We start from the raw sequence: 230,686 nt of genomic DNA on the forward strand, positions 1-230,686 counted from the left end.
GTGCGCATCGAGGTCGAGCTGGCCTTCGTGCTCCGTGAGTCGCTGTCCGGACCGGACGCCACGGTGTTCGACGTACTGCGGGCGACCGAGTACGTCGTACCCGCGCTGGAGATCCTGTCGTCGCGTATCGAGATGGCCGGGCGGACCATCGTGGACACGATCAGCGACAACGCGGCCATGGGCGGCATGGTCTACGGCGGCAACCCGGTCGCCGTGGACGCCGTCGACCTGCGCTGGGTCTCGGCGCTGTTGTATCGCAACGAGACCATCGAGGAGTCCGGTGTCGCGGCGGCGGTGCTGAACCATCCCGCGAACGGCGTCGCCTGGCTGGCGAACAAACTCGCCCAGCACGGCGACAAGCTCGATCCTGGCGACATCGTGCTGGCCGGGTCGTTCACCCGGCCGATGTGGGTGCACCCCGGCGACACGGTGACCGCCGATTACCGGGATCTGGGGGCGATCACATGCCGCTTCGTCTAGACCCGCCCTTCCGGGACAAGTTGTCCGGACGGCCGCTGATCGGCATGTGGGTCACGTCGGGCAGCCCGGTCGTCGCGGAGATCTGCGCGGGTTCCGGGCTCGACTGGCTGCTCATCGACACCGAGCACTCCCCCGCCACACTGGAGACGGTGCAGTCGTTGTTGCAGACGATCGCCGCTTATCCGATCACGCCGATGGTTCGCGCCCCGTCCGGCGACGCGGTCGCGCTGAAGCAGCTGCTCGACCTGGGCGCGCAGAACCTGCTGGTGCCCATGGTCGACAGCGCGGAGGAGGCGGAGGCCGTAGTCCGGGCCGTCCGGTATCCGCCTCGCGGGATACGCGGCGTCGGCAGCGCCCTCTCGCGGTCCGCGCGCTGGAACCGGGTCGAGGGCTATCTGCCGAACGCCGACGAGTTCACGTCGTTGTTCGTGCAGATCGAGTCGACGGCGGGTGTCGCGGCCGCCGCCGGGATCGCCGCTGTCGACGGCGTCGACGGCGTGTTCGTCGGACCGTCCGATCTGGCCGCGTCGATGGGGCTGCTCGGACAGCAGACGCATCCCGACGTCACCGCGGCCGTCCTCGGCACCTTCGAGGCCGTTCGCGCGCACGGAAAGCCCGTCGGGGTCAACGCGTTCGACCCCGCGCAGGCCCAGCGCTATCTCGACGCCGGCGCGTCGTTCGTCCTGGTCGGCGCCGATGTCACCCTGCTCGCCCAAGGTTCGGAGGCGCTCGCGCGGCGGCATCCGGCTTAGAGTTGGCCGCATGATCCCGTGGCTGCTCGACTCCGATCCTGCCCTTCGCTGGCAGGTGGAACGCGACCTCGCGCACGAACCGCCCGAGGTCTGGGAGGCGACGCGGGCACGGATCGCGACCGAAGGATTCGGCGCGCGTCTGCTCGCCCACCAGGACCCCGACGGCCAGTGGGCGGGCGGCGCGTTCTTCCCGGCCGGGTTCTCCGGCTTTTCCGGCGAGGAAGACGGGCAGCCGTGGACGGCGACGACGTGGTCGCTGAACACCCTGCGAGAGTGGGGAATGGACGCCGGCGTCCTGCGCGGGACCGCCGAACTCCTCGCGAAGAACAGCCGGTGGGAGTACGACGACCTGCCGTACTGGGGCGGCGAAGTCGACTGCTGCATCAACGCGTGGACCCTCGCCAACGGCCTGTGGCTGGGCGCCGACGTCACCTCCCTAGCTTCGTGGTTCCCGGAGCACCAGCAACCCGACGGTGGCTGGAACTGCGAATGGGTCTCGGGTTCCCGGCGCTCGTCCGTGCACTCGACGCTGAACTCGCTCAAGGGCCTGCTCGCCTTCGAGACCGCGACCGGCGGCACCTCGGCTTCGAGGGCTGCCCGGCGCATGGGTGAGGAGTACCTGCTGGAGCGCGGTTTGTTCCGGCGGCTGTCGACCGGTGCGGTCATCGCGCCGTGGATCGCCGTCTTCGCTTACCCGTTCCGCTGGTTCTACGACGTGCTGAACGCGGCCGACTACTTCCGTGAGGCCTCCCTGCACGACGGCACCGCTCCGGACCCGCGGATGGCCGAAGCCGTCGAGCTCATCCGTGCCGCCCGGCAGCCGGACGGGACCTGGCTGCAGGCGCATCGGCATGCCGGGCGGGTGTGGTTCGAGGTCGACGTCGGGGCCGGTGAGCCGTCGAAGTGGCTGACCCTGTACGGCACGCGGGTCCTGAACTGGTGGGATCTCGAAAGCCGCATTTAGTCCTCTAAATGCGTTCGCGCGGGAAGCCGAAACGCGGCGAAAACACCAACCACCGCAACAAGAAGAATGAACCCGAACACGACGCCGAAAGCCAAGACAGGCGTTGCTTCGAGCGCCGCCAGGATCGCGCCGGTCACCGCCACACCCGCCACCGCACCGACCTGCCGGACCGTGTTGAACAGGCCCGAGGCACCACCCGCCGCGTCCGGGTCCACGGACGCCATGGCGATGGCGGACAGAGGTGACCAGGCCATCGCGTTGGCAGCGCCCAGGAGCGCGGCGCCCACCGTGATCCACCAGGGATTGAGCTTCAGCACGACCACGAGTCCCATGAGCAGCAAGCTCACCGCGAGGAGGCTCATGCCGAGTATCGCCGGTCGGCGCCCGCCCACCCGGTCGACCCAGCGGCCGGCCGGAGGCGACAGCAGGATCGCGACGACGGCGTCCGGCGCGAGGGCCACGGCTGCTTCGAAAGGGCCGAAACCGCGTTCGTCTTGGAGATACAGCATGGTGGGGAGCGGCATCGCGAGGACCGTCGCGCCGAGGGACGCCATCGCGATGCTCGCGTTCAGGTATCCGGACGATCGGTAGAGCCGAAGGGGCGCGAGTGCGTCCGCACCTTGGCCGCGTTCCCGGAGACAGAAACCGGCGAGCAGTACGACGGCGATGACGGCCGCCGGCAAGGAGAGGGCGTTCCAGGACAGCAGAGCCCAAACGAGGAGAGTCAGACCGGCCGTGCTCAGCGTGGCACCGAGCAGGTCGAACCGGGCGACGCCACCCGGGCTGCCCGGAATCAGACGGATTCCCATGACGACGGCGATGCCGCAGACGGGGACGTTGACCAGGAAGATCCAGCGCCAATCGAGGCTCGCCGTCAGCAGCCCGCCCAGGATCGGTCCGAGCAAGGTGGCCGCGGCGGCGACGGAACCCCAGATGCCGAACGCGCGGCCCCGCTCGTCCTCGGCGAACAGGCGCCGGATCAGCGTCAGCGGCTGAGGGGACATCGTGGCCGCGGCCAGCCCTTGCAAGATCCGGAAGACGATCAGCCATTCGATCGAAGGCGCGAGGCCGCACAGTGCGGAGGACACCGCGAAGCCCGTCATCCCGAACAGGTAGACGCGCTTCGGATCGAAGAGGTCGCCGAGCCGCCCGGCGACCAGCAGCGGGACCGAGAACGCGAGCAAGTAGCCCGCCGTCACCCAGAACAGCGCGGCGACGTCCCCACCGAGATCGGCTTGGATCCGCGGGCTCGCCACGGCGACGATCGTCGTGTCGAGCAGGAGTACGAAGAATCCCGCGAGCAGGGCCACGAGTCCGCCCCATTTGGAAGAAGTCGTCGCCGTTCCCCCAGTACGCACCCGATCACGATAGGGCCACGGACACGACCTGCCGTAACGAGGCCTGCCCACCTCGCGAGTTGTAAACCGACGGCTTCGTCACACGAAGGAGACGATCTTGAACCGGGCGGGTTCTGTGTGGTTCTGGTCCTTGCTCGGCGCCTTCATCGCCGCGGCCCTCGGCACGGCGATCAATTTCGCGACCGACCTCAAGACCAACTTCCTGGCCTGGGGTCTCGTCGTCGCGTTCACCGTCGCGACCGGTCTGATCAGCGGAATCTCGCAGGTCCTCAGCCGCCGCGACGGCGACGGCGCGAAATCCGCCGGTACGACGAACGTCTACAACGTCCACCACTCACAGGTCAACGTCTGGCTGGTGTTCCTGATCCTGGGCGTGTCGGGTTCGTTGCTGGCGGCCATTTTCGTGGGCGTCCACTTCGCCGGCTCGATCCAGACCGCCGGGACACCGCTCCCCGCCGTGGTCGAACCACGTCCGACACCTCCGCCGTCGTCGACGACCACCACGCTCCCCGTCCCCGTCACGACGTCCACCGTGCCCCGGGCTGCCTCGAACGAGGACATCGCCATGTTCGTCACCGGGTATTACCGGCTGATGCCGGACACCAAGGCGGGCTGGCCGCTCATCGGGCCGAATCTCCAGCGCCGCGGACTGAGCGATTACGAAGCCCATTGGGGCCGGATCAGCGCGGTGGACGTCCACAGCGCGACGGCCACCTCCGCGAAGACTGTCCGGGTCCGCATCACGCTGCACTACCGCGACGGCCGCCCCTCCCCGACGGAAACCCACGAGCTGACAGTCGTTTCCCAGGACGGGCGCCTCTGCATCGACGCCGACACCCTGCTCAGCGCGAAATAGCGATCGCGATCAGGACTGATGCCGTTAAGGTGCCCGTTCATGACCGCTCTTCCGCGCGGCGGCCGTCCCGCCGAGGCCTTGTCGGCCGTCGAAGCGACCATCGACGGCCGCTGGCGACTGTTCCTCGCGGAATACGGCGTCGCCGCCGGAGCCAAGGAAGAGACCGACCTCGCCGACATGGTCGTCGCCGACACGTCGGCGTTCGAGTGGCGAGTGGTCGACGCCGCTCTCGACAGGTTGTCCTGCACAGACTGCGGCAACGGCCTCGGCCTTCCGGGTCTCCTCGACGGTGAACTGCCCAGTACGGCCCAAGCGCAGGCGTACCGGGCAGCGATCAACAAGCTCACCGAAGAGGAATGCGAACGCGTGACCTCCTTCGAGGAGGTCACCGAGGTCAGTAGTCGTCGCGGCCGGTGAACTGCTGTTCCAGCAGCTCCGCCGAACCCGCGACGAGTTCGAGCGGGTCGGTGAACTCGTTGATGTCGAGGTTCACCAGCGGCAGGGAATGGCGCAGCACCAGGTGTTCTCCCATGACCACCAGCCCGCCGACGACGATCGTGTTGCCGATCTCGGTCAGCACGGTCGCCAGGTCGACCTCGTCGACCCGCGCGAACGGCGTCGCGATCTGCACCCAGTCCTCGCGACGGTCGAAGATCTCCCGCGCGATGACCACGGTCTGGGCCCGCTCCTCGTAATCGTCGTCGCCGTAGGACAACCGGATGCGAACTTCGTCCGGTTCGTCCTTTACCACCCGATATTCGTGTCGTACGAACGCGACCAGATCGGCCCATTCCGCCATGAATTCAGTCTCCCTCGCAGTCGAAGATCAAGACTAGCGACTACCCGGGCGGAGAAACCGCGCACGCCCCGACTTCACCCGGACAGCGGCGGCCCGTACGTGTTCCGATACCGAACATTTAGCCCTGTGGAGTGAACGACCGCGCCATGATCGCATCGCCGGACGTTGCGGCGATAATTCTTGGCCACCGAATCTCACCGACCGCAACCCTTATCTCTCTTCGATCTTGTTGTAGTCTCCTCCGGCATCTTTTCGACAGGGGAGAAAATGTGACGAACAACGACCGCGCTCAGTCCAAAACCGCCCGGGCCGGAACCGGGAAACACTCGGATCCGTCGGTGACCGCGGCGCACGTCACTCGCCGTGGAGCGATTCTGGCCGCCGTCATAACCGCGGTGATAGGCGCGGTGGCCACGGTGGTCGTGGCGCTCATCAACAGTGGTGCGCAGCCCGCGAAAGGCGCCGAGGATCGTGGGGCACCGGCCACGCCCGGTTCCTCGTCGCAAGCCGCCGCCGTCGCACCGCAACAGCAGAGCACACCTGGTGAAGCCGTTCCCGAACAAGTGAAGCTCGACGCGAAGACGGGCGTCGACCTCGACGGCCCCAACGTCGTCCCGGTGTCCACGACCGGCCCCAACGGCGACATCGACCTCTACTACGACGGAGGAAATTTGACCTCCAACCGAAAAGGCCTATTCTACTACTACGGGACCGAAAAAGAAGCCAAGGAGCAGTGCCCGAAGGTCGTTTCCGAGGGAAAGGACGCGGTTCCCGGACCGCAGGTGATATTCGCCGGTGGCCAACAGTGTCTGCGGACGTCCAAGGGGACGGCCGGCTGGATCAGCGTGAATGACGTCAAGATCGACGACAATTCCGGCTACATGGTGATCAACTACAAAGTGTTCCGGTGACAAAACGGCCGGTCACGTGGGGCCGACCGGTGTCGCGAAAGCCATTTTCAGGACACCTGATGCCCTGAAAGTGGCTTTCGCGACGTCCGGACGCACGAGACCCGGAGGTCAGCCGCCGGTCGGCAGCCCCGCTCGCGCTTCCTGCGAGGTCAGCGGCCGCAGCGACAGCGTGTACTCGTAGGTGCGGTCCTGCTGGACCTGACTGCGTTCCCGCACCGGGTTGGGCGTGTCCCCGACCCCGGTCACGGCGTGGCTCGCGTGCAGCGTGAACCAGCCCTTGTTGCGCTGCAGCTGGAACGGGTACGCCGCCCGGTCGAGATCGTCGAACGGGGTCACGCTGACGTCGTTCGCTCCCCCGACCAGCAGGCCGCCGGTCCGGCCGTCGGTGAGCAGCGCCCATCGGCTGTCGGTGTGGTTGCCGTGATCCTGCGGCCGGTGGTACTCGACGTACTGCTCGTCCACCGTGCTCGACTGCACGCCGATCGGTGTGCCGTCCTTGCGGTCGACGTAGCTCTCGGCCTTCCGCCCGTACCAGGCGAAGCGGTCGTACCGGTCCGGCACCGCCAGTGAGACACCGATCCGGGGCAGGTACGGCAGCGTACGCACACTCCCCTGCGGCACCACGCGGTTCCCGAGGCTCAGCGTCCCGGTCCGGTCGACGGCGTAGGTCATCGTCTGGTCGAACCACGCCCCGGTGACGTCCGGCGCCGCGACCCGGCCGTCCACGATCACCCGCACGCCGCGCGACCCGTCCTTCTCGACCCGGACACCCGTGACGGTGGTCTTCAACCGGTCCAGGCCTGCCTTGCGCCAGTCCTCACCCTCGGCCCGGCCCCAGGCGAAGGTCTCGTTGCTGATCGGCGCCCGCCACGCGTCGAGCTTCGGCCCGCCACTGAGCAGTTCCTTGCCCTGGTGCCGGATCGAGGTCAGCGCGCCGGTGGCTTTGTCCACTTTGTACGTGACACCGGCGGCCGACGCCGTGACCGATGCCGCGTTCTCGACGACGTCGACGGACTTTCCGTCGAGAGGTGTCCGGTCCAGGCCTGGAACCCGCTTGCCGCCCAAGGAGAACTGGTCGTGCGCCAGGACGTGCCCCTTCGCGAGCATGGGATCGTTCCGCGTCGTCACGGCCTCGACGGTGAGGAACCGCTCGCGGTCCGCGGCGTTCGGCGGCGCCGGCAGGGAGACCTGTCCGGTCGATCCGGCGGCGACCCGCAACGGCTGCTCGCCGCGGGCGACGATCCGGGAGCCTTCCTGGATCCGCCACCGCAGGTTCAGCTCGTCGGTGCCCTTGAACTGCCGTTCGTTGGTCACCGACAAGGCCCCGCCCGAGTAGGCGAACCGGAGCGGCTGGTGCGCCCACGCCATCTGCGCGGTCTCCGGCTGTGCCGAACGGTCCGAGCCGATCAGACCGTCCACACCGGACAGACTGGAGCCGTAGGACAGGTGACTCCCCCGGTCCGCCACGCTGTCGAAGTCCAGCGCCAGGACAGCGCCGCCCACCGGAGTGGCACCGGACAGGTCCGCGGCCGACAGCGGCTTGTCGTAGATGCGGACGTCGTCGACGGCGCCGCGCCCCATCCAGCCGATGCTCGACGGGTCGTTCCACGACGTCTCGAAGTCACGGCCGATGTTGACCTCCGCCGACGACGAGTCGATCGCGCCGGTGAACGGCTTGCTCCCGATCTCCTTGCCGTCGAGGTAGAGCCGCAGGGCCGTGCCGTCGTAGGTCCCGCTCACCCGGTGCCAGTCGCCGTAGAAGTCGGACGGCACCTTGGCCTGGACCGCCTGCCACGTTCCACTGTGGATGAAGAACTCCAGGGTGTCCTGCGTCTTCATCTTGAGCGCGTACTGATGGTCTCCCTTGCCGAGGATGCGGAAGTCACCGGTCCATTTCCCAGGCTTCACCCACGCGTCGAGGGTCAGCGCCTTGCCGGTGATGTCGAGTTTCCGGTCGCGGTAGACCTCGACGAAGTCGTCCAATCCGGACAGCCCCAGCGCCTTGCCGCGATGTCCGTCGACCAGCTCCGGTTTGCCGGTCACATGCGCCGAGATGTCGTTGCCGGACGAGTCCGGGGTGGTGCGGATCCGTTGCCGGATGTTCTGCTCCGCCCAGTCCCAGATGAACCCGCCCTGGGTCTGCGGATTCGCCCGGATGGTGTCCCAGAACTCCCGGAAGTTCCCCAAGCTGTTGCCCATCGCATGGGCGTACTCGCCGAAGATCAGCGGTTTGGTGGTGTTCTTCGCCTGCTCGGCGAACTTCTCCGGGGACGGATACCGCGGCCCCCAGACGTCGGCGAACGGCGCGTCGCCGTCGGGGCTGTTGGACTGGTGGTAGATCGGCCGGGTCGGCTCGTTCGCTTTCAGCCATTCCGCCAGGGCGAAGTGATGCGCGCCGAGACCGGCCTCGTTGCCGGTGTCCCAGAGGAAGACACTCGGATGGTTCTTGTCCCGTTCGACCATGCCGATCATGCGGTCGAAGAACGCGTCCCGCCAGGCCGGGTCGTTCGCCTGGCAGTAGCTCGCGCAGTTCTCGTGGTTGTGGGTCTCGATGTCGATCTCGTCGTCGATCCAGAGCCCGTGCCGGTCGGCCAGTTCGTAGAAGTACGGATCCGACGGGTAGTGCGAGGTGCGGACGGCGTTGACGTTGAGCTGCTTCATCAGCGCGACGTCGCGTTCCTGCGCGGCGCGGGGTGCGTGCCTGCCGTGATCGGGATCGGTCTCCGCGCGGTTGACGCCCTTGAACAGCACCCGTTTCCCGTTGACCAGCAGCTGCTTGTCGCGGATCTCGATCTCGCGGAACCCGACCGTCTCGCTGGTGATGTGCGTGACCCGGCCGTCGGGCGCGGTCAGCGTGAGGACGGCGGTGTACAGGTTCGGTGTCTCGTCGGTCCACTTCGCCGGGTCACGGACGGGCAGGCTGAGCGACGTCTTCCCACCCGCGTCGATCTCGCCGCTCGTGGTCCCGACCTCCTTGCCCGACGCGTCGCGCAGGCTCAACCCGACGCGGTGCCTGCCCGTGGTCCCGCCGGGTTTGGCGGCGACCTCGACGGCGGCCTTCAGGGTGGCGTCGGTGTAGGTCGCGTCCAGGTCGGTCGTCAGCCCGACGTCCTGGATGAACGTCCCCGGCGCCGAGTGCAGGGTCACCGAGCGGAAGATGCCCGAGTACCGCCACTGGTCGACGTCCTCCAGATAGGCGCCCGCGCTCCAGCGGTGCACCTGCACGGCGATCCGGTTCGGTCCCGGCCGCAGCACGGACGAGAGATCGAACTCCGCCGGCGTGTAGCCGCCCTGGTCGTAGCCGACGTACTGCCCGTTGACCCAGACGAAGTAGGCCGACGTCACCCCGTCGAACCGGAGGAACGTCCTGCGCTCCGCCCAGTCCGCGGGGAGGTCGAAGTCGCGGACGTAGGCGCCGGTCGGGTTGACGTCACGCGGGACGCGCGGCGGGTCGTCCGGCTGGATCTCGGTGGCGATGTTGCGGAAGATCGGGTGGTCGAGGCCGTCCGTCTGCCAGGTGTGCGGCACGGACACCTCACGCCAGCCCGACGCGTCGTAGCCGTCGTCGTGGAATCCGGCCGGGACCTGCGACGGGTTGTCCGCCATCGCGATCCGCCATTTGCCGTCGAGCGACCGGGTGTACGGGCTCAGCTCGTCCCGGCGAGCGGCGGCGGAGACGTCGGCATACGGACGAAGGAAGGCGTGCGGTGGCTCCTGTCCTTCCGAAACCCTCCGTGGATCGTCGAGGTAGGACTGAACGTCACCTGGTGGTCCGTCTGCGGCGGCCGGCGATCCGGCGCCGGCCAGGGAACCGGCGACGACCATCAGGCTCAAGACGATGAGGCGTATGCGCGGCACTGCGTTACCTCCCGATGAGGGACCGTCGGCTGATGACCGACTCCTCGACGATCTCGTAAATCGTCACCGGAAGGAAGCCAGAGATCGAATTCAGCTGGAGGCGCGATGCGTGAGCGAGACCGGCAAGATCCGTTGGCGGGGCTTGAGGTCCCGGTCGTCCATCACCGCGAGCAGCGTCTCGACCATCGCGTGGACCTGTTCCCGCGGATCCTGGTGGACCGACGTCAGCGGCGGGTCCATCTCCGGTGCCAGCGTCGCGTTGTCGTCGAAGCTGACGACGGCGACGTCCGAGGGGATCCGCCGTCCGGCGGAATGCAGGGTCCGGAGCGCGCCGAGGGCCATCATGTCGCTGGCCACGAAGACGGCGTCGAGGTCGGGACGCCGCGCGAGCAGGTTCGACATCGCCTTCGCCCCGCCTGTCAGCGTGAAGTCGCCCTCTTCGACCAGGTCCGCCGGGTCGAGTCCCGCGTCGAGCAGGGTCTTGCGCCAGCCGGAAAGCCGGTCGATCGCCGCGCTCTGGTCCTGTGGGCCGGCGATCGTGGCGATCCGGCGGTGGCCCGACTCGACCAGATGCGCGACCGCCAGTTTCGCGCCGCCCTCGTTGTCGAAGTCGACGACGTGGACACCCCGTCTGAGCCCGGCCGCCTGCCCGCCGTACACCACCGGGATCCTCAACTGCCGCAACGCCTTGGGCAATGGGTCGGTCCGGTGCGGCGCGAACACCAGCACGCCGTCGACGTGCCCGCCGTCGAGGAACCGGACCGTGCGGTCGAGATCCTCGCGGGTGTCACTGAAGATCAAGACCATCTGGCAGCCGATGTCGGCGAGTTCGCGATAGCCCGCCCGCATGACCGCGGTGCGGTACGGGTCGTCGAGCAGCCGCGCCTCCGGCTCCGACAGCACGACCGCGACCGCGCCGGTCCGCCTGGTCACCAGCGACCGGGCCGCCTGGTTCGGCGAGTAGCCGAGTTCACGGGCCGCCGCCTGGACCTTCTCCCGCGAACGCGCGCTGACGTAGCCGTCGTCGTTCAGCGCCCGGGACGCCGTCGACCGGCTGACCCCGGCGGACGCGGCGACGTCTTCCAGCGTCGGCCTGCCGTCTTCCTCTGGTCGAGCCCCCACCCGCGTCACCTTCACCCTTCAGCGTCTTCCGGACACCGACAGCTTAGTGTCCGGCGGCCATCGGCACTGAGAGCGCTCCCTGTCGGAAACACTCTCATTACAGGCCCTTGACACGATCTCGCCTCGGGGGACAAACTCTGCGCATCCCTGGGAGCGCTCCCAGTTTCTCCTTCACCCCCATCAGCAAGGGACAAAGACGTGAGAAGGATCCGGAACGGCCTGGTGCTGACACTGGGTATCACGATGACGTTCGGCCTGGCGGCGTGCGGCGGTGACGACGGCGGGGCGCCCGCCGCGTCGGATCCGAACGCGAAGGTCGAGCTGTCACTGGCGACGTTCACCGAGTTCGGCTACGAGGCGCTCATTCCCGAGTACGAGCGGCTGCACCCGAACATCAAGATCACCCACCGGAAGACCGGCCAGGGCGGGCCGTACCACCAGGACCTGATCACGAAACTGGCGGCGGGTTCCGGCCTCGCCGACGTCACCGCGGTCGAGGAAGGGCATCTGTCGAACGTCCTCGACAAGGGCTCGAAGTTCAACGACCTGACCAAGATCGGCCCGGCGGAAACCTCCCCGGACCGCTGGCTCGGCTGGAAATACGACGCGGCGAAGACCAAGGACGGCAAGGTCATCGGCTACGGCACGGACATCGGCCCACTGGCCATGTGCTACCGCAAGGACATGCTGGAGGCGGCCGGGCTGCCGTCCGATCCCGAAGCGGTCAAGCCCCTGTTCGCGAGCTGGGAAAGCTATTTCGCCGCGGGCGACCAGTACGTCGGCAAGACCGGCGGGAAGGCGTGGTTCGACTCGGCCGCACAGAACTTCAACGCCATGGTCAACCAGCTTCCCACCGGGTACATCGGGCCCGACGACAAGCCGACCCTGGAGTCCAACCAGGGCATCAAGGACGCCTGGGCCAAGGTGACCGGCGCTGTCGTGAAAGGACAGTCAGCCAAGCTGACCGCGTTCAGCAACGAGTGGAACTCCGGTTTCAAGCAGGGCGCCTTCGCCACGAAGGTGTGCCCCGCCTGGATGCTCGGCGTGATCGAGGAGCACTCCGGTCCGGAGAACGCCGGCAAGTGGGCGGTCACCGCGGCCTTCCCCGGCGGCGGCGGGAACTGGGGCGGTTCGTACCTGACAGTGCCCACGCAGTCGAAGCATCCGAAAGAGGCGGCCGAACTCGCCGCCTGGCTGACCGCGCCCGAGCAGCAGATCAAGGCGTTCCAGGCGAAGGGCACCTTCCCCAGCCAGGTCAAGGCGCTGGAGGATCCGGCGCTGCTCGGTGAGACCGACGCCTACTTCGGCGGCGCGAAGATCGGCCGGTTGTTCGCCGAGCAGGCCAAGAAGGTCGCCAAGCCGCAGTACAAGGGCCCCGGCGACGGCCAGATCCAGGAGAACGCGTCGAGCCCGGCGCTCCAGGCCGTCGAACAGGGCAAATCGGCGGACGAGGGCTGGACGCAACTGCTCGACGCCGCGAAGAAGATCACGCGCTGACCGATGACCGTCGTCGACAAGATCACGCCGGACGAACAGGAGGCCGGGGCGCGCACGTCGCCCCGGCCCACCCTCCGCCACCGGCTCAGCCGCTGGGACGTCAAGGTCTCGCCGTACCTCTACATCGCCCCGTTCTTCGTCGTCTTCGGGATCGTCGGGCTGTTCCCGTTGCTCTACACGGCGTACGTGTCGCTGTTCAGCTGGGAAGCCGGTGACGACGATCCGGACTTCATCGGGCTGGACAACTTCAAGGAACTGTTCGCGGACACGCAGTTCTGGAACGCGCTCGAGAACACCGTCAGCATCTTCCTGCTCTCCAGCATCCCCCAGCTGATCATCGCGGTACTCCTGGCGGCGCTGCTCAGCGCCCGGCTGCGCGGGGCGACCGGGTGGCGGGTCGGCGTCCTGCTCCCCTACGCCGCCAGCCTGGTGGCGCTCGGGATCATCTTCGCGAACCTGTTCGGACCCAAGTACGGCCTGGTCAACGGCCTGCTGCAGACGATCGGGCTGGATCCCGTCGACTGGCAGGCGGGCCGGTTCGGCAGCCATGTCGCGATCGCGATCATGGTGAACTGGCGCTGGACCGGCTACAACGCGCTGATCGTCCTGGCCGCCATGCAGGCCATCCCGAAAGAACTGCACGAGGCCGCTCTCATCGACGGCGCGGGCACGGTACGCCGGTTCTTCGGTATCACCCTGCCGTTGCTGAAGCCGACACTGATCTTCGTCACGATCACCTCGACGATCGGCGGTCTGCAGATCTTCACCGAGCCCAAGCTGTTCGACGCCATGCCGGGGTCGAACAACGGCGGCTCGTCCAACCAGTTCCAGACCGTGACGCTGTACCTGTACCAAACGGCCTTCGAGAACTACGAACTCGGCTACGCCTCGGCGATCGCGTGGGTGCTGTTCCTGATCATCGTGCTGATCGCAGTGGTGAACTTCTTCCTCACCGGGAGGATCGCGGCGGTGAAGAAGAAATGACCATGCTCCACAGTGGACTCAAGCGGAGCGTCTCGGCGCTGGGCAAACCACGCCGGGCGACCTACGTCGTGCTCACGATCTTCGTGCTGGGCTCGCTCTTCCCGTTCTACTGGTCGTTCCTGGTGGCCAGCCGGGACAGCGGGATGCTCACCGAGCGGGTCCCGCCGTTCCTGCCGGGCGGGAACTTCTTCGCCAACGCGGCGCGCGTGTTCGACACGGTGCCGTTCTGGAAGGCGCTCGGGAACAGCCTGATCGTGTCCGGCACGGTCACCCTCACCACGGTGCTGTTCTCGGCACTGGCCGGGTTCGCGTTCGCCAAACTGCGGTTCCGCGGCCGGAACGGGCTGTTCGTGTTCATCGTCGTCACCCTCGCCGTGCCGACCCAGCTCGGCATCATCCCGTTGTTCATGGCGATGTCGGAATTCGGCTGGGCGGGCGGGCTCCAGTCGGTGATCCTGCCCAATCTGGTGACCGCGTTCGGCGTCTTCTGGATGCGTCAGTACACGGTGGACGCGGTGCCGTACGAACTGATCGAGGCGGCGCGGGTCGACGGCTGCAGCATGATCCGGATCTTCTGGAACGTCTGCCTGCCCGCGGTCCGCCCGGCGGCGGCGATCCTGGCGATGTTCACGTTCATGACCTCGTGGAACGACTTCCTCTGGCCGCTCGTCGTGCTGGACCCCGGCAATCCCACGGTCCAGCTGGCCCTGGAGAAGCTGCAGAGCGGCTACTACGTCGACTACTCGCTGGTGCTGGCCGGGACCACGCTGGCCACCATCCCGATCCTCATCGTCTTCCTCCTCCTCGGCCGCCAGATCGTGGCCGGGATCATGCAAGGTGCCGTGAAAGGGTGACCATGTCCGCTCATCCCGACAGTGTCCGGGCGAAGACCGCGCTGCCGTTCCCGCCCGGATTCGTGTGGGGCGCCGCCACCGCGGCCTTCCAGGTCGAAGGGGCCACGGCCGCCGACGGCCGCACCGACTCGATCTGGGACGTCTTCGCCCGCCGTCCCGGCGCGGTGGCGGGCGGCGACACCGGCGAACCGGGCGCCGATCATTACCGGCGCTACGCCGAGGACGTCGATCTGATGCGGCGACTCGGAATCGGCGCCTACCGGTTCTCCCTGTCGTGGCCGCGGATCCGGCCCGGCGGCGGCGCGCCGAATCCTGAAGGGATCGCGTTCTACGATCGGCTCGTCGACCGGCTTCTCGAAGCCGGTGTCGAGCCCTGGGCGACGCTGTACCACTGGGATCTCCCCCAGGCGCTGGAAGACGAGGGCGGCTGGGCCTCGCGCGAGACGGCCTTCCGATTCGCCGAATACGCCGAAACCGCCGTGGCGCGGCTGGGCGACCGAGTGACGCGCTGGTCCACCCTGAACGAACCTTGGTGTGCCGCGATGCTGGGCTACGCGCGCGGGATCCACGCTCCCGGCAGGCAAGAGCCCCGGGCAGCGGTCGCGGCCGCGCACCATCTCCTGCTGGGGCACGGGCTGGCGATGGACGTCCTGCGGCGGCGCGCGCCGTCGGCGGCGTCCGGGGTGACCCTGAACCTGTACCCGGTGTCGGCGGCGGATCCGTCGTCCACTGTGGACGTCGAGGCGGCACGCCGGGTCGACGGCCTTCAGAACCGGCTCTTCCTCGACCCCGTGCTTCGTGGCTCCTACCCCGAGGACCTGCTGGCCGACCTCGCCCCGCTGGGCATCGGCGAGCTCGTGCGGGACGGCGATCTCGCGACCATCGCCGCTCCGATCGATTGGCTGGGCATCAACTACTACCGCGGCTACCAGGTCGCGGGTACTCCGCTGCCCGGCAGCGAACCGGCGGGCGCCGACTGGCTGGGCGCCCCCGACGTCCATTTCGTGCCCGACGAAGCCGCGCCGCGCACCGACTCCGGCTGGGAGGTCCAGCCTTCGCGGCTCACCGAATGCCTCCTGCGCGTCCACCGCGAGTATCGGCCGATCCCGCTGTACATCACCGAAAACGGCGCTTCCTACCCGGACACCGTCATCGGCGGGGACATCGCGGACACCGACCGGATCGCCTTCCTCGACTCGCATCTGCGTGCCGCTTACGAGGCGATCGAGGCGGGTGTCGACCTGCGCGGCTACTTCTACTGGTCGCTGCTCGACAACTTCGAGTGGGCCGAGGGGTACGCCAAACGGTTCGGTCTCGTGCACGTCGACTACGCGACCCAGCGGCGGACTCCGAAGCAGAGCGCGCTGTGGTACGCGAGGGCGATCAGTCTGAACGGGCTGGGCTGAGGCCGATCTGTCGCCGTGGAGGTCCGGCCAGTATCAGGAAAGGGTCTTTCAGGACGTTTTTCGTCCTGAAAGACCCTTTCCTGACATCCAGAGCCACCTAGCCGCGCACGCGCGCACCCGATCTGGCCGACACCGCGGCCTCGACGGTCGCGAGGTCGGCGGCCCGCCGCTCCTGACCGTCGGCCCCGGCGGCACGCGCACCAGAGCCGTTCACACAGCCCGGTACGTCCGCCACGGAAGAGCAGTTGTCGGGCCGGTTACCACTCACGACGGCCCCGTTCGCCAGCGTGACGCGCCCGCCGAGCGTGTAGATGCCTCCACCGAAACTGGCTTCGGGAAACGGGTAGGAGCCGGCCCCGGGCTCGCCCACGGCGTTGTCGCTGATCTTCCCGCCGTCGAGAGTGAGACTGTCGGAGAACACGCTCAGTCCGCCGCCCGAACCTCCGTCACCGGAGTACCCGGAGTATCCGTCCGGCCCGGCGACGCCGCCGTCGCCACCGCGGCCCGCCACGTTGCCGGCGATCGAGGTCCCGGCGATGACCGGATTCAGCAGCACGCCTCGACTGGTCGCCAGGAACACGCCGGCACCCGTACCACCGTGACCGCCGCCTCCGGCTCTGGCGCGTTCTGCTCCTCCCGCGCCGCCCGGCCCGCCGGCCCCGGCGCTGTTACCGGTGATCGAGCTGCCGGTGATCCGCAAGGCGGTGCTGCCTTGAGCGACGGCACCGCCGCCGAAGCCGCCGACACCGCCAAGACCACCCGAGTTGGCGGCCACCCCGATGCCACCCCTGCCACCGGCACCGGCGCTGTTTCCGGCCACCGAGCCACCGGTGATCGTCAGCGTGATCCGGGAGGAACTGTACGAGTAGATGCCACCGCCGAACCCTCCATTGCCACCCGTACCGGCGCTGGTGGTGGCGGTGGCATCGACGCCGGGAGCGCCCGAGCCGGCGGTGTTGCCGGTGATGACGCTGTCGGTGATGGTCAACGGGCCCCAGTTCTCGATGCCGCCACCGTCCTCTCCCCCCTTTCCCTTCCCGGCTGCGTCGGTTCCGACGCCGTCAGGGGCGTGACCACCGGTGATCGTGACCTTGTCGAGTGACAGGTCACCCCAGTTCGAGATGATCCGGAACTGGGGAGCGTCCTTGGCACGGGCGATGGTGGCGTTGTTGCCTTTTATGGTGAGCTTTCCCTTGACGGCGGGCAGCCCGGCGCTATCGGTGGTGTCCGCGACCGCGGTGAGGGCGTAGACGCAATTCGCCGCCAAGGACAAAGTGTCCGGGGTCGTGGTGGCGTTGGCATCGGCGATAGCCTGCACCAGCACGCCGGGATCACAGGGAACTGCGATCTCGGCGGCCTGCGCCGGCGAAGCGACCAGGGCGAACACCCCCAGTGCGGTCACCGTGGTCGCGATCAGTCTTCGAGAACTCGGCGTCATCGAAAAGCCTTTCAGGTCAACGAAATGGGTGGTGACGGAGCGCGTGATCCCCAGTGCGGAAACCGTCCCCCGACGAACATTAGAAGTGCCGCCACCACCCCTCAATGAATATGATCCACATCACAAGTGCCGATGATCGGGAATCGCTTCGAATCGTCGAATACGAATCGGAATTCGTATTCGACGGCCTCTTGCGCGCGTTTTACTGGAGTCACCCGGAGGGATTGCGGTGGCACCGCTCCGTCCGGTCTTGTTATGGTGGACGCGTAGCCGATCAACGAACGTGGAGACCAGACGTGGCAGGTGAAGACGACATCTCCGGGTGAGCCGGAGTTGCCAGGCCACCGGCGCTGATGCCGAGGTGGCCTCTTTGTCGTCCCCTCAAGCCACGTCCATCGCGGTGCCGCTTCGCTGCGCCCGCTGTCTTTCACGAGGTCATTTCCATGTCAGACGCCTTCGTCGTCGTGTCCGCCCTGTCCTTCGCCTGGCCGGACGACACCCAGGTCTTCGACGACCTGTCCTTCACCGTGCCCGGCGGCCGTACCGGCCTGGTCGCCCCCAACGGGGCCGGCAAGAGCACGCTGCTCAAGCTGATCGCCGGCGAGCTGCGGCCGACCTCCGGGACCGTCTCCGCCCAGGGCGTCCTCGGTTACCTGCCGCAGTCGCTGCCGCTCACCGCCGAGCTGAACGTGGCCGAGGTGCTGGGCATCGCGCCGCAGCTCGCGGCCCTGAGCGCCATCGAATCCGGCGACGCGAGCGACGAGCACTTCACCACCATCGGGAACGACTGGGACATCGAGGAACGCACCCGCGCCCAGCTCGACCGGCTCGGCCTCGACGGCATCGCGCTGGACCGGAGCCTGCGCACGTTGAGCGGCGGGCAGATCATCTCGCTCGGCCTGGCCGCGCAACTGCTGAAACGACCCGACATCCTGCTGCTCGACGAGCCGACCAACAACCTCGACCTCGACGCCCGCCGCAAGCTCTACGGCGTGCTCGAGGACTGGTCCGGCTGCCTGCTGCTGGTGAGTCACGACCGGGAACTGCTCGACCGGATGGACCGGATCGCCGAACTCGACCGCGGCGACCTTCGCTACCACGGCGGGAACTTCACCCAGTACGAAGCGGCGGTCAAGGCCGAGCAGGAGGTCGCCGAGCGCAACGTCCGCAGTGCGGAGCAAGAGGTCAAACGCGAGAAACGGGAGATGCAGCAGGCTCGTGAGCGGGCCGCGCGGCGAGCGGGCAACGCGGCCCGCAACCTCGGCAACGCCGGTCTGCCGAAGATCTTCGCCGGCACCATGAAACGCAACGCCCAGGAATCCGCGGGCAAGGCGAACGAGACGCACGCCGCGCGGGTGAGCGACGCGAAGAACCGCCTCGACGAGGCCGAACGCTCCCTCCGCGACGATCAGAAGATCGCGCTGATCCTGCCGGGCACCAACGTCCCCGCCGGACGCACGATGTTCCACGGCGAGCACCTCCAGGTGCGCTACGGCGACCGGAACGTCTTCGCGGGCGACGGCGTCGACCTCACCATCCGCGGCCCCGAGCGGATCGCGCTGACCGGCGGCAACGGCACCGGAAAGTCGACGCTCCTGCGGGTTCTCAACGGCGACCTCGTACCCGATGGCGGCGTGATGAAGCGAGCCGAGGGCCGGATCGCGTACCTCTCGCAGCGGCTCGACCTGCTGGACCTCGACCGGACCATCGCCGAGAACTTCGCGACGTTCGCCCCGAGCCTTCCCGAGTCGCAACGGATGACCCTGCTGGCCCGATTCCTGTTCCGAGGCGCCCGAAGCCAGCTTTCCGTCGGCGTCCTCTCCGGGGGCGAACGGCTGCGAGCGACTCTCGCCTGCGTCCTGTTCGCCGAACCCGCGCCGCAACTATTGCTGCTGGACGAGCCGACGAACAATCTCGACCTGGTCAGCGTCGGCCAGCTGGAGAGCGCATTGGGTGCTTATCAAGGGGCTTTCGTGGTCGTGAGCCACGACGAGCGGTTCCTGACCGAGATCAAGGTGGACCGGCGCATTCGGCTGACCGATGGGGCTCTCGTGGAGTCTTGATCCGCAATTCGTCACCTACCGGCGCAGGAGTAGACAGGGAGGTCGATGGCGTCCGCCGGTGGGCTGGTGAATCGGCGGGTGAGGCGGCTGATCGCGGGGTTGGTGGCGAACCCCGCGACGGTATTGAGGAGCCGGATACCGGTGCGGGTCTTCGGGGAGGCCAGCCGTGGCGCGAACCAGGAGACGTTCTGGGCTTGGGTGACGTAGGGCCGCATGATGTCCTCGTAGGAGCGGAAGGCGTCGTGGTGGTCCGGGTGGCGGCTGAGTTCGCCTGCGAGTACGTAGGCGCCGACGAGGGCGAGGCTGGTGCCCATGCCGCTGAGAGGGGAGGCACAGTAGGCGGCATCGCCGACGGTGGCGATCCGGCCGCGTGACCAGTGTTCGAGACGCATCTGCCCGACGGATTCGAAGTAGAAGTCCGGGGACTCGCCCATCGCGTCGAGCACACGCGGTGTCTCCCAGCCGGCGTCGGCGTAGTGACGGCGCAGAAAGTCTTGCTGTGCCAGGACTTGTAGCCGGTCGAGCCCGGGTTGGGAGTCCAGGAAGGACAGTGTTGCGCGGGTGGTGCCCTGGTTGTCGGGACGCAGGAGGACCACGCGGCGGCCGGGGGCGTTGTACCAACGGGCCCAGCTGTCGTCGGCCTCGGCGCGGGGAACGGTGAAGTAGGCGGTGTACAGGCCGAACGAGCGGATGCGGGCGATGTCGGCGAAGATGCGGTCCCGGGTGCGGGACCGGAGGCCTTCGGCGAGGACGACGAGATCGAATCGCCGGTCCGCGCCGTTCCGGAAGGCGACGTCCACACCGTCGCCGGTGTCGGTCAGCCCGGTGATCTCATCGCCGAAGACGTAGTCGATGTCGTCACGGGTGTGGTGGTGAAGCAGGTCGGCGAGTTCGCCGCGCAGGAGTTCCAGTTCGGTGACGAACCCGTCGAGGGCGTCGGTGCCGAACGACGCGCGGATCCGGTTGCGACCGTCGACGAAGCGCAATCCTTCTTCATGCGTGACACGATCGCGGGCGGCTTGTTCGAGACCCATCCGTTCGATGACGGTTCGACCGGCGCCGCGCAGGTCGACGGTTTGCCCGCCGAGACGTGGTTCCGGCGCGCGTTCGATCACGGTCGCGGTCATGCCGTGCCGGTGGAGCCAGTAGGCCAATGCGGGTCCGGCGATGCCGGCGCCGGAGATCAGAATGGTGCGGGACAAGGGATCCCCTTCAGGAAGCGGTGCTGGGTTGCTTGGGCGCCGAGTGGTCAGGACCGGCGACATCCGTGTCCTCGGGGCGTGCGCGACGAGGGAACAGCGGTGAGATGAGCAGGAACAGCGCGATGACGATCGCCTGGACCACGAGGGCGTCACGGAAGCTCTCGGTGACCTGACCGGCGAGAGCGCCGGCGAAGAACACGGTGCTGAACACCGCGACACCGACCGAACCACCGATCGACTGAACCGCGGACAGGACGCCGGAGGCGGAGCCGACCTCGTCGTCGTCAACGGCACCGAGCACGGTGTTGAACACCGCGGCGATCACGATGCCCGCGCCGATGCCCGCGACGGCGCTGCCGGGAACGATCTGCCAGATCGTGAAATCGGTGGTGTCGGCCAGGGCGAACCACAGCCACGCGACACCGGTGAACTGGACGACGGCCCCGGCCTGCAACACCCGGCGGCCGAGTTTGGCGGCGAGCAGCCCACCGCTGATGGTGCCGCCGACGGCGGTCCCCAGTGCGACCGGGAGGTTGCCCAGCCCGGCCTGCCCGGCGGTGAACCCCTGACCGAGTTGCAGGAAGAACGTCAGCACCAGCTGGGTGCCGATGAGGCCGCCGAAGAACAACGCGACCGCGACCAGCCCGACGGTGAACGCGGACTTGCCGAACAGGCTCGGGGTGACCAGCGGCGGACGGTCCCGGCGCAGGACACGACGTTGCCACAGCGCGAATCCCGCGTAACCGATCGCCGCGGCGGACAACGACAGCCACGTCCACAGTGGCCAGCCCGAAGCCTGCCCTTCGTTGAGCGGGAGAACCAGCAGGGCCGAGGCCACGGCGACGAGCACGGCTCCCACGACGTCCACGCGCAGCGTCCTGGTTCCGCTGTCGCGGGGCACCAGCCACCAGGACAGCGCCAGCGCTGCGAGGCCGACCGGGACGTTGACCAGGAACACCAGCCGCCAGCCGAGGCCGAACAGATCCCAGTCGACCAGCGCGCCGCCCAGCACCGGGCCGAGCACACCACCGAGGCCGAGGACCGGGCCGAACACGGCAAGGGCTTTCGTGAGTTCGCGGGGAGTGAGGTTGTCGCGCAGGATGCCCAGCCCCTGGGGCAGCATCATCGCCCCGGCCAAACCCTGGATCAGCCGGAAGCCGATCAGCAGGCCGATACTCGGAGCGATCGCGCACAGCAGCGACGCGAGGGTGAAGGCGACGAGACCGGCCAGGAACATCGGCCGTCGGCCGTAGCGGTCACCAAGCCGTCCGCCGAGCACGAGGCCCGCGCCGAGAGTCAGAGCGTAGCCGCCGATGACCCATTGCAGCCCGACCGCACTCGCTCCCAGGGACCGCTCCAGCGAAGGTCCTGCCACGTTGACGATCGTCGAATCGAGCAGGTCCATCAACTCGACGACGAGCACGGTGGCCAGCAGCCACCACACCGCCCGCGGCGATGTCTTCTTCTCGGGTGCGGACATTGATTCTCTCCGAATTTCGGTGGTGCGCCCGTTTTCCGGGCGCGTTCGTACGCCGGGCCGGCGTTCGCCGAACGAACGCGCCCCGGTGGGGTATGGGTTGCTTGCCTGCTGCGGTGAGGAGTCAGCCCTGGGGGAAGGAATCCGCTGTGTCCGTGTAGATCTGCACGACACCGGTCAGGAAGGTCTTGACGACGTCCCGGTCGCCGGGGGCCAGCGCCTCGACGAGGCCCTCCACGCCGCGCAGCAGCGGATGCAGGTGACCGAACAGCCGGTCCATCGACTCCGCGACCGGTTCGACCAGTACCTTGCGGCGATCGGTGGCGTGCGGGCGGCGGACGATGTGCCCGGCCTTCTCGAGCCGGTCCACGATGTGCGTGCTCGCCGCTGTCGAAACCCGCAGCCTGTCCGCGAGTTCCTTGGCGGTCAGCGGGCCATCGGTGGCGAGGTGCTCCATGGCTGCCAAGTCCGTGGCATTGATCCCCAGAGCGCCGCTCAGACGCTGCTCGATCACCCGCGTCAGTGTCCCGACCTCTTGCAGGCGCTCCATCACCGCGTTACCCACGCCTGGTTGCTCGGCGGCGGGCGAGGAGTCAGGACGACGAGCGCTGCGCGATGAAGGGGCCATGCCAGGAAGACTACTAGATAAGTTACTAACTAAGTTAGCGAACTTGTGTGACGGGTGACACTCAACTCTGCGCACTCGCCCCCAGGGGGCCCGCTCTGCACACCCACTGGGCGCGGCCCACGACTCGCATCCAGTCGACTAAATGTTTCGAGTGGTCCTGACGGAGTCGCGCGGCGCCGGATCACCACTCACGGCCAACCTGCATCGAGGGCCCGCCCGCAGCCTGTCACGCAGGCATGGACCCATTCCCGTCGCCACCACACCTTAGTGGCATAAGCTCAATTCATTGTTGCTCACAATTAAGAACACTTGTTCGATTTATTCGGGTATTCTGGAGGGGTGTCCGAGACCGTTCTTCCCGAGTTGCCGCAGGAGTTGTGGCGTGCCGGCAAGCTGGAGCTTGCGCATGGTGTGCAGCAGTTCTTGCAGGTGATGCGGGTCGCGTCCGCCGGGCTGGGACAGTATCTGGCGGAGATCGAGTCCCGGGGCGTCAAAGACTTGTTCGGGTACGGCACGACGATCAAATGGTTCGCCGATGTGGCGGGGCTTTCCTTTCCGGAGGCCCGTCCGGTGGTGAATCAGGCGATCGCCTTGAACCCGACCCGGGATCTCGATGGGAATGCGGTTCCGGCTATCGCACCCACTACCGCTGCCGCAGCGGCCGAAGGGCTGGTCGGGGCCGAGCGGATCCAGCAGATCCTGGAGATTCTCGCGAAACTCCCTGCCGACACCTCTGTTGAGGATCGGGAGAGCGCGGAGAAGATCCTCGGCAACCTCGCCAGAAACGCCGGTCCCCGGCAACTGGTGGACGCGGAGGCGAACATTCTTGCCTGGCTCGACCCCGACGGGAACGAACCCAAGGACCTGGAGCCGAAGGACCCTCGTCGCGAAGTCACCCTGGAGCGCCGCGAGGACGGGTTCTGGAAACTGAACGGGCTCCTCGACGACGAACTCGGCGCCCGGACCGCTGCCGCACTGGAGGCCTACGCGAAACCGCGTCCGGTGGACGAGTTCGGTCAAGCCGACCTGCGAACGAAAGCTGAGCGTCAGGGCGATGCCTGGGCCGAACTCCTCGACCTCGCCATCGCCTGCCCGGACCAGCCCGGCACCAACGGCTACCGCACCCTAGTCCACGTCACCATCGGCCTCGAAGAACTCAAGACCGGGATCGGGAAAGCCTGCCTGGACTTCGTCGGCACCATGACCGCCCGCGAAGCCCGCATGGCCGCCTGCGACTGCCTGATGCTCCCGGTAGTGATGAACGCCGCGGGTGAGCCATTGGATGCGGGACGGCTGCGGCGCTTCGTCACCCCAGGACAGAGACGCGCGCTCAACATCCGCGACCGAGGCTGCGCCTTCCCCGGATGTCACCGAAGACCCAAGAACTGCCACGCCCACCACATTCACCACTGGGCGGACGGCGGGCCCACCGATCTTCGGAATCTCGTGCTCCTCTGCTCCTTCCATCACCGCCTGATCCACCACGGCGACTGGCAAGTCCGCATGGCCACCGACGGACTCCCCGAGTTCATCCCACCCCAATACCTGGACCCGCTACAACGATCCCGGCGCAACACCCTCCACCGCGCCTGAAACCCCGCACGGCCCGAGAAGCCCGCCAGCCACCCGGCGACGGGCCCCTCGGCATGCCCCCACCTCACCACCGCCTTGGTCAAGCGGGTCGTGAGTGGTAAGTGGGGTTAGAACGACACTTACCACTCACGACCCCCCGCACCGACTCGCTACCGGAACTCCCGCCCGCGCACCGTCCGCGAAAGCCTCCTTGCCTACCCTGAAGGTAGCGAAGGAGGCCTTCACCACCTTCGCTATCGCCACGTTCGCCCCACATGCACCAGAAGCCACAACAGTCACAGCGACCGCGCGTGAAGGCCCCCTTCCCTCGGCTGAGCCGAGGGAAGGGGGCCTTCACGCGCTTAAGTAGGTGAGCGTGGCTATGGCGCCTTGGTCAAACGGATCGCGAGTGGCGATTCGGGTTATTTGAGGAGGTAAGGCGAAAGTGCACGATGGACGCCGTTCAGCGAAGCGAAGGGGACTTTCCCCTCATCACACGAGAGGAAAGTCCCCTTCACCTCAGACCTGGGAGCCCGTCGGCGACGAAGGATCGAAGGCATCGCGAGTCAGGCATACGCCACATTTGCTCTACTCCTCGCAGAGAACACGACTTGCCACTCACGACCACCTCGACCGCATCACCAAGGCTTGCCACCGAACTGGCGCCCGGCGCGAATCCCTCGGCCAGTAAAAGAAAAGGTCCCGCTTCCGCTCAGCGAAGGCTGGGGGTTCCTGCGAGCAGGAAGCGGGAGTTTGTGGCCGGTACGGGGGCCGCCTCTCGGCGAGTGGCTCGACACGGCTCCGGCCGGACCGGTATTCCGTGAAGGCGAGGGGTGAGGCCCGGGGGCACCATCCGTACCGACACTCTCTACAACGCACCACCATTCGAAATGTTCCCCGGCACCGAGCCCGAAACGCTGTGACGCGCGTCTACACACGAACGGGCCAAAAAAGACCCGTCCCCGCTCTGCGAAGGCCTGGGGGTTACCTGCGAGCGGGAACGGGAGTCAACACTTTTCATAACGCGTCGGCACCGGTAAATGTTCCCTGCAAGACATTACGGAACAGTGACGTGTGTCGAGCGCCGAAAAAAGACCCGCTCCCGCTCAGCGAAGGCCTGGGGGTTACCTGCGAGCAGAAGCGGGAGCCATGGTCGATACGGTGGGCCGCCTCTCGGCGAAAGGCGCTCCATGGCTCCGGCCGGACCGGTATTCCATGAAGGCGAAGGTTGAGGCCCGGGGGCACCATCCGTACCGACACCCTCTACAACGCACCATCGCGGGAAATGTTCCGCACTGGAACAGTGACGCACGTCAACAGATCAACGCGGCAACGCTCAACAAGGCGGCGGAACCTGCTCCACCAGTTCCTCCGGCGCGGAAAGCCGCCACGCCTCGTAAACCAGCTCGGTCAGCTCGTCCGCCTCGATGCCGTCCAGGTGCACGACCACCCAGCCGAATCCCCCGGCGGTGAATTGCACCTCGAACACGTCCGGGCGCTCCGCCACCAAAGCTTCCTGTTCGGACAGTGTCTGCTTCAAGCCGACGGTCTGGGTCCTCGGCCAGTAGTAGCCGAACCGCTTCCCCCGGACGCTGTACGACTCCCATTCCTTCGCGTCGGAGCGTTCGACGTCGGCGAGCGTCTTCAGCATCCGGTGGAACTCGGCACTCGCCACACTCATCGTGAAACCCCCGGAATCCCCATGTCCTGAACCGGACACAGTCTAGATGTCCGGTGCGGCACCTCCGCACTACGATGCGCGGAGAGATTCACTCGACGCTGGGGAGTTGCGCCATGGACCGTCCGGCCACCGCCGAAGAGCTGTTCGACACCATCGGTTCCGCCTACGAGGACGCGTTCGGTCGCCCTCCGGTGGTCGACAGGGCGGTACGGCATCTGATCGAGGCTCTGCCGCCGTCGTCGCGAGTGCTCGACATCGGCAGCGGCACCGGGCACCCGGTCGCCGTGGACCTTTCCGCCGCCGGCCACCGGGTGACCGGGCTGGACGTCTCGTCGGTGATGATCGATCTCGCCCGCACGAGGGTCCCGGCCGCCGAGTTCGTGCACGTCGACGTGCGGCGATGGACCTCTCCCCCGGAGTCATGGGAGGCCGTCTGCGCCTTCTTCCCGTTCCTGCAGATGCCGCGCGCGGACACCGAAAAGGTGCTCGCCGACATCGCGCGGTGGCTGGTACCGGGCGGATTCTTCTCGCTGGTCACCGTGCCTCGGGACATCGAGGACGCACCGGTGGAGTTCTTCGGCCACACCTTCCACGCGACGAGCTTCGCGCCGGACGACCTCGTCCGCCGCGTTGGAGCGGCCGGGCTGGAGGTCATCGACACGCATTCGGAGATCTTCACCGCGGACGAGCCCGGCACGCCGCCGGAGGAGCATCTGCTGATCACCGCCCGTCGTCCGGGCTGATCCGTGCCCGTCATCAGTGTGATCACCCCGGTCCACGGGCCGAGCGTGCCGTTCCTGGCCGAAGCCCACGCGTCCTTGGCCGCCCAGGAACTCCCGGCGGGCTGGACGTGGGAATGGCTGGTGCAGGAGGACGGCGAGACCGGCCTGCTCGACGCCGTGCTCCCCCGCGACGAACGGATCCGGCCGGGTGCGGGGCGGCAGGGCGGGCCGGGGGTGGCGCGGATGATGGCGCTGTCCCGATCTTCCGGGAGCCTGATCAAGGCGCTCGACGCGGACGATCTGCTGGCGCCGGGCGCCCTCGCCCGCGACATCGCCGCGCTCGCGGATCCGGCGATCGGCTGGACCGCGTCCAGTGTGCTCGACCTGTTGCCGGACGGGACGAAGGTCGGCTTCGACAGCGATCCGGCGGAGGGCCCGATCGAGCGGGGCGCGGTTCTGCGGTACTGGCGGGAAAACGGCTATCTGTCCTCGGTGGTGGCCGGGACGCTGTGCATCCGCCGTGACCTGCTGCTGGAACTGGGCGGCTGGATGGCGCTGCCCGCGTCCGAGGACACCGGCCTGGTCCTCGCCGCGAACGCGTCCGCCGACGGCTACTTCCTGGCGACCTGCGGGATGTTCTACCGGAAATGGCCGGGGCAGGTGACGAAGTCCGCCGCGCACAACGACGACGGGGAACGGCTCGCGCGGATGAAACTGATCGGGGAACGCGCCGAGATCATGCTGGCGCGCCGGCCTTCGCGAGCGCTCGGGTAGCACAAAGCCGCCCGGCCAGGACCCGCCATGGGCGGCCCCTAAAGGTCGATCTGGACGTCCGGTGACGCGGCGACGATGTCCAGCAGCGCCTTCGCGCACAGATCGCGGGTCTGGTCCCGGGTCAGCCGCCGGTACTTGAGCCAGTCGAGACAGACCGCGACGACGAAGGCCAGCCAGCCGCGGACGGTCACCCGCAGCGTCTCCGGCGGCTCGCCGTCCGGGCACAGGACCGCCAGGATCCGGCGCCCCTGTTCGGCGAAGTTGTTGTCCAGGACTTCCCGGACGTCGTCGACCGCGATGGCGGTGCCCGCGTGCAGCGCCCGGTAGCCGTCTTCGTTGGCTTCGACGTACCTGAGATACGCGTCGAGACCCGCCATCAACTGCTCCGTGACCGGCAGTGAGCGATCGGATCGGGTCATGTCGAGCAGGCGCTCGCCCTCGGCCCTGATGACCTCGGTGACGAAGTCCTTCTTCGTCGGGAAGTAGTGGTAGAGCAGCCCTCGGGACACCTCGGCGATGTCCGCGACCTGCTCGATCCACACGTCGTCGTAGGGCCGGTCCGCGAACAGGCGGGCGCCGATCCGCAGCAGCTGTTCCCGCCGCTCGGCGGTGCTCAGCCTGCTGCGGGGCTTCCCGGAAGTACTCGGCGCCATCCTGTCATCGTACTTACTTGACACGAGTTCAGTAACAGGCCACGCTCGTTATTGGATGTCGATTCAACAGTGCACACACTGGAGGGGCCCGATGGCCACCGCACTCCCCCATCCCCCGCGCCGGATCCCGCTGATCGGCGACGTGCTCGGCGTTTCGCCGAAGACCCCGGTCCAGGACTCGATGCGGCACGCCGCCGAACTGGGGCCCGTTTTCGAGCGCAAGGTGTTCGGCCGCCGGATCGTGTTCGTCAACGGCGCCGGGATGGTCGCCGACCTCTCCGACGAGAAGCGGTTCGCGAAACACGTCACGCCCGCGATCTCGAACCTGCGCCTGCTCGGCGGCGACGGGCTGTTCACCGCGCACAACGAGGAGCCGAACTGGCGGCGCGCGCACGAGATCCTCGCGCCCGCGTTCAGCCGCAACGCCATGCAGCGCTATCACCCGGCGATGCTGGCGATCACCCGCGAACTCCTGGACGCCTGGGACAGCGGCGGCGAGGTCGACGTCGCGGACGACATGACGAAGCTGACGCTGGAGACCATCGGGCGGACCGGGTTCGGCTACAGCTTCTCGTCGTTCGAACGCGCCGAACCGCATCCGTTCGTCGCCGCGATGGTCCGCACGCTGCGGCACGCGCAGCGGATGGCGATCCAGCCGCCGGTCATCGGCCCGCTGCTCAGCCGGAAGGCCAATCAGCGCAACGAAGCCGACCTCGCGTTCCTCCACTCCGTCGTCGACGAGGTCATCGAGGCGCGCCGGGACGATCCGAGCACCGAAGACCTGCTCGGGCTCATGCTGAACACCACGCAGCCAAGCACCGGCGAGGCACTGGACGAGGTCAACATCCGGAACCAGATCATCACGTTCCTGGTGGCGGGGCACGAAACCACGTCGGGTGCGCTCTCGTTCGCCCTGTACTACCTGGCGCGGAATCCGGACGTCCTCGCCCGCGCCCAGTCCGAAGTGGACAAGGTGTGGGGCGAGAACCCGGATCCGTCCTACGAGGAGGTCGCCAAGCTCCGCTACGTCCGGCGGGTGCTCGACGAGGCACTGCGGCTCTGGCCGACGGCGCCCGCGTTCGCACGCCAGGCCCAGGTGGACACCGTCGTCGGCGGTGAGTATCCGATGAAGAAGGGCGAGTGGGCGCTCGTCCTCATCCCAGCGCTGCACCGTGATCCGGTCTGGGGAGACGACCCCGAATCGTTCGATCCGGACCGCTTCGCCCCGGATCGCAACCGTGCCCGTCCGGCGCACGTCTACAAGCCGTTCGGCACCGGGGAGCGGGCGTGTATCGGACGGCAGTTCGCCCTGCACGAGGCGACGCTGGTGCTCGGCATGCTTCTGAGCCGGTACGACCTGCGCGGAGACCCGTCCTACCGGCTGAAGGTGCAGGAACTACTGACACTGAAGCCGGAGGGCTTCAAACTCGAGGTCTCCCTGCGCGACCGCGCGACGGTGGAAGTGACCGCCTAGGGTTTGAGCTGCCCGTCGAAGAGGGCGTCCACCAGAGCGCGGGGAACACTCGCTCCCGTCAGGGCCCGGTACACGATCGGGCCGACGACGGCGTCGATGGCGGCGTCGAGGTCGAGCTCGGTCGAGACCTCGCCGGCCTCGATTCCGCGGGCGAGCAGGGCACGCTCCAGCTCCCGGCGCGGGCCGAGATAACGGTCGTGGAGGCTCTTGGCCGTTTCGGGGTTGTGCTGCGCCTCGGCGATGAGCGCGAGCAGGACCTTGCCCGCCGGGTCGCGCGTGACGAACCGCGCGTAGCCCCGGAAGTAGCCGCGGATGCCGTCCACTGAGGACTTGTCCGCCGGGACGGCGAACCGCTTCTCGCTGTCCTCGATGAGTGTGTCGAGCAGGATCTCGACCTTCGAGGGCCACCACCGGTAGATCGTCTGCTTGGCGACGCCCGCCTCGCGCGCGATCGCCTCGATGGTCAGCTTGGCGAAACCGTGCTCGACGAGCAGATCGTCCGCTGCGTGGAGCACGGCGAGGCGGGCCGCTTCGTCACGCTGGTTGCCGGAGCGCGCCCTGCGGGGCTGCGAATTCACGGCGGGCATGCGGACCACAGTACCGGCTTGCCGGATCGTGCCCGGTCGTCAGGTGCCGTGCTACTGTCTAGACGCAACGTAGCGTCTAGACAAATCTTCGATCACCAAGGAGTTTCCGTGCCTGACACCTCTGATCGCCAAGAACTCGTCATCGGCGCCTCCCGTGGCCTCGGGCTGGTCCTCGCCGAGGAGCTCACCCGACGGGGCCGGCGGGTCATCGCCACGGCCCGCCGGAGTGGCGGCGAGCTGCAGGCGAAGGCCGACGCCTCGAACGGACGCCTGCGGATCGAATCGCTGGAGATGACCAGTGAAGACCAGCTGGCCGCGCTGCGCGAACGCCTGGACGGCACCGAGCTCGACCTGCTCTTCGTCAACGCCGCGATCGATCGCGGGAACCTGCCGATCACCGAGGTCTCGACGGAGACGTTCGCCGAGGTGATGATCACCAACGCATTGAGCCCGCTGCGCGCCCTCGAAGCCCTCCGCGACCTGGTCGTGCCCGGCGGCACCACCGCGATCATGTCCTCCAGGCAGGGCAGCGTCGAGCTGAACACCAGGCCCGGCTTCGAGCTGTACAAGGCCAGCAAGGCCGCGCTGAACCAGTTGATGCGCAGCTACGCCACCCGGTACGCCGACGACGGGCGGACCAAGCTCCTCATCCACCCCGGCCACAACCAGACACCGCTCGGTGGCCCCGGCGCTCCGCTCACCGCCGAGGAGAGCATGCCCGCCGTCGTCGACGTCCTCGAAGCGCAGGCCGGTGCACCGGGTCTCCAGTTCTTGGATCTCCACGGCAAGGTGGTTCCTTGGTAGAAGCCGGTCACATCTCCCGTCCGGGAGCCGTCAGTGCGGTGAAAGCAAGACGGAAACCCTGGAGGAGAGCGAACCATGCAGACCCGGATCCCGAACCCCGCGATGGCGAACCCCGCCACGCTGAAGGCCCTGATCGCGCTGGCCGAGTCGACCGGGGACACCGGTGTCCCGAAGACCACGCACTACCTCATGCACGTCCGTGCGAGCCAGATCAACGGATGCAGCGGTTGCCTGGAGATGCACACCAAGGAACTGCGCAAGGCGGGCGAGTCCGACGAGCGGATCTTCACCGTCGCGGCCTGGCGTGACACGGCCTACTTCACCGACGCCGAACGGGCGGCGCTCGCGCTGGCCGAGGCGCTCACCCGGATCGCGGACCGGGCCGACCCGGTCGACGACGAGGTCTGGGGCGAGGCGGCTCGTCATTACGACGAGCGTCAGCTTTCGAGCCTGGTCCTGTCGATCGCCGCCATCAATACCTGGAACCGGCTCAACGTCGCCACTCGGCAGGTCGCCGGAGCTGCGGCCTAGCGGGCCTGTCGCAACTCCACGCAACACTCGGCCGCGCCGGGAACGAGGGCCGCTTCCACGTTCCCGGCGCGCACGCCTGCCAGGAAACCGGACAGGAAGGCCTGGTTGATCCCGCAGACCAGCTCAGGCGCCTCGGCGGCCAGCGGGTGGAACGGGCAGTTCCGCAGCCGGACGCAGGTCGCGGTGTCCCGGCTCGGCTCGAAGCCGTAGCGGCGAAGCACCCCTTCGGCCACGGTGAGCGAGCGTTCCACGCCGAGCCTGCCCGGCCGGATCCGCGCGCGTTCCTCCTCACCCGCCGCGAACCCGCGCTCCCCCGCGACCCGCCGTACCGCGTCCCGCGCGGTCTCGCCGGTCCCTTCGGCGAGCACGGCCTCGGCGAGGATGCCCGCCAGGATCTCGGGCCGGCGGGCGGGAAGCTGCACCTGGATGGCCTCGTCGACCGGTTCGTAGACCTTGGGCCTGCGGCCGACCTTCACCACCGGGCCCGCCGCGAAGCCGAATCTGAGCAGCCCGGCCGCGACGAGCTTGTCGAGATGGAAGGCGGCGAGCTTGCGGGAGATCCCGACCGCGGCCGCCGCCTCGTCCCGCGTCACCGGACGCCGCGCGCGCCGGGCGTAGGCATACATGCCGCGGCGGAGGTCGTCGTCGAGCGCCGCCACCGCCGCGATGGAAGGGGCGTCGAGGCCGTCCGGATCGGACACTGTCACGTACACCACGATATCGCCCATTTCAACCGGCGGAACATCCTGAACTGCGGATCTACCATGTAGGCTGAACCGGCGGCAGGTAAAAAGCCCAAAAGTCTTAGTCGAATAGCTCTGGGGATCGCGGTCAGCCTAGGAGGCCTCATGTCCACTCCCGCCTTGCGTGTCGTGCACGAAACCGGGCCTGGACCGGACCTGGAAGCCGCCGAAGCCGCGGCCGCGGACCTCCTCACCGCACTGGGCATCTCACTGGACTCCGAGAGCCTCCGCGGCACCCCGGGCCGGATGGCGCGCGCGTACGCCGAGCTGTTCACCCCGCGGTCGTTCGACCTCACGACCTTCCCCAACGACGAGGGCTACGACGAACTCGTCCTCGCCAGGGGCATCCCGGTCCGGTCCGTCTGCGAGCACCACCTGTTGCCGTTCGTCGGCGTCGCGCACGTCGGTTACCTGCCCGGCGAACGGATCCTCGGCCTGTCCAAGCTGGCCAGGATCGTCGAGCACTTCGCTTGCCGCCCGCAGGTTCAGGAGCGGCTCACGAAGCAGGTCGCCGACTGGCTCGACGAGCAGCTCCAGCCGCGCGGTGTCGGCGTGGTGATCGAAGCGGAGCACTCGTGCATGACCCTGCGCGGTGTCCAGGCCGCCGGTTCGAGCACCGTCACCTCCACCCTGCTCGGCACGCTGCGCGAAGACGCCCGTTCGCGTCAGGAGTTCTTCGCGCTCACCGGTATCAACGGCTGACAGCGGCTTCTTCGGCGTAGGCCGCGGAAACGACAGCGCGGTCGAACACCCGCCAGGTGACCGCGGAAACGATCACCGCCACCACGAAACCCGCCCAGTACGGCGTCGTCAGCCCGAACTTCGACGCCACCGCGCCACCGAGCAGAGCGCCGACGCAGTTCCCGCCCGCGATGATGAACAGGCTGGTACTGCCGACGCGGCCGAGCATGTCCGGCGGGGTGAGCCGCTGACGCAGGGAGCTGGCGACGATGCCCCACAGCGCGCCGTGCACACCGAACAGGAACAGGATCACGCCGACCACCGGCGCGCTCGTGCTCGTCGCCAGCACCAGGTGGGTGCCCGCCTCGATCAGCAGGCCGATCCGCAACGTCCAGGTCGGCGTGCACCAGGCGATCAGCCGGTCACCCGTGAGGGAGCCGAGCAGGCCGCCCACCGCGATGCAGGTGAAGAGCAGGCCGTACCCGACGGCCCCCAGCTGAAGCCGTTCCCTCGCCAGCAGCACCAGCACCGACGTGGCAGCGACGAGCGTCAGGTTCAGCAGGCCGATCAGCCCGACCATGGTCCGCAGCAGCCGCTGTCCCATGAGCCAGCGGAACCCTTCGGTCGCCTCCGACCGGATCGAACGCCGCTTCACCGGCTCGCCGGGATCGCCGGGGCCGTCTTTGGGCCGTGCCCGGTAGGCGCCCCCGATCAGCCCGAGCAGCAGGGCGCTGACGGCGTACGTGCCGGCGTTGACGAAGAACGGGACGCTCGCCGCGACGCCGAACAGGAATCCGCTCAGCGGCCCGGAAAGCATGCCGTGGGCCAGCGTCGTCCCCGCGTACAGCCGCCCGTTCGCCCGCTCCAGCAACGCCTTCGGGACGATCGTCGGCAGCAGCGCCCCGCCCGCCGTCCGGAACACGACCTCGCCCGAATTGATCACGAAGAGGACGGCGTACAGCAAGACCACGCTGACGTTCCCCGTCGTGATCGCGACGGCCAGCAGCGCGACGGCGGGCACGCGGATCCAGTCGAGGGTGATCATCAGTTTCCGCCGGTCCACCCTGTCGACCAGCACACCGCCCGGCAACGCGAAGAGCAGCCACGGCAGCCACGCCACCGCGAACCCGCCGGACACCACGAGCGGGTCTTCGGTGCGGGAGGCGATCAGCAGCGGCGCCGCCACGGTCGCGAGGCCGCTGCCCAGCGCGGAGGTCGTACTCGCCGCCCAGATCTTCGCGTATCTGCCGTCCAGCTTCTCCCCAGCCATGAGATCCAACGTAGCGATCCGTGACCGAGCGGATGCGGAGTTTCACCCAGAGCTGAGCGAGCGCCCTCTAGACTGCCCTTCCGTTCGGCCTTGGGAGGGGAGCACGGATGGTGCTGGTGCGCGACGTCGATCCGTCGATTCTGCTGTTGGGCAAGACTCCAGGGGAGAAGCCGGGCCCCTACGTCCCGCGGGACATCGACCGGCCACTCGTCCAGGCGCTCACGCACGCGCGGTTCACGCTCGTCGTCCACGAGGTCTACTCGGGCGCGAGGCGATCGGCACTGGAAGCCTTGACCGCGACGTACCCGGAACTGGAACTGTTGATAGAGCCGGAGATCGAGGAACTCGTGCCGCCCCGGCGCCCGGGCCCGGCAGTGCTGTGGCTCGACCACAAACTGCCCCAGACCCTCGGACGCGCCCCCGCATCGGTGGTCAAATGGCTGGAGAGGGATCCCGGGCGCCGGGTGCTGGGCCTCGTCGACGCAAGCCGGTATGAGCACCCGGAACTGCGCGCGTCGATCGATCGGCTTCAGCCCGAGGTCCTCCACGTGGGGCCGGATCTCTCCGAACAGGAACAGGCGAACGCCTCGTCGATGTTCCCCGGCGTGGGCCCCATCCGCACGATCGACGAGATCGCCGCTGCGCGAGTCCCGCCCGCCCCCCTGCGCTACGTGCCGGATCCGTTCGCCGCTCACGTCGCCGACTACCGGCCCGACACCGACGACGGAATCGACCGGCTCGGCATCGGCACCGACGTGCGCATGCTCGCCGACCTGGTGGTCTCACGGATGATCACCCCTCCCCTGTCGATCGGCCTGTTCGGCAGCTGGGGTTCCGGCAAGAGCTTCTTCATGCGCCAGATGCAACTGCGCGTGCGTGACCTCGCCGATTCCGCGCGCGACGCCGAAATCGCGGCCGCCACGCACGGGAAGTCCGTGTCGTCCTACTGTTCCAGCGTCCGCCAGATCAGCTTCAACGCCTGGCACTACAGCGAGGCGAACCTTCTCGCCAGTCTCGCCACGCACATCTTCGACAACCTCGCCGCGAGTGGCGCCGAGAACGACCTCCAGCGCCAGGCCGACGCGCTCGCGGAACGCCGCAAGACCGAGAAGACCCTCCTCGGCAGGTTGAGCGCGGTCCGCCTCGAACGTAGAACCCTGACAGCGCAGCAGAAACAAGCGAGCCGAAGGCGGCGGAAGCCGCGCGAGTACGTCCGCGCGGTCTTCGACAGCCTCACCGAAGCGGACAAGGCCTGGATCGCGTCCCGGCTCGGCGTCGACCAGCCGACGGCCGAGGATCTCGAACGCCTGGCACAGGAGACCGGTGGGCTGCGTTCGGACGTCGCCGAATTCTGGCGGCGGCTGCGGCAGGATCCGGTTCCGCTGCTGGTCCTGATCGGCGGGCTGGTGACGGTCCTGGTCGTCACGCTGCTCGTCGGCCGTTCTCAGGTCTCCGGCGTGCTCGGCGGGCTCACCGTGGTGAGTTCCGCGCTGACCGTCGTCCTGCGGATGCGCGCCAGCGCGGGCCGGATCCGCCAGGCGCTCGACGACCTCGGGGGTCCGTCCGCAGAGGACGAAGAGACCGAGCGGCGCCTGGCCGAACTGGACGCCGAATCCGACCGGCTCGAAAAGGCGGTCACCGAGCTGGCGCCGGGGCTGGACCTCGTGTCGTTCGCCGAGTCCCGGGTCTCCGACTACGTCGAGCATCTGGGCGTGGTCTCGTTGCTGCGCAAGGATCTCGAAACCTTCGCGACCATGCTCGCCGAAGTGCCGCACGGCTCCGGGAAGATCGAACGGACCGTGCTCTACATCGACGACCTCGACCGCTGCCCGCCCAAGGTCGTCGTCCAGGTCCTCGAAGCCATCCATCTCCTGCTGGCGCTGCCGGTGTTCGTCGTCGTGGTGGGCGTCGACTCGCGATGGCTCAAAAAGGCCGTCGAGCAGCATTACGAGGCGATGCTCGGCGACGATCCGGAGACCTTCGCCGAGAACTACCTCGAGAAGATCTTCCAGGTGCCGTTCACGTTGTCCCCCATGGACGATCCAGGGTTCGCGGGGCTCGTGCGCGGGCTCGCCGCCACCGAGGGTCAGGACGCCACACCGGAACTCGCGCCCGTCCGAACGGATCAGGCCACCGACGATCGGGCCCTGGCCGTGGTGGAGCCTCCTCGGCGCGAGGAAGCGGCGATACCGTCGTCCGGACAGTCCACAATAGACCTTCGACCTCCTCGACTGGTGATCTCCCAGGCGGAACTGGACTTCCTGCCGACGCTGGCCTCGCTCATCCGGTCCCCGCGGGCCGCGAAACGGCTCTTGAACCTGTACCGCCTGTTGCGGGCGCGCTTCGCCGGGGACGACCTGGCCGAGTTCCTCGACGGCAGGCGCGAAGCACCGTTCCGCGCGGTGCTGGTCCTGCTCGCGGTCCATGTCGGGTATCCGGACGCCGTCCCGTGGTTCGCCACCCTCGCGGGAACGGATCCCGAAGACAGCGCTCTTGAAGTCGTGTCGGGACTGAACGACCACGAACTGCGGCCGAAGCTCGAACGCGGCCTGTCCGGCGACTCGTGGCCGGAACGGGCCGCGTCCTATCAGCGTTGGCTGCCGCTGGTGAACCGGTTCTCGTTCGCCCGCGACGACTGATCCCGCGACCGCTCGATGTCGGGTCCCCGGTAGAGCCGTTCCGGGATCTTCGCCAGGGTCGACGGGTGGACCTGCGGGCCGAGTCCGTAGAGCTTCTGGAAGCTCATGATCAGCGGCCGCCAGCGGTCCGGGTCGATCCGGTCCTCGGTACCCGGCATGCGCACCTCGTCGTGGACGTGCACACGCTGCACGCGAACCTCGAACACGAGGATCCCGCCACGTTGCGCCGGGTCGTCCTCGGCGAGGGGGTGGACGGCCTCGACGACGGCCTCCATCGTCACGGGGCATTCCGCGACACGCGGCGGCGCGACCGTTTCCGAGGAGACCGGGGTGAGCCCGGCCTTGCCGAACTTGTCCGGTTCGTGCCGATAGCCGCGCTCGTACTTGCGGGCCGGGACGGGATCCGACCCGGTGGTCAGCGCGAGCCTGTCGACGGCGGCCGCCATGGTGTCGGAAGGGAGATTCAGAACACATTCGCGGTTGCGCATGAGATTCTGCGCCGTCTTGGACTTCGCGCCCAGTCCGAGCATGCCGCGCCAGCCGAGCCAGAACGCCGACGACATCGGAGCCAGGTTAGGGACACCGGCCTGGTCGACCGTCGAAAGGAGCACCACGGGGGTGCCGAAGTAAAGGATTCCGGGCTCGATACGGGTGTGCGCGGCCTCGGCCGCCGTCGTAGTCACTGTCACGTCCGCCAGCTTCGCCGTGCAGCGCGCGGGAGGCTGGCGTGAATCGGACGTCGCGATCAACGCTTCCACAGACGGCCTTCCGCCGCGCCGGCGCTTACTCTTTCCAAGGTGGTTCCCTTGGGCGGGCGCGAACCCGCGATCGTTCGGAGTATTGCGTTCGGCCGATTGCTGGTAAGTTCGCCGAACTTGAACGACGAAGGAGGCGCCGGCAGCTGCCCGGTCAACACCCGAACGCGCGTGGTGAGGCGAATCGCATGCGAGACGATGTGGTCCAGGCGAGCTCGATTCTCGGGCATTCTCCCGGCCAGGTTTGGGAAGTCATCGGCGATCCCGAGTCCTACTCGAGGTTCGTCGCGGAGGTCAGCTGGTGCGAGATCCAGCAGCCCGCCGAGCGCGGGCGCGGTCCGAAGTGCCTTGTCCGCCTGGAACCGCGGCCGGGGACGCTGGTCGTCGGTGACATCGAAGCGCGGGTCTGGCGGCCGGGCGAGCACGTCGTCTGGTGCGGCGTCGAGGACGACGGAAACTGGGTCTCGATCGAGCTGCGGAAGGCTCCCGAGGGCGGCACGGAACTCCTCGCGCAGCTGATGCTTCCGGCGAAGCACGCGCATCTGGTGTCCGCCGCTTCGTTCAAACGCAGCGTCCGCGCGATGACCCGGCGGATCGATCTGCACCTTTCGGGCCGGGCCGCGTCACCCCAGGACGAACCGGCGCACACCAAGGCCACCACGCTGCACACGGCGAGCACGCTGATCAAGGCCGGGGTGCTCGCGGCCGCGAGGCCGGACAAGATCGCCCGCCAGCTGACGTCGCTGTCGCAATGGGGAGCCACCGTCGCCGGCGGCTACGGCGCCAACGCCGCCCGGGTGCCCGACGACGTCGCGCTGCGCGACGAACGCAACGTCCGGACGTTCAAACAAGCCGCGGACCGCAGCAACCAGCTGGCGAACGCGCTCGCGGCCCGCGGGGTCCGCGCCCGCGACCGGATCGCCTTGTTGTGCCGCAACCACGCCACGATGGTCGAGTCGCTGATCGCGTGCAGCAAGCTCGGCGTGGACGCGATCCTGCTCAACACCGGGCTTTCCGCCGGCGCGGTCGCGGACGTCATCGGCCTGCACAAACCGGTCGCGGTGCTCGCCGACGACGAGTTCTCGCAGGTCATCGCCGGGATCCCGGGCGACTTCCTGAGGCTGTCCACCTGGCCGGAGACGGAGAACGGCTACCCGACGATCGACCAGCTGATCGCCGGGGTACCCGCCACCAAACTCAAACCGGTGGACCGGATCGGCAGACTCGTCGTCCTCACCTCGGGCACCACGGGCACCCCCAAAGGCGCGCGCCGTCCGACACCGAAGGGCCTCGCGACGTCGGCCGCCATGCTGGACCGCATCCCGCTCCACAGCGGAGACCGCTTCGTGGTGGCCGCGCCCCTGTTCCACAGCTGGGGGCTCGCCGGAATGCAGATCGGCATGGCCGTCCGCGCGTCGTTGTCGCTGATCCGCCGCTTCGACGCCGAAGAGATCCTGAGGACCATCGCCGAACACCGCTGCGGCGTGCTGTTCGCCGTCCCCATCATGTTGCAGCGCATCCTCGACCTGCCCGAACGGATCCGCACCCGGTACGACCTCTCGTCGCTGAGGATCGTCGCCAGCAGCGGATCCGCGCTGCCGGGGACGATCGTCACCGAGTTCATGGACACCTTCGGCGACGTGCTTTACAACTTCTACGGCTCAACAGAGGTTTCCTGGGCCAGTATCGCCACGCCCGAAGACCTCCGCGCGGCGCCGACCACCGCCGGCCGCTGCCCGCCCGGTACCCGCGTCGCCATCCTCGACGACGACCACAACCGGGTCCCGCCGGGTTGGGAGGGGCAGATCTTCGTCGGCAACGACATGCTGTTCGAGGGCTACACCGACGGCGCCAGCGTGCCGCGCGCGGAAGAGCTCATGGCGACCGGCGACGTCGGCTACCAGGACGCCTCGGGCCGTCTCTTCGTCACCGGGCGCGCGGACGAGATGATCGTCTCCGGCGGGGAGAACGTGTCCCCTCGCCCGGTCGAGGAAGCCATCACCGCGCTACCCGGCGTCCTCGAAGCGGCCGTGATCGGCGTGCCGGATCGCGAGTTCGGGCAACGCTTCGCGGCTTACATCGTCCCGAAACGCGGCGCCCGGATGAGCGCGGACGACGTCCGCGCGTACATCCATCGCAGGCTGGCCCGGTTCGCCGTGCCCCGGGACGTGTACTTCGTCGAGGAGCTGCCCCGCAACGCGACCGGCAAGGTGCTCAAGCGGTTGCTGAAGGACGAGACCTGGCCGATCGACCAGTGACCGTCCTTTGTGGACAGCTCAGGCTCCGTGCCGCTGCCGCAGCAGAAAACGCTGGATCTTCCCGCTCGGCGTTTTCGGCAGCTCCGCGACGAAATGCACCTCACGGGGATAAGCGTGCGCGGCGAACCGGGTCTTCACCAGCTGCTGCAACTCGGTCGCCAGCGCGGCATCGGCGGAAGCGCCGTTCCGCGTCACCACGTACGCCACGACCACTTCGCCACGCAGCGCGTCCGGAACCCCGATGACTGCGCACTCGGCCACCGCTTCGTGTTGCTGCAGAACGCTTTCCACGTCGAACGGGCCGATCCGGTATCCCGCCATCAGGATGACGTCGTCGTCCCGCGAGGCGAAGGTCAGGTAGCCGGCTTCGTCCTTGGCGGCGACGTCGCCGGTGTAGTACCAACGGCCGTCGGGACTGAAGCGCGCGGCGGTGCGCTCGGGTGCGTCGCGGTAGCCCCGGAACCACACCAGCGGACTAGCCGGCAGGTCCACGGCGACGCGCCCGCGTTCTCCGGGGCCGGCGATCACATCGGCGTCTTCACGGAGGACCTCGACGGCGAAGCCGGGCAGAACACGTCCCATCGAGCCGGGTTTGACCTCCGAGCGGAGATCCGGATGCCACGCGTTGCCCACCACCATGCCGAGTTCCGTCTGTCCATAGTGGTCGTAAACGCCGACGCCGAGCGTCGACGAGGCCCAGTCCAGGACGTCCGGGGTCAGCGGTTCACCCGCGGACGAACAGTGCCGCAGGCGGAGGCCGTCCGGCACCGTCGCGGCCGAGTTCCGGAGCGCGCGGTACACCGTTGGCGCGGCGGCGAAGTTGTTGACCCCGAAGCGTTCCAATACCGCCCACGTCAGTTCGGCGGAAAAACCCGCGTGCAGCAACAGACTTCGCCTGCCTGTCGCCATCGGTGTCATGATCGCGTAGTAGAGACCGTACGCCCAGCCGGGGTCGGCGGCGTTCCAGAAGACGTCGTCGGCGCGGACGTCGAGCGCGAAGTCCTGGTACGCCTGGAAACCCGCGAGCGCGCGGAGGGGAATCGGGACGGCCTTGGGTGTTCCGGTGGTACCGGAGGTGAAGAGCTCGACCAGGACCCCGGCCCCGCCGGTCACCGCGGCGCCCGGCAGCGGCGCGGCGTCGGCCAGCAGTTCCCGGAACGACAGGTCGCCGGCCTCGCCGTCCCCGACGACCACGATCCGCCGCGCCGGATCGGCGGGCAGATCCTCGGAGGGCACCAGTTTCGCGCGCTGACCCGCGTCGGCGATGACTACCTTCGTGCCGTTGCCGGTGACGCGCAGTGCGATCGCGGGCGGCGCGAAAGCGGTGAACAGCGGGACGTGCACCGCGCCCAGCCGCCAGATCGCGAGCAGCGCCACGACCAGTTCCGCCGACTTGCCCATCAGGGTCGCCACCCGGTCCCCCGGCCCGACGCCGAGGCCGAGCAGCGCCCCGGCGAACCGTTCCGACCGCTCGCGCAGCTCGCCGTAGGCGAGATCGTGGCTGGTCAGGTCCGCTTCGACCACGGTGAACGCGACCGCTTCCGCCGGATGCCGGTCGCACAACAGCGTCGCCGCACTCGCTCGCTCGTCGTCGTAGACCTCGAGCAACCGCCGGACGTGAGCTTCGGTCATCGTTTCTCCCGGACGTTGACGAAGGCGTACAGTTCCGGAAATCGTGCGGGCGGACCCGGTCCGTCCACCACCCCCGATCCAGGGGGATCACCGAGGAAGGTGAACCGATGGCGGTCGACGACGCCCTGCTCCTCGGCGCGGTCTCGGACCTGCGCCGGGACACCGGACTGCCGGTCGGTTTCGCCGGGATCGCCGGTGCCTCGCCCCGGATGCGGCTGACCGCGTTCCTCGGCAACCGGGGCACCGCCCTGCACGGCCTGTCCGTCCGCGCTGGCCTCGGTCTCGGCGGCAAGGCGCTCGCGCTGACCCGGCCGGTCGTCGCGAACGGCTACCACAGCGCCACCACGATCAGTCACGACTACGACGAGCCGGTCCGCGACGAAGGCATCCACTCGGTGGTCGCGATCCCGGTCGTGGTGCGCCGTCGCGTCCGCGCCGTGCTTTACGGCGGTCTGCGCGACGAGGCCGTCCTCTCCGACCGGACGATCACCGCCGCGCTGCACGCGGCGCGCGACCTCGAACAGACGCTGGCCGTCGAGGACGAGATCGAGGCGAGGCTGGCCGAGACGAGGTCGCTGACCGAGAACCGCGAAGAGACCTCGCCACGTGAACGGCTGCGTGAGGTCTACGGGGAACTCCGCGCCCTCTCCGGCCGGATCGCCGACAGCGATCTCCGCGGCCGCCTCGACGCCGTCTGCGAAAGCCTCACCGACGCCGCTCCCCCGGCGGTCAGCCTGGCGCCGAGGGAACTGGACACGGTCGCGCTCGTCGCGCTCGGCCTGACCAACGCCGAGATCGCGCACCGGCTGGGGCTGACCGCGGAGACGGTCAAGAGCTACCTGCGGGACGCGATGCGCAAGCTCGACGCGAGCTCACGGTTGCAGGCCGTCACGCACGCGCGGCGAGCCGGCCTGCTCCCCTGACTCAGTTCGCGGGCGGCAACGGGTAGATCGCGGAAATGCAGTACTTTTCGCCCGCCTCGCGCCGGACCTCCATCGTCGCGGTGAACTGCGACTCGTAGTTCAGCGTTCCGGACATCGGCACGGAGATGAGGTCGGGGCCCGCCTCCTTCGGATCCTTGGCCGAGAGCGAGGCGTTCCGGTCGCCGAAAGCCTTCGCCGCCTCCCGCACCTTGTCCTTGGCGTCCGCGCACGCAGACTCGGCGGCCTTGTCGGGTTCGTCGCCGAACACCGCGAGCATGAACTTGCCCGCCAGCACCGGACCCCAGGTGACACTGAGCGGGGCCTGCGTCGGGCTTGCCGTCTTCGAGGACTTGCTGTCGCTCAGCAGGAAACCGGGTGCCACGAACGCGAGGATCACGAAGACGACCACCACGAGCCCGACGCCGCCGCCGATCAGCCCGATCATCAGGCCGTTGCCCTTCTTCGGCGGCTGCTGCCCCGGGAACTGCGGGCCGCCGTATCCCGGGGCCGGGTAGCCCTGCTGGGGATATTGCTGCTGCGGATACTGCTGCTGGGGAGGCGGTTGCTGGGGGTAGCCCTGCTGCGGCTGACCCTGGCCCCACTGCGGTCCTTGCGGTCCCTGTGGATACGACATCGACGCTTCCTTCCCCGAACAACCCGTGCGTGGGAAATCTACCGTCCCCTTCGGACAGTCGGGAACCAGCTACACCACAGGTCGGGACTCGTGAGTGATAAGGCGAAGGCAGCCGTGCTTCTCTTGAAGTACCTGGAGGCCCACTTCGTGTACTTGGGCTCCGGCGCTGAGCGGAGGGATGTTGCCCCGGCGCGCAAGGCCCTGCCCAAGCACATGAAGGCTCCCTCCCGTACTTGGGCAGGGCGCGCCTTCACGCGACGCCATTGTGACTGCCGGTGCGGCTGGGGCGCTTGTGACGAACCTGAGGGTAGTGAAGGCCTCCTTCCCTACCTTCAGGGTAGGCAAGGAGGCCTTGACTGACCGGACCCACGCTCGGCCACAACGACGAGTCCCCTTAAGGCCGCCCGATTCGCCTATCCCTCGAAAACCGTCATGTCCACTCGCGACCGTCCCTAGAATCGGCCCATGAGACGGCTGGCCGTGGTGGTCTTCAACGGGGCGTCGCTCGGCGCGATGTCCTTCGCGTTCGGGGTGTTCGAGATGGCCTCGGCCTTCGGGGAGCTCCCCGATCTCGATCTGAAGGTCGTCGGCGGCGAACCGGACGCCGCCCTGCGGGGTGGCGGCCTGACCGTCCCGGTGCCGGAAGACCTCGACGCCGTCCGGAACGCGGATCTCGTCCTGGTCCCGAACTGGCGATCTCCGATGGAGGATCCGCCGGAAGCGGCGTTGGAGGCGCTCCGCACGGCCCACGACCGGGGCGCCCGGGTGGCCGGCTTGTGCAGCGGCGCCTTCGTGCTGGCCGCCGCCGGGCTGCTCGACGGACGCCCCGCGACCACGCACTGGGCGATGGCGCCGCTGCTCGCGGCCCGGTTCCCCGCCGTCCGGCTCGACGAATCGGTGCTCTACATCGACGACGGCGACATCCTGACCGCGGGTGGCGGCGCCGCCGGCATGGACCTCGGCCTGCACCTCATCCGCTCGTGGTGCGGCGCGGAGGTGGCGAACCGGCTCGCGAAGGGCATGGTCGTCCCGCCGCACCGGCCCGGCGGGCAGGCCCAGTACATCGAGTCGCCGATGCCGGAACTCGACGAGGGCGACCCGGTCTCGGAGACGATGGCCTGGGCGCTGACCCGGCTGGACACCGCGCTCCCGGTCGAAGAACTCGCCAGGCGCGCGCATATGAGCAGGCGCAACTACGACCGCCGGTTCCGCGAGATCACCGGCGCCGCGCCCGGTACGTGGCTCACCCACCAGCGGGTCATCCGCGCGCAGCAGCTGCTCGAATCCACCGACCTCCCGGTCGACGAGATCGCCCGGTACTGCGGGTTCTCCTCCTCCGCCGCGCTCCGGCCGCACTTCCGGCGGCAGGTCGGGGTCACCCCGGTGGCGTACCGGGAGACGTTCGGGACGAGGCTGGGCGTTCCCGAACCCGTATCGGCCTGACCGGGCTGTCTCAAAACCGACCCCGGTTGGCGAAAACACCGCTCACGGTCGGGCGCCTCGACAGGCCACGATCAAGGCATGACCGAAGACAGCCGTTCCTTCCTCAACCGCCGATCCATGCTCACCCTCGGCGCGGGGGCCGCGGCCGCGCTGGTGGCCTCGGGCGGTGTCGCCCAGGCAGCGCAGGCGGGCCAGTCCGGTGCTCCCGGCGACGCGGAGCTCGCCCGCTCCCTGCCCGGCGGTTTCCGCAGCGAGTACGCCCAGGTCAACGGCGTGCGGCTGCATTACGTCGCCGGTGGCCGCGGTGAGCCGCTGATCCTGCTGCCGGGCTGGCCGGAGACGTGGTGGCAGTACCGCCGGATCATGCCGTCGCTGGCGAAGCGGTACCGCGTGATCGCGGTCGACCTGCGGGGCATGGGCGGCTCGGGCAAGCCGCAGGGCGGCTACGACAAGAAGACGATGGCCCGCGACATCTTCGAGCTCGTCCGTTCGCTGGGTTACCGGCAGGCGCACATCGCCGGACACGACATCGGTGCCATGGTCGCGTTCAGCTTCGCCGCCAACCACCCCGACGCGACCAAGACCGTCACGCTCATGGACGTCTCGCACCCCGACGAGAGCCTCTACCAGATCCCGATGCTGGCCCCGCCCGGCCAGCCGGTGAACGTCTGGTGGTTCGCCTTCAACCAGGTCGCCACCCTGCCGGAGCAGCTGCTGGCGGGCCGCTCGCGCTTCCTCGTCGACTGGATGCTCGATCACCTGACGGCCGATCCGGCCTCGATCGGCAGCCGGGACCGGGCGATCTACGCCGCCGCGTACGACCGCCCGGACGCGATCCGCGCCGGGAACGGCTGGTACCAGGCGTTCGGCAAGGACATCGAGGACCAGAAGGCCTACGGGAAGATCACCGCGCCGATGCTGGGGTTGGGTTCGGAGTTCAACTACGACTACCTCGCCGCGGTCCTGCCGTCCAAGGCGGTCGACGTTCGGGTGCGGAAGATCGCCGGTTCCGGGCACTTCGTCGCCGAGGAGCAGCCGAAGGCGGTCATCGACGAGTTGCAGGCCTTCCTCGGGTGAGGCGTATACCCCGAACGGGTCAACGACGCACTCCGAACGGACGGATTCACTCGGTCAGGTGAAAGACGCGACCAGGCGTCATTCTCGCGACCGGGGTCCCTCTTCTCTGGTGTGTCGGTACCGGCCGGGCAGCCCCCCGAACGGCCGGTACCGACATGGAAGTACCGATCAGCAGTACCCGCTCAACCGATCCACCAGCGGGCCTTGTAGATCCACGCGCCGTGCAGCGCCAGCTCGGCGCGTGGAAAGGCCAGCCGGACGGTGTCCGTGCACCAGGTGCACAGGTGCCCGTCCTGGATCGAAGCCGTCAGGATCTGCCCGGTCCGAGGGTTCGTCGACACACTCTTCACGTGCGGCCGGTCGATCTCCCGCGCGCCCGCGTAGCGCCGGCTGAACCCGCCACTCGTCTTCGAGAACTGGTACACCCCCGCTTCCGTGGTCACCCACAGCAGGTCCGGCCGGTGCGGGACCGGCTGGAGGTCGTGCCCGCCCTTGCTCGGGACCGGTACGCGCCGCTGCCCGGTGAGTACCGGCGCGGCGGGAGTGCCGCCGACGCTCACCGCGACGAGCGCGTCGGTGCCCAGGGCCCACAAGACCTTCCGGTCCGCGTCCCACACCACGCCGTGCGCCCCCACCAGCGGGAACTCGGCGTAGGTCGTCGAGCGCTGTCCCTGCGAAGCGGTGTAGACCCGCACCCAGCCGCCGGTGCTGGCGGCCACCGCGACGTTGCCGTCGGGCAGCAGTTCGATGCTGTGCGGGTTGGCGGGCCCGCCCACGTTGGCGGCCCAGTACGCCCGGTCCCCCGCCGGATACGGCACGACGGCCGCGAAACCACCCGACGCCGACGTGAGCAGGTACTTCTCGCCACCGCGTTCGGCGAGCTTCGCGTCGCTCGGGTTGCTCCACGATCCGGCCAGGTCCGCCAGCCCGTTGGCGGCGTTCGGCGCCCACGTCCAGCTCACCTTCCGGTCCTGCCAGGAGGCCCGGTCGGCGGGCAGGACGAGGATCCGCTTGGACGCCTGCTCGGTGATGACGATCGAACCGCGATCGCGCGCGGTCCCGTCCGCCACGGCGGGCGCGGACGCCGCGACCGAAAGGCCTGCGACGGCCAGCGCCACCAAGGAATTCCGCATGATCTTCATACGGAGAACTGAATCCGCCCGGGATGACGGGTGTGTGGCGGTGATCGGAAACGTGGGTGTCGACGAGATGACCCGGGATCAGAGAGCCGCTTCGGACCGCCGCAGCAGCACCTCCTCGACCTGACGGCGGGCCGTCATCGGCATCGGACGGCCGTATCCCAGGCGGACCACCGCGTGCGGGCGGCCGAGGTCGGCGAAGATCCGGTCCAGCGCGGTCCGCGTTTCCAGGGTCTCGAACGGCCTGCCGACGAACGACGTCGCGAGGCCGGCCGCCGTCGCGGTCAGCAGCACCCGCTGCAGCACCATCCCCGCCCGCAGGTCCGCGGCGGGCCCGCCGTCCGCGGTCAGGACCGCCCCGAGCACCGGCTCGCCGCCTTCGGGTTCGGCGGCGAAGAACGACTCCTGCGCGGGGATCCCGTGGGGCGACGGCGGTTTGATGGTCGCCGGGACGCCGTCCGGGGCGTTGGCCGCCCGCCGGGTCCACAGCGCGACCTCCGCCTGGAACGCGCCGTTGCGCGCCTGCGCGGCTTCGGCCCGGTGCAGCGCCCGCGCGACCGCGTTCGCGCGGTCACCCCGGCCGAACAGTTCCAGCAGCCCGCCTTCCACCAGCGCGGACGCCCGCAACGTCGTCCGGGCCCAGGTGGGCACCGGCCGGTCCAGGAACGGACGGCGGTTCGTGTGGCGGCGGAAGACGACTTCGGCCAGTTTCCGTTCCTCGGCTGAAGAGAACCGGTCCCCTTCGATCGTGATCTCCGCGAGCAGGTCCGGCTCCTCCGGGGACGGCAGCGCCTGGAGCGAGAGTGTCTTCCCGTTGGAGCGCAAGGAGACGATCAGGTTGAAGATCGCCGCGCCGCACGAAAGCCGCGCCTCGCGGGCGTCCGGGTCGGCGATCCGGAGCACCCTGGCGCGGTCGAGCCACACCTCGATCCGGTCCCGGTCGACGACGAATCGCCACGGCTGGGTGTTGAGCGGGGACGGCGCGCGGACGGCGGCCGCCACCGCCTGGTCGACGTGGTTCGGTAACGGGATCTTCATCGTGGGCTCCGGGGGAAGGGGATTGATCCACCTTCGGCCGGGGTATCCGGCGACCGCAGCGGCCGCCGGTCACGAATCCCGAGGACTTTCGCCCCCGATCCCGGACAGCGAGGACTTAGGACCCTGTGCCGCGAACGGCCGCGATGGGAGTCTCGATGACCGGAACGGAGCCGACGATGACGGACAAATGGACCATTGACGTGTCCCTGCAGCACGAGCCGTACCGGGTACGCGCGGAGGCGTTGCTCCGTTTGGAAGACGGCGGCGAGTTCGTCGGAGTCGGATTGGCCGAAGCCGGGCTCAGAGCGAGTTCGACCTCCCAGATCGGTGCCTATCTCGCGGTGACGCGGGCGCTTTCGGACCTCACCGCGGAACTCCTGGAGACCGTCGCCTCCGACGTTGCCCGGTCGATCGAGGTCGACGAGATCCTCGCCGGGCAGTCGGCGAACTGAACGCGGTCAGCGCAAGGGGGCGGTCCACTCGACGGTGGTGCCGCCCTCTTCCCGGCTCTCGACCCGGAACGTCCCGCCCACTTTTTCCGCGCGCTCGCGCAGGTTCCGCAGCCCGCCGACGCCGCCGGGCTCGCCGATGATCCCGGCACCGTCGTCGGTGACCACGATCCGCAGGACGTCGTCCTTCACGGCGACGCTCACCGAGACACCGCTGGCGTCCGCGTGCCGGACGACGTTGCCGACCGTCTCCCGCACCACCGCCTCGGCGTTTTCGGCGAACGGGTGGGGAATCGAGTCGAGCGGACCGGACAGGCTGACCGTCGGATGGATCGCGGTCTCGTCGGTGAGTTCGGCGATCGAGTCGTAGAGGCGATGCCGCAACCGCACTCCGTGCTGGCCTGCCTCACCCCCGTGGAGGTCGAAGATCGCCGTGCGGATCTCGTGCACGATCTCGTGCATCTGGTCGATGCTGTCGCCGATCCTCCGCTGCAGTTCCGGGGAGTTCGCCCGGCGATGCGTGCTCTGCATGGCGAGACCGACCGCGAACAGCCGCTGGATCACGTGATCGTGCAGATCCCTGGCGATCCGGTCCCGGTCGGCGAGCACGTCGAGTTCCCTGGCCGTGCGCTGCTGCGCGGCGAGCTGGAGCGCGAGGGCGGCCTGGTCGGCGAACGAGGCCACCACCGGCAGCTGGGCGAGCTCGAACGGGACCGCGCCCGGGTTCCGCACCGCCATCAGCACCCCGGACGTGCGTTCCCGCGCCCGGAGCGGCACGACGAGCGTCGGCCCGAAACCGAATTCCCCCTCGGGGCCGAGCACCAGGTCCGGCACGCTGCGCGGGGTCCGGTCGCGGTAGACCGCCCCCGGCAACGAGGTGGTGACGCTGATCCGCACCCCGGTCAGTTCCGTGGCCCGGGCGCCCGCGCAGACGGCGATGGTGAGCTCGTCGGCCTCGTCCTCGCCGTCCGGGCCGACGTCGAGCCTGCCGGGACCGGGCAGGGCCAGCAGAGTGAGGTCGGATCCGGTCAGTTCCAATGCCCGGCTGGCGATCAGGTTGAGCGCCTCGACGGGGTCCGTGCCGCCCAGCAGCTCCGTGGTCACCTCGCTGGTCGCCGCCTGCCACTGCTGGCGGATCCGCGCCTGCTCGTAGAGATGGGCGTTCTCGATCGCGATCCCGGCCGCGGCGGCGAGCGCCTGGACGACGACCTCGTCGTCATCGGTGAAGCTCTCCCCCCGTTTCTCGGTGAGGTAGAGGTTTCCGAACACCTCGTCGCGCACCCGGACCGGCACCCCGAGGAAGGACCGCATCGGCGGATGGCACGGCGGGAACCCGACCGACGCGGGATGCCGCGAGATGTCGGCCAGCCGCACCGGTTTCGCCTCGTCGATGACGAAACCGAGCAGCCCGTGACCTTTCGGGAGATGCCCGATCTGTTGTTTCGTCTCGCCGTCGATGCCGAGATAGACGAATTCGGCGAGCGAACCGTCGTCCGCGATCACCCCGAGGGCGCCGTAGGTGGCATCGCCGAGGTCGATCGCAGCCTGCACGATCCGGTGCAGCGTCGCGTCGAGTTCCAGCCCCGACGCGACGGCCAGCACGGCTTCGAGCAGGCCGTCCATCTTGTCGCGCGTGCCGATGAGCCGTTCGATGCGGTCCTGGAGATCGCGCAGCACCTCGCGAACACGCAGCTGCGAGAGCGCGCCGGTGATCCGGTCGTCACTTCCGCCGGACCGGGTCTGAGCCGACATCCTGCTGCGCCTCCGAAGATCGGGACGACTCGCGGCCGTGGTGACTTTCTCCTCTTTCGGCCCCGCACCGTGGACGGGGACCGTCTCATCGAGACAACCGTATTGCCCGTGGCGCAGCGGCGGGGGAAACCATGACCATACAAGTCACCAAGGTCGGACGCCTGAACTCCGAACAGGTGAATTCCGTGCTCCGGTCGGCCACGCTGGCCCCGTCGACGCACAACACCCAACCCTGGCTCTTCCGGTGCACCGGCACCGGGATCGAACTCCACGCCGATCCGCGCCGTATTCTACCGGTCACGGATCCGGACGGCCGTGAGCTCGTCCTCTCGTGCGGCGCCGCCCTTTTCACCCTCCGGACGGCCATTCACGCACTGGGTTTCCATCCCGCGACGACCCTCATGCCGAGCCGCGCCGACCCCGATCTGCTCGCCGTCGTCCGCCCGGTCGCCGAACGCACCCCCGACCCGAAGGTCTCCCGGCTCGCCCGCGCGATCACCCGCCGCCGTACCAACCGACGGCCGTTCCTGCCCAGCGCCGTCCCGCGGTCCACGCTCGCCACTCTCCGCCACGCCACCGAACTGGAGCACGCGTGGATGCCGAGCCTCGACGCCGAGCAGTGCCGTCATCTCCGCGATCTCACCGCCCGCGCCCGCCGGGTGCAGTTAGCCGATCCCGATTTCGTCGCCGAACTCGGCCGCTGGACCGGGTTGGGCGCGGGCACACGCGACGGCGTGCCGTCCTACGCGACCGAAGGCTCCCCCGCCGACGAAAGCTGGCTCCTGGACGGATTCGGTGCCGCGAGCACCGGCACGCGGCCGGATCCGCTGGTGGTGGTGATCGGTTCGCTGACCGACGAACGCCTCGACCGGCTCCAGGCGGGACAGGCCCTGCAACGGGTTCTGCTCACCGCGACGGGCGCCGGCCTCGACGCGTCGTACATCTCGCCGCCGGTCATGGTCCGCGCCGCCCGCGCCGAACTCCGGCGGCTTCTCGGCTGCGGGGTGTGGCCACAGGTGCTGCTGCGCGTCGGCTACGGCCTGCCGCTGCCGTGGACCCCGCGCCGCCCGCTGGACGACGTCCTGCTCGACACGCTCGTTTCCGCCTGAGCGCGGCGCGGAATCCTCACTGCCGTCGCAGTTCCGTGGCCAGCACGGCGGCCTGGGTGCGCCGCTGCATGCCGAGTTTCGTCAGCAGCCGGGACACGTAGTTCTTGACGGTCTTCTCGGCGAGGAACATCCGCTCGGCGATCTGGCGGTTGGTCAGGCCCTCGCCGATGAGCTCCAGCAGCGTGCGCTCCTGTTCGGAAAGCCCGGCGAGCGGCCCTTTCTTGGCGGCGTCGTCACGGAACTTCGCCATCAGCGTCGCGGCAGCCCGCGCGTCCAGCAGGGACCGGCCGAGGCCGACCTCCTTGACCGCGGCCACCAGGTCCATCCCCCGGATGTCCTTGATGACGTAGCCGCTCGCGCCCGCCATGATCGCGTCCAGCATCGCCTGCTCGTCGGTGTAGGACGTGAGCATCAGGCATTTCAGCTCGGGCATCTTGGAGCGCAGCTCCCGCGCGAGTTCGACGCCGTTGCCGTCCGGCAGCCGCACGTCGAGCACCGCGACGTCCGGCCGCAGCGCCGGGATCCTCGCCAGCGCCTGGGAAAAGGTGGCGGCCTGACCGACCACGCACAGACCAGTGTCCTCCTCGAGCATGTCCGCGACCCCTCGACGGACCACTTCGTGGTCGTCGACCAGAAACACCCGGAGCATTCCGACCTCCACGGTTTCCCTCCTCGCAGGAGAGCGTACGGCGCACGACCGGTCACTGCGACAGGCCAAAGGGCCCTGTTCGGCACCCGTTCGAGTGGCTGCCGCCGACCGGACCAGGTTCATTTGCATCATTCGAGTCAGGACGTTCTCTTCTTCCCGGAGCAGTTCCGCCGCTGCGACGATCCCGTCATGTCCGAGACCACGCTTTCGCCGGCCGCCTCGTCCGGCTCGCCCGACTCGACCGACGACGTCGCGGCCATGCGCAACCGCCTTCGCTTCTACCGGACCCGTGCCGAGCAGCTCCAGTACGCGCTCGACCACCGGCTGCCCATCGAGCAGGCCAAAGGGATCCTCGCCGAGCGTTACCAAATCGACATCGACGCCGCGTTCGAACTGCTGCGTTCCTTCTGCCGCAACAACAACATGAAGATCCACGACGTAGCCAGGACGCTCGTCGAGCAACCGAGCGAAGGCGATCGACGGATCTCTTGCTGAGTCACGCCATGATCGGAGGGAGGCCCGCGACCACCACCGGCGCAACGGACAACGCGGGCACGGACTGGGTGATGAATCGAACGCCGCCCCCCAGACTTCGGGTGCTCGTCGCGGACGACAACCCGGTCATCGGCGATGCCCTGCGGGCCCTTCTGGAGACCGAGCCGGACATCGAAGTGGTCGCCGTCGCGCTGACCGCGGGTGAAGCCGTCGCGCTCGCCGAGCTGCTGGTCCCGGAGGTCGCGGTGCTGGACGTCCGGATCCCGGGCGGGGGCGGCGCGTGGATGGCCAAGGAGATCCGGCGGCGGGTGCCCCATACGCGGCTGCTGGCGTTCTCCGCGCACAGCGACACCCGGTCCATCGCCCAGATGGCGTCCGCCGGCGTCTCCGAATATCTGGTGAAGGGCAGTCCCAACACCGAGATCGTCGCGGCCATCCGCCGTCTGTGCGCGAACAGCGCCAACGGCACGGAGTAGCCCCGGCATCAGTCCGCGAGCCAGCGTTCCATACAAGCCAGCAGTTCCTCCGCGTTCACCGGCTTGGTGACGTAGTCGCTGGCCCCGGCGGCAAGGCTCTTCTCGCGGTCTCCTTCCATCGCCTTCGCGGTCACGGTGATGATCGGCAGGCCGGCGAACCTCGGCATCTCACGGATCGCCGCCGTCGTCGCGTGGCCGTCCATCTCCGGCATCATCACGTCCATCAGGATCAGGTCGATGCCGTCGTCGGACAGCAGTTGCTCGATGCCCTTGCGGCCGTTGGGCGCGTGCACGACCGACAGCCCGTGCAGTTCGAGCATTCCCGAGATGGCGAACACGTTGCGGGCGTCGTCGTCGACGAGCAGGACCTTGCGCCCCTGCAACCGTGCCGGTTCGGCGGACGTGGCGACGGCCGTCGCCGTCTCCTCGACGGCCGTCGGAGCCTCTTCGGGCTGGTGCATCAACGGCAGGATGCCTTCGAGTTCGCTGGCCGAGATGTGCAGCATGATGCGTTCGCGCAGCATGTCCAGCGACGGCAGCAGTTCGACGGGATGCACCCGCGCGTGACTGTGCAGCAGCCGGTCCTGCGCGGCGCTGAGCTTGCGGGTCGCGTACGCCAGCACCGGGACCTCGACCGGATCCGGCCCCTCGGCGAGCCGTTTGAGGAAGGTCAACGCGCTCGTCCCGGGGATGCTGGTGTCGAGCACGACGCAGCGATAGCCGTCGCGTCTCAGTTCCTCGAACGCCTCCGTCAGATCGGCCACCGCCCGCACCTGGACCGAGCCGTGGCTGTCCGCGACATCGGCCGCGACACCGCGGGCGAGCAGGGTCAGCAGGCTGTTCTGCTCACTCTCCACCACCAGCACGCGCCGCTCCGCGCCGGATTTGTCCACAGTGGACTCGTCGAGTCCCGCAGGCACGGCGAACCTGGCCACCGGCAGGTACAGGGTGAACGTGCTGCCCGTCCCCAGCACGCTGTCCGCCCGGATCTCGCCGCCGAGCAGGTACGCGACCTCGCGGCTGATCGAGAGGCCGAGCCCGGTGCCGCCGTACTTCCGGCTCGTGGTGCCGTCGGCCTGCTGGAAGGCGCCGAAGATCGAATCGAGGTTCTCTTCGGCGATCCCGATCCCGGTGTCGATCACGCTGAACGCGACCAGCGACTCTTGGCCGCCCGCGGAGGACGCGACGATCGTGTCGACCAGTTTGACCCGCAGTTCGACGCTGCCGTCCTCGGTGAACTTGACCGCGTTCGACAGCAGGTTCCGCAGCACCTGCCGCAGTCGCTGCTCGTCGGTGAACAGGAGTTCCGGCACGTTGGGTTCCACGGTGACCTGGAAGTCGAGCCCCTTCTCCGCGGTCAGCGGACGGAACGTCGTGCCGACGTAGTCGAGTAGCTGGCGCAGCGGGAACGGCTCGTGGTGGATGTCCATCTTGCCCGCCTCGACCTTGGACAGGTCGAGGATGTCGTTGATCAGCTGCAGCAGGTCGGTGCCCGCGGACTGGATCACCTTCGCGAACTCGACCTGTTTGGGGGTCAGGTTCTGGGTCGAGTTCTGGGACAGCACCCCGGCGAGGATGAGCAGGCTGGTCAACGGGGTCCGGAGTTCGTGCGACATGTTGGCCAAGAACTCCGACTTGTACTTCGACGCCAGCGCGAGCTGCTGCGCACGTTCCTCGATCTCCTGTCGTGCCTGCTCGATTTCGAAGTTCTTCACTTCGATGTCCCGGTTCTGCCGCGCGAGCAGTTCGGCCTTCTCCTCCAGTTCCGCGTTGGAGATCTGCAGCTTCGCCTGCTGCGCCTGGAGCTCCTCCGATCGTGCCTGCAGTTCCTGGGCCAGCCGCTGGGATTCCTCCAGCAGCGAGTCGGTCCGCGCGTTGGCGATGATCGTGTTGACGTTGACCCCGATGGTCTCCATCAGCTGTTCGAGGAAATCCTTGCGGACGGCGGTGAATTCGCCGAACGACGCCAGTTCGATGACGCCGAGCACCTGGTCCTCGAAAACGATCGGCAGCACGATCAGGGTGACCGGTGGGGCGGAGCCGAGACTCGACGAGATCTTCACGAAGTCCGGCGGCGTCCGGTCGACCACGATCGGCTTCTTGGTCTGCGCGGCCTGCCCGATCAGCGACTGCCCCATCGCGAAGTCCGAGGGAGTGTCCGCTTCCTCACTGTGCCCGTAGCTGGTGATCAACCGCAGCCGGGTGCCGTTCTCGCCGGCTTCGGTGAGGAAGAACGTCCCGTGCTGGGCGCCGACCAGCGGGGTCAGTTCGTTCATGATGAGCGTGGCCACCACCCGCAGGTCCCGGTGCCCCTGCATCAGGCCCGAGATCCGCGCCAGGTTGGTGTTGAGCCAGTCCTGCTCCTCGTTGGCCCGCGTCGTCTCGCGCAGCGACTGGACCATCGCGTTGATGTTGTCCTTCAGTTCCGCGACCTCACCCTGGGCCTCGACGGAGATCGACCGGGTGAGGTCGCCGGTGGCCACCGCGCTGGTGACCTCGGCGATGGCCCGGACCTGCCGCGTCAGGTTCCCGGCCAGCTCGTTGACGTTCTCCGTCAGCCGCTTCCAGGTACCCGAAACGCCTTCGACCTCGGCCTGGCCACCGAGCCGTCCCTCGCTGCCGACCTCGCGGGCGACGCGGGTGACCTCCGCGGCGAACGCGGAGAGCTGGTCGACCATCGTGTTGATGGTGGTCTTGAGCTCCAGGATCTCGCCCCGCGCGTCGACGTCGATCTTGCGGGAGAGGTCGCCCCGCGCGACCGCGGTGGTCACCTGGGCGATGTTGCGGACCTGGCCGGTGAGGTTGTTGGCCATCGAGTTGACGTTGTCCGTGAGGTCCTTCCAGGTGCCGGCGACGTTCGGCACCCGGGCCTGGCCGCCGAGGATGCCCTCGGTGCCGACCTCGCGCGCCACCCGCGTGACCTCGTCCGCGAACGCCGACAACGTGTCGACCATCGTGTTGATCGTCTGGGCGAGCGCGGCGACCTCACCCTTGGCTTCGACGGTGATCTTCTGGGACAGGTCGCCTCTCGCGACCGCGGTCGCGACCTGGGCGATGGAACGCACCTGGTCGGTCAGGTTGTCCGCCATGACGTTGACCGACACGGTCAAGCCCTTCCACGTCCCCGACACACCCTTGACGTCCGCCTGACCACCCAGCCGCCCCTCGGTACCCACCTCACGCGCCACCCGCGTGACCTCGTCCGCGAACGACGACAGCTGGCCGACCATCGTGTTGATGGTGTCCTTGAGTTCCAGGATCTCGCCGCGCGCGTCGACACGGATCTTCTGCGACAGATCGCCCTTCGCCACCGCCGTGGTGACCTCGGCGATGGAGCGCACCTGGTCGGTCAGGTTGTCCGCCATGACGTTCACGGACTCGGTCAAGCCCTTCCACGTCCCCGACACACCCTTGACGTCCGCCTGACCACCCAGCCGCCCCTCGGTACCCACCTCACGCGCCACCCGCGTGACCTCGTCCGCGAACGACGACAGCTGGTCCACCATCGTGTTGATCGTGTTCTTCAACTCCAGGATCTCGCCCCGCGCGTCCACCGTGATCTTCTGCGACAAGTCACCCTTCGCCACCGCCGTGGCCACCTGGGCGATCGACCGCACCTGCGCGGTGAGGTTGCCCGCCATGAAGTTCACCGACGTCGTCAGATCCCGCCACGTCCCCGCCACACCCGGCACCTGGGCCTGCCCGCCGAGGGCGCCCTCGGTCCCGACCTCCCGGGCGACCCGGGTGACCTCGTCGGCGAACGAGGACAACTGATCCACCATCGTGTTGATCGTGTTCTTCAACTCCAGGATCTCGCCCCGCGCGTCCACCGTGATCTTCTGCGACAGGTCGCCCTTCGCCACGGCGGTCGTGACCTCGGCGATGGAACGCACCTGATCGGTCAGGTTGCCCGCCATGAAGTTCACCGACGTCGTCAGATCCCGCCACGTCCCCGCCACACCCGGCACTTCCGCCTGCCCGCCCAGCCTGCCTTCGCTGCCCACCTCGCGCGCCACCCGCGTGACCTCGTCGGCGAACGACGACAGCTGATCCACCATCGTGTTGATCGTGTTCTTCAACTCCAGCATCTCGCCTTTGACGTCGACGGTGATCTTCTGGGAGAGATCGCCTTTCGCCACCGCGGTCGCGACCTCGGCGATGTCGCGGACCTGGCCGGTGAGGTTGCCCGCCATCGCGTTCACCGAATCGGTGAGGTCCTTCCAGGTCCCCGAAACCGAGGGCACCGCCGCCTGGCCGCCGAGCTTGCCTTCGGTCCCCACCTCCCGCGCGACCCGGGTGACCTCGGAGGTGAACAGCGCCAGCTGGTCGACCATCCCGTTGAAGACGACCGCCATCTCGTCCATCAGCCCGTCGTCCACCTGGGGCAGCCGGGTGCTGAAATCGCCGTCACGGACGGCTTTCAGCCCCTCCAGCAACCGCTGCAGGCCTTCGTCGTCGATCGCACCGCCCACTCGGACCGCGTCCCTCGATCCACGCTTGATTCCCGGTTCCGGCATCGCGGTGCCTCCTTCGTTCTGGTTCCCCGCAGGTCCTGGGGGATACCGTCATTTCCGCGCGGACCAGGGAGGCCCCAGCGGAATCCAGAAGGCCACCGACGTACCCTCGCCGGGCCCGCTGGATATCCGGAACCATCCTTGCGCCGCTTCCGCGCGCTCACGCATCGAAGCCATTCCGATGTGCTCGCCCGAGGACACTTCGCGGGAATGCTCGAGGTCCGCCTTCATCCCGTCGCCGTTGTCGGCGACCGTCGCCAGCAGGCCGCCGTCCTGTCCGGTCAGGGACACCACGACTGAGGTGGCGTTCGCGTGCTTCCGCACGTTCACCAACGCCTCCTGAAGGATCCGGAAAGCCGTGACGACGATGTCAGGCGGCGGTTTGGCGGCGAAATCGTGCCGCAACGTGCAGTCCAGTCCCCAGCCGGCGACGACGTCGTCGAGGTAGTCGCGGACGGAGGCGACCAGGTCGTCGTCGTTCAGCGCGGGCGGCCGCAATTGGGCGACCAGGATCCGCAACCGCCGGATCGCTCCTTGAATCGCTTCGTCGAGTTGCATCAACGCGGGATCCCGGCGTTGCGTGGCGAGCATCTGCAACCGCATGCTCACCGCGATCATCGACTGAATGGAATCGTCGTGAACATCCCACGCGATACGGCGACGTTCGGTTTCCTGTGCGCGAACGAAATGGGCGAACGCCAGCCGCCAGCCGGTCGACTCCTCCTCTGATCTCCGGCGTTCGGTGAGGTCACGAGTGACTTTTCCGAAACCGACGAGGGTGCCCCGCTCGTCCCGCAGCGCGGTGATCACGGTGTTGGCCCAGAACTGTTCGCCACCACGACGGATCCGCCAGCCCTCGTGCTCGTAACTCCCCACCTCCGCGGCGATCAAGAGTTCCTCGGCGGGTTTCCCGGCCACGACGTCGGCCTTGGTGTAGAAAGCCGAGAAATGACGGCCGAGGATTTCCTCCTCGGAATAGCCCTTGATCCGTTCCGCCCCCGGGTTCCAGCTGATCACCCTGCCCTCGACGTCCAGCATGTAAATGGCGTAGTCGACGACACTGTGCACGAACAGCTCGAAGAGCACAGCGCTGCGGTGATCAGGCGCCTGTTCCGATGGCAGCATGGCCATAGTGCAGCTTGGCACTCGGATACCTCTCACCGCTACGGCCGTTCGAGGAGGCCATTCTTCCGCGCGTGCGCGACGGCTTCGAGTTTCGAATGGGTCCCGGTCTTAACCAGGATTCGCTGCACGTGATTCCGCACGGTATTCCGGGCGAGCCTCAGCTCCTCGGCGATCCTGTCGGTTCCCGCGCCGTCGGCGATCAGCCCGAGCACCTGCCGCTCCCGCAGGGTCAGCACCGGGCCGAGCCTGCCGGCGCTCCCGGCCAGCAGGGCGAGCGCGCCACTGAGCAGTTCCGGATCGATGACCACGTCACCCGCCGCGACGGTACGGATCGCCGTGATCAACTCGTCGAGCAGACCCGATTTCAGCAGCAGACCGGCCCCGCCGACCTCGAGGATCCTGGCGGCGATGGCGCTGTTCGCGTCGCCGGTCAGCACGAGCACCCGGCTCGACGGCGAAACCGCGCGGAACCCGGCGATCGCCTCGATCCCGTCCCCGTCCGGCAGCCGCCGGTCGAGCAGGACGATGTCGGGCAACAGCTCCTGCGCCGCGATCATTCCGTGCGCGAGGGACTCCACCGACGCCACCAGATGGATTTCCGGGAATTCCTCGAACGCCGCGCCGAGCGCCTCGGCCACCATCTTGTGGTCTTCGACGAGCAGCACTCGGATCGGGGCCGCGGCCGGGGTCATGGGCCGCTGGGAGGTCGGGTTCGGCATGCACCTTCTCCGTCGATCGTGGTCTCGCCGGGACCATTGTCCGGCAGTTTCCCGGAAATCAATCCTGCTCGCGGCCGCAATTCACCCGCGTGCGGCTTCACGGATCAGCGCGACCGGGCATCTCGCGCGGCTCAGCAGCCCCTGTGCCGTGCTCCCGAGCCCGCCACCGGACGATCCGATGACGATCAGTCCCGCGTGCGGGACCACCCGGATGAGCGCACGGGCCACGTTGCGATCACGGACGACCACGAGCCTGAGGACGACGCCGGGATACTTGTCGCGCCAGGCCGCCAACCGGTCCTCCAGCGCGCGTTCCTCCGCCGCTTCGACTCCGGCCAGCTCGGCTCCGGCCTCGAGGACGCCGTCGTGCCAGGCATGCACGACGACCAGTGTGGTGTTCCGCGCCGATGCGCTGTCGAGAGCGAAAACCAGGGCCCGCTCGCTGTCCCCGGACGCGTCGACGCCGACGACCACCTCACCCCGGCGGGGAGCGGTCAGGCCCCGGACGACGACCACCGGACATCTCGCGTGCCCGGCCACCTCCGTGGTGACCGCGCCGATCGGCGCTCCGCGCAGCGCGCCGAACCCGTGTGTCCCCAGCACCAGCAGCGACGCGGATCTCGACTCCGCGACCAGTTCGTCGGCGATACCGCCGAGTTTCACCTCGTGTTCGGTGGGCACCGCCGGTTCGGCCTCCCTGGCGATACTCGCGGCGGCGAGGTTGTCCCGCGCGGCGCCGCCCTCCCAGCGGCGGCCGTCGATGTGAAGGAGCTTCAGCGCGCTGTCCCGTCTCGCCGCCTCCCCCGCGGCCCAGCGCACCGCCGCCCGAGACGACTGCGAGGCGTCCACGCCGACGACCACGGCCGCACGCCGCTGGATCCCGGTCATCACCGGCCTCCCGTCCCGCCGCCGGAACCGGCGGACGTCCGCCGACAGAGTGCCCTCCGGCGCGGCGCCCGCACAGGGCATGAAGTCCTTTTCCCGGAACCGGGGATGGCGAACGGGCGGGCATTGTCCCACCGCCCTCGGCCCCTCCGGCCTTTCGACGCCAACCCGTGACCCGCAGTACCCGTCCGGCGACCGAGTGGGGTCTTTGTGCCCTCGATGGCACAACCTTCGGCGCTCACCGGAACGGCCGTCGATACCGCATCGTCGAAGGTGACGAACCGCTGAACCCGTCGTGCGGGAAGGTGACCGGGACGTGACCACGAGAATCTGCGAGACCCGACGCCGTCCCGGCGCGCACGCGGCCGCCTGGCCCCAGGTCTCCGTCGAACTGGAAAAGCTGCCGAGGCTCATGGCGAAACCGGAGCCGCCCGCGTCCCTGCTCGACGGCGTCTTGACCGCCGTCCGGCGGCTCGAGGACACGGCCCCCGCCTTCCCGCGCCGGTTCCACCTTCCGCGATGGACCACGCGGGACCGGCGTGTCCAGCGGCTGCGCGGCTGGCTCAGCGGCTTGCCCGGCTGAGAAGCCCGGTCACACCGGGCGCCACCGGCCGATGTCGGATTCCATCGCCACGATCCGGGTCAGCGACGAGCGGATCTTCAGTTCCATCGCCCGGTCCCGGCCGCGGGTCCCGCGCGGGGCGTACGGGTAGAAGGATCCGCGCTCCCGCCGGTAGACCATGGTCAGCCTCGGATGCCGCATGTCCCGCAGTTCGGCGAAGTCGACCGTCGTGTGCAGCAGCCAGGCCGCGAACCCGGCCTGAGCCAGCCTCTCGTTGACGTCGACGAGATCGCCGAGGAGCCAGCCCAGGTCCCCGTTCTCCCGCCAGCAGCGCACGATCGTCCGCCCGTGCGCGTCATGGGTGACCACGTTGCGGCGGGCGGAGTCCCCGGCGAGACCGGCGATGATCTCCGCCTCCGTCCCCGCGCCCGGACGGCCCTCGGCGAAGAAGCAGACCGTCCCCGCCCCGGTCGGCGCCAGCCCGTACCCGGACCTCAGCGTCACTACCGCCGACCTCAACTCCAGCAACGGAAGCAGGCTCGGCCGCACCGAACGACTCTTCCCAAGTAGGCTTCCCAGCAGCGCCATGACTCCACGCATCCTTTCCTCTGCGTGCAGCCTTTCCGATCAGGCCCCCGTGCCCTAGGGCCGCTCGGTCGCGCGTTCACCGGGACAAGTCCCCGGTTCCGATGACCAACGGCCCTACCAGCACTTGCCGGGCCGTTCCCGTCAGTTGTCACCGGCCTCGCGGCTGAAGAAGTTTCTCGCTGTCCAGCGTGCCTTCGACGAACTCGCGCGCGACCTCCACCAGCTTCCTGCTCGAACCGCGCGCGTAGGCACGCAAGCGCCGGAACGCGGTAGCGACGTCGATACCGGCGCGCTCGGCGAGCATGCCTTTGGCTTGCTCGATGATCACCCGGCTGTCGAGCGCGGTCTGCAACTGCGCCGAAAGCGTCCGGTAGTGGTGCAACTCCCGGTGCTGCAGCAGGCACAGGGCGGCGACATCGGCGAGCGCCTGCCCCAGCCGGTGGTCCTCGTCGCTCAGAACCGAGGTTTCGGCGCTGAGGAAGGCTATCGAACCGACGGTTTCCTCCATGGCGCGCAACGGAATCGCGGAAACCGCCACATAACCCTGTTCCGCCATTCTCGCCACGTAGCCGGGCCAGCGCCGGATCTCGGCGGCGAGGTCTTCGACAGCGACGGCATTCCCGGTTTCGAACGACTCGAGCGCGGGCCCCTCCTCGACGAGCGCCGGATAGCGTTCGATTTCCAGCCCCGGAAGGAAGACTTCCATCGATTCGATCGGCAGCAGGCGCACACATTCGCTGGACAACGTGTCCACGACCCGACCCGGCCCCAGGTCTTCCGTGACACTCGCGGTCAAACTCGCGAATGCCGCGCAGACCGCGGATTCCCTGTCCACCCCAGAGGCGATCTCCTCGCGACAGCTGTTCACCCGAGCGATTCTGGACCCGCGTCAGGACACCCGGCAACGACCAGATGGCGGATCCTTCGGTAGGACCACGACGATCATCTCGGGTGGCTGACGATCACGGAATTCACCGGTGGCGACGCAACGAAATCGGTGGCACCGTGTTCGCCCGCAGCGCTTCTTCATCCACAGTGGACTCGCCGATTCCCGCCTTGCCGATCCGCTTCGCGACGAGAGCGCCGGGGTCGTCGATCGCGTCGGTCCTGCCGCTCAGGAAAGCCCACTCGTGCTCGTCCGAGCCGTAGTAGAGAACCGTCCCGAACGACTCGGTGAACCGGCGCCACGACGCGATCAGCGTCTGGTTGCGCCACAGCGTCGGGCAGCCCGCCTGGCAGCCGACCACTCCCCCGTCGGCGAGCAGCGCCGTGCACCTGGCCAGGAAGCCGGCACCGTACAGCCGGTTGTGCTGGGCCGCCGGATCGTCGTTCTCGTCCGGCAGGTCGATCACGACCACGTCATAGGTGTCCCCGCGCTCCTTCGCCTCGGCGAGGAACTCCCAGCCGTCGCGGTAGTGGACGCGCACCTTCCCCTCGCCGCGCTCGGCGCGGGCCAGATCGTCGAGCGTGTAGCCGTAGGGAAGGTACTCCGCGCAGGCCCGCACGGCCTCGGCGTCGATGTCGACGTGATCGACCACCTCGACCCCCGCGGCGACCGCGAGCTCGGAGGCGACCCCTTCGCTGGAGCCGATGATCAGCACCCGCTCGACGCGTTCGGCGAGCAGCAGCGACGGGACCATCAGCGCTTCGTGGTAGACGAGCTGGCTCTGCTCGGTGCTCTGCCGTTCGTCGTCGCAGAACAGGGAGATCCCCTGCGCGGTCCGTCCGATGAGGACGTTCTGGAACGCGGTGCGGCCCTCGAACAGGACCTCCTCGACGTCCCAGTTCCGGGTGAGCCCGGCGCCCATCGGCTCGACGATCACTCGTGGCGCCATCAGTTCTCTCCTCGTTCCACAGTGGACATCCGGACCGTGCCGGCGCCCAGCATCTTCGCCAGTAGTGCCACCGCCCGCTCCGGATCCGCCCGGTCCCCGCAGGTGAACACGTCCACGAACACCGAACCGATCTCCGGATAGGTGTGCACGGACGCGTGCGACTCGGCCAGCAGCGCGAGCACGGTGACCCCTTGCGGGGCGAAGGAATGCGACACGACTTCGCAGACCGTCGCCCCCGCCTCCGTCACCGCTTCGGCGAGCGTCTTCTTCAGGAGTTCGGCGTCGTCGAGCAGCGAAGGCTCGATCCCCTCGAACTCCGCGAGTACGTGGCGGCCGGCGAACCGGCCGACGAGTGGTTCTTCACCCGGCATCGGCGAACCTCCCCACAGAATAGGTGCGCAACGGCTCGATTCCGTTGAAAGCGACGGAAGAATAGCTGGCGGTGTAGGCCCCGGTGCCCGGGATGTCCAGCCGGTCGCCCGCCTTCAGCGACATCGGCAGCGCGCACGGCGTCCGCTGGTACAGCACGTCGTCACCATCGCAGGTCGGCCCGGCGAGGACCACCGGCCCTTCCGGACCCTTAACGCCGACGGCCTCCAGCCGATACGCGACAGCTTCGTTCTCGCACTCCGCCATCCCGTTGTACCTGCCGACGTCGAGGTAGACCCAGCGGCGTTCGTCGGCGGCGGCGCGAGTGGTCACCAGGACGACTTCGGTCCGGATGAGCCCGGCGTCGGCGACGATCACGCGGCCCGGCTCCAGCAGCAGTTCCGGCCCCGGCAGACGCGCCTCCAGGGCCGGGCGGATCACCGCCGCGTAGTCCGCCAGCGACGGCACGGATTCACGGTGTTCGGTGGCGAACCCGCCGCCGATGTTGAGCCGCTCCAGGCCGACGCCCGCGTCGGCGGCGACCTTGGCCGCGGTCGCGATCCCGATCTCCCACGCCGCCGGATCCGGCTGCTGCGAACCGACGTGGAACGCGATTCCGGGCCGCAGCCCGGCCTCCACCGCCTGCCGGAGCAGGGTGGCGGCCACCGCCGGTTCGCAGCCGAACTTGTGCCCGAACGGCGTCACCGAGTCCGGGCCGCCGGTCAGCAGGCGGACCGAGACCAGCGAACCGGGCGCGTGCTCGGCCAGATTCGCCAGATCACCGGCGGAATCCGTGGTGAACTCGCGGACACCGCGCGCGTACGCGGCCGCGACGTCCGCGGGTTTCTTGATCGTGTTGCCGTAGGCCAGTTCCGCCGCTCGCGCGCCCCGCGACAGGCACAGCGCGATCTCCGCCGTGCCCGCCACGTCGAACCCCGCTCCGGTCGACAGCACCGCGTCGAGCACCTCGGGAAGGGGATTCGCCTTGACCGCGTACCGGATCAGCGCGTCCGGGAACGCCGCCGAGACCGCGGCCGCCCGCTCCGCGACCAGGTCGGTGTCCACCACCAGGCAGGGTGTCGGCGGCTCGCGGTCCGCCAGGAAGGCGCGGATCCGGCTCAGGCTTTCGGTCACACGCCCCAGGGTGTCAAAGGCCGATCATCGGCACGGAACCCGGGGTCACGCCCGGGCGTCGTCCGAGGTCTGTTCCGGCAGTTCCACCCCGTGCTCGGCGGCCAGTCGCTCCAGGTTGGCCAGATCGGCGCCGACGGCCGAGGCACGGTCGTCGTCCGAGTCCAGCCTGGCGATCCGGACGTCCTCCCTCGCCTGCCGTACCCGGTCCCGCAGATTCACCGCGAACTCGCTCATCGTGCACCCCCGATCTCCCGCACCTTGTCTGCTTTCACCCTAAGACCCTCCGAATCGGTCACCGACGTGATCTGCGTCATCACGGGTTCGTTCGTGTCGGAGTGAAGCAGTATGACGGCACGGCCCGGGTTTCGCAGATCAGCGGAGCCCGGCTTTTTCAACGGGCCCGGCCACGCCGGCCCGGCGGCCGATCACCGCGAGCGGGGCGAGGGCGCACAGACCGCCCGCGACGGCGACCAAGACGTATCCGCCTAGGCCGAACAGTTGCCCGGCGAGCAGGCTCGCCGCCGCGGAGGTTCCCCAGACGAAGGCGTCGACAGTGCCTTGCGCCCTCGCGCGCTGGGCGGGCGGGAGATCGCGGCTGAGCATGCCGCTGCCGCCGACGAACACCAGGTTCCAGCCGTAACCCAGCAGGAACATCGCGACCGGGATTCCCACGTGATGCGAATCGGGCGCGCCGATCGCGGTGACCGCCGCGACGGTGAGCGTGCCGATCCCGCCGAAGATGGTCGCGCGGCCGCCCCAGCGGTCGGTGATCCAGCCGGACAACGGTGCCAGCGCGAACATCCCGATCAGATGGGCGCTCAGCACCCAGCCGACGACGTCGAGTCCCTGACCGTGCTCGTGCAGCTGGACCGGGGTCATCGTCATCACCGCCACCATGGCCAGCTGCGCGCCGACCATCGCCACGAGCGGCCCGAGGATCACCGGGTTCCGCACGGACATCCGCTCCCGCCTCGGCGCCCGCTCCGCCGGGGCGGCGAGGCTTCGCGGCAGGGTGACGACAGCGACCACCGCGATCGCGACGACGAACGCCCCGGCCGCGATCGGGCCGGACAGGGCGGGCAGTTCGGCGGCTTCGGCCCGGGCCGCGGCCGGCGCGATCAGCGCGGGCCCCGCGATCGCCCCGACGGTCCCCGCCCAGACCATTGTGGACAGTGCGAAACCCTTGCGGTGCTCGGGCGCCAGGTCGGCGGCCGTGTACCGCGAGAGCTGCGCCCCGCTGTTGCCGAATCCGATCAACGGCATCCCCGCCACCAGCGCGAGCACGGAATCGCCGAGCACACCGGCGAAGGAGATCAGCGCGCCCGCCACCGCGGCGCCGTACATCAGCACCAGAACGAGGCGCCTGCCGAAACGAGCGGCCAGGGCGCCCGAGGACAGCGACCCCACGGCGGAACCGAGTACCAGCACGGCGTTCGGCAGCCCGCTCCACGCGGCACCGGCGTGCTCGACCACGATCAACGCCGCCGTGGTGGACAGGCCGACGACCGCGGTGCTGAGACAGGCGACGCCCATGAAGAGCGCGAACATCGGTTTCATGATTCAAACCTAGGGATTCCGGGCGCCCCGGCGAATAGGCTGACGAAGGCCTCGCGGGGGTGCGAGGCCCATCATGAAAGGAATCCGGGCTCGATGACCTTACGATCGGAAAGAGCGCTGGACGACCTCGACTGGCGGCTCCTCGAAACGCTCCAGAGCGACGGGCGGCTCTCGTTCAAGGAGCTCGGCCGTCGCGTGAACCTCTCCGCGCCCGCGGTCGCCGAACGGGTCCGGCGACTGGAGGAGGCCGGCGTCGTCACCGGCTACCGCGCCCAGGTCGACGCGCGCCGCGCCGGGTACGAGCTGCAGGCGTTCGTAGAGATGCGCTGCTCGCTCGGCAGCTGCCTGCTGCGCACCAGCAAGTCAGACGACTACCCGGAGGTGGTCGAACTGCACCGGCTCAGCGGCGACCGCTGCACCATGCTGAAGGTGCGCGCCGTGTCGCTCGAACATCTCGAAGGCCTCTTCGAACGGCTGGGCAAACACGGCGAGATCAGGTCGTCGGTGGTGCTGTCCACCCAGTACGAGGGCAGGCCGGTCGGTCCGCCGGTCGAGGACTACCTGAAGGCGACCAAGAGCGAGGGCTGGAGCTGAAGCGCCCTTCAGCCGAGGCCGGTCAGGAATCGAGAAGCGGCGGCGGCCCGGATTCACCTAGCGTGATCATCGTCGCGGACGTACCGCACGAACGAAGAGGACGAACGGCTCGAAACTGGTTAGATCGAGCCCGGAGAGGCTGACGGACCGTGAACGCGGCCTACATCAGGATGGAGACACGATGCGCAAGACCACCAGGCCGCAGCCACCCGAGGAACACCCCGCGGACAGCCATGATCTGATCCGCGTACTGGGTGCGAACGAGAACAACCTCAAGAACGTCGCCGTCGAGCTGCCGAAGCGCCGGCTGACGGTGTTCACCGGCGTCTCCGGGTCGGGCAAGAGCTCGCTGGTCTTCGACACGATCGCGGCCGAGTCGCAGCGGCTGATCAACGAGACCTACAGCACCTTCGTGCAGGGCTTCATGCCGACGCTGGCCCGGCCCGAGGTCGACGTCCTCGACGGCCTGACCACCGCGATCATCGTCGACCAGCAGCGGATGGGCGCCGACCCCCGCTCCACCGTCGGCACCGCCACCGACGCCCACGCGATGCTGCGCATCCTCTTCAGCCGGATCGGCAAGCCGCACATCGGCTCCCCGCAGGCCTTCTCCTTCAACGTCGCCTCGATCTCCGGCGCGGGCGCCGTGACCACGGAGAAGGCCGGACGGACCACGAAGGAACGCCGCGAGTTCAGCATCACCGGTGGTATGTGCTCTCGCTGCGAGGGCCGGGGCAAGGTCAACGACATCGACCTCACCGCGCTGTACGACGACACCAAGTCCCTCAACGAGGGCGCCCTGTCGGTCCCCGGGTTCTCCATGGAGGGCTGGTTCGGCCGCATCCTCCGCGGCTGCGGCTTCTTCGACCCCGACAAGCCGATCAAGAAGTACACCAAGAAGCAGCTGGACGACCTGCTCTACCGGGAGCCGGTCAAGCTCAAGATCGACGGCATCAACCTGACCTACTCGGGTCTGATCCCCACGATCCAGAAGTCCTTCCTGTCCAAGGACCGCGAGGCGATGCAGCCGCACATCCGCGCGTTCGTGGACCGGGCGGTCACCTTCACCACCTGTCCCGAATGCGACGGCACCCGGCTGAGCGAGCTCGCGCGGTCGTCGAAGATCAAGCGGATCAACATCGCCGACGCCTGCTCCATGCAGATCAGCGACCTCGCCGACTGGGTCCGCGGGCTCAAGGAGCCGTCGGTCGCGCCGCTGCTGGAGAAGCTCCAGCACACGCTCGACTCCTTCGTGGACATCGGCCTCGGCTACCTCTCCCTCGACCGGCCGTCCGGCACGCTGTCGGGTGGTGAGGCGCAGCGCACGAAGATGATCCGGCACCTCGGCTCCTCGCTCACCGACGTCACCTACGTCTTCGACGAGCCCACGATCGGCCTGCACCCGCACGACATCCAGCGGATGAACAACCTGCTCCAGCAGCTGCGCGACAAGGGCAACACGGTGCTCGTCGTGGAGCACAAGCCGGAGACGATCGCGATCGCCGACCACATCGTCGACCTCGGCCCCGGCGCGGGCACCGAGGGCGGGACGATCTGCTTCGAGGGCACCGTCGAAGGCCTGCGCGCCAGCGACACCAGCACCGGCAGGCACCTCGACGACCGGGCCTCGCTCAAGGACAGCGTCCGCAAGCCCACCGGCAAACTGGAGATCCGCGGCGCGGACCGCCACAACCTGCGGAACGTGAACGTCGACGTCCCGCTCGGCGTCCTCTGCGTCGTCACCGGCGTCGCGGGCTCCGGCAAGAGCTCGCTGATCCACGGATCGATCCCCGCCGCCGAAGGTGTCGTCTCGGTCGACCAGACGCCCATCCGCGGCTCGCGGCGGAGCAACCCGGCCACCTACACCGGCCTGCTCGAACCGATCCGCAAGGCGTTCGCCAAGGCCAACGGCGTGAAGCCCGCGCTGTTCAGCGCCAACTCCGAGGGTGCCTGCCCGAACTGCAACGGCGCGGGTGTCATCTACACCGACCTGGGCATCATGGCAGGCACTTCGACCACCTGCGAGGAGTGCGACGGCAAGCGGTTCCAGGCCTCGGTGCTGGAGTACACCTTCGGCGGCAAGAACATCAGCGAGGCGCTCGCGATGCCGGTGTCGGAAGCCGTGGAGTTCTTCTCCGAAGGCGAGGGACGCATCCCCGCCGCGGCCGCGATCCTCGGCAGGCTCAACGACGTCGGGCTCGGCTACCTCAGCCTCGGCCAGCCGCTCACCACGCTCTCCGGCGGTGAACGGCAGCGGCTCAAGCTCGCGACGCACATGGGCGACAAGGGCGGCGTCTACGTCCTCGACGAGCCGACCACCGGTCTGCACCTCGCCGACGTCGAGAACCTGCTCGGCCTGCTGGACCGGCTCGTCGACGCGGGCAAGTCCGTGATCGTGATCGAGCACCACCAGGCGGTCATGGCGCACGCGGACTGGATCATCGACCTCGGCCCGGGCGCCGGCCACGACGGCGGCAAGGTCGTCTTCGAAGGCACGCCGTCCGATCTCGTGGCGACCGGTTCGACGCTGACGGGTGAGCACCTAGCGGCCTACGTCGGCAAGTGACCCATCCGGCGAGTCCCCGCATTTAGTCCTCTAAATGCGGGGGTCTCGGCCGACCTCTTTACGCATTTAGTCCTCTGAATGCGGGGGGGCTCACTCGCTTTCGGTGTCGAGGCCGTCCCGGTCCGCCCATTCGAGCAGGGTGTCGAGCGAGTAGGCCGTGTCGTCGATGCCCGCGTGCAGGTCGCCGAGTTCGGCGAAGCGCGCGGGCACGGTGGCGATGGTGAACTCGCGCGGTTCGACGTCGTCGATCTCGTCCCACCTGATCGGGGTCGAGACGACGGCTTCGGGCACGCCGCGCACCGAATAGGCGCTCGCGATCGTGTGGTCGCGAGCGTTCTGGTTGTAGTCCACGAACAGCTTCGACGGGTCGCGATCCTTGCGCCACCAGGTGGTGGTGACCTCGTCGGGCATCCGGCGTTCGACTTCGCGGGCGAAGGCGAGCGCCGCCCGGCGGACCTCCTGGAAACCCCACCGGGGCTCGATCCGGACGTAGACGTGCAGGCCGTGCCCGCCGGAGGTCTTCGGCCAGCCGGTGATGCCGAGTTCGTCCAGGATCTCGTGGACGGTGTGGGCGACCTTCCGCACGGTGGAGAACGGGCAGTCCGGCATCGGGTCGAGGTCGATGCGCCACTCGTCGGGGCTTTCGGTGTCGGCGCGGCGGGAGTTCCACGGGTGGAACTCGACGGTCGACATCTGCACCGCCCAGATCACGTCGGCGGGATGCGTGACGCACAGTTCGTAGGCGTGCCTGCCGGAGGGGAAGTCGACGCGGACGGTCTGGAGCCAGTCCGGCGCCCCGTTCGGGACCCGTTTCTGGTGGACCTTCTCCCCCGCCACCCCGGACGGGAACCGGTGCAGCATGCACGGCCGCTCCCGCAGCGCCCGCACGATCCCGTCGCCCACCGCGAGGTAGTACCGCACGAGATCGAGCTTGGTCTCACCGCGCGCCGGGAAGTAGACGCGATCCGGGCTCGACACGCGCACCGTCCGGTCGCCGACCTCGATCTCCACCGCCGAGCTTTTCGCCATACAGGCAAACTAACCCGAAAGCGACCGGTCCGCGTCCGCTCGATCGACCTGCCAGGATGACGGCATGGCACAACGGACCCGCGCGGACGCGCTCTCGCGCGAGCGCATCGTCGAGGCCGCCATCGAACTGCTCGACGCGAACGGCGAGCGAGGGCTGACCTTCCGGACGCTGACCGAACGTCTCGCCACCGGTCCGGGAGCCATCTACTGGCATGTGCCGAACAAGGGCGAACTGCTCGCCGCCGCGACGGCGTCCGTCATTGGCGACGCCTTGGCCGTCGCGGTCACAGGCTCACCCTGGGAAGAGATCCACGCCCTCGCGCTCGGCCTGTTCGACGCGGTCGAACAGCACCCGTGGCTTTCCTCGCAACTCGCCGTCCAGCGCTCCCACAGCCCGTGGGGCTCGGTGACGCCGCGGATCTTCGAGAGCATCGGACGCCGGGTCAGCGCGCTGGGCGTCCCCGAAGCCACGTGGTTCACCGCGACTTCGGCGCTCGCGCACTACATCTTCGGCGCCGCGGGCCAGAACGCCGCGAACGCCCAGGTGCTCCGGCTCGGCGGCACGGATCGTGCTGAATTCATCAGCGCCGCGGTGGACGCTTGGGAAGGGCTCGATCCCGGCAAGTTCCCGTTCCTGAGGTCGATCGCCGATCAGGTGCGCGAGCACGACGACCGGGAGCAGTTCCTCACCGGGATCGATCTCATCCTGACCGGGATCACCGCTCAGGGACGGACCTGAGCCCGGCGCCTGGCCTTGTGGATCGTCGCGATCATGATGGCGAAGACCATGCCGAGGAAGGTCAGGTCCACCGCGGGTACCCAGCGCACGTCGCCGCCCTTGAGCACATACGCGCCGACGGGCCGCGCGGCGAGCATGAACCCGCCGCCCTCACCTTCCTTGCCCTGTTCGGTGCCGTGCCCACCGCCTCCGCCGCCGATGACGCTCGCGGCCGGGATCACCACGACGCCGTCCTTCTCGACAGGCTCGCCGTAGACCCGCCGGACGGTCAGGTTGTCCCGCATCGCGCCGACTACCTTCTCGAGTCCCATTCAGTCCCCCGCACGGTCCAGTTCCAGCGTGATCGCGGCCCGCAGGAGATCGCGCGCCCTGTCCAGGTCCATCGAACCAGAAAGCCACCGCTCGCTGAGTCCTTCGACCAGGCTGGTGAGCCGTTCCGCGGCGTCTTCCGCCTTGACCCCGGCGCTGCCGACGCGCCGGATCACGTCGGCGACCTCGTCCACCCAGATCCGGGTCGACTCCGCCAGCGGCTGGCGCAGTTCGGGGGCGAAGACGGCGCTGGCCCGTAGCTCGCCCCAGGCCGTGCTGTTCTCCCGCACCGCCTGCGTGTCCTGAAACTCACCGAACAGCATCAGTTCCAGTTCGGCCCGGGGATCCGCCGCCTCGGCCGCGGCCTCTTCGGTGTACGCCGCGGCGCGATCGCTGACGAATTCCAGCGTCTTCCCGAGCAGCCCGGCTCGATTGGTGAAGTGGTAGTAGATCAGCGACGTCGAGATCCCGGCCTCGGCCGCGATCTTCTCGACCCGCAGGCCCCGCACACCGCTGCGCGCGATCACGCGCACGGCCGCTTCCAAGATCTTCTGCTGACGTTCGAGCACGGGTGACCACCCTAGCGGTAGCATCCTGACTGAATTTTCAGTCAGGATGCTACCGTGTCCTCACCAGTTCAGCCGAGGAGTGCACAGTGTTCGATTCGTTCCTTCCCCGCCGCACGGTTCTGCGCGCCCTGACCGCGATCGGTGCCGTCGCCGTCGGGAGCGCGGCGTGTTCCGAACCCGGCGGGAATCCCGCCGCGCCCGCGCCGGCGGCCGGTTCGCCGGACCCGGCCGCGGCCGCGATCCGAAGGCTGGGCGCCGAATGGGAAAGCCACGCGCGCACCTACCTGTCCTGGCCGGCGTCGAAGTCCATCTGGGCGGAGGACCTGCCCGCCGTCCGCCAAGAGATCGCCGGACTGGCCAAGGCGATCGCCGACTTCGAACCGGTGGTGCTCCTCGCCAGGCCCGAGCACGCCGACGCCGCCCAGGAGGCGTGCGGCGACACCGTCGAGGTCGTCGCGATCCCGGTCGACGACCTGTGGGCGCGCGACACCGTGCCGGTGTTCGTCGAAGAGGCGGGCAAGGTCGGGGGCGTCGACTTCAACTTCAGCGGCTGGGGCGGCAAGCAGAACCCGCACGACAAGGACAAGGCCGTCGCCCGGGCCGTGCTGGGCAAGTACGGCCTGGCCCGCACCGAAACCTGGATCACCGCCGAGGGCGGTTCGTTCGAGACCGACGGCGCGGGCACGCTGATGGTCACCGAAAGCTCGCTGGTCAACGACAACCGCAACAAGGGCAAGAGCCGCCAGGAGATCGAAGACGAGCTGAAGAAGGTGCTCGGCGTCCGGAAGGTCATCTGGTTCGCGGGAGTCCGGGGCGAGGACATCACCGACGCCCACGTCGACTGCCTTGCCCGGTTCACCGCGCCCGGCGTCGTCCTGCTGGACAAGGCCGCACCCGGCACCCCGCCCGACTCATGGTCCCGCGCGGCCGATCAGGCGCGGTCGGTCCTGGCGAACGCCACCGACGCCGACGGCAAACCCTTCAAGGTGATCGACCTCGTCCAGCCGGACCCGGACAAGGTCGAAGGCTACGGCGAGGACAGCGTGATCTCGTACGCCAACTTCTACGTCGCGAACAAGTCGGTCTTCGTGCCGAAGTTCGGCGACGCCGAGGCGGACGGGCGCGCCCAACAGGTCCTGCGGGAACAGTTCCCCGGGCGCGAGATCGTGCCGGTGAAGATCTCGACCATCGCCTCGGGCGGCGGCGGGATCCACTGCTCGACGCACGATCAGCCGGGTCAGCCTTCCTGAGGCAGCACCGACATCACTTCGGACACCGGGCGCAAATGCTGCTCCAGCAACCGTGACGCCTCTTTCACGTCATGGTCGTTCAGTGCGGCGACCAGCGCCCGGTGCTCGTCGTTGATCACCGTCAGCCGTTCCGGACGTGCTTCCAGCGCCCGGACCGTGACGCGCTGCTGCCGCGAACGGAGCGTGTCGTACAACTCGGTCAGGACGGAGTTGCCCGCGGCGTTCACGATGGCGCGATGGAAACGGCGGTCCAGCCCGGAAACGGCGAACCAGTCGCTTTCGGCACCGGCCCGCGCCATCTCGTCGATGAGTTCCGCCATTTCGGCGGGAGCGCCCGCCCGGTTCGCGCAGAGTGCCGCGATCGCGTGGCCTTCGATCAGCCGCCTGCTCTGATAGACCTCTTCCAGTTCCCTGGCGGTGACCGTGCGCACCTGCGCGCCTTTGCGCGGCAGGAGACTGATGAACCGCTCGGCGGCCAGGCGGTGGAACGCCTCGCGCACCGGTGTCCTGGAGACGCCGACGACGCCGGAAACCCACATTTCGTCGAGGAAGCGGCCGCCTTCCAACTCGCCCGAGATGATTCCGTCACGCAGCCACGTGTAGACCCGCTCGCGCGCCGGGCCGCCCCCTTCGGCGGTCACAGTCATCTCGTTCCCCCTCTATTCCGTTACTTTCCGCGACAGAGCCTACACCTGGACCAGCCAAGTATCCATCATGTATACAAGAGTTCCACTGATTGGAAGGGGTCCCATGGTGCACGTCGCGGTGGCGCAGTTCGCGCCCGGCAACGACAAAGCGGCCAACCTCGCCCGCGTCGCCTCCCTCGTCGGCGAAGCGGCGGACCGCGGTGCGCGGGTGGTCGCGCTCCCCGAGTACTCGTTGTTCACCGTACCGACGATGAGCCGGGAATTCGTGACCTCGGCCGAAGAACTCGACGGACCGTTCGTCACCGAGCTGCGCGGTCTCGCGAAGGACCGGCGGATCACCGTCGTCGCGGGCATCAACGAAGCACTCCCCGGCGGCGAGCGGATCTCGAACACGCTCGTCGCGGCCGGTCCCGACGGATCGATCGCCGCGCTGTACCGCAAGCTGCACCTGTACGACGCCTTCGGTTTCCGCGAATCGGAACTGGTCCGGCCCGGCGACATCGAAGCCCCGGAGACGTTCGAGGTCGACGGGATCACCTTCGGCCTCCAGACCTGCTACGACCTGCGGTTCCCGGAGGTCACCCGCCGCCTGGTCGACGCGGGCGCGGACGCGGTGCTGCTCCCGGCGGAGTGGATGCCCGGCCCGCTCAAGGAGGACCACTGGACCACGCTGGTCCGGGCGCGGGCGATCGAGAACACGATCTACCTCGTCGCGGCCGGGCAGGCGGCTCCGGCGGGTTCGGGACACAGCATGATCGTCGACCCGATGGGCGTCGTCGTCGCCTCGCTCGGCGAGCGCACCGGGACCGCGACCGGCGAGGTCTCCGCCGAGCGGATCTCCGAGGTGCGCGCCAAGAACCCGGCGCTGGAGCTGCGCCGGTTCGCCGTCACGCGCAAGTCCTGAGTATCTTCTGAGCCGGAGGTCCGTTCGTGAAGACACGCCCTCGGGCGTGGTGACGCGGCTTCCGTTCGCCTGGGTGCCGGGTGGCCGCCCGGCACCCAGGCTCATTTCACGGAACCAGCAGTCCCCAGTGGACGGCCCACGGCACGAACAGGACGGCTCCGGCCACCAGCAGCCCGACCCGGACTCCCCCGCTCGTCTCGCTCCGCCGTCGCCACCACGAAACCGCCGTGACCACACCGGTGACGACGACGCCGACCGCGATCAGCTGCAGCGCGAGCCACGGCAACGTCCGTCCGAAAAGGACAGGCCCCGGCGCCATCGCCGCCCCCGTCGTCAGCACGACGTAGTAGACGAGGAATCCCGCCGTGCCGAGCAACCCGGTCGACGCCAGCCAGCGCGCGGGCCGGGAGAGCGGGACATCCTCGCGGCGGCGGCGGAACAACGCCGTCACCGGATAGGCCGCGAACGCCAGCAACGCCAGCGCCCACACACCGATCTGCACCCACGTCGCCTCGTACCAGGCGAGCGGCGCCAAGGCCGCGCTTTCGCTCTCCTGCACCGGTGGCGGGTCGGCGGACGGCCGGACAGGCCCGTCCTTCAGGCCGTTCACCCAGGTCCCGACGAGATCGAGGTAGCCGGGGGCGAAGCCGTCCAGCTTGTCGAAACCGTCCGTGGTCTGCCGGAGCGCGTGCTGCGCCCGCGGGAACACCTTCAGCGTGTACTGCCGGTTCCCCGCTCGTTCCAGCGTTTCCCGGAAGATCCGGACCGCCTCGCCGGGCGGGGTCAGCCGGTCCAGCTCACCCCACAGCCCGAGCACCGGCTGCCGCACCTTCTCCAGCACCGGCACCGGGTCGTACCCGGCCTCGGGGAACGCGCCGGCGCCGATGAGGGTCCGCATGTTCGTCGACGCCACCATGTCCACCATCGAGCCGGTGACCCCGCCGCGCCGCAGGTAGGTCTCGAAGGCCCACGACTGCTGGCGGTCGGGCGAGACCCCGTTGGCCCCGAGGGTGACCGCGAAGGCGACATCCTTCGACTTCGACGCCGCCAACGGCGCGACCCAGCCCCCTTCGCTCAAACCCCACACCCCGACGCGGGCCGGGTCCACGCCCGGACGCGAGCGCAGCACCTGGACCGCGGCCAGCGCGTCGTCGGCCAGGACCGAGTAGTCCCGCTCGAACAACGAATAGCCTTCGGTCCGCTTGTCGTAGATCAGGGTCGCGATCCCCGCCTTGGCGAAAGCCTCCGCCTCGGCGCGATAATCGTCCCGGTCGTGTTCTCCCGAGCCGTGCACCATCACGATGCCCGGCGCGGGGCCGCCGCCTTCGGGCGCGACGACGGTTCCGTGCAAGGTCACGCCGTGGCTGGTGAACGACACGTCGCCGCCCGGAGCGGCGGCGGGTACCGGCGACGAAACCGCCACCACGGCCGCCGCGAACAGTGCCGCGATCATCGCTTGCTCACCCGGATTACCTCGAGCGCCGGCGACGCGAGGATGTCCTTCTCGCAATAGCGTTCGGTCACCCACTGCTTGCGCGAGTACAGCTCCGTCTGGTCGCTGTGGTGCGCGGACGCGGGGTTCGCGGACTGCGAGTAGGTCAGCAGCGTCGTCGTGTCCGGGCATCCGGTGCCGTTGAACGCGACGACGTGCAGGTACGTCCCACCGTGCACGATCTCGGTGTAGCCGCGGGCCGGATCCCAAGGCCCGCCCAGGGAATCGTAGACGCCGCGACCGGCGGTCCCGCCGCCCAGCGGGATCTTCTTCCCGCCGCGCACGACGTAGTGGTTCTCGCCGTAAGGCGCGTCGAGCGCGATGTTCGCCGCCTTCAGCTCGGCGACGGCGCCGGTGAGCGCCTCGCGGATCGCGGCGTTCCCGGTGTCGAGGGTGTTCGGGGTGTGGACCGGGTTCTCGACGTCGAACGGAACCTTCCAGATCTCCGGGCCCATCCGGTCCACTGTGGACCAGAACCGATCGAAGAGCAGTGCGCCCCGGCTGCCGGCGTCGGAACGCCCGTCCCAGCCCGCGAGTGCCGCGCACGCGGCGTCCATGCCCGGCATCGTGCGGCACATCCCGACGACATCGGCCCGCACGAGTTCGGCGGCGTGGTCCCGGTGCGAGAGCATCAGGTCCCGCATCGCCTGCCCGGTGAAGCCGCCCTTCGCCAGCTGGTCGGCGATCTCGACGAAGCCACCGCGTGTCCGCAGGTTCTGCTCGTACTCGACCGGGCCCACGATCCGCGGGTAGCCGGTCTTCGGCACGGCGGGATTGAACAGCCAGTGGCTGTCGTTCGAATTCGCCAGGTAGTCGTCCCGGCTCAGGGTCGGCAGGCTCGACGGGCCGAAGACGCCGGGCCGCAGGGCGTCACGGTCCCGGCCCCACGCGCAGGCCGTCCTGGAACCGTCGAGGACCGCGATCCCCTTGGCGTCGAACAGTTGCTTGCCCAGCGGGGTGTTGCAGCGCCCCGCTTTCTCGTCGGTGACGTGCGGGACCCCGTGGATCTGGCTGTACTCCACGCGGCCTCGGTCGTCGGTGGCGACGATGTTCATCCACGGCAGCCCTTGTGTCTCGCGGACCGCGCCGATCATCTCCGGCGCCGTCCGCCCTCGCGCGATCTCGAACATCGAGTTCGTCATCCCGAGGTTCCCGGCGTTGGCGTCCGCGATCGCGAAGGCGCTCGACGCCGTCCACGGCAGTTCCCGTTCCCCGAGCCTGGTCGTCACCGGACCGTACCTCGTCGTCCACTGTGGACGTACGACGCGCTCCAGGGCGCCGTCCGCCTTGCGCGACAGGACACTGAGGTCGGTGCGCCGCATCCGTTCGGGCTTGCCGTCGACCAGGTAGGTCGTCGGCGAGCCGGGGACGAGCTTCAGTTCGAACAGCGTGTACGTCCGGGTCGTGTCGGTGGCCGTGCCGCTCCAGGCGGCGGTCTCGTTGTGTCCCAGCCACATCAGCGGAATACCGGGGATCCCGGCGCCGCTGACGTTCAGCTTGCCCGGCAGGCTCAGCTGTGACTGCCACAACCTGGTCCCACTCAGCTGCCACGGCAGATGCGGGTTGGCCAGCGAGACACCGCGCCCGTTCGCCGAGGCGGCCTTGCCGACCGCGATGGCGTTGCTGCCGATCCCGGTCTCACCGGTCATCCGCTCGCGTCCGGTGCCCGCGGGCGGGGCGCCCGGCCGCGACGCGGTGATCGAGTCCGCGACCCCGCCCTGTCCGAAGATCATCCCGACCGCGTGGCTGTGGCGGTAGACGTCGAGTTCGGTGATCGGCTTCAGCCAGCCCGCGCCCCGGCAGGCCGGGTCGGTGAGCTCACCGGTGCGCAGGTACTTGTTCACGCCCTCGACGTACCCGCGGATCAGTTCGCGGACCTCGCGGTACGGCCCGCGCGGCGCCGGCTCGGCCAGTATCCGTTCGACGGCGCCACTTTCGTTGAGCCCCTGGAAGTACAGGTCGCTGGCGAGGTTCGTGCTCGCCTGGCTCACCCCGCTCGTCGGCGGTGCTTCCGGGCCGAGCCAGCGCGACCGTTCGGCCCGCGTCGTGACCGCGACGTCCGCGATCGCGCAGAGGTTGTCCTTGGCCGCGGCGTATCCCTGCCCGAAACCCAGGTCGCCCCAGTCGTTGGCGACGATGTGCGGGATGCCGTACTCGGTGTAGCGGATGGTGGCGCCGGCGCGGGATGCTCCATCCGGCGGTTGCGCGGCCGTCGCGGTCCCCGCCGCGAGCAGGCTCGTCACGGCGCAGACGGCCGCGATTCTTTTCCAGAGCAGCATGCTGCTCCCCCTTTTGTGTGGAGTCGTTCGTGAAGACACGCCGTCCGGCGTGGTGACGCGTTCCGGTGGTCGAGTGGCCGCTCTTCCACCGGGCTCTTTCAGCTCCCCCCTCTCACTCCTCGTCCGGATCCGGGAACGCCGTCCAGCGCACGTACACCTTTCGCGCGTCCGGTCCGGGTTCCGGCCGCCAATAGCGGCGCAGCAGCTCCAGGTACTCCTCCCAGAACTGTTTGAGCTCTTCGAGGTTCACGTGCACCGCGCCGCGCGAGAAGACCAGCGCGTCACCCCATTCGCCCAGCTCGTCGCGACGTTCGACGAAACGCGCCATCTGCTCCAGGTCCTCGGCGAACGCGGCGCGATGCGCCTCGTGGAACACCGCCCGCATCTCTTCGCTCTGCTCGCTGTGCCGCGGCCAGCGGATGTCCCGCTGCCTGGCCCGCCACCAGCGTTCCTTGCCGTGTGCGAGTTCCGGTGCCTCCTCGATGAAGTCGTATCTCGCCAGTTCTCGCAGGTGGTAGCTGGTGGCGCCCGAACTCTCCCCCAGTTCCTTGGCCAGCTTCGTCGCCGTCGCGGGCCCACGGCCCAGCGCCTCCATGATCCGGCGGCGCAGCGGATGCATCATCGCCTTCAACACGGCGGGATCGGTGACCTCTTCGGGCGTCGGCGGACCGGTCATGACACCAAGATAGCCATGCAAAGACAGTTGTGCAAAGACATCTTTGCACGCAGTCCGGACCGCTCCCGCGGAGCGGCCGTGGATTCTGCTGACGCTTCGGTGAACTCAGCGTGAAATTGACAACTTCGGTACGAAGGTCTTGTGCCGGGCGGACGAAAACTCGACAGGTTCGCGGCTTTTTCGTTGCGTCCTCCCCAGAATTCGGTTGCATCGGATAGTTTTGCCCGGAGTCGACCTTGCGGGAGAGAACATGTCGAAGCACCGCCCCCGACAGACGGACAAGATGTCCGCCCGGCACCGGACGGCCTTCGCGCTCGCCGGCGGTGCGCTCGCGGTCCTACCCGCGGTCACCGCGTCGGCGGGGCCTGATGCCCCGATCGCCGCGCCGAAACCCGCCGCACCGCAGAACCAGGCCGCGGCCTGGCAGCCGCCGGTGGGCACCGTCCCGGAGATCGCCGTCGACGGCAGCCTGCCCGAGCCGCCCAACCCGGATCCGCTGGTCGTCCCCGGTGGCACCGGCAACGTCGGCGGCTCGTTCGCGCCATCGGGCGCGCTCGGCATCCCGGCGAGCATGATGAAGGCGTACAAGAACGCGGCCGACATCCTCGCGAAGGAACTGCCCGGCTGCCACATCGATTGGGCGCTGATCGCCAGCATCGGCCGGATCGAGTCCAACCACGCGCGCGGCGGCTATGTCGACGCGAAGGGCAACACCCTCGAAGCGATCCTCGGCCCGCAGCTCAACGGAGCCGGACCGTTCGCGGCGATCCCGGACACCGACGGCGGCAAGTACGACGGCGACACGGTGTGGGACCGCGCGGTGGGCCCGACGCAGTTCATCCCGTCGACGTGGAAGGGCTACGCCTCCGACGGCAACGGCGACGGCGAGTCGAACCCGAACAACATCTACGACGCGACGCTGGGCTCGGGCCGCTACCTCTGCTCCGGCGGCGTCGACCTGACGTCCGAGCAGACCCAGCGCGTGGCCGTGTACCGCTACAACCACTCGCTGTCCTATGTGGACACCGTGATCCGCTGGGCGGTCGCCTATCGCGGCGGTGTCTCGACAATGCCGGACAGCCAGGTCCCGGTCGGCGCGCCCGATTCCTCGAACGTCGCCGCCGACACGCCCGGCGGCCAGCTCCCGGTCCCGACGCTGCCCGGCACTCCCCCGCCCGGCACGACCACGCCGCCGACCCCGTTGCCCGGCACGTCGCTCCCGCCGAGCAGCAGCACTCCCCCGAGCAGCAGCTCGCCCTCCAAGCCGACCAGCACGCCGCCGTCGTCGACGCCTCCCTCGTCCACGCCGCCGTCGAGCACGCCGCCGCCTTCGACGACGCCTTCGCCGTCCAGCACGTCTTCGGCACCGCCGTCGTCGACCCCGGCGGGCAACACCGGCGAGACGAGCCCGACCAGCTCCGCCTCGCCGACCCCGTGACCCCCGCATTTCGTCCTCTGAACGCGCCAAGAGCGCATTCAGAGGACGAAATGCGGGGGCGGGTGGGAGTGCCCGGAATGTCCTGAACCCCGGCCGCGTTGTCGCTTCTCGTAGATCGTCAACCAAGAGAAGCGAGACACGGATGTCGTCTTTCGTCATGACCGCCGAGGAACGGGAAGCCTTCCTGAGCGAGGTCCACATCGGGGTCTTGGCCGTGGAGCGGGAAGGACGGGCGCCGCTGGCCGTACCGGTCTGGTACGACTACGAGCCCGGCGGGGAACTCCTGATCTGGATGGACGGCGGTTCGGTCAAGGACAAGGCGATCAAGAAAGCGGGCAGGCTCAGCCTGGTCGCGCAGTCAGAGACCCTGCCGTACAAGTACGTGACGGCCGAGGGCCCGGTCGTCGCCAACGACGCTCCGCCGACCCGGGAGCAGGCGCTGAAGATCGCGCACCGCTACCTGTCCGAGGAAGAGGGCACGAAGTACGTCGACGGGGCGCTCAGCGACAACTCCGTGCTGGTCCGCGTCCGGCCGGAGAAGTGGCTGAGCAACGACCAGGGCAAGGCCTGACGAACTGACGGTGCCCGGTCGCCCGCGGGCTGGCGGCCGGGCACCGTCATCAGCCCGCGATCGGCTCGAACTCGACGACGCTGTCGAGCGCCTTGCCCATCGCGGCGTTCCCTTCGCGTTCGATCATGATCTCCACCAGCACGGGCCGCGAGGTCCGCTCGGCCTCCTTGCGCGCCCACTCCAGCGACGTCCGGATCTCGCCCGGCTCGGTCACGCGGGTCCCGGAGCAGCCGTAGGCCTCCATGACCTTCACGTTGTCCGTGCCGTTCTTGTCGTAGTGGATGTCGACCTCGAAGTTCATCTCGTAGCCCGTCTCGGCCTGCCGGATGAGCCCGAGGTACTCGTTGTTCAGCATGATCAGCACGAACCCGACGTCGTACTGCGCGGCCACCGCCAGCTCCTCCACGAGGAACTGGAACGAGTAATCCCCGACGACGCCGACGACCTCCGCCTCCGGTTTCGCCTTCTTGACGCCGATCGCCGCCGGGATCTCCCAGCCGAGCGGGCCCGCCTGGCCGCACACCTGGTAGTGCCGCGGCTTGTGCGCGCGCTGGAACTGCCCGGACCAGATCTGGTATAGCCCGATCGCGGTGACGAAGTAGGCGTCCTCGCCGTAGAAGTCGTTGATCTCCTTGAACACCCGCGGTGCCTTGATCGGGGTGTCCTCGAAGTCCTCGCGTCGCGGCAGGCTCTCCTTCAGCTCGCCGATCCGCCGCGGCCAGGCCCGATCCCGCGCCGGGGAACGCTTCGACGCCGCCTCGATCAACGCGTCCAGGAACGCGCCCGTGTCCGAAACGATCCCGAGATCCGGCCCGAACACCTTGCCCAGCTGCGTCGGCTCGATGTCGACGTGGATGAACTTCCGGCTCCCGCGGTAGACGTCGAGGTCGCCGGTGTGCCGGTCGCCGAACCGCGCGCCGAGTGCCAGCACCAGATCCGCTTCGAGGAAGGCGGCGTTCGCCCACCGTTGCGACGTCTGGATGCCCGCCATGCCGGCGAACAGTTCGTGGTCCTCGGGGAAGGTCCCCTTGCCCATCAGCGTCACCCCGACCGGGACGCCGAGGAGCTCGGCCGCGGTCCGCAGCCGGTCGCTCGCGTCGCCCAGCACCACGCCGCCGCCCGCGAGGATCAGCGGCCGTTCGGCGGCCAGCAGCAGATCCAGGGCCCGCTCGACCCTGGCCGGTGACGGCGCCGCCTTGGTGACCGGCAGCGGCGAGTCGATGCTGGAGTCCCATTCGATCTCCTGCCGCTGCACGTCGATCGGCAGGTCGATCAGCACCGGGCCGGGACGGCCGGACCGCGCGATCCGGAACGCCTCCCGGAACACCCAGGGCAGCTGGGCCGCTTCCTTGACCTGCACCGCCCATTTCGTCACCGGTTTGGCGATCTCGACGATGTCGACGGCCTGGAACGCCTCGGTGTGCAGCTTCCGAGAGTCGGCCTGCCCGGTGATGCACAGGATCGGGATCGAATCGGCCTGCGCGGTGTAGAGCCCGGTGATCATGTTCGTCCCGGCGGGCCCGGAGGTGCCGATCGCGACACCGACGTTGCCGGTGGTGCGCGCCCAGCCGTCGGCCATGTGGGTGGCGCCCTCCTCGTGACGCACGATCAGGTGCTCGATGCCGCTGTCCTGCATCGCGTGGTACAGCGGGAGGATCGCGGCGCCGGGACAGCCGAACGCGGTGTCGACGCCCTCACTGACCAGGACGTCGACGACGGCCTGCATGGCGGGGATTCTGGGCATTCCTCACTCCTTGCTTTCCGCGCCGGACAGCGCTTCGACGACCTTCAGCAGGGCGGAGTGATCGAGCGAGCCGTGGCCCATCGCCCGTCCGGCGGCGACGAGCTGGGCGACCAGCCCGGTGATCGGCAGCGCGACGTCGGCCTGCCTGGCGGCGGCGAGCGCGATGCCCATGTCCTTGTGGTGCAGGTCGATCCGGAAGCCCGGCGCGAATTCCCGTGCCACCATGGACTTCCGCTTGAGTTCGAGGATCCGGCTGCCCGCGAGCCCGCCCGCCAGAACGTCCAGCCCGACGCCGGCGTCGACGCCGGACGCCTCCAGCAGCACGATCGCTTCGGCGATCAGGCCGTAGGTCCCGCCGACCACGAGCTGGTTGGCGGCCTTGACGACCTGACCGGCGCCGTGCGGCCCGACGTGCACGATCGTCTTGCCGACGGCCTCCAGGATCGGGAGCGCGACGGCGAAGTCCTCCGCGTCGCCACCGGCCATAATGGACAGTGAGGCCTGCTCGGCACCGGCCTGGCCACCTGAGACGGGCGCGTCCAGCACGCGGATCTCCCGTTCGGCCGCCCTTTCAGCGACCTCGATGGAGGTCTCCGGCCGGATCGTGCTCATGTCGATCAGCAGGGTGCCCGGTTTCGCCGATTCCAGCACGCCGCCCGCCGCCAGCACGACGGCCTCGACCTGCGGATGGTTCGGCAGCATGGTGATGACGACTTCGGCACCGGCCACGGCGTCCGTCACCCCGTTGGCCGCCCGGCCACCCGCGGCTTCCAGCCTCGCGAGGGCGTCCGCGTTCGTGTCGAATCCGCTCACCTCGTGCCCGGCGGCGACGAGGTGTCCCGCCATCGGCCCGCCCATGATCCCCAGGCCGATGAATCCCAGCTTGGTCATGCCAGTCCCCTTCGTTCGAAAGGCAGCCACGACAGCGAATCCGCGCTCGGCCCGTCGGGTTTGTACTCCACACCGACCTGCCCGCGGTAACCCGCCGCCTGCAGCTTTTCCAGGTAACCCTCGATGTCCAGCGTTCCGGTCCCCGGCTGGTGGCGCCCTGGGGCATCGGCGATCTGCACGTGGCCGATCCGTCCGGTGTGGACGGTCGTGACCGTGTCGAGGTCGTCACCGTTGACCGCCAGGTGGTACAGGTCGGCCAGCAGCTTCACGTTGTCCCGCCCGAGTTCGTCGAGCACCTTGAGGACGTCGTTCGCGGTCTTGAGCGGGTACTTCTCCGCCCCGGACAGCGGTTCCAAGACGATTTCCGCGTCGATGCGCGCGGCCGCGTCCGCCGCGAGCGCCAGATTCGACAGGCCGAGCTTGTCCTGCCCGGCCGGGTCCGCGCCGTCGATCCGGTTGCCGTAGAGCGCGTTGAACCGGCGGCAGCCGAGCCGCTCGCCGAGCTCGATCGCGGACGCGACGCCGCGGGTGAACTCGTCCTCGCGGCCGGGCCAGGTGACCAGGCCGCGGTCGCCGCCCGCCATGTCACCGGGGAAGAAGTTCAGCCCGGTGACCGCGACGCCCGCCCGCTCGACCGACGCCACGAACGCGTCGACCTCGGCGGCGTCCGGCACCGGTGTCTCGAACGGCCACCAGTACTCGACCGCGGTGAAGCCCGCCGCACGCGCCGCCTCCGCGCGGTCGAGCAACGGCAGCTCGGTGAAGACCAGCGACAGGTTCAGCACGTAGGGCAGCGCATGACGCGAACCCGCAAGATCAGCCATCGAAACCTCTGCAATTTCGCTCTGCGGAAACTTTCTTTCGTATATCGAGAATAGCCCGCCGACCTGGCCGCGGTCAACGGGCGGTATACCGGCGGGCAAGAGGCAGAGCGATAGTGGGAAGCGGACCTCGCCTCCGGGAGGCTCAGCGGTTCTGGACGTGCTGCCAGCCGAAGCGGCCCTTGATGCAGAGGTTCCCGTGGGTCACCGGGCACTCGTGCGGCGAGGTGACCTTGACGATCTCGTTGTCCTGGACGTGCAGGGTGAGGTTGCAGCCGACCCCGCAGAAGGTGCAGACGGTGGTCGTCGCGGTCTGCCGGGACTCGTCCCAGGTGCCGTCCTCACGCTTGTCGTGCTCGCGCTTGAAACTCAGCGCGCCGGCCGGGCAGACCTCGACACAGTTTCCACAGTAGACACACGCGCTGTCCGGCAGCGGGTTCGCGAACTCCGTCGAGATCCGCGCGTCGAAACCGCGTCCCGCCATGGTGATGGCGAAGGTGTTCTGCCACTGCTCGCCGCACGCGTCGACGCATTTGTAGCCCTGGATGCATTTCCCGTAGTCGCGGACGTAGAGCAGCCTTCGGCCCGGAAGTCCACGCATCGCCGAGCCGGAGATCAGCCGAGGCCCAGCACCGGGAGACACTCCTGGACGCCGGTCAGTTCGATGTCGTCGCGCCGCGTCCGGTCCCAGACATCCCTGGTCAGCCGCCAGCACTGGATCAACCCGACCTCTCCGCGGCGGGTGTCCCAGGTGGTGCCGTTCTCCTCGTAACCCAGCGCCCGGGACACCCGGTTGGACGCGTCGTTGTCGGCGAAAGCGTCGCTCGACGCCTCCTTCGCGCCCAGGCCGGCGAACGCCAGATGCAACACGGCCGCGCGCATCTCCGTCCCGAGCCCGCGTCCGCGCCGTCCCGGTGCCAGCCACGAAAAACTCGACACCGTCCCGAATTTGGCGAAGTCGGTCCCGATCAGGTCCTGCATCCCGATCGGCTCGCCGTCCAGCAGCACGACGAAGTACAGCCGCCAGAAGCCCGGGTCCACGCGGGCTCGTCCCGCCCAGATCCCCCGCAGCCACCGCCATTCGCGGTCGGGATTGTCCGCGTACAACGAAATCGGGTCGTCGAACGGCCAGGGCGCGGTTTCCGCGACACCGACGCGGACGGTCGGGGCCAGCCGCTCCAGCAACTCGTCCGACGCCCCGGCCAAGGTCAGCCGCGGCGTCCGCACCTCGATGTTCAGCGGAGGGTACGTGTGGCTCATCCTCGGGACCGTAGGCGGACGGGGACGCCCGGCGCACCGGATTTTTTGTCGGACACCCTTGTTATCGTCGGCGGCCATGGAGACCACGCCCTTCCGAGCCCGGTTCCCGGCCGCCGATCTCGAAGACCTCCGCGCCCGGCTCCGCCGCACCCGCTGGCCCGAGGACGAGACCGTCGACGACTGGTCGCAAGGTGTGCCCGCCGCGTATCTGCGCGAGCTGTGCTCCTACTGGGCGGACACCTACGACTGGCGTGCCGCGGAGTCCCGGCTCAACGCCGTCCCCCAATTCAGGAGCGAGATCGACGGGCTCGGCATCCACTATCTGCACGCCCGTTCCCCGCATCCCGGCGCTCTGCCGCTGATCCTCAGCCATGGCTGGCCGGGATCGGTCTTCGAATTCCTCGACGTGATCGGCCCGCTCACCGATCCGGTCGCCCACGGCGGCGACGCCGCGGACGCCTTCCACGTCGTCGTTCCCTCGCTGCCCGGATACGGCTTCAGCGACAAACCCGCGAAGACGGGCTGGTCGATCCAGCGCATCGCCGACACGTGGATCCGCCTCATGGACGGCCTGGGCTACGAACGCTTCGGCGCCCAGGGCGGCGATTGGGGCACGAGCATCACCACGCTCATGGGACGGACGGCGCCCGAGCGCCTGGCGGGAATCCACCTCAACCCGCCGCTCGCGGCACCGGATCCGGCGACGTTCGGTGACCTCACCGAAGCCGAGCGGAAATCGCTCGACGACCTCGAACGCGGGAACGTGGACGGCTCGGGTTACGCGAACCTGCAGACGACGAGGCCGCAGACGATCGGCTACGCGCTGACCGATTCACCGGCCGCGCTGTGCGCGTGGATCGTCGAGAAGTTCCAGGCGTGGACCGATTGCGACGGCCGCCCGGAGAACGCGCTGAGCCGGGACGCGATGCTCGACGACATCACGCTCTACTGGCTGACCGGTACCGGCGCCTCGTCCGCGCGGTTGTACTGGGAGAGTTTCGCCGAGGTGTCGAGCTGGTTCACCGAATCCACTGTGGACACGATCACCGTGCCGACGGGCTGCTCGATCTTCCCGCGCGAGTCGCCGCGCCCGTCCCGTCGCTGGGTCGAGCGCCGGTTCACCGACATCCGGTACTGGAACGAACTGGAGCGAGGCGGCCACTTCGCGGCCTTCGAGCAGCCGGCCGTGTTCACCGAGGAGGTGCGGTCGTTCTTCCGGCTCGTGCGATGACCGCTTGACTGTGACACCGTGTCAGGCTGTCAGGTGGGAGTCGTCATGTTCAGTATCGGAGATTTCGCCAAGCACGGCCGCGTGTCGGTCCGGATGCTGCGGCACTACGACGCCATCGGGCTGCTGCGGCCCGCCCATGTCGACCCGTTCAGCGGGTACCGGTCCTACGCCGGCGACCAGCTGGCCCGCCTCAACCGGGTGATCGCGCTCAAGGATCTCGGCTTCACGCTCACCCAGGTCCAGGAGATCCTCGACGCGGAGATCGGCGTCGACGAGCTGCGCGGGATGCTGCGGCTGCGCCGGGCCGAGCTCGAAGCCGCCATCGCCGCCGACGAGGCACGGCTGAAGGCCGTCGAAGCGAGGCTCCGGTCGATCGAAAGAGAGGGAAGCATGCCTTCCGAGGACGTCGTCGTCAAAAGCCTCCCCGCGGTGCGCGTCGCCGAGCTGACCGGGACAGCGAGCGGATACGTGAACGAGGAGATCGGACCGGTCGTGCAAGGGCTGTACAAGGAACTGTTCGGGGCGCTCGGCCCGATCACGCCGTCCGGGCCGCTCATCGCCTACTACGAGGACGACGCCGACGGCGAACGGGTGCTGATCCACGCCGCCGCCCCGATCGCGGCCGAAACCGACGGCTCCGAAGGATTCTCGACGGTGAGCCTCGCCGAGGTGCCGACCGCGGCGACGATCCTGCACCGGGGCTCGATGGAGACCGTGCTCTCCAGCTACCAGGCACTGGCGCGGTGGGTCGACGCGCACGGATACCGCGCGAACGGCCCGGCGCGGGAGTTCTACCTCGAATGCCCCGCCGACGGGGACAAGTGGGTCACCGAGTTGCAGCAGCCGATCGCCAAGGCCTGACCGGAGCAGAGCCGGATGTCATGAAAGGGGCGTTCAGGACGTTTCTTGTCCTGAACGCCCCTTTCATGACATATCGAGGTGCCGCACCAGGAAGTCGGTCAAGGCGCCACGGAACGCGTCCGGCGCCTCCAGCCACGGCACGTGACCGACCCCGGGCAGCCGCACCCGGGTCACCGAGGGCAGGGCCGGCTCCAGCGAGTCGACCGCCCATCTAGGCCGGTTGTCCGCCGTCCCGTCCATGATCAACGTCGGCACCCGCAGCGACCGGCAGGCCTCGACGAGTTCCTGCTCCGGCACCGTCCGCATCTCTTCACTCAGCGCGGCGTTCGCCTCGTAGTTGATCGGAAACCAGGGTGTCGCCATCGCTTCGGCATGGTGCGCGCCATCCGCCACGAAGTCGGCCGTCCATTGCAGCACCGCGAGTTCACGCTCTTCGGCCTCGTCGCGGCTCTTCGCACGAAGCTCGGCCCACCGCGAGTGCCGTTCTCCCAGCGCCTGCTCGAAATTCCGCTTGAACTCCGCGTGCCAGTCGTATCCGAGGCCGACACCCGACACGTAGACGAGCGCGCTCACCCGCTCCGGATGCGCGAGGGCGTAGAGGAGACCGAGATGCGCGCCCCACGAATGCCCGAGCACCGGGACCCGGTCGAGCCCGTGCCCCTCACGGACGGCGTCGACGTCGGCCACCATCCGCTCGAGCGTGTACGGGCCGCGCGGTTCCGAGCGACCGGCACCGCGCTGATCCCACCGGATCAGCCGGAATCCCGGACCGGGATCGAGTGTGCCGAACATGTCCCACAGGCCCGGGCCGCCGTGGCAGCACAGGATCGGCTCGCCCCGGCCGGTCGCCGAGGTCCACAGTTCGCAGCCGTCGTCGGTGATCACCCCGCGATTATCCGGTAGGCGCGGCCGCCGCCGTTGGCTATGTTCCGCGGAATGACGACGTACACGCCGCCGCAGCGGACGGCCACCCTCGCCGACGCGCCCGCCATCGCGGCGCTGATGCGGGCCTCGGTGCTGGAGTTGTTCCCCCGGTTCCACGACGAGCGGCAGACCGCGAGCGCGGCGGAGCACGTCGCGGCCCTCGACCTGCGGCTGCTCGAAGACGGCACCTACTTCGTGCACGAGGCCGACGGCGAGATCGTCGCCTGCGGAGGCTGGAGCAGGCGTAACAAGACACATGCGGGCTCCGGCGACGCGGCGGACGACGACCGGCTGCTCGACCCGGCCACCGAGCCCGCGCGGGTGCGCGCCATGTTCGTCCGAGGTGACTGGACCCGGCGCGGGCTCGGGCGCGCGATCCTGGAGTCGTGCCGTCTCGCGGCGAAAGCCGAGGGGTTCACCTCGCTGACCCTGACCGCGACCATGCCCGGCGTCCCGCTGTACCTGTCGTTCGGCTTCACCGAAGTCGAACGGGTGACGGTGACGACGCCCGACGGTGTCGACCTTCCGGGCGCCGTCATGGCCCGGGACATCGACCGGCCGGATAGGATCGGAGAATGATTTCGGGGGCCACCGCACTTTCGTTCGTCCTGGTCTGCCTGCTCGGCGCGATGGCGCCCGGCCCGGATTTCCTGGTGGTGACCCGCAGCGCGATCCTCGGCGGGCGCAAGGCCGGGGTCGCCGCGGGACTCGGCATCGCGCTCGGCGTGTTCGTCTGGGTGGTCGCGATCGCGCTCGGTGTCGGGGCGATCCTGACCGTGTCCGCGGTCGCCTTCACCGTGGTGAAAATGATCGGCGCCGCGTACCTGATCTTCCTCGGCGTCAAGGCCTGGCTGGCGGTACGCCGCGGCGACTACGGCGAACTCAAGGACAAGGTGGCGCCCGTCGTCGAGCCCAGGGAGGCGTTCCGGCAGGGACTGCTCACCAACCTGCTCAACCCGAAGGTCGCGGTCTTCTTCCTCGCGCTGGTCCCCCAGTTCCTCCCGCATTCGGCCTCGACCGCGCAGACCCTGCAACTGGCGGTGCTGGCCACGATGGTGGCCGTGGTGTGGACTTTCGTCCTGGCGACGCTGGTCGGTTCGCTGCGGCGGTTCTTCGCCTCCGGCCGGGTGCGTCGCGCGATGGACGCGGTGATGGGCACCTTGCTGGTCGGGCTCGGCATCCGCGTCGCCGTCCAGAACTGACCCGAAGCGCGTGAAGGCCCCCTTCCCTCGGCTGAGCAGAGGGAAGGGGGCCTTCACGTGGCTCAGCCGAGGGCTTCGGCGGCGAGGCGCGTTCCTTCGACGCGGGCGGCGATCTTGGCGAACGCGGTCTCCCGCGACGTCGAGGTGTCGTCGGCGAACGGCGAGAACCCGCAGTCGTCACAGGTGCCCAGCCGGTCCGGCGGGATGAACCGGGCCGCCTGGAGGACCCTGTCCCGGATCTCCTCGGCGGTCTCGACCCGCGGGTCGATCGGGTCGGTCACGCCGACGAAGATCCGCTGTTCCGGGCGTGCGTGCTCGGCGATCACCCGCAGCGCCCGCTCGGGGTCCGCCTCGCTGGCCATCTGGACGTAGACGTTGCCCACCTTCAGCTGGAACAACGTCGGCAGGAGCCCGGCGTAGTCGACGTCGAGGCTGTGCACGGAGTCCTGATCCCCACCGGGGCAGGTGTGCACCCCGATCCTCTTCCGCTCCTCCTCGGAGAACCGGTCGAGCACGGCGTTGTTCAGGTCCACAAAGGACTGCAGCAGGCTGCCGGACGGGTCGAGTTTCAGCGACAACCGGCCTTCGGTGAAGTCGATCTGAACACTGTCGGCGCCGGCGTCGAGGCTGCGGCGGATATCTGCCTCCGCCTCATTCACCAGGTCGGCAATGAACTGTTCTTTGTCATATCCGGCCAATTCCTCACCGGGATAGACGAGCCCGATCGCCGAAGCCGCGATCACCGCCTGCTTCACCGGTTTGGTCGCGTGCTTTTTGGCTTCGCGGAGATAAGTGTCGGCATAGGTCTGATAGCGGAAAGGTCCGGCGGTCAGCTTCGGCAGCTGCCGGGTGTGCCCGTCGGCGAAGGGGATGACGACGCCGTCGGGCGCCAGGGAGGCGAGGCCCGCCAAGGGATACGTGGCGAAGCTCGGCTTGCCCTGCTCGCCGTCGGTGATGACCGGCGAACCGGTCTCCTCCAGCCGCTTGATGGTTTCCACGAGGGCTTTTTCCTGCGACTCGCCGAGACCGTCGGCGTCGAGGCGCCCGGCCGCGTGCTCGCCGAGCGCCTCGACCAGATAGCCCGGACGGGGAATGCTGCCGATCGGTTCGGTGGGGATGGTCATCGCTCGCGTCCTCCCAGATGGAGCTGCCCGTGGCCGCCCTGGCCACCAGCGTGGAAACTACCGATCACACCCCATCTTTGACGATCTTTCCGCGTGCCGAAACCACTAATGGCGCAACCATTCGGCCCAGAAGGGATGTGCCATTCGCCAAGGCGTATAGGACGTTATACGATTTTCCTCGAAATTCGATGCTTACCCGGCGCGGCACCTGGGTATTCCGTGGATGTCGACGGGCGGGGCGCGCCGAAGGAGAAACCGATGCTGAGCCATCACGATCGGCAAGAGCTGGAGAAGATCGAGCGCTGGTTCGAGCTCACCGAGCCGGCGCTGGCCGCCCGGCTCCGCGCCGGCAGGCCCGCACGGCCCCCGCTGCTCCGGCTGACGGTCCTCCTGACCCTCGACATCGTCGCGGGTCTGCTCATGCTGCTGGGCATGGTGCTGAACAGCCCGGCTCTCCTGCTGACCGGAATGCTCACCGTGACCATGGCGGTGATCGTGCACCTGTCCCGGTTCGGGCAGGACTGATCACCCTCCCCGCGCGCCGGTAGAGTCCGGGCGTTACGTCCGGTTTCTCTGGGAGGAAGACGCATGCGGTTCATGATCATCATCAAGGCGGACGAGGATTCCGAAGCCGGGAAGATGCCGCCGATGGAGGCCCTGACCGCCATGGCGAAGTTCAATCAAGACATGCTCGACGCCGGGATCCTCGTGGGTGGCGAAGGTCTGCAGGAGAGCTCGAAGGGCGCGCGGGTCACGCTCGGCGCCGCCGGGGCCACGGTCACCGACGGCCCGTTCACCGAGGCCAAGGAACTGGTCGGCGGCTTCTGGATCGTCGACGTCCCTTCGCGCGCCGAAGCGATCGAGTGGGCGAAGCGCTGCCCCACTCCCCCGCACGGCGACACCGTGCTCGAAGTCCGCAAGATCCTCGAAGCCGAGGACTTCGGCGAGGCCTTCACGCCGGAACTGCAGGAGAACGAGCAGCGGATGCGCGACGAGGTCGCCGAACGGTCTTAAGCTTCGCTCATGGTCGTCCGGGAGTGGGTACTTCACGTCGACCTCGACCAGTTCATCGCGGCGGTCGAGGTCGCCCGGCGGCCTGAGCTGCGGGGCAAGCCCGTGGTCGTCGGCGGCACCGGCGACCCGACCGAACGAGCCGTCGTGGCGACGGCGTCGTACGAGGCGCGGGAGTTCGGCGTCCAGTCCGGGATGCCGTTGCGAACCGCCGCGAAACGCTGCCCTGACGCGATCTTCCTCGCCACCGACGCGCCCGCGTACCAAGAAGTCTCCGATCGGGTGATGGCGACGCTGCGGGAATTCCCGGTGGTGGTCGAGGTGCTCGGCTGGGACGAAGCGTTCCTCGGCGCCACCACCGACGATCCCGAAGCGCTCGCCGCCGACCTCCGGCGGGTGGTGGCCGAGGAAACCGGACTGTCCTGTTCGGTCGGTATCGGGGACAACAAGCTGCGCGCGAAACTCGCCACCGGTTTCGCCAAACCGGCCGGGATCTTCCGTCTCGTCCAGGAGAACTGGTGGGACGTCATGGCCGAGAAGCCGACGGACGCGCTGTGGGGCATCGGCGCCAAGACCACGAAGAAGCTCGCCGAAGCCGGCTACCGGACCGTGCTGGAGCTGGCGGGCGCCGATCCGGCGGACCTCGCCGCCCGGTTCGGCCCGAAGCTCGGCCCGTGGTACCGGATCCTCGCCGGCGGGATCGGCGACGCCGAGGTCACCGCGACGCCTTATGTGGCGCGGTCACGCAGCCGCGAGACGACTTTCCAGCAGAACCTGACCGATCCCGGCGTCATGGCCGCCGAGGTCGCCGCCCTGGCGAAACGCGTTTCCGCCGACGTCGCCGAGGAAGGCAGGCCCGCCGCGCGGGTCGCGGTCAAGGTCAGGTTCGCCCCGTTCCTGACCCATACGCACAGCGTGACCCTGCCCGCACCGACCGCGGATCCGGCCGAGATCGAGAAGGCCGCGCTGGCCGTCCTCGACATGTTCGACCTCGGCCGACCGGTCCGGTTGCTGGGTGTCCGGGCCGAGTTCCTCTCGACGGCGGCGCGATCCGCGTCGCCTTGACAGCGCTCGCGGCGCTTTGCCATTCTGGTTCCGGGCCGAGAGGCGCTGCGACGGAATTCTTCCGCCACGCTCGGCCCGCTGCGACAGACGTAAGGGCGCCTCCCACTGTGGAGGTGCCTTTCTTGCGTCAGAACCCTTTTCCGGCCGTCGTCGAGGCCGTGCGCTGAACGACCCCCGCACTGACATCGTCCTTCCCGCCACCGGCGAGAAGGACCGCTCCGCCTTGCCTTCCTTGATGATTGGAGAACCAGTGAGCCCCACCCTGTCCAAGGTCAACGGGATCGAATTCGCCGTCGCCGACCTCTCCCTCGCCGAGGCCGGCCGCAAGCAGCTGCGCCTCGCCGAGGTCGAGATGCCCGGCTTGATGGCGCTGCGCCGCGAATACGCCGACTCGCAGCCGCTGAAGGGCGCGCGGGTCGCGGGTTCGCTGCACATGACCGTTCAGACCGCCGTGCTGATCGAGACGCTCGTCGCGCTCGGCGCCGAAGTGCGCTGGGTGTCCTGCAACATCTTCTCCACTCAGGACGAGGCGGCCGCCGCTGTCGTCGTCGGCCCGAACGGCACCGTCGAGGAGCCCTCGGGTTCGGCGGTGTTCGCGTGGAAGGGCGAGACGCTCGCCGAGTACTGGTGGTGCACCGACCAGCTCTTCGACTTCGGCGACGGCCGCGTCCCGAACATGGTCCTGGACGACGGCGGCGACGCGACCCTGCTGATCCACAAGGGTGTCGAGTTCGAGGCCGCCGGCGCCGTGCCGCAGGCCACTGAGGAAGACGGCGAAGAGTACTCGCTCGTGCTGGAGACCCTGCGTGAGAGCCTCGGCCGCGACACCGGCCGGTTCACCCGCATCGCCAAGGAGGTCCGCGGGGTCACCGAGGAGACCACCAACGGTGTCAAGCGGCTCTACAAGCTCGCCAAGGAAGGCGAACTGCTCTTCCCGGCGATGAACGTGAACGACTCGGTGACGAAGTCGAAGTTCGACAACAAGTACGGCATCCGTCACTCGCTCATCGACGGCCTGAACCGCGGCACCGACGTGATGATCGCGGGCAAGGTCGCGGTGGTCTGCGGTTACGGCGACGTCGGCAAGGGCGCGGTGGAATCGCTGCGGGGCCAGGGCGCCCGCGTGGTCGTCACCGAGATCGACCCGATCTGCGCGCTGCAGGCGGCGATGGAGGGCCTCGACGTCGTGGAACTCGACGACGTCGTCGAGCGCGGCGACATCTTCATCACCACCACCGGCAACTTCGACATCATCATGGCCGACCAGATGGCCAAGATGAAGCACAACGCGATCGTCGCGAACGTCGGGCACTTCGACAACGAGATCGACATGGCCGGGCTCGCGAAGATCCCGGGCATCCAGAAGATCGAGGTCAAGCCGCAGGTGCACGAGTGGGTCTTCCCCGCGACGGCCGACCGCGAGGCGCACTCGATCATCGTGCTGTCCGAGGGCAGGCTGATGAACCTCGGGAACGCCACCGGCCACCCGAGCTTCGTGATGTCGAACTCCTTCACCAACCAGACGATCGCGCAGATCGAGCTGTTCACGAAGCAGGGTGAGTACGCCACCGACGTCCACGTGCTGCCGAAGCACCTCGACGAGAAGGTGGCTCGCCTGCACCTCGACGCGCTGGGCGTCCGGCTGACGAAGCTGACCAAGCGCCAGGCCGAGTACATCGGCGTGGACGTCGAGGGTCCGTACAAGCTGGACCACTACCGCTACTGAGCCCCGCCGCGACGGGCCGATGTACCGAGCGCCACGTTTGAGACGGTGAACGTCCCGAGCGTGGCGCCCGGTACCCCGCGAACTAGGCCGAATGCGTGAAAACTACGGCCGGATGGACCTGTTTCTCGCCGTGTGAGGCGGGAATCCCCTGAGTAGCCACACCCTGGCAGCACTTCGGCCGGGGCGACTACGAAGGAGAAGGTGTTCCCGTGATCATTCTCGGCGTCATCCTGATTGTCGTCGGTTTCATCGCCAGCATCCCGGTGCTGTACTCGATCGGGATCGCACTGGCGGTCATCGGCATCATCCTGGCCGTTCTCGGGAACACCGGGAAGGCCATCGGCGGTCGCGCCCACTGGTACTGAGCAGCTGCCCGAAACCGGTACCAGCACCTGAACGGACCGGGCCCCCGGCGTTCCCCCACGCCGGGGGCCCGGTCCGTTTCCGTGACATGAAGGGGTCCCCCGGCTCCGAGGGGGAGGGAGAGCCGGAGGACCCCGTCATGATTAACACATTCCCGGCCATGATGTACACGAATGCATACACCTTCGGGTGGCAATCGGTCCCGATCACCAGAATCGGGCCGGACTGGTGTATTGGCTGGCGGTCAAGAAGCTCGCAGCAGCAGCCGCGCCGGCATCTCCGCACACGAGCAGCCGCCGTCGACGTCGAAGCAGTCGATCGTCAGCGTGTGCCGGGCGAGGTCCAGGTCGACGCAGCCGTCTTCGCTGCACTCGGTGAAACCGCCCTCGAGGTGGACCACCAGGGTCCCGTGACAGTGGTCGAGTCCGCCGGCGCAGAACGCGCACTCCATGCTCATGCCGCCTCCCGCGATCAGGTCGAAGATCGCTTCGGAAAAGTTCTCCTCGATTGCCTTACTACCACCGAGGGACGACAGAACCCGGCATACGCGCGGCGTGTCGCGGGAACCGGCGGGGTGACGCCGGGCACAACAGTCCACAAAGGATAGTCAGGCGCTCTTCGGGGTTCGCTTGCCTGAAGCGGGTTTCTTGGCCGCGGTGGCCTTCTTGGCCGTCGACGGTTTCCGGGTCTTCTTCGCCTCGCTCACGCTGGCCTGCAGGGCCTCCATGAGGTCGACGACGTCGGCCTTCGCGCCGACGGCCTTCGGTTTCGCCGTCTCGTTCCCCGCGGCCTTGGCCTCGATCATGGCCTCCAGCGCCTCGCGGTAGGAATCGGTGTACTTCTCGTGCTCGAACACCGGCTCCGAGAGCGAGTCGATCAGCGAACCCGCCATCGTCAGCTCCTGCGGCCGCACCTGCGGCGGATCCTCGTGCAGGAAGCCGAAGTCCGGGACGCGGACCTCGTCGGGCCACAGCATCGTCGTCATCATCAGGACGTCGCTGTGCACCCGGAGGATCGCGAGCGTCTCGCGCTGCCGGATGGCGACCTTGGCGATCGCCACGTGACTCGCCTTCTGCAGCGCGTCACGCAGGACCACGTACGGCTTGACGGCGTTCTTCTGCGGTTCGAGGTAGTAGGTCTTGTCGAAGTGGATCGGGTCGATGGACTCCAGCGGCACGAATTCGAGCACGTCGATCGCCCGCGACGACGCCAGCGGCAGCTCGGACATGTCCTCGTCGGTGAGCACGACCATCTCGCCGTCGGGCAGTTCGTAGCCCTTGGCGATCTCGGCGTAGGGCACTTCCTCGCCGTCGATCGTGCAGAACCGCTTGTACTGGATTCGGCCGCCGTCGGCCTCGTGCACCTGGCGCAGCGAGACGTTCTTGTTCTCGGTGGCCGCGTAGAGCTGGATCGGGATGCTCACCAGCCCGAAGGACACCGAGCCCTTCCACATCGAACGCATCGAGCCGCACCTCCACCGCCGTCACCGACCGTACTCACGCTCGGTAACAACGGTAGCCCGAAAAGACGCGACGCGACAGTCCCGTGAACCCGTTCGCGGGACTGTCGCGGTTCCGGAATCAGGCTTCGGCCAGGTACTTCTCCGCCTTCGCGGGATCGAAGAACCAGTGCTGGAAATCGGTCGGATCGGAGAACCCGTTCGCGAACCGGGTCGCCACGGCGGGCTTCTCCCCCGCCGCGCCGATGATCTGGAGCACGTGCGGGGGCGGCGGCTGCAGCATCGCGTTCGTCCAGGTCGTCACGTGCTGGGCGTACTCCCAGTACTTGTCGAACGCCGCGGTCATCCACGCCTCGTCGAACGGCTTGTCCCCGTGTTCGAGGATCGAGTCCAGATAGGACGCCGCGCAGTGGCTCGCGTTGTTGGAGCCCTGGCCGGTGATCGGGTCGTTGGCCACCACGACGTCGGCCATGCCGAGCACCGCGGTCCCGGACGGCAGCTTGCCGACCGCGTTCCGCACGACCGGGGTGTACCCGCCGGCCAGCGTCGCCTTCCCGTCGGTCAGCACGGCGTTCTTCGAACGCTCGTACTCCCACGGGAGGAACTGCTTCATCAGCGACAGGATCCGGTCCAGATGCTGCTGGGGCGACGGCCGGTCGTCCCAGCAGTCGAGCGGGCCGCCGGGGACGCCCTCGAAGAACAGGATGTCGCAGTTCCCGCTCAGCGTGTACGCGGGGATCATGAACAGCTCCCCCGCGCCGGGGATGATGTTGAACCGCACCGCGGCCTTGTCCGGATGCTCGGGCCGCGGTTCGAGGCCGTGCACATACGCCAGCGAGAGCGCGCGCTGGGGTTCGGTGTACGGCGACCGCTCCGGGATCCGGTCGAAGAGCTGGACCAGCTCGCCCTTGCCCGCCGCGACGACGACGAGGTCGTAGAGCTTCGCCAGTGGCGCGAGATCCGACGTGGTGACGCCGTGGATGACGACCTTGCCGCCGCGGTCCTCCACCAGCTCCAGCCAGGCCGCCATCTTCACCCGCTGGTCCACCGACTGCGCGTAGTGCTCCAGCGGCGCGAACCAGTCCAGCACGCGGCTGGAGTCAGGGCCCGCGATGGACACGCCGAGTCCCTCGACCCGGACGGTCTCTTCCTCCCACAGGTTCAGCTTGTGGTCCCGCTCGTGCTGCAGGGCCGAGTGGAACATGCACTGGGTCGACATCACCTTGCCGGACCGGATCTCGTCCGGCGTCCGCGCCGACATCACCGTGACGTCGTAGTCGTGGTCCAGCAGGCTCAAGGCGAGTTGCAACCCCGACTGCCCGGCACCGACGATCAGAACCTTGCGCATGCTCGACATTCCTCCCGGAACCGGTCAGCTGAGTGAGGCAAATTCTCGCCCTGGTCCGGAGACCACCGCGAGGGACAGCGTGTGGGATACCAGTTCCTGCAGCGTCGCGACCGCCGACTTCGGGTCGCGGGCGTCGCAGGTGACCAGCGGGATGTCCGGGGACAGCGCCAGCGCGTCGCGCACCTCTTCGAGGTCGTGCACCGGCGTGCCCTCGAACTGGTTCACCGCGACGATGAACGGCAGCTCGGAGTCGTTCTCGAAGTAGTTGATCGCGGCGAACGACTGGTCGATCCGGCTGGTGTCGACCAGCACCACGGCGCCGAGCGCGCCGCGCGAGAGGTCGTCCCAGAGGAACCAGAACCGGGCCTGACCGGGGGTGCCGAACAGGTACAGAAGCAGGTCTTCACGCAGGGTGATCCGGCCGAAGTCCATCGCGACCGTGGTGGTGGACTTGGTCCCGGGCGGCACCAGCTCGTCGACCCCGGCACCCGCCTCGGTCATCCAGGCCTCGTTGCTCAGGGGCGGGACCTCGGAGACGGAGCCGACGAACGTCGTCTTGCCCACGCCGAATCCACCGGCGACCACGATCTTGGCGGAAATCGCCAGCAGATCGGCGTCAGACCGGGAGGCGCTTGAGTCCATCGAGGATCCTCTCGAGCACGTTCGTATCGTGGTTGTAAGCGTGGGCCGTCGGGTGCACGAAGACGGCACCCTGGGTGGCGAGGTCGCCGATGAGCACGCGGACCACGCCCAGGGGCAGATCCAGTCCCACCGAAAGCTCGGCGATCGACGAGCGTTCGCGGGCGCGCTCGTACAGCGAGCGCGACTCGGGCATCAGCGCCTCGGCCAGCGACGGGTCATAGCGCGGAACCGAGATCAGGGTCTCCACCAGGAGCAGCTGGCTGCTCTTGGTGCGGCCGCCGGTCAGCGCGTACGGCCGGATTCTGCGGCTGCGCATCTTGACCGGCCGGTCCGGAGCTTGATCGCTGGACACGGTCATCCCTTCCTTCTCCGGATTCTCAGGCCTGCGGCCGTCGGGCGGTCAGGACCTGCCGGAGTCCCGCTCGCACCTCGGGGGTGAGGGCGTGACCGGCGTTGGTGATGAACTGGGTCATCTCGTAGGCGACGACCTTCATGTCGCAGTCCGGCTCGGTGAGCACCGCGAGCCCCGCCTCCGACCCGATCCCCATGAACAGGAAGTACCCGCGGGTGAGCCGGATGATGATCTGCTCGCAATTGCCCTTGCCGAACAGCGCGGCGCTGTTGCCCGCGAGGCTGAGCAGGCCGCTGGCGATCGCGGCGAGCTGCTCGGCGTCGTCACTGGACACCGATTCCGACGCGGTCAAAGGGAAACCGTCGACGGACATGATCAGCGCGTGACTGGCGCCGTGCACCTTGCGCACGAAGTCGTCGAGCAGCCACGTGAAATCCGTGGTCGCGTCCTGGGCGGTCACTGGGTGTTTCCTCCGGTCTCACGCTCGTGCCGGTCGTCGAGGGCGGCACGCTCGCCGTCGCTGAAGGCGTCGAGGTCGGCCAGCAGCGCCTCGTGCCCGTCCGCCGCGTCGGCGGGCGGGGTGGTCGGCGGGGCCGGTTCGTCGGGCAAAGTCCTGATACTGCGGGAAACCCGGCGCGGGAGGCCGCTCCGCGTGGTGCCGCCGTCGGCGGGCGGCTGGAAGGCCGTACGCGGACGCGGGCTGGGCTTGCGGTCCGGTTCCGGGTCGGCCGACGGGGCCGGGCGGCGCCTCGGCAGTCCGGACGGCGTCGCGACGGGGTTCGCCACGGGCGCTCCGTTGGTGATCCTGGCCTGTGGCAGCACCACGGTCTGCGAACCGGACCACTGCTTCTCGGCCAGTTCCGAGACCACCGGGACGGGCAGCAGCACGGTGGCGACCGTGCCGTGCGGGGTGCGGCGGTCGAGTTTGACGGTGATCTCGTGCCGGTCGGCGAGCCTGCCGACGACGGCGAGTCCCATGTGCCGCACCGAATCGTCGTCGAGCACCGGACCGGCGGCCAGTCGCTCGTTCAGCGTCGCGAGGCGATCGGGCGGCATGCCGATGCCCTCGTCCTCGATGCGGATCAGCACGCTCCCCTGTTCGGTGAGGTGCGCGCTGACACTGACCGGGGAACTCGGCGAAGACTGGTTCGCCGCGTTGTCGAACAGTTCCGCGAGGATCCGGCTGACGTCTTCGGCCGCGAAACCGACGACGCCGAGCGAGACGACACGGCCGATCGTGATCCGCGAGTAGTGGTCGATCGACGACATCGCGGCCCGCATCACGTCGAGCACGGACGAGATCCCGGCGGTCGTGTCGTCGGCGTCCCGGCCGGCGAGCACGCGCAGGTTCTCGGCGTTGCGCCGCAAACGGGTCGCCAGGTGGTCGAGCCGGTAGAGCTCGGCGAGACGGTCGGAGTTGTCCTCCCCCGCCTCCATCGTCTCCAGCTGCGCGAGCAGCTGGTCGAGCAGGTTGAGGTCGCGCAGCGCGACATTGGAACAGACGCCGGCGAGCGCACCCGCGTCCGGCGCTTCCACGGCAGGCCGCTGTTCGACCGCCTGTTCGGTGGGCGGAGCCGACGGAGCGTGCCGGGGCGGGGCGGCGAGGAACTGCGCCGCGGCGACCCTGGAACGGTCCAGAAGAACCCGTGAGCGGTCAAGCAAGCCTCGAGCCCGCGTCACCATGTGCTTCCACTTCTTTCTCTTCGCATACCCGGACCCGTGTCGCACTCCCCAGCACAACGACGGCCATGCAAGCAGAAGTAACTATCCGTGTCCACAGCCGGTTTCTGTTCAACAGCTCGCAGTGACATGGCAACGAAAGCGTTACGGCTGGTGAGCGGTGCGCACTAGGCCATTCGGCTCATCTTGAGTGTGCTGCGCCACGGGGGATGTCCGAAAAGTGCGGAGTGCGCATAAATTTGCGGGGCACGCAACTTTTGCCTACGCTGTCGGTCGTGACCTCGGACCCCGCCGCCCCTCTCGGACTGCGCGAACGCAAGAAACGCGCGGCCCGTCGTGCCATGAGCGAGGCAGCGCTCAAGCTCGCCGCGGAGAAGGGCGTCGAACAGGTCCGCGTCGAGGACATCGCCAACGCCGTCGGCGTCTCCGCGCGCACGTTCAACAACTACTTCTCCAGCAAGGAGGAGGCGATCTGCTCGTTCATCGTCGAACGGCAGGAACGCGTGCTGGAGGCACTGCGGGAAAGGCCGCCCGAAGAGCCGCTGTGGGAAGCGGTCAGCGCCGCGACCCTGGAGACCTATGGCCGCGACGGCGAGCCGAACCGCGACACGGTGCAGGTCGCGCGATCGATGATCCTGCACCCGTCGGTGCACGGCGAGTTCCTCAAGGCGCACGCCACCGTCGAGCGGGTACTGGCCGAGGGGATCCTGGAGCGGGCGGGCGCCGGCGCCGAAAACGCGTTGAACGCGCGGCTGATGGCGGCCATCGTGGAGTCCGCGGTGAAGACGGCGTTCTTCAACTGGCTGATGAACGAGGGTGCCGAGCCCTTCCTGGAAACGATCGCGGCCCTCCTGCGCGAGGCCTCGATGGGCGTCCCTTCACTCACCCGGCCCGAACCGGTGAAAAAACCGAAGAAGCAGTAACACCCTACCCACCACTGGGGAGAAACCGTTGTGCTGACGAAGCTGTTGCGCATTCACCTGCGCCCGTACCGGCGAGAACTGTGGCTGATCGTGCTGCTGCAGTTCGTGCAGACCCTCGCCGGGCTCTACTTGCCCACGCTGAACGCCGACATCATCGATCACGGCGTGGTCAAGGGCGACATCGACTACATCCTCGGTGTCGGCGGCGTCATGCTGCTGGTGTCGCTGGTGCAGATCGCGTGCTCGATCGGCGCCGTCTACTTCGGCGCCCGTACCGCGATGGCGGTCGGCCGCGACATCCGCGACGCGATCTTCCACCGGGTCCAGGACTTCTCCGCCCGTGAAGTCGGCCAGTTCGGGACGCCGTCGCTGATCACGCGCACGACCAACGACGTCCAGCAGGTGCAGATGCTGACGTTGATGTCCTTCACCCTCATGGTGTCCGCACCGATCATGTGCTTCGGCGGCATCATCATGGCGCTGAACCAGGACGTCACCCTCTCCTGGCTGCTCGTGGTCGTGGTGCCGATCCTCGGCGCCGCGGTCGGGATCATCATCGCGAAGATGCGACCGGCGTTCCGGCTGATGCAGGAGCGCATCGACAAGATCAACCAGATCCTGCGCGAGCAGATCATGGGCATCCGCGTGATCCGGGCCTTCGTCAAGGACACCCACGAGCGGCGCCGGTTCACCAAGGCGAACACCGAACTGCTGGACGTCTCCCTGATCGTCGGCAGGCTCATGGCGCTGATGTTCCCCATCGTCATGCTCGTGATGAACGCCTCCAGCGTCGCGGTGCTGTGGTTCGGCGGGCTGCGCATCGACGACGGCAGCATGCAGATCGGCGCGCTCACCGCGTTCCTGTCCTACCTGATGCAGATCCTGATGGCGGTCATGATGGCCACCTTCATGTTCATGATGGTGCCGCGGGCCGAGGTCAGCGCCGAGCGCATCACCGAGGTACTCGACACGCACACTAGCGTCGTCCTTCCGGCGAACCCCGTCAGCCCCGGGGAAGTGCACGGGCGGCTCGAACTGTCCGATGTGGAGTTCCGCTACCCGGGAGCGGAAAAGCCGGTGCTGCAGGAGATCTCGCTGTCGGCGCGGCCCGGTGAGACGACCGCGATCATCGGCAGCACGGGCAGCGGGAAGACCACGCTGCTGAACCTGATCCCCCGGCTCATGGACGCCACCGACGGCTCGGTGCGCGTCGACGACGTCGACGTCCGGGAGCTGGACTCGACCGTGCTGTCCGACGCCGTCGGGCTGGTGCCGCAGAAGCCGTACCTGTTCGCCGGGACGGTCGCGAGCAACCTCCGCTACGGCAAGTCCGACGCCACGGACGAGGAACTCTGGCACGCCCTGGAAGTGGCACAGGGCAAGGACTTCGTCGAGCGGATGCCCGAAGGACTGGACTCCCCCATCGCCCAGGGCGGCACCAACGTCTCGGGCGGCCAGCGGCAGCGGCTCGCGATCGCGCGGATGCTGGTGCGGCGTCCCGAGATCTATCTCTTCGACGACTCCTTCTCCGCGCTCGACTACGCGACCGACGCCGCGCTGCGACGGGCGCTGGTGGCCGAGACCGCCGAGGCGACCGTGGTCATCGTCGCGCAGCGGGTCAGCACGATCCGCCACGCCGACCGCATCATCGTGCTCGACGAAGGCCGCGTCGTCGGCAACGGCACGCACACCGAACTCATGGACGGCAACGAAACCTACCGGGAGATCGTGCTGTCCCAGCTGACCGAGCAGGAGGCCGCCTGATGAGCGCGCCCGAATCCACGACGGACGCCGCGAGCGCTCCGGCCAAACCGGTGGGCGAGCGCGCGAGCGCCGCACGGGGACCCGGCCCCGGTGGAGGCGGTTTCGGCCGCGGCCCCGCCGCCTTCATGGGCGGACAGTCGGGCGAGAAGGCCCTGGACTTCAAGGGATCGTTCAAACGCCTGCTGGGTCTGTTGAAACCGCAGCGCGCCATGTTGTACGGGATCCTGCTCTTCGGCATCGCCAGCGTCGCGCTGAGCGTCATCGGACCGAAGATCCTCGGCATGGCGACGGACCTCATCTTCGCGGGTGTCGTCGCGAAGGACATGCCGTCGGGGGCCAGCAAGGAAGAGGTCATCGCCGGGCTGCGCGCGGCGGGCAACACCACCGTCGCCGATCTGTACTCGGGTATCGACTTCGTCCCAGGCCAGCGCATCGACATCGACGCCGTCGGCCAGGTCCTGATGTGGGTGCTGCTCCTCTACATCGTGGCGTCGTTCTTCGCGCTGCTGCAAGCGCGCCTGACCACGAACCTGGTCCAGCGGGCCGTGTTCGAGCTGCGGGAACGGATCGAGGAGAAGTTCGCCAAGCTCCCGCTGAGCTACTTCGACCGCCAGCCGCGCGGTGAGGTGCTGAGCCGGGCGACCAACGACATCGACAACCTGGCGCTGTCCCTGCAGCAGACACTCGCGCAGATCGTGTCGTCGCTGCTGACGGTCATCGGCGTGCTCGTGATGATGTTCCTCATCTCGCCGGTACTGGCACTGGTCGCGCTGCTCTCGGTGCCCGCTTCGGTGGTCGTCGCGGCCAAGATCGGCAAGAAGGCGCAGCCGCAGTTCATCAAGCAGTGGTCCACCACGGGACGGCTCAACGCGCACATCGAGGAGATGTACACCGGGCACTCGCTGGTCAAGGTGTTCGGCCGCCGCGAGGAGGCCGAGGAGGTCTTCCGCGAGCACAACGACACGCTGTACAACGCGAGCTTCAAGGCGCAGTTCATCTCGGGCACCATCCAGCCCGCGATGATGTTCATCGGCAACCTGAGCTACGTGCTGGTGGCGGTCATCGGCGCGCTGCGGGTGGCTTCCGGGACGCTGTCGCTCGGCGACGTCCAGGCGTTCATCCAGTACTCGCGGCAGTTCAGCCAGCCGGTCACGCAGATCGCCAGCATGGCGAACCTGCTGCAGTCCGGGATCGCGTCCGCGGAGCGGGTCTTCGCGTTGCTCGACGCGGACGAGCAGGAGCCCGAGCCCGCCGAACCCGCGCGGGTGGAGAACGCGCGCGGCCAGGTCGAGTTCGAACACGTGTCGTTCCGGTACACCGCGGACGCACCGCTCATCGAGGACCTGTCGCTCACCGTCGAACCGGGGCACACGGTGGCCATCGTCGGCCCGACCGGCGCGGGGAAGACCACGCTGGTCAACCTGCTCATGCGGTTCTACGAACTCGACGGCGGCCGGATCACCCTGGACGGCGTCGACATCGCCGGGATGGACCGCGAGGACCTGCGGGCCAAGACCGGCATGGTGCTGCAGGACGCGTGGCTGTTCGGCGGCACGATCGCGGAGAACATCGCCTACGGTTCCGCGGGCGCCACGCAGGAAGAGATCGTCGCGGCGGCCAAGGCGACCCACGTCGACCGGTTCGTCCGCACCCTGCCCGACGGCTACGACACGGTGATCGACGACGAGGGCGGCACGGTCAGCGCCGGCGAGAAACAGCTGATCACCGTCGCGAGGGCGTTCCTGGCGAAGCCCGCGATCCTCATCCTCGACGAGGCCACCAGTTCGGTCGACACCCGGACCGAGGTCCTGATCCAGCGGGCGATGAATTCGCTGCGCGAGGGGCGGACGAGTTTCGTCATCGCGCACCGGCTGTCCACCATCCGGGACGCGGACGTCATTCTCGTGATGGAGAACGGTTCGATCGTCGAGCAGGGCGACCACGAAACGCTGCTGCTCACCGGTGGTGCGTACGCGCGTTTGTACGCCGCCCAGTTCGCCGAGGCGCTGGCCGAAACAGACTGAGCCACCGCCGGCCGAAGGCCCCTTTTCCTACTTTCACGGTAGGAAAAGGGGCCTTCACCACGCGTACGGACGGTGAACGGCGCTAGGCTTGCGTGACCGGATCCGGAGAGGGGTGCGCTGGCCGACCATGGCGGAGAAACTCGGCGAATACCGCCGTAAGCGCAGACCGGGGCACACTCCCGAGCCTCTTCCGGATCGCGACGGACAGACCGGGGCCGACGATCTCTTCGTCATCCAGGAACACCACGCGAGCAGCCTGCACTGGGACGTCAGGCTCGAACGGGACGGGGTCCTCGTCTCCTGGGCGGTGCCGAAAGGCCTGCCGATGTCGCCGGACCTCGAACGCCTCGCCGTGCACACCGAAGACCACCCGATGGAATACCTCACCTTCGAAGGCGAGATTCCCGCCGGCGAATACGGCGGCGGCACCATGACGATCTGGGACACCGGCCGGTACGAAACGCTGCACTTCAACAACCACAAGGTCGAGGTCGTCTTCCACGGGACACGGGCCCGCGGGAAATACCTGTTCCTCAACGTGAAAAAGGACGGGAATGATCGCGGCTGGTTGCTCAAACGGCTCGATCCCGCGGACCCGGGACGCACCGGACTGCCGTCTTTCCTCGCGCCGATGCTGACCAAACCGGGGCGTCTCCCCTCGACCGGCGAAGACGCGGACTGGGCGTACGAATTCGACTGGTCCGGGCGCCGCACCCTGATCCGTGTGTCCGGGGGCCGGATCACCGCATACGACGATTCCGGCGACGATGTCACCGGGTTGTACCCGGAATTCCGCGGGCTGGGCGAGCAGTTCGGGGCCACCGAAGCCTTTCTTGACGGGGAAATCGTCGTCTTCGACGGTGGGCGGCCCAGCCCGGAAGGTCTCGGGCACCGCGCGCGGGCGACGAAGACCTCCGCGAAACGACTCACCGCGCGGTACCCGGCGTTCTATCTGGTCAACGATCTCCTGCACCTGGACGGTCGTTCCTGTGTCGAGTCGTCGTATGTGGAACGGCGGGAGCTCCTCGACGGAATCGGCCTCGCCGGACCGCATTGGCAGGTCCCGCGGTTCTATCTGGGGGACGGCGGCGCGGTCGCGCGGGCGGCCCGTGAACACGGGCTCGCCGGCATCATCGCCAAACGGGCCGGCTCCGCGTACCACCCGGGAAAGCGCACCGGGGACTGGCTTTCCATCACCGGGACCAGGGTCCAGCAGGTGGTGCTGGGCGGCTGGCGGCCGGGCGGCGGCAGCCGGGCGGGCACGTTCAGTTCGCTGCTGCTCGGCGTCCCGCACGAGAACGGCTTGCGGTACATCGGAAACGTCGGCGTCGGCTTCGCCGTCGACGAACTGGAGGAACTGTCCCAGCGGCTGTTCCGCTTGGAGCGCAAGACCTCACCGTTCGACTCCGTCCCGGAGAAGCAGGCGCGGGACGCGCATTGGTCGAGGCCGACCATCGTCGGCGAGGTCGTCTTCGGCGGCTGGACCGAGGCCGGCTGCCTGCGCAATCCGCGCTGGCGCGGCCTCCTTCCGGACGTCAGCGCCGACGACGTCGAACCGAACGGCTGATCTACAGCCTCACGTCCTCGACGTGCTGCCGGACGTCGAGGTCGGCGCCGACCCCGCTGACGTCCAGAATCCTTGACACCAAAGCGGTTTTCACGATCACCGAGAACCGCGGCGCCACGGAGTTCGCCTCCTCCAGCGCGTGCAATCCCGCGCAGCTGAGGAAACCGACGCCCGAGAGGTCGAGGATCACTTGCCGTCCCGTGCCACAGGCACCGTTGAGTTCGGTGCGGAACCTGCCGATCGTGGCCGCGTCGATCTCCCCCACCGCGGTAAGGATGACGACGCCGTCTTCGCGGCGGTTGGTGGTCACGGCCAGGGGCGGCGGTTCGCCGGGTACGCGCTGGCCAGGCAACATTGGGGGCGCCTCTCTCCAGACCACCAAGTCCCCTCGACGGTACTCACGAGCGGCGAGAGGTCAACCCGGGCTACCTCATTTGAGCCATTTCGGTCGCGAACCTTTACTCAGCTCTTGCCATTCCCCGGCGAAGCGCCGGTGCGCGGCCTCCGCGGCGGCGACGGAACGACCGTGCAGGAGACCGTAGGTGAAAGCGTTTTCGGCCTCGGCGTAGGCGCGGAGACCGAGAAGCCTCAGGACTTCCCGGGTGACCACGACGTCGTGGTGGGTACCGAGGGTGGTTTGCACCGACTTGACGTTGTTTCGCCATTTTCGAAGCTTCTTGCCCGCCACCGGCCGGACCGTGTCCGCGGCGTACCGGGCACGCTTCGCCTTCTTGCGCACCTCGTGCAACGCGGCGTCCTGCTCCGGGCCGGGCTCCAGCTCGCTCGCCGCGGCGACCGCCTCGCGCAGCTTCCGGTCCGAACGCGCGACCGCTTTACGCAGCTCTTTCCTGCCGTCCTTGATCTTCCGCGGCTTGGCGACGATCTTTTCCAATGATCGCAACAGATCCGTGTACCGCGTGCTGTCGAGCGCCCGGATGGCCCGCGCCTTGGCTTCTTCGGCTTCGCGGGCGAAGTGCCGCGTCATCAGCTGCTCGACGTTGCCCAGTACCAGTTCGGCGGGCAGTGCGCCGACCTCCTCGTGCAGCCGCGCGGCCATCACCTCGGTGTCCCGCGCCGGCCCGAGTTCGCCGCCGAGCCAGCGGAGTTCAGCGGCGAGCCCGTTCGCGACGTCGGCGTCGAGAGAGCGGCGGAAGGTTCTCAAGCCGCTCCGCAGCCGCCTGCTCGCGACCCGCATCTGGTGCACCGCGTCTTCGACGTCCCGGCGGACCCCGATGTCGTTGCGGCGCAGAGCGTCCAGCTGCTGTGCGAAGTAGTCCGCCAGCACCGAACCGGACGCTCCCCTGGACGGCGGCACGAGCTCGTCGGTCAGCCGACGGAGCTTCGACGGCCACCTCGACCGCTCCGCGCCCGCCTTCACGACGGCCCTGTCCAGGCTGTCGAGCACTTCCGGATCGGTGCCGGGCGAGAGTTCGATCTCGATCTCCCGCCAGCGGTCGAGGTGAGCCTTCTCCCCGCCCGCCTCACCGGTGACGACGTCGTCGGTCAGCGTCGCGACTTCGCGCCCCTTCGCGTCGAGCAAGGCGTACGACGTGCGTTCGGTGCGCAGGTGCGCGGCCTGGACGAGCTTGGCGCCGAGAGTGTGCGCGCGGACCAGTTTCGCCAGCGCGCCGGGCACCTTGTCCGGCTTACCCGACAGCGGGAGCCGGAGTTCCTCGCGTTTGTCCTCGCTGACCGGCAGTTTGAGATGCCAGCCCTCGTCGCTTCCGCCGAGCCTGCGCCGCAGCGTGATCCCCGCCTGCGCGAGCCGGAAGTCGGAGGTGTCGAAGTACGTGGCGTCGAGGACGTCGACCCGCGGATCGGCCTGGTTCGTCACGGGACCGGCCGGGACCAGCGGCGGGATGGGCCTGTCCGCCGCCAGGTCGTACTTCCGCTCGATCTCCGCCTCGGCGATCGGGGCGCCTTCCTGCGTCTTCGTCACCACGTCCTCCTTCTCCTCGGCTACCCGGAACGATTACCCCAGGAAGAGACGACGGGAAACCCCGATCGGGTCACTCGTCCATCCGGTCGTACCGATCCGCCCATTCGGCGAGAACCTGGCGTGACCTTTCCTCGGTCAGGGTATCGCTTTCCAGCCGCGCGACAAGGGAATAATACGCCTCGACCGCCACCCGATCGTCGATGAACAGTCCGGCCGCATAGGAATCCGTGTACACCACCGCCGGATGCTCGGCGAATTCCATGATGGTGAAAGAGTTCTCGATCGTTCTGCTCACTTCGTTGCTTTCGGGGACGATCCGGATGGCGCAATAAGGCAGGTTCGCCGACAAGACGAGGTGCAGCAACTGCTCGTGCATGATCCGGGGACAGCCGACGACCGAACGCAGCGCGCGCTCGTGGATGTAGAACCGGCACCGCGGCGGGCGATCCCGTCGGAGCAGCCGCTGACGCTCCAGCCGCGCGTTCACGACCTGGTCCAGCCGAGCCTGGTCGCGGTTGCCGATCAGTTCGTAGGTGGTGCGCGCGTACGGCTCGGTCTGCAGCAGTCCGGGGAGCGTCAACGACTCGTAGCGCACCAGGGTGTGCGCGAGATTCTCCTGTATCGCCAGCGATTGCGTCGGATCGACGAGTTCGTCGAAGTACGGCCGCACCCAGTACAGGTCTCCGCCGGGCTGCGTCAGTTCCAGCAGCAGGTCGCGCTCGGGCTCCGCGTCGCCGCAGCTCGCGAGGTACAGCGCCGCGTCCACCACGGACAGCTCGCGCAGCCCTTGTTCCCACCTCGTGACCTTGCTCTGCAACCAGCCGTTACGGCGGCTGACGTCGGCTCCGCTGAAGTGCCTGCGCTGCCGGAACGCCTTCATGCGGTGGCCCAGTTCCCGGGTCCGCGCCGTCGAATCCTTCTCAACCATGCGGGACAAAGTAGAGCGGAACTCCGGCCGCGCAGTGATTGCCACGCGGTAATTCACCTCAACTGCTGATAACTTGCGCTCGCGCATTTATGCGAAGCGCCCCTTCGCGTACGAAGCACCTTCGCACGCGAAGGGTTCTTTAAGTTTATAGCGGAAGAATGAATGGGGAGCCAGCAATTCGAAAGTGGATTCATTGCGCTGCCGCGAGTGCCACTCACTCGCCTCTCCCCCTCACGACGCCGAAGTCCGTGAAGGCCTCCTTGAGGGACTCTGGGTCCCTCAAGGAGGCCTTCACGGACAGCAGGACAACCCGACCCACGCTTGACCCGCGTTTGAAGGTTTTCGGCAGCCCAGCACGCGCTGCCTCGACCAAAGTTTCAATCGAAGCATCAACGATACGCTTGAACCTCATGAGTCAAGACATCCGAGACTTCGTGACCCCCGCCTGCGACCTGCTCGGCCTGGGTGAGCCGACGCACGCCATCCCGGACTTCGCCGAGGTCCGCAACGAACTGTTCGCCCAGCTGGCCGACCGCGGGTTCGGCTCGATCGCCCTCGAAACCGATCGCGTCGCCGCGCTGGTCGCGAACGACTACGTCCAGGATGGGACCGGGACCCTGGACCTCGCGATGAGCGAGGGCTTCTCGCATGTCTTCGGCACCGTGGAAGCGAACAAGCGCCTGATCGCCTGGATGCGCGAGTACAACGAAAACCGCCCTCCCGAGGACCGGCTCTCCTTCCACGGCTTCGACACCCAGACCGAGAACACCTCCGCGCCCAGTCCGCGGCGCTACCTCGAATACGCCCGCGACTTCCTGGGCCTCGACGTGGACATCGCGGGCCCGGCCGGTGACGACGAACGCTGGGGCCGTACCGAAGCCGTCATGGACGCGGCTTCGTCCATCGGTGCCACGGCGGACGCCTACCGGTTGCGCGCGATCGCGGCCGAGCTTCTCACCGCGCTCCGCTCGCGGAAACCGGAGCCGGTCACGGACGCGTGGTCACGGGCGGAGCTCCACCTCATGGCGGGGATCGACCTGCTGCGCTACCACCGGCAATGCGCGGAACCCCTGGAGCCGGGCGAGCGGTACATGCCACTGTCCGCGATCAGGGACGCCATCATGGCGCGGAATCTGCTGGAGATCCGAGCCGCCGAAGCCGGCCGGGGCGCGACGCTGGTCTTCGCCCACAATCTCCACCTGCGCCGCCAGCCGAGCACGATGCGCATGGCCGGAACGGACGTCACCTGGTTCCCCGCCGGCGCGCTGGTGGCTCCCCTGCTCGGCGATCGCTACACCTTCGTCGCGACCAGTCTCGGCCACAGCGAGGCCATAGCGCTCCGGGAGCCTGAGCCCGACACCTACGAGGCGTTCCTGCAGAAGCACGTCACCACGGACTGGGGTCTGCTGCCCGCCTCCGAAGTCCCGCCCGCGAGTGTCCGGACCGACCCCGTCCAGCGACAGGGCTACTTCCCGCTCGGCCAAGGGATCCTCGACGACGCGGACGCGATCCTCCACGTGCGCGGGGGGTAGGCGTCGAACCGGGTGACGCCTCCTGCCCTCGGAAGGCGTCACCCGGCCACGAGTACGCGCCGCCACCCCCAGTGCCGCGAATTCGGGGCGGCGCGAAGTCCGCTCACTTGAGCGAGAGTCAACACGCCGGGGCCATAACTTCGCCAAACTCGGCGGCCGGCGGCCCCTCGCCAGGCTATGCCGGGGTCACTCCGAAGCGGATCTTCGTCAAGGCTTCACGAGCCCGATCCCGCTGGCGTCCCCCCGTGTCGACGGCGGAAAGATCCTTGAGCGCGCGCAATTCCCACACCGGGAATCCCAGTTCCCGGAACAGTCCCGCGGCGGTGCGGAGCCCTTCGGCGGCTTCGGTCACGACGCCTTCGTCCGCCCGTAGACGCCCGAAGCTGAGCAAGGCGTATCCGCCGCCCCGGCGGTCGCCGAACTCGCGGAACGTGTTCATCGCGAGCCCCAGATGCTCCGCAGCCCGGTCGTGCTCTCCCGCGAGCCGCAGGGACTCTCCGAAACTCCGATGCGTGTACGCGACGGCGTGCCGATGCCCGAGGTACTCGAACAGGTCCAGCGATCGCGAAAGGCAGCGTTCGCTCTCCCCCGCGTCGCCCGCTTTCGCGTGGAGATCACCGAGACTGCGGAGGACGTGCGCCTCCCAGTGACGTTCACGCGAACTCCGGGTGCCGGCCAGCGCGCTAGCCAGCAGCTCACCGGCCTCTTCCAGGCGGCCATGCCGTCGCAGGACGTCGGCGTAGCGCTTGGCGGATCTGTCGTGCTGTTGCCCGCCCTCGCAATGCAGGGAAAGCAGCAGGCTCGCGTCGAAGCATTCCTTCGCCCGCTGGAAGTCGCCGAGGTCGTCCCAGAGCGACCCGAACTGGGCCGACGCCATCGCCTGCCCGGCGAGATCACCGCAGTCCCGCAACAGGTCCAGCGCGTCCCGCAGCGCGCCGACCGCCGAACGGGTCCGCCCGGAGTCCGCGTCGACGTCGGCGAGCGCGACGAGCGCGGCCCCGGTGCCCCGCGGATCGCCCGAGGAGCGGAACCGCGCCTCGGCCAGCGAGAAACACGTCCTCGCCCGGGCCAGATCCCCCGCGTCGGCGTGGGAATGGCCGAGCTTCAGCAGCTTCTCCCCCTCCGCGGGCAGGTCGAGGCGGTCACGCACGATGCCGAACCCGAGCCAGCCGGGCGAACCGCTGTTCCGCGGGCCGACGAGCTCGCTGTAGGCGTCGGCCAGCCGCCCGGCCAACTCGGTCCAGCCGTGGTTCTTCGCGGTCCGGACGGCGAGCGCGAGGTTCGCGGACTCCGCGGCCCGCCAGCCGATCGGATCGGCCGCGACCCGGTCCGAAGCCACCGCCGGGGCGTCGGTCGGCCGGGGAGGCGGGTACTCGGCGCCGAGCGCGGCCGAAGCGTGTTCGGCCAGCGCCGCCATGACCGTCAACGCGCGGCTGAGCGCTCCGGAGTCCGGCGGTTCCCGGTGCGCGAGCCGCACCAGATCCGGCAGCCGGTACCGGAGGAAACCGGCCTGATCCGGCTCGGCGTGGAGCAGATGATCGTCCACGAGTTCGTCGAGCAGTTCGGCCGCCTGCCGGGACGAGCAACCCAGCAGCGCCGTCGCGAACCAGTCGGCGACCTCGGTGGCGCCGGGGAAAGTCAGCAACCGCAAGGAGTTCCGCTGCCTCGGCGAGAGCGCGGCGAGGGCTTCGGCGAGCACCGGGCGGACCGCCAGGTCTCCGACGGCGAGTTCGTCGAGACGCAGGCGCTCGTTCTCCAGGCGCGTCGCGAACTCGGCGAGACTCAGCCTCGGCCGCTGCAGCAGCTTCATCCCGGCCACCCGTACCGCCAGCGCGAGCCCGTCGCAGCAGGCCAGCACGCGGCGGACGGCGTCGGGATCGGCGGACGACCGGTCCTCCCCGGCGATCGCGCCGAGCAGCACCCGTGCTTCCGCGTAGGCCAGCGGACCGACCTCGACCGGTCGCGCCCCGACGAGCCCGGCCAGCCGTCGCCGCGTCGTGACGATCGTCGCGCAGCCGGGGCCGCTCGGCAGCAACGGCCGCACCTCGGCCTCGGACCGGCAGTTCTCGAGGATCACCAGCAGCCGCCGGTCCGCGGTGTGGCTCTGCCACAGCGAGATCAGCCCGGTGCGGTCAGCGGGGAGTTCCGCCTCCGCGAAGCCCAGCGCGCGGAGGAATCCGGCGAGCACGTCGCCGGGTTCCCGCAGATCCGCGACGAGCTGACCGTCCGGGAACCGTTTGCGCAGCCGCCACGCGGCTTGGACGGCCAGCGCGCTCTTCCCGGCCCCCGCCGCGCCGTGCAGCACGACCGGCGCGGGGGTTCGCAGCGCGCGTCCGAGCTCCGCCAGTTCCCCCGCCCTGCCGGTGAAATCCGGCGTTGCCGGGGGAAGACCGCACGGCGGGCCGCCCACCGACCAGCCCGTCCCGGCGATCCGGCGATGGACCGTGAGCAGGCCCTCCCCCGGGGAGACACCGGCGTGCTCCCACAACGCCTGACGGCATCGGTCGAGGACGGCCAGTGCGGCGGCCCGCCGTCCGAGTCCGTGCAACGCCTCGGCGAGCCATCCGGCGAAACGCTCGTCACCCGGCCGGGTGGCCAGCTCGGGTCCCAGCCGGTCGGCGACCGCCTTGTGGTCACCGGCCGCCAGCTGAAGCTCCACGAGCTTGCCCAGTACGGCACACCGCTGATCTTCGAGCCATAAGCGGTGCGCCTCCACCAGCGGACCGGCCGGGACGTCGGCGAACGCCCGGCCGCGCCACATCCCCAGTGCCCGTTCGAGCAGCGCCCTGCGTTCGGCGCCTGCCGCCGTCGCGGCCGCGGCGGCCAGTCCGGAGAAGCCGGCGACGTCCAGTTCCCCTTCCGACACCGTCAGCCGGTAGCCACCCCGGCCCGCCCGCAGCCGCTGCCGGACGTCGTCCACCGGGATCCCGGGTGACAACGCCTTGCGCAGCTTGGAAATCGCCATCTGCACGACGGCGGCGGCACTCGACGGCGGGTCCTGCGGCCAGAGTTCGTCCACGAGGGTGTCCCGGTGGACGAACTCGTTCGGTCTGGTCAGGAGCACGGCGAGCACCCGACGGGGCTGAGCCGCCGACGGGAGCGGGACCGAGGCCCCGAGCGGGCCGAGCACCGTGAACTCCACGAACCACCTATCACCCGGACTGATCACCAGAATGTAACCCGGCGCTGTCCCCGTTTCGGCGGTTTCTCACCCGGATGGCCGCCCCCTCGCTATCCGGTGTGCGCGAGCAGCTTGTCCCTCAGCGCGGGTTCGTCGGCGAGCGCCTCGTTCAGCGTGTGCTCCAGCAGCGGCTTGAGGTCCCCGTACGGCCGCTTCGACCAGTCGAGCGGGCCCTGCGGCGGCTCCGGGTCGTACTCGATGACGAACTGGATCGTCCGCGCGATCTCGGCGCCGACGAGCCGTTCGACCAGGTGCAGCGCGAGGTCGATCCCCGCCGACACCCCGGCGGCGGTGATCACGTTCCCGTCCTCGACCCAGCGCTCGGCGACCGGTTCCGCCCCGAACGCGCGCAGGAACTCCCGGAACATCCAGTGCGTCGCCGCCCGGCGGCCCTCCAGCAGGCCGGCCTGCCCCAGCAGCAGCGATCCGGTGCACACCGAGGTCACGAGCTCCGCGCTCTCCCCGGCCTTCCGCAGGTACCCGACCAGCTTCTCGTCGGCGAGCGCCTTCAGCGTCGGCGCGGCGCCGCCGGGTACGAGCAACGCGTACGGCGACGGGACCTCGTCGTAGGTGTGGGTCGCCACGAGCTTCAGCGGGTTGTCGGTGGTGACCGGCTCCTTCGTCTCGCCGACCACCACCGTCCGGTACTCCTGCGCCGAACTCGCCATGCCGTCCAGCACGGTCAGCGGCCCGACCATGTCGAGCGGGGTCATCCCCGGATACACCACGAAGGCGATGATCTTCTTGTCGTCTGTCATGGGACAACCGTGTCGGAGGGACGACACCGGAGCGGGCCGGATGTCCGGATTCCTGCGAACTACGTCCGACGGCCGGGCGCTACTGCTAGCGTTCGATCATGCCGGGTTCACCCAGAAGAGTGTTGATCGTCGGCTACAGCAATGCCGAGATGCTCGACATCGCCGGTCCGGCGGACGTCCTGGACGCCGCGACCAAACTCGGCGGCAAGCCGGGCTACGAGATCATGCTCGCCAGCGTCGACGGCCGCGGCATCCGCTGCGAGTCCGGGCTGACGCTGCAGGCGCAGCACCGGCTCGACCAGGTGACCGGCGAGCTGGACACGCTGATCGTCGCGGGCGGCACCGGGCACGAGGCCGCCGCCGCCGATCCGCGCTTCGTCACCCACATCCGCAGGCTCGCGCAGAACAGCCGCCGCGTCGCCTCGGTGTGCACCGGTGCGACCGTGCTCGCGGCGTGCGGGCTGCTCAACGGGCGCCGCGCCACGACCCATTGGCGGTTCGCGAACCGGCTCGCCACGAACTATCCGCAGGTCGACGTCGACCCGGTGCCGCTGTACGTGCGCGACGGCAATGTCTACACGGCCGCGGGCGTCACCAGCGGGATCGACCTCGCCCTCGCGTTCGTCGAGGACGATCACGGCCCCAGCCTCGCCAGGGAAGCCGCCCGCATGCTGGTCACCTACCTGCAGCGGCCGGGCAATCAGGCGCAGGTGAGCATGTTCCTGTCCGGCCCGCCGCCGGAGAACCGGCTGGTCCGCGACATCACCGCGTACGTCGCCGAGCACCTCGCGGGTGATCTCGGCACCGCCGTCCTCGCCGAGCGGGCGGGCATCAGTGCCCGGCAGCTGACCAGGTTGTTCGACGCGCATCTGAGTACCACTCCGAGCCGGTACGTGCGGGCGGCGAGGACCGAGAACGCGGCGAAGCTGTTGTGCGGTACCGAACTCCCGCTCACTTCGATCGCGAGGCGATGCGGTTTCGGCTCGACCGAAACCCTGCGTCAAGCCTTCCTCGACCACTTCGACACCCCGCCTTCGGCCTACCGCCGGGTCCACCTGAGGCAGGCGTTCGGCTAGGCCATGTGCAGCACTCATCACGGACTGTGGAGGATGTGCGGGTGAACCGCCGCGACATCTCCGACCACGACACCGGCCCGATTCGCCGGGTAACGGACGCCCCGTCCGATCGTTCGCCCGGAACGTCCCGTTCGCCGCGCCGGACCCCGCCGCCGGAGGGCGTGCGACGTCCCCGGCCCCCGGCCCAGCGGCCCCGGCCCGCCGAGCCGGGCAAGCGGCGCGCGGCCGAGCCGAAGCCGGAACCGAAGCCCGAGCCCAAGCCCGAGTCCAAGCCCGCCGGTCACGGGCACTCGCACGGGCACGGCCCGGCCGCTCCCGCGTCGCGCCGGGTCCGGCTGCTGCTGATGTGGCTCCTGATCCCGCTCGCCGTCGCGACCGTCGCCGGCATGATCCTGCTGTACCCGTGGGGCAAGGATCCGGCGAAAAGCGTGTTCCCCCAGGGCACTCCCGTGAGCGCCACGGTCACCGCGACGATCACCGGACCGTGTCTCGCCGAGGGCCAGGTCCAGGTCGGAGAGCCGCCGCCGGACGCGAAACCGTGCCTCACCAGCGAAGTGACGATGACCGACGGCCCAGGGTCCGGGAAGGCGTTGAAGCTGACGCTCCCGATCGAACCGAGCACGCCGCGGTTCACCGCGGGCGACAAGGTCGTGCTGTCCTACAACGGCGGCGACGTCGCCAACCCCGCGTCGTTCCAGATCGTCGATTTCCAGCGCGGGACGCCGTTGCTGCTGCTCGCCGGGTTGTTCGCGCTCGCGGTGATCGTGCTGGGCCGCTGGCAGGGGCTCGCCGCGCTGATCGCCCTCGGGCTGAGCTTCCTGGTGCTGGCGCTGTTCGTGCTGCCGTCGATCCTCGCCGGGGAGAGTCCGCTCCTGGTGGCGATCGCGGGCGCGGGCGCGATCATGTTCGTCGCGCTGTACCTGACGCACGGACTGTCGGCGAGAACCTCGGTGGCGGTGCTGGGCACACTGGTGAGCCTGATCCTGATCGGTGTCCTGTCGGCGATCTTCTCGGCCGCGGCGTCGCTGACCGGCCTGGACGACAGCACCTCGCAGCTGATCGGCTCGCTCGGGCACGGGATCGACGCGCGAGGGCTGCTGCTGGCCGGTGTCGTGATCGGCGCGCTCGGTGTGCTGGACGACGTCACGGTCACGCAGACGAGCGCGGTGTGGGAACTCCGGCGGGCGAACCCGTCGCTCGGCTGGCGTGAGCTCTACGGCGCGGGCCTGCGGATCGGGCGGGACCACGTCGGGTCCGCGGTCAACACGCTCGTGATGGCGTACGCGGGGGCGGCGTTGCCGGTGCTGCTGTACACGTCGCTGTCGGGGGTCGGACTCGGCTCGATCCTCGGCGCGGAGGAGATCGCGCAGGAGATCGTGCGGACCCTGGCGGGCAGCGTCGGCATCGTCGCGGCCGTCCCGGTCACCACGGTGCTGGCCGCGCTGATCGCCTCGCGGGAGCCTCAAGAGTCCCTGTAGTCACAGGCACCCCAAAGGGCGAGCCCACCGCGCGATCACGGGCCGGAGTGGGGTACGAAGAGGCCGCACCCGAGGCTCGCCGCGTGATCGGAGGGGCCATGTTCGACGCCGTGCCCACCCACAGCAAATGTCATGAAAGGGGCGTTCAGGACAGAATCTGTCCTGAACGCCCCTTTCATGACATTTGGCGGGGATCCGCGGCTCAGTCCAGCGTCGCCACGAAACGGCTGACGGCCTCCATCGTGAACCGCTGGATGTACTTCCCGGACGGCGCCGCCGAGGCGAGCCGGTAGAGCGGCCGTTCCGCCGCCGCGTCCCCGCGCGCTTCCGACTTCAGCTGCGCCACCAGGAGCTCCGAGAACACCAGGCCGTTCGCGTCGGTGTTGTTCAGCAGCGCGTTCGCCAGCCTGCGCAGTTGCAGGATGCCGAGTTCGCGGCCGCCCGCGCCGGAGTACACGGCCAGGTCGACCTTCGCCACCTTGCGGCGCTTGCCCGCGTTGACCAGCAGGCTGACCGTCCGGGTGCCGCGGACGTCGCTGATCACCAGGTCGATGCGCTCGGCCGCGGTCAGGTCGATCCGCCGGATCCCCCAGGTCCGCACGATGAGCGTCTCGCTCTCGAGCCAGACCCGGCGGCGCAGGTTGTACAACATGACGTAGATCAGCGGCAGCGCGATCACCCCGGCGACCACGAGCCCGGCGATCTCGCCGCCGATCAGCCCGGCGATCCCGCCGAACGCGGCCGCGAAGATCACCACACCGGCGATGCTGGAGCAGCCGCGCCTGCGGCGGAGCTTGGGGTCGTCGTGGAACAGCGGGAGACGCTCTGGGGTCTCGGGCGTCCCGGTCGGCTCGGTCATCACACGCCCGTCCCGGCCAGGAACGGGTTGCCCGCCCGCTCCTGCCCGATCGTCGTGGCCGGGCCATGTCCAGGGAGAACGACGGTGTCGTCCGGCAGGGTCATCACCTTGGCGCCCAGGGACCGGACGAGCTCGTCGCCGTCGCCGGAGGACCGGCCGATCGAACCGGCGAACAGGCTGTCCCCGGTGAGCACGATCCGGCCGCCCTCGGCGGAGGTCAGCCCGAAGACCACCGAACCGGCGGTGTGCCCCGGTGTGCGGGACACCGTGATCTCCAGCCCGGCCAGCCTGAGCGGGCCATCGACGAGTGACACGATCCCGTCCTTCCGTTCCCCGGCGTCCGGTCCCAGGAGTGGCCGGTCCGCCTCGTGCAGATAGAGAGGTATCCCGTGGCGCGCGCCGACCTCGTCCGCCGAGGCGACGTGGTCCGGGTGGCCGTGGGTGGCGAGCATCGCGACCGGCGTCAGGCCGTGTCCGGAAAGTGCCGCCTCGAGCGGTTCGGCGACACCCTCGCCGGGATCGACGATCACGCACTCCCCGCCGCCGTCCGCGGCGAGCAGGTAGCAGTTGGCTTCGAGGGGGCCTGCCGGAAAACCGACAACCAGCACGAAACGCCTCCTCAGATCTTCCGCCGAACAGGTGACAGGATGGCCCTGATCACGATCAAGTAAGCCTAGCGGCCCCTGTACGGGGGCCTCACAGGCTGTGCCCATAGACTTCCGCTACCTCAGACGTGTGACATCGAGTGGAAACCGGGAGGGCGGGTGCCGACCAACCAGCAGCGCCGCGAAGCCGCGAAGCGCAAGCTCGAGCGACAGATCGTGCGACGGGCCGAAAAGGCCAAGCGGCGCAAGATCGTCGGCTCGGTGGCGGTCGTCGGCGTCGTCGCGATCGTGGCAGGCGCGGTGTGGTGGATCGTCAGCAGTAACAGTGGTGACGACGCCGCCTCCGACGCTTCCCCGAGCTCGGCTCCTCCGACCCCCGAGGTCACCATCCCCACGGAGCGCGCTCCGATGCCGAAGCGGCCGACACCGCTGGCGAACCCGGTGACCTGCGATTACAAAGACGACGCCAGCAAGCAGGCGTCGAAGAAGGTCAACAAGCCGGAGGGCGCGGGCGTCTCGTCGAACGGGACGGTGAACGTCGTCCTGAAGAGCACTGCGGGCGACATCCCGCTGACGCTGGACAGGGCGCTCGCCCCGTGCGCCGTCCAGAGCTTCATCAGCCTCTCCCAGCAGGGCTATTTCAACGACACCAAGTGCCACCGGCTCGGCACCACCGGCCTGCAGATGCTGCAGTGCGGTGACCCCGAGGCCAGCGGCATGGGCGGTCCGGGCTACACCATGCCGGACGAGGCGTTCAAGGAGATCAAGTACGGCCGCGGCATCCTCGCGATGGCGAAGACGCAGCAGCCGAACTCCGGCGGAAGCCAGTTCTTCATGGTCTACGGCGAGGCCGAACTGCCCGCGGACTACTCGGTCTTCGGCAGCATCTCCGACGAGGGCCTGAAGGTTCTCGACAAGGTCGCCAAGGCGGGCGCCAACGCCCAGGCGGGCAACGGCGACGGGACCGGCCCGCCCAACACCGAGGTCAAGTTCACCGGCGTCACGGTCAGCGCCTGACGTGAAGCTGGAGATCAACGGCGCGCCCGCCCGGTCGGAAGACCTGGCGGGCGCGTTCGGCTATGGCCACTTCACCGCGATGCAGGTCCGCGACGGCAAGGTCCGCGGCCTGGACATCCATCTGAACCGGCTCGTGACGAGCACGCGGCGGCTGTTCGCGAGCGAACTCGACACCGAGGCGGTGCGCGGATACGTCCGGCAGGCGATCCAGGGCGAGGACGCGCTGTCCGTGCGGGTGCTGATCTTCTCGCACGCGATGGACTGGTCCGACCCCGGCGCGCCCGCCGCCCCGGACGTCCTGGTCCGGACAGCGCCGCCGAAGGAACACGACCTGAAGCCGCTGCGTCTGCGCTCCGTGCGCTACGAACGGGTGCTGCCGGAGGTCAAGCACGTCGGCGGGTTCGGCCTGGTCCACCACGCGCGCGAGGCGATGATGGCTGGCTACGACGACGCGGTGTTCGTCGACTACCAGGGCCGGATCAGCGAGGCGTCCATCTGGAACGTCGGTTTCCTCGACGGCGGCACGGTGGTCTGGCCGCAGGCTCCCGTCCTTGACGGGATCAGCCAGCAGCTCGTCCGGCGCGGCTTGACGCTCCAGGGCATCCCGCAGGAGACCCGCGAGATCCGTCCGGCGGACCTGCCGGGGCTCGACGCCATGTTCCTCACCAACTCGGAGTCGATCGGCTGGCCGGTGGCGTCGGTGGACGACGTCGCGCTGCCGTTCGCGCCGGAGACCCGGCGGATCCTGACCGAGGCTTACGAGAGCAACCCCTGGGACGAGATCTAGCCGGACCGCCCACTGCCGCATTTAGTCCTCTGGATGCGGTAGTTGAGGACCGCAAGTACCGCATCCAGAGGACTAAATGCGGGAAGCCTCAGCCGTAGGTGAACTTCGGCGGCCGCCTAGCGAGGAACGCGGCCACCCCTTCGGCGTAGTCCTCACCGTGCAGGGCGCCGAGCCGGATCTCGTCCACTTCGGCGTCGGCTTCCTGCTGCCCCGCCACGATCTTCTCGATGATCCGGTTCATCCCCCGTACCGACGCCTGTGACCGCGAAGCCAGCGTCTCGACGAACTTCGCCGTTGAAGCCTCCAGTTCGTCGGCCGGGAAGACATCGTTGAGCAGGCCGATCTCCCGGGCCCGCCGCGCGTCGACGAGTTCGCCCGAGAGCAGGAAGTATTTCGCGTGCGCGGGGCCGACCAGCGAGACCAGCCGTCGTGTCGAGTCGAAGTGGTAGACGATGCCGAGCTTCGCCGGCGTGATGCCGAAGCGCGAGCCTTCGGCCGCGAACCGGAAGTCGCAGGCGACCGAGATCTGGCAGCCGCCGCCGATGCAGTTCCCCTGGATCATCGCGACCGTCGGCTTCCGCGACGCCGTCAGCGCCGCCACCGCGCCATCGACGGCCTTGTCGTAGGTTTCGGCCGCGTCGGCGGTGGACCGCAGCTCCTGGAACTCGCTGATGTCCGCGCCCGCCGAGAAATGCGCGCCCGCGCCGGTCAGCACGAGGACCTTGATCGCCGGGTCCGCCTCCACTCGCGCCACCACTTCCGGAATCGCCGACCACATCCCGTAGGTGATCGCGTTCATCTTCTCCGGCCTGGTGAACGTCAACCGCGCGATCTCGCCGTCGCGAGTGAAATCGAACCCGTCAGTCATGGTCCGCACCCTAAGTGCGCACCTCCACCGGAACCAGTCGGATGTGGCCAACAAGCCTCCAAAAGGCGGCTTGAAGCGCTGTCCCTCTGTGGTTTTCTGGTCGTCCAACGAGCTAGGGGGAACTCGATGGCCAAACGCGTGCTCGGAATTCTGACGACCGTCTTGCTCACGTCGGCCCTGCTGAGCGGTCAGTCCGCCGCGGAGCCCGGGCGGATCCAGCCCGACCCGCTGCTGATGTTCCCGTATCGCCCGGCGACGGCGGATTGGGCTGCCGTCCTCCGTGACCGGAGCGCTAAAGCCGCCGCACGTGCGCAGGCATCCGCTCAGAACCCGTTGCCTTACAAGGAAAAAGAACCGCCCGGAACCAGTGGCGCCAATGATTCCCTCGCCAAGGCCGAACACATCACCAGATTCGGCACCCGGCGCACCGAGAACCCCAAGGTCCGGCTGACCGGCGACCTCAAGCCGGACGCCTCCATCCCCACGCTTCCGCCGGCCGCCGAGCCGAGCGACGCCGTGGGTCTAGCGAGCGAGACCGGGGTCGGCGCGACCCGCCGGGCCATCCGCACGAGCGGCACCATCGGCGACGGGCCGTATGGCAGCGCGGGTGACGGCACCGGCGACTTCGACTTCTACCGCTTGAGCGCGGGAGCCACCCCGGTGACGTTCACGGCGCGGACCCTCACACCGACCGGCGATCTCGACACGGTCCTGGCGCTGTTCGACAAAGACGGCCTGTGGGCGATCAACGACAACGCCGGCGGGTCCACTGACTCGACGCTCTCGTTCACCATCCCGCCGGGCCGGGAGTACTTCCTCATGGTGGGCTCCGGTCTCCCCGCCGATCACACGAAACCCGGCACCGGCGGCGGTATCCGGACCGAGGGACCGTACGAGCTCGCGATCACCAGCGGCAAGAGCGGCGGCGACCTCGACTACTACTCGTTTGACCTGCGTGCCGGAGACGTGCTCGGCGCGTCGGTGGCGGGCGGTGGGACACGGCTCGCGGTGTACGACCCGGCCGGCCGGGAGGTCTTCGGCTCGTCGCAGGACCTCACCTCGATCTTCTCGACCGCCTCGCCGATGCCTGGCGGCGGCAACGCCGTCGTGGACTTCGTGGCGCCGAAGGAAGGCCGCTACCGGCTCGGCGTCGAGGCGGGCGAAGGCGCGTACGACATCAAGCTCGAAGCGTTCCGCCCGGGCACGGAAACCGCCCCGCGGGGCAGCGTGCACACGATCTTCCTGGACTTCGACGGTGCCAGGGTCAACACCTCGATCTTCGGCACCGGTGGCGGCCTTCGCGATCTCTCGCCCCTTTCGGCCTTCCTGCCGCGCTGGGGCCTCGCCGCCCGCGAGGAACGCGCGCTGACCGACGCGATCATCGCCACCGTCCGGGAGAACCTCGAACGCGACCTCGTCGCCAAGGGCACCAACCCGAGGTTCGCGCTGCGTGTCCTGAACAGCCGGGACCACGCGGATCCGTGGGGGCAGCCGAACGTGAGCCGGGTCGTGGTCGGCGGCACGACGCTCGAAACGGGCATCCAGACCATCGGTATCGCGCAGTCCATCGACGCGGGCAACTTCGGCAAGGAGGAGACGGCACTGGTCCTGCTCGACGAGATCAGCACACCGCCGGGGCCCGCCTGGTCACTCAACACCTACGTCAAGCCGGGCAGCGACAAGATCGCGTTCGTCGGGCGCGCGGTCGGCAACATCACCAGCCACGAGGCCGGGCACATGTCGGGCAGCTGGCACACCGACCCGGCCAACGCCGTCCCCGGGATCATGGACCCCGGCGGGAACCCGGCGGTGATGTTCGCCGTCGGCCCCGACGGGATCGGCGGCACGGCCGACGATCCGGACCTCGACCTGGTCGAGGAAGGGATCAGCCCGGCCGAAGGCTTCACCGGGATCGAGGACACCCTCAATCGCAGTGCCTGGGCCTTCGTCCGGGGAACCGGCTAGGACATCGCGCTTAGGACGCCGACGTCACCCGATAGACGTCGTAGACGCCTTCGACACCTCGGACCACCTTCAGCACGTGTCCGAGGTGCTTCGGGTCGCCCATCTCGAACGAGAACCGGCTGACCGCGACCCTGTCGCGTGACGTCGTCACCGACGCGGACAGGATGTTGACCTTCTCGTCCGCGAGCACCTTGGTGACGTCCGAGAGCAGGCGGTGCCTGTCCAGCGCCTCGACCTGGATCGCGACGAGGAACACCGAGGACGCCGACGGTGCCCATTCGACCTCGACCAGCCTTTCGGGCTGGGCCCGTAGGTCGTCGGCGTTGGTGCAGTCGGTGCGGTGCACGCTGACACCACCGCCGCGGGTGACGAAGCCGAGGATCTCGTCGCCCGGCACCGGCGTGCAGCAGCGGGCGAGCTTGGCCCAGATGTCGCTGGCGCCCTTCACCACGACGCCGACGTCGTTCGAGCCGCGGCGGCGGGTGACCGTGGACGGTGTCGCGCGCTCGGCGAGTTCCTCTTCCGCCTCGTCGACCCCGCCGATGAGTGCGACCAGGCGTTGCACGACGTGCTTCGCGCTGGTGTGGCCCTCGCCGACGGCCGCGTACAGCGAGCTGATGTCCGGGTGCCGCAGTTCGGTGGCGACCGCGCCCATCGATTCGGCGGAGACCAGCCGCTGGATCGGGAGGCCGACCTTGCGGACCTCCTTGGTGATGGCCTCCTTGCCGCCTTCGATCGCCTCGTCACGGCGTTCCTTGGCGAACCACTGCCGGATCTTCGCGCGGGCCTTGGGCGAACCGGCGAACTGCAGCCAGTCGCGGCTCGGGCCCGCCGTCTCGGCCTTCGAGGTGAAGATCTCGATGACCTCGCCGTTCTCCAGCTTGCGCTCGAGCGCGACGAGCCTGCCGTTGACGCGGGCTCCGATGCAGCGGTGCCCGACCTCGGTGTGCACGGCGTAGGCGAAGTCGACCGGGGTCGAATCGACCGGCAGCGTGATCACGTCGCCCTTGGGCGTGAACACGAAGATCTCGCGCGAGGCGAGCTCGTAGCGCAGGGACTCCAGGAAGTCACCCGGGTCCGCGGCTTCCCGCTGCCAGTCGAGGAGCTGGCGCATCCACGCCATCTCGTCGACGTCCATGGCGTTCCCGTTGTGGGTGCCCTTGGTCTCCTTGTACCGCCAGTGCGCCGCGATGCCGTACTCGGCGGTGCGGTGCATCTCGTAGGTCCGGATCTGGACTTCGAGCGGCTTGCCGTCCGGGCCGATCACCGTGGTGTGCAGCGACTGGTAGACGCCGAACCGGGGCTGCGCGATGTAGTCCTTGAACCGGCCGGGGACCGGCTGCCACAACGCGTGGACGACACCCATCGCGGCGTAGCAGTCGCGGACGTCCTCGACCAGGATCCGCACGCCCACCAGGTCGTGGATGTCGTCGAGGTCGCGCCCGCGGACGATCATCTTCTGGTGGATCGAGTAGTAGTGCTTCGGCCTGCCCTCGACCTTCGCGGTGATCCGCGAGCCTTCGAGGTGGCTGGTCAGGTCCGTGATCACCGACCGCAGGTACGTGTCGCGCGAGGGCGCGCGATCGGCGACGAGGCGGACGATCTCGTCGTACTTCTTCGGCTGCAGGATGGCGAAGGCCAGGTCCTCCAGCTCCCATTTGACCGTCGCCATGCCGAGCCGGTGCGCCAGCGGGGCGAGGACCTCCAGGGTCTCGCGAGCCTTGCGGGCCTGCTTCTCGGGCGGCAGGAAGCGCATCGTGCGCATGTTGTGCAGCCGGTCGGCCAGCTTGATGACCAGCACCCGCGGGTCTCGCGCCATCGCGATGACCATCTTGCGGATGGTCTCGGCCTCCGCGGCCGTGCCGAGCTTGACCTTGTCCAGCTTGGTGACGCCGTCGACGAGCTCGCCGACCTTCTCGCCGAAGTCGGACTTCAGGCTCTCCAGCGAGTAGCCGGTGTCCTCGACGGTGTCGTGCAGCAGCGCCGCGACCAGTGTCGTGGTGTCCATGCCGAGTTCGGCGAGGATGGTCGCGACCGCGAGCGGATGCGTGATGTACGGGTCGCCGGACTTGCGCCGCTGCTCTCGGTGCAGTTCTTCGGCGACGTCGTAGGCGCGCTGGAGCTGCGCGAGGTCCGCGTTGGGATGCAGCTCGCGGTGGATGACGGCGAGCGGTTCGAGGACCTGCTTGACCGGCGCGGCGCGCTGCGCGGTGATCCGGCGGGCGAGACGGGCACGGACCCGGCGCGTCGCGGATGGTGTCGGCGCTGCCCCTTGTCGCGCCGCACCGTTCTGCTCGGTGCCGTCCTTCGAGGACACCGCGGCATCGAGCTCTTGGCTCACCCGCACCTCCTGCGCTTCGTGCGGCCTTCGGACATCAAGGGTAACCGCTCCCCCTCGCGGCTCACTTGGTACGCCCGTTCAACACACCCGGAGGGCCTCCACACGACGCCCCTCAAGCACGGAACGACCGCCGAGCGCGCCGAGTTCCATGACCACCGAAACACCGGTGACCTGCGCCTTCGCGTCCTCCAGCAGCTTGCAGGTGGCCGCGACCGTGCCTCCGGTGGCGAGCACGTCGTCGAGAACGGCGACACGCTGGCCCGGCTGGACGACATCTTCGGGCAGTTCGACGGTCGCCGTGCCGTATTCGAGCGTGTACCCGACCCTGCCCGCGACCCGGGGCAGCTTGCCGGGCTTGCGGATCAACGCGACCCCGAGACCGCGGGCGTAGCCGACGGCGGCGGCCAGCAGGAACCCGCGCGCTTCCACGCCCGCCAGCAGGTCGGCGCCGGGATCGACGGTGGCGGCCAGTCCGTCGGTGACGGCCTTGAAGCCCGCCGCGTCGGCGAACAGCGGACTCAGGTCCCGGAACAGCACGCCGGGTTCCGGGAAGTCCGGCACGTCGGCGATGAGGTCGAGTGCCTTGTCCAGCTCCATGTACTTCCTGCTCTCAGCTTGCGTGGTGTTCGTGGCCGGTCGCTATGAAGGGGCCTTTCATTGCAAAATTTGCAATGAAAGGCCCCTTCATAGCGCTTGAAACCGGGAGTTACCTCTTGCGCTTCCCAGACGGACGGCCCTTGTGGGCCTTCTGGTTCCGCGCCGGGACGCTCGCCGCGGCGGCGTACGCCTTCTCCTTGCGGAGTTCGGTGGCGAGGGCGTCCTCGTCGTTCGGGTCGAAGTCGTCGTCGTCCCGCTCGGCGGCCTTGCGGGCCTGGTTCGCGCGCCGCGCGTGGACCCGATCCGCCTGCTGGCGGAACTTCGGGTCACGCATCTTGAGGTCCACCAGCAGCGGGGTGGCCAGCGCGACCGAGGACAGCACGCCGACCACGGTGCCGGTGAGCTGCACCAGCGCGAGGTCCTGCAGCGTGCCGGAGCCGAGCAGGATGTACCCGACGACCAGCAGGCCGAGGATCGGCAGCATCGCGATCAGCGCGGTGTTGAACGACCGCATCAGCGTCTGGTTCAGCGCCAGGTTGGCCGCCTCGCCGAACGTGCGGCGGGTGAGCCCGAGCAGGCCGCGCGTGTTCTCGCGGACCTTGTCGAACACCACCACCGTGTCGTACAGCGAGAACCCGAGGATCGTCAGCAGACCGACGACCGTCGCCGGCGTGACCTCGAAGCCGACCAGCGAGTACACACCCGCCGTCACCACGATGTCGTGCAGCAGTGAGATCAGTGCCGCGGCGGCCATCCGGGTGTCGAAGTACAACGCCAGGAACAGCGTGACCGCCAGCAGGAACACCCCGAGCGCGATCAACGCCTGCCGCGAGATCTCCCCGCCCCAGGACGCGCTCACCGCGCTGTCACTGATCGCCTGGACACTCGGCTGCCCGGTGGACCCGATCGGGCCCAGCTTCTCGAACAGCGCTTCCTTGAGCTTGTTGACCTCGGACGTCTCCAGCGTTTCCGAACGAAGCTGGATCGTCGAGGAACCGCCCGTTCCGACCTTCTGCGCCTCGTCGGCGGGCCTGCCCAGCGCCTCGGAGAAGACGTCCTTGGCCTGCTGCTCGGTGATCTGCCCGTTCTTGCCGTTGGCCGGCATCTGGATCTGGGTGCCACCTTCGAAGTCGATCCCGAAGTTGAACCCCTTGATCCCCATCGACGCGACGCAGACCAGGACCAGCGCCCCGAAGAAGAGGTACCAGCGCTTGCGCTTGCCGACCACGTCGAACGCGCCCGTGCCCACGTAGAGGCGACGGAAGATGCTCTCCCGCTTTCCCGCGGTAGTGGTGTTCTCGTCGACCACGGTCACGCCTCCTTGACGTTCGGGCGGCCGGCGGCCGGACGGGCCGCCTTGCGCTCCGAGCCCACCTGCTGCACGGCACCGAGGCCGAGGTTCTTCGGGTTGGACAGGACCTTCGACTTCGACCGCGAGATCAAGGCGACCAGCGGGTGCGTCACGAGGTAGACCACGACGAGGTCGAGCACCGTCGACATACCGAGGGTGAACGCGAAGCCCTTGACCTCACCGACGGCCAGCCAGTACAGGATCGCCGCGGCGAGGAAGCTGACCGCGTCGGACGCCAGGATCGTGCGCTGGGCACGGGACCAGCCGCGCGGCACCGCGGACCGGAATGTCCTGCCTTCCCGGATTTCGTCCTTTAGTCGTTCGAAGTAGATGACGAACGAGTCGGCGGTGATACCGATCGCGATGATCAAGCCCGCCACGCCGGCGAGGTCGAGGGTGTACCCGATCCACCGCCCCAGCAACACCAGTACCGCGTAGACGAGGGAGAACGACAACGCGAGCGACAGGATCGTCAGCACACCGAGCAGCCGGTAATAGAACAAGCAGTAGATGAAGACGATCAGCAGGCCGATACCGCCCGCGATCAGGCCCGCCTGCAGCGACGCGAGACCCAGCGTCGCGGACACCGTCGTCGCGTCCGAGGATTCGAACGACAGCGGCAGCGAGCCGTACTTCAGCACGTCCGCCAGGTCCTTCGCCTCGGACTGGCTGAACCGGCCGGTGATCTGGGTCTGGCCGCCCAGGATCGCGGACTGGATGGTCGGCGCGGAGACGACCTGCGTGTCGAGGACGAACGCGGCCTGCTTCTGGACGTTCTTCGAGGTGAAGTCGCCCCAGATCCGGGAGCCCTCACCCTTGAAGTTCAGGTTGACGACCCACTGGGAGTTCTGGGTGTCGTAGCCCGAGGAGGCGTCGGAGATCTCCGTTCCGGGAAGGAACTCCGGCTCCAGCAGGTACTTCGCGGTGTTCTTGTCACCGCAGGCGACCAGCGGCTTGTCGGTGAGGTCGTTGCCGACCAGCGGGTCCGTCACCTTGGGGTCGCAGTTGAGGGCCGCGAAGGCCTTCTCGGCGGCCGCGGCCTGCTTCGCCTGGTCCGTCGAAAGCAGATCGGGGTTCTGCCGGAGACTCCGGGCTTCCTCGATCTCCTTCTTGGTCTGCTCGTCGGAGTCGCCACCGGGCTGCTGCTGCGGCGCACCGGCGGCGCCACCGCCACCGTTGGCCGGGCTGCTCGGCGGGGCGCTCGCGCCCGGGGCACCCGAGGACGCCGGCGGCGCCGATGAAGGGGCGCCCGAGGTCGGCGGGGTCGACGGCTGCGGAACCGGGGTCACCGGCTGCGACGTCACGACCTTCCGGAAGCCCAGCTTCGCGGTCTTGCCCAGGGTCTTGGCCTGGTCGCCCTGCTCACCGGGAACGGTGATGACGACGTTGCTGCCGTCGAGGACGACCTCGGTGCCACCGACGCCGATACCGTTGACCCGGCGCTCGATGATCGAGCGGGCCTGTTCGAGGGACTCTCGCGGAGGATCGCCGCCGTCGGGATTACGGGCGGACAGGGTGACCCTCGTGCCGCCTTGCAGATCGATGCCGAGTTTCGGCGTCGGCTTGCCGCTACCGGTGAAGAACACCAGAGCGTACAGCGCCACCACGATCAGGGCGAAGAAGGCGAGATAGCGTCCCGGGCGGAGATGCCCGGCCGGTGCGGCCACTGTGCTTCGGTCTCCTCGGACGGACTGGGTTTTCCCCAATGGACTTGGCTGTTCACTCGCCGGACGGGAGTCCGGTGGTACCGCGAACCTGCCTCGATGACGATGCCCGGTGAACGGGCACGACTATGACGACGGACACGCACGCAGCACCGAGACACTACTCGGTGCTGCGTGAGCCCGGCGTTGGCCCCGCACCTACGAAAGTCTGGTGTCGGGGATGGCCTTACAACCGCTACTTCTTGCCGTGCTCCAGCGGAGGAGCGATCTGCGCGCCCGTCTTCTCTTCGACGCGCTCGTCGTCCTTCGACTCGACGACCGGCTCCTCGACGACGGCCTCGTCGTCGATGGTGTCCTCGTCGGTCTCGACGACCGGCTCGACCTTCTCGCGGACGGCCTGGCGCAGCCAGGTGGTCACGACGCCGGGAGCGATCTCGAGGTCGATCGTGGTGTCGGCGGAGGCGTCGGCGACAGACGCGTAGAGACCGGAGGTGGTCATCACCCGGTCACCGGGAGCGAGGCTCGAGAGCAGCTCCTGCTGCGCTGCCGCCGCCTTCTTCTGCTTACGGGTGCCCATGACGAGCGGAATCGCCACAACGAGCATCAGGAGCAGCGGCAGCAATAACTGGTTCATGATTCTCCATTTCGAGCGGACGCCGCGCGGTGCGCTGTTTTGTCCGGTTTGGCGGGGTGTGCTCTACCCGAGTGTGCCAGGTGCCAGCGGAAACTCCACCACCACCCGTCGCCACCACGGGCCCCGGACCTCGTGAACGGTCCGGTCAGTCCTGGTCGAACAGGTTCGGGCCGCCCTGCTCGCCCCGGGTGGCACCGGCCGGAGCCGGCAGGCCGAGATGTTCCCACGCGGCCGCCGTGGCGACCCGGCCGCGAGGAGTGCGGGCGAGCATACCGGCGCGGACCAGGTAAGGCTCACACACCTCTTCCACCGTAGTCGGTTCCTCCCCCACCGCGACGGCCAGCGTCGAAACGCCGACGGGGCCGCCGCCGAAGGACCGGACCAGCGCGGTCAGCACCGCGCGGTCGAGCCTGTCGAGGCCGAGTTCGTCGACGTCGTAGACCTCCAGCGCGGCGCGCGCGATCTTGCGCGTGACCTTGCCGTCGGCCCGGACCTCGGCGTAGTCGCGCACCCGGCGCAGGAGCCGGTTCGCGATCCGGGGTGTGCCGCGGGACCGGCGGGCGATCTCCGCGCAGCCGTCCCGGTCGATGTCGACGTCGAGGATCGTGGCGGCGCGGCGGGCGACGAGTTCCAGTTCGCTGTCGCTGTAGAACTCCATCTGGCCGGTGAAGCCGAACCGGTCGCGCAGCGGACCGGTCAGCGAACCGGATCGCGTCGTGGCTCCGACCAGCGTGAACGGCGCGATCTCCAGCGGGATGCTGGTGGCGCCGGGCCCCTTTCCGACCACGACGTCGACGCGGAAGTCCTCCATCGCGAGGTACAGCATCTCCTCGGCGGGACGGGCGATGCGGTGGATCTCGTCGATGAACAGGACGTCGCCCGGCGCGAGATTGGACAGCATCGCGGCCAGGTCGCCCGCGCGTTCCAGCGCCGGTCCCGAAGTGATCCGGATGGCGGCGTTGAGCTCGGCGGCGACGATCATCGCCATACTCGTCTTGCCCAGCCCCGGCGGGCCCGAGAGCAGGACGTGATCCGGCGGGACACCCCGGCGTCGCGCGCTCTCCAGAACGAGTTCGAGCTGCTCACGCACCCGCGGCTGACCGACGAACTCGTCCAGTTTGCGCGGGCGCAGCGTGGTCTCGACCTCGCGTTCGCCGGTCTGTGGCAAAGCCGAAAGAGTCTCGTCGGCCTCGAATTCCGTCACGGCCTCATAGTCCATGTGACGGGTTACCGCTTACGCCCGAGGGTGGCCAACGCGGCGCGCAGCACGGAGGACGTCGTGTGGCCTTCGCCCTCGCTGAGCACCTTGTCGACGGACTGCTCGGCCTGTTTGGCCGGGAAGCCGAGACCGGCGAGCGCCTCGACGACCTCGTTGCGCAGCGCGCCGGGCGCGACGACGGCCGGGGAGCCGTCGGTCGGGCCGGCGAGCGCGGTGACCTTGTCGCGCAGTTCGAGGGTGAGCCGCTCGGCGCCCTTGCGGCCGATACCTGGCACCTGGGTGAGCACGGTGATGTTGCCTTCGACCAGCGCGGACCGCAGTTTGTCGGGGTCGAGGACGGCCAGCGTCGCCAGCGCGAGCCGCGGGCCGATCCCGGAGACCGTCTGCAGCAGGCCGAACAGTTCGCGGGCGTCGGCGTCGGCGAAACCGAACAGCGTCAAGGAGTCTTCGCGGACCACGAGCGCGGTGTGCAGCATCGCCTGCTCGCCGCGGCGAAGCGTCGCGAGGGTGGCGGGGGTGGCCTGCACGGCGAAGCCCACTCCCCCGACCTCGATCACGACGTGGTCGAGACCGATGGAGAGGATTTCTCCACGTACCGAGGAGATCATCGAGCCGCTCCCTGCGTCTTCGCTTCTTGTTGTTTGGCGCGCTGTGCCGCGGCGGCGAGCCTGGCCTTGTGGTTCTTGGCGATCTCGGCCGCCCTGGCTTCGGCTTCGGCGAGCCGGACGCGCATCGGTTCGCGCCACAGATGGCAGATCGCGAGCGCGAGCGCGTCCGCGGCGTCCGCCGGATGCGGTTTGACCTCGAGGCCGAGCAGTCGCATGACCATACCGGTGACCTGCGCCTTGTCCGCGCGGCCGGAGCCCGTGACGGCGGCCTTGACCTCACTCGGCGTGTGGAACACGACCGGCAGCCCGCGTTTCGCGGCCGCGAGCGCGACGACGCCGCCCGCCTGCGCCGTGCCCATCGCGGTGCGCACGTTGTGCTGCGCGAAGACCCGCTCCACGGCGACGGCTTCGGGCTTGTAGCGATCCATCCACCGCTCGGCGGCGTCGGAGATCCCCAGCAGCCGCACGGAAAGATCGGCGTCCGGCGGGGTCCGCACGACGTCGACGGCCACGGCGCGGACGGTGCGGCCCGTGCCGCCGTCGACCACTCCGAGCCCGCACCTGGTCAGACCGGGGTCGACCCCGAGTACCCGCACGCTTTCCTCCGCTCCGGCGAACATCAGTTCGAGATCCGAGGCTACCCGGAGGTGCCTCCCGGCAAGATGAGGACATGCCGAGCCCCGACGACTTCACCGCCCATCTGGGTCTCCAGCCGCTGCCCGTCGAGGGCGGCCGCTGGGCACAGAGCTGGCGTGACGAGACCGCCTCCGCGATCTACTACCTGCTCGTCCCGCCGGAGACATCGGCGCCGCACCGGCTGGACCGGCTGGAGATCTACGCCCACCACGCCGGGGCGCCGGTGCGGATGCTGCTGCTGTATCCGGACGGCCGGATCGCACGGCCGGTGCTGGGTCCGGACGTCGCGGCCGGTCAGCGTCCGCAGGTGGGGGTGCCTGCCGGGGTCTGGCAGGCGTCGGTGAGTACCGGTGAGTGGAGCCTGGTCGGGACCGTGGTGGTGCCGCCTTATACGGACGACAGTGTGGAGTTCCGCTCGGCGGCGGCTTTGGCGGCGGAATGGCCGGAGGCTGCGGAAGACCTGGCTCCGTGGCTCGAGTGAGCGGGCATTTAGTCCTCTGAATGCGCCTTTCTGAAGTACGTGAAGGCCCCCTTCATTGCGCCTAGCGCAATGAAGGGGGCCTTCACGTACTTCAAACGACCAGGGTGCCGCGCCGAGAGGACCTCAAGGACCGTCGACGCCCGGCGTCCAGCTCTCCGGATCGCCGGATTCCGTCAGCACCGGCTGGTACTGCGCGAAGCCTTCCGGCGCGTCCGGATGCCAGGGGAAGTGCCCGTCCGGCGTGGCGACGATCAGCTGCAGCGCCGGGAAGTCCCCGTCCGGGTAGATCAGGAACGCGCTCCCGAAGTACTCGGGATAGTGCCCCTTCGCGACCCGTTCGAAGACCACCGCCGCGCCTTCGAAGAAATCGTCGTAGCGCTTGCCGACCTCGAAGATCTCGCCGGCGGCCGCACGGTCGACGTAGGCGTCGAGCAGGACCGGCCCCATCTGCCCGGGCAGTCCGATGACGACCGCTTCCGCCACGTTGTGCAGCGCCCAGGCGCACGCGGTGAAACAGAACGGCGCGTCGTTCTCGTCGCCGTCGACCGCGATGACCGCGTTCCCTCTCGCCTGAGCCTGCGACTCGATCCACTGGATCAGTTCGGTTTCTTCGGCGGTGAGGGCATCGGCTTCGGAGGTCGTCACGCGCGACATTGTGCCCCACGCGAGCGCCCGTACCTAGTCCCGGGACCGATTTTCCGCGGCATGGCGGGAAAAACGATCAGCCGACCTCGGCCATGACCTCATCCGATACATGGAATCCGGCGCAGTGCGTAAACGTTCTGCACGTCGTCGCGAGCAACCGTCAGCCGACCTCGGCCATGACCTCGTCCGATACGTCGAAGTTCGCGTAAACGTTCTGCACGTCGTCGCAATCCTCAAGGGCGTCGATGAGCTTGAAGACCTTCTTCGCGCCTTCGACGTCCAGCGGGACGCTGACCGTCGGCAGGAAGGTGAGATCCGCGGACTCGTACTCGAAACCGGCTTCCTGCAAGGCTTTCCGGACCGGGACGAGGTCGGTGGCCTCGGAGACGATCTCGAAGTTCTCGTCGAGGTCGTTGACCTCCTCGGCGCCGGCGTCGAGGACGGCCAAGAGCACGTCGTCCTCGGCGGCCTCGCCCTTGGGCATGATCACGACGCCCTTGCGGTTGAACATGTAGGCGACCGAACCCGGGTCGGCGAGGGAGCCGTTGTTCCGGGTGAGCGCGGTCCGGACCTCCATGGCGGCGCGGTTCTTGTTGTCGGTGAGGCATTCGATCAGCACGGCCACACCGTTCGGGCCGTAGCCTTCGTAGGTGATGGTCTGCCAGTCGGCGCCACCGGCTTCTTCACCGGCGCCGCGCTTGCGGGCGCGCTCGATGTTGTCCTGCGGGACCGAGTTCTTCTTGGCCTTCTGGATGGCGTCGTAGAGCGTCGGGTTGCCGTCCGGGTCACCACCGCCGGTGCGTCCCGCCACCTCGATGTTCTTGATCAACCGGGCGAAGAGCTTGCCGCGCTTCGCGTCCAGGTTGGCCTTCTTGTGCTTCGTGGTGGCCCACTTGGAGTGGCCGCTCATCTCTCCTCCATCTACTCCTGTGCCCGCCGCTGAGCACCGGTTTTGCTTAAGCCTGCCGCACGAGGTCGACGAACAGCCTGTGCACGCGCTCGTCCCCGGTGAGTTCGGGGTGGAACGACGTGGCGAGTACCGCCCCCTGCCGGACCGCGACGATCCTAGCGGCCGCGTCGTCCGAGCCCGGCATTTCGGGGACACTGGCGAGTACTTCCACCCCGTCACCCGCCTTTTCGACCCACGGGGCGCGGATGAACACAGCGTGCACCGGACCGCCTTCGATGCCGGTGAAGTCGAGATCGGCCTCGAACGAATCCACCTGCCGACCGAACGCGTTGCGCCGGACGACGACGTCGAGCCCGCCGAGTTGCTGCTGGTCAGGCCGTCCGTCGAGGGCCTGGCGGGCGAGCAGGATCATCCCGGCGCAGGAGCCGAACGCGGGCAGGCCGCCCGCGATGCGCTCCCGCAGCGGTTCGAGCAGTTCGAAGGTCTCGAGCAGCCTCGACATGGTGGTCGACTCGCCGCCCGGCAGCACCAGACCGTCCACTTCGGACAGTTCGCTCGCGCGGCGGACCGGCAGCGCACGGGCACCGGCGCGCTCCACCATCGCGGCGTGCTCCCGCACGTCGCCCTGCAGTGCGAGCACGCCGACCACCGGCCGTGCCCCCGTCGCGATCGCCACCGGACCTCCCGAAAGACCTTCCCCTAAGCTTAGGCGCCCCGGGGAACGGCCAGGTCAGGGGACCCCGGCGAGCCGCAGCAGGGCGGCGGTCGCGGCGGCCGCCACGACGACGAGCGCGAACGGTGCCTTGCGCCAGGCGAGCACGCCGCCGACCAGGACACCGGCGGGCCGGGCGTATCCGGCGAACTCGTGTCCTTCGGTGAGCGCGGCGACCGCGACCAGCGCGGCCAGCAGGACGACGGCCGAGCGCGCCATCAGTTTCTCTGCCTTCGGCGACACGGTGAACCGCGCCTTGAGCACCGGCCCGGCGAACCGGAAGGCGAAGGTCCCGGCGGCGAGCACGCCACCGGCGATGATCAGGTCCAGCGGGTCCATCAGCGCACTCCCTCGGGTTCGCGTTCGGCGGGTTCCTTCGCGGCCACTCCGGCCAGCACGCCGACCAGCGCGAGCAGCACCGGCAGCCCGGCGGGCAGGAACGGCGTCGTGGCCAGCGCGACGGCCACCCCGAGGAACACCGGCAGCCGGGCCGCGCGGTCGCGCAGCGACGGCAGGACCAGCGCGAGCAGGACCGCCGGGAAGGCCGCGTCGAGGCCGAAGGCGTCGGTGTCACTGATCGCGGTCCCGGCGTACGCCCCGGCGAGGACGCCGACGTTCCAGCACACGAACAGCCCGATCCCGCACACCCAGTACGCCGCCTTGCGCCGCTCCTCATCACGCTGGGCCAGCGCGAACGCGACCGATTCGTCGATCATCAGGTGACTGCCGACGACCCTCGACGACCACCGCTTGCCCAGGACGTCGCCGATCGCGAAGCCGAACGGCAGATGCCGCGCGTTGGCCAGCAGCCCGGCCGCGACGGCCGCGACCGGGCTGCCGCCCGCGGCGATGATGCCGACGAACATGAACTGCGAGGCGCCCGCGAAGACGAGTACCGAAAGCAGCATCGGCGCCCAGATCGGGAAGCCGGAGCCCACCGCGATCGCGCCGTAGGAGATGCCGACAATGGTGTCGGCGAGGCAGACCAGCCCGATGTCACGGAGAAGATCGCGCCCCAGGACACGAGTGGTTGTTCGCCATATCGAACGCATGGTGTCATACAATGAACGAACGCAGCCGTGTTCGTCAAGGCGAACGCAACGACCGATGGAGCGAACGCATGTCCCCGACCGCGTCCGGCAGCGCGCCACTGGACGTCATCGCCACGTCCCTGCGCCGGGAACGCGCCCGCACCGGGCTGTCCCTCACCGAGGTCGCGAAACGCGCCGGCATCGCGAAATCCACGCTCTCCCAGCTGGAGTCCGGAGCCGGGAACCCGAGTGTCGAGACGATCTGGGCGCTGTGCGTCGCGCTCGACGTCCCGTTCTCCCGGGTGGTCGAACCCGAACGCCCCCGTGTGCAGGTCATCCGCTCGGGCAACGGGCCGACGGTGTTCGCCGAACACGCCGACTACGCGTGCACGCTGCTCAGTTCCTGCCCGCCCGGTGCCCGGCGCGACGTCTACCTGATCCGCGCCGAGCCCGGCAAGCCGCGGCTCTCGGATCCGCATATGAGCGGCATTGTCGAGCACATGATCCTCAGCGCCGGCCGGGCCAAGGTCGGGCCGCTGGACGAGCCGGTCGAGCTGCTGCCCGGCGACTACATCTGCTACCCCGGCGACGTGCCGCACATCTTCGAGGCGCTCGAGCCGGGCACGTACGGCGTCGAGATCGCGGAGTACACCTGATCAGGCGCGCTCCTCGGCTTTCTCCTCGGTGACGTCGGCGAGTTTCCAGCCGCCCTTCCGCCGCAGCACCACGAGGTAGTACGCGATCGACAACAGGACGACGCAGGCCGTGACGATCAGGCTCGGCCGTCCCACCGCCGGGTCGAGCAGGTTCTGGTAGACCACGAACACCAGCACGGCCAGCGCCAGCACCGGCGCGACCGGGAACCACGGCATCCGGTACTTGGCGTGCGCCGTGGCACCGGTGCGGCGGCCGATGATCGCGCCGAGGCAGAGCGCCGCGTAGACCGCCACGATCGACGTGCTCGTGACCACCAGCAGCAGTTTCGGATCGACGAAGCAGAGCAGCGCGGCGACCAGGCCGGTGCCGACGGTGGCCACCCACGGCGTCCCGAACCTCGGGTGCACGGCGGACAGCGCCCGGTTCACCGGTGACGGCCACGCGCTGTCCCGGCCGCTGCTGAACAGCATGCGCGAGCTGATCAGCACGATCGCCAGCACCGCGTTGATGATCGCGAGCGCGACGGCCAGGCCGAGCACGGTGTCGAGGGTTCCCCCGCCGAGCGAGCCGATGAAGTAGGACAGCATGTTCTCCGAGGCGAACAGCGCGTTCAGATCCGGCGCGCCGACGAGGACCGCGGTCACCGGGATCAGTTCGGCCAGCACCGTGATGCCGAGCGCGAACAGGATCGCGCGGGCGATGCCGCGCGAGGCGTCCTGCGTCTCCTCACCGAAGTACACCGCCGAGCCGTAGCCGTTGTAGGCGAAGATCGCGACCGACGTGGCGATCGCGATGGCGCCGACCGTGGCCGGGCCGCCGTCCGAAGCGACCGGATGGGTGAGCAGATCACTGAACGGGCGGGCCGGGTTCAGCAGCCCGAGCGCGCTGACCACGATCAGCGCGAGGATCTCGATCGCCAGGAAGATCCCGGTGACCCAGGCGTTGAGCTTGATGTCGAACACCCCGACCACGGCCGCGACCACGCAGGTCACGGCGGCGATCACCGGGCCGGCCACCCCGGGGAGGAGGACGCCGAGATAGGTGCCGACGCCGAGCGCGATCACCGCCACGATGAGGACCTGCGTGATGATCATCAGGCCCAGCACGGCGAATCCGGGCAAGCGGCCGAGCGTACGGGTGACGATCGCGTACTCGCCGCCCGCCAGCGGGAACGCCGACGCGAGTTCGGCGTAGACGAAGGCCATGAACACCCCGACGACCGCGGCGGCCACGAAGCTGTAGAAGGCGCCCGTCCCGGCGCCGGAGATCACCCCCGGCGCGATGATGAAGACCGACGAGGCGGGGCTGATCGCGGAGAGCGTGATGAGCAGCGTGCCGAGGGTGCGCAGACCGCGGCGCAGGGCGGGAGTGGACACGGCCGACCTCCTACAAGGTGGGTTCCTTGAATCTCCTTCGAAGAACTGTTGAGCACGCATCAAAGGCCCTTCACGTTGTGACGTCAAGGCCTGATCGCGATCAGGCCTTGCGTTTTTCGAACAAGATTCGAAGAATGAGGGCATGGCAAGACCGAGCAAGGCACCGGAACGACGAGCCGAACTGATCGAGGTGGCCAGACGGGCCCTCCTCGACCGCGGCGTGCTGAACCTGCGGCTGAGGGACATCGCCGAGGGCGCGGGACTGTCGTCGGGTTCGGTCCTGTACTACTTCCCCACCCTCACCGACCTGCTCCAGGAAGTGCAGCGTGAGGCGGTGGCCAGGTTCTGCTCGGCGAGGGAGCTGGCCGCCGCCGCGAAGTCGAGCCCCGCCGAACGGCTGACGGCGATGATCCGCAGTGGCCTGCCCACCGGCCCCACGGACGAACTCTGCGTGCTGCTCTACGAACTCGGCACGATCGCCCGCCGCGACCCCGCGTACGCCGCCCGGCACATCGCGCTCTACGAGCAGCAGGTCCGGATCTACACCGGCATCCTCGAAGCGGGCGCGGCCACCGGCGAGTTCACCCTGACCGCGGACGCCGTCGCGATCGCCCGGAACCTCGTCGCGCTGGAAGACGGCTACGGCCTGCACCTCACCCAGGCCGTGCCGACGCTGGAAACCGCGACCGCCGAAGCCCTGTTGCTCTCTTACGCCCGCATCGCCACCTCGAACCCTTTGGAGGACCGTTCATGACCCGCGCCCGCGACCTGGGTATCCCGCTGCCCGGCCGGACCGGCGAGCTCAACGCGCTCACCGACGTCCCCGGCGTCGAGATCGGTTTCACGACACTCGTCGAAGGCGACTCGGTGCGCACCGGTGTCACCGCCGTCCTGCCGCGCGGGCGCGAGGACTTCGCCGTGCCGTGCGCCGCCGGGACGTACGCCCTCAACGGCAACGGCGAGATGACCGGCACCGCGTGGCTGGCCGAGACCGGGTCGCTGACCCTGCCGGTGCTGATCACCTCCACGCACGCCGTCGGCGCGTGTCATCGCGGCGTGATCGACTGGGTGGTGCGCGAACGGCCCGACGTCGCGGCCGAATGGCTGCTGCCGGTGGTCGCGGAAACCTGGGACGGCTACCTGAACGACAGCACCGCGCCGACCATCCACGGTGGACACGCGATCGCCGCGATCGACGCCGCGCGAGGCGGTCCGGTCGATGAAGGCTCCGTCGGCGGTGGCACCGGGATGACCTGTTACGGCTTCAACGGCGGCACCGGCACTTCCTCCCGCCGGGTGTCCTATGGGGACGACGAGTACACCGTGGGTGTGCTGGTTCAGGCCAACTTCGGCTCGCGGCGCGAACTCACCGTGGCGGGCGAGCACGTCGGCCTCGAACTCGGCGCCGACAACCCGATGGAGGAGGCTTGGTCGGCCCCGTCGGGCACGGGATCGGTGATCGTGATCGTGGGGACCGACGCTCCCCTGCTGCCCGGCCAGTGCACGTCGCTCGCGCGCCGGGTCCCGCTCGGCCTCGCCCGCACCGGCACCACGGGCTCGCATTTCTCCGGTGATCTGTTCCTCGCGTTCAGCACGGCGAACCCGGGTGCGCTCACCTGCCGGTTCCCCCGGACGGACGAGGCCGAGTACGAGAACCTCCGCTTCATTCCTTGGGGCAGGCTCGACCCGTTCTTCGAAGCCGTGGTGCAGGCGACCGAGGAGGCGGTGCTCAACGCGCTGTTCGCGAACGAGGAGATGACCGGTCACCGGGGTCACCGGGTCCCCGCGTTGCCGGAGGCGCACTGGCGCGGCTGATTCCCGGTCCGGTCACAGGGTGCCGATCAGCACCTTCGTGGGGACGTGCCGGTTCGCCGGCATCGCGTGGATCCGGGCGAGATCGGCGCGGACCCGCGACGCGCAGATCTCGTCGGGAAGCGGGTCGAGCAGTTCCAGCGCGTGGCGCAGGCACGACATCGCGCTCCGTTTGTCCTTGCGCAGCAGGTGCAGCTGCCCCCGTCTGCGCAGGACGAGCGCCACGCGGTGCGGGTCGTCCAGTTCGGCGCACAGCCGCGAGGCCTCGTCCAGGTCCGCGTCGGCCTCGTCGAGGAGGCCGAGTTGCATACTCGCGGCGGCGTGCGAGGTGTGGGCGTGCGCCATGCCGAGGACGTCGCCGACCTCGCGGAACAGGGCCAGCGCCCGCTTCGCGGTCGTACGCGACGTCTCGGACCGCCCGATCGACCGGGCGAGGACGCAGAGCCCGGTCAGCGCCCTGGCCCGGCCCGCGACGTCGGCGATCCGTTCGCTGATCCGGTACGACTCCGTGAACGCTTCGCTCGCTTCCCGGAAGTCGTCCCGGTACAGATGGACCTGGCCGATTCCGCGCAGCAGCGCGGCTTCCCCGCGTGCGCAGCCCGACACGCGCGCCGCGTCGAGCGCGTACCGGTGGCATCGTGCCCATTCCGCGTACAGTCCACTGTGGTCGAAGTACGAACCGGTCACGACGGCGAGCTCCCAGGCGAGTTCCCCGAGTCCGGCTTCCGCCGCGCGCGAGACGGCGGCCTCCAGCGCGGGAACCTCGCCCTGGAACCACGAAAGCGGTTCGGTCACCAGCCGTTCGTCGACGAAGGTCCGGGTGGCGTTGCCGGGCTCGGGCCGCAACACGCTGCGGGACAACCGATCCGACGCCTTCTCCGCGAGCCAGAGCCAACCGCCGAGCACGCGTTCGGTCGTCTCCGCGCGGATCCGCTCCGGCTCGGCCGCGACCTCCTCGATCGCGAACGCGCGCAAGAGGTCGTGCACGCGATAGCGGGGCACACCGGTCGCACGGGGCACCGGCTGGACCATGTGCCGATGCCGCAGGTCTTCGAGTCCGCGGGAGGTCATGTCGGGTTCGCCGCCGTCGGCCAGCGCCGCCGCCCAGGTGGGGAAATCGGCCGAGGGCAACAGACCCAGCCTGCGGAAGAGCCGTTGCCGATCGGGCGCCAGCTGCCGGTAGCCGAGGGAAAGGCTGCCGCGGACGGCGAGATCCCCGGCATACAGCCAATCCAGTCGCCGCCGTTCGACGGAGAGTTCGCCCGCGACGTCGGCGAGTCGCCAGCCCGTGCGGTCGCCGATCCGGCTGCCGACGATCCGCAACGCCAGCGGGAGACCACCACAGTGTTCGAGAACCTGTTGGGCGGCAACGGGATCTTCGTCGATTTCGGTGAGCTTCGCGAGGAGCACCTCCGCGTCGGCGTTCGACAGGACATCGACCGGGACCCGGCGGCCGAGTTCGAGCCCGTCCAGCACGAACCGGCTCGTGACGATCACCGCACAGCCGCCACCGGCGGGCAGCAACGGCCTCAGCTGGGCCTCGCCGGCGGCGTCGTCGAGGACCAGCAACACGCGGCGCCCGTGGACCAGACTGCGGAACAGGCAGGCGCTTTCGTCGATGTCGGCCGGGATCTCGTCGGAGGGAACGCCGAACGCGCGCAGGAATCCGGCGAGTACGGCCTCCGGCGATCTCGGCTCGTTCGTCGTCCCGCGCAGGGCGGCGAACAGCCTGCCGTCGGGATAGTCGTCCGCGACCCGGTGCGCGAGCCGGATCGCCAGCGAGGACTTCCCGATCCCGCCGGCGCCGGTCAGCAGCAGGACGGGCGGGGTGCCGCGGCCGTCGCCGTCCCCCAGTTCCTCCAGCAGTTCCGCGATGAGCGCTTCCCTGCCGACGAAGTCCGGGATCCCCGGCGGCAGCTGGCTCGGCACCGCGGGCTCCTGGTACACGGGATACTCGCGCGCCGTCCGGCACTGGCCGTCACGCAGGATCTCGCACTGCAGGGCGCGGATCGCCGGGGACGGCTCGACCCCGAGTTCGTCGACCAGCCTGCGGCGCCATTCGGTGTAGACGTCGAGTGCCTCGGCCATCCGTCCGGCGCGGGCGAGCGCGGTCATCAGCTGACCGCAGACCCGCTCGCGGAACGGCGCAGCGGCGAGCAGGTCGCGGAGCCGGGGCACCAGCCGGTCGTGCTCCCCGAGGCCGAGCTCCGCCTCGGTTTGGTCCTCCAGCACCGAAAGGCGCTCTTCCTCCCAGCGCGCGACGACCTCGGCGGCGGCCGGGATCCCGGCGAGCACCGGCCCGCGCCACAGTTCGAGCGCGTCCCCGAACCGCTGGGCCGCCTCGCGATGGCAGTCCCGGGCGAGCAGCTCGCGGCCCTGGGCGGCGAGGCAGAGGAACCGGCCGGTGTCGGTCTGCTCCGGCGGCGCGTCGAGCAGGTACGCCGCTCCCCTGGTGAGGATCGGCCGTTCGCCCTGTGGCGAGCGCAAGGCGCGGCGCAGTCCCGAAATCAGGCCCTGGACTTGGACTTTCGCCGAAATCGGTGGTGTTTCGCCCCAGAGCTCGTCGATGATCCGGTCGAGAGGCACCGGTCTGCCCGCTTCGGTCAGCAGGAGCGCGAACACGCGGCGTGCCTGCGGCGGACCGAGTGGCAGGTCGGTGCCCTGCCACTCGGCCGCGGGCTCGCCGAACAGACGATAGAAATAGTTCTTGTCCTTCACCGGTTCTCCCCCAGTATTCGAGACCCTAAGACGAGAGTCTCAGAAACAGCCGCAGGGGGCGTCCGGCATTCGAACGAACACCTCGCTCAGCAGGCGCTGCCGGAGGTGTAGATGCGCAGCGAGGTCGCCTCGTCGTTGTCGCCGTTTCCGACATACGCAGACCGGCCCCCCGCCTGCATGCAGCGACTGGTCCCGCTGCCGATGTTGTAATACCAGCGGGCGTCGACCGAACGCCGGTTGTACCAGGACGACATCTTGTCGTTGAAGCCGTAGTCGACCAGGTTGTGCAGGCCCGCGTCATGGAACTGGAGCCGCCTGCCGTTCCTGCTGAAATCGCGGTGCTCCCACAGGCACACGTAGTTCGCCGCACAATCGCCAGGCGCCTTGGGCGAAAGCGACAGGGTGACTCCCCTGTCGGTCCAGACGACCTCGTCCCCGACGATCTTCCAGCCCGGGGCGAGCTTCGCGGCGTCGATGCCCGCCGCCTTCAGCGTCGCGACTCCGTCCTGAGCGGCCGAAGCCGGTGCCGCGACGAGCATCGCCGCGACGGCGGCGGCGCCCACCGCCGTGGAAACGAACCGAAGAGTGCGCATATCTCCTCCTTGATCCCGGCGTGCCCTCCGCACGCCGGCATCAACCTCCCGCGATCCGCTGTCCGACGATCAAACAACCGAAGAGCGGCCGCGGTTCCTCCGGTTAGAGCCGCAGGTCAAAGCCAGTCCGCCTCGATGCCGCGAGCACGCAACGCCTTCAGCGCCTCCTCGTTGCCCGTGTAGAGCAGTGTCATCGACTTCAAGTTAGGAAAACTCCGCACGTCGGCGAACTCGTCGACGTCGAACAGCCCGTCCTCGCCGTCCCAGTTCGGCGCGATCTCGAGGTAGATCTCGTTGCCGCCGTCCATGTCGATCTCGGTGACCTTCTCCGCGAGCCCGGCCGGTACCTCGAGCGCCTCGAAGTACTCCAGAGCCTCAGGAACCGCCTCGACGCTCCCGTCCTCGTAGGTGAAGCCCTTCTCGGCGGCGTACTCCCGCAGGTCGAACTTCGGGAGGAGAGCCTGGTTGTACATCAGCTCTTGGACGACGGCGAGCTTGAAGTTGAGGTCGACGAACGGAATCGGCTGGTTCATGCCGCGAACCCTACAAACGCTCACTCCCCGCGGCCGGCCGGGTTCATCAAAGACGACGACTCTCGCCGCAAGATCGCGGGAACGATCGGAGAGCGGCTGTATGCCTGGCTGATTTTGACCAGCCACGCCGTCTCGGCGTCGAAGTCCTCCTCCTGCCGCAATTGTGGTGCCGGGGTCGTGGGGATCGAGACGGGCCCGCCGTGGGAATACGCCGACACCGCGGCGGCGATGAGCGCCGCCTCGGCGACCGCCTGCGCGTCGTCCTCCGTCAGCCCGGACCGCATCGCTTCCTCTTTGGCGAGGCGGATCGTGTTCTCGTCGAGGTGGTCGCGCAGCGGACCGACCAGTGCGTCGCGGATGCCGATGACCCGGTGGCGTAGCCGGGAGCGGCGGCTGCGCGGGGCGGCGACCGGAATGGCCGTCCGCGTCGGGGCGAGTGCTTCCCACAGCGGGGTCAGGTGGTGATAGGCACGCAGCCGTCGCCAGTATCGGGCCACGCGCGGCCCCCAGGACGGGATGGTCATCCCGATCACCAGGAAGCAGACCCCTGGGGCGGAGAACAGGAACTGGATGCCGTGCACGCCGTTCTCTTCGTACGGCAGGTCGTACCCCAGGCCGACGATCGTCTGATAGACGACCTTGTGGATCAGCATGACCAGCCAGATCAGGCAGCCGAGCCCCATGAAGCGCACCCCGATCCGCAGATAGGTGCTCTCGATGGTCATCCCGCGCCAGCGGACGAGCAGGATGTCGACCAGGACGATGATGTTGTGGGTCTCCCAGATCAGGTCGTAGACGAGCACACCCGGATCATGGGTACCGCTCGGTCCGACGATCGGCAGCCCGATGCGCAACGGGCCGATCACGTAGCCGATCAGCAGCAACGGGAGGGCCACCGCGAACAACGTCCGGCCGAACCGCAGACGACGGCGCAGCTGGCCCGCGGGAGCGGACACCCGGATCACGAAGATGTGCGCGTAGAACGACATGGCCATCCACACGATGTGCTGGATGACCTGCGGCAGGCTCGGGACATGCCCCAAAAGGTCGTAGGCCAGCCAATAGGCCGGTGCCCAGCCGAGCAGGTAGAGGGCGAAAAGGTTCACCATCGTCAAGGACAGGGCCCGTCCGGCGGGAGCCTTGTTGTCCTCCCGCCAGGTCGTTGCCCGGTAGACGACGGCCACGGCGATCGTCACCAAGGCGATGAGATGAACGACGCTGGCGACCGGCATCCGGCTTCCCCCCAGTGCTCGTTACCACTCCAGCGCCTGACTCAGCCGGGCGCTCATCTCGGTCGGTTCCCGATCCGGGCGACGTGATCGCGTTTCGAGGATCTCCGAGATCAGGTAGGCCACGGTCTCCGCTTCGGCCTCGTGCTGCGTGGTGAAACCGGCGTGCTGCCTGGCCAGCATGATCTTGAGCGTGGTGGCGCTCAGATCGGGGAAGATGCCCGCGAACGCCGACTCGACGTGCTCGGCACCGGGGTGCTCGCACAGGATGTGTCCCAGTTCGTGCAGCACGATATGTGCTTGGTGCACAGGCGTGGTGTCGCGCTCGTAGCAGATGTAGTCCGCATGGGCCCCCGCCATCCACAGTCCGCAGGCGCCCGAGGCCGACATCGGCAGCGGCAGCAGCGCGATCGGCCTGCCCCGCTCTCCGCCCACCCGGTCGCACAGTTCGCGGACGCTGCGAGAATCCGGTACCGCCAATTGACCCACCACGCGCTGACACCGCCGTTCGATCCGGCGGGATCCGCGACGCCACATCAAGTTCGACGCCCCCCGGCGTTGTCGGAGTCGAGTCCTTCCAGCTTTCGAAGCTGTTCGGTCATGGCCGTTACGGTTTCCAGACTCCCATCGGACAGACCGACCATCCTAGCGGCCACCCGGGCGATTCCGGCGTCCCGCAACAGCGCGGCCAAGGCGATCTGGGCGCTCACCTGCTCGGAGGGCTCGTCGTCCAGGAAGTACACGGCCGACACACCGAAGAACTTGCCCAGCTTCTCCAAGGTGTCCTTGGTGGGATTGACGTTCTTCCCCGACCGCAGCGCGGAGAGCAGCCCGGTGGAGAGACCGGTGGCCTTCGCCACCTCGGGATGGGTGAACTGTTTGCGATCACGCGGATGGACCTCCCTGAACAGGTAGTCCACCTTCTCGGCCAGGGTCCGCGGGACCTGCTGCTTCTCGTTCACGGACCACCTTCCGCCCCCAGGCGGATCATTGAACTGATCTGACCTGGACCAGGCTATCACCAGCGTCGATCGTCGGCGATGGCGCTGACGAGGCGTTCCCCCATCCTGCGTCGCCGACCGTCATCACTGCGTCATCGAACTGACTCGAGCCACTAGTGCAATCAGTTCATTGACAGCTTTCGAGCGAGGTCACTACAGTCCACTGGTGTCATCAAAGTGATCGAGAACAATGATCCGATCACATTAACCGTCTATCGACGAGTCTTCCGACCTGTTCACCTGGATGAAGGGCTGCCCCATGAACCGTTCGTCGGCGTTGCAGAATCCCGGAAAAGACCGAGCACCACGGCGAAGATGGTGGTCCTTCGCGACCGTCCTCTTCGTCGCGACAGCCACCTTGGCGGCAAGCCTGATCACGCCCGCGTCCGCCGCGACCGTGGCCAGTGAGATCGGCGGCCCCATCACGCGAGGCGAAGTACTTTCCCGCGCGCAGTACTGGATCGACCAGCGTGTCCCCTACAGCCAGACCTCGAGCTATCCGGATCCGCAGGGCGTACGGTATCGCCAAGACTGCTCCGGCTACGTGTCGATGGCCTGGCACCTGCCGAAACTGCCCGGTGGCGGCGACTACAGCACGGCCACCATCACCCAGGTCACCGACCGCATCCCCCGGTCCGATCTTCAACCGGGTGACGCCCTGTGGCGTCGTGACGGCAGCGTCCAGCACATCGCGCTCTTCGTCCGATGGGAAGACGGCGGCAGGCCCGTCGTCCGTGAAGAACCGGATTTCGGGCTCTACGCCAGGGAAAAGACCTGGTCTGCCGACTACGCGAACACCTTCACCCCCTTGCGATACCGGAACATCGACGCGTCCGTGCCCAGGCCCGTGGACCGCACCGTCGGCGACGTGACCGGTGACGGCTACGCCGATCTGACCGCGGTCGACGCCGACGGCAGGCTCGCCGTGTTCGGCAACGGGTTCCTGCGTTCCGACTGGGGCGGGGTGCCGTTCAGGGACCGCCTGTGGCAGACGGCGAACACCAACTGGAAGCAGGACGCGAAGTCCATTTCCGTCGCTGACGTCACCGGTGACGGCTACGCGGACTTCGTCGTGCTCACCGCGACCGGCAAGCTTCAGATCTACGCCAACGGATCACTGGTCAACGGTGACAATTCGCCGTTCACCGGTGTGTACCGCGAGTACACGAACTGGGCGGGTGCCACCCATATCGCCACCGGCGACATCAACCACGACGGCTGGGCGGACCTCGTCGCCACGATGGCGGACGGAACCATGCAGGTCTTCTTCAACACCAAGGAGATCGGGGACAACGCGCTCCCGTTCCGCGGCGTCGCGATGACCTATACCAGCGGCTGGGGCGCCGATGTCCGCGACATCGCCGTCGGCGACGTCACCGGTGACGGCTACGGCGACCTCGTCGCCATTCGCGACGACGGTTCCCTGACCGTGTTCGGCAACGGAATCCTGTTGCCCGGCAACAACGGATGGCCTTTCCTCAACCCGACCTGGTCGATCAAGGCGGGCTGGAACCAGGTCGACGGCATCGCCGTCAGTGACGTGACCGGCGACGGCTACGCCGACCTCATGGGAGTCACCACGGCCGGCGAACTCCAGGTCTACGGCAACGTCATCGGCAACACCGGCGGCAAGGACTACTACCAGGGAGCCCACTGGCGCTACCCCGGCTGGACCGGCGTCCATCACATCGCCTGAACCCTTGATCAGAACAACCCGAGAAAGGTGAATCGAGATGCGCGAAACCCTGACCAGAGGACTGGCGGCTTTCCTGGGAGCGTCGGCTTTGCTGGTGTCCGGCGCGGTGCAGGCCGGTGCGGCCGAGAACACGGTGGAGGTGTGCGGCTTCTACACAGCGGGAGGGCACGCCTACTACAAGCACTGCGGCACCATCCCCGTCGGCGTCTATGTGGACACCTGGGACGACAAGAACGAGTGGTGGTATTGCGCTCCCGTCGGCGATGACCGCTACCTCGGCCCCACGAGCAAGATCAGCTGGGCGTCCCACCAGCAGGCCTGCTGACCCTGCCGGTCACCGCATCGGCGGACTTCTTTCGATCGACACCGCTTTCGATCGACACCGCGCGGGCGGGCTTCGACGCCCGCCCGCGCGGCGCTCCCAGTTCCGGATGGCACGAAAGGTGCGTTCATGATCAAGCGTATTTTGTCCCTGGCCGCCGCGTTGTCCATCGCGGCGGTGGCGGCAGGTACCGGAACCGCGGCGGCGGACGCCGCTGCCCCGGACCGTCAGCGTTTCATGATCCAGGCAACGACCGCGGGTCTCAACGCCGCACAAGCGGAATGGCTTCAGCTTGAAGTCGAACGCTATCTGGCGACCATGGGCGGAAGACAGACCGCGCCCAACAAGATCGACATCGACGGCGAGGCGGAGGTTCGCATCGCCTTGCCGGGCGAGGAAAGTCCCCGCGAACTCGGATCTCCGCCCGGAGCCGCGAAGATCCCGGGACCTTGTGACGGCGGAACCGCCTACGGTCACTTCTGCGCCTATTCGGGCACGTTCGGCAAGGGAACCCAGATCGACATGTACAAATGCGACACCTACCGCATCCCGTGGGCCTCGGTCGGATCCTGGGGGAACAACCAGACGAAGGACACGGTCGCGCTGTTCCTCAACAACTCGGGATTTCCCATCGATTCCAGCAAAGCCCCGTCCAACAACCACGTATACGACTGGAACCCGGTCCATGACGTGATCAACTGCTGACCGGCGACACGAGAGGCCCCGCGGACAGCCGTCCGCGGGGCCTCTCGATCGACCGAGCCGGTGCTTACCAGCCGCGCTCGGAAAGGCGGTGCGGCTCGGGCACGTCGTCGACGTTGATGCCGACCATCGCTTCCCCGAGACCGCGCGAAACCTTCGCGATGACGTCCGGGTCGTCGTGGAACGTGGTGGCCTTGACGATCGCTTCGGCGCGCTGCGCCGGGTTGCCCGACTTGAAGATGCCGGAGCCGACGAACACGCCTTCGGCACCGAGCTGCATCATCATCGCGGCGTCGGCCGGGGTCGCGATACCGCCCGCGGTGAACAGCACGACGGGGAGCTTGCCCTTCTCGGCGACCTCCTTGACGAGCTCGTACGGAGCCTGGAGTTCCTTTGCCGCAACATAAAGCTCGTCCTCGGGGAGCGACGAGAGGCGACGCAGCTCCGCGCGGATCTTGCGCATGTGCGTGGTCGCGTTCGAGACGTCGCCGGTGCCGGCCTCACCCTTGGAGCGGATCATCGCCGCGCCCTCGTTGATCCGGCGCAGCGCCTCGCCGAGGTTGGTCGCACCACAGACGAAGGGCACGGTGAAGGCCCACTTGTCGATGTGGTTCTCGTAGTCGGCCGGGGTCAGCACCTCGGACTCGTCGATGTAGTCGACCCCGAGCGACTGCAGCAGCTGCGCCTCGACGAAGTGGCCGATGCGGGCCTTCGCCATGACGGGGATCGAGACGGCCTCGATGATGCCGTCGATCAGGTCCGGGTCGCTCATCCGCGCGACACCGCCCTGCGCGCGGATGTCCGCGGGGACCCGCTCGAGCGCCATCACCGCGACGGCGCCGGCGTCTTCGGCGATCTTCGCCTGCTCGGCGGTGACCACGTCCATGATCACACCGCCCTTGAGCATCTCCGCCATCCCGCGCTTGACCCGGGCGGTGCCGGTGAGCGAGGTGGTGGCCGTGTTCGTGGAGTCGTCAGACACTGCTGGACCTTTCGGAAAGCGCGCGAGGTGGGATGACATCTCCGAGGGTAGGCCGCTTTTGGACCTCTGAAGCAGGCCAGTTCGCGGCGATTTCAGCAGTCCACTGGGTGATCTGGCCCGCACTCACCCCGCGTTTCGTCCTCTGGTTGCGGTGCTTCGACGTCGAACTACCGCAATCAGAGGACGAAACGCGTCAGGAAGTCAGCGGGCCAGGCCCTGCTCGAAGGCGAACAGGCCGTCCGGGTCGTACTTCCGCGCCACCCGCCGCAGCCGCGGCAGGCTTTCGCCGTAGTACGCGTTCGCCCAGTCCGGCATCTCCGGGTCGATGTAGTTGACGTACCCGGCCTGCCCGTACTCCCGGCCGAGTTCGTCCCGCACCCGGCCGATCTCTCGCCGTGCCTTCGCCTCGCCACCGTCCAGGCCGCGGGTGATCTGGATGCTGCCCAGCGCGGATCGATGTGGGAAGCACGACTCGCTCGACGGCACCCGCGCGATCGCGCCACCGTAAGCGTCCACGATCGAGTACAGCCGAGGATCGCTCGCCAGCAACGCCGCCAGCGCGTCGGGGTCGGGCACCTTGTGGGTCAGCATTCTCGAAGTGGCCACGTACTCCCCGCGCTGATCGACCGCCGCGGGGAAGTGGACCTCTTCGGCGAAGGCGCGCATGGTGGCGAGGTGGCCTTGTTCGGTCACCTCACGCGTGAGCGGCTCGACGCCGACGCGGCGGACGAGGTCGTCGAGCAGCGGGTTCACCTGCGCGGCACGGCCCACGAAACAACCGCCGCAGTTCGCGGCCGTGGCGCCGAGCCCCATCCCGGACCACAGTTCGTCCGGCATCGCGGGCTGCCACTCCTGCCAAGCCGCGACCAGTGCGGCCAGTGCGGCGGGCGGGAAGACCAGGTTGAAGTTCGTCAGCGTGCGCGCGGCCGCCGTCTTGAAGGTGAACGACGTGACGATGCCGAAGTTGCCGCCACCACCGCCGCGCAACGCCCACAGCAGGTCCGGCGCGGTCTCCGCCGATACCAGGCGCAGCTTCCCGTCCGCGCCGACGAACCGCACGGACTCAAGGTTGTCGCAGGTCAGACCGTACTTGCGGCCCAGGACGCCGATCCCGCCACCCAGGGTCAGTCCCGCGATGCCGACCTGCGGGCAACTGCCCGCCGGGAGCGCGCGGCCCGCCGCCGCCAGCGCCTCGTACACGTGACCGAGGGCCGCGCCCGCCCCGATCGCGGCCCGGCCGCCCGGCAGGATCTCGATCGCGTTCAGCCGGGACAGATCGACGATGAGCCCTCTGTCCACAATGGAATAACCGACGTAACTGTGCCCGCCCGAGCGGGCCGCGATCGGCACGTGGTGCCGCGCCGCGAAATCCACGCAGCGCCGGACGTCGTCCTCGTTCGCACATACCGCCACACCGGCGGGCAGCCGGTGGTCGTACAGCGAGAAGAACCCGAGCCGCGCTTCGTCGTAGCCGGGCTCACCGGGCCGGAAGAGCGTGCCCGCCAATCTGGCGCGTAACCGCTCCCATTCGTCCCCGCCGCCGTGCCCGGGGATCGCCGCGGTCGCCGACGCCAGCACCGGCACCGCTCCTGCCAGTCGTAACACCGTTCGTCTGTCGAGCTCCATCGCTCATCCCCCACCCTCGGATTCGGTTCGGATTCGCCTCCGGGTGTCCGCCATCGAGCATAACGGCGCGTCGACATTCGGGGGTTCCCTCGCCGGTCGCCTTGCCGCGACGGCCGTCGCGGGTGTGTGATCGAGGACACACCTGTACGCGGCATCGTGTGGTGAGGAGACCGGCATGGCCGACAAACAGAGCAAGAACGGAGACTCCGGGGCCGCCGTCGCTGTGGACGACCCGGCGAAAGTGCGCAACGTCGTCCTGGTCGGCCCGTCGGGATCAGGCAAGACGACCCTCGCCGAGGCGCTGCTCGCCGCGTCCGGCACGGTGACACGGGCGGGCTCCGTCGTGGAAGGCACCACGGTCTGCGACCACGACCCCGCCGCGGTCCGGCAGCAACGATCGGTCGGCCTTTCGGTCGCGCCGGTGCTGCACCAGGACCACAAGATCAACCTCATCGACACCCCCGGGTACGCCGATTTCGTCGGCGAACTGCGGGCCGGGCTGCGCGCCGCCGACGCGGCGCTGTTCGTGGTCTGCGCGGCGGAAGGCGTTGACGCGGCGACGATCGCGGTCTGGGAGGAATGCGCGGCCGTCGGGATGCCGAGGGCGGTGATCGTCTCCCGGCTCGATCATCACCGCGCCGACCCCGAAGGCGAGATCGCGGCCTGCCAGGCCGCCTTCGGCGCCGGCGTCCTCCCGCTGTACCTGCCCGCGCGCGACGGGCTCGTCGGGCTCATCACGCGTCGCTACTTCGACTACTCGCAAGGCTTCCCGCCCGAGGTCGGCGAGCCGGCCGGGGACGATCTCGCGCGGATGACCGAGGCCCGCAACGAACTGATCGAGGGAGTCATCGCCGAGAGCGAGGACGAGTCCTTGATGGATCGGTACCTCTCCGGCGAGGAGATCCCCGAAGAAACGCTGATCGCCGACCTGGAGACCGCCGTCGCCCGAGGGTCCTTCCATCCGGTGATCCCGGTGTGCGCGACGACCGGCGTCGGGCTCGCCGAAGTCCTCGACGGGATCGTGCGCGCCTTCCCGTCGCCGCTGGAACACGTCCCGCCGGAGGTCACCTCGCCGACCGGCGAACCGCACGCGAGTCTCCGCGCCGATCCCGCGGGCCCGCTCGCGGCCGAGGTGGTCCGGACCGCGGTCGACTCCTATGTCGGCAGGGTGTCGCTGGTGCGGGTGTTCTCCGGGACGCTTCGCCCGGAGCGGCCCGTCCACGTCTCGGGTCACGGCCTCGCCGAACGCGGGCACGAAGACCACGACGCCGACGAGCGGGTCGCGCATCTTTACTCGCCGCTCGGCGCGAACCTGCGCGAAGTCCCGTACTGCGTCGCGGGCGATCTCTGCGCGCTCACCAAGGTCGGCTCGGCGGAAACGGGCGACACCGTCTCCTCGCCCGAAGACCCGTTGATCATGAAACCGTGGACGATGCCGGAACCGCTCCTGCCGGTCGCCGTCATCGCGAAGACACGCAGCGACGAGGACACACTCGCGCGCAATCTCTCGCGGCTCGTCGCGGGTGATCCGACACTGCGGCTCGACCGCAACGCCGAAACCAACCAGCTGGTGTTGTGGTGCATGGGCGAGGCGCACGCCGATGTCGTGCTGTCGCGGCTGCGCGCGGGCGGCGCCGATGTGGACACCGAACCCGTTCGCATCAGCCTGCGCTCGACCTTCGCCGGACCGGGTCGCGGGCACGGGCGGCACGTCAAGCAGTCCGGCGGTCACGGCCAGTTCGCCGTCTGCGACATCGAAGTCCAGCCGCTGCCGAGAGGTTCGGGCTTCGAGTTCGTGGACAAGGTCGTCGGCGGTTCGGTGCCCCACCAGTTCATCCCGAGCGTCGAAAAGGGAGTACGGGCCCAGGCCCAGCGAGGGCTCGTCGACGGCCATCCGCTGATCGACATCCGGGTGACCCTCGTCGACGGCAAGGCGCACAGCGTCGACTCGTCGGACGCCGCGTTCCAGACGGCGGGTGCGCTGGCGTTGAAGGAGGCCGCCGCGGCGGGCAAGATCTCGCTGCTCGAACCGCTCGAAGAAGTGGCCGTGCGGCTTCCGGACGAGCATCTGGGCACCGTCCTGGGTGACCTCTCGTCCCGGCGTGGCCGCGTGCTGGGCACCGAAGCCGACGAGGGTGGCCGCACGATCATCCGTGCCGAGGTGCCCGCGGTGGAACTCCTGCGCTACGCGATCGACCTACGTTCACTGACCTCGGGCACGGCGACGTTCACCCGCAGGCACGCCCGGTTCGAGCCGATGCCGGAAGGAGCGATAGCGAACTGAACCCGCATTCAGTCCTCTGAATGCGGTACTTGCGTGTGCATGGAGCGCATTCAGAGGACTAAATGCGGGGTGACGGAAACTCGAAGCCGCCCGGCCGTCCGTTCCGGTCCGCCACGAGGCCGGCCAGCGTGGCGACGGCGATCTCAGGCGGTGTGCGGGAGCCGATGTTCAACCCCACCGGGCGATGCACGCGGGCGATCTCGGGATCCGGCACGCCCAGGGCTTTGAGCGCGGCGACATGCGGACCGGCGTGGCGAGGGTTGCCGAGAACGCCGACCCACCGGGCCGGGTGGTCCAGCACGGCCTTGAGTACTTCGCCGAGTTCGAGCCGGTTGTGATCGGTGACGACCACGTCGGCGTCCGGACCGAGTTCCGGCACCATCGTGACGGTCTCGAAGCCGCCCTCGACGTCTGTCGCCCGTGCGCCGTCCGGCTCGAACAACACCGGCGTGTACCCGAGATCCTTGCCGTAGCGCAGGAGGAACGACGCCACCGGCGTCGCGAACACCGCCACCAAGACCCGCTGCTCTCCGCTCACGCCCCCATCCTGCCGCATTTCGTCCTCTGAATGCGGTAGTTCGGGTTGCCAACTACCGCATTCAGAGGACGAAATGCGAAGGGGTCAGAGGTCGGGCTCGGCGATTTCGAAGTATTCCGGGAGCGGGGCGGTCCCGGCGAGGCCGAAATACCGGACCTTCCGGCGCCTCCGCAGATGCAGTGTGTCCCGGACGGCGTCGTTGTGCACGCGGCGCGCGATGACGACGCGGTGTTCGGCGTCGGTCAGCTCCTCGGCCAGCGGCGGTGGCAAGGTCGCTCGGTCGACGCGGGCCAGCCGGAGTGTCAGTTCGCTCTCCTCGGCTTCGCGGTCCGGCCTCTTCGCCCGCTCCGCACGCTCGGCCAGGCCGCGCAGATCCTCGTCGCCCAGGATCGCGGCGGCCGCCCTGGCGACGACCGCGCGCCGCGCGAGGGCGGCGTCGAGCGCCGCCCAGCCCGCGTCCGTGCGGACGTGCAGCCGGTCCAGCCGGTTCGCCGTCGCGAGCAGGAACAGCCCACCCAGTACCACGATCGCGGCCACCAGGCCACCGATCCACACCCAGGTCGTCATCGGCTGAACTCGCGTTCACCGGCGCCGACCCGCCGGGGGTCGGCGGCGATCGCCGTCTCGTACACCCGCAGGACCTGCGTGGTGACCACGGACCAGTCGAACATCGCGACCCGCTCCCCCGCGGCCGCCGCCAGCGACGCCCGCCGTGCCGGGTCGCCGAGCAGCTCACGCAATCCATCGGCCAGCGCCGCCGCGTCGCCGGTCTCGGTCAGCAGCCCGGCCTTGCCGTCGTCGAGGACCCGGCGGAACGAGTCCAGGCCGCTCGCCAGCACCGGAGTGCCCGCCGCCATCGCCTCGGTGAGGATCATCCCGAAACTCTCGCCGCCCGTGTTCGGCGCGCAGTAGACGTCGACGCTGCGCAGCGCACGGGCCTTCGTCTCGTCGTCGACTTGGCCGAGCAGGTCGATGTGCGGCGCCAGTTCCGGCCCCGCCTCGCGCCGGAGTTGATCGGCGTCGCCGCGGCCGACCACCAGCAGCCGCAGCTCCTCGTACTCCGGCAACAGCATCCGCAGCGCCTCCAGCAGGACACCCATCCCCTTGCGGGGCTCGGTGTACCGCCCGACGAAGCCGACCGTGCCCCCGGCTCGCGGATAGCCGTCCAGCGGGAGCGCGCGGGAGAAGAAGTCGACGTCGACGCCGTTGGGCACCTCGACCGCGTCGCCGCCGGCGTGCTCGACCTGGACCCGGCGGGCCAGCGCCGAAACCGCGATCCGCGCGGTGATCTTCTCCAGCAGCGGCCGGAGCACCGGCTGGAACGCCGCGAGGGTGCGCGAACGGGTGGTCGCGGTGTGGAAGGTCGCCACGATCGGACCGTCCGCGACCTTCAGTGCCAGCAGGGAGAGACTCGGCGCGGCGGGCTCGTGCAGGTGCAGGACGTCGAAGTCGCCGTCGCGGATCCACCGCCGCACGCGGGCGTAGGACACCGGGCCGAACTGCAGCCGTGCGACCGAGCCGTTGTACGGGATGCCGAGCGCCTTCCCGGCGGGGACGACGAAATCCGGGACGTCGGAGTCCTCGTCCGCCGGGGCGAGGACCGAGACCTCGTGCCCGCGCGCCAGCAGTGCCTTCGCGAGGTCGATGACGTGGCCCTGCACACCGCCCGGCACGTCGAACGAGTAAGGGCAGACGATCCCGATCTTCATGACCCGCGCCTGAGCCATCGGCTCAGCTCGCTTCGCCGAGGTCGGCCTGTTCGCCGGCTTCGAGATCGGAGAGCCAGAACTTCTGCATCATGTGCCAGTCGGCCGGATGCGCGGCGATGTCCCCGGCGAAGATGTCCGCCAGCGCCTGGGTGGCCGCCGGGACCTCGGACCGGTTCGTGACCCGGATCCGCGGGTGCAGCCGGATCTGCCAGCCGTCCTCGGTGAACCAGCAGCCCGCCGGGATCAGCGCGGCGCCGGTGGTGGCGGCCAGCCGGGCCGGGCCGCCCGGCATGCGGGTCTGCTCGCCGAAGAACTTGACCGGAACCCCGGAGTTCGTCAGGTCCCTGTCCCCCACCAGGCAGATCGCCTTGTTCTCCCGCAGCCGCTTGAGCAGCACGCGCATCGCGGAGCTGTCGCCGGTCAGCGGCACGATCTCGAACCCGAGCGATTCCCGGTAGGACACGAACCGCTGGTACAGCGACTCGGGTTTCAGCCGCTCCGCGACAGTGGTGAAACCGCCGAGGTAGTCCGCGAGCCAGACGCCCGCCGCGTCCCAGTTCCCGCTGTGCGGCAGCGCCATCACCGCGCCGTTGCCTTCGGCGAGGGCCGCGTCGAGGTTCTCCACCCCGGTGATCGACTGGGCGACCTTGCGGCTGACCTCCTTGTGATCCATCGAGGGCAGCCGGAACATCTCGTGCCAATAGCGCGCGTAGGAGCGCATCGCGCGGCGGGTCAGTTCGTCGAGCTCGACGCCGTCGGCCTGGGGCACGACCCGGGCGAGGTTGCGCCGCAGCTGGCGTACTCCGCCGCCGTCCCGCCGGACGGCGAGGTCGGCGCCCAGCCCGAAGGTCACCGCGCCCGCCGACTCCGGCAGCCAGCGTGCGAGCCGCCAGCCCGTCGCGTAGCCGAAGTCGCTGAGCCGCTGGGAGAACCCGCTCATGCCCCGCCCTCCGCGACGGGTGGCCCGGCCGCCTTGGCGGCCCTCGCCGCCTTGGCCACCGCGGCCGTCCGCTGCAGCAGGGTGATCACCGAAAGCACCGCGAGCAGCCAGAGCGAGATGTCCACGGTGTACGGAACGCCCAGACCGTGCAGTCCGGTTCCCACGAGGGCGATGATCAGCCGTTCCGCGCGCTCGACGAGCCCGCCGTCCGCCTCCAGCCCGGAAGCCTCGGCGCGGGCCTTGACGTACGAGATGACCTGCGCCAGCACCAGGCAGATCAACGCGGCGGCCGCGGCCGGGCGGTTGTCGTCGTGGACGAAGCACCACCACGCGATCGCGGCGAACAACGCGCCGTCGACCAGCCTGTCGCAGGTGGCGTCGAGAACGGCCCCGAACGCCGTGCCGTACCCGCGGGCGCGGGCCATCGCGCCGTCGAGCAGGTCCAGCATCGCGAAGCCCCAGACGGTGAAGGTGCCCCACAGCAGCATGTCGTTGGGAAAGAACCCGAGCGCGCAGAGAACCGCCCCGGCCGTGCCGATGACGGTCATCGCGTTCGGGGTCAGACCGGCGCGCACGAGCACCTTCCCCATCGGGTCGGTGACGCGGGAAACGGAGGCGCGCGCGAAAATGTTGAGCATCGGTTCTTCAGGTGCACCTAAGCAGCAGGGTCGGGTGGCCGCCCGAAGCCTATCCACCCGCACCGACGCCCGTCGTCGTGCCCGCCCCGGACGGGCTCCCGGTCAGTCCGCTTTGGCCAGTTCGGCCGTCTCCCCGAGGTCCGGGAGAGACTCTTCCCGGAGCGCCATTTCCGCCTCCGCCGCGGCGCATTTCGGCGACAGCCGCGCCAGCACGGCGGCGCTGATCTCACCGAGCGCCTTCACCTGTCCGGGGGTCAGCGGATCGAAGAGACTCTCGCGGACGGCCTCGACGTGCCCGGGCGCGGCCTCCTCCAGCGCGGCGAAACCATCGTCGGTGAGCACCGCCCAGGAACCGCGTTTGTCGGTGGGACAGGACTCACGCCGCACCCAGCCGTTCGCCTCCAGCCTCGCGACCGCGTGCGAGAGCCTGCTGCGTGACGCCTTGCGCGCGTCGGCGAGTTCGCTCATCCGCAGCCTGCGGCCCGGTGCTTCGGACAGGGCGACGAGCACCTCGTAGTAGGTGTGGGGCATGCCCGCCTCGTGCTGGAGCTGGCCCTCCAAATGCGCTTGCAGCATCCGCGTGGCCGCGGAGAAGTCGCGCCAGACTTTTTGCTCCTCGTCGGAGAGCCATCGGGGTTCGGACATGACGCCCATACTACCCCTGGTTGAACGCTCAACCAAACTGCGCTACAGTCATTGTTGAGCGCTCAACCAGACGAGGGTTCGCCACAGACGCACACAGACTTTTTGGAGATCGACTTTCATGACCACCACCGAGATCCCGGGCTACGTCGCAGGCAAGTGGACGATCGACACCGCGCACTCCGACATCGCCTACACCGTGAAGCACCTCGGCCTGGCGAAGTCCCGGGGCAACTTCACCGCCTTCACCGGTGAGGTCGTCACCGCCGACAACATCCTCGACTCCTCGGTCACCGTCGAGATCGACGCCTCGTCGGTCGCCAGCGGTGTCGACGGGCGTGACACGCACCTCAAGTCCGAGGACTTCTTCCACGTCGACGAGCACCCGGTCATCACCTTCCGCTCGACCGGCATCCGCGAGGACGGCGGCGACTACGTCATCGACGGCGAGCTCACCTGGCGCGGCAAGACCGTCCAGGTCTCGCTCGAGGCCGAGTTCAACGGCATCGGCACCAACCCGGCGAACGACAACGCCACCACCCTCGGCGTCTCGGCCAGCGCGACCGTGAACCGCCGCGACTTCGGCATCGGCCCGGAGGGCAACGCCTTCCTGTCCGAGAAGGTCAAGATCGACATCGAGCTGCAGGCCGCTCTCAACGCCTGACGTTCGTCTCGCCGAGGCGTTGACGTGGGGCCGGCGCCTCACTCCCCAGATGTCATGAAAGGGGCGTTCAGGACGAAAAACGTCCTGAACGCCCCTTTCATGACACTCGCGGCCAGAGAGCCCGGACCTACCAGGCGTCCGCCAGCAGTTGCCGCGTCTCCCCCAGCAACTGCGGCAGCACCTTCGTATGCCCGATCACCGGCATGAAGTTCGCGTCGCCACCCCACCGCGGCACCACGTGCTGGTGCAGGTGCGCGGCGATCCCCGCGCCGGCGATCACGCCCTGGTTCATCCCGATGTTGAACCCGTGCGCCGAGGACACCTCCCGGATCACCCGCATCGCGTGCTGGGTGAACTCCGCGACCTCGACGGTCTCTTCCGCCGTCAGATCCGTGTAGTCCGCGACATGGCGGTACGGCACGGCCATCAGGTGACCGGGGTTGTACGGGTACAGGTTCAGCACCGCGTACACGGTCTTCCCCCGCGCGAGGATCAGCGCGTCCTCGTCGCTCTTCTCGGGGAGATGGCAGAACGGGCAGCCCTCGTCGGGTTTCTTCGACCCTTGCACGTAGGCGAGCCGATGCGGGGTCCACAGGCGCTGCAACGCGTCCGGGACCCCCACACCGTCCTGTCCGACGACTTCGGGGCCATCGGGGCCCGTCACCGGAGTACCGCCTCCAAGCCCGCCACGGTCGGCGAGGAGTTCTCCCGGCGCTGGACCCAGCCTGCGATCGCCTCGACCGCGTCGGCCACCGGGACACCGTTGATCTGGCCGCCGTCGCGGAACCGGAACGACACCGCGCCCGCCTCGACGTCCTTCGCGCCCGCCAGGAGCATGAAGGGCACCTTCTGCGTGGTGTGGGTGCGGATCTTCTTCTGCATCCGGTCGTCGCTCGCGTCGACGTTGACCCGGATCCCCTTGGCCCGCAACTCCTTCTCGACCCCGCGCAGGTGCTCGACCTGGCCCTCGGTGATCGGGATGCCGACCACCTGGACCGGCGAAAGCCACGCCGGGAACGCGCCGGCGTAGTGCTCGGTGAGCACGCCGAAGAACCGCTCGATCGAGCCGAACAGCGCGCGGTGGATCATCACCGGGCGCTGGCGGCTGCCGTCGCCCGCGGTGTACTCCAGTTCGAACTTCTCGGGCAGCATGAAGTCCAGCTGGATGGTCGACATCTGCCAGGTGCGGCCCAGCGCGTCCTTCGCCTGCACGGAGATCTTCGGCCCGTAGAACGCCGCGCCACCCGGGTCCGGCACCAGTTCGAGCCCGGAGTCGACGGCGGCGGTGCGCAGCACCTCGGTCGCCTCGGCCCAGACCTCTTCGGAACCGATGTACTTCTCGTCGTTCCGAGTGGACAGTTCGAGGTAGAAGTCGTCGAGACCGTAGTCTCGCAACAGGTTCAGCACGAAGTCCAAAAGGGACTTCAGCTCACCGGGGACCTGCTCCAGGGTGCAGAAGATGTGCGCGTCGTCCTGCGTCATGCCGCGCACGCGGGTCAGGCCGTGGATCACGCCGGACTTCTCGTAGCGGTACACCGAGCCGAACTCGAACATCCGCAGCGGCAGTTCCCGGTAGGAACGCCCGCGCGAGCGGAAGATCAGGTCGTGGAACGGGCAGTTCATCGGCTTGAGGTAGTAGTCCTGGCCGGGCTTGCGGACCGAACCGTCCTCGTTGTGCTCGGCGTCGAGGTGCATCGCCGGGTACATGCCGTCGCGGTACCAGTCGAGGTGCCCGGAGGTCTCGAAGAGCGCGCCCTTGGTGATGTGCGGCGAGTAGACGAAGTCGTACCCCGCCTCGACGTGCCGCTGGCGCGAGTAGTTCTCCATCTCCTGCCGGATGATTCCGCCCTTGGGGTGGAACACCGGCAGCCCCGAGCCGATCTCGTCGGGAAAGGAGAACAGGTCGAGCTCCACCCCGAGCTTGCGGTGATCGCGGCGCTCGGCCTCGGCGAGGCGCTCCAGGTAGACGTCCTGCGCCTCGGCGGATTCCCATGCGGTGCCGTAGATCCGCTGCAGCTGCGGGTTCTTGTCGTCACCGCGCCAGTACGCGGCGGCGACGCGGGTGAGCTTGAACGCCGGGATGAACTTGGTGGTCGGCACGTGCGGGCCGCGGCAGAGGTCGCTCCACACGCGCTCCTTGGTGCGCGGGTCGAGGTTGTCGTAGATGGTCAGCTCGCCGCCGCCGACCTCCATCACCTCGCTGGTGTCCACATCGGACTTGATGTCGACCAGTTCGAGCTTGAACGGCTCGTCGGCCAGTTCCTTCTTGGCCTCGTCGACCGAGTCGAAGACGCGGCGGGAGAACTGCTGCGCGCCCTTCACGATCTGCTTCATGCGCTTTTCGAGCGCCTGCAGGTCTTCCGGGGTGAACGGGGTGTCGACGGCGAAGTCGTAGTAGAAGCCGTCCGTGACCGGCGGGCCGATGCCGAGCTTCGCCTGCGGGAACTGCTGCTGCACGGCCTGGGCGAGCACGTGGGCGGCCGAGTGGCGGATGACACTGCGGCCGTCGTCGGTGCTGGCCGCGACGGCCTCGACCTCGACCTCGGACTCCGGGGCCCAAGAGAGGTCGCGGAGGTTCCCCTCGGCGTCGCGCACGACGACGATCGTGTCCGGCCCCTTGGTCGGCAGCCCGGCTTCGCGGACCGCGGTGCCCGCCGTAGTGCCCGCCGGTACCACCACGCGCGAGGCGGTTGCGGCTGCTACTGACGACGGCTGGGACACGATGGGCTCCTCGCGATGAAAGCGGATGTTTCGTGTGATGTTAGTCGTCAGGCGCGGCGCGGCTCACGCGCATTACCCCAAACACCACGAAGGCCTCCTTCCCCTCGGAAGAAGGCCTTCGCGTATCGCGCGACGAGGTCAGGCGGTCTCGACGACCTCGTCGAAGTCCAGCCGCGGCAGGCGGTCGTACCAGGGGTTGTCGCCCGGCTTGCCGACGTTGATCACGACGAGGGACTTCCACGGCTTGTCCCCGAAGAACTCCTTGTCGATGCCCTCGGCGTCGAAGCCGGTCATCGGGCCGGCGGCCAGCCCGGCGGCGCGGACGCCGATGATGAAGTAGCCGACCTGCAGGAGCGCGTTGAGCTTGGCGGTCTCGACACGGCCCGCCTCGTCGGCGAACAGGTCCTTGGCGCCCGGGAAGTGCGGGAAGGTTCGCGGCAGGTTCTCGTGGAACTCGGTGTCGGCGGCCAGCACGACCGTCACCGGCGCGGTCTCGGTCTTGGCGCGGTTGCCCTCGGACATCAGCGGGGAGAGGCGCTTCTTGCCCTCTTCGGTGCGGATCACCAGCGCGCGGAGCGGCTGGTTGTTCATCGACGTCGGGGCCCATTTGACCAGCTCGTAGATCGCGCGGATCTGTTCGTCGGTCACCGGCTCGTCGCTGAAGCTGTTCGCGGTGCGGGCCTCGCGGAACAACAGGTCCTGGACGTCCTGCGGGAGGTTCAGGGCTTCGGTCGGCTCAACGCTGGTGGTCATGGGTGCTTCTTCCTTCCGTACGCGTCTTGTTACTCCCCACAACCTAGTTGAGCGCTTGACTATTTCTTACTCAACTACCTCTGCGTGTGCGGTCGATCACAAGAACGGCCGCCGCCCCGGAGGACGACGGCCGTCGAGCCGCTGTGGCAGACGATCAGGGCGAAGGATCAGTAAGCCCCTCGTCCCTGCACCACGGCCCGGAAGGTCTTCCAAAGGATCACCAGGTCGAGGGCGAGGGACCAGTCCTCGACGTACCGCAGGTCGAGGCGGATGCTCTCGGCCCAGCTGAGGTCGCTGCGGCCGCTGACCTGCCAGAGTCCGGTCAGCCCCGGCTTGACCAGCAGACGGCGGCGCGCGTCGGGTGCGTATTTCGCGGTCTCCTCCGGCAACGGCGGACGGGGACCGACGAGCGACATACGACCGCTCACGACGTTGAGCAGCTGTGGCAGTTCGTCGAGCGAGTACCGGCGGAGCATGGCGCCGACCCGCGTGACACGAGGATCCTTGCGCATCTTGAACAGTGGTCCCGCGCCCTCGTTCTCCGCTTGGAGGTCCTGCTTGAGCTTGTCCGCGTTCGTGACCATCGTGCGGAACTTGAGCATCGTGAAGGTGTGGCCGTCGCGACCGACGCGGCGCTGCCGGTAGATCACCGGACCGCGGTCGTCGAGCTTGATCGCGACCGCGATCGCCAGCAGCAGCGGGGAGACCAGGGTGAGGAGCAACGCGGAACCGAACCGGTCGAGCACCTCCTTGACCAGACGGCGGCCGCCGGTGAACATCGGCGCGCTGACCCGCAACAGCGGCATGCCCAGCACTCCGGAGACGTTCAGCCGGGGGCCGGCGACCTCCATCAGCATCGGGGCGACCACCATCTCGGCGGAGGTCCCTTCGAGGTCCCAGGCGAGCCGCTGGAGGCGTTTCGGGTTCCAGTGCTGGTCGGCGGTCACGGCGACCACCCGGTAGCCGCCACGGCGGACGTGGCCCGCGAGTTCGTCGAGCTTCCCGACGACCGGGACGCCCTCCACCTCGCCACTCCCCCGCTCCGCGCCGGCGCCGGAGTACGTGCAGACGGCTTCCACTCGCCAGCCGACATGGGGATCGGCCTTGGTGCGGGCGATGAGGTCGGCGACCGTGTCGGGACTTCCCGCCGCGAGTACCGGCAGCAGGCATTCACCGAGCCGCCTGCGCCGGTGCAGCACCTGCCTCAGCGCGTACCGCTGCAGGAACATGAAGACCGAGATCATCGGGACGACGATGAAGACCCACGGCTGGACGGCGAGCGCGCCGAAGAGCAGACCGCCCAGCGCGACGAGGACCGCCGTGGCCACCAGACCCCGGCCCAGCGTCCGGTACTCCTCCGCGCCCTCGCCCAGCACCCGCGGACTCCAGGCGCGGCAGACCGAAAGCCCGAACAGGAAGGCGGCGGCGGTGCCGAGCGCGTGCATGTCGTGTGGATCGGATCGATCGATCAAGAAGGCGCTCATCATGATGAGCACGAAGGCCGTGAAAACGTCACTACCGATGACCCAGGCACGGTAGCGCGATTCCCAAGCCGCGTACGGCGGCCGCGCCGACGTCGTGTCGACCGCCGCGGCGTTGCCCGCACCCCTTTGCGGGGGGAGCGGGATCGACTGAAGGTCGATGTGCTGCGGCGTCCCGTTAACGGTGGACGACGGCCGCACCGACTCTTCCATCAGACCTCCCGGAGTGGGGATTCCCGAACGCCGGATCAACACGCTGAGTAAATGAGAGCGATTTCGAAGAGTGATCGATTCTCACAGTCCTACAGCGGCCGATGGGGCGACACACGCCAAGGTATCGGCCACTCTCCAGCCATCGTTACAAGGATTTCCAGCCACATCCTGCGCGAGTTTCCGGCAAATGAATGCCGCGTTGATAACAAGATGATGACGATGGGTAATAGACCGTATCCTCCGAACAACTACTCAAAGTAGTCACGAATTCGCGGCGTTCCCGGCCACTCGGGGCAGCGCGTCCCCGATCGGCCGAACAGCCCCGAAAACTCCACAGTGGACGGTCCGGGGGAAGTCGATCTCCGGCCGGTCCACTGTGGATTTCACGCCTGCGGGGAACCCTGGCCCGCGAGCCACCCCCGCCCCGGGCGGATCTACCTTGTCAATCGGTCACCGGAGTGGCGTTTCGTCACATCACGTCAGCGTCACGGCGGACCGTCCACCGGAGCCGGACGGGTGAGCCGTTCCCCCGTGCCCTGCATCACTCTCACCATGGTCTGGACCTTTCGCCGAAGGTTACAGTGCCGAGGATCACAATGTCGTTGCGATGGGCCGATCATGTGACGTTTTAGCGGCGCGACGGGAGATCCCCGGCGAATGTCCACACCGGCCGGAAGAGTCGGCTCCAGGGATCTTCGAACCGGCGACGCCCCAGCACCCCCGCCGCACCGGATGCATTCAGCCGCGCCGGACGGCGGGTCCGCGACGGCAGAAGTACCGCCCCCACATAACCCGCGTCCGACCTGGGGATCGAATGCCTCCGGACGGCCCCGCCGCCCTTGGTGTCAGAGAATGAATCAAGGCCCCGGACCGATGGTCCAGGGCCTTCATCCGGTGGGCGATACTGGGATCGAACCAGTGACCTCTTCGGTGTGAACGAAGCGCTCTCCCGCTGAGCTAATCGCCCGCTCGCGGTGTCCGGGAGACTCTACCCCACGACTTTAGAGGGCCTGCAAACGGGTGGTTCCCTCCGACCACACTCCGCTCACCAGCAAATACGGAGCGAACAACCACGAGCTAGCCGGGGTTGTCCCGGCCGGGGGGCGCCTGCGACGCGTTTCGACATTCGTGCGACGGTGCTATCGCGTGACGACTAAACCGCGCAGTATGTACATGTGGACTGCCTGCAGGGCGCATGTAGGGCTGCGCGTCGCGCGGGTGATGATGGGGTGACGAAGTAGGGATTCGGGGTCCGATGACCCCATCCGGGTGATCTGCGGCAAAACCGCGTTCCGATCGGCCGGCCGAAACGTCACATCATCGCCACTCGGTTCGACCGGGCCGGGAAGGAGACGAAGGGTAGGACGATGCGCAACGATCACGTGACGCTCCGCTCGACGGCGGTGTTCGACCTCCTGGCACCGCGGACGCCCGCGGTTCCGGTCAAGGTGGAACTGCGATACGACACACGCGACCCCTACGCGGTCGTCGCCGCCTTCCGCACCGGCCGCGCCGGCTGGGTCGAGTGGGTCTACGCGCGCGATCTCCTCGCCGACGGCCTGCTGGCCGACGCGGGCGATGGTGACGTACGCATCCGCCCCTCCGTCGAAGACCCCGAGTCCGTCCTCATCGAACTGAACTCGCCGTCCGGGCACGCCATGTTCGAGGCGTCCGCGCAGGAGCTGGCCGACTTCCTCGACAGGACCTACGACGTCGTACTCCCGGGTAACGAGCACCTCTGGGTCGACGTCGACGACGCCCTGACCCACCTGATCCCCAACGATCTGGCCTGATGACAGGCTTGCGAACAGCAAGTGGCACCCCGGTTGCAAGGCCGGTTTCGGGGTCGGATAGTGTTCACACACACCACGGCGACGGGGTGAGGGACAAAGCCGAAAGGCTCTGACCTCCAGCCCAGACCGAGGATTTGCGGATGTAGCGCAGCTGGTAGCGCATCACCTTGCCAAGGTGAGGGTCGCGGGTTCGAATCCCGTCATCCGCTCGGAAGGCCCCCTCGGGCCTGTCACGGTGGAGTGGCCGAGAGGCGAGGCAACGGCCTGCAAAGCCGTGTACACGGGTTCGAATCCCGTCTCCACCTCGCGCGATTAGCTCAGCGGGAGAGCGCTTCCCTGACACGGAAGAGGTCACTGGTTCAATCCCAGTATCGCGCACCATCTGTTTTCGCAGGTCAGAAGCCCTGCTCCTCCTCGGAGGGGCGGGGCTTCAGTCGTTCAAGGGCGATGGCCCGGAGCCGTGTTCGCGTCGGAGGTGCCGATCGGCGGTCCAGCGCCGGCTTTGTTAAGTTGCCCAGCGTGTTCAAATCATCACGAATCGCAACAGTTGTTCTCCTGGCCGCCGGAGCGGCCGCCGTCATGGCGGGCTCGGCGTCGGCCGCCGACGACACCCAGCAGTTCACCGAGGGTGGTATCCAGGCGGCCGACAACTTCGCCCACGCGGCCTGCATCTGCCCCGTGCCGCTCACCGGCGGCCAGCAGATCGCCGTCGTTCCCGTGCTGGGCGACTACAAGGGCACGCACCACAACAACCTGTCCAACGGCAACCTGGTGCACGTCGACGGCAGCGTCGTCGACAGGCTCGTCCAGAACTGAGGCCGCTGAGGGCCCGGCGTGTGCCTCACGCCGGGCCTTCGCTCAGGGTTCCCACACCGTCGGCGCACGAACGGCTCATCAGCTGCGGATCACGGTCGAACCGAGGCCAGAACAAGCTCGGTGCCGCCTGTTCGAAGTCCACTGTTCCGGATCGGCCGGAAGGCGGGCTCGGCCCGCGTCGGGTCGCGCTCCGGCACGAGGGCCGGGGACTTCCTGGCCGCCAACGCTTTTCGCGCGAAGCCCGCGAGGCTTTCGCTGTGTTCCCGGGAACCGGCGTCGACGAGATCGTCGACCACGAAGATCCAGAAGAACCAGCGCAGGAAGACTGCCGCTCGCCCCTGAGGCGCCTTCCCGACCACACCGATGCCGTAGCCGAACAAGCCGGACGACAGCAGGTCGCGCCGCATTCCCCACTCGCCGGTTTCGCGTTTGAGCCGCTCCGCGTCCGAACGGGGCCACCGCCTCGGGTAAGGGAAACTGAGTTCGGGAGCTGAAACGTGGTCAAACGGGAACCTTCCTGACTGGGGCCGAAGTCCAATAAGGCGCGACGTGATCCTTTGGTGAGTGCTTCCCCTACGATTTCCGCGACGGGTCACTTTTAGTGTGCGACCGGTATCCGTTAGTACACGATTACTGCGTTCTCGGCTGCCGTACAGCCGGGCGAGCCGTCGTAGTGAGTGAAACGGATGTGGATGCCAGTCAAGGCCGCCTCTCCCCAGGGCACGATCAAGGAACTGCCCCGGGGGCCCCGCCTCCTCGCCGGCGAAGTGTCCGAAAAGGACCCGTCCACCGTGCGGTCAGCGAGACCGGACCCGATCACCTGACCACGACGGCCGTCCGTACCCGGTCATCGCACTTCCCCATCGGCTTCCCATCCCTCCCCGGAGGAGAGAGGATCCTCCCATGTCCGAAAAGGCCTCGGCGTCGACCGCGAGCACGCCGACGGACCCGTCCGACGGGCCCGTGGTTCTCGCCCGCCTCGAACGGCTGCCGTTCACCCGTGTCCACCTCAGGGTCGCGTCGATCCTGGGTATCGGCACACTGATCGACTCCTTCGACGGTCTCGTCGTCGCGGTCGCCCTGACCTCGATTCTGACGACCTTCGGCGCACCGCTTTCCGTCGCCGGCCCGCTCATCGCCGCGGGCTACCTCGGTCAGATCCTCGGTGCGGTCGGCTTCGGCGTCCTGTCGGAACGCTACGGTCGCAAATGGGCGTACATCGCCTCTTCGGTGATCTTCGGTGGCCTCTCGCTCATCGCGGCCTTTTCGTGGAGCGTCGACAGCCTGATGGTGATCCGGCTGCTGCAGGGAATCGGGCTGGGTGCCGAGGTCCCGGTCGCCGCGGCGATGTTCAACGAATTCGTCCGGGCGAACGCCCGTGGACGAATCGTGACCCTGTACGAAAGCCTGTTCATCTGGGGCATTCTGCTCGCCTCTCTCCTCGGTGGCGTGTTCCTGGCGGTGTTCCCGCCGGAGACGGCCTGGCGGGGCCTGTTCCTGCTCGGCGCGCTCCCGCTGGTGACGGCGGTGTGGGCTTGGTTCCGCCTGCCCGAGTCACCCCGCTACCTCGTCGAGAAGGGGCGGGTCCGCGACGCCGATCATGTGGTCGCGGAGATGGAGCGGGCCGTGAAGCGACCGGGCGGAGAGGAGCCCGGCGCCGAACCGGGCCCGCTTGCGGCGGCGACGCCACCGAGCGGCCGCACCAGGTTCGGTGAGCTGCTCGGCCGCGAATACCGCGGCCGTACCGTGCTGCTGTGGTCGACCTGGCTCACCACGTTCTTCGCCCTGTGGGGATTCACCACGTTCATGCCCACCCTGCTGGTGAAGATCGGCGGTCTCTCGCCGTCCGTGGCGTCTCTGCTGACCGGCGCGATCACGCTCGGGGACCTCATCGTGCTGTACGTGGCGGCGTGGACCCTCGACCGGATCGGACGCCGGTTCTGGTTCATCGCCGGATACTCGCTGGCGCTGTTCGGTGCCGTCCTGGGTGTCGTGTCGATCGGGCTGTTCGGGGTGAGCGGATGGCAGATGCTGTTCGCGTCGGGTGCGATCGTGCTGATCGGGGTCAACATCAACGCCCCGCTCATCTACATGTACAGCGCCGAGCTCTACCCCACCCGGATGCGGGCCTGGGCCACCAATGTGGGCAGTTCCCTGCGCAGCCTGGCCGCGGTCGTTTCGCCGATCGTGCTCGGCCTCCTCCTGGAGCAGCCCGGCGGCATCGTCATCGCGTTCGCAGTCTTCGGCGCCGCGCTGGCGATCGGACTCGGAGTCTTCGTCAAGCTCGGGATCGAGACGCGGCAGCGGTCACTCGAAGAACTCGCCCGTTAGAAAGGAACCTTGTGGAAGCGACGCTCATCAACGTCTTCATCGTCCCGCCGGAGCGGGAAGAGGAGTTCCTGGCGAACTGGGACCGGACGTCGGCGGTCTTCCGGAAGACAGGGGCGCTGCTGGAGGCGCATCTGCATCGCAACACCGACGTGGGTGACAGCACCTTCCGGTACATCAACATCGCCCGGTGGACCAGCGCGGAAGCGTGGCGCAAGGCGCACGAGGAGTACCCGCCCACCGAGTACCAGGTGCCCGGGGTGAAGGGGCATCCGTCCATCTTCGAAGCGTGCCGCCACATCTACACCGAAGGCTCCCCCGTCCCGTTCGACACCGGGCACTGGATCGCGACGCCTGCCTGCGGCTGACCGGGCGAGTCCTTGAAGGACTCCTTGAGGGATCGCAAGTCCTTCAAGGAGTCCTTCAAGGAGTCAAAGCCCGGCCACCGCCCGCGGCAGGGCGGTGCCGCGTTTGATCAGCCCCAGGACCGGCAGGACGGCCGCGCCGGTGAGCGTCGCGTCGACCTCGACCCGTCCGAGCAGGACGGCGGCCGGGGAAAGCCCGTGCTCTCGCCCTTGCCGGGTCGCCGCGTCCCGGATCTCCGGCAGGAACCGGGACCCGAGCAACTGGCCTGCCCAGCCGGAGATCACGAGTCGCGCCGGCGCGAGCAACGAGATGAGATTCCCCACCGCGGCACCGATGTACCCGGCGGTCTCCTGCACCAGGGCGCGCGCGTCCGCGCAGTGCTCCGCCGAGCCGACCAGCGTGCGCAGCCGTTCGAAATCATTTCCTTCCGTAGGGAATTCCCGTCCGGGAAGTTCCAGAGAGCGCTCGAGAATGCCGCTCGCGCCGACGTATGCCTCGACACATCCCCGGGCTCCGCAATGGCAACTGCGGCCTCCGTAATCGATGGTCGTATGTCCCCAATCGCGAATGCGTTTCGCGGTTCCATCGGCCACGAGGGAAGCCTCGACTCCGAGACCTATCTGCACCACGACGGCCCGGCCGACACCGCGCGCGGCGCCGAGCCGGCTCTCGACCAGGGCCCGGATGTTGACCTCACGTTCGATGAACACGGGAATGCCGAGCCCCAGCAGGCTTTCGAGTTTTCGGGAGGTCCAGGGAATCGCCTGGTGCGGGCTTGCCGACGAGGGCAGCCCGATACCGATGCCGGTCAGGGCGGAGTCGTGAACACCGCTCAGGGACAGCAGGTGGCGGATGCCGATGCCGAGTTCACGGGCCACCTCGTCGATGTCCTGGACGCCGGCCGAGAGCGCGCGCTTCACCACCTGGATCCGGCGGCACGACAGATCGAACAGGCCGATCCGCAAGGCCCTGCCGGTGATCGCGACGCCCACCGTGTAGCCGAAGGTGGGGTTGATGTCGAGAAGGGTTCTCGGCCGCCCACCGTTGGAGTCGGCCTTCCCCGCCTCCCGTACCAGGCCGTTCTGGACGAGGCCGGTGATCGACTGGGAGACGGCGGACGGGCTGAGGCCGGTCGCCGCGCTCAGTTCCTTCCGGCTCAAGGGCCCGTCGAGGTACAAGGCACTCAGCACAAAAGATTCGTTCCCTCTCCGTACCACCCTCGTGCCTTCGCCACGCATGTACGGTGCTCCCCTCTGTCAAAGCACGCCGAATCCGCGAATACAGCGGACCACCGCATTCCCGTATCGGCAAGAGGATTGTCTTTTCGAGTCAGCGCGGGTGCACTTTCGAACCCCGTATTCCACCGTTCGTGAACACCTCGGGGCTTCCGTGTGGTCTCAGGAGGAACCGTTTTTCTTCATCGGCGCGAACAGGCGTTCCAGTTCCTCCAGCTCAGGCTGAGGCGGGGTCGTGTCGTCGTCGTCGCTCAGTTCGGCCAGGCGTTGCTCGAATCGCGCCAAAGCGATTCCCCCGACATCGTCCACCGGCAGGTCCACGGTGACGAGGGAGCCGGTCCTGCCCGGCCCGGCCACGTGCTGGACGGTCCGCACCGCCAGCTCTCCCCACTCCACCGGCTCGAGACCGTAGAGGGTGTGGAGCCGATCGGTTTCGGCGAGGAACTCGCTCTCGGTCACCCGCACGGTTTCCGCGTTCAGGCTCCCCGCCGCCTGTTCGTCCCGGCCGTGGCCTTCTATCCGGACCCGCACCGGTTCCGGTACCGCCCCGCTCAACGAGCGCCACACCGCCGCCCGGGCGAGCTTCACGCCCAGGGTCCTCACCTCGGTGAAGCGATCGCCGTCGGACACGTCGGGCACCCACGCGGGGTCGATCACGGTGGCCACCAGATCGGCGGCGGGCAGCGGTGGCAGATCCTCGCTGCCGAGCCGGACCAGATGGTTCCCGTTCATGACCGCGGGCACCAGATCGAAGACGCGGCCGACCGGCGCGGTCGGCGCGATCAAGGCCATCGGTTTGTGTGTCCCGGGCACCCGCACGTCGTCGACGCGTTTCGCCGTGCTGTCGGCGTTCGGGGCGGGTTCGGCCACATGACAGCCGAGCAGCAGTACCTCGGCGGGTTTCACGCTGTCGAAGGCCGTGTTGCCGTAGAGCACGGTGGCGATGGTGGCGGGATCGGACATCGCGACGACGTCTCCACGCCGGTGGGGGTGCCCGGTCTTCAACGCCACGACCAGATCACCGTCCGCCACCCCGTGCACGTCGGTGACCCAAGGCGCGTCGGACGAGGCTGGGGTCACGAACACCCGCCAGGCCGGGCTCCCGTCCGCTCCGGCGACCTCGGAAGCGTAGAACCGGGTGCCCGCCGGACGCTCCTCGGCGGTCGACGAACGCCACTGGACGGCTTCGAAGTCACGTATCGGAAAGAACTGGCCGTGAACGCCCCGCGCGGAGGTGGACGGGTAGCTGAACACATTGTCCCGGCCGGGCTTCACCGGCTTCCACGCTGCGAATCCGTCACCGCGCACCCCGAGGACGCCTCCCGGCAGCAAGGTCACCTGTCCTCGGGGTGCCCTCGTCCACCGCGAGTAGCCGCCTGCCGCCATGCCCTCGTGAAAGGCGCCGAGCTCGGTGAGCGGGTGGTCCAGGGACACCGGCATCAGCCATCGTTCCTTCGCGGGGTCCGCGAAACCGTGTCCCAGGGAACCGAGTAGCGCGCGCAGATCTGGGTCGTCCCGGAGCACCAGTGAAACGTCCGCGTAGGTCAGTGCCGCGGCCTCACCGGCCTCGTTGTCGCGGATCGCACCGACTTCGCCTGCCGAGCGCGCCCCCAGGAACAACGGCACCGGGCGGCCCGGCAGCTCCCACCGGCCGTCCTGGTCCTCGTAGAACCGGCTCGCGGCCGAATCGCCGCCCGCGACCCACTCGCGGACCTCCCGGAACCGCTCCGTGTCACCCGGGTATCGCACGAACAACGCGGCCGGCCGTCCGGCCGCGTCCGCGAGCACCTCCGTCTTGACCTCCCCGGTCCGCCATTGTGAGACGCCGACGAGGTCCAGCCCCTCGCCCACGGCGGGTACCGGGCCGGTATGGGCGTAGACGTCGTTGTGGAAGTTCTGGGCGAGCAAGGCGTCGACGAGGTCGAAACCCTTGCCCCCGTGGCCGTTCCGGTCGGCGCCCGCCTCGGAGAGCAGCACGACCCGCCGCCCTTCGCCGAGCAGTTCCCGCAACCGCGGATTCTCCAGCAGCATCCGACCGGCCTCCGCGCCGGTCAGTTCGGCCTCCTGCGCGTGCTCCACCAGCCCGGCACGGAAGTGTGCCGGAGCCGCCCCGGACGCGAAAAGCACGATCGCCCCCGTCAGCTCCGGTGCTCGGGCGACGGCGAGCGCGTTTTCCGTCAGCGTGTCGTCGCCGGGAGCCCTGAGCCCGAACACCGTCCCGTTCTCGTACGGCTGGAGGTCTTCGATCGAGAGCCGAGACACTATGGTGAACTCGGCCGGATCGGCGACGAGGACACCATGGGAGTCCAGAAGATCGACCTGCCCGGTGAAGTGATAGCCCTGCAGTGGACCGGTCAGCGCGGCCAGGATGCGCGTGAACCGCTCCGCGAAGGCGGGCGGCGCCGGGACGGACCCCGCCGTGGCCAGCACGACGAGACGCGGACGGACGGGTCCGGACATCAAGTCCTGGAACCGATCGTCGCCGGCGACGCGCCACGCCGCGTCCAACGGCGAGCCGACGGCGTCGACGACCAGGAAGCGGACGGGAGTGCTGCCGTCCGACAGGGTGTGGGCCCAGGGCGCAAGGACCTCGGCGTAATCCGCGTTTCCCTCCTCGTCGCGGACCGGCTTCGCGAGAATCCGCTGGTCGAAGTCGGAGGACCGGTCCCAGCGGGATTCCAGCATCCGGGAGACCTCCGGATCGGAACCGAGGTCGAGCAGGTTCCGCCGCCCCTGGGCGTCCGCCAACAACTTGCCTTCGAGGGGCACCCGCGGCGCGGCGGAGGCATGCTCAGCCGGAGCATCCGGTGTCAACGCCGCGAACGCCCGCACGATCGCGTCCTCGCGGCCGCTTTCCAGTGCCGCGAGGCCGAAGTCGCCCTCCGGCAGGCGGACTTCGATCTCGGCCCGGGAGAGTACGGCTCCGACGTCGGTGAAGTCGGTTCGGACCGCCAAGCGCCCGGTCGCGTCCGGAAGCCCGAACTCGTTCGTCAGCCTTTGCGCTTCGCCGTCGAACGCGGCCCGCGCGACGTCCCGGAGAGTGTCCGCCCATCCGGACCCGGGTTCCGCTCCTCGTATCCGGATTTCGAGCGTCGCGGGCTCCCCTCCGTTGGCCAGCCGCCACGCCGTGGGCCGCGCGGCGAACTCGGCCAGCAGCCACAGATCCGGGAAGTCCTCCAGTCCTGGCCGGAGCCTGAAGGAAACCGGATCCGCACGCTCCGCGGCCAGATGCGCCAGCCGCACCGGCAGCTGTCCAGGACCGTCGACCCGGACGAGGTGACCGTTCTCGTGCACCTGCACGCCACGGCCGTTCCAGCCGATCTCGATGACGGCCGTGGGGGCGACGACCGTCCCCGTCCCCCACCGGTTCTTGATGTTTTCGACGAGTCGCCGGGCGACCGCGGTTCTGCAGGCCATCAGCCGATAAGGCTTCGCGGGGTCGGGACGCGCCGCTTGATGGACCGCCGAAGCGAACAGCGCGGCGCTCGCCTGATCGGATTCGAGGTGCACCTGGTCGCCCAGGCCGTGACGGCGCCCTGCCGACAACGCCATCTTGACGCCGTCCTCGAACCCGTGCACCACCCCGCGCCAGCCGGGTCCGCCGGCGGGCGACAGGTACCAATCACCGGACGTGCCGCGCCCGGGTCTCCGGGACAGATAGATGCGGCCCGTAATAGCCCCGGCGGTGGCGTCGAAGCGCCACAGGGTCGCCAGATCCCAGACATTGGCGGGAAAGAAGACGCCGTTGTTCCCCAGGTTCACGTTTCTCAACGGATAGCTGACCATCTGTCCGGGCTCCGGTTCGGCGGGGTCGACCCGGTCGAACACGGCGTCGGTGACCTCCAGCGCACCGTCCTCGCGGAACTTCGCCGGACCCCGCGACGTGAACACCGTCCGGGAGTAGCCACCTGAGGCCAGCTCACCCGCGAACCCCCCGAGATCGCTCACCGCCCCGTCCACGGCGAGCACCAGCGGCGCGCGCTCGTCCCGAGGCTCCACGCTGCCGTCACCGAGACGGCCCAGCGCGGCGCGGAGCACCGGACTGTCCCGCAGGGCCGGTCCCAGTTCCCCGGTCACGGGCCGATCGTCGGAGCGCAGCAGGTGGACGCCGCCGTCCGCGGCGGGTTTGACGACGATCGGCACCGCCTTGCCACGCCATGGGGGTTCGAACCGGACGCCGTCCGGTCCGGTCACCCGGAAGACACCGTAGGCCCCCTCCTGCCGGGCCCAGGCCCGGACTTCCGCCAGTCTCGCCTCATCCCCCTCGTAGCGGACGAAGACGGCCGCCGGACGTCCGTCGGCGTCGGGCAGCAACTCCGCCTTGACGCGATCGGCGAACAGCCCGGACACCTGGTGGAAGATCGGTTCCTCGCCCGGCAGCCGGGCGGTCGTGGCGTGCACGGGATTGAACAATCCCTCGCGTGCGAGTGCCGCGCTCACCTCGAAGGGAACCGTCCCAGGACGAGCTCCGCCGGCGGTGAAGGCACCGACGACCACGACCGGACGGGCCGGATCACTCGCCAGTGCCTCCCGTGTCCCTGGCTGTTCCAAATACAGCCGAGCCGCCTCGCCGCCTCCCGTGCGGAGCCTCATTTCGCCGTTCACCCAGCCGACGACGAACGTGAAGTCGTCGCCGGTCATGGACAGCACCGACGCCGTCCGGCCATCCGGCGACGTGTGAGCCCACCCCGCTGCCACCGCGGCAGCCGTCACCAGGGCGTCGGCGGCTTCTCGCGGATCACCGGAGTCCAGGAAGGCGAACACGTCGCCGTCCGCCACGTGCCGCACGTCTTCGAGCGTCGCGCCGAAGCTCTCCTCGAAAACCGCTTCATCCGGGAACTCGAGCAATCCCGTCGACCGGATCGCGAACGGCCCCTGGTAGGCGAACGCGTGCACCGGCCCGATCTCTTCGCGAAGCGCGCCGAGGAAATCCGTGGCGAGCCCGGAGCGCGATTCACCCTTGTCCCGCACCAGGACCGCAAGCGCACCACGCACCGGCTGCTGCCGGAACTCGCGGAAAGTCTCGTTGTCCAGGAACGCGCGCACGGCGTCGGCGACGGTCACCTCGCGGCCGTCCACTCGGAAACCGCCGCCCACCGCTTCCAGGGTCAAGAAGAGCGGCCCGGGGACTTCGTCGGCGAACGTGTCGGCCCATGGGGCCAGCACGGTCTCGGTCTCCCCCGCGCGGCCGGTCGTCCGCGAAACGACCACTCCGGACTGGCCACCGGAAAACGCCCAGTTCGTCCGCGTCGAGACACCGGTCTCGGGCTCGGGGAGGAGGGAGATCAAGGTCTGTTCCCCGTACAGGTTCGCCATCGCCGCGACCGATTCGGGTGACACCACGGGCTCGAAGGGGAGCTCCGGCAGAGTTTCGAAGGACTTTCGCGATGCCGGATCCAACGCCGAGAAGGCTTCCTTGATCGTGTCGAGTCCGCCGGTCTTCAGCGCCTCGGCACCGAACGACCCCCGCGCCAGGTGAAATTCGACCTCGGCCACCGGGGGATGCTGCCCCGTATCCTCGACGTCGACGAGGATCTCCAGGAAACGTGCCTGCGGCAGTTCGTATCGAGTGGCCAGCCTCACCGCCTCGGCTTCCACGGTGTCTCGGATTTCCGTCGCGAGTTCGTTCCCCCACGTGGTCGCCTCGGCCTCGTCCGAGCCGTGCACGAGGACCTGGATCTTCGCGCCCTCCCCGCCGTTGGCCAGGCGCCACGCCGAGGCTTGTACCGCGCGACGGACCAGCTCGTGTACTTCCTTCGGCGGGCTCTCGGCGCCGTGGGTGATCAGCTTCGACGGGATGTTCTCGGCCGCCAGGTCGGCCAACCGGACCGGCGGTGCTTGGGGCTCGTCCGCCCGGACAAGGTGCCCGTCGTCCGCCACATGGATACCGATTCCGTGCCAGCCGTAATACGTCTTCGCGGTCGAGGCGATGATCGGCCCTTTCCCCCATCGGGACTCGATCGCCCGGAGCGTTTCCAGCGCACTGGCCCCGTTGCACGCGAGGAGCACATGAGGACGGTCCGCGTCGGGCATTGCCGCCAGGTACACCGACGAGCCGAACAACGCCGCACCCGCGGCGTCGCCCTGGATGAGGACCTGGTCGCCCAGTTCATAAGGGCGGGCGGTGGGCAGCGCGACGCCGATCCCGGACTCGTTGCCGTGCACGACGCTGCGCCAACCGGGCTCGCCCCCGGGCACGAGATACGCCTCGCCGCCGAGATCCGCGGTACCCGGCCTCTTCGAGAAGTAGATCCGGCTCGACACGGGATCGGCGCGTGTCTCGACCCGCCACTGGTTGACGATGTCGACCGGATCGCGGGGGAAGAACGCACCATGGATTCCCGACATGGCGTCGACCAAGGCGTAGCTCGCCACGTCCGAAGGGCCGGGTACGACCGCGTCGACTCGGTCGAGGCCGGGCTCCATGAGAGCCATTTGACCGCCGGCGAGAAACACCGGACCGCGAGCCGCGAAGACGTCCCGCGCGTAGCCGCCCGCGGCGAGGTCCGCCGCGAGCTTTTCGAGTCCGGTGAGGGTTCCTGCCAAGGGAATCAGCAGCGGAGTCCGAGGGCGTCCTGCCTCGTTCCGCCCGAGGGCCTCGCGTAGCTGACGGCTGTCGCGCAGGGCCTGCCCGGGTTCCCCGGTGGCGGGGCGGCCGTCGGAGCGCGTCAAATGGACCTGGCCGCCCGCGGCCGGTTTGAGGAAGATCGGCACAGCGACCTGCCAAGGCACCTTCATCCGCCTGCCGTCGGTTCCCCTGAGTGTCCGAACCCCGGCCGCACCCGCTCTGGTGGCCCAGGCGCGCACTCGGGCCAGTTCCCTTTCGTCTCCTTGGTGCCGGACGAACAGCGCGACCGGATCACCTTCCGGACCAGAGATCAGTTCGGTCTTGATCCGGTCCGCGAACAGACCCGATACCAGAACGGCGTCGCGGAGCGCGTCCCTGTTCGCGGCGTACACCGGGTTGAACAGGCCTTCTCGCGCCAAGGCCGCTCCGACGTCGAACCGGACGCCGCCGGGCCGGGCCTCACCGTTCCCGAAATCCCCGACCAGCACCACCGGCCTGTCCGGATCTGACACCAGGCCCGCCTTCAGTCCCGGCTCGGCGAGGAACAGCCGCACGACTTCTTCTCCGCCCAGTGGGTATCGGACGTCGGCCGTGTTCGCGCGGGCGCGCACGACCTGGTCATCACCGGGTAGCACCATCACCGACGCACCAGGTCGTTCCGCCTTGACCACCGCGGCGGTGGCCAGCGCCGCGTCCGCCGCGAACGGGCCCGCGGTGTCCAGCAACGCGAACGTCCCGTTGTCGGTCACGTGCCGAAGGTCCTCCGGCCGCATCCCGAAGGTTTCCTGGAACACCGCGTTCGGCGGGAAGACGAGTGCGCCGTGTTCCCAGAACTGAAAGGTGCCTTGGTAGCCGAAAGCCTGAATCGGGCCGATTCGGGCTCCGAGCGCGGTGCCGAATTCCGCGACCAGATCCTTCGCATCCTTGTTTTCCGTCCAGCCGAGCATTAGGAGCGGCCGCCGCACCGGTTCGGCCAGGAACCGCTGGAACGCGTCGGTCGTCCAGAGCCGATCCACGGTGGTGACCGGGTCGAGAACTTCCTTTCCGACACGGAATCCGTCGTCATGCGGCCAAAGCACCACCAGTTGCGGAAGTGGACGCTGATCGGCGACCAGCCGCGCCCACGGAGCGGGCTCGAGCAGGCCGCCAGAGTCGGTTTGGTCCGCCCGGAGGGTGAATCGCATCGTATGCGCGCTGGAATTGCGCCACATGTCCACGGCAAGGCGGCTCACCTCGTCCGGTAACAAGGCGACCAGGTTCTCCTCGCCGTAGGCGTTCGCGACGATGACTGGTTCCGGCGCCTCACCCTTCGGCCGCGTCCCTCCCTGCTCCGCGGGGAACAGCGCCTCCGACTCCTCGAAGTCCCGGCCGGCCAACCATTCGCCGAATTGCGAGAGACTCATTTCGGTGGGCCCGGACAGGGGATCGGCCGTCAAGGACGTCAGCTGATCCACGAGGACCACCCGGTTCCCACCCGAGAGACCGGCCCGGACGAAGGCCGACTCGTCGGCGTTGGACAGCATCTGCCCGCCGTCGTCCGACAGCCGTTCCCAGAACGCTCGCAGCGCCGCGTCCTCCGGCGGCCGCGCTCCCGGTGCCGCCGATGGGCCGGCTCCGGCCGGTGACAGGACGTCGCCCTCTTGTGGCGCGCCACCCAGGATCCGCCCCTCCCTGGGCCAGCCCACGGCATCGACGAGACTCCGGGCGCGAGCTTCGGCGGCCACCACGCCCTCGCCGGTGTGGAGACGGCCGGGCCGGATCAACTCGGCCGCCACCAGATCGGTCGCGGCCTGATGGCGTTCTCGATGAGCCTCGTGCACCCGAGACGGCTTCTCCTCGATGAACAGCCGTGGCGGCTGGTGATGACCGCTCATGATCTCTCGCGCGCGGGTGAACACCGCGTCGTCCGGTTTCAGCTCGGACAGGGCGGCCCGCGCCTCCTCGATCTCCCGCCGGTAGGCCGGTAACGGATCTCCCGGCTCCGAGTAGACCCCCGGTCCGTAGAGACCGGCCGGGGGACGTTGCCCGTCCACCCGGACCTGCGCCAGGCCGAGCTGCTCATCCCCAGGGGGACGTACGAGCGGTGAGATGGAGACCTGCGCCAGCACTTGGTCCGGCGTCACCGTCACGGCACCCGCCGGGAAGTCACCCAGCCGCGACCTGACTCGCGACTCGACGAACGCGGTCAGCTCGGTCGTGCCGGCCGAGGCCCCCGGGGCGACGAAGACCGCGCCCTGCAAACGAGGCGGCGCGTCAGGGCGTGCCTGCACCGCGGCGTCCACGAAACCGTCGACCATCAGCCCGAGGGAAACCGCCGCGTTTTCCGGGAGGCGGCCCTCGTCGGTCAGCCGGGCTTCGAGGGTCACCCGCGCACGCCCCTCGTCGCGCACGCTCTCGTGCGGTTGTCGCGGCGGCGTTTCCGCCGAAGTCGTGTGGACCGCGGATTGGGCGGGCCCGGCAGCGATAGCGTCCACATAGGACTGTGGCGCGACGGGGAAAAGCCGCTCCCCGGTGCTGATCCCGCCCTCGGTCTTGACCTCGCCTGCCGGGATCGTCAGCCGCGGCGCGCTCGGCAGACGATCCAACGCGTCCAGCGACCCCGCACCACTGCCCGGCGAACCACTACGGCCTCCGCCGAATCCCGACAACGCCCCCAGCATCCCCAACCACGGACTCGCGTGCGGCGAACCGGTCGCCAAGTTGATCACCGGAGCGGTGATCAACACCACCCCCACCTGACCGAACCCATACGACACATGCCCCAACGCCTCCACCGAACCAGGAATCGCCCGCGGCGCCACCGCCAGCCGATCCCCCGTCTCCTTCAACGACTCCAGCGTCACCCCCTCTATCTTCAACCGCTCCGCCAGCAACCTCGCCGCTTCCTCATCCGCCGCCTTCCCCGCCACACCCCGCACCCACACCGCACCCGCGTGGAACACCCCCGCGAACGCACCACCCAAAGCACCACCCACGAACGACCCCAGCAACGACTTGCCATCCAGCCCGTCCCGCTTCCCCGCCGCGATCTGACCAGCCTGGATCGACAGATCCAGACCACCCATGATCCCCGCACCCGCAGCCGCGAACCCCGCCACCGGAACCAAGGCCCTGCCCACCCCATTGACCACCTGAACGCCCAGTTCCTTCGTCAGCCTCAATCCGGCAAGCGCCTTCATCTTCGCCACCAGACCACGCCAGATCGCCATCAACGCCTGCCGCGCCGTCAACTGCGCCAACCCCACGAACGCCGCACCGATCAACGTCGCCAGCAAATGAACGATCGTCGCCAGCGCCATCGCCGCCATCGCGATCATCATGACCTTGGCCTTCACCACATCCGCCGCCGCCGTCTTCGCCATCCCCGCCAGGCTCTCCGACGCCTCCCCCAACGCCTCCACACCCGAAACCATGTCCCGCCCCAGAAACGACGAAAAGAACTGCCCCGTGTCCCCCTCCAGCACCGCGTCCACCCCAGCACCGTTCGCCCGCAACGCGGCTTGATAGTCCTGCGCGGCCGCCTCGAACTCACGCCACGCCCGCGCCAACTCGGCCAGCGCCGCGTCGTTACCCTCCGGCCAGGGCATCCCCAACGTCACCAAAAAGAACTTCTGCAGCTCAGGCGGCAACCTCACCGAACCACCCGACACATCTCTTCACCTCCTCCCACCAGGATCGAGTGCGTGGGTGTATAGGCGAATATCATTCTTTCGGCGTAGTTCCCGGTCGGAACTGCGCTTACCGCCGATTCATCGGGAAATCCCTCGCCCGCGGTCATCCGAAGCAGGTCGTGGGTGGTGTCGGGATCGCGCCGGCCCGGCGGCCGGGGGCGTTTCAGGGGACTCAGTGCGCCGTGTCGCGAAAGCCACTTTCGCAACCTTCAACGTTGCGGAAGTGGCTTTCACAACCTACTTGACCAGCGGAGAGCCGACTTTGCCACGACCCGTGCGCCTAGGTACAGGATGGGGGCCTTCACGTACTTGGCGAGGCCTTCACGACCATGGTCAGGCAGTCAAGGTGCGCGTGGCCGCGAAGACGTCACGCGCAACGTCCGTGAGCTGGGCGGGCACCAGGTCGCCGACTCTCGCCGGGCGTGCCGCGCAGATCCAGCCGCCGACGATCAGCCGCGTGACGGCGACGCGGTCGCACCAGCCGCCATCCACGGCAAGGTCCGGCTCGCAGCCTGCGAGCAATTCGCCCCGACCGGCGGCGACAGCGCCCAGAATGGCGCGTTCGCGATGATTCAGCTCCGCAGGATCCATTCCCGATCACCGTCCCGGTGCTCTCATTCGAGGACGTCTCAGGCATCCTCTCTTCCCAGTGAGCCCGATCCGCCCGGCCAGGACAACAGAACCGGCCACGTTCGGAGGTATCCGGACAGCACTTCGGCCCAAGCGGGCAGAAATGGCCGACATTGCGCCATCCGACGGAATTCCATGGCCGAAAGTGCGGATACGACCAGACGAAAACACCCTCCGGCGTCCGCACCCCCGGGCAAACCTGTCGAAATGGTTACGATCGACGTTCGTGAAATCTCGCTGCGTAGAACCGTACTGCACGGACTCGGGTACCATGACCGATCCGGCACGCGCCGGAATCCCGGAAGACGGACGCATTCCGCGCTACTATCGGGCGAAAAGGCAGATTCTCGCACTGTGCAAAACGCTGGGCGAAGGCGTCGCGTTGCCTTCGGAGCGCCAGTTGTGCACCCGATTGGGCGTCGCACGCGCCACACTTCGGCAAGCGGTACTGCAGCTCGTGGTCGAAGGCTGGGTGGACTCGCGCCAGGGCAGCGGCAGTTTCGTCGTCGGACGCCGGAAAATCGCGCAGCACCTGGGTTCGGCCGACGGGCCGGACCAGGACGCCCTGACCGGCCGGACCTGGACCACGTTCGAACGGCGGCGGGCAGGCTGCGAACTGGCACAAGAGCTGCGAATACACCGGAACGATCCAGTGATCCACCTGGAATGTGTGCGCGGCTCCGGCGACGAGATTCTCGCCGTCGAGTCTGCGTTCATCCCGGCGAAACGGTTTCCCGGTCTCAACCACGCCCCCGTCGGAGAACGGTCGCTGCATGACGAATTGCGGACCCGGTTCGGCATCGCGTTCGGCGGCGCCGACCAAGGAACGGAAACCGCGCACGTGAGCCCCCGGGAAGCGGACCTGCTGGGCACTCTCGCCGCGCTGCCGGCGCTGGTGGTCCACCGAACCTCCTGGGACGCGCTGGGCGAGCCGTTCGAGCGGGTCCGCACTCTCTACCGAGGGGACCGGCTGACCCTGGTGAATCGGCTGGGTTCCGTCGAACGCCGTCGCGAGCACGAACAGGCGGAGAACCGGTCATCCTGCAGCTGACGACTCGTCCATGGTCAGCACCAACTGCCCGCTGGTGCCGCCCGACTGGAGTGACGCGTGCGCGTCCGGTGCCCGCGTCCACGACAGGGTGTGCACGAATCCGGCCGGGAGCCGGAAACCAGCGGCGACATCCGCCCACAACCGGTCGATCTGCTGCCGGTTCCCGGTCCGGACGCCGATCAGCGACTGGCTGCGCAGGTAGAACTGGAGCAGCCGGATCGGCACCGGGTCGTGGTTGACCGCACCCGAGACCACGACCCGGCCCAGCGCGCCGAGGGCGGGCAGGTAGGCCTCGCACCAGGCCGTGATACCGAGGTTGTCGACCACACAATCCAGTCCGCCGCTTCCGGCGGCCTCGAGAATGCGCGCGGGCAGGTCGTCGGCCGCGCCGTCGAGGGCGACGAGCGGCAACCCGGCCAGCCTTGGCGGACGCCGGTCCACGCCTATCACGCGGGCGCCACGGAACGCGGCGAGCGCGGCGACGGTCACGCCCAGCGCGCCCCCGGCGCCGGGCACCAGGACGGTGGTGCCGGGACCGGCGGCACCGGCGTCGAGCTGGGCGCTGGCGACACCGCCGTTGGCCGCGAGGGCCGCCGCCTCGGGGAAAGCGACCTCGGCCGGGATCTCGCGGACGTTGTCCGCGGGCACGACGCAACACTCCGCATAGCTACCCTGGCGGTGGATCCCGACGAGACCGAACTCGCTGCACGCCTCCTCCCGGGACACCAGACAGGCGCGGCATCGTGAGCAGCTCAGCACCGCCGAGACCGCGACCCGCCTGCCGACGAGGCCATCGTCCAGATCCGGCCCGACCCGGTCGATCACCCCGGCGTGCTCGGTGCCGAGCACGTGCGGGAAAGTCTTGATCTGTGGCGCGAAAGGCGGTTTTCCCGCCCGGGCGGCGACGTCCTTGGTCCGGGCGACCACGACCGCGTGGACGCGCACCCGTACTTCACCAGGCCCTGGCTCCGGGTCGGGCAGTTCGGCCATCTCCAGTACCGCCGGGCCGCCGAACGCACGGATGACGAGCGCCTTCATCAAGCAGGTTCCCGGGGCGGGTTGCTCATCGCCTCGATCACGGCGGGAGTGATCCCGCCACCGGTCCCCCACACATCGGCGTTCTCCGGGGTCCTGGCCCATTCGCCGGGCACCCAGTCGTCCCCCACCTCGAGCAGTTCCGCCGTGTACTCGATGACGTTGCCGACCGGGTCGAGGAAATAGCAGAAGACGTTGCCGCCAGGGCCGTGCCGACCGGGCCCCCACACGGTGTCGAAGCCGGCCTTGCGCAGGCGGCCGAGCGCCTTCATGACCTCGTCGGTGTCGCGGACCTCGTAGGCCACGTGGTTCAGCGAAGTCCATTTCCCCGGCGCGAGCACGACGCAGTGGTGCCGGCTGTTGCAGCGCAAGAAGACCATCTGATCGTTCTCATAGGTGTCCGAGACCTGGAAGCCGAGCACCCGGGTGTAGAAGTCCTTGGCCGCGGCGAGGTCCACCGAGTTGAGCACGACATGGCTCAGCCGATCAGGCCCGTACGCCTTCGGGGAAGGGGCCGTGTGTTCGGGCAGGCCGCAGGCGACCTCGATGCGACGGCCTTCGGGATCGAGGAACTCCATCCGCGTGTCGCTCGTGGACAGGAGCTCGACCTGTTCACCCCGCAGGCGATCGGTGAGCTTCGCGATACCGCGTTCCCCGTCGGCCGCGAGGCTGATCCCGCCGAGGCGGTGTTCCTCGCCGGTGGCGAGCGTGAGCACATGGTGTTCGGTTCCCCGGCCACGCAACCGGATCCGATCGTCGGTCTCCTCGACCACCGCCAGCCCCCACACGTCCGCGTAGAACGGCAGGAGTTCGGCCGGGTTCGTCACGTGGATCTCGACGCTCCGGAGGTGGGTGATCATCACGGATCCCTTCGAGGAGGTGCGCGCATGTTATCAACCACTTGATAACGTGCCAAGGTGTCCGAACCGCCAGGACGCTCGCGAGGAAAGGCGTCCGTGGGACCAGGAGACGAAAACGTGCCCGTCGAACCGGCCACCCGGATCGCCTATCTGCTCAGAATGCTCTCCAGCACGCTCAACCAGCAGATCGAACGCGCCCTGCGGCCACTCGACCTCACCCAGGCACAGCTGGCCGCCTTGGCCCAGCTGGCCATCAGCGCCCCCGCCCGGCTCTCCAGCGCCGAACTCGGCCGCCGCGCCGGTGTCACCCCGCAGGCGATGTGGTCGGCCATCTCGAACCTGGAGCACCGTGGACTCGTGCGGCGGTCACCGCACCCCACCCATGGTCGCGTCCTCGAAATCGCCATCACCGAGGTCGGCTCGTCGGTCCTGGAACAAGCGCAGGAACTGACCGCACCGGTGGACGCGCACGCCATGGCCACCTTGACGGAAGCGGAAAAACGGCAATTCCGCTCCCTGCTGCTGAAAACCATGACGGGACTCGGCATCCCGCATCCCGATCCAGGGCGGGGTTAGCGCGGATCGTTTAACCGAAAAGACCTTCTTCGCCGAGCATCCCTTGACCGCCGGACGCCTCGCTTTAGCGTTCAAGTGCTTCAACCTTCCCGCGTCCTCACCTACTGGACGCCAGGCGCAGCGAGGAAACGCATGTTCAGCGCAGTACCGTCGAGCACCTTCCAGGTGTGGTGGCGTGCTTTGGGCTCGACCGAATGGACACCGGGTCACGAGTTGCTGGTTCACATCGGCGACGGCGAGAACGCCGCACTCGAGGAACTGTCCTGGGGCGCCGCGGACGGTTCTTCCTGCGCGGTCGGTTTCTCGCCGGGGATGGCCGAGTGCCGTGGCCATCGCCGTACCGGCGGGGGCGACGTGCTGGAGATACGAGGCGAACTCAGCGGCGAGCCGGTGAATTCGCCGGACAGCGGCGCTGCGCGACATCATGCCTTCGACACGGAGATCGAGGACGCCACCGGACGGCGGCCGTCGGAACCGCTCAGACTGCTGATCGACGACGGATCCGGCGTGGCGCCGTCATGGCTGGCCTGGCGCGACCGGACGGGCGACTCGTGCTCGATCGTCCTCCGTTCGGCCGGTCCGGCAGGCAACGCGGATGTCACCAGGATGGTGACCGAGGTCTGGGCCAGCGCCGAGTACGGCGAAGTGGGCGAGGTGGCCGCGAACCTCATCGAGGAAGCACCCTGCAAATGGTTCGCACCTCATGACCGTGCTTCCCTGGAATTCCAGTTCTCGCGACCGATCGCGGTGGACCGCTACCTCCTCACCTCCGCCAACGACGCGCCTGACCGGGATCCTGCCGCATGGGTCCTGCGTGGATCCGTGGACGGGCACCTGTGGCGGACCCTCGACACGCGCTCGCATCAGTCGTTCACCGCCCGGCACGAGACCAGGACCTATCGGATCGCCGGCCCCGCGGCCTACCCCTGCTACCGCCTCGACATCGTTGGGAACAACGGTTCTCTTCACCTGCAACTCGAAACCGTCCGGTTCCTCACCCCGGTGAACGGGTTCACCGGCTACCGGCGACGCGCTGGGCACGCTCCCCTGGCCTACCGCGGATCGTGTGCCGCGCCGCAAGCGCCGGACATCCCGATGGACCCGTTACCGGACGGACTTCCCGACCGGCGAGGAAAGCGGCTGAGCCGCTTCCCCGGCACCGAGGTCCCCACGCTCTTCGATCGCGCGCTTCCGCCGCTCGCCGAGGACGGCGACGTGATGACCGGAGGCCATCGCTTGCGGGCGGGCGAGAGCCTGCGAAGGCAATCCCTGACCTCACTCAACGACGCTTTCACCCTGAAACACTTCGGTTTCGACGATCTTGTTCTCATCCGTAACCACGATCGACGGCCGCTGTGGTGGTCGAGTGAGTTCAGCCCCGGCGACTGGCGCCGGAAGACGCGCGGCTCCGGCGTCAGCGATGTCACCCTGCGGCCGGACGGCGATCTCGTGGCCCACGATGAAAACGGTGTTCCATTGCGGTCCACCGGCACGGCGGACCGCGGTGTGGTCTTGCTGGAAGTCCGCGACGACGGCGACGTCGTCCTGCTCAACGGCGCGGGCGAGATCGTCTGGCACACCGACACCGCCACCACCGACGTGTCGCGGCCCCCGTCGCCCATCGCGCGGGGAGACCGCATGCTGGTCGGGCAGAGCCTGGCCGACCAGAGCCTCACCTCTCCCAACGGCCGGTACGTGCTGGTGCACGACCATCAGCACGCCGGTACCTTCCTCTACGGTCCCAGGGGCCGGATCACTCGCTGGTTCTATCTCGTCCCGTCGATGTATCCGGATCCTTTCGGCACCCGCCTCGTCCTGGAGGAGGACGGGCTGTTCCTGCGCTGGTCCAAGGACGAGGCCGACGGGGTGGACCTGCGCGGCGTCCGCAAGGCATGGGACAGCCTCACCACGCCGAATTTCCCGTTCCATCCCCGGCAGGTCGTGCTCCGTGACAGCGGCGATCTGGAGATGCTGGACTCCGACGGCGAAGTCATGTGGCGCAACGGGTACAAACGCGACAGCGACAAGTTCGCGAAATCATCGAACCGGCGAAGGCCGGAGACGAACCGCAAGCGTGCCGCGGCCGCGTCCGGCCCACCCCGGCTGCCTGCCACGCCGAACGTACCGGTGATCCGGACCGACTTCTCCGACGACGATGCGTGGTATCGGGTGAAGACCGGAATCGGCCGGGGCACGCCGGACGGGTTCGAGGCCAACGTGAGCTATGTCGACGACCCGGCCTTCACCGGAATGACGAGTACCGACCTGCTGGAATCCGAAGTGGACCGTGCCGAACACGCGATCATGCTCGTCGTGGACGAAATCACGATCCACTCCCCCGAGCACCCGATCCTGGTGGTGGATCTCGGCTCGGAGCCCGACCCGGACGACGACTGGCCAGGAGTACCCGCCGGCCGGTCTTTCCGCGCCGTTCCGCAGGCCATTCAGGAAATCGAAAACAACCTTTCGCTCGCCAACGCGGATTGGGAGGACTTCGCCGATCACGTCGACGACGACGGAGTACGACGGGACACCTGAGCCACGGCCGTGCCGAGGGCCTGGCCGCCGATCACGCGAACAGCCTTGCCCGCGCCCAGGACCTTCACGTGTCGAGCACGACCGGGAAGGTCCGCGGTGCGTGGACGTGCACGCTTCGCCGATAAGTCAGCTCCTCGTCGCCGGCCGCCGCCCGCATCCGCGGGAACCTGCCGAACAAGGCGGGCAACGCCACTTCGGCCTCCAACCGCACGAGTGCCGCGCCGAGACACCGGTGAATCCCGTGCCCGAAGGCGAGGTTCCCCGTCGTGTCCCGGTCCGGCTCCAGGGTGTCCGGGTCCGAAAACCGGTCCGGATCGCGGTTGGCCGCCCCGACCGAAAGCGTGACCGAGGCACCGCGCGGGATCGAGACCCCGCCGATCGCGAGATCCTCGGTGGCGAACCGCGAGGACGCGTTGAGCGCGGGCGAAAGCCACCGTAAGAGTTCCTCGATCAGCGGCCCCGCGGTCTCGGGCGAGCCGAGGCGTGCCCGAGCGGCGGGATCGGCGAGCAGCGCTCGCACGCTGTTCGTGAGGAAGACCGCGCTGGTCTCGTGTCCGGCGATCAGCAAGGCCATCGCCATCGCCACGATCTCGACGTCGGACATCCGCTCTCCGTCTTCGGAAGCCGCGATGAGCTCGGAAAGCAGAGCGTCGTCGGGCTCACGCCGGCGTGCCGCGACCAGTTCTTCCAGGTAGTCCGACAGCCGCTTCGACGCCTCGATGAGCAAGGGTTCGGGACATTCGTCCATCAGCACCATCGACCAGTGCGCGAAGTCCTCCTGGTCCAATTCGGGTACACCGATCAGTTCGCAGATGATCTCCATCGGCAGCCGGATCGCGAAGCGCCCCACGAGGTCCACTGGCTCACCGGTGGGCAGTTCGGAGAGCAGGGCATCGGTGAAGGCCTCGACCTGCGGACGCAGCCGGGCCAGCCGTCGCGCGGTGAACGCGTGGCTCACCAGCTTGCGTACTCGCGTGTGATCGGGCGGGTCGAGCGAGGTGAGCATATGGGAGAGCGGCGCGGGCAGACCCGGCGGCGCCGAAGCCCGCTCGGAGGGTGGCAACGAAGCCCTCCAATCCTTCGCCAGCCGAGGGTCGGCCAGGCCGGAGCGAACGTCGGCGTAGCGGGTGACGAGCCAGGTCGGTCCGCCTTCGAAGGTCACCTCGCGCACAGGTGTGTTCTCGCGAGCGTGGTTCAGGGTGGCGTGCGGGTCACGCCAGTAGGAGTCCAGGAAATCGGCGTGGTCGCTCATCGACTGCTCCTTTCGTTGTGGGGTAAGGCGAAGGGTTCACGCCACCGGAGAGCGTTGCGAAAGCCACGTTCGCAACGTTCAAGGTTGCGAACATGGCTTTCGCAACACCCTGGACCGGCCAACTTGAAGTCCTTTGTGGATATTCAAGTCGCGCGATCCAGGAACGTCGCCTCAGCCCTTCACCACCGTCGCGCTCATCCCCGCGATCCGGTGATGCGGCCAGCGCGCGCCGTCGCCCTTGGGCTCGTCGCCGAGCACGGCGACCCGGCGTCCGACCCTGCGCTCGGTGTAGTCGTTCACGGCGTAGTGCTGCGTCGCCCGGTTGTCCCAGACCGCGACGGCGCCTTCGGTCCAGCGGTAGCGGCAAACCCTTTGCGGGCTTTCGGACACCGTGAACAGATGCGCCAGCAGCACCGCGCTCTCGTCGGGGGTCAGCTGGGGAACGCGCCGGGTGAACATCCGGTTGACGTAGAGGGAGCGCTTGCCGGTCCCCGGATGTATGCGCACCACCGGATGTTCGGCCTCGCTGCGGAAAGAACCGTCGGGATGCTCGAAGACGTGGATCGCGGTGAGCCCGTCGGCCAGTTCCCGCATCGGCGCGGACAAGGCCTCGTAGGCCAGGTACTGATTGCTCCACATCGTGTCGCCCCCGACCTCGGGTGACCGCACGATCTGCAGGATCGAAGCGATCGGCGGGGATTGCGCGAAAGTGACGTCGGTGTGCCAGACGTCGGCCTTGGCCCCCAGGTCGGAATCGAGAACGACGATCTCGTCGTGCCCGGCCAGCTTCGGCAGGAATCGATGGACCTCCAGGTCCCCGAACCGGCGGCCGAACGCCTCGTGGTCGGCCGGCGCGAGGCCCTTCTCGTCGGGGAAGAACAGCACGAGATGGTCGAGCAGCAGCCGGTGGATCCGTTCGAACAGCGCGTCGTCGATTTCCGCGAGCGTCACGCCACGGATCTCCGCGCCCAGCGCACCGGTCACGGGTCGTACCTCGAGGGAATCCATTCCTGTTTTTCCTTTCGCGCAGTATCGATCCACGTTCCGCGTCTCGGCGGAACGCTTGTCTAATTCGACCCGGAACCCTTGCTTGCCAAGGCTTTCCGGTGCATTGTTCAGTGAAACACCGAAGTTTTCTCTTTCCCCTTCCCGAAAGGACCGCGGTGACGGCCGAGAACACGGAGCTCCAGGACGGCACCAGCAGGCTTGCCGAACTCGTCGACCTCGCCACCCCGTTCGCGGTGCGGACCGCGGTCGCGTTGCGGCTGCCCGAACTGATCCGCGACGGGTATACGACGGCAGCCGCCCTCGCGACCGAATCCGGATCCGACCCGGCCTCGCTCACCCGCCTGCTGAACCATCTCGTGAAGGTCGGGGTGTTCGCCGAGACCGAACCGGGACGGCACGGGCTCACCCCGGTGTCGCGGGCGCTGCTGGACGAACGCAACGCGCTGCTGCGTTCGTGGCTCGACGCCGACGGCCCCGGCCTCACGATGGATCTGGCCTACAGCGGGATGCCGCATTCCGTCCGCACCGGCGAACCCGCGTACCCGGTCGTCCACGGCGCCGACTTCTGGTCCGACTACCGGGCCGACGAAACGCTCAGGCGGTTCTTCGGCACCACGATGGCCGGATTCGCCTGGCAGACCGGGCCCGAGGTCGCCGCCCGCTGGGACTGGAATTCCGTGTCCACCGTGCTCGACGTGGGCGGCGGGACGGGATCGCTGCTCGCGGCGATCCTGACCGCGCATCCACATCTGACCGGTGCGGTGCTGGACCTGCCCGAAGTCCGGCCCGAGGCGGAGAAACTCCTCATCGGCAGTGGCCTGAAAAGCCGTGCTGAATTCCTCGGCGGGAGTTTCTTCGCCCCGGTTCCGCCGGGCTACGACGTCGTGATCGTCTCGCGGGTACTCACCGACTGGCCCGATGCGGACGCCCGCGAGATTCTCGGCCGCTGCGCGGAAGCCGCGGGCGACAAGGGACGGCTGCTGGTGGTCGAAGTGCTCGCAGGAGCCGAACACGCCAAGAACAACTCCTCGTTCGATCTGCAGTCGCTGACGTTGCTGGGCGGCCGGGAGCGCCGTCCGGAGGACTTCGACGAGCTCGCGGCAGGCGCCGGGCTCGTGCGCCGGGCGCGGCTCGACGGCGCGAACGGTCTCGTGGTCCTGGAGTACACGCGCGGGTGAGTTCACCGCGCCCAGCCAGGCAACCGGGTCGACCGCGGGTCGGGGAGCCCGAGTTGGTGCAGCCGGTCCAGCGGGGTCAGCCGCCGGACGCCCAGCCCGGACATCGTGTGCATCACCTCGAACCGGAGGCGGTCGTTGCTCCCCGTGCCCGCCAGCGCGCGGTCACCGAGCCTGCTGTGGCCCGTGATCATCCGGGCCGCGTTGTGACTGGTCCGGCCGATATGGCCGAGGTTCGGCCGTCGCGCCGCGTCGTAGCGGCGCAGCGCGTGATCGACGACGTCGTCTGCCAGGGAACCGCCTTGACGTAACTTCGCGGCGAGGTCGTACGCGTCGGCGATCGCGCTGTTCATTCCCTGTGCCGCCATCGGATGCACCAGATGACCACTGTCGCCGACCAGGGCGATTCCGGGGGCGGTCAAGGAATTCGCCAGCGCTCTCGACACCGGCAGCACCTGTTTGCGGTCCAGTGCGGCGCGGAACGACGTCGCGAGCGGGGCCAGGCCGGAACAGCCGGCCAGCACCTGATCCGCCCACCGGACCGTCCCGTCCGCGTCGACACCGCGGAGTTCGTCCGGCGCGATCTGGACGTAGAGCCGGACTCGCCCGCCGGGCAAGGGATAGTGCAGGCGTAAGCCGTTTTCGGTGACGTAGGCGGTGAATTCCGGCGGTACGGCCACGTCGTGCAGGTCGAACGCGGCCAACCGGTGGGGATAGTCCCGCCGGGGCGCGTCCAGCCCGGCCGCGGCGCGCAGCCGCGACGAAACCCCGTCCGCGGCCACCACCAGCGACGCGGAGAGGTCGCCGTCGTCGCATCGGACCCCGGTCACCCGGCCCGCGGTCGACCGCGGTTGCCGGAACTGCACGCCCCGTCGGATTTCGACGTTGCCGGGCAGTGCGGCCTCCAGCGTTTCGAGGATCACGGGATAGTCGTGCGCCAGCAGCCACGGATGCGCGGCCGGGAGCCGGGAATAGTCGAGGACCATCCGGGGTTCGCCGTCCGGGGCGCGGGCGGCCAGTCGCGAAAGGCGCAACGCTCCCGCTCGATCGAGCGCATCGGCCACTCCCCACTCGCGCAGGATCGCCAGCGAGCCCGGTTGCAGGACCTCCCCCTTGGCCACCGGCGCGGGCGTGAGGCGTTTGTCCAGTACCAGGACCCGGTGCCCGAGCCTGCCCAGCCCGCACGCGGCGGCAAGACCGGCCACCCCCGCGCCGCAGACGACGACGTCATAGTGCTCCGGCCTCATCGCGTCACCTCGAGATACCGGCCCAGTGCCCGCAACGCCATCCCCTGGGTGAAGCCGGGGTTGGCATACCGGCTGACCCGGCGCACGTACTCGTGCACCGGCTGCGGCGTCCACCCACCGCCGGACGTCCGGGCGTCGAGGAGCCAGCGCACGCCGTCGGTCACCGCGACGGAATCCGTTCCCGCGGCCAGCAGGGCCGAAACGGCCCATCCCGTCTCCTCGGCGGTTCCTGGCGCGCCGTGCCCGTCGCCCCAGGAACCGTCGGGATTGCGAGCTCGCGCCAGCCACTCCTGAGCTCGCGCCGCCGGCCCCGAACCGGTCCGGCCGCACCGCGCGAAGGTCTCCAGCACCGCCGCGGTTCCCATCGTGTGTTCCCGGTACCAGACGGATTCGTAGCTCCCGTCAGGCAGTTGCGCCGTGCCGAGCCAGTGCAGCGCGTGCCGGATCCGCCGATCGTCGGCGGTGACACCCGCGGCGAGCAGAGCCTCGACGGCCTGTGCCGTCGTCATCGGGCACGGTCCGCTGTTGGCCACCTTGGTGTTGCGGACACAGAGGCTCCACGAGCCGCGGCTGTCCTGACGGCCGCTGAGCCACGCGACCCCCTTGCGGACGGCGTCGGCTTGCGCCTCACCAGGCAACCGGGTCAGCAGCGAGACGATCTCGCCGGTCTCCAGCACCGCGGGCCAGCCGTGCTCACCGGACCAGCCCCAGAAACCGGGCGGGCAGCCGAAGGCCAGGAACGGCCGGTGCTGCTGGAGACGCACGAAGAGATCACGGGAGACCGCGAGCCTTGGATCGTCGCGGTAACCGGCTTCGATCAGGCCGCGGACCGCGTACATCGTCCAGGCCCCGTCGAGCGGTGTCGTCGTCCACGAACCGTCGGGGAGCATGGTGCGCCGCAGCCAGCCGACAGCGGCGCCGACCATGTCCTGCCCCAGCCCGGCCCTCGCCAGCCCGACGCAGACGAGCCCGGTCACCCAGGCGTCCTCCGACCACGACCCCGCCGAACCCTCGTGTTCGAACGCCTGCCGGATGCCCAGGAGAGCCCGGGGTTCGGCTCGGCGGGTGAGCATCCGCTGCAGCCGGGTCAGCGGCCGGTGCCTGGTCTGCGCGAGCCCCAGCGCCGACGCCATCGGCAGCCGGAGATCGAACAACCGGCGATAGAGCCCTGGCAGCAACGCCAATTCGAGTGGGAAGCGGCGCATCTCCCGCTGGTCGAGCCAGCCCGCCATACCGTAGAACTGGCGGCACCACAGCAGCACCTCTGGATGCGGGATCGCTTCCAGGCCACCGTAACCGGCCATCCAGGCGCGGCCCGCCGCGACGGTCGCGGCGTAGCCGACGGGCCCCACCAGGTGCAGAGCGGCCGCGGCCACCGCGGTCGGACCCGGTTCGCTGTCCTGCCCGGGGACCATCGACCATCCGCCGTCGTCGTTCCGGGTACGGCGGAGCCGGTCGGCGCCGGCCTCGATCAGGTCGGCGGCGCCGCCCGGGTCCGCGAAGTGCAGCGCCGTGATCGCCCCCGCCGTCGCGAGGGTGGACCGCAGTGTGCTCGCCCCGTAGTCGAACACCCCGTCCGGCCGCTGTGCCCGCCACAGCTCCTCCGCTCCCTCCGCGATGGCCGTGGACAACTCCCCTGTCGCCGACTGGGCTGAGCTCAAACCGTGTCCTCTCCGTCCCCTGCCGGGAACTCGTGCCGGGCCCGCATCCGGGCCTGAGTGACGAGCGAGAAAGCGAGGGCCGGCAGCACCACCAGTGCGGTCACCCCGGCACCGACGGCGCCCGCCGTGACAGCCGCCGCGAGCACCAGCCGCTCCGCGACGAGCACCTCGTGCGAACGCAACGCCCGCCGCGCGGTGAGCGCCGTGGGCCGAACGGCCGCGAACGCGAAGAAGCCGGTCACGGCCGCGATCGCGACGAACGCGATCTGGTCTCCGGGCAAGCGGGCGGCGAAGGCGCCGGCGCCCACCGCGGCGACGCCCGCCACGTACAGCGCCACCGCGAGCCGCACCGCGACCCGCACGCCATGGCGCACCGGCACCGAGTGGTAGCCGCCCGCGCGATCGCCCTCGACGTCGCGGACCGTGCCGATCAGATTGGAAGCGCTGTCGTGGAGCAGAAATCCCAGCGCCACCGGGATGAGCGTCCAAGGCGGCCAGGTGGTCACGGTCATCGCGCCGATCGTCAGCGCGAGCGCCGACAGCACCCCCCGGCTGAGATTTCCGGCGAAACCCCTCCGCTTGAACACGGCGCTGTAGGCGACGATCCCGCCCATCGCCAAGGCGAAGAGCGGCAGGATCCGCCAGTTCACCGCGATCAAAGCCGCCAGTGACGTCGCCGCGCAGCCGATCCCGCAGGCCAGCGCCACGGCGGGTGACAATCGCCCGGACGGGATGGGCCGCTGTGGTTTCGCGATCGCGTCCAGGTGCCGGTCGAAGTGATCGCCGAGGTAGTGCCCGGACAGCCAGCCCAGGACCGGCGCCAGTACGGCGACGAAGAGTTCGGCGGGCCGTCGTCCGCCCGCGGCCAACGCCCCCGCGAGACCCAGCAGGGCCGGGTAGCAGGTCGTGTAAGGCCGCCAGGTCTGCCAATGGGCCGTGGCGACCTCGCGGAGTCCGCGGCGCGCGGGGCGATCAGCGGTCACGGTCCACGGCGCGGTCGGTGATCCTGGCGAGCCGGGCCGTCGCCGCGGCCACCGGCAGTTCGCTCAACCGCGCCCTGGCCCGGCCGGCGTGTTCCCGTGCGCTCCGGCAAGCGGAATCCAAGCCGCCGCTCGCGAGTACGGCGACGCGGAGCGATCTCAACGTCTCCTCGGGAGGGAGTGCTCCCGACAGCGCGGTTTCGATGAGCCGCCGGTGTTTCGGTTCCCCGTCGCGATACGCGAGCAGGACCGGCCAGGTCGGGCGGAGGTTGACCGCGTCGCTCACGGCGGGCTTGCCGACGCGGCTGGAATCCGCCAGATAGGGCAGGCAGTCGTCATACATCTGGAAGGCGATTCCGGTGTGCTCGCCATAACTCCCGAGCAGCTCGATCTGCCCGGTGGAGCCGCCGCCGAGCAACGCGCCCGCACGGCAGGCGGCGCGGAACAACGCGGCGGTCTTCAATCCGGCTACCTCGAGGTAGTCCTCCAGCGCGCTGTCGTGTTCCAGGCCCGACTCAAGCACCTGCCCTCGGCACAGGTCGTTGCCCGCGCTGGCGATTTCGGCGACCACCGGTGCCACCGTCTCGGCGGGCAAGCCCCCGTCGGCGATGATGGCGAACAGCTCGAAGAGCAGCGCGTCCCCGGTCACGATGGCTTCGGCGACCCCATAGCGCGCGTGCACCGACGGACGACCCCGTCGCAGGTCGTCCCCGTCGATGATGTCGTCGTGCACCAAGGACGCCACATGCAGGTACTCGACCGCGATCGCGGCGGGGAGCGCCGAGTCCGCCGAGCCGCCGACCGCTTCGGCCGACGCGAGGAGTGCCAAGGGGCGCACCAGTTTTCCCTGTCCCGCCAGTGCGTGACCGATCAGCTCGTCGAACCGGTCACCCGCTCGCCGCTCCCGCCGCACGAGCGCGTCGCGGATCATCGCGGACCGGTCGCCGACCCCCGGCCCCAAGGTTTCGATCATCGGGTCTCCCCTTCGGCGGCGAAGGCACGCGCGGCCAGGAGAACGGCGTCGTTGGCATCAGGAAGCCCAGTGCTGACACGAACTCCGGCGTCGCCGATCATCCGGACTGCCACCCCGTGCCCGGCCAGGCGCGTGACGAAGTCCTGATTCCGCGCGCCGAGACGGAGCCACAGGTAGTTCCCGCCGCTCGGCGGGACGTCGAAGCCCAGTCCGATCAGGCCGTCGCGGACCCTGTCCCGCTCGGCGGCCAGTTCGCGACACTGCTCGCGCATGCGGTCTTCGGCGTCCAGCGCGGCGATCGCGGCCGCCTGGGCCGGAGTGGGCACGCGATGGAACGGCGTCGTCGGTCGTACCGGGCCCACGACCTTCTCGGCGCCGACGAGGTAGCCGACACGCAGTCCGATGAGGCCGTGCGATTTGGAGAAGGTGCGTACCACCACGACCCGGGGATCATCGGGTATCAGGCTCACCGCGTCGGCGATCGCGTCCGGTTCGGCGAACTCCCGGTACGCCTCGTCGACGAGCACGAGGACGTTCGCGGGCAGGGCGTCGAGCAGCGCCGCCAAGCGGTCGGTTCCGAGTACCTCACCGGTGGGGTTGTTGGGATTGCACAGCAGCACCACCCGGGTCCGGGTGGAAACGGCCGCGGCGACTCCGTCCAGATCCTGCCCGCCCCCGGCGTCGCTCGGCACGGCGACCGGTTCGGCGTGGACGTTGCGGATCAGCAGGGGGTAGAGATCGAAGGAAGGCCAGGTGTGCACCACGGTGTCGCCGGGTGCGCAGTGCGCGGAGAGGAACTGCTGCAGCAACGCCCCCGAACCCGCTCCGGCGACGACTTGACCCGCCGTCACCCCGAGTCCGGCGGCCAGCCGTGATTCCAGCCGGGTGGCGAGCGCGTCGCCGGTCAGGTTCACCGAGCCGAGGGATTCGGACAAGGCTTCCCCCACGCCGGGCAACATCGGCCAGTGGTTCTCGTTCAAGGACAGCTGGTGCACGATCCGGCGCACTACCGCCAACCTTTCCTGCGTCAGTAGTCGATACGGTCGGTTTGCCTCGCCCAGGCCTCGAACGGCAGGCACGCGTCTGGGACGCGCAGGGCGGAAACCGGGACTGTCCAGGTATCGCGCGGCTTTTCGAACAGTTCGTAGAAGGTGAGATCGTCGAAGCCCGCTTCCGCCGCGTCATGCCGATCGGCCGCGTAGACGACCTTGTCGAGACGGGACCACAAGGCCGACGCCAGGCACATCGGGCAAGGCTCACAAGAGGACACGAGCACACAACCCGCGAGTGAGAATCTCTTGATTTTCCAGCAGGCCTGGCGGATGGCGACCACCTCGGCGTGCGCCGTCGGGTCGAGCAGGGAGGTGACCTGGTTGACCCCGGTGGCGACCACCTCGCCGTCCCGGACTACGAGGGCGCCGAACGGACCACCGCCGACTTCGACGTTGCGGGCGGCGATCCTGACACTCTCGGAGAGCCAGTCGTGTTCCTCGGCTTTGCCGTCCGCTCGGGTCATTCGAGACCTCACTTCCGTCGTCAGGTTGCACGGATGACCGGGCGACCGGCTGAAGCGATCATCTTCGGTCGCGGCACCGATGCCCGGCGCGGCGCCGGGGAACCAAGCGGAGAACCCGAGGGAAAGCCCTCACGAACCGACTGCGCGCCCGGTCGGAAAGCGACGGAGGTGACGGCGGCGGATCGGTCCAGTTGGTCGTGAGTGTTCCGGGTCGTTCTAACGGCACTTTCCACTCACGACCAACCGCACGCGGTCCATCCACAGTGGACTCGGACAGGTGTGGGCAAAATTGCTAGCGGCGATGCCCTTCCGCACCTGGCACACCGGGGCCCGGTGAACCGATCATCGACCGTGGTGCCAGGTCGAATCGGGCCGCTTCACGGCCCCACGACCCGAAGAAAGGAAGCGAGAGTGACCGCAGTCATGCGACCAGCCGACCGGCCACTGGCCTCCGTCCGGCCCAGAATCCTCGCCACCGTGGTCTTCCTCGCCGTGATCGCGGCCAACGTCGCCGCGACGACCGTGCTCTTCTTCGCCGCCGGCCTGTCCGGCAACACGCTCATCGACATCGGCAGGCTCACCGGCCTCTACGGCGGCTTGGTGCTGACGTTCCAGCTGATCCTCGTCGCCCGGCTGCCGTGGCTGGACCGGCGGATCGGCATGGACCGGCTCACCACCTGGCACCGTTGGACGGCCATAGGGCTCTTGTGGTCGTTGGTGGCCCACTTCGTCTTCACCGTCTTCGGTTACGCGGAGCTCGACGACAAGGGAGTCGTCGACGAGTTCGTTTCGATGGTCACCCAGCTCGAAGGCGTTCTCCGCGCGGTGGTGGCGTTCGCGCTCATCGTGCTCGTCGGAGGCGTGTCGGCGCGGTTCGTCCGCAGGCGGATGTCCTACGAGACCTGGCACTTCATCCACCTTTACGCCTACGCCGCGGTCGTGCTGGGCTTCGGCCATCAGGTGATGCTGGGCAAGTCGTTCGCGTCCGGCGGCATCGCCTGGGTCTACTGGTACCTCGTCTGGGTGGCGGGGCTCGCGTCGGTGATCGTCGGACGCCTGGTGCTGCCGCTGGCCCGGAATCTCCGTCATCGCTTGAGAATCGTCGCCGTGGTGCCCGAGTCGGCCGAAACCGTGTCGGTGTACATGACCGGCAGGCACCTCGACCGGATGCCGGTCAAAGCCGGGCAGTTCTTCCTGTGGCGGTTCCTGACCAAGGACCGGTGGTGGCAGGCCAATCCGTATTCCCTTTCGGCCGCACCCGACGGGCGCACCCTCCGGCTGACCGCGAAGGCCGCCGGTGACGGCAGCTCGTCCCTGCGCTCGCTGAAGGTCGGCACCTGGGTGTTCGCGGAAGGCCCCTACGGCGCTTTCACCGCGATGCATCAACGCAAGACGCGCGCTCTGCTCGTGGCGGGCGGGGTCGGGATCACGCCTCTTCGCGCGCTGCTCGAAGAGATCGCCGGGCACGTGATCCTGGTCTACCGCGTCCGGAGCGAACAGGACGCCGTGCTGCTGCCGGAGATCAAGGGCCTGGCACGGGCCCGGGGCGCGGCGGTCCATGTCCTCGCCGGGCCGTCCGATTGGTCCGGGCCGTTCGGGCCGTTGCTGGGCCCGGACAGCCTGTGGCGGCTGGTGCCGGACATCCGTGAGCGGGACGTCTTCGTCTGCGGCCCGCCCGGCATGACCTCGGCCACGTTGCGCAGCCTGCGGGAGATCGGCGTTCCGCGTCAGCAGGTGCACGCCGAGCGCTTCAGCCTCACGATCTGAGCCGGGAGTCGACCGACCCATGAAGAAAACCGTCCTCACCCTCATCGTGGCCCTGTCGACCGCGGGGTTCATCGGTCTGTACGTCTACGACCCGGGTTCGTCCGCGCCGGCCGCTGCCCCGCCGAACATCTTCGAGGTGATCGAGGTACCGCCGAGCGCGCAGGCCGCGCGCACGGTGGACGGCTCGGCGGAGACCGATAAGTACGGCACGGTGCAAGTGCAGCTCGTGGTGTCCGAGAACCGGATCTCGGAAGTCCGGCTGCTCCGGCAACCTGAACCGGGGAGGGGCGCGGAGGCGGTCAAGGCTCTCCAGCAGGCGACGCTGACCGCGCAGAGCGCCGCCATCGACACCGTGTCCGGCGCGACCATGACGAGCGAGTCCTACCTGAAGTCCCTTCAGGCGGCGCTGGACGCGAGGTGAAGCGGGTCGAGCAGGTCATGGGGCTGCCGGTTTCGGTCGACATCCGTGACAAAGGTGACCACCTGACGTCGCTCGCGCGCGTTTTCGCGTGGCTGCACGAGGTCGACGAACGATTCAGCCCGTTCAGGACGGACAGTGAGGTGAGCCGCTTCGATCGCGGCGACCTGGCCGTGTCCGAGCTCAGTGACGACCTGCTCGACATCCTGATGACCTGTGACCACTACGAACAGCTCTCCGGCGGGGCGTTCACCGCGCGGCTACCGGGCAAGCCGCTCGATCCCAACGCCATCACGAAGGGCTGGGCGGTCCAGCGGGCCGCCCGGCTGCTGAAATCCGCCGGACTCGAAGTCTTCTGCGTCAACGCCGGTGGTGACGTGGTGACCGCGGGAGAGCCGGAACCCGGTCGCGGCTGGCGGATCGGCATCCGTCATCCCGAGCAGCACGGAGAGATCTGCGCCGTCGTGGAATCGGCCGACGGCGCCGTCGCGACGTCCGCCTGCTACGAGCGCGGTGCGCATATCTTCAACGGCCGCACCGGGCGACCCGCCGAGGGGCTGCTGTCGGTGACCATCATCGCCGAAGACCTGCTTCGGGCGGACGCGCTGGCCACGGCCGCCTTCGCGATGGGTGTCGACGGGATCGCGTGGGCCGCCTCACAGCCCGGATGCCGGGTCCTGATCGTCGACGCGGAACGGCAAGTGCACCGATCGTCCGACCTGAAGCTGTGGTGAACAAGACCGAACGGAAAGAGCTTTGACCTTGCTGCAAACCGCTGTTTCGCCACCTCCGGCGACGGGTGCCTGGCGCGAAGGCGATCCACCGGGACGCCGCCAGTGGTTCACTCACAGCAGCGCCTTCGCGCTGGAGGGTGGCGGAACCCTCCCGGAATTCACCCTGGCCTTCGAGTCCTGGGGGCGGCTGAATCCGTCGAAGACCAACGCGGTTCTGCTCGAACACGCCTTCACCGGTGACAGCCACGCGGCGGGAGAAGCCGGCCCGGGACATCCCAGCCCTGGTTGGTGGGATTCGCTGATCGGGCCTGGGCTTCCGCTCGATACCGACCGGTACTTCATCGTCGCGGCGAACGCCCTCGGCGGCTGTCAAGGCTCCACCGGTCCCGCTTCCCTTGCCCCGGACGGCTCCCCGTGGGGCAGCCGGTTCCCCCTGCTGACCCTGCGGGATCTGGTCGCGGCCGAAGCACGGTTGAGCACCTGGCTCGGGATCTCGCGCTGGCGCGCGGTGATCGGTGGCTCGATGGGCGGCAACCGGGCGCTCGAATGGGCGGTCACCTGGCCGGACCGGGTGGCGGCGGTCATGGTGCTGGGCAGTGCCGCCGTCACACCGCCCGATCACCTCGCCCTGGGCTCGGCGCAGATCCACGCGATCACCGCCGACCCTGGCTGGCACGGCGGGGATTACCACCATCTCCCGCCGGGCGAGGGCCCGCACCGGGGGTTGGGCACGGCGCGGCGCATCGCGCATCTCGCTTATCGGGCCGAAGCCGAACTCGAGCAGCGGTTCGGCAGGAGACCCCAGGACGGGGAAGATCCGTTCCTGGGCGGACGCTTCGCCATCGAGTCGTATTTCGACCACCACGCGGACAAACTGGTGCGCCGGTTCGACGCGGGAAGCTACGTCACCCTCACCAGGGTGCGGAACAGCCACGACCTCGGCCGTGGCCGGGGCGGCGTCTCAGCGGCGCTGGCCGGGATCACGGCCGAGGCGATCGTCGCGAGGCTGTCCGGCGACCGGATGTACCGGCCGTCCGCGCTCGACGAGCTGGCCACCGGAATCGCGGGCTGCGCCGGGATCTCGGAGATAGTCTCACCGCACGGCCACGACGGTTTCCTCACCGCGACCGACCAGATCGGCCCGTTGCTGCGCGCACTGCTGGACTGATCGTGCCGCGTTCTCTCCCCTGGTGAAGTAAATCCCCCTCTTTCGGCCCAAACGGGCGTAACCCGGCGGTAACAGCCACCCGGTTGACGCAAAGTACACCTGTTCGGGTGCCGCTTCGCCGGGTCGAGAGGTAAGGCAGACGTTGGGTGAAGGCGGTGTGCGCATTCCCCCTGGGGTCCGGAAGTTCCTCGAGATCACCTTGGGGTTCTCCTGGCCGGAGAGTGACGACCAGGGATTGACCGCGCTGTGGCTGGCGTGGGCGGAATTCGAGACGGCGGCCGCCGCTTACCGGGCCGCGGCAGGTGCGGCGGGAACCGCGACCGCCGAGGCGCTGGTGGGCGAGACGGGCGAGTTCTTCGGCCACTACCTGGGCTCCACCGTCCCCGACGTGCTCGACGCCCTGACCCATGGTGCGGGCGAGCTGGCGAAAATGGCGAAGAACGCCGCCGCGGACGTCTACAAGACCAAGGTCATGTTCGTCGTTTTCGCCGCGTTCGCGCTGGCCACGGTCATCGAGCTGCTCGTCTCGGTCATCGGGGCCCTGTTCGTCGCCCCGGTCCTGGCCGCCGCGCGGATCAGCATCGGCGCGATCTGGCGCGCCCTGATCACCAAACTGGGTGCGCTCACGCGGCCGGTGCTCCTGCGGGGTCTGGCCGAGACCGGGAAGCAGACCGCGAAATTCGCCGCCATCGGCGCGGGTCTCATGGCGGGCACCGACTTCGGCGTTCAAGCCCAGCAGGTCGCCGACGGACTCCGCGACGGCTGGGACACCCGGTCGCTGACCTCATCGCTCGTCGGAGGCTTGCTCGGCGGCGGCTTCGCCGGGCTCTTCCACGCCGGAGCCGGCCTGATCCGTTCCACCGCTTTCTCTCTCGAAGGCCGGCTGGTCAAGACCGCCGCGGGCAAGATCGTCACCGCACCCGAAGGCGTGCTGCTGACCGAGCTGGCCGGCCCTCTCAAAGCGATCGGCCATCTCGCCTACGGCACCGGACAGGTCGGCGCCGCGCTGCTCACCGCGCCGCTCGTCAACGTCCTCACCGGCAACGCGGGTGCCAACCCCTTCCTCGGCATCGTCAGCGCGTTCAGCGCCCACGGCGGCGGACGGGCCGCCACCACGGGCTCCCCCGCGCTCGATGCGATCCACCCGCCCGTCCTGCCCACGTTCACCGTTCCCGAAGTGAAAACCGGCCCGACCACGGAGAAGAACCCGATCGCCGACGCTGGTGTTCCCCCGACGTACACCGCCGTGGTGGCGAGCAGGGAGCCCCTGCCGGCACTGGAAACGGCATCTGTTCACACCGCGGCCCCGACCGTGATCGGCGGCGACCCGCCACTCACCAAGGCAATGATCCCGGCAAGCCCGTGGCAGGCCGCCGACGCGCGTGAGCGCGGGCCGTCGGCCGCGGCCGTCCTCACCCAGCCGGTCCGGCTGTCAGTGCCGACCACCACCGCGGCAGCCGGCTCCCGCGCCGCAGAACAGGAAGCGGCGATATCGCCTGCCCGGAACGACCGGGGTCCCGTGCTGTCCAGCGTCATCACGGCACCGACGGCCCTGTCCGCGAACACCGGGCCCCGCGTCCACATCGTCCCGGACGGCGACGGTTCCCCGGTGCTCACACCGGGGCTCCCCGCAGAACGCGGTCTCTCGTCGGCCGCCACCTCGTTCCTGACCGAACCGCCCGGAACCACCGTCTCGATCGCGCCCCACCCGGACGCCGTGCAGGGCTCTCCCGCCCTGTTCCCTGATCTCACTCCCCGCGAACTCCTCCAGGGCCTTCCCACACATTCCCCGGTGCAGCCGGTCCGCGCGATCCCGCTACCCGGTGGTGGCGGCGTCGCGTTCATCACCGGACCGCAGACCCGGAACGTGCTCAACGCCTTCCCGTCTCCCGAACCCGGCGTGTTCCGTCTCGTCACCCACCAGGATGGCGGCCACCTTGTCTTTCCCGGCGATGACCACCGCCCCCTTCCCCATCGCCCGGGTCAAGTCGCCGAGGTCCTCAACCACCTCGACCCGCGGCTCGGGTCCTGGCGCGCCTTCAAAACCGTCGAGCTCTGGACCTGCGACCTCACCCCCGAGCACGCGACGACGCTCGGCCGCGCTGTCCGCACGGTCCTCGGCGCCGACCTCACCGTCGCCCACCCCGGCAGGCCCGTGTACCTCACTCCTCAAGGCGCCGTGCACACCACAGACCCCGGCGTCGAGGGCACTCTCACCCTCGGTCCGAAGCGGAACGCCACCGATCTCGGTTCAGCTTCCCGTGGCGCGCCCAGACGCCGCCAGGCCGCTGCCCCGCATGCCGCCGACGATCTCACCGAACTCGTCGATCCCGAAACGGCGACGCGACTCACCAGCGCGGCGATCGGAATATTCCATCGGTACGGCGACCTGAACCGGGCACATCTGCTCAGCTATCTGCGTGAGCATGGCGCGGCACTGAGAATCCCCACGGTCGCCGCCAAGGTGATCGGGCCGGCCAGGGAAACCGTCGCGAAGAACGACGAGCTGTGGACTCCGCTCTATCGAGGTGAACTCCAGCAAGGGGCGTTCGATCTGCGCAAGCCCGACGAGTTCACCGTGTGGTCGTGGCAGCAGGCGATCACCCGCCCCGTCGACACCGCGGAGCAGATCGCGCGAACCGCCTACGAAACCGGATTCAGCGGTCCCGCGGACGTTCTTGTCGCCGGGGCCAGGAAGGCGATCGAGGCCGCGAAAGCGGATGATCGCCGGCATCCGGAGCTGGTCCTGAAGGCTATCGACCACCGTCCGATGATCGAGGCGCTGGCTGATCGGTTTGTCGCCGATCATGGTTCGAGCCAGGCGAGCATCATCGAGCGATTGCGGGCAAGGAACGTACGAGGCGAGGACGCCGAACTCCAGCGGCTCGTGAACGAGCGCCAGGAAGCGTGGCGTGGAAGAACAGCCGCGGGCGCCCGACCGGCCTTACCCTCCGGCAAAACGTTCCTCGGCCGTTCTCTGGACGCGGACCGGCTCACCGATCATGAACTGATCGACAAAATCGCCTACGCCGCGGCCTGGGCCGACAAGAGCGCGACGCCCGCGGACCTGACCAGGAACCTGATCGAGGGCGGCGTCACCGGAGCGTGGGCGAATCTGTTCCGCTTGGTCGAAACGGCCACCGCGGAGGCTGCCCGCAACGGAGACCGGCTTCTCCCTTTGGATTCGGAGAACCCTGCTCATCACGACGCCATCCGGAGCCGGATCGGCACCATCTTGCGCGTGACGCCCGAACTGCGTGACCCGGCCCGGGTCAAGCGCTTGGGGAGGCACGCGCGAATGCGGCACATCTCCGGTTCGCAAGCCGCCCTCGAGGAGCACGTCCGGGCAGCGCTGGAAACGCCTGCCGACCACCTGCCGACGGGCCCCGAAACCGCCGGACCGGAATTCGATCCCATCGTCATCCGCGCCGGCGAACTCGACCCCGGCAACGAGGAGCACCACCGTGCCCTCGACGAGTTGGCCCGCAAGGTGGTCGAGGAAAACGGAAGCCTCCTATCGGCGACCTTGTGCTTCCACATGTATCGGGAAGGTGCCGCCAGAAAGGGAGGGATCGCAGAGCGGGTGGCCGCGGCGTTGGCCCAAGCCGCGGACGAAGGATCGTTGTGGCAACCCGTTTACCGTGGCCGCGCGCAAGACCTTCGTTTTCAGACGACCTATCCGAACGACTTCACGGCCGTGCTGTGGCAGCTGGCGATCAGTCATCCGAACGAAAAGGCGACGGAGATCGCCCGCCGCGCCGAACACGCCGGTTTGGTCGCCAGCCGGGACTTGCTGGTCGCATCCGCCAAGCGGGCCATCGAGGCCGCCGAACTGCATCAGCGTCGGCGCCCGGTCTTGAACATCGCCGATCGACAGCACGATCCGCGGGTCGACGAACTTCTCGATGCCGTTGTTCCCGCTCTGCTGAGACAGAAGCCCGACGACGACGTCGACCGTTTGCTGACAGCCGTTCGAACGTACAATCTGGAAGGAACCAATAGTAAGCTGCGTGCCGAATTGGCCGAGCGCAAAGCCGCTTTCGCACAGGCGAACACCCTGGGCACGGGACACCACCGAGCCCAGACCGGTCCGGAAGGCGAGCCGCCGTCGCTGGTTTCGGACGGGCTGTTCCTGGGCCGGTCACTCGACGCCGACAATCCGGCGGATCACGGCTGGATCGACAAGCTCGCCTACGCCGCGGCCTGGTCCGACAAGAGCGCCACTCCCCAACACCTGACCCGCCGCCTGATGGACGAGGGGATCAAGGGGGCGTACGACACCCTGGCGGCCCTCGTCGGCAAAGTCGTCGCCGAAGCCGTCAAGAACGGAGACCGGCTGGAGCGATTGTCCGCCGACTCGGCTTTCGACCGGCACAACGTCCAGCGACGCATCGGCGAGCTGCTCCTTCGCGACGCCTCGCTCCGTGATCCCGGCAACCCCGACCGGGTCACCCAGCTCGTCAAGCAAATGCGTGTCCGGCAGATCGCCGGCTCCCAAGGCGGTCTCCGCGCCCACGCCGAGTCCATGCTCGAAATCCAGCCTCACCGGCCTTTGCCCGACAGCTCCGGAATTCCCGCTCGCTCACCTGTCCGGCCGGTCCGCGCGATCCCGCTTCCCGACCAGATCGGGTTCGCCTTCGTCCAGGAGAGATACGCCGCGAACATCGCCGCCGCCTTCCCCACCCCGGAGCCCGGCGTCCTGCGCATCGTCGTCGATCACGACAACGGCGTCTTCTCCCTGCCGGGTTTCCTGGGCGGCGAGGTCACCCACACACCGGACCAGCTCATCGAGGTGATCTCCACCCTCCCGATCCCGCTCGCGACCTGGCACACGATCGGCGAAATCCGGCTTTGGGCATGCCGGATCACCGAAGCCGACGGCTACGCGCGGCTCCTCCAGGCCCTGCGAGACCATCCCTCCTTCGCCGCGGGAGGTCTCCGGCTGTCCGTCGCGCATCCGGGTCGCCCCATCCACATCACCCCGGACGGTCACGTCCAGCACGTCCCCTCAAGTGCACCCGGCACCCTCACCCTCGGCCCCGGTCACCCGGAAGCCGACCCCTCGACGCTCACTCCGGGGCAGACCCAGGTGTCGAGAATGCTCACGAGGCTGTCCGATCGGCTCGAACAGGCGCAACGGCATATCACCGCGCTGCCCCCGACCTTCGAGCCCGCCCTGCGCGCCGAAATCGATCAGCGGCAGGCCGCGCTGAGCCGGGTCACCGTGCGTGACCTGACCGCACGGGACGCGGCCGGGCTCCCCGCCAAGCTCGAAAGCGTCGACCGCCTCGTCGCCGCGCTGCGAGACGCCCGGCTGAACCGGATGGTGGCCCTGCACGACGCCGCCATCGCCAGGATCGGGCGCGGCGAAAGCCCGTTGCGGTTCTATCCGGACGGCGTACCCGACGGCGTGACCAGCAGCCCGGACGCCCGGTTCGGCCTGGAGATCGAGTTCCAGCTCCTCAGCGAGGAGTTCGACGGGGATATCAAGAGCCTCGGTGAACAACTCGAAGCCGAAGGCCTTCTCGAGTGGAACGACGGCAAGGATTTCCACGATACCGAAACCCAACCCGGCCGATGGACCTTGGTGACCGAGGACGTCCACGAGGGAGGCGGGGAGCTGCGTTCGCCGATCCTGCCGGGAGGACCTGGCAGCTGGACCGACGTCGCGAAAATGCTGCACAGCCTCAGGACCTACCGCGACAGCGAGGGCGAACCGCTGACCGCCGAACGGACAGGCGGTCACGTCAACCTCAGCTTCGACTACCAGCTCAGCCTGCCCGCCAATGGCAGGCTGGCGCGGCTGGCCAAGGCATTCGAAGACGTACTCTACCGCTTGGGCAACCACCACGGTCCCGCTTCGCCGCCCCGGAGGCTCACAATGGTCGGCCCGACTCCGCTGCCGCCGACCGAGGTCACCTCACTCCTCGACGTCCGGGGCCTCAACTTCGACCGAAGTGATGCGATCAACTTCACGCATGTGCGCTGGCGCCTGAGCGACCGCTACGAATTCCGGTTCTGGGCCGGCGCGCTCACCGAGGCCGAGTGGCAGGTGCACGCCGAAATCAGTGGCGCGATGCTGCTCGCGGCGGAGAATCCCTCCCTTGACGGCGTGCTGGGAGATCGGCTGACCCGGCCACGGCTGGTGGGGCACACACCCGGGTTCTCCAGCCCGCGGGACGAACTCGCCTACCTCCTGGACTTCCTGGAACTGCTGCCGCTGAGTCCCGCCGCCGAAGAGCAGGCCGTCGCCCTGCACTCCTGGACCCGTCCGGTGACGGTGACCAGGGCCAACGATCCGCGATACCGGGCACAGACCGTCATCGGACCTGGCGGCCGTGGGTGGTACTTCCCGATGCGCGGCAGCAGCATCGAAGACGCGGTGGCGACAGCCTCGTGCCTTCCCCGCTACCCTCACGCGGAGGTCGTGGCGGCCAGCCTGACCTCCGCGGAGGACGCGATCGACGCCTGGACCACCGGCCCGATGTCCTTCGGCGACTTCCTCCACGCGCTCTCCTCCCGTGACGTGACCCTCCGGGCGCAAAGCGCGAGACTGGACGAACCTCGTATCGTCCTCGCGGTCCGCAACGGAGCGGCACAGCTGGGTCCCAGGGTGTCGCTCGGCATGCGGGAACCGGTCGTGGTCACCGAAGGCCAGGTGCGGATCACGCCGGACGGCAGGCTGGAGACCGACGCGGAATGGATCGAACTGGAGTCCGGCTCGGTGCGGCTCCGGACCGGCCAGAAAGACCTCGGAGCGGCTCTCGAGGCCATGGAAGACATGGACAGCGAAGACGACTATTGAGTCGAGACGGACAGTTCGGCCGAGCACACGGATCCACGCTTTCGCGACATTTCCAGCGATGTCGCGAACAGTGCGCGGGCGCGTTTTCCGGCGAACACACGTGATCAGACGGCGATCATGCGTGATTGAGCGGCGATCACACTGGAATACGACGAATGGACAGAATTCGAAAACGCGGCCTACCAGGTCGTCCCGTCCTCCGCGAGGTGGTCACAGCGCGCGAGATGTCCTTCGGGGAGCGTGCATGTCCACCCGTCGTGCTCGGCGTCCGGCGGCACCGGAGTGAGCGAACTCGGACAGCCATTGACGATTTCGGACGCCTTCGGAATGGCTTTGTTCCTCGTCGACAATTCCATGGCATGACCTCTCCGTACAGTTCTACTGAATCCGCCGGGAGTAATACGTACGCTTCCCGGCTGAAAGCAGTTCAGCAGACCGGTCGGAAGTTGACCAGGAATCACCAAGAGTCGACAACAAACGGCCATCGATGATTAGACGTAAAGACGATCAAGGCGCCGCGGAATGCCGGTCAGCCGGCCTCCTGGCTCAGTGCCGACGCGCGCGTCGCGACCACACGGAGGTGTTTGGCGAAGGCGAAGGCGGTGCCACGAAGCGACTTCGCGGTGGAATTGAGGTCGAGACTCCCTGTCCGGCCGGTGACCGCCAAGGCGACCGGCCACGGCACGGACGCGTGCGGCACGGCCACGGCGAGCGTGGTGATCACCCCGGACCGGCACTGGCTGGTGGCGATCCCGGTCTTGCGCGCGGCGGCCAGTTCCTTCGCTCTGGCCACCGCGGCGGGCACCCTGCTGCTGTGCGCCAGCAGGATCCTGGTGATCGCGGATTCCGCCGAGGCCTTCCTGGCGGTCACCTGCTCGGGAAGACGACAGGTCCGGTGACCGTAGAGCTGGTTGAGGTGATGCACGGTGTCGCCGACGAGGACACTCAGGCTCGCGGTCTCGCCCGACGCGCGGTGCAGATCGAGCAGGAACGGCGTCGATTCCCGGCGGAACATCGCGAACAGATCCGCGTTGGCGCTGAGGCCGGCGTCCACTAACTGTTCACCTGCAAGATACCCGGCCTCGGTACGCGCCACGACACCGTGCTCGTGCAGGACGTTGAGCACCCGGTGGACGGTGGCCTTGGCCAGGCCGGTCTCCCGGGTCAGCACGGCGAGGGTGGCCGAGCTTTCGTGCGCGATGACCGCGTTCAGGACGAGCATCGCCTTGTCCACTGCGCTGAGTGTTTCCTTGGACCGCATCGGGTTCCCGGACAGAGAAGCTGGGGAAATGCTCATGGGTATCCGTCCACTTCGGCCACCTGGCAACTTGGTCACTCGATCGTGCGGCCGTGAAGCGGAGGGCGCCTACGCGGCCGCACCCCTCAGCGCATTTTCGGTCAGGCATTGTGCACTTTGGACCGCTTCCCAAGATCATTCAACGACGGCGTCCGTCGTCCGCGCGGGCATAACCGTTCACCGAAAAGGCGTTCCGAAGACCACGCAGGGTCATCGTGCGGAACAGTGCGGATCAAGGCCGACAAGACCATCCACGCCCCGGGTGGCCGACCGGACAAGGTCGAGGAGCACAGATGACCATCACCTCGGAATCGTCGCAGTACCGGCTCGGTGACGCACCGGGCCGGATACCGGTGCTCGGCAACGCGCTCAAGATCTTCAAGGACCCGCTGACGTACCTGCCGCGGCTTCGCGATCAAGGTGACGTCGTCCGGGTGAGACTCGGCCCCGGTGTCGCCTACATGGCGGTGACCCACGACGTGGTCCAGGAAGTCCTGCACCGTCCCCGCGTCTTCGACAAGGGTGGCGAGTTCATCGACAAGATGCGGGTCATCCTCGGCGACGGTGTCGGTACCTGCAGTGTCACCACGCACAAGCGTCAGCGCGCGTTCATCCAGCCCGCTTTCCAGAAGCACAAGATCACCGGCTACACCGAGGTGATGGCGAAGCACGTCGCCGACCTGGTCGGCTCCTGGCGGTTCGGTCAGGAGATCGACGTGCTGGAGGAGATGAGCAAGCTGACCACGCGGGTCACCGCGCAGGCCATGTTCTCCGACGACGACCTCGGCGCGGAGGCGATCGCCGAGGTGCAGCGTTCGTTCCCGGTGGTCTGGAAGGGCGTCTTCCGCCGGATGATGCTGCCCCTGCCGGTCGTCCACGAGGTCCCGACCAAGGCCAACCAGGACTACCGGCAGGCGCTGGCGCGGCTCGAAGGCGTGATCAACTCGATGGTGAACGCCTATCGTGAGGACGGCCGCGAACACGACGACATCCTGTCCGTTCTGCTCGCCGCCCGGGACGAGGACGGCACCGCGATGACCGACCTCGAGATCCGCGACGAACTCATGACGATCCTCGCGGCGGGTGTGGAGACGCCCGCTTCCGGGCTGGCTTGGGCCCTGTACCTCACCAGCACCCACCCGGATGTCGAAGCGAAGCTTCACGAAGAAGTCGACAGCGTGCTCAACACCCGGACGGCCACGCCCGAGGACTATCCCCGGCTTCCCTACACGAACCGGATCGTCAACGAGGCTCTTCGCATGTACCCGCCGGTGTGGTTCATCACCCGGCGCGCCGTCGTCGACACCACCCTGGGCGGTCACCACGTACCGGCCGGCTCCAGCATCCTTTTCAGTCCCTACGCGCTGCACCGGGACCCCGCCGTGTTCGCCGCGCCGAACACCTTCGACCCGGACCGGTGGCTGCCCGAACGGCTCCGGGAGCTGCCGAAGAACGCGGTGATCTCGTTCAGCGGGGGAAGCCGGAAATGCCTCGGGGACGTCCTGGCCAACCACGAGATGACGATCGCGCTCGCCTCCGTCGCCGCGCGCTGGCGGCTGCGGGAGAAGGCGGGGCATCAGCTCAAGCCCGTCCCGAAGGCCGAACTGACCATCGGTCACATGCCCATGACCGTCGAACCCCGCGGAACCCGGAAGAGCTGACCACCGTGCACCCAGCCGAACTCAGGATCTGGCCTTCGCCCGGCCACTCCCTGCTCCAGCTGCCCGACCGTATCTCGCCGTACGCCGAAAAGCTCGAACAGCGGATCCTGCACTGGGCGGACGAGTTCCGGGTACTCGACGGCGAACGTGCCCGGACGAAACTCGAACGCACGCGGCTCGGCGAGTTGATCGCCCGGTCCTATCCCCACATCACCGAAGACCGGCTCGACGCGCTGGCGGGATGGTTCCTCTGGGCGTTCGTGATCGACGACTGCTACGACGACGTCGTCGGTGACTACGACGCTTCGGCGGAACGCGTGCTTTCGGTCCTGCGCGGCGAACGGATCCCGGACATGACCCGGCTCGACGCGCTGCTCGCCCGGGTCCGGGAACTCGTGGTGGAGGGCAGGAGCAGGCACTGGCAGGCCCGGTTCGAGCAGCACATGGGCCAGTTCCTGACCGGGTTCAAATACGAGGCGGACAGCCGGGCCAGCGGGCGGACGCCCAATCTGCTCGGCTACACCCAGCTGCGCCGGGCGACCGGCGGGATCACCCCGTCGCTGGATCTGCTGGAGGTGGCGACCGGCCACGAGGTGCCGGTACTGATCCACGAGACCGAGCAGTTCCACATCCTGTTCAACCGGGCCGCGGACGTCGTCGTCTGGGTGAACGACGTCATGTCCCTGGAGAAAGAGCTGCTCTCCGGCGAGACGAGCAACGGCGTCCTCGTCCTGCGCCAGGAGATGGCGTTGTCGGACCAGGAGGCGATCGACGCCGTCTACGATCTCGTCGAGGGGCAGATCGAGCAGTTCGATCGGGCCCGCACCGTCCTTTTCGGACTTCTCCCCGGCTGGGGCGGCCTGACGGTGAGCGAGCTGGCCGCGATCGAGCTGTTCGTCGAAGGCCTGCAGACGTGGATGCGCGGCAACCTCGAATGGTCGCGGAACTGCGCCCGCTACCGGGTCGTCGACGGCGTCAGGCTGAGCACGGATTCCACATTGGTGAACACCACGAGGCAGGTGTCCGGATGACTTCGACCACCGATCTGGCGACCGATCCGATCGCCGCCCGCGCCCGCGTGCGTGAACTCATGCGGGAGACGGTGCGCCGCTCGTGCCCCACGGTCGCGCATATCGCCGGTTACCACGCCGGCTGGCTGGACGCGACCGGGCTGCCGCGGGCGGAACCCGGCGGGAAGGCGCTGCGCCCGACTTTGGCGCTGCTGGCCACCCGTGCCGTCGGCGCGGACGAGGGCCTCGGTGTGGTCGCCGGTGCCGCGGTCGAGCTGGTGCACGACTTTTCCCTGCTCCACGACGACGTGATCGACGAAGACGCCGAGCGGCGGCACCGGCCGTCGGCGTGGACGGTGTTCGGCAAACCGGCCTCGATCCTGACCGGGGACGCCTTGCTCGCGGCCGCGGTCGAGGTCATCGCCACCAGCGCGGCGCCCGGGGCGGCCGAATCGGTACGCCTGCTGTTGTCGTCGGTCCACCGGCTTGTCTCCGGGGAGTACCTCGACGTGGAGTTCGAAACCCGCGAGGTGGTGACACCGGCGGAATACCTGCGGATGGCTTCGGCCAAGACGGCGGCCCTGATCACCACGGCCGTCACCCTGGGGCCGACCCTGGCGCAAAGCCCGCCCACGTTCGTCACCGCACTTGAAGGGTTCGGGCGGCATCTCGGCCTCGCCTTCCAGATCACCGACGACGTGCTGGGCATCTGGGGAGACCCCCGGCTGACCGGTAAACCGATTCTGGGCGACATCAAGCGCCGCAAGCGATCCTTCCCGGTCGTCACCGCGATGGACGCCGGGACTCCCGACGCGGCATGGCTGCGGCGGCTCTACCGGAGCCCGGCCGTCATCACCGACGAGCTGGCGGAGGAGGCGGCCGAAGTGATCGTCCGCACCGGCGCGCGCGAGCGGGCCGAAGCGGAGGGCCGCCGCCATGTCTCCGCAGCAGTCGAACTCCTCGGGCGTCTCGGCCCCGGCAACGAAGCGGCGAAGAAGCTGGCGGAGCTGGCCCAGACCGTCACGAACCGCGAACGGTGAACAACCCGACGAGAAAGGAACTCGCCACCATGGCACTCAAGGAACGGCACGGCGTCATCCGCCCGTCCACGTTCAGGCAGCTCGCCCACGGTGTTTTCTGCTACGCGCGGACATTCGTGCGGGCGACGTTCCGCCGTAACTGATCGCCACACGCGCGAAGAACCTCACTCACCGAGTGGAGAGCCACATGGCCACGACCTTGTTCCCCCGGCGCACCCGGCGGCCGAAACCGCCGTCCTCCGGCGCGGACATCGAACTGCAGCCGCCACCGAGTGTTCCCGAGGACACCGGCGGCGGTGTCAGCTCGGTGCTGATGTACGCGCCGATGGGGCTCGGCTCGCTCGCGATGGTGATGATGTTCGTCCGGCCCGGAGCAGGGATCTTCGCCTATCTGGGCGGTGGCCTCATGATCCTCTCCACGATCGGCATGCTGGTCGCGCAGATGCTGCGGAACTCGGTGACGCACAAGCAGAAGCTCAACGGGCACCGGCGTGACTACATCCGCTACCTGGCGCAGCTGCGCGGTCGCGTCCGCAAGGCGCTGACCGATCAGCAGAAGGCGGCACGCTGGATCCACCCCGATCCGCACTCCCTGTGGTCCATGGCGCTGGGCTACCGCTTGTGGGAACGCCGCCCGGCACACGACGACTTCGGCGAGGTCCGCATCGGGCTCGGCACCCAGCGGTCCTCGCTCAACCTCACCCCGCCGGACAGCAAGCCGATCGAGGATCTGGAACCGCTTTCGGCGCATGCCCTGCGCCGTTTCATGCGCGCCTATTCCACCCTGCCGAACTCGCCGATCGCGGTCTATCTCCGCGGCTTCGGCCAGATCCAGTTCAGCGGCGACGACGAGGCCGTGCTCGGCGTGCTGCGGGCCATGCTCGCCCAGCTCGTGACGGCGCACGCCCCCGGCGACGTCCGGATCGCGTTGTGCGCCACCGAGGAGCGGCTGGAGCGCTGGGACTGGCTGAAGTGGCTGCCCCACAACCAAGACCAGGAAAGCCACGACGCCGCCGGGGCCAGGCGGCTGATCACGACGAGCCTCGACGAGATCGAACTTCTCGTGGGCGGCCCCTCGTTCACCGGTCGTCCGCGATTCGAGGCGGACACGCCGATCACGGCATCGGAACCCCTCGTGGTCCTGCTGGTCGACGGTGTGTCCGTGCCTTCCGACCACCGGATCGCCGACGAGGGCTACCGCAACGCGGTGGTGCTGGACGTCGGCGGCGCGTTGCCCTGGCAGCAGCGCCCTGACGTGCTCTTCCTCGAGATCGACGCCGACGAGATCCGGACCGTGTCGTTCGACCGAGTCGGCAAACCGCAGACCGCGCCGCTGTGCAGCCCGGACCAGCTCAGCGCGACCGCGGCGAACGCGCTGGCCAGGACCATGGCCCGGTTCCGGATCGGCGAAGCCGCCGACGGCGACGACGAGCCGTTGGCCGTCGACTACGACCTCGCCGCGCTGCTCGGCCTGGGCGACGTGGCGACCTTCGACCCGGTCAAGTACCGCCGCGAGCGGATGACCAGCAAGCGCAGGCTGCGCGTGCCGATCGGGATCGCCGCCAACGGGGTCCCGCTGGAGCTGGACATCAAGGAGGCCGCGGAAGACGGGATGGGACCGCACGGGCTGTGCGTGGGCGCGACCGGTTCCGGCAAGAGCGAGCTGTTGCGCACCCTGGTACTCGCGCTGGCCACCACCCACTCTTCGGAGGATCTGAACTTCGTCCTGGTGGACTTCAAGGGTGGCGCGGCCTTCCTCGGTTTCGACCAGCTGCCGCACACCTCGGCGGTGATCACCAACCTGGTCGACGAGATCGAGCTGGTCGACCGGATGCAGGACGCCCTGACCGGTGAGATGAACCGGCGCCAGGAACATCTGCGAGCCGCCGGGAACTACGCTTCCCGGCGCGACTACGAGGCGGCCCGCGCCCAGGGTGTCCCGCTGGAGCCGATGCCGGCGCTGTTCGTGGTGGTCGACGAATTCAGCGAGATGCTCACCAGCAAACCCGAGTTCATCGACGTCTTCGCGATGATCGGCAGGCTGGGCCGCAGCCTCGGTGTCCATCTCCTGCTCGCTTCCCAGCGGCTGGACGAGGGCCGGATCCACAAGGTGGAGACGCATCTGTCCTACCGGCTCGGTCTCCGGACGTTCTCGGCGATGGAGAGCCGCAGTGTGATCGGCGTCCCGGACGCCTACGAACTCCCGAACAGCCCCGGTAACGGCTACCTCCGCCCGGATACCCAGACTTTGGTGCGGTTCAAGGGGGCCTACTCGTCGGCGCCGTACCGGGTCAAACGCCGCCGGATCGACGCCGCTTCGGTCGGCCAGAACGTCGTCCCGTTCGGCACCCGGTACGTCGACCCGGCCTCCACTCCCGAACCGGAGCCGGAAGAGATCGACGAGCAGAGCGACTCCACGGACACGATGCTGGACGTGTTGCTCGGCAGGCTGAAGGGCATCGGCCCGCGAGCCCACCAGGTGTGGCTGCCACCGTTGAAGCAGGCCCCGACCCTCGATCAGCTGCTGCCCCCGCTGGTGGACCATCCCGAACTCGGGTTCCGCCCGATCGGCGATCTGCAGACCGCTACCCTCGACGTCCCGGTCGGACTGATCGACCTGCCCGCCCAGCAACGGCGCGAGCTGCTGAGCGCGAACCTTTCGGGCAGCAAGGGAAACGTCGCGATCGTCGGTGGACCGCAGAGCGGCAAGAGCACGATGGTGCGCACGCTGATCTGTTCGCTGGCGCTGACCCACACCGCCAACGAGGTCCAGTTCTACTGCCTCGACTTCGGCGGCGGGCTCACGGCACTGGCCTCGCTCCCCCACGTCGGCAGTGTGGCCAACCGGCTGGACCGCGACCGGGTGACCCGGACGGTGCTCGAAGTGACCAACCTGATGGCGCGGCGCGAAACGATCTTCGCCGAGCACAACATCGACTCGATGGCCAGCTACCGGCGGGCCCGGCGGGAAGGCCGGTATCTCGACCTCGATCCGTACGGCGACGTGTTCCTGATCGTCGACGGCTGGTACACGGTGCGGCAGGACTTCGAGGAGCTGGAGGAACGGTTCAGCGAACTGGCCGCCCGCGGCCTCAGCTTCGGTATCCACCTGATCATCGCCACCAACCGGTGGTCGGAGATGCGGCCGTGGTTGCGGGACGTGGTCGGCACCCGGTTCGAGCTGAAACTGGGCGACCCGGTCGACTCCGAGGTGAACAGCCGGTTCGCGGCGACCGTCCCGTCCATTCCCGGCCGCGGGATCACGCCGGACCGGTTGCATTTCCTCAGCGCGCTGCCGCGTATCGACGGCCTTTCCCGGACCGACGATCTCGCCGACGCCACGGTGGAACTCGCGGAAGCGCTGACCACGCCCCAGGCGCCGAGGGCACCGCAAGTCCGGCTGTTGCCGCACAAGCTGACCGTCCGTGAGCTGCCTGGGCCCACGGCGCCGAACCCGGCCGCGGAGATGCGCGTCCCGCTCGGGGTCGAAGACGTCCACCTGGCGCCCGAGTGGCACGACTTCGACGCCAGCCCGCATCTGCTCGTCTACGGTGACGCCGAAAGCGGCAAGACGAATCTGCTCAAGCACATCGCGCGCTCGGTGGTGGCCCACCACTCCTCCAGCGAGGCGCGCGTGATGTTCGGTGACTTCCGCCGAGAGCTACGCGGCTGCATCCCGGAATCGCACCAGCTCGAATACGCCGTCGGCGCCGAAGCGTTGACGAAGTCGATCGCCGGCGCGGCGACGATCTTCGAGAAACGCATCCCCGGCCCGGAAATCAGCCCGAGCAGGTTGCCGCTGCGTGACTGGTGGAAGGGCGGACGGCTCTACATCATCATCGACGACTTCGAGCTCGCCGAGACGGCGGGCAGCGCGGGCCCGCTGCAGCCGCTCCTGCCGGTGCTGGCACAGGGCGCCGATGTGGGTCTGCACGTGATCATCGCCCGCAGCACCTCGGGTGGCGGCCGGTCGATGTCGAACCCGGCGATCCGCCGCATGTGGGAGCTGGGCACCCCCGCGCTGATGTTGTCCTGCCCCAAGTCGGAAGGGGCCTTCCTCGGCAACCTGAAGCCCCGGGTGCTGCCGACCGGACGTGCTCAGTTCGTGAACCGGCGCCGGTCCGTGCGGCTCGTGCAGACGCCTCTCGTCGAATCTTGACGTTGGCGTCGCGAAGGTGGCTTTCACCACGCCTTTATTGAAAGGTGAGGCAGGTTGCGTGTGTGGCGTGCCGGGATCCACTGCCGCGCTAACCCCTCGCAGGCGGCTTCAAAGCAAGGCCCTGCGGCGCGGCGCCTGACAACAGCCCCAGGAGAGCTGGACGCGCTCTCGACTGTCCACAAGAGACAAAACTCGTAGCCAGAGCGCCCGATTCAGGCACTTTGGGCAACTTTCCGACGGGGTCGTGAGTGGTAAAGAGGGTTAGAACCCTCTTTACCACTCACGACCCCACGCGCAACTGCACATAAAGGCATCACTCGGACACGCGTTCGGCTTTGAGTGTCCCCTATGGACACCGGAGCGCGGCGCCTCACGCTTGAATACGCCACCACTCACGACCCTGTCGAAAACCGCACCGGAAACGAAAGAAGCCGACCGCCGAAGCGGCCGGCTGAAGCATTCTGACGGAACGCGCCGTCACGGAAGTCTTCCCACCTAGCGGGCTGGGGACTGTCCGGGGGGCTGAACGGCCCCCAGCCCGGATGCCGGCGGTGGTGGGGCCCGATCTCCCGCCGGTTCGCGCTGACGCTAACGCGCGATGAGCCGACTGGCCGTGCCGGTTGTCCTTCCGGCCAAGGCCCCTGCCCGAACAGCCGCCGGCCGAACCGAGAACCTCGGCTCCATGGCCCGGGAATCACGCTGTGAGGACCGGTATCCAAAGCCCTCAGCTCTCCCGTTCTCCGCCACCGACCAGGTGGCTCAGCTCACGGTCGAGATCGAACCAGCGCCATTCCTCGCCGGGAGCCACCAGGGCATGGCTGCAATCGAGGAACTCGACCAGTTCGCCCAGCCGGACGGTGAAGGTGGCCGAGCCTTCAGTCGCCATCAAGGTCACCATCACCCGCCTGGCACCGTCCGGATCCGGACCGATCCGCACGTCTCCCTCACCCGATGGCGTGAGTATTCCCGCGGACAGAAGTTCCCTTGAGAAGAGCCATTCCGCCTCGATCGCCGTATCGCGCAGGAACCGCACCACGACGGCGAACGGATCGCTGGTGTCGTACCTCAGTTCGCAGCTCTCCGGCAGCTCCGACCCGTCGGGCAGCAGCCGCCCGAAAACGATCTCGTGCCGGTGCGTCACGTGCCGGACCGAAAGGTCGTCCGGCGTTCCTGAATCCACTTCTCGGTTCATCCGACCAGGATCGCCGCACTGTCTTCATTCGACCTCAATCGCTCCGCCGAGGCACGGACGATCGCACACTGGGCGTTTCCGTGCGCGGATCATGCCCGAAGTTCTCTGGTATCGGACGGCCTTTTCCGGCGACCATCGACAAGCGCGGCACTCTGCCGGGGAAAGGAATCACGATGCGCACCATTCACCCCACCCGCCCTCCCGCGCTGCGGATCATTTTGGCCCTGATCGCGGCACTGACCGTCAACATGGTCATCGCGCTCGTCGCGGGGTCCCTGGACGAGGGACCGGCCACGGTCGGGCTCGACCCCACCGAGTACCTGCCGGCCACGGTGGTGGGTTTCCTCGTCGGGTCCCTCGGCTTGAGCCTGCTCGCGCGCTTCGCGCCACGGGCGCCGCGGGTGGTCGTCCCGGTCGTTCTGGTCCTGTCGTGGATCCCCGACCTGCTCCTTCTGAACGACGGCGCGACCGCAGTCAACGTCACCGGCCTCATGATCATGCACCTCGTGGTCGGCGGCGCGGTCGTCGGCGCCTTCGCCAGGACGATCCCGGACGTGGCGCGGTGACGGCCGCTCCCGAGACCTCGCCGCGGCTACAGGCGGCGGCCGAGTTCTATCGCGGCGCTTTCGCCTGGGACGTCGAAATCGGCGAACGTTCCCTGGCCTTGGTGCTGACCGGGGGAATAGCCGCGTTCTCCGTTCCCTTCCACACCAAGAACCAGCATCTCTTCTCGGCGCGGGACGCCGTTCCGCGCGGACCGCTGATCCTGACCCCGGGCGCGCCGTTCCGGGTGCACGCGCTCGTCGACGCGAGCGACTTCGTCATCCCGGACCAGGATCTTCCCGAGAACGTGCTGTTCCACCGTCCGCTGAGCAAGGTCCTGCTACCGCCGACGGTCGGTACCCGCGGAGCGGTTCGCTGGCTACGTGAGCCTTCGCCGCAAGAACGCTGGCTTCCTCTGGCCGCGGGGGTCTTTTCGGCACTCTCCCGGCCGAACCGCCGGAACGCCGCATATCGGCGGCGGGTGTGGCGTGACCGCAACGGCCTCAGCTGATCACGCCGGCGCGCAGGGCCAGCAGCACCATCCGGGTCCGGTCCCCGGTCTGCAGTTTCCGCGCCATATGCGCGAGATGTCCCTTGACGGTGTTCGGCGAGACCAGGAGTTCGGTGCCGATCTCCTGGTTCGTCCGTCCGTCGGCCACCAGGCACAGAATCTCGATCTCACGTTCCGAGAGAACCGCCTTCTGCACGGCGTACTCTGCGACGACGCGTCTCTCGTCCGCCGAAGGTGACTTGCGCGCCGCGATCCGGGTCGCCGAGTCCGGCGAATCGGCCAGGTAGCCGACGGCATCGGCGCGGAGCGCCGCCACGGCGAGACCGGGGTCACGCGAACCGGCGACCACGAGCACCCTCTCCGCTCCCCGCCGGTGCAGGTCACCCACCTGATCGACCATGGCGCGCGCGTCGCCGCCCGCGTACAGGACAGCGACATGGGTCCTGCTCGCCGCGGTCTTCCCCGCACGGAAACCGCGGGGCGTACTGCCTTCGACGACGCGCTCGGCCCCCATCCTCCGTAACCGGCCGGCGTACGCGCGCCGTCTTCGAGGATGAGGGTCCACCACCACGGCGCGGAATCGCGCGTCCCTGGGAACCTCCGGAACCCGGTCTGCCTGCTTGAGTGGCGGCCCGAAGTAGGATCTCACACGGACAAGGGGCAGCGAAGGTGAATTATTCTCGTTCATGCTCCGCCGAATTCTAATTAGGCGGAGCGCGCAGTCAAGGAGACAGCACGAAATTCGGCGAGACATGCCCTTTCGACCCGATCGACTCTTCAGGCACTCGCCAAATCACCGATCATCCTATGTCCGAGTCGCCGAGCCCGCAACTCCTGAAATCATCGGCGAATAACCACAAGAATGAAATGCGAAATCCGCTCACTTTTCACGAATGCCGTCGATGTCCAACGACAATGCCCTTATTTCCCTTTTCCGCACCACCGAGCGCGGATAAAGTCTTCGTTGTGACACCCGATCGGTTCCCCCGCCGATCCCGTCACCGAAAAGAAGAAGACCGCGGCACGCTTCGTTTTCACCCATCCCCCGCCCGGAGCGGGCAGTGGTCACAACAGTTCTCGGTCACCGAGGACTCCCGGCCTTGACCGGGGCAGTGCAGGCCGATTCGCGCCCCATCGCACGGGCCTGCCGGAACCCGAGGAGCCGACGACGATGCACCCCTCATCGTCGTCGGCTCCTCGGCGTCGTCACCGGATCCCGGAACGCGAACCTTCCTTCCCGCACGTCCAGCCCTCAGCGCGGCACGGCTCACCCGAAAGCGCGGTGAGCCGTCCCCCTCTCCCTCCGGACCGGATCAAGCGCTGGGCAGTGTCTCTTCGGGCACCGGACGTCCCGCGCGTTCCCAGTCGGCGAAGGTGATGACGAGGCGCTGCCACAGCAAACGATCCCCGATCTCCGCGACTTCCATCCGGGGACACTGCGAATGCTCGTCCCAATGAGTGAGGACCCGGACACCGGTGTTCGTCGCCTCGTCGACGAACAGGTGCTCGTCGAGCAGCCAATGGATGCTGCGCCGGGTGTGCGTCACCGAGGGCAGGGCCGCGTGCACGATCGCCGCGGCGGCGCGGTGCTCGATTCCGGTGATGAACACCGCGGGCGTCAGCGGGCTCTTGCGGAGAGCGTCGACGAGTACGGCCCGATCGGGCGGGCGCTTCGGAACACGACAGCGCCCGATGAAGGCCGACCGAGCGCTTTTCTCAGGAAGGTTGTTCATACTCGGATATTCCCACTTCCCGCCCGGTTCGGAGAGGGTAAGTGCCATCCGTAGGGACGAACACGGGAAACAGCCGACAAAAGGGCGGCTCTCAGTAACCGAAATTCTGGGTCCAGTACGGCCCCGCGTCGGCCAGGAAATAGACACCTACGCCGATAGTGGTGAATTGAGGGTTGGCCAGATTCGCCCGATGCCCGGGACTGTCGAGCCAAGCCTGGACGACCGTTCGCGGGTCGACCTGACCGCGAGCGACGTTCTCCCCGCCCGGATGGGGATATCCGGCCGCACGCATCCGGTCGGCCGGCGTGCTGCCGTCGGGCGCGACATGCGCACAGAAGTTCCTGCGGGCCATGTCCTTGCTGTGCCGGCGCGCGGCCGTCCGCAGCCGTTCGTCGGTCTCGAACGGCGGAAGGCCGGACTTCTTCCGGAACACGTTGACCAGCCGGGTCACCGCGTCCTCGTGCCGGGCCTGGTGCGCGGCGCTGCCCACGATCGAGGCGAACGGCGAGTCCCGCTCGGACGGCGCGGCTTCGCGCACGGAGGTGCGGACCACCGAATCCACGACCGGCGTGGCCTTCCGGCGCAAAGAGCCGCGCGCGGCGGACTTGCCACGCTTCCGGTTTCGACGACTTTGGGGCATGCGATCCCTTCCGCCCACCGGAGATACCCTCTCCGCAAGCTAACACGAGAGCGCCCCGGCATCCCGCGACCGGCCTCCAGGGTCAGCGGGACCGCCCGTTCGGACAGGATTCCGGCAGTGAATACTTCCCAGTAGTAATACTTGGACTTCACCTTCCTCGAAATCCGTGTCGTAAAACAGCACCCAGCGTATCCCGAATACGCATTTTATTGACAGGCAGTCAACACTGCTCCCGAACAGCGTTCAACAAGCAACCGGGTGACGAACCGCCACGAACGGGCAGCCAGTTTATCCGAAAAAGCAAACAATATTGCCTTCGGCGGAAACCGAATGGTGAAGTCGATTTTCGAGGGTCAACGGGGAGGAAAGTGACTCCATGCGCGGCGAAGCCGGCCGGGAAATGCGCCGTTATAATCGATCTTCGGTGCTGACCACCCTGTACCACGAAGGTCCGTCGAGCCGGGTGGAGCTCAGTGACGCGACCGGCCTGAGCTGCTCGGTGGTGAGCCGGGTGGTCACCGAGTTACTTTCGAACCGGGTGATCCGGACGGTCGGAGCCGCCGACTCACGAGGAGGACGGCCGCGAATCCTGGTCGAGGTGAATCCCGACTACGGTTCGGTGGTCGGCGTCGACGTGACCGAGGACAATGTCCAAATAGGTCTCTACGATTTCGCTCTGCGACAGCAAGCGGTTTCGCATTTCCGCGCTCCCGGCAGCCTGTCGGACGTCGGCGCGCTTTCCCAGCGGATCATCGCCGGGTTACGGTCGGTCGAACGCGCGGCGAAGACGACACGCGGAGCCATCATCGGCGCCGGAGTCGCCGTGCCCGGCCCGATCGGCGTACCCGCCGGCACGGAGCTGGCGACCGAATTGGCCGGCCGCAGCGGCCTGCGCATCGTCCTCGGCGACAACCGGGTGCGATCGCTGGCACGCGCCGAAGGCTGGCTGGGCGCGGCGGGCAAGGCCGGCCGCACAGCGGTCGTGGTGCTCGAAGCCGAGGCACATGTCGTCCTGGTCGAGGAGCGGCGGATCGAGTGGTCCGGCGATTGGGGCCACACGACCTTGGTCTACGACGGACGGCCTTGCCGGTGCGGTGCGCGCGGATGCGCGGAGACCTACATCGGGGCGGACGGAGTGCTCGAACGCCACCGTCAATTCTCCGGCGGCACACCGAAGCCGGGTTCCAAGGCGGGCCGCCGTCTCCTGACGGCTCCCCATCCGGAACTCGCCCGCGAGACCGTCGGTTATCTCGGCGCTTCCATCGCCGGAATGACAAATCTTCTGCAGCCCGAGCGCGTCGTCCTCACCGGCTGGTTCGGCCGCGCGCTGAGCGAACGGCATCTCGACGAACTACGCGAGAATCTCGCCGAACGCGCGCTCGGGCCCACGACGATCGAGGCGGGCCTGGCCACCGCGGCCACCGCCCGGATCGGAGCGGCGGCGCTGCCGATCTGCGCTTTTTTGGAGTACGGACAGGATCCGCGCAAAGTCATCCCGCTGGAAGACGGCAGGCCCGCCGGTTTTCCCTACGCGGTCCCGTGATCGGAGGCGCGGGGCGAAGGCGACTGCGGCGTAGGTCGGAGTGTTGTGAAAGCCACTTTCACAACACTCAAGGTTGCGAAAGCGGCTTTCACAACATCACCAGCGCGTGGCGTCAGAGGGCCGTGTCCGGTGGAAGCGGCCGCCGGTGCCGTGAGGGCACTCCCATTGTCCGAAAGATCACCGGTTTCCCTCTGACCGAGCTGCCAGCCCTACGGTTGGTCTGTCGGCGGAGTTACGGTGATCCTAGGTGTCCGAGCGCCGCAGACGACCACGACGGTCGGCGAACGCGTCCCGGACCCGGACCCTGTCCACTTTCGCGTTCGCCGGCCGTCTACGGGTTCCGGTCAGTAGCCCCGGTAGGCACCGCCTGCCGCCATCGCCTGCAGGCCGGGCACCTCGCCGATCGAACCGTAGCGGTCGAGCGCGTACCGCACGCCCGCGATGATGTTGTCCACCGGGTTGTAGATGTCGTCGTGTCCCGGAAGTTTGTGCGCCTCGAACGTCGGGTCGATGCACTGCATGAGCCCCTTCGACGGATGTCCCGCCGCCGCGTTGGAATCCCAGAGATTGATCGCGTTGGGGTTCCCGCTCGATTCGTGCTGGATGATCGCCCAGATGTTCGCGATATCCGCTTCGGACACCGGTACGCCGGCGGCTTGGAGTTCCTTGATGGCTTCCAGGATCCACTGGTGGACGTCGCCCGGCGGCATCGTGGCGGGCGGGCCTCCGCTCGTCGTCGCGGGCGCGCTCGCCCCACCTCCGCCTGCCCCACCACCGCTCGTGCTCGGCGCGGCGCCCTTGCGCGAGGTGCCGACGACGGGCTTCCCCACCGCGGAGAAGGTTCCGCCGGTGTGTCGGCTCATCACCTCACGTGATTGCCCGATCGCCGTGTCCGCCTCGGTGGCGAGCCGGTCGAGGTCTTCGCCCGCGGCGCGGGCCGCCGTGGCCGCACGCTCGGCGGCTTCGGCCAGAATCGTGGTGGGCGGCTTCTCCGGCGGCACCGCACCGACGACCTGCCGGTTGACGGCGTCCTGCCGCGCCTCGGCTTTGGCCACCGCCGCGGCCGCTTCGCCGTCGATCTGCCGGATCTCCCGCCGGGCCGCTTCGACCCGCTCCCCCGCCGAGGTCCGGATGCCACCGAGCCGCTCCCGGAGCGCCGAGAGATCGTCGGCGACCGAACCGAGGCTGCTGCGGAGCCGGCCGCCGGCACCGGCGAGTTCGTCCACATAGCCGTAGAAACCCTCGGCGGTCTGCCCGCTCCAGGCACCTTCACGTAGTCCGGTGACGGCGGCGTGAAGCCCGCTTGCGTGGCCATCGAGTCGTTCGGCGGCCTGCCGGAAACTTCTCGCCGTTTCCTCGACGCGCTCCGGTTCGAGGGCTTCGAACTTCGCGGCTTTCTCCTCGACCGCACCCCATTCGGGTGGCATCGGCGCGGTCATCGGATCTCGTCCAGCCAGGCGTTGCCGACCTCGGGGGTGTCTCGCGGCGGTGAAGCCGGTACAGGATCCGCTGAGGCCGCACCGGTGGCATGGTGCACGACCCGTGCGTTGTCCGTGTCGACGCCCTGGGCCTCCCGGGCGGTCTGCCGCAACTTGGCAGCCGAGCGGTCCAGGTGCTCGATGGCGTGCCCGAACTCCCCGTGCACGCCGGCGTGGAACCCGGAGACCGACGCGTGCGCGCCGTCGCCCGAGCCGAGCCCGCCGAACGGATTGCTCGCGCCGGCGCCGTCCCCCAGCAGGGTGCGCGCCCGGTCCAGCTCGTCCCTGAGCGCGGCCAGCCGCTTGCTCGCCGCTTCCATCGCCGCAACGTCGTACTGGACCACGACCGTCTCCTCCGGACTCGTTCCTCGGCTGAGGTTCCCCCGGTGACGGCCGGCACAAGGGCCGTGTGGCGGCGGAAGTGTCCTTCGGAGGGAAATCCTCCGCTGATCACGAACGGAGGGTCGATCAGTGACGGCCGCGCAGCACCGTCTCGACGTACTCGCGATCAGTCGACGGAAGCCACCAGGATTCCCACGGCGGGATGAGCCAGCCCAGTTCGGTGGCGGCGTCGCGAACGACCTGCACCGCGCGGGTGATCGCGCCGTCCGCCCGATCCGGCCGCCACAGCAGCGAGAACGGGTACAGCGGGACGGGGTCGACCACCGGGATCACGACGACACCGTCGGGCACCGGTGCGGTCAGCGGAGCGATGGCGGGCAGACCGTAGGCCAGGATCGCCGCGTTCGCGGCGCTGCGTCCGTGGCCATGCAGCTTCTCGGCGTGGGTCAGGCCGAACTCTTCGGCGAGCTCCACGTTCCAGTTGTGCCAGTCGAGCGCGCGATCGGAGGTGTGGAGCAGCAACGGATGCGCCTGCAATTCCCGCATCCGGAGTTCCGCGCGGCCTTCCAGCGGGTGGCCCTCCGGCACGACCAGACCGTGCGGCTCCAGGCGCACCAATTCGTGCTGGATCGACTTCGGCAGCACCATTCCCGGCCAGTTCACCCGCCCGAAAGCCATGTCGAGCCTGCCCTGCGCGAGGTCGGGGAGCGCTCCCGCGAGCCCTTGTCCCTGAAGGACCTCAAGAGGCTGCCCGGACAGCCGTTCGCGAAGTACCTGTGCGATCGCGTTGGTCACCAGGCCTTCGGTGATCACGTCGATCCGCAGCGGCAGTGCCGTGCGCCCGAGCGCCGTGACGAGGTCCTCGGCGTCGGCGAGCAGCCTGCGTCCACGTTCCACGAAGACCGCGCCCGCGTCGGTCACTTCGACATGCCGGCGGTCGCGGATGAACAGGACCACGCCGAGCCGCTGTTCCAGCTGGCCGATCTGGGCGGACAGCGTCTGCTGGGCGATGAGCAGCCGGTTCGCCGCGCGCCCGAAGTGCAGTTCTTCGGCCAGTGCGACGGCGTATCGCACCAGCCGCAGGTCGAGGTCGGTCACCGGGTGACAGTATCCCGCTGTCAGAGACGGCTACAAGAAACGCGCCCGGCGGCGGATCACTCGATCGGATGACAATCCTTCACTTCGGCGGTCCGTGCGGGAAACCCCTACGTCTCGTCCCGGCGCTCGACGCGCTTTGTGCGGCTTCGCATCATGGCGGAACGAGAGAACCGGAACGCACGCGAACGTCCGTTCGCGGTGCCCATCCCGGGCCCGGCCGGACGGAGCATCCGATGACCATGTCCTGTATCGACGCGCCCGCGAACGGCACGAACGCCGAATTGCTCCGCCTGGCGCGGGAGGCCCGGCTGGATTTGTCACGGCCGGAACGGGGGGCCCGGACGGGGCAGGCCGTGAACGAGCTGCTGCGCCTCGTGTACCCGAAGATCCTTGCGTACTGCCGGATCCGGCTCGGCCCGGACACCTATCGGATGTGCACCGCCGACGACGTGGCCCAGGAGACGGCGATGGCCCTGCTCACCGCGTTGCCCCGGTTCCACGATCAGGGCACGTCGTTCCTGGGCTACGTCTACCGCATCGCCGAGTACAAGGTCGTCGACGCCCGGCGGCGGCACCAGCGCGACCGGGCGAAACCGGTCGCCACGCCGCCCGAGCGGCCGCAGCCCGGACCGTCTCCGGAGGACCATCTCCTCACCGAGGAGTTCCTTGCCCGGCTGCACGGCCTGCTCCGCTACCTTTCCGACAATCAGCGCAGCGCCGTGTGGCTCAGGGTCTTCGAAGGGCTTTCCGCCATCGAAGCAGCGGAGCGGCTGGATTCCACACCGGGCTCGGTCCGGGTCGCCGTCCACCGCGCCCTGCGCCGGCTTCGACGCCTGATCCCGCCTTCCGACCCGCTGGTGCGAGCGCCACGATGAAACCGGGGTGCCGACGGGAACTCCGGCACCCCGGCCCACTTCATCGGGATCGCGTCGGCGCCCGTCCGGCGACCACGCGGTTGCGCGACACCAGCCGCCAGCCCACGGCGAGCACCACCACGACCACCGGGATGGAATAGAAGGCGATCTTCTCCGGACCGGTCGAGAAGCCCATCAACACCAGTACGAGTCCCAGGAAGCCGAGTGTCAGCCAACCCGTATACGGTGCGCCGGGCATGCGATACGACGGTTGTTCGATCTCCCCCGCGAGCACGGCCTTGCGCAACCGCATCTGGCAGATGAGCAGGGTGGCCCAGGTACTCACGACACCGATCGACGAGACGGCGACGGCGATGTCGAACGCCTCGGTGGGCACCAGGTAGTTGAGGCCCACGCCGAGCAGGTAGGCCCCGGCGGTGAACAGGATGCCGCCGAACGGCACCTGGCGCTTGTTCATCCGCCCGACGAAGGCCGGCGCTTCGCCCTTTTCCGCCAGCGCCCGCAGGATGCGCCCGGTCGAATAGAGCCCCGAGTTGCAGCTCGACAACGCCGCGGTCAGCACCACCGCGTTCATCACGTCGCCGATCCCCGGGATACCGAGCAGGGTGAACACGGTCACGAACGGGCTTTCGCCGCCCCGGTATGCCGACCACGGCAGCAGCATGGCGAGCAGGACCACCGAACCGACGTAGAAGATCGCGATCCGCCAGACCACACCGTTGATCGCCTTCGGCAGCACCTTCTCCGGGTTCTTGGTCTCCCCGGCCGTGATGCCGACGACCTCGATCGCCGCGTACGCGAAGACGACCGCCTGGAGGGTCATCAACGTGATGCCGATCCCGCTCGGGAAGAAGCCCCCGTGCCCGGTCAGGTTGTGCACACCGGCCGTGGTGTCACCGACCTGCGCGGCCGAGAGCACCAGGCCCGCGCCGACCGCGAGGAAGACGACGATGGCGAGCACCTTGATGACCGAGAACCAGAATTCGAGCTCGCCGAACAGCCGCACCGACAGCATGTTGACCCCGAGCAGCACCCCGAGGGCGATCAGCGCGGTGACCCACTGCGGTACGTCCGGCAACCACTTGTGGACGTAGATCGCCACCGCCGTGATCTCCGCGATACCCGTCATCGCCCAGTTCAGCCAGTACATCCAGCCCGCGGCGAAACCGGCCCAAGGCCCGATGAACCGCCGCGCGTAGGTGACGAAGCTCCCGGAGGACGGGTTGTGCAGCACCAGCTCGCCGAGGGCACGCATCACGAAGTAGGCCGCGATACCGCACACGGCGTAGGACAGGATCAGCGCCGGCCCGGCCTGGGCCAGCCGCCCGCCCGCGCCGAGGAACAGCCCGACGCCGATCGCACCCCCGATCGCGATCATCTGGACATGGCGATTGCCGAGGGATTTCGAATACTCTTCCTTGCTCTTTTCCTGCACAGCCGGATCCATCAAAATCCAATCATCATCAAAACAGGACGGACATTTTCTTGAGGTTCCACGCAGCAGGGGCCGAAGAACCATTTCTCCACGGCGGGCACATACGCACCAGCAAGGAAAAACAAGCACGCACGCTCGACGACAGCCGCGCCATATCGCCGTTGTCCGGAGTCGGACCGGGCGACTCTACTGAACGGCCGCATTCACTCGAAACGGTCAGGGGAATGCGGTAGGGGAAACCCCCACCAATATCCGGCGACGACGATGCGAATGCACGTGCAGCACTTACGTCGAATTGTGTTCATAGAGTTCTCCGGAACATTTCATCGCAACGCTTTCGCGGGAACTCGTCGCGTGCTAAGGCACGACAGCCGCGCCGGGTCACCCCACAGCCGGAACGGGTGACCGCGCAAGTCCGGCGCGAATCACCGCTCCGGACTGGCAAAACCGCAGGCCAGGGCCGGTACGACCAGGCCGGGGTCACCCAGTCGCGCGCCTGCTCAGGACACCCCTGCGGCTCAAACCCTGTGGTTCGACCACACAGTTCGGCCCCCGCGGCTTCTCGTACCCCCTCGGCAAGCCCCTCACGAGGTAAAAAGTCCCATCGGATGTTCTCCCGGCCCGGGCCCGGTAGCCCGCGAACGGAGACCGATCGACCCAGGAGGAGGCCGCCATGCAGCTCGATATGGACCTCCTCCGCCCCGCCGCCCTCGAGACCCGGATCCAGCCATGACCGAGCACTCCCTGCGCGTAGACCTCCTCGGCCCTCTGCGGGTCCGTCGAGGCGACCACGAGCTGGATCTCGGACCGGCGCGGCAACAGGCCGTGTTCGCCGTTCTGGCACTTCAGGCCACCGTCCGGCCCATCAGCCGGTCGGAGCTGATCTACGGCATCTGGGGCGAGAACGCGCCCGCCAGCGCGGCCGGGAGCGTGCACACCTACGTTTCGGGACTCCGCCGGGTGCTCGACCCGGGGCGCGCCCGCTGGTCCACCGACGGACCGCTGGTGTCCGGCCCTCAGGGGTACCGGCTGGCGTCAGGATCACTCGACGCCGACGAGTTCGAGAAGGCGCTCGAAGCGGGCCGGACGGCGGCGCGTGGCGGGGATCCGGTGGCCGCGGTCGCGAAGTTCGACGAAGCACTCGCCCTGTGGCGGGGTGAGGCGCTCGCCGGCCTGCCCGGCCCCTTCGCCGAGGCGCACCGCGAGCGGCTGGCCGATCGGCGGCTGACCGTCGTCGAAGAACGCGCTGCCGCCGCCGTGGAGACGAGCTCCTACGCGGACCTCGTCCCCGAGCTGACCGCCGCCGTGCGGGCACATCCGCTTCGCGAGCCGTTGTGGCGCTCGCTGATGATCGCCCTGCACCG

General features: G+C 68.6%; 200 protein-coding genes and 4 tRNA genes (2 of these 204 only partly in view). 88 read left to right on the top strand and 116 right to left on the bottom strand.

The window, feature by feature from the left end:
• The 3 genes in view from hpaH to IE302_RS06430 are tightly spaced (at most 10 nt apart) and all read left to right on the top strand, a layout consistent with a single transcriptional unit that may run on beyond the window.
• A protein-coding gene (gene hpaH / locus IE302_RS06420) for a 2-oxo-hept-4-ene-1,7-dioate hydratase (RefSeq protein ID WP_191252641.1) crosses the window boundary here: on the top strand, positions 1-480 show its 3' portion. It extends 306 nt beyond the left edge of the window; the window shows 480 of its 786 coding nt (coding positions 307-786); the start codon falls outside the window, past its left edge; it ends in the stop codon at positions 478-480.
• Positions 465-1,232 carry an HpcH/HpaI aldolase family protein gene (locus IE302_RS06425; RefSeq protein ID WP_191252642.1) on the top strand — a complete coding sequence of 256 codons (768 nt, stop codon included), beginning with the start codon at positions 465-467 and terminating at the stop codon, positions 1,230-1,232. Before hpaH ends, IE302_RS06425 begins: the two co-directional genes overlap by 16 nt.
• A 10-nt stretch (positions 1,233-1,242) precedes the next feature.
• The gene (locus IE302_RS06430) at positions 1,243-2,196 is read left to right on the top strand and encodes a prenyltransferase/squalene oxidase repeat-containing protein (protein ID WP_191252643.1); all 954 of its coding nucleotides are present in this window, start codon (positions 1,243-1,245) and stop codon (positions 2,194-2,196) included.
• Here the strand turns inward: IE302_RS06430 and IE302_RS06435 are convergent.
• Positions 2,193-3,554 (bottom strand): MFS transporter, encoded by a 1,362-nt coding sequence (locus IE302_RS06435; RefSeq protein ID WP_191252644.1) that lies wholly within the window; start codon positions 3,552-3,554, stop codon positions 2,193-2,195. The two genes, IE302_RS06430 and IE302_RS06435, sit on opposite strands and share 4 nt — an antisense overlap.
• A gap of 97 nt (positions 3,555-3,651) precedes the next feature.
• Here IE302_RS06435 and IE302_RS06440 point away from each other — a divergent pair, with 97 nt between their 5' ends.
• Together IE302_RS06440 and IE302_RS06445 are read left to right on the top strand one after the other, a co-directional pair.
• Positions 3,652-4,410 (top strand): serine/threonine protein kinase, encoded by a 759-nt coding sequence (locus IE302_RS06440; RefSeq protein ID WP_229907622.1) that lies wholly within the window; start codon positions 3,652-3,654, stop codon positions 4,408-4,410.
• Positions 4,411-4,449: 39 nt separating this feature from the next.
• A complete protein-coding gene (locus IE302_RS06445) occupies positions 4,450-4,827 on the top strand; it encodes a hypothetical protein (protein WP_191252645.1) in 378 nt (125 codons plus the stop codon).
• Here the strand turns inward: IE302_RS06445 and IE302_RS06450 are convergent.
• Positions 4,805-5,209 carry a hypothetical protein gene (locus IE302_RS06450; protein WP_191252646.1) on the bottom strand — a complete coding sequence of 135 codons (405 nt, stop codon included), beginning with the start codon at positions 5,207-5,209 and terminating at the stop codon, positions 4,805-4,807. The genes IE302_RS06445 and IE302_RS06450 overlap by 23 nt on opposite strands.
• 269 nt (positions 5,210-5,478) lie before the next feature.
• On the opposite strand from IE302_RS06450, the gene IE302_RS06455 reads away from it, so the two are divergent.
• Positions 5,479-6,120: a hypothetical protein gene (locus IE302_RS06455; protein WP_191252647.1), complete on the top strand. Its 642-nt coding sequence runs from the start codon at positions 5,479-5,481 to the stop codon at positions 6,118-6,120.
• Positions 6,121-6,228: 108 nt separating this feature from the next.
• Here the strand turns inward: IE302_RS06455 and IE302_RS06460 are convergent, their stop codons facing one another.
• Together IE302_RS06460 and IE302_RS06465 are read right to left on the bottom strand one after the other, a co-directional pair.
• Positions 6,229-9,978, bottom strand: a complete 3,750-nt coding sequence (locus tag IE302_RS06460; RefSeq protein WP_191252648.1) for a glycoside hydrolase family 2 TIM barrel-domain containing protein — start codon at positions 9,976-9,978, stop codon at positions 6,229-6,231.
• A gap of 90 nt (positions 9,979-10,068) precedes the next feature.
• The gene (locus IE302_RS06465; protein WP_191252649.1) at positions 10,069-11,115 is read right to left on the bottom strand and encodes a LacI family DNA-binding transcriptional regulator; all 1,047 of its coding nucleotides are present in this window, start codon (positions 11,113-11,115) and stop codon (positions 10,069-10,071) included.
• 183 nt (positions 11,116-11,298) lie between these two features.
• Here IE302_RS06465 and IE302_RS06470 point away from each other — a divergent pair, with 183 nt between their 5' ends.
• Genes IE302_RS06470 through IE302_RS06485 form a run of 4 tightly spaced genes read left to right on the top strand, consistent with a single transcriptional unit; the run spans position 11,299 to position 15,841 of the window.
• Positions 11,299-12,597, top strand: coding sequence for an ABC transporter substrate-binding protein (locus IE302_RS06470; protein ID WP_191252650.1), 1,299 nt, complete (start codon positions 11,299-11,301; stop codon positions 12,595-12,597).
• A gap of 3 nt (positions 12,598-12,600) precedes the next feature.
• Positions 12,601-13,581: a carbohydrate ABC transporter permease gene (locus tag IE302_RS06475; RefSeq protein ID WP_191252651.1), complete on the top strand. Its 981-nt coding sequence runs from the start codon at positions 12,601-12,603 to the stop codon at positions 13,579-13,581.
• A complete protein-coding gene (locus IE302_RS06480) occupies positions 13,578-14,435 on the top strand; it encodes a carbohydrate ABC transporter permease (protein WP_191252652.1) in 858 nt (285 codons plus the stop codon). Before IE302_RS06475 ends, IE302_RS06480 begins: the two co-directional genes overlap by 4 nt.
• A 2-nt stretch (positions 14,436-14,437) precedes the next feature.
• The gene (locus IE302_RS06485) at positions 14,438-15,841 is read left to right on the top strand and encodes a GH1 family beta-glucosidase (protein ID WP_191253148.1); all 1,404 of its coding nucleotides are present in this window, start codon (positions 14,438-14,440) and stop codon (positions 15,839-15,841) included.
• A 97-nt stretch (positions 15,842-15,938) separates the two neighbouring features.
• On the opposite strand, the gene IE302_RS06490 is transcribed toward IE302_RS06485, so the two are convergent.
• On the bottom strand, positions 15,939-17,279 hold the full coding sequence (locus IE302_RS06490; protein WP_229907623.1) for a hypothetical protein: 1,341 nt from the start codon (positions 17,277-17,279) through the stop codon (positions 15,939-15,941).
• Positions 17,280-17,722: 443 nt separating this feature from the next.
• On the opposite strand from IE302_RS06490, the gene abc-f reads away from it, so the two are divergent.
• Positions 17,723-19,342, top strand: a complete 1,620-nt coding sequence (gene abc-f / locus IE302_RS06495) for a ribosomal protection-like ABC-F family protein (RefSeq protein ID WP_191252653.1) — start codon at positions 17,723-17,725, stop codon at positions 19,340-19,342.
• Between the two features lie 11 nt (positions 19,343-19,353).
• Here abc-f and IE302_RS06500 read toward each other — a convergent pair whose 3' ends face one another.
• The 3 genes from IE302_RS06500 to IE302_RS06510 form a co-directional block, all read right to left on the bottom strand.
• Positions 19,354-20,544, bottom strand: a complete 1,191-nt coding sequence (locus IE302_RS06500) for an FAD-dependent monooxygenase (RefSeq protein WP_229907624.1) — start codon at positions 20,542-20,544, stop codon at positions 19,354-19,356.
• 10 nt (positions 20,545-20,554) lie between these two features.
• Positions 20,555-22,024: an MFS transporter gene (locus IE302_RS06505; RefSeq protein WP_191252656.1), complete on the bottom strand. Its 1,470-nt coding sequence runs from the start codon at positions 22,022-22,024 to the stop codon at positions 20,555-20,557.
• A 121-nt stretch (positions 22,025-22,145) separates the two neighbouring features.
• Positions 22,146-22,649, bottom strand: coding sequence for a MarR family winged helix-turn-helix transcriptional regulator (locus tag IE302_RS06510; protein ID WP_229907625.1), 504 nt, complete (start codon positions 22,647-22,649; stop codon positions 22,146-22,148).
• A gap of 339 nt (positions 22,650-22,988) precedes the next feature.
• On the opposite strand from IE302_RS06510, the gene IE302_RS06515 reads away from it, so the two are divergent.
• Entirely contained in the window at positions 22,989-24,242 is a 1,254-nt protein-coding gene (locus IE302_RS06515; RefSeq protein ID WP_229907626.1) for an HNH endonuclease signature motif containing protein, read from the top strand.
• A gap of 1,315 nt (positions 24,243-25,557) precedes the next feature.
• Here the strand turns inward: IE302_RS06515 and IE302_RS06520 are convergent.
• Positions 25,558-25,902, bottom strand: a complete 345-nt coding sequence (locus tag IE302_RS06520; RefSeq protein ID WP_191252660.1) for an MmcQ/YjbR family DNA-binding protein — start codon at positions 25,900-25,902, stop codon at positions 25,558-25,560.
• Between the two features lie 113 nt (positions 25,903-26,015).
• Between IE302_RS06520 and IE302_RS06525 the strand changes: the two genes are divergently transcribed.
• Together IE302_RS06525 and IE302_RS06530 are read left to right on the top strand one after the other, a co-directional pair.
• On the top strand, positions 26,016-26,645 hold the full coding sequence (locus IE302_RS06525; RefSeq protein ID WP_191252661.1) for a class I SAM-dependent DNA methyltransferase: 630 nt from the start codon (positions 26,016-26,018) through the stop codon (positions 26,643-26,645).
• Between the two features lie 3 nt (positions 26,646-26,648).
• Positions 26,649-27,398, top strand: coding sequence for a glycosyltransferase family 2 protein (locus IE302_RS06530; protein ID WP_191252662.1), 750 nt, complete (start codon positions 26,649-26,651; stop codon positions 27,396-27,398).
• A gap of 38 nt (positions 27,399-27,436) precedes the next feature.
• Here IE302_RS06530 and IE302_RS06535 read toward each other — a convergent pair whose 3' ends face one another.
• Positions 27,437-28,051 (bottom strand): TetR/AcrR family transcriptional regulator, encoded by a 615-nt coding sequence (locus tag IE302_RS06535; protein ID WP_191252663.1) that lies wholly within the window; start codon positions 28,049-28,051, stop codon positions 27,437-27,439.
• 91 nt (positions 28,052-28,142) lie between these two features.
• Between IE302_RS06535 and IE302_RS06540 the strand changes: the two genes are divergently transcribed.
• Positions 28,143-29,525 carry a cytochrome P450 gene (locus tag IE302_RS06540; protein ID WP_191252664.1) on the top strand — a complete coding sequence of 461 codons (1,383 nt, stop codon included), beginning with the start codon at positions 28,143-28,145 and terminating at the stop codon, positions 29,523-29,525.
• Here IE302_RS06540 and IE302_RS06545 read toward each other — a convergent pair.
• Entirely contained in the window at positions 29,522-30,112 is a 591-nt protein-coding gene (locus IE302_RS06545) for a TetR/AcrR family transcriptional regulator (RefSeq protein WP_191252665.1), read from the bottom strand. The two genes, IE302_RS06540 and IE302_RS06545, sit on opposite strands and share 4 nt — an antisense overlap.
• Before the next feature lie 108 nt (positions 30,113-30,220).
• On the opposite strand from IE302_RS06545, the gene IE302_RS06550 reads away from it, so the two are divergent.
• Positions 30,221-30,916 carry an SDR family NAD(P)-dependent oxidoreductase gene (locus tag IE302_RS06550; RefSeq protein WP_191252666.1) on the top strand — a complete coding sequence of 232 codons (696 nt, stop codon included), beginning with the start codon at positions 30,221-30,223 and terminating at the stop codon, positions 30,914-30,916.
• Positions 30,917-30,991: 75 nt separating this feature from the next.
• Positions 30,992-31,447 carry a carboxymuconolactone decarboxylase family protein gene (locus tag IE302_RS06555; RefSeq protein ID WP_191252668.1) on the top strand — a complete coding sequence of 152 codons (456 nt, stop codon included), beginning with the start codon at positions 30,992-30,994 and terminating at the stop codon, positions 31,445-31,447.
• Here the strand turns inward: IE302_RS06555 and IE302_RS06560 are convergent.
• Complete coding sequence (locus IE302_RS06560; protein WP_191252670.1) at positions 31,444-32,175, bottom strand: helix-turn-helix transcriptional regulator; 732 nt, start codon at positions 32,173-32,175, stop codon at positions 31,444-31,446. The genes IE302_RS06555 and IE302_RS06560 overlap by 4 nt on opposite strands.
• Before the next feature lie 120 nt (positions 32,176-32,295).
• Here IE302_RS06560 and folE point away from each other — a divergent pair, with 120 nt between their 5' ends.
• Complete coding sequence (gene folE / locus IE302_RS06565) at positions 32,296-32,892, top strand: GTP cyclohydrolase I FolE (RefSeq protein WP_191252673.1); 597 nt, start codon at positions 32,296-32,298, stop codon at positions 32,890-32,892.
• Here the strand turns inward: folE and IE302_RS06570 are convergent.
• Positions 32,882-34,141, bottom strand: a complete 1,260-nt coding sequence (locus tag IE302_RS06570; RefSeq protein WP_191252675.1) for an MFS transporter — start codon at positions 34,139-34,141, stop codon at positions 32,882-32,884. The two genes, folE and IE302_RS06570, sit on opposite strands and share 11 nt — an antisense overlap.
• 107 nt (positions 34,142-34,248) lie before the next feature.
• Between IE302_RS06570 and IE302_RS06575 the strand changes: the two genes are divergently transcribed.
• On the top strand, positions 34,249-36,780 hold the full coding sequence (locus IE302_RS06575) for a P-loop NTPase fold protein (RefSeq protein ID WP_191252677.1): 2,532 nt from the start codon (positions 34,249-34,251) through the stop codon (positions 36,778-36,780).
• Here the strand turns inward: IE302_RS06575 and IE302_RS06580 are convergent.
• Positions 36,729-37,469, bottom strand: coding sequence for a flavin reductase family protein (locus tag IE302_RS06580; RefSeq protein ID WP_191252679.1), 741 nt, complete (start codon positions 37,467-37,469; stop codon positions 36,729-36,731). The genes IE302_RS06575 and IE302_RS06580 overlap by 52 nt on opposite strands.
• A gap of 254 nt (positions 37,470-37,723) precedes the next feature.
• Between IE302_RS06580 and IE302_RS06585 the strand changes: the two genes are divergently transcribed.
• The gene (locus IE302_RS06585; protein WP_191252681.1) at positions 37,724-39,793 is read left to right on the top strand and encodes an AMP-binding protein; all 2,070 of its coding nucleotides are present in this window, start codon (positions 37,724-37,726) and stop codon (positions 39,791-39,793) included.
• Positions 39,794-39,811: 18 nt separating this feature from the next.
• On the opposite strand, the gene IE302_RS06590 is transcribed toward IE302_RS06585, so the two are convergent.
• A complete protein-coding gene (locus IE302_RS06590; RefSeq protein ID WP_191252683.1) occupies positions 39,812-41,425 on the bottom strand; it encodes an AMP-binding protein in 1,614 nt (537 codons plus the stop codon).
• A 107-nt stretch (positions 41,426-41,532) separates the two neighbouring features.
• On the opposite strand from IE302_RS06590, the gene IE302_RS06595 reads away from it, so the two are divergent.
• Positions 41,533-42,348, top strand: a complete 816-nt coding sequence (locus IE302_RS06595; RefSeq protein WP_191252685.1) for a helix-turn-helix transcriptional regulator — start codon at positions 41,533-41,535, stop codon at positions 42,346-42,348.
• A gap of 1 nt (position 42,349) precedes the next feature.
• Here the strand turns inward: IE302_RS06595 and IE302_RS06600 are convergent, their stop codons facing one another.
• Positions 42,350-42,982, bottom strand: a complete 633-nt coding sequence (locus tag IE302_RS06600; RefSeq protein WP_191252687.1) for a hypothetical protein — start codon at positions 42,980-42,982, stop codon at positions 42,350-42,352.
• Positions 42,983-43,447: 465 nt separating this feature from the next.
• On the opposite strand from IE302_RS06600, the gene IE302_RS06605 reads away from it, so the two are divergent.
• Entirely contained in the window at positions 43,448-44,425 is a 978-nt protein-coding gene (locus IE302_RS06605; RefSeq protein WP_191252689.1) for a GlxA family transcriptional regulator, read from the top strand.
• A 78-nt stretch (positions 44,426-44,503) separates the two neighbouring features.
• Positions 44,504-45,502: an alpha/beta fold hydrolase gene (locus IE302_RS06610; protein WP_191252690.1), complete on the top strand. Its 999-nt coding sequence runs from the start codon at positions 44,504-44,506 to the stop codon at positions 45,500-45,502.
• Positions 45,503-45,684: 182 nt separating this feature from the next.
• Here the strand turns inward: IE302_RS06610 and IE302_RS06615 are convergent, their stop codons facing one another.
• Positions 45,685-46,644, bottom strand: coding sequence for a DUF6528 family protein (locus IE302_RS06615; RefSeq protein ID WP_191252691.1), 960 nt, complete (start codon positions 46,642-46,644; stop codon positions 45,685-45,687).
• Positions 46,645-46,722: 78 nt separating this feature from the next.
• On the bottom strand, positions 46,723-47,679 hold the full coding sequence (locus tag IE302_RS06620; protein WP_191252692.1) for an Acg family FMN-binding oxidoreductase: 957 nt from the start codon (positions 47,677-47,679) through the stop codon (positions 46,723-46,725).
• 155 nt (positions 47,680-47,834) lie between these two features.
• Between IE302_RS06620 and IE302_RS06625 the strand changes: the two genes are divergently transcribed.
• A complete protein-coding gene (locus tag IE302_RS06625; RefSeq protein WP_191252693.1) occupies positions 47,835-48,131 on the top strand; it encodes a dsRBD fold-containing protein in 297 nt (98 codons plus the stop codon).
• A gap of 6 nt (positions 48,132-48,137) precedes the next feature.
• On the opposite strand, the gene IE302_RS06630 is transcribed toward IE302_RS06625, so the two are convergent.
• Positions 48,138-49,880, bottom strand: coding sequence for a sensor histidine kinase (locus IE302_RS06630; protein ID WP_191252694.1), 1,743 nt, complete (start codon positions 49,878-49,880; stop codon positions 48,138-48,140).
• Positions 49,881-50,011: 131 nt separating this feature from the next.
• On the opposite strand from IE302_RS06630, the gene IE302_RS06635 reads away from it, so the two are divergent.
• On the top strand, positions 50,012-50,989 hold the full coding sequence (locus tag IE302_RS06635) for an Acg family FMN-binding oxidoreductase (protein WP_191252695.1): 978 nt from the start codon (positions 50,012-50,014) through the stop codon (positions 50,987-50,989).
• A gap of 16 nt (positions 50,990-51,005) precedes the next feature.
• On the opposite strand, the gene IE302_RS06640 is transcribed toward IE302_RS06635, so the two are convergent.
• Positions 51,006-51,638 carry a response regulator gene (locus IE302_RS06640; RefSeq protein ID WP_191252696.1) on the bottom strand — a complete coding sequence of 211 codons (633 nt, stop codon included), beginning with the start codon at positions 51,636-51,638 and terminating at the stop codon, positions 51,006-51,008.
• Positions 51,639-51,827: 189 nt separating this feature from the next.
• On the opposite strand from IE302_RS06640, the gene IE302_RS06645 reads away from it, so the two are divergent.
• On the top strand, positions 51,828-52,133 hold the full coding sequence (locus IE302_RS06645) for an ANTAR domain-containing protein (RefSeq protein WP_191252697.1): 306 nt from the start codon (positions 51,828-51,830) through the stop codon (positions 52,131-52,133).
• A 101-nt stretch (positions 52,134-52,234) separates the two neighbouring features.
• Complete coding sequence (locus tag IE302_RS06650; RefSeq protein ID WP_191253154.1) at positions 52,235-52,609, top strand: response regulator; 375 nt, start codon at positions 52,235-52,237, stop codon at positions 52,607-52,609.
• An 8-nt stretch (positions 52,610-52,617) separates the two neighbouring features.
• Here IE302_RS06650 and IE302_RS06655 read toward each other — a convergent pair whose 3' ends face one another.
• The 4 genes from IE302_RS06655 to IE302_RS06670 all read right to left on the bottom strand — a co-directional run bounded on the left by IE302_RS06655 (position 52,618) and on the right by IE302_RS06670 (position 59,936).
• Positions 52,618-57,126: a HAMP domain-containing protein gene (locus tag IE302_RS06655; protein ID WP_191252698.1), complete on the bottom strand. Its 4,509-nt coding sequence runs from the start codon at positions 57,124-57,126 to the stop codon at positions 52,618-52,620.
• A 48-nt stretch (positions 57,127-57,174) separates the two neighbouring features.
• Positions 57,175-58,254: a PAS domain-containing sensor histidine kinase gene (locus IE302_RS06660; protein ID WP_373307910.1), complete on the bottom strand. Its 1,080-nt coding sequence runs from the start codon at positions 58,252-58,254 to the stop codon at positions 57,175-57,177.
• A 32-nt stretch (positions 58,255-58,286) separates the two neighbouring features.
• Entirely contained in the window at positions 58,287-58,967 is a 681-nt protein-coding gene (locus IE302_RS06665) for a response regulator (RefSeq protein ID WP_191252700.1), read from the bottom strand.
• An 81-nt stretch (positions 58,968-59,048) separates the two neighbouring features.
• A complete protein-coding gene (locus IE302_RS06670) occupies positions 59,049-59,936 on the bottom strand; it encodes a universal stress protein (RefSeq protein ID WP_229907628.1) in 888 nt (295 codons plus the stop codon).
• A gap of 232 nt (positions 59,937-60,168) precedes the next feature.
• On the opposite strand from IE302_RS06670, the gene IE302_RS06675 reads away from it, so the two are divergent.
• Positions 60,169-60,435 (top strand): hypothetical protein, encoded by a 267-nt coding sequence (locus IE302_RS06675; protein ID WP_191252702.1) that lies wholly within the window; start codon positions 60,169-60,171, stop codon positions 60,433-60,435.
• Between the two features lie 9 nt (positions 60,436-60,444).
• Here IE302_RS06675 and pspAB read toward each other — a convergent pair whose 3' ends face one another.
• From pspAB to IE302_RS06710, 7 genes are all read right to left on the bottom strand, one after another.
• The gene (gene pspAB / locus IE302_RS06680; protein ID WP_373307911.1) at positions 60,445-61,014 is read right to left on the bottom strand and encodes a PspA-associated protein PspAB; all 570 of its coding nucleotides are present in this window, start codon (positions 61,012-61,014) and stop codon (positions 60,445-60,447) included.
• A gap of 136 nt (positions 61,015-61,150) precedes the next feature.
• Positions 61,151-61,732 carry a GAF and ANTAR domain-containing protein gene (locus IE302_RS06685; protein WP_229907630.1) on the bottom strand — a complete coding sequence of 194 codons (582 nt, stop codon included), beginning with the start codon at positions 61,730-61,732 and terminating at the stop codon, positions 61,151-61,153.
• Positions 61,733-61,973: 241 nt separating this feature from the next.
• Positions 61,974-62,837: a spermidine synthase gene (locus IE302_RS06690; RefSeq protein WP_191252706.1), complete on the bottom strand. Its 864-nt coding sequence runs from the start codon at positions 62,835-62,837 to the stop codon at positions 61,974-61,976.
• A complete protein-coding gene (speD, locus tag IE302_RS06695) occupies positions 62,837-63,208 on the bottom strand; it encodes an adenosylmethionine decarboxylase (protein WP_191252708.1) in 372 nt (123 codons plus the stop codon). The genes IE302_RS06690 and speD overlap by 1 nt, the downstream gene beginning before the upstream one ends.
• Entirely contained in the window at positions 63,198-64,340 is a 1,143-nt protein-coding gene (locus tag IE302_RS06700) for a type III PLP-dependent enzyme (protein ID WP_191252710.1), read from the bottom strand. The genes speD and IE302_RS06700 overlap by 11 nt, the downstream gene beginning before the upstream one ends.
• A 45-nt stretch (positions 64,341-64,385) precedes the next feature.
• Entirely contained in the window at positions 64,386-64,574 is a 189-nt protein-coding gene (locus IE302_RS06705; RefSeq protein ID WP_191252712.1) for a hypothetical protein, read from the bottom strand.
• Positions 64,575-64,712: 138 nt separating this feature from the next.
• Positions 64,713-65,897 carry an MFS transporter gene (locus tag IE302_RS06710; protein WP_191252714.1) on the bottom strand — a complete coding sequence of 395 codons (1,185 nt, stop codon included), beginning with the start codon at positions 65,895-65,897 and terminating at the stop codon, positions 64,713-64,715.
• Between the two features lie 93 nt (positions 65,898-65,990).
• Here IE302_RS06710 and IE302_RS06715 point away from each other — a divergent pair, with 93 nt between their 5' ends.
• Positions 65,991-66,491 (top strand): Lrp/AsnC family transcriptional regulator, encoded by a 501-nt coding sequence (locus tag IE302_RS06715; RefSeq protein WP_191252716.1) that lies wholly within the window; start codon positions 65,991-65,993, stop codon positions 66,489-66,491.
• A 181-nt stretch (positions 66,492-66,672) separates the two neighbouring features.
• Positions 66,673-69,057 (top strand): ATP-binding cassette domain-containing protein, encoded by a 2,385-nt coding sequence (locus tag IE302_RS06720; protein WP_191252718.1) that lies wholly within the window; start codon positions 66,673-66,675, stop codon positions 69,055-69,057.
• A gap of 90 nt (positions 69,058-69,147) precedes the next feature.
• Here IE302_RS06720 and ligD read toward each other — a convergent pair whose 3' ends face one another.
• Positions 69,148-70,086: a non-homologous end-joining DNA ligase gene (gene ligD, locus IE302_RS06725; protein WP_191252720.1), complete on the bottom strand. Its 939-nt coding sequence runs from the start codon at positions 70,084-70,086 to the stop codon at positions 69,148-69,150.
• Between the two features lie 64 nt (positions 70,087-70,150).
• On the opposite strand from ligD, the gene IE302_RS06730 reads away from it, so the two are divergent.
• A complete protein-coding gene (locus tag IE302_RS06730; RefSeq protein ID WP_191252722.1) occupies positions 70,151-70,825 on the top strand; it encodes a TetR/AcrR family transcriptional regulator in 675 nt (224 codons plus the stop codon).
• On the opposite strand, the gene IE302_RS06735 is transcribed toward IE302_RS06730, so the two are convergent.
• Together IE302_RS06735 and IE302_RS06740 are read right to left on the bottom strand one after the other, a co-directional pair.
• Positions 70,810-71,136 (bottom strand): sporulation protein, encoded by a 327-nt coding sequence (locus IE302_RS06735; RefSeq protein WP_191252724.1) that lies wholly within the window; start codon positions 71,134-71,136, stop codon positions 70,810-70,812. The two genes, IE302_RS06730 and IE302_RS06735, sit on opposite strands and share 16 nt — an antisense overlap.
• Entirely contained in the window at positions 71,137-71,703 is a 567-nt protein-coding gene (locus IE302_RS06740; RefSeq protein ID WP_191252726.1) for a TetR/AcrR family transcriptional regulator, read from the bottom strand.
• Between the two features lie 86 nt (positions 71,704-71,789).
• On the opposite strand from IE302_RS06740, the gene IE302_RS06745 reads away from it, so the two are divergent.
• Positions 71,790-72,953, top strand: a complete 1,164-nt coding sequence (locus IE302_RS06745; RefSeq protein WP_191252728.1) for an agmatine deiminase family protein — start codon at positions 71,790-71,792, stop codon at positions 72,951-72,953.
• Here the strand turns inward: IE302_RS06745 and IE302_RS06750 are convergent.
• Positions 72,941-73,600: a GntR family transcriptional regulator gene (locus tag IE302_RS06750; protein WP_191252730.1), complete on the bottom strand. Its 660-nt coding sequence runs from the start codon at positions 73,598-73,600 to the stop codon at positions 72,941-72,943. The two genes, IE302_RS06745 and IE302_RS06750, sit on opposite strands and share 13 nt — an antisense overlap.
• A gap of 103 nt (positions 73,601-73,703) precedes the next feature.
• Between IE302_RS06750 and IE302_RS06755 the strand changes: the two genes are divergently transcribed.
• Entirely contained in the window at positions 73,704-74,504 is an 801-nt protein-coding gene (locus tag IE302_RS06755) for a carbon-nitrogen hydrolase family protein (RefSeq protein ID WP_191252732.1), read from the top strand.
• Between the two features lie 106 nt (positions 74,505-74,610).
• Here the strand turns inward: IE302_RS06755 and IE302_RS06760 are convergent, their stop codons facing one another.
• The 3 genes from IE302_RS06760 to IE302_RS06770 all read right to left on the bottom strand — a co-directional run bounded on the left by IE302_RS06760 (position 74,611) and on the right by IE302_RS06770 (position 78,951).
• Positions 74,611-75,957, bottom strand: a complete 1,347-nt coding sequence (locus IE302_RS06760; RefSeq protein WP_191252734.1) for an alpha/beta hydrolase family protein — start codon at positions 75,955-75,957, stop codon at positions 74,611-74,613.
• Entirely contained in the window at positions 75,954-78,275 is a 2,322-nt protein-coding gene (locus IE302_RS06765; protein ID WP_191252735.1) for a penicillin acylase family protein, read from the bottom strand. The genes IE302_RS06760 and IE302_RS06765 overlap by 4 nt, the downstream gene beginning before the upstream one ends.
• A 112-nt stretch (positions 78,276-78,387) precedes the next feature.
• On the bottom strand, positions 78,388-78,951 hold the full coding sequence (locus tag IE302_RS06770; protein ID WP_191252736.1) for an ArsR/SmtB family transcription factor: 564 nt from the start codon (positions 78,949-78,951) through the stop codon (positions 78,388-78,390).
• Positions 78,952-79,201: 250 nt separating this feature from the next.
• Between IE302_RS06770 and IE302_RS06775 the strand changes: the two genes are divergently transcribed.
• Both IE302_RS06775 and IE302_RS06780 read left to right on the top strand, forming a co-directional pair.
• Positions 79,202-80,389, top strand: coding sequence for a lytic transglycosylase domain-containing protein (locus IE302_RS06775; RefSeq protein ID WP_191252737.1), 1,188 nt, complete (start codon positions 79,202-79,204; stop codon positions 80,387-80,389).
• A gap of 142 nt (positions 80,390-80,531) precedes the next feature.
• Positions 80,532-80,960 carry a pyridoxamine 5'-phosphate oxidase family protein gene (locus tag IE302_RS06780; protein ID WP_191252738.1) on the top strand — a complete coding sequence of 143 codons (429 nt, stop codon included), beginning with the start codon at positions 80,532-80,534 and terminating at the stop codon, positions 80,958-80,960.
• Between the two features lie 49 nt (positions 80,961-81,009).
• Here IE302_RS06780 and gcl read toward each other — a convergent pair whose 3' ends face one another.
• From gcl to IE302_RS06805, 5 genes are all read right to left on the bottom strand, one after another.
• Complete coding sequence (gene gcl, locus IE302_RS06785) at positions 81,010-82,704, bottom strand: glyoxylate carboligase (RefSeq protein WP_191252739.1); 1,695 nt, start codon at positions 82,702-82,704, stop codon at positions 81,010-81,012.
• Between the two features lie 3 nt (positions 82,705-82,707).
• Positions 82,708-83,595 carry an NAD(P)-dependent oxidoreductase gene (locus tag IE302_RS06790; protein ID WP_191252740.1) on the bottom strand — a complete coding sequence of 296 codons (888 nt, stop codon included), beginning with the start codon at positions 83,593-83,595 and terminating at the stop codon, positions 82,708-82,710.
• Complete coding sequence (locus IE302_RS06795) at positions 83,592-84,419, bottom strand: hydroxypyruvate isomerase family protein (RefSeq protein ID WP_191252741.1); 828 nt, start codon at positions 84,417-84,419, stop codon at positions 83,592-83,594. The genes IE302_RS06790 and IE302_RS06795 overlap by 4 nt, the downstream gene beginning before the upstream one ends.
• A 142-nt stretch (positions 84,420-84,561) precedes the next feature.
• Positions 84,562-85,017 carry a 4Fe-4S dicluster domain-containing protein gene (locus tag IE302_RS06800; protein ID WP_229907631.1) on the bottom strand — a complete coding sequence of 152 codons (456 nt, stop codon included), beginning with the start codon at positions 85,015-85,017 and terminating at the stop codon, positions 84,562-84,564.
• A 14-nt stretch (positions 85,018-85,031) separates the two neighbouring features.
• Positions 85,032-85,676 carry a GNAT family N-acetyltransferase gene (locus IE302_RS06805; protein WP_191252742.1) on the bottom strand — a complete coding sequence of 215 codons (645 nt, stop codon included), beginning with the start codon at positions 85,674-85,676 and terminating at the stop codon, positions 85,032-85,034.
• A 76-nt stretch (positions 85,677-85,752) separates the two neighbouring features.
• Between IE302_RS06805 and IE302_RS06810 the strand changes: the two genes are divergently transcribed.
• Positions 85,753-86,907, top strand: a complete 1,155-nt coding sequence (locus IE302_RS06810; RefSeq protein WP_191252744.1) for an epoxide hydrolase family protein — start codon at positions 85,753-85,755, stop codon at positions 86,905-86,907.
• A 45-nt stretch (positions 86,908-86,952) separates the two neighbouring features.
• Positions 86,953-87,768 (top strand): MerR family transcriptional regulator, encoded by an 816-nt coding sequence (locus IE302_RS06815; RefSeq protein ID WP_191252746.1) that lies wholly within the window; start codon positions 86,953-86,955, stop codon positions 87,766-87,768.
• A 63-nt stretch (positions 87,769-87,831) separates the two neighbouring features.
• On the opposite strand, the gene IE302_RS06820 is transcribed toward IE302_RS06815, so the two are convergent.
• Entirely contained in the window at positions 87,832-88,653 is an 822-nt protein-coding gene (locus IE302_RS06820) for an alpha/beta fold hydrolase (RefSeq protein WP_191252748.1), read from the bottom strand.
• Between the two features lie 51 nt (positions 88,654-88,704).
• Here IE302_RS06820 and IE302_RS06825 point away from each other — a divergent pair, with 51 nt between their 5' ends.
• Together IE302_RS06825 and IE302_RS06830 are read left to right on the top strand one after the other, a co-directional pair.
• A complete protein-coding gene (locus IE302_RS06825) occupies positions 88,705-89,271 on the top strand; it encodes a GNAT family N-acetyltransferase (RefSeq protein WP_191252750.1) in 567 nt (188 codons plus the stop codon).
• Positions 89,268-89,894 (top strand): LysE family translocator, encoded by a 627-nt coding sequence (locus IE302_RS06830; RefSeq protein WP_191252751.1) that lies wholly within the window; start codon positions 89,268-89,270, stop codon positions 89,892-89,894. Before IE302_RS06825 ends, IE302_RS06830 begins: the two co-directional genes overlap by 4 nt.
• A gap of 62 nt (positions 89,895-89,956) precedes the next feature.
• Here the strand turns inward: IE302_RS06830 and IE302_RS06835 are convergent, their stop codons facing one another.
• Positions 89,957-91,018, bottom strand: a complete 1,062-nt coding sequence (locus IE302_RS06835; protein WP_191252753.1) for a cobalamin-independent methionine synthase II family protein — start codon at positions 91,016-91,018, stop codon at positions 89,957-89,959.
• Between the two features lie 258 nt (positions 91,019-91,276).
• On the opposite strand from IE302_RS06835, the gene IE302_RS06840 reads away from it, so the two are divergent.
• The 5 genes from IE302_RS06840 (at position 91,277) to IE302_RS06860 (ending at position 95,185) form a co-directional block, all read left to right on the top strand.
• Positions 91,277-91,543, top strand: coding sequence for a DUF3040 domain-containing protein (locus tag IE302_RS06840; RefSeq protein ID WP_191252755.1), 267 nt, complete (start codon positions 91,277-91,279; stop codon positions 91,541-91,543).
• Between the two features lie 63 nt (positions 91,544-91,606).
• The gene (locus IE302_RS06845; protein ID WP_191252757.1) at positions 91,607-92,032 is read left to right on the top strand and encodes a YciI family protein; all 426 of its coding nucleotides are present in this window, start codon (positions 91,607-91,609) and stop codon (positions 92,030-92,032) included.
• A gap of 9 nt (positions 92,033-92,041) precedes the next feature.
• Positions 92,042-93,094 (top strand): DNA polymerase IV, encoded by a 1,053-nt coding sequence (locus IE302_RS06850; protein ID WP_191252759.1) that lies wholly within the window; start codon positions 92,042-92,044, stop codon positions 93,092-93,094.
• 250 nt (positions 93,095-93,344) lie between these two features.
• Positions 93,345-94,820, top strand: coding sequence for an adenosylhomocysteinase (ahcY, locus tag IE302_RS06855; protein WP_191252761.1), 1,476 nt, complete (start codon positions 93,345-93,347; stop codon positions 94,818-94,820).
• Between the two features lie 209 nt (positions 94,821-95,029).
• Positions 95,030-95,185, top strand: coding sequence for a DUF6131 family protein (locus IE302_RS06860; protein WP_191252763.1), 156 nt, complete (start codon positions 95,030-95,032; stop codon positions 95,183-95,185).
• Positions 95,186-95,427: 242 nt separating this feature from the next.
• Here the strand turns inward: IE302_RS06860 and IE302_RS06865 are convergent, their stop codons facing one another.
• The 7 genes from IE302_RS06865 to IE302_RS06895 form a co-directional block, all read right to left on the bottom strand.
• Positions 95,428-95,640 (bottom strand): hypothetical protein, encoded by a 213-nt coding sequence (locus tag IE302_RS06865; protein WP_191252765.1) that lies wholly within the window; start codon positions 95,638-95,640, stop codon positions 95,428-95,430.
• 150 nt (positions 95,641-95,790) lie between these two features.
• Entirely contained in the window at positions 95,791-96,645 is an 855-nt protein-coding gene (gene ku / locus IE302_RS06870) for a non-homologous end joining protein Ku (RefSeq protein WP_093938317.1), read from the bottom strand.
• Positions 96,646-96,763: 118 nt separating this feature from the next.
• On the bottom strand, positions 96,764-97,990 hold the full coding sequence (locus IE302_RS06875) for a styrene monooxygenase/indole monooxygenase family protein (protein ID WP_191252767.1): 1,227 nt from the start codon (positions 97,988-97,990) through the stop codon (positions 96,764-96,766).
• 24 nt (positions 97,991-98,014) lie between these two features.
• Positions 98,015-98,632, bottom strand: coding sequence for a GTP-binding protein (locus IE302_RS06880; RefSeq protein ID WP_191252769.1), 618 nt, complete (start codon positions 98,630-98,632; stop codon positions 98,015-98,017).
• Positions 98,607-98,990 carry a DUF742 domain-containing protein gene (locus IE302_RS06885; protein WP_039918479.1) on the bottom strand — a complete coding sequence of 128 codons (384 nt, stop codon included), beginning with the start codon at positions 98,988-98,990 and terminating at the stop codon, positions 98,607-98,609. Before IE302_RS06885 ends, IE302_RS06880 begins: the two co-directional genes overlap by 26 nt.
• A gap of 19 nt (positions 98,991-99,009) precedes the next feature.
• Positions 99,010-99,444, bottom strand: coding sequence for a roadblock/LC7 domain-containing protein (locus tag IE302_RS06890; protein WP_181777271.1), 435 nt, complete (start codon positions 99,442-99,444; stop codon positions 99,010-99,012).
• Positions 99,441-100,667, bottom strand: a complete 1,227-nt coding sequence (locus tag IE302_RS06895) for a sensor histidine kinase (protein ID WP_191252771.1) — start codon at positions 100,665-100,667, stop codon at positions 99,441-99,443. Before IE302_RS06895 ends, IE302_RS06890 begins: the two co-directional genes overlap by 4 nt.
• Positions 100,668-100,939: 272 nt before the next feature.
• Between IE302_RS06895 and IE302_RS06900 the strand changes: the two genes are divergently transcribed.
• The 4 genes from IE302_RS06900 (at position 100,940) to IE302_RS06915 (ending at position 106,942) form a co-directional block, all read left to right on the top strand.
• Positions 100,940-101,587 (top strand): TetR/AcrR family transcriptional regulator, encoded by a 648-nt coding sequence (locus tag IE302_RS06900; RefSeq protein WP_191252773.1) that lies wholly within the window; start codon positions 100,940-100,942, stop codon positions 101,585-101,587.
• Positions 101,588-101,617: 30 nt separating this feature from the next.
• Positions 101,618-103,351 (top strand): ABC transporter ATP-binding protein, encoded by a 1,734-nt coding sequence (locus tag IE302_RS06905; protein WP_191252775.1) that lies wholly within the window; start codon positions 101,618-101,620, stop codon positions 103,349-103,351.
• The gene (locus tag IE302_RS06910; RefSeq protein WP_373307913.1) at positions 103,351-105,375 is read left to right on the top strand and encodes an ABC transporter ATP-binding protein; all 2,025 of its coding nucleotides are present in this window, start codon (positions 103,351-103,353) and stop codon (positions 105,373-105,375) included. Before IE302_RS06905 ends, IE302_RS06910 begins: the two co-directional genes overlap by 1 nt.
• A gap of 112 nt (positions 105,376-105,487) precedes the next feature.
• Complete coding sequence (locus IE302_RS06915; RefSeq protein ID WP_191253162.1) at positions 105,488-106,942, top strand: DNA polymerase ligase N-terminal domain-containing protein; 1,455 nt, start codon at positions 105,488-105,490, stop codon at positions 106,940-106,942.
• A 1-nt stretch (position 106,943) separates the two neighbouring features.
• On the opposite strand, the gene IE302_RS06920 is transcribed toward IE302_RS06915, so the two are convergent.
• The 3 genes from IE302_RS06920 to IE302_RS06930 form a co-directional block, all read right to left on the bottom strand.
• On the bottom strand, positions 106,944-107,297 hold the full coding sequence (locus IE302_RS06920) for an STAS domain-containing protein (protein ID WP_191252777.1): 354 nt from the start codon (positions 107,295-107,297) through the stop codon (positions 106,944-106,946).
• Between the two features lie 75 nt (positions 107,298-107,372).
• Entirely contained in the window at positions 107,373-108,881 is a 1,509-nt protein-coding gene (locus IE302_RS06925; RefSeq protein WP_229907632.1) for a CYTH and CHAD domain-containing protein, read from the bottom strand.
• 70 nt (positions 108,882-108,951) lie between these two features.
• Positions 108,952-109,809 carry a helix-turn-helix domain-containing protein gene (locus tag IE302_RS06930; protein WP_191252780.1) on the bottom strand — a complete coding sequence of 286 codons (858 nt, stop codon included), beginning with the start codon at positions 109,807-109,809 and terminating at the stop codon, positions 108,952-108,954.
• A gap of 410 nt (positions 109,810-110,219) precedes the next feature.
• Between IE302_RS06930 and IE302_RS06935 the strand changes: the two genes are divergently transcribed.
• The gene (locus tag IE302_RS06935) at positions 110,220-111,341 is read left to right on the top strand and encodes an erythromycin esterase family protein (protein WP_191252782.1); all 1,122 of its coding nucleotides are present in this window, start codon (positions 110,220-110,222) and stop codon (positions 111,339-111,341) included.
• A 175-nt stretch (positions 111,342-111,516) separates the two neighbouring features.
• Here IE302_RS06935 and IE302_RS06940 read toward each other — a convergent pair whose 3' ends face one another.
• Together IE302_RS06940 and IE302_RS06945 are read right to left on the bottom strand one after the other, a co-directional pair.
• Positions 111,517-114,483 carry an AfsR/SARP family transcriptional regulator gene (locus tag IE302_RS06940; protein WP_191252784.1) on the bottom strand — a complete coding sequence of 989 codons (2,967 nt, stop codon included), beginning with the start codon at positions 114,481-114,483 and terminating at the stop codon, positions 111,517-111,519.
• 89 nt (positions 114,484-114,572) lie between these two features.
• Positions 114,573-115,280 (bottom strand): DJ-1/PfpI family protein, encoded by a 708-nt coding sequence (locus IE302_RS06945; RefSeq protein ID WP_191252786.1) that lies wholly within the window; start codon positions 115,278-115,280, stop codon positions 114,573-114,575.
• Positions 115,281-115,378: 98 nt separating this feature from the next.
• Between IE302_RS06945 and IE302_RS06950 the strand changes: the two genes are divergently transcribed.
• Both IE302_RS06950 and IE302_RS06955 read left to right on the top strand, forming a co-directional pair.
• Positions 115,379-116,356: a GlxA family transcriptional regulator gene (locus IE302_RS06950; protein ID WP_191252788.1), complete on the top strand. Its 978-nt coding sequence runs from the start codon at positions 115,379-115,381 to the stop codon at positions 116,354-116,356.
• A 41-nt stretch (positions 116,357-116,397) separates the two neighbouring features.
• Entirely contained in the window at positions 116,398-117,834 is a 1,437-nt protein-coding gene (locus tag IE302_RS06955; protein WP_191252790.1) for a YibE/F family protein, read from the top strand.
• Positions 117,835-118,036: 202 nt separating this feature from the next.
• On the opposite strand, the gene IE302_RS06960 is transcribed toward IE302_RS06955, so the two are convergent.
• Positions 118,037-118,693, bottom strand: a complete 657-nt coding sequence (locus IE302_RS06960; RefSeq protein ID WP_191252792.1) for a hypothetical protein — start codon at positions 118,691-118,693, stop codon at positions 118,037-118,039.
• Positions 118,693-119,301, bottom strand: coding sequence for an MBL fold metallo-hydrolase (locus IE302_RS06965; protein WP_191252794.1), 609 nt, complete (start codon positions 119,299-119,301; stop codon positions 118,693-118,695). Before IE302_RS06965 ends, IE302_RS06960 begins: the two co-directional genes overlap by 1 nt.
• A 156-nt stretch (positions 119,302-119,457) precedes the next feature.
• Between IE302_RS06965 and IE302_RS06970 the strand changes: the two genes are divergently transcribed.
• Positions 119,458-120,315, top strand: coding sequence for a peptidylprolyl isomerase (locus tag IE302_RS06970; RefSeq protein ID WP_191252796.1), 858 nt, complete (start codon positions 119,458-119,460; stop codon positions 120,313-120,315).
• 1 nt (position 120,316) lies between these two features.
• The gene (locus IE302_RS06975; RefSeq protein ID WP_191252798.1) at positions 120,317-121,102 is read left to right on the top strand and encodes an aminotransferase class IV family protein; all 786 of its coding nucleotides are present in this window, start codon (positions 120,317-120,319) and stop codon (positions 121,100-121,102) included.
• An 88-nt stretch (positions 121,103-121,190) separates the two neighbouring features.
• Here IE302_RS06975 and IE302_RS06980 read toward each other — a convergent pair whose 3' ends face one another.
• Positions 121,191-121,970: an enoyl-CoA hydratase/isomerase family protein gene (locus IE302_RS06980; RefSeq protein ID WP_191252806.1), complete on the bottom strand. Its 780-nt coding sequence runs from the start codon at positions 121,968-121,970 to the stop codon at positions 121,191-121,193.
• A gap of 126 nt (positions 121,971-122,096) precedes the next feature.
• Between IE302_RS06980 and IE302_RS06985 the strand changes: the two genes are divergently transcribed.
• Entirely contained in the window at positions 122,097-123,935 is a 1,839-nt protein-coding gene (locus tag IE302_RS06985) for a PPC domain-containing protein (RefSeq protein WP_191252809.1), read from the top strand.
• Between the two features lie 10 nt (positions 123,936-123,945).
• On the opposite strand, the gene IE302_RS06990 is transcribed toward IE302_RS06985, so the two are convergent.
• The 8 genes from IE302_RS06990 to ruvC form a co-directional block, all read right to left on the bottom strand.
• The gene (locus IE302_RS06990) at positions 123,946-126,276 is read right to left on the bottom strand and encodes a RelA/SpoT family protein (RefSeq protein ID WP_191252811.1); all 2,331 of its coding nucleotides are present in this window, start codon (positions 126,274-126,276) and stop codon (positions 123,946-123,948) included.
• Between the two features lie 78 nt (positions 126,277-126,354).
• Positions 126,355-126,873 carry an adenine phosphoribosyltransferase gene (locus tag IE302_RS06995; protein ID WP_191252813.1) on the bottom strand — a complete coding sequence of 173 codons (519 nt, stop codon included), beginning with the start codon at positions 126,871-126,873 and terminating at the stop codon, positions 126,355-126,357.
• Between the two features lie 109 nt (positions 126,874-126,982).
• Positions 126,983-128,188, bottom strand: coding sequence for a protein translocase subunit SecF (gene secF / locus IE302_RS07000; protein ID WP_191252815.1), 1,206 nt, complete (start codon positions 128,186-128,188; stop codon positions 126,983-126,985).
• Entirely contained in the window at positions 128,185-129,891 is a 1,707-nt protein-coding gene (gene secD, locus IE302_RS07005) for a protein translocase subunit SecD (RefSeq protein WP_191252817.1), read from the bottom strand. Before secD ends, secF begins: the two co-directional genes overlap by 4 nt.
• 232 nt (positions 129,892-130,123) lie before the next feature.
• Entirely contained in the window at positions 130,124-130,522 is a 399-nt protein-coding gene (gene yajC, locus IE302_RS07010; RefSeq protein WP_184891723.1) for a preprotein translocase subunit YajC, read from the bottom strand.
• A gap of 145 nt (positions 130,523-130,667) precedes the next feature.
• Complete coding sequence (gene ruvB / locus IE302_RS07015) at positions 130,668-131,741, bottom strand: Holliday junction branch migration DNA helicase RuvB (protein ID WP_191252819.1); 1,074 nt, start codon at positions 131,739-131,741, stop codon at positions 130,668-130,670.
• An 8-nt stretch (positions 131,742-131,749) separates the two neighbouring features.
• Positions 131,750-132,349: a Holliday junction branch migration protein RuvA gene (gene ruvA, locus IE302_RS07020; protein WP_005159080.1), complete on the bottom strand. Its 600-nt coding sequence runs from the start codon at positions 132,347-132,349 to the stop codon at positions 131,750-131,752.
• A complete protein-coding gene (gene ruvC / locus IE302_RS07025) occupies positions 132,346-132,945 on the bottom strand; it encodes a crossover junction endodeoxyribonuclease RuvC (protein WP_191253165.1) in 600 nt (199 codons plus the stop codon). The genes ruvA and ruvC overlap by 4 nt, the downstream gene beginning before the upstream one ends.
• A 74-nt stretch (positions 132,946-133,019) precedes the next feature.
• On the opposite strand from ruvC, the gene IE302_RS07030 reads away from it, so the two are divergent.
• A complete protein-coding gene (locus IE302_RS07030; RefSeq protein WP_191252821.1) occupies positions 133,020-133,466 on the top strand; it encodes a cupin domain-containing protein in 447 nt (148 codons plus the stop codon).
• A 123-nt stretch (positions 133,467-133,589) separates the two neighbouring features.
• Here the strand turns inward: IE302_RS07030 and IE302_RS07035 are convergent, their stop codons facing one another.
• From IE302_RS07035 to IE302_RS07055, 5 genes are all read right to left on the bottom strand, one after another.
• Positions 133,590-134,120 carry a DUF4262 domain-containing protein gene (locus tag IE302_RS07035; RefSeq protein WP_191252823.1) on the bottom strand — a complete coding sequence of 177 codons (531 nt, stop codon included), beginning with the start codon at positions 134,118-134,120 and terminating at the stop codon, positions 133,590-133,592.
• 151 nt (positions 134,121-134,271) lie between these two features.
• Complete coding sequence (locus IE302_RS07040; RefSeq protein WP_191252825.1) at positions 134,272-135,021, bottom strand: YebC/PmpR family DNA-binding transcriptional regulator; 750 nt, start codon at positions 135,019-135,021, stop codon at positions 134,272-134,274.
• Positions 135,022-135,067: 46 nt separating this feature from the next.
• Positions 135,068-135,697, bottom strand: coding sequence for a pyridoxal 5'-phosphate synthase glutaminase subunit PdxT (gene pdxT / locus IE302_RS07045; protein WP_005159088.1), 630 nt, complete (start codon positions 135,695-135,697; stop codon positions 135,068-135,070).
• A 54-nt stretch (positions 135,698-135,751) separates the two neighbouring features.
• Positions 135,752-136,072 carry an AzlD domain-containing protein gene (locus IE302_RS07050; protein WP_005159089.1) on the bottom strand — a complete coding sequence of 107 codons (321 nt, stop codon included), beginning with the start codon at positions 136,070-136,072 and terminating at the stop codon, positions 135,752-135,754.
• Positions 136,072-136,785 carry an AzlC family ABC transporter permease gene (locus IE302_RS07055; protein WP_191252827.1) on the bottom strand — a complete coding sequence of 238 codons (714 nt, stop codon included), beginning with the start codon at positions 136,783-136,785 and terminating at the stop codon, positions 136,072-136,074. Before IE302_RS07055 ends, IE302_RS07050 begins: the two co-directional genes overlap by 1 nt.
• Positions 136,786-136,853: 68 nt before the next feature.
• Between IE302_RS07055 and IE302_RS07060 the strand changes: the two genes are divergently transcribed.
• A complete protein-coding gene (locus tag IE302_RS07060; protein WP_191252829.1) occupies positions 136,854-137,420 on the top strand; it encodes a helix-turn-helix domain-containing protein in 567 nt (188 codons plus the stop codon).
• On the opposite strand, the gene IE302_RS07065 is transcribed toward IE302_RS07060, so the two are convergent.
• Complete coding sequence (locus IE302_RS07065) at positions 137,421-138,797, bottom strand: APC family permease (protein WP_191252831.1); 1,377 nt, start codon at positions 138,795-138,797, stop codon at positions 137,421-137,423.
• A 142-nt stretch (positions 138,798-138,939) separates the two neighbouring features.
• On the opposite strand from IE302_RS07065, the gene IE302_RS07070 reads away from it, so the two are divergent.
• Positions 138,940-139,551: a TetR/AcrR family transcriptional regulator gene (locus IE302_RS07070; protein WP_191252834.1), complete on the top strand. Its 612-nt coding sequence runs from the start codon at positions 138,940-138,942 to the stop codon at positions 139,549-139,551.
• Entirely contained in the window at positions 139,548-140,612 is a 1,065-nt protein-coding gene (locus IE302_RS07075) for a DmpA family aminopeptidase (RefSeq protein WP_191252835.1), read from the top strand. Before IE302_RS07070 ends, IE302_RS07075 begins: the two co-directional genes overlap by 4 nt.
• A 12-nt stretch (positions 140,613-140,624) precedes the next feature.
• Here IE302_RS07075 and IE302_RS07080 read toward each other — a convergent pair whose 3' ends face one another.
• From IE302_RS07080 to IE302_RS07105, 6 genes are all read right to left on the bottom strand, one after another.
• A complete protein-coding gene (locus IE302_RS07080) occupies positions 140,625-143,327 on the bottom strand; it encodes an AfsR/SARP family transcriptional regulator (RefSeq protein ID WP_191252837.1) in 2,703 nt (900 codons plus the stop codon).
• A gap of 86 nt (positions 143,328-143,413) precedes the next feature.
• Positions 143,414-143,920: a peptidase inhibitor family I36 protein gene (locus IE302_RS07085; RefSeq protein WP_191252839.1), complete on the bottom strand. Its 507-nt coding sequence runs from the start codon at positions 143,918-143,920 to the stop codon at positions 143,414-143,416.
• Positions 143,921-144,036: 116 nt separating this feature from the next.
• A complete protein-coding gene (locus tag IE302_RS07090; RefSeq protein ID WP_191252841.1) occupies positions 144,037-144,453 on the bottom strand; it encodes a DUF6892 domain-containing protein in 417 nt (138 codons plus the stop codon).
• 20 nt (positions 144,454-144,473) lie between these two features.
• Entirely contained in the window at positions 144,474-145,685 is a 1,212-nt protein-coding gene (locus IE302_RS07095; RefSeq protein ID WP_191252843.1) for an MAB_1171c family putative transporter, read from the bottom strand.
• Between the two features lie 21 nt (positions 145,686-145,706).
• Positions 145,707-146,174 carry a toxin gene (locus IE302_RS07100; protein WP_191252845.1) on the bottom strand — a complete coding sequence of 156 codons (468 nt, stop codon included), beginning with the start codon at positions 146,172-146,174 and terminating at the stop codon, positions 145,707-145,709.
• A 44-nt stretch (positions 146,175-146,218) separates the two neighbouring features.
• Complete coding sequence (locus IE302_RS07105) at positions 146,219-146,644, bottom strand: helix-turn-helix domain-containing protein (protein ID WP_191252847.1); 426 nt, start codon at positions 146,642-146,644, stop codon at positions 146,219-146,221.
• Positions 146,645-146,942: 298 nt separating this feature from the next.
• Between IE302_RS07105 and IE302_RS07110 the strand changes: the two genes are divergently transcribed.
• The 3 genes from IE302_RS07110 to IE302_RS07120 all read left to right on the top strand — a co-directional run bounded on the left by IE302_RS07110 (position 146,943) and on the right by IE302_RS07120 (position 149,406).
• A complete protein-coding gene (locus tag IE302_RS07110) occupies positions 146,943-148,379 on the top strand; it encodes a C40 family peptidase (RefSeq protein ID WP_191252849.1) in 1,437 nt (478 codons plus the stop codon).
• Positions 148,380-148,416: 37 nt separating this feature from the next.
• Positions 148,417-148,704 (top strand): DUF6355 family natural product biosynthesis protein, encoded by a 288-nt coding sequence (locus tag IE302_RS07115; protein WP_191252851.1) that lies wholly within the window; start codon positions 148,417-148,419, stop codon positions 148,702-148,704.
• A 126-nt stretch (positions 148,705-148,830) separates the two neighbouring features.
• On the top strand, positions 148,831-149,406 hold the full coding sequence (locus IE302_RS07120; RefSeq protein ID WP_191252853.1) for a hypothetical protein: 576 nt from the start codon (positions 148,831-148,833) through the stop codon (positions 149,404-149,406).
• A gap of 64 nt (positions 149,407-149,470) precedes the next feature.
• Here IE302_RS07120 and pdxS read toward each other — a convergent pair whose 3' ends face one another.
• Both pdxS and IE302_RS07130 read right to left on the bottom strand, forming a co-directional pair.
• On the bottom strand, positions 149,471-150,385 hold the full coding sequence (gene pdxS / locus IE302_RS07125; protein WP_191252855.1) for a pyridoxal 5'-phosphate synthase lyase subunit PdxS: 915 nt from the start codon (positions 150,383-150,385) through the stop codon (positions 149,471-149,473).
• A 201-nt stretch (positions 150,386-150,586) separates the two neighbouring features.
• Positions 150,587-152,011: an FAD-binding oxidoreductase gene (locus IE302_RS07130; RefSeq protein ID WP_191252856.1), complete on the bottom strand. Its 1,425-nt coding sequence runs from the start codon at positions 152,009-152,011 to the stop codon at positions 150,587-150,589.
• Between the two features lie 175 nt (positions 152,012-152,186).
• Here IE302_RS07130 and IE302_RS07135 point away from each other — a divergent pair, with 175 nt between their 5' ends.
• Positions 152,187-154,295 (top strand): elongation factor G-like protein EF-G2, encoded by a 2,109-nt coding sequence (locus IE302_RS07135; protein WP_191252857.1) that lies wholly within the window; start codon positions 152,187-152,189, stop codon positions 154,293-154,295.
• A gap of 58 nt (positions 154,296-154,353) precedes the next feature.
• On the opposite strand, the gene IE302_RS07140 is transcribed toward IE302_RS07135, so the two are convergent.
• From IE302_RS07140 to IE302_RS07165, 6 genes are all read right to left on the bottom strand, one after another.
• Entirely contained in the window at positions 154,354-154,851 is a 498-nt protein-coding gene (locus tag IE302_RS07140) for an XdhC family protein (RefSeq protein WP_191252858.1), read from the bottom strand.
• Between the two features lie 66 nt (positions 154,852-154,917).
• A complete protein-coding gene (locus tag IE302_RS07145) occupies positions 154,918-155,400 on the bottom strand; it encodes an NUDIX hydrolase (protein WP_191252859.1) in 483 nt (160 codons plus the stop codon).
• Positions 155,397-156,542, bottom strand: coding sequence for a glycosyltransferase family 4 protein (locus tag IE302_RS07150; protein WP_191253167.1), 1,146 nt, complete (start codon positions 156,540-156,542; stop codon positions 155,397-155,399). The genes IE302_RS07145 and IE302_RS07150 overlap by 4 nt, the downstream gene beginning before the upstream one ends.
• A 22-nt stretch (positions 156,543-156,564) precedes the next feature.
• Positions 156,565-157,482, bottom strand: a complete 918-nt coding sequence (locus tag IE302_RS07155; RefSeq protein ID WP_191252860.1) for a phosphatidylinositol mannoside acyltransferase — start codon at positions 157,480-157,482, stop codon at positions 156,565-156,567.
• A complete protein-coding gene (pgsA, locus tag IE302_RS07160; RefSeq protein WP_191252861.1) occupies positions 157,479-158,120 on the bottom strand; it encodes a phosphatidylinositol phosphate synthase in 642 nt (213 codons plus the stop codon). The genes IE302_RS07155 and pgsA overlap by 4 nt, the downstream gene beginning before the upstream one ends.
• Positions 158,121-158,222: 102 nt before the next feature.
• Positions 158,223-158,765 carry a MarR family winged helix-turn-helix transcriptional regulator gene (locus IE302_RS07165; protein WP_191252862.1) on the bottom strand — a complete coding sequence of 181 codons (543 nt, stop codon included), beginning with the start codon at positions 158,763-158,765 and terminating at the stop codon, positions 158,223-158,225.
• A 118-nt stretch (positions 158,766-158,883) separates the two neighbouring features.
• Between IE302_RS07165 and IE302_RS07170 the strand changes: the two genes are divergently transcribed.
• A complete protein-coding gene (locus tag IE302_RS07170; RefSeq protein ID WP_191252863.1) occupies positions 158,884-159,426 on the top strand; it encodes a YceI family protein in 543 nt (180 codons plus the stop codon).
• Positions 159,427-159,553: 127 nt separating this feature from the next.
• Here the strand turns inward: IE302_RS07170 and IE302_RS07175 are convergent, their stop codons facing one another.
• The 5 genes from IE302_RS07175 to IE302_RS07195 form a co-directional block, all read right to left on the bottom strand.
• Positions 159,554-160,090, bottom strand: coding sequence for an HIT family protein (locus IE302_RS07175; protein WP_191252865.1), 537 nt, complete (start codon positions 160,088-160,090; stop codon positions 159,554-159,556).
• On the bottom strand, positions 160,087-162,105 hold the full coding sequence (gene thrS / locus IE302_RS07180) for a threonine--tRNA ligase (RefSeq protein ID WP_229907634.1): 2,019 nt from the start codon (positions 162,103-162,105) through the stop codon (positions 160,087-160,089). Before thrS ends, IE302_RS07175 begins: the two co-directional genes overlap by 4 nt.
• Positions 162,106-162,285: 180 nt before the next feature.
• Positions 162,286-162,900 (bottom strand): malonic semialdehyde reductase, encoded by a 615-nt coding sequence (locus IE302_RS07185; protein ID WP_191252869.1) that lies wholly within the window; start codon positions 162,898-162,900, stop codon positions 162,286-162,288.
• 167 nt (positions 162,901-163,067) lie between these two features.
• Positions 163,068-164,594, bottom strand: coding sequence for a sugar transferase (locus IE302_RS07190; protein ID WP_191252871.1), 1,527 nt, complete (start codon positions 164,592-164,594; stop codon positions 163,068-163,070).
• A gap of 895 nt (positions 164,595-165,489) precedes the next feature.
• Positions 165,490-165,561, bottom strand: a tRNA-Val gene (locus IE302_RS07195).
• A 400-nt stretch (positions 165,562-165,961) separates the two neighbouring features.
• Between IE302_RS07195 and IE302_RS07200 the strand changes: the two genes are divergently transcribed.
• The 5 genes from IE302_RS07200 (at position 165,962) to IE302_RS07220 (ending at position 167,203) form a co-directional block, all read left to right on the top strand.
• Entirely contained in the window at positions 165,962-166,387 is a 426-nt protein-coding gene (locus IE302_RS07200; RefSeq protein WP_005159130.1) for an SsgA family sporulation/cell division regulator, read from the top strand.
• A 136-nt stretch (positions 166,388-166,523) separates the two neighbouring features.
• Positions 166,524-166,596 (top strand) — tRNA-Gly (locus tag IE302_RS07205).
• A gap of 25 nt (positions 166,597-166,621) precedes the next feature.
• Positions 166,622-166,692 (top strand) — tRNA-Cys (locus tag IE302_RS07210).
• A 1-nt stretch (position 166,693) separates the two neighbouring features.
• A tRNA-Val gene (locus IE302_RS07215) sits at positions 166,694-166,768 on the top strand.
• Positions 166,769-166,906: 138 nt separating this feature from the next.
• Positions 166,907-167,203 (top strand): hypothetical protein, encoded by a 297-nt coding sequence (locus IE302_RS07220; RefSeq protein WP_191252873.1) that lies wholly within the window; start codon positions 166,907-166,909, stop codon positions 167,201-167,203.
• Between the two features lie 89 nt (positions 167,204-167,292).
• Here the strand turns inward: IE302_RS07220 and IE302_RS07225 are convergent, their stop codons facing one another.
• On the bottom strand, positions 167,293-167,610 hold the full coding sequence (locus IE302_RS07225) for an isoprenoid biosynthesis enzyme family protein (protein ID WP_191252875.1): 318 nt from the start codon (positions 167,608-167,610) through the stop codon (positions 167,293-167,295).
• 496 nt (positions 167,611-168,106) lie between these two features.
• Here IE302_RS07225 and IE302_RS07230 point away from each other — a divergent pair, with 496 nt between their 5' ends.
• Positions 168,107-169,534: an MFS transporter gene (locus IE302_RS07230; protein WP_191252877.1), complete on the top strand. Its 1,428-nt coding sequence runs from the start codon at positions 168,107-168,109 to the stop codon at positions 169,532-169,534.
• 11 nt (positions 169,535-169,545) lie between these two features.
• On the top strand, positions 169,546-169,899 hold the full coding sequence (locus IE302_RS07235; protein WP_191252879.1) for an antibiotic biosynthesis monooxygenase family protein: 354 nt from the start codon (positions 169,546-169,548) through the stop codon (positions 169,897-169,899).
• Between the two features lie 63 nt (positions 169,900-169,962).
• Here IE302_RS07235 and IE302_RS07240 read toward each other — a convergent pair whose 3' ends face one another.
• The 3 genes from IE302_RS07240 to IE302_RS07250 form a co-directional block, all read right to left on the bottom strand.
• Positions 169,963-171,087, bottom strand: coding sequence for an ROK family transcriptional regulator (locus IE302_RS07240; RefSeq protein ID WP_191252881.1), 1,125 nt, complete (start codon positions 171,085-171,087; stop codon positions 169,963-169,965).
• Positions 171,088-171,294: 207 nt separating this feature from the next.
• The gene (locus IE302_RS07245; protein ID WP_191252883.1) at positions 171,295-181,335 is read right to left on the bottom strand and encodes a WXG100-like domain-containing protein; all 10,041 of its coding nucleotides are present in this window, start codon (positions 181,333-181,335) and stop codon (positions 171,295-171,297) included.
• 369 nt (positions 181,336-181,704) lie between these two features.
• Positions 181,705-181,962: a hypothetical protein gene (locus IE302_RS07250; RefSeq protein ID WP_191252885.1), complete on the bottom strand. Its 258-nt coding sequence runs from the start codon at positions 181,960-181,962 to the stop codon at positions 181,705-181,707.
• A gap of 310 nt (positions 181,963-182,272) precedes the next feature.
• On the opposite strand from IE302_RS07250, the gene IE302_RS07255 reads away from it, so the two are divergent.
• The gene (locus IE302_RS07255; protein WP_191252887.1) at positions 182,273-183,052 is read left to right on the top strand and encodes a GntR family transcriptional regulator; all 780 of its coding nucleotides are present in this window, start codon (positions 182,273-182,275) and stop codon (positions 183,050-183,052) included.
• Here the strand turns inward: IE302_RS07255 and IE302_RS07260 are convergent.
• Together IE302_RS07260 and IE302_RS07265 are read right to left on the bottom strand one after the other, a co-directional pair.
• Positions 183,038-184,090 (bottom strand): alcohol dehydrogenase catalytic domain-containing protein, encoded by a 1,053-nt coding sequence (locus IE302_RS07260; protein WP_191252889.1) that lies wholly within the window; start codon positions 184,088-184,090, stop codon positions 183,038-183,040. The genes IE302_RS07255 and IE302_RS07260 overlap by 15 nt on opposite strands.
• On the bottom strand, positions 184,090-184,947 hold the full coding sequence (locus IE302_RS07265) for a VOC family protein (RefSeq protein WP_191252891.1): 858 nt from the start codon (positions 184,945-184,947) through the stop codon (positions 184,090-184,092). The genes IE302_RS07260 and IE302_RS07265 overlap by 1 nt, the downstream gene beginning before the upstream one ends.
• Positions 184,948-185,064: 117 nt before the next feature.
• Here IE302_RS07265 and IE302_RS07270 point away from each other — a divergent pair, with 117 nt between their 5' ends.
• Together IE302_RS07270 and IE302_RS07275 are read left to right on the top strand one after the other, a co-directional pair.
• On the top strand, positions 185,065-185,523 hold the full coding sequence (locus tag IE302_RS07270) for a MarR family winged helix-turn-helix transcriptional regulator (protein ID WP_191252893.1): 459 nt from the start codon (positions 185,065-185,067) through the stop codon (positions 185,521-185,523).
• A 132-nt stretch (positions 185,524-185,655) separates the two neighbouring features.
• On the top strand, positions 185,656-188,061 hold the full coding sequence (locus tag IE302_RS07275; protein ID WP_191252895.1) for a DUF6924 domain-containing protein: 2,406 nt from the start codon (positions 185,656-185,658) through the stop codon (positions 188,059-188,061).
• 64 nt (positions 188,062-188,125) lie between these two features.
• Here the strand turns inward: IE302_RS07275 and IE302_RS07280 are convergent, their stop codons facing one another.
• Positions 188,126-189,313: a cytochrome P450 family protein gene (locus IE302_RS07280; protein WP_191252897.1), complete on the bottom strand. Its 1,188-nt coding sequence runs from the start codon at positions 189,311-189,313 to the stop codon at positions 188,126-188,128.
• Positions 189,314-189,484: 171 nt separating this feature from the next.
• Complete coding sequence (locus IE302_RS07285) at positions 189,485-190,297, bottom strand: TauD/TfdA dioxygenase family protein (protein WP_229907635.1); 813 nt, start codon at positions 190,295-190,297, stop codon at positions 189,485-189,487.
• A 179-nt stretch (positions 190,298-190,476) separates the two neighbouring features.
• Between IE302_RS07285 and IE302_RS07290 the strand changes: the two genes are divergently transcribed.
• Complete coding sequence (locus IE302_RS07290) at positions 190,477-191,499, top strand: methyltransferase (protein WP_191252908.1); 1,023 nt, start codon at positions 190,477-190,479, stop codon at positions 191,497-191,499.
• 2 nt (positions 191,500-191,501) lie between these two features.
• On the opposite strand, the gene IE302_RS07295 is transcribed toward IE302_RS07290, so the two are convergent.
• The 6 genes from IE302_RS07295 to IE302_RS07320 are packed head-to-tail and all read right to left on the bottom strand — an operon-like array spanning position 191,502 to position 197,873.
• Entirely contained in the window at positions 191,502-192,743 is a 1,242-nt protein-coding gene (locus IE302_RS07295; RefSeq protein ID WP_191252910.1) for an FAD-dependent oxidoreductase, read from the bottom strand.
• On the bottom strand, positions 192,740-194,404 hold the full coding sequence (locus IE302_RS07300; protein WP_191252912.1) for a prenyltransferase/squalene oxidase repeat-containing protein: 1,665 nt from the start codon (positions 194,402-194,404) through the stop codon (positions 192,740-192,742). Before IE302_RS07300 ends, IE302_RS07295 begins: the two co-directional genes overlap by 4 nt.
• Entirely contained in the window at positions 194,401-195,387 is a 987-nt protein-coding gene (locus IE302_RS07305; RefSeq protein ID WP_191252914.1) for a UbiA family prenyltransferase, read from the bottom strand. The genes IE302_RS07300 and IE302_RS07305 overlap by 4 nt, the downstream gene beginning before the upstream one ends.
• On the bottom strand, positions 195,377-196,357 hold the full coding sequence (locus IE302_RS07310) for a polyprenyl synthetase family protein (RefSeq protein ID WP_191252916.1): 981 nt from the start codon (positions 196,355-196,357) through the stop codon (positions 195,377-195,379). The genes IE302_RS07305 and IE302_RS07310 overlap by 11 nt, the downstream gene beginning before the upstream one ends.
• Entirely contained in the window at positions 196,354-197,364 is a 1,011-nt protein-coding gene (locus IE302_RS07315; protein ID WP_191252918.1) for an aminotransferase class I/II-fold pyridoxal phosphate-dependent enzyme, read from the bottom strand. The genes IE302_RS07310 and IE302_RS07315 overlap by 4 nt, the downstream gene beginning before the upstream one ends.
• A gap of 20 nt (positions 197,365-197,384) precedes the next feature.
• Positions 197,385-197,873, bottom strand: coding sequence for a nucleoside deaminase (locus tag IE302_RS07320; RefSeq protein ID WP_191252920.1), 489 nt, complete (start codon positions 197,871-197,873; stop codon positions 197,385-197,387).
• Between the two features lie 423 nt (positions 197,874-198,296).
• On the opposite strand from IE302_RS07320, the gene IE302_RS07325 reads away from it, so the two are divergent.
• The 5 genes from IE302_RS07325 (at position 198,297) to IE302_RS07345 (ending at position 208,765) form a co-directional block, all read left to right on the top strand.
• Entirely contained in the window at positions 198,297-199,640 is a 1,344-nt protein-coding gene (locus tag IE302_RS07325; protein WP_191253169.1) for a ferredoxin reductase family protein, read from the top strand.
• A gap of 19 nt (positions 199,641-199,659) precedes the next feature.
• Complete coding sequence (locus IE302_RS07330) at positions 199,660-200,061, top strand: FMN-binding protein (protein ID WP_191252922.1); 402 nt, start codon at positions 199,660-199,662, stop codon at positions 200,059-200,061.
• Positions 200,058-200,792 carry an FAD:protein FMN transferase gene (locus tag IE302_RS07335; RefSeq protein WP_191252924.1) on the top strand — a complete coding sequence of 245 codons (735 nt, stop codon included), beginning with the start codon at positions 200,058-200,060 and terminating at the stop codon, positions 200,790-200,792. The genes IE302_RS07330 and IE302_RS07335 overlap by 4 nt, the downstream gene beginning before the upstream one ends.
• 31 nt (positions 200,793-200,823) lie before the next feature.
• Positions 200,824-201,960: a homoserine O-acetyltransferase MetX gene (gene metX, locus IE302_RS07340; protein ID WP_191253172.1), complete on the top strand. Its 1,137-nt coding sequence runs from the start codon at positions 200,824-200,826 to the stop codon at positions 201,958-201,960.
• A gap of 157 nt (positions 201,961-202,117) precedes the next feature.
• Positions 202,118-208,765, top strand: a complete 6,648-nt coding sequence (locus IE302_RS07345; protein WP_191252926.1) for a WXG100-like domain-containing protein — start codon at positions 202,118-202,120, stop codon at positions 208,763-208,765.
• A 529-nt stretch (positions 208,766-209,294) separates the two neighbouring features.
• Here IE302_RS07345 and IE302_RS07350 read toward each other — a convergent pair.
• The gene (locus IE302_RS07350) at positions 209,295-210,062 is read right to left on the bottom strand and encodes a helix-turn-helix domain-containing protein (RefSeq protein WP_093935458.1); all 768 of its coding nucleotides are present in this window, start codon (positions 210,060-210,062) and stop codon (positions 209,295-209,297) included.
• Between the two features lie 293 nt (positions 210,063-210,355).
• Here IE302_RS07350 and IE302_RS07355 point away from each other — a divergent pair, with 293 nt between their 5' ends.
• The 4 genes from IE302_RS07355 to eccCa all read left to right on the top strand — a co-directional run bounded on the left by IE302_RS07355 (position 210,356) and on the right by eccCa (position 217,932).
• Positions 210,356-211,723, top strand: a complete 1,368-nt coding sequence (locus IE302_RS07355) for a cytochrome P450 (protein ID WP_191252928.1) — start codon at positions 210,356-210,358, stop codon at positions 211,721-211,723.
• Positions 211,724-211,728: 5 nt separating this feature from the next.
• Positions 211,729-212,754: a terpene synthase family protein gene (locus IE302_RS07360; RefSeq protein WP_191252930.1), complete on the top strand. Its 1,026-nt coding sequence runs from the start codon at positions 211,729-211,731 to the stop codon at positions 212,752-212,754.
• Complete coding sequence (locus IE302_RS07365) at positions 212,751-213,773, top strand: polyprenyl synthetase family protein (RefSeq protein WP_191252932.1); 1,023 nt, start codon at positions 212,751-212,753, stop codon at positions 213,771-213,773. The genes IE302_RS07360 and IE302_RS07365 overlap by 4 nt, the downstream gene beginning before the upstream one ends.
• Before the next feature lie 187 nt (positions 213,774-213,960).
• The gene (eccCa, locus tag IE302_RS07370; protein ID WP_191252934.1) at positions 213,961-217,932 is read left to right on the top strand and encodes a type VII secretion protein EccCa; all 3,972 of its coding nucleotides are present in this window, start codon (positions 213,961-213,963) and stop codon (positions 217,930-217,932) included.
• Positions 217,933-218,656: 724 nt separating this feature from the next.
• Here the strand turns inward: eccCa and IE302_RS07375 are convergent.
• Positions 218,657-219,124 (bottom strand): SsgA family sporulation/cell division regulator, encoded by a 468-nt coding sequence (locus IE302_RS07375; RefSeq protein ID WP_191252937.1) that lies wholly within the window; start codon positions 219,122-219,124, stop codon positions 218,657-218,659.
• Between the two features lie 173 nt (positions 219,125-219,297).
• Between IE302_RS07375 and IE302_RS07380 the strand changes: the two genes are divergently transcribed.
• Positions 219,298-219,690, top strand: coding sequence for a DUF6069 family protein (locus IE302_RS07380; RefSeq protein ID WP_191252939.1), 393 nt, complete (start codon positions 219,298-219,300; stop codon positions 219,688-219,690).
• Positions 219,687-220,178, top strand: a complete 492-nt coding sequence (locus IE302_RS07385) for a hypothetical protein (RefSeq protein ID WP_191252940.1) — start codon at positions 219,687-219,689, stop codon at positions 220,176-220,178. Before IE302_RS07380 ends, IE302_RS07385 begins: the two co-directional genes overlap by 4 nt.
• On the opposite strand, the gene IE302_RS07390 is transcribed toward IE302_RS07385, so the two are convergent.
• The 3 genes from IE302_RS07390 to IE302_RS07400 all read right to left on the bottom strand — a co-directional run bounded on the left by IE302_RS07390 (position 220,171) and on the right by IE302_RS07400 (position 222,551).
• Positions 220,171-220,692 (bottom strand): LuxR C-terminal-related transcriptional regulator, encoded by a 522-nt coding sequence (locus IE302_RS07390; RefSeq protein ID WP_229907637.1) that lies wholly within the window; start codon positions 220,690-220,692, stop codon positions 220,171-220,173. The genes IE302_RS07385 and IE302_RS07390 overlap by 8 nt on opposite strands.
• 799 nt (positions 220,693-221,491) lie before the next feature.
• Complete coding sequence (locus IE302_RS07395) at positions 221,492-221,911, bottom strand: hypothetical protein (protein ID WP_191252944.1); 420 nt, start codon at positions 221,909-221,911, stop codon at positions 221,492-221,494.
• A 91-nt stretch (positions 221,912-222,002) separates the two neighbouring features.
• Positions 222,003-222,551: a CAP domain-containing protein gene (locus IE302_RS07400; RefSeq protein ID WP_191252945.1), complete on the bottom strand. Its 549-nt coding sequence runs from the start codon at positions 222,549-222,551 to the stop codon at positions 222,003-222,005.
• 376 nt (positions 222,552-222,927) lie between these two features.
• Here IE302_RS07400 and IE302_RS07405 point away from each other — a divergent pair, with 376 nt between their 5' ends.
• The gene (locus IE302_RS07405; protein WP_191252946.1) at positions 222,928-224,094 is read left to right on the top strand and encodes an ROK family transcriptional regulator; all 1,167 of its coding nucleotides are present in this window, start codon (positions 222,928-222,930) and stop codon (positions 224,092-224,094) included.
• A gap of 344 nt (positions 224,095-224,438) precedes the next feature.
• On the opposite strand, the gene IE302_RS07410 is transcribed toward IE302_RS07405, so the two are convergent.
• The 3 genes from IE302_RS07410 to IE302_RS07420 form a co-directional block, all read right to left on the bottom strand.
• The gene (locus IE302_RS07410; protein WP_191252950.1) at positions 224,439-225,533 is read right to left on the bottom strand and encodes a transglycosylase SLT domain-containing protein; all 1,095 of its coding nucleotides are present in this window, start codon (positions 225,531-225,533) and stop codon (positions 224,439-224,441) included.
• A complete protein-coding gene (locus IE302_RS07415) occupies positions 225,530-225,916 on the bottom strand; it encodes a WXG100 family type VII secretion target (protein ID WP_191252952.1) in 387 nt (128 codons plus the stop codon). The genes IE302_RS07410 and IE302_RS07415 overlap by 4 nt, the downstream gene beginning before the upstream one ends.
• 124 nt (positions 225,917-226,040) lie before the next feature.
• A complete protein-coding gene (locus IE302_RS07420) occupies positions 226,041-227,012 on the bottom strand; it encodes a LysR family transcriptional regulator (protein ID WP_191252954.1) in 972 nt (323 codons plus the stop codon).
• Between the two features lie 233 nt (positions 227,013-227,245).
• Between IE302_RS07420 and IE302_RS07425 the strand changes: the two genes are divergently transcribed.
• Entirely contained in the window at positions 227,246-227,887 is a 642-nt protein-coding gene (locus IE302_RS07425; RefSeq protein ID WP_229907638.1) for a sigma-70 family RNA polymerase sigma factor, read from the top strand.
• A gap of 40 nt (positions 227,888-227,927) precedes the next feature.
• On the opposite strand, the gene IE302_RS07430 is transcribed toward IE302_RS07425, so the two are convergent.
• On the bottom strand, positions 227,928-229,265 hold the full coding sequence (locus tag IE302_RS07430; protein WP_444541934.1) for an amino acid permease: 1,338 nt from the start codon (positions 229,263-229,265) through the stop codon (positions 227,928-227,930).
• Between the two features lie 786 nt (positions 229,266-230,051).
• Here IE302_RS07430 and IE302_RS07435 point away from each other — a divergent pair.
• On the top strand, positions 230,052-230,686 hold the 5' end (the start) of the coding sequence (locus IE302_RS07435; RefSeq protein WP_191252958.1) for an ATP-binding protein. It continues 1,459 nt past the right edge of the window; only the first 635 of its 2,094 coding nucleotides appear in the window; it begins with the start codon at positions 230,052-230,054; its stop codon lies off the right edge, out of view.

Origin of the sequence: Amycolatopsis oliviviridis, assembly GCF_014654365.1 — a bacterium.
Lineage (GTDB): Bacteria > Actinomycetota > Actinomycetes > Mycobacteriales > Pseudonocardiaceae > Amycolatopsis > Amycolatopsis oliviviridis.

Excerpts from the sequence above, each read along its gene's own strand:
- IE302_RS07295 (WP_191252910.1), bottom strand. The coding sequence starts at position 192,743 with ATGAGGCCGGAGCACTATGACGTCGTCGTCTGCGGCGCGGGGGTGGCC.
- IE302_RS06950 (WP_191252788.1), top strand. The coding sequence starts at position 115,379 with ATGCCGGGTTCACCCAGAAGAGTGTTGATCGTCGGCTACAGCAATGCC.
- IE302_RS07165 (WP_191252862.1), bottom strand. The coding sequence starts at position 158,765 with ATGTCCGAACCCCGATGGCTCTCCGACGAGGAGCAAAAAGTCTGGCGC.
- IE302_RS06770 (WP_191252736.1), bottom strand. The coding sequence starts at position 78,951 with ATGACCGGTCCGCCGACGCCCGAAGAGGTCACCGATCCCGCCGTGTTG.
- IE302_RS07130 (WP_191252856.1), bottom strand. The coding sequence starts at position 152,011 with ATGGAGCTCGACAGACGAACGGTGTTACGACTGGCAGGAGCGGTGCCG.
- IE302_RS06570 (WP_191252675.1), bottom strand. The coding sequence starts at position 34,141 with ATGGCTGGGGAGAAGCTGGACGGCAGATACGCGAAGATCTGGGCGGCG.
- IE302_RS06545 (WP_191252665.1), bottom strand. The coding sequence starts at position 30,112 with ATGCCCGCCGTGAATTCGCAGCCCCGCAGGGCGCGCTCCGGCAACCAG.
- IE302_RS06555 (WP_191252668.1), top strand. The coding sequence starts at position 30,992 with ATGCAGACCCGGATCCCGAACCCCGCGATGGCGAACCCCGCCACGCTG.
- IE302_RS06425 (WP_191252642.1), top strand. The coding sequence starts at position 465 with ATGCCGCTTCGTCTAGACCCGCCCTTCCGGGACAAGTTGTCCGGACGG.
- IE302_RS06575 (WP_191252677.1), top strand. The coding sequence starts at position 34,249 with ATGGTGCTGGTGCGCGACGTCGATCCGTCGATTCTGCTGTTGGGCAAG.
- IE302_RS07250 (WP_191252885.1), bottom strand. The coding sequence starts at position 181,962 with ATGGATCCTGCGGAGCTGAATCATCGCGAACGCGCCATTCTGGGCGCT.
- IE302_RS07410 (WP_191252950.1), bottom strand. The coding sequence starts at position 225,533 with ATGACCGCGCCGATGCCACCCGAATGGGGTGCGGTCGAGGAGAAAGCC.
- ligD (WP_191252720.1), bottom strand. The coding sequence starts at position 70,086 with ATGGCGAAAAGCTCGGCGGTGGAGATCGAGGTCGGCGACCGGACGGTG.
- IE302_RS06805 (WP_191252742.1), bottom strand. The coding sequence starts at position 85,676 with ATGAGCCACACGTACCCTCCGCTGAACATCGAGGTGCGGACGCCGCGG.
- IE302_RS07120 (WP_191252853.1), top strand. The coding sequence starts at position 148,831 with ATGATCAAGCGTATTTTGTCCCTGGCCGCCGCGTTGTCCATCGCGGCG.
- IE302_RS06795 (WP_191252741.1), bottom strand. The coding sequence starts at position 84,419 with ATGGCTGATCTTGCGGGTTCGCGTCATGCGCTGCCCTACGTGCTGAAC.
- IE302_RS07430 (WP_444541934.1), bottom strand. The coding sequence starts at position 229,265 with ATGATCGCGATCGGGGGTGCGATCGGCGTCGGGCTGTTCCTCGGCGCG.
- ruvB (WP_191252819.1), bottom strand. The coding sequence starts at position 131,741 with ATGGACTATGAGGCCGTGACGGAATTCGAGGCCGACGAGACTCTTTCG.
- pspAB (WP_373307911.1), bottom strand. The coding sequence starts at position 61,014 with ATGCGTGGAGTCATGGCGCTGCTGGGAAGCCTACTTGGGAAGAGTCGT.
- IE302_RS07150 (WP_191253167.1), bottom strand. The coding sequence starts at position 156,542 with ATGAAGATCGGGATCGTCTGCCCTTACTCGTTCGACGTGCCGGGCGGT.
- IE302_RS07090 (WP_191252841.1), bottom strand. The coding sequence starts at position 144,453 with ATGAACCAGCCGATTCCGTTCGTCGACCTCAACTTCAAGCTCGCCGTC.
- IE302_RS06780 (WP_191252738.1), top strand. The coding sequence starts at position 80,532 with ATGTCGTCTTTCGTCATGACCGCCGAGGAACGGGAAGCCTTCCTGAGC.
- IE302_RS07390 (WP_229907637.1), bottom strand. The coding sequence starts at position 220,692 with ATGGGGGCCGAGCGCGTCGTCGAAGGCAGTACGCCCCGCGGTTTCCGT.
- IE302_RS07330 (WP_191252922.1), top strand. The coding sequence starts at position 199,660 with ATGAAGAAAACCGTCCTCACCCTCATCGTGGCCCTGTCGACCGCGGGG.
- IE302_RS06475 (WP_191252651.1), top strand. The coding sequence starts at position 12,601 with ATGACCGTCGTCGACAAGATCACGCCGGACGAACAGGAGGCCGGGGCG.
- IE302_RS06720 (WP_191252718.1), top strand. The coding sequence starts at position 66,673 with ATGCGCAAGACCACCAGGCCGCAGCCACCCGAGGAACACCCCGCGGAC.
- IE302_RS06655 (WP_191252698.1), bottom strand. The coding sequence starts at position 57,126 with ATGCCGGAACCGGGAATCAAGCGTGGATCGAGGGACGCGGTCCGAGTG.
- IE302_RS06560 (WP_191252670.1), bottom strand. The coding sequence starts at position 32,175 with ATGGGCGATATCGTGGTGTACGTGACAGTGTCCGATCCGGACGGCCTC.
- IE302_RS07155 (WP_191252860.1), bottom strand. The coding sequence starts at position 157,482 with ATGAGCGGGTTCTCCCAGCGGCTCAGCGACTTCGGCTACGCGACGGGC.
- eccCa (WP_191252934.1), top strand. The coding sequence starts at position 213,961 with ATGGCCACGACCTTGTTCCCCCGGCGCACCCGGCGGCCGAAACCGCCG.
- IE302_RS06625 (WP_191252693.1), top strand. The coding sequence starts at position 47,835 with ATGACCGGAACGGAGCCGACGATGACGGACAAATGGACCATTGACGTG.
- IE302_RS06830 (WP_191252751.1), top strand. The coding sequence starts at position 89,268 with ATGATTTCGGGGGCCACCGCACTTTCGTTCGTCCTGGTCTGCCTGCTC.
- IE302_RS06865 (WP_191252765.1), bottom strand. The coding sequence starts at position 95,640 with ATGAGCATGGAGTGCGCGTTCTGCGCCGGCGGACTCGACCACTGTCAC.
- IE302_RS07055 (WP_191252827.1), bottom strand. The coding sequence starts at position 136,785 with ATGCGTTCGATATGGCGAACAACCACTCGTGTCCTGGGGCGCGATCTT.
- IE302_RS07350 (WP_093935458.1), bottom strand. The coding sequence starts at position 210,062 with ATGAGCATTTCCCCAGCTTCTCTGTCCGGGAACCCGATGCGGTCCAAG.
- IE302_RS06665 (WP_191252700.1), bottom strand. The coding sequence starts at position 58,967 with ATGCCGAACCCGACCTCCCAGCGGCCCATGACCCCGGCCGCGGCCCCG.
- IE302_RS07310 (WP_191252916.1), bottom strand. The coding sequence starts at position 196,357 with ATGATCGAAACCTTGGGGCCGGGGGTCGGCGACCGGTCCGCGATGATC.
- IE302_RS07280 (WP_191252897.1), bottom strand. The coding sequence starts at position 189,313 with ATGAGCGACCACGCCGATTTCCTGGACTCCTACTGGCGTGACCCGCAC.
- IE302_RS06825 (WP_191252750.1), top strand. The coding sequence starts at position 88,705 with ATGACGACGTACACGCCGCCGCAGCGGACGGCCACCCTCGCCGACGCG.
- IE302_RS07115 (WP_191252851.1), top strand. The coding sequence starts at position 148,417 with ATGCGCGAAACCCTGACCAGAGGACTGGCGGCTTTCCTGGGAGCGTCG.
- IE302_RS06585 (WP_191252681.1), top strand. The coding sequence starts at position 37,724 with ATGCGAGACGATGTGGTCCAGGCGAGCTCGATTCTCGGGCATTCTCCC.
- IE302_RS06445 (WP_191252645.1), top strand. The coding sequence starts at position 4,450 with ATGACCGCTCTTCCGCGCGGCGGCCGTCCCGCCGAGGCCTTGTCGGCC.
- IE302_RS06590 (WP_191252683.1), bottom strand. The coding sequence starts at position 41,425 with ATGACCGAAGCTCACGTCCGGCGGTTGCTCGAGGTCTACGACGACGAG.
- IE302_RS06980 (WP_191252806.1), bottom strand. The coding sequence starts at position 121,970 with ATGACTGACGGGTTCGATTTCACTCGCGACGGCGAGATCGCGCGGTTG.
- IE302_RS06835 (WP_191252753.1), bottom strand. The coding sequence starts at position 91,018 with ATGACCATCCCCACCGAACCGATCGGCAGCATTCCCCGTCCGGGCTAT.
- IE302_RS07095 (WP_191252843.1), bottom strand. The coding sequence starts at position 145,685 with ATGCCGGTCGCCAGCGTCGTTCATCTCATCGCCTTGGTGACGATCGCC.
- IE302_RS06610 (WP_191252690.1), top strand. The coding sequence starts at position 44,504 with ATGACCGAAGACAGCCGTTCCTTCCTCAACCGCCGATCCATGCTCACC.
- IE302_RS07170 (WP_191252863.1), top strand. The coding sequence starts at position 158,884 with ATGACCACCACCGAGATCCCGGGCTACGTCGCAGGCAAGTGGACGATC.
- IE302_RS07085 (WP_191252839.1), bottom strand. The coding sequence starts at position 143,920 with ATGCGCACTCTTCGGTTCGTTTCCACGGCGGTGGGCGCCGCCGCCGTC.
- IE302_RS06730 (WP_191252722.1), top strand. The coding sequence starts at position 70,151 with ATGGCACAACGGACCCGCGCGGACGCGCTCTCGCGCGAGCGCATCGTC.
- IE302_RS06520 (WP_191252660.1), bottom strand. The coding sequence starts at position 25,902 with ATGAGTGTGGCGAGTGCCGAGTTCCACCGGATGCTGAAGACGCTCGCC.
- IE302_RS06995 (WP_191252813.1), bottom strand. The coding sequence starts at position 126,873 with ATGGAGCTGGACAAGGCACTCGACCTCATCGCCGACGTGCCGGACTTC.
- IE302_RS07190 (WP_191252871.1), bottom strand. The coding sequence starts at position 164,594 with ATGGAAGAGTCGGTGCGGCCGTCGTCCACCGTTAACGGGACGCCGCAG.
- IE302_RS07320 (WP_191252920.1), bottom strand. The coding sequence starts at position 197,873 with ATGACCCGAGCGGACGGCAAAGCCGAGGAACACGACTGGCTCTCCGAG.
- IE302_RS07405 (WP_191252946.1), top strand. The coding sequence starts at position 222,928 with ATGCGCGGCGAAGCCGGCCGGGAAATGCGCCGTTATAATCGATCTTCG.
- IE302_RS07200 (WP_005159130.1), top strand. The coding sequence starts at position 165,962 with ATGCGCAACGATCACGTGACGCTCCGCTCGACGGCGGTGTTCGACCTC.
- IE302_RS07075 (WP_191252835.1), top strand. The coding sequence starts at position 139,548 with ATGACCCGCGCCCGCGACCTGGGTATCCCGCTGCCCGGCCGGACCGGC.
- IE302_RS06595 (WP_191252685.1), top strand. The coding sequence starts at position 41,533 with ATGGCGGTCGACGACGCCCTGCTCCTCGGCGCGGTCTCGGACCTGCGC.
- IE302_RS06765 (WP_191252735.1), bottom strand. The coding sequence starts at position 78,275 with ATGCTGCTCTGGAAAAGAATCGCGGCCGTCTGCGCCGTGACGAGCCTG.
- IE302_RS06910 (WP_373307913.1), top strand. The coding sequence starts at position 103,351 with ATGAGCGCGCCCGAATCCACGACGGACGCCGCGAGCGCTCCGGCCAAA.
- IE302_RS06715 (WP_191252716.1), top strand. The coding sequence starts at position 65,991 with ATGACCTTACGATCGGAAAGAGCGCTGGACGACCTCGACTGGCGGCTC.
- IE302_RS07365 (WP_191252932.1), top strand. The coding sequence starts at position 212,751 with ATGACTTCGACCACCGATCTGGCGACCGATCCGATCGCCGCCCGCGCC.
- IE302_RS06930 (WP_191252780.1), bottom strand. The coding sequence starts at position 109,809 with ATGGTTGAGAAGGATTCGACGGCGCGGACCCGGGAACTGGGCCACCGC.
- IE302_RS06645 (WP_191252697.1), top strand. The coding sequence starts at position 51,828 with ATGTCCGAGACCACGCTTTCGCCGGCCGCCTCGTCCGGCTCGCCCGAC.
- abc-f (WP_191252653.1), top strand. The coding sequence starts at position 17,723 with ATGTCAGACGCCTTCGTCGTCGTGTCCGCCCTGTCCTTCGCCTGGCCG.
- IE302_RS07380 (WP_191252939.1), top strand. The coding sequence starts at position 219,298 with ATGCGCACCATTCACCCCACCCGCCCTCCCGCGCTGCGGATCATTTTG.
- IE302_RS07260 (WP_191252889.1), bottom strand. The coding sequence starts at position 184,090 with ATGAAGGCGCTCGTCATCCGTGCGTTCGGCGGCCCGGCGGTACTGGAG.
- IE302_RS06485 (WP_191253148.1), top strand. The coding sequence starts at position 14,438 with ATGTCCGCTCATCCCGACAGTGTCCGGGCGAAGACCGCGCTGCCGTTC.
- IE302_RS07225 (WP_191252875.1), bottom strand. The coding sequence starts at position 167,610 with ATGCGGCGCGACCTGCTGTCGTCCGGCTTGTTCGGCTACGGCATCGGT.
- IE302_RS06630 (WP_191252694.1), bottom strand. The coding sequence starts at position 49,880 with ATGTCGGCTCAGACCCGGTCCGGCGGAAGTGACGACCGGATCACCGGC.
- IE302_RS06510 (WP_229907625.1), bottom strand. The coding sequence starts at position 22,649 with ATGGCCCCTTCATCGCGCAGCGCTCGTCGTCCTGACTCCTCGCCCGCC.
- IE302_RS06750 (WP_191252730.1), bottom strand. The coding sequence starts at position 73,600 with ATGACTGTGACCGCCGAAGGGGGCGGCCCGGCGCGCGAGCGGGTCTAC.
- IE302_RS07140 (WP_191252858.1), bottom strand. The coding sequence starts at position 154,851 with ATGCGGCAGGATGGGGGCGTGAGCGGAGAGCAGCGGGTCTTGGTGGCG.
- IE302_RS06535 (WP_191252663.1), bottom strand. The coding sequence starts at position 28,051 with ATGGCGCCGAGTACTTCCGGGAAGCCCCGCAGCAGGCTGAGCACCGCC.
- ku (WP_093938317.1), bottom strand. The coding sequence starts at position 96,645 with ATGCGTTCGATGTGGAAGGGCTCGGTGTCCTTCGGGCTGGTGAGCATC.
- IE302_RS06620 (WP_191252692.1), bottom strand. The coding sequence starts at position 47,679 with ATGAAGATCCCGTTACCGAACCACGTCGACCAGGCGGTGGCGGCCGCC.
- IE302_RS06760 (WP_191252734.1), bottom strand. The coding sequence starts at position 75,957 with ATGATCGCGGCACTGTTCGCGGCGGCCGTGGTGGCGGTTTCGTCGCCG.
- IE302_RS07110 (WP_191252849.1), top strand. The coding sequence starts at position 146,943 with ATGAACCGTTCGTCGGCGTTGCAGAATCCCGGAAAAGACCGAGCACCA.
- IE302_RS06985 (WP_191252809.1), top strand. The coding sequence starts at position 122,097 with ATGGCCAAACGCGTGCTCGGAATTCTGACGACCGTCTTGCTCACGTCG.
- IE302_RS07135 (WP_191252857.1), top strand. The coding sequence starts at position 152,187 with ATGGCCGACAAACAGAGCAAGAACGGAGACTCCGGGGCCGCCGTCGCT.
- speD (WP_191252708.1), bottom strand. The coding sequence starts at position 63,208 with ATGCCGGGTGAAGAACCACTCGTCGGCCGGTTCGCCGGCCGCCACGTA.
- IE302_RS06690 (WP_191252706.1), bottom strand. The coding sequence starts at position 62,837 with ATGGCGCCACGAGTGATCGTCGAGCCGATGGGCGCCGGGCTCACCCGG.
- IE302_RS06920 (WP_191252777.1), bottom strand. The coding sequence starts at position 107,297 with ATGTTGCCTGGCCAGCGCGTACCCGGCGAACCGCCGCCCCTGGCCGTG.
- IE302_RS06615 (WP_191252691.1), bottom strand. The coding sequence starts at position 46,644 with ATGAAGATCATGCGGAATTCCTTGGTGGCGCTGGCCGTCGCAGGCCTT.
- IE302_RS07425 (WP_229907638.1), top strand. The coding sequence starts at position 227,246 with ATGACCATGTCCTGTATCGACGCGCCCGCGAACGGCACGAACGCCGAA.
- IE302_RS06945 (WP_191252786.1), bottom strand. The coding sequence starts at position 115,280 with ATGACAGACGACAAGAAGATCATCGCCTTCGTGGTGTATCCGGGGATG.
- IE302_RS07400 (WP_191252945.1), bottom strand. The coding sequence starts at position 222,551 with ATGCCCCAAAGTCGTCGAAACCGGAAGCGTGGCAAGTCCGCCGCGCGC.
- IE302_RS07030 (WP_191252821.1), top strand. The coding sequence starts at position 133,020 with ATGCCGAGCCCCGACGACTTCACCGCCCATCTGGGTCTCCAGCCGCTG.
- IE302_RS06525 (WP_191252661.1), top strand. The coding sequence starts at position 26,016 with ATGGACCGTCCGGCCACCGCCGAAGAGCTGTTCGACACCATCGGTTCC.
- IE302_RS07185 (WP_191252869.1), bottom strand. The coding sequence starts at position 162,900 with ATGACCACCAGCGTTGAGCCGACCGAAGCCCTGAACCTCCCGCAGGAC.
- IE302_RS06505 (WP_191252656.1), bottom strand. The coding sequence starts at position 22,024 with ATGTCCGCACCCGAGAAGAAGACATCGCCGCGGGCGGTGTGGTGGCTG.
- IE302_RS07230 (WP_191252877.1), top strand. The coding sequence starts at position 168,107 with ATGTCCGAAAAGGCCTCGGCGTCGACCGCGAGCACGCCGACGGACCCG.
- IE302_RS06775 (WP_191252737.1), top strand. The coding sequence starts at position 79,202 with ATGTCGAAGCACCGCCCCCGACAGACGGACAAGATGTCCGCCCGGCAC.
- IE302_RS06755 (WP_191252732.1), top strand. The coding sequence starts at position 73,704 with ATGGTGCACGTCGCGGTGGCGCAGTTCGCGCCCGGCAACGACAAAGCG.
- IE302_RS06840 (WP_191252755.1), top strand. The coding sequence starts at position 91,277 with ATGCTGAGCCATCACGATCGGCAAGAGCTGGAGAAGATCGAGCGCTGG.
- IE302_RS06450 (WP_191252646.1), bottom strand. The coding sequence starts at position 5,209 with ATGGCGGAATGGGCCGATCTGGTCGCGTTCGTACGACACGAATATCGG.
- IE302_RS06430 (WP_191252643.1), top strand. The coding sequence starts at position 1,243 with ATGATCCCGTGGCTGCTCGACTCCGATCCTGCCCTTCGCTGGCAGGTG.
- IE302_RS07145 (WP_191252859.1), bottom strand. The coding sequence starts at position 155,400 with ATGACGACCTGGGTGTGGATCGGTGGCCTGGTGGCCGCGATCGTGGTA.
- IE302_RS06540 (WP_191252664.1), top strand. The coding sequence starts at position 28,143 with ATGGCCACCGCACTCCCCCATCCCCCGCGCCGGATCCCGCTGATCGGC.
- IE302_RS06735 (WP_191252724.1), bottom strand. The coding sequence starts at position 71,136 with ATGGGACTCGAGAAGGTAGTCGGCGCGATGCGGGACAACCTGACCGTC.
- IE302_RS07255 (WP_191252887.1), top strand. The coding sequence starts at position 182,273 with ATGACCGATCCGGCACGCGCCGGAATCCCGGAAGACGGACGCATTCCG.
- IE302_RS07325 (WP_191253169.1), top strand. The coding sequence starts at position 198,297 with ATGCGACCAGCCGACCGGCCACTGGCCTCCGTCCGGCCCAGAATCCTC.
- IE302_RS06605 (WP_191252689.1), top strand. The coding sequence starts at position 43,448 with ATGAGACGGCTGGCCGTGGTGGTCTTCAACGGGGCGTCGCTCGGCGCG.
- IE302_RS06670 (WP_229907628.1), bottom strand. The coding sequence starts at position 59,936 with ATGCCCTGTGCGGGCGCCGCGCCGGAGGGCACTCTGTCGGCGGACGTC.
- IE302_RS06800 (WP_229907631.1), bottom strand. The coding sequence starts at position 85,017 with ATGCGTGGACTTCCGGGCCGAAGGCTGCTCTACGTCCGCGACTACGGG.
- IE302_RS06810 (WP_191252744.1), top strand. The coding sequence starts at position 85,753 with ATGGAGACCACGCCCTTCCGAGCCCGGTTCCCGGCCGCCGATCTCGAA.
- IE302_RS06490 (WP_229907623.1), bottom strand. The coding sequence starts at position 17,279 with ATGACGCCGAGTTCTCGAAGACTGATCGCGACCACGGTGACCGCACTG.
- IE302_RS06850 (WP_191252759.1), top strand. The coding sequence starts at position 92,042 with ATGGTCGTCCGGGAGTGGGTACTTCACGTCGACCTCGACCAGTTCATC.
- IE302_RS07395 (WP_191252944.1), bottom strand. The coding sequence starts at position 221,911 with ATGAACAACCTTCCTGAGAAAAGCGCTCGGTCGGCCTTCATCGGGCGC.
- IE302_RS06480 (WP_191252652.1), top strand. The coding sequence starts at position 13,578 with ATGACCATGCTCCACAGTGGACTCAAGCGGAGCGTCTCGGCGCTGGGC.
- IE302_RS07050 (WP_005159089.1), bottom strand. The coding sequence starts at position 136,072 with ATGGACCCGCTGGACCTGATCATCGCCGGTGGCGTGCTCGCCGCCGGG.
- IE302_RS06640 (WP_191252696.1), bottom strand. The coding sequence starts at position 51,638 with ATGCTCCGGGTGTTTCTGGTCGACGACCACGAAGTGGTCCGTCGAGGG.
- IE302_RS06935 (WP_191252782.1), top strand. The coding sequence starts at position 110,220 with ATGAGTCAAGACATCCGAGACTTCGTGACCCCCGCCTGCGACCTGCTC.
- IE302_RS07275 (WP_191252895.1), top strand. The coding sequence starts at position 185,656 with ATGTTCAGCGCAGTACCGTCGAGCACCTTCCAGGTGTGGTGGCGTGCT.
- IE302_RS06600 (WP_191252687.1), bottom strand. The coding sequence starts at position 42,982 with ATGTCGTATCCACAGGGACCGCAAGGACCGCAGTGGGGCCAGGGTCAG.
- IE302_RS07355 (WP_191252928.1), top strand. The coding sequence starts at position 210,356 with ATGACCATCACCTCGGAATCGTCGCAGTACCGGCTCGGTGACGCACCG.
- IE302_RS06960 (WP_191252792.1), bottom strand. The coding sequence starts at position 118,693 with ATGACCGAGCCGACCGGGACGCCCGAGACCCCAGAGCGTCTCCCGCTG.
- ruvA (WP_005159080.1), bottom strand. The coding sequence starts at position 132,349 with ATGATCTCCTCGGTACGTGGAGAAATCCTCTCCATCGGTCTCGACCAC.
- IE302_RS07375 (WP_191252937.1), bottom strand. The coding sequence starts at position 219,124 with ATGAACCGAGAAGTGGATTCAGGAACGCCGGACGACCTTTCGGTCCGG.
- IE302_RS07070 (WP_191252834.1), top strand. The coding sequence starts at position 138,940 with ATGGCAAGACCGAGCAAGGCACCGGAACGACGAGCCGAACTGATCGAG.
- folE (WP_191252673.1), top strand. The coding sequence starts at position 32,296 with ATGTCCACTCCCGCCTTGCGTGTCGTGCACGAAACCGGGCCTGGACCG.
- IE302_RS06635 (WP_191252695.1), top strand. The coding sequence starts at position 50,012 with ATGACCATACAAGTCACCAAGGTCGGACGCCTGAACTCCGAACAGGTG.
- IE302_RS07265 (WP_191252891.1), bottom strand. The coding sequence starts at position 184,947 with ATGATCACCCACCTCCGGAGCGTCGAGATCCACGTGACGAACCCGGCC.
- IE302_RS06895 (WP_191252771.1), bottom strand. The coding sequence starts at position 100,667 with ATGGTGACGCGGGCTCGAGGCTTGCTTGACCGCTCACGGGTTCTTCTG.
- gcl (WP_191252739.1), bottom strand. The coding sequence starts at position 82,704 with ATGCCCAGAATCCCCGCCATGCAGGCCGTCGTCGACGTCCTGGTCAGT.
- IE302_RS06845 (WP_191252757.1), top strand. The coding sequence starts at position 91,607 with ATGCGGTTCATGATCATCATCAAGGCGGACGAGGATTCCGAAGCCGGG.
- IE302_RS06880 (WP_191252769.1), bottom strand. The coding sequence starts at position 98,632 with ATGGACTCAAGCGCCTCCCGGTCTGACGCCGATCTGCTGGCGATTTCC.
- IE302_RS07040 (WP_191252825.1), bottom strand. The coding sequence starts at position 135,021 with ATGAGCGGCCACTCCAAGTGGGCCACCACGAAGCACAAGAAGGCCAAC.
- IE302_RS06815 (WP_191252746.1), top strand. The coding sequence starts at position 86,953 with ATGTTCAGTATCGGAGATTTCGCCAAGCACGGCCGCGTGTCGGTCCGG.
- yajC (WP_184891723.1), bottom strand. The coding sequence starts at position 130,522 with ATGAACCAGTTATTGCTGCCGCTGCTCCTGATGCTCGTTGTGGCGATT.
- IE302_RS06660 (WP_373307910.1), bottom strand. The coding sequence starts at position 58,254 with ATGGCCATGCTGCCATCGGAACAGGCGCCTGATCACCGCAGCGCTGTG.
- IE302_RS06705 (WP_191252712.1), bottom strand. The coding sequence starts at position 64,574 with ATGAGCGAGTTCGCGGTGAATCTGCGGGACCGGGTACGGCAGGCGAGG.
- pgsA (WP_191252861.1), bottom strand. The coding sequence starts at position 158,120 with ATGCTCAACATTTTCGCGCGCGCCTCCGTTTCCCGCGTCACCGACCCG.
- IE302_RS06885 (WP_039918479.1), bottom strand. The coding sequence starts at position 98,990 with ATGACCGTGTCCAGCGATCAAGCTCCGGACCGGCCGGTCAAGATGCGC.
- IE302_RS07060 (WP_191252829.1), top strand. The coding sequence starts at position 136,854 with ATGTCCCCGACCGCGTCCGGCAGCGCGCCACTGGACGTCATCGCCACG.
- IE302_RS07035 (WP_191252823.1), bottom strand. The coding sequence starts at position 134,120 with ATGTCGCGCGTGACGACCTCCGAAGCCGATGCCCTCACCGCCGAAGAA.
- IE302_RS06710 (WP_191252714.1), bottom strand. The coding sequence starts at position 65,897 with ATGAAACCGATGTTCGCGCTCTTCATGGGCGTCGCCTGTCTCAGCACC.
- IE302_RS06790 (WP_191252740.1), bottom strand. The coding sequence starts at position 83,595 with ATGACCAAGCTGGGATTCATCGGCCTGGGGATCATGGGCGGGCCGATG.
- IE302_RS06875 (WP_191252767.1), bottom strand. The coding sequence starts at position 97,990 with ATGCGCAAGGTTCTGATCGTCGGTGCCGGGCAGTCGGGGTTGCAACTC.